The 230,686-nt window shown below is 58.4% G+C and carries 196 protein-coding genes, 1 tRNA gene, 2 pseudogenes and 1 riboswitch (2 of these 200 only partly in view); of the genes and pseudogenes, 110 read left to right on the plus strand and 89 right to left on the minus strand.

Annotation, left to right across the window (positions count from 1 at the left end):
- On the plus strand, positions 1–1,065 hold the 3' portion of the coding sequence (locus RHM68_RS22855) for a dermonecrotic toxin domain-containing protein (protein WP_322219230.1). Its footprint begins 3,651 nt before the window's first position; 1,065 of the gene's 4,716 nt are visible here — the last part of the coding sequence; the start codon falls outside the window, past its left edge; the stop codon is at positions 1,063–1,065.
- Between the two features lie 64 nt (positions 1,066–1,129).
- On the opposite strand, the gene RHM68_RS22860 is transcribed toward RHM68_RS22855, so the two are convergent.
- Both RHM68_RS22860 and RHM68_RS22865 read right to left on the minus strand, forming a co-directional pair.
- The gene (locus RHM68_RS22860) at positions 1,130–1,783 is read right to left on the minus strand and encodes a response regulator transcription factor (protein ID WP_322219231.1); all 654 of its coding nucleotides are present in this window, start codon (positions 1,781–1,783) and stop codon (positions 1,130–1,132) included.
- 15 nt (positions 1,784–1,798) lie between these two features.
- The gene (locus RHM68_RS22865) at positions 1,799–4,195 is read right to left on the minus strand and encodes a PAS domain S-box protein (protein ID WP_322219232.1); all 2,397 of its coding nucleotides are present in this window, start codon (positions 4,193–4,195) and stop codon (positions 1,799–1,801) included.
- A gap of 73 nt (positions 4,196–4,268) precedes the next feature.
- Between RHM68_RS22865 and RHM68_RS22870 the strand changes: the two genes are divergently transcribed.
- A complete protein-coding gene (locus RHM68_RS22870) occupies positions 4,269–5,261 on the plus strand; it encodes an alpha/beta hydrolase family protein (RefSeq protein WP_322219233.1) in 993 nt (330 codons plus the stop codon).
- A 72-nt stretch (positions 5,262–5,333) separates the two neighbouring features.
- Here the strand turns inward: RHM68_RS22870 and RHM68_RS22875 are convergent, their stop codons facing one another.
- The 3 genes from RHM68_RS22875 to RHM68_RS22885 are packed head-to-tail and all read right to left on the minus strand — an operon-like array spanning position 5,334 to position 7,796.
- A complete protein-coding gene (locus RHM68_RS22875) occupies positions 5,334–6,101 on the minus strand; it encodes a TerB family tellurite resistance protein (protein ID WP_322219234.1) in 768 nt (255 codons plus the stop codon).
- A 1-nt stretch (position 6,102) separates the two neighbouring features.
- Positions 6,103–6,774 carry an N-acetylmuramate alpha-1-phosphate uridylyltransferase MurU gene (gene murU, locus RHM68_RS22880; RefSeq protein ID WP_322219235.1) on the minus strand — a complete coding sequence of 224 codons (672 nt, stop codon included), beginning with the start codon at positions 6,772–6,774 and terminating at the stop codon, positions 6,103–6,105.
- A complete protein-coding gene (locus RHM68_RS22885) occupies positions 6,771–7,796 on the minus strand; it encodes an aminoglycoside phosphotransferase family protein (RefSeq protein ID WP_322219236.1) in 1,026 nt (341 codons plus the stop codon). Before RHM68_RS22885 ends, murU begins: the two co-directional genes overlap by 4 nt.
- Before the next feature lie 130 nt (positions 7,797–7,926).
- Between RHM68_RS22885 and RHM68_RS22890 the strand changes: the two genes are divergently transcribed.
- From RHM68_RS22890 to RHM68_RS22940, 11 genes are all read left to right on the plus strand, one after another.
- Positions 7,927–10,740, plus strand: a complete 2,814-nt coding sequence (locus RHM68_RS22890; RefSeq protein WP_322219237.1) for an LPS-assembly protein LptD — start codon at positions 7,927–7,929, stop codon at positions 10,738–10,740.
- Positions 10,715–12,037, plus strand: a complete 1,323-nt coding sequence (gene surA / locus RHM68_RS22895) for a peptidylprolyl isomerase SurA (RefSeq protein ID WP_322219238.1) — start codon at positions 10,715–10,717, stop codon at positions 12,035–12,037. The genes RHM68_RS22890 and surA overlap by 26 nt, the downstream gene beginning before the upstream one ends.
- On the plus strand, positions 12,034–13,023 hold the full coding sequence (gene pdxA / locus RHM68_RS22900) for a 4-hydroxythreonine-4-phosphate dehydrogenase PdxA (protein WP_322219239.1): 990 nt from the start codon (positions 12,034–12,036) through the stop codon (positions 13,021–13,023). The genes surA and pdxA overlap by 4 nt, the downstream gene beginning before the upstream one ends.
- Positions 13,020–13,838: a 16S rRNA (adenine(1518)-N(6)/adenine(1519)-N(6))-dimethyltransferase RsmA gene (rsmA, locus tag RHM68_RS22905; RefSeq protein WP_322219240.1), complete on the plus strand. Its 819-nt coding sequence runs from the start codon at positions 13,020–13,022 to the stop codon at positions 13,836–13,838. The genes pdxA and rsmA overlap by 4 nt, the downstream gene beginning before the upstream one ends.
- Before the next feature lie 123 nt (positions 13,839–13,961).
- A complete protein-coding gene (gene apaG, locus RHM68_RS22910; protein ID WP_322219241.1) occupies positions 13,962–14,342 on the plus strand; it encodes a Co2+/Mg2+ efflux protein ApaG in 381 nt (126 codons plus the stop codon).
- Positions 14,342–15,223: a symmetrical bis(5'-nucleosyl)-tetraphosphatase gene (locus RHM68_RS22915; RefSeq protein WP_322219242.1), complete on the plus strand. Its 882-nt coding sequence runs from the start codon at positions 14,342–14,344 to the stop codon at positions 15,221–15,223. The genes apaG and RHM68_RS22915 overlap by 1 nt, the downstream gene beginning before the upstream one ends.
- A 33-nt stretch (positions 15,224–15,256) precedes the next feature.
- The gene (gene glpE, locus RHM68_RS22920) at positions 15,257–15,586 is read left to right on the plus strand and encodes a thiosulfate sulfurtransferase GlpE (RefSeq protein WP_322219243.1); all 330 of its coding nucleotides are present in this window, start codon (positions 15,257–15,259) and stop codon (positions 15,584–15,586) included.
- A 293-nt stretch (positions 15,587–15,879) separates the two neighbouring features.
- Complete coding sequence (locus RHM68_RS22925) at positions 15,880–17,802, plus strand: PrkA family serine protein kinase (RefSeq protein ID WP_054044143.1); 1,923 nt, start codon at positions 15,880–15,882, stop codon at positions 17,800–17,802.
- A 141-nt stretch (positions 17,803–17,943) separates the two neighbouring features.
- Positions 17,944–19,215 (plus strand): YeaH/YhbH family protein, encoded by a 1,272-nt coding sequence (locus tag RHM68_RS22930; protein WP_322219244.1) that lies wholly within the window; start codon positions 17,944–17,946, stop codon positions 19,213–19,215.
- A complete protein-coding gene (locus tag RHM68_RS22935) occupies positions 19,212–20,774 on the plus strand; it encodes a SpoVR family protein (RefSeq protein WP_322219245.1) in 1,563 nt (520 codons plus the stop codon). Before RHM68_RS22930 ends, RHM68_RS22935 begins: the two co-directional genes overlap by 4 nt.
- Before the next feature lie 63 nt (positions 20,775–20,837).
- A complete protein-coding gene (locus RHM68_RS22940; protein WP_322219246.1) occupies positions 20,838–22,067 on the plus strand; it encodes a multifunctional CCA addition/repair protein in 1,230 nt (409 codons plus the stop codon).
- Between the two features lie 69 nt (positions 22,068–22,136).
- Here the strand turns inward: RHM68_RS22940 and folK are convergent, their stop codons facing one another.
- Both folK and folB read right to left on the minus strand, forming a co-directional pair.
- Positions 22,137–22,655: a 2-amino-4-hydroxy-6-hydroxymethyldihydropteridine diphosphokinase gene (gene folK / locus RHM68_RS22945; protein ID WP_322219247.1), complete on the minus strand. Its 519-nt coding sequence runs from the start codon at positions 22,653–22,655 to the stop codon at positions 22,137–22,139.
- The gene (gene folB / locus RHM68_RS22950) at positions 22,646–23,002 is read right to left on the minus strand and encodes a dihydroneopterin aldolase (protein ID WP_322219248.1); all 357 of its coding nucleotides are present in this window, start codon (positions 23,000–23,002) and stop codon (positions 22,646–22,648) included. The genes folK and folB overlap by 10 nt, the downstream gene beginning before the upstream one ends.
- Positions 23,003–23,076: 74 nt before the next feature.
- Here folB and plsY point away from each other — a divergent pair, with 74 nt between their 5' ends.
- On the plus strand, positions 23,077–23,646 hold the full coding sequence (plsY, locus tag RHM68_RS22955; RefSeq protein WP_322219249.1) for a glycerol-3-phosphate 1-O-acyltransferase PlsY: 570 nt from the start codon (positions 23,077–23,079) through the stop codon (positions 23,644–23,646).
- A gap of 23 nt (positions 23,647–23,669) precedes the next feature.
- Here the strand turns inward: plsY and tsaD are convergent, their stop codons facing one another.
- The gene (gene tsaD / locus RHM68_RS22960; RefSeq protein ID WP_322219250.1) at positions 23,670–24,695 is read right to left on the minus strand and encodes a tRNA (adenosine(37)-N6)-threonylcarbamoyltransferase complex transferase subunit TsaD; all 1,026 of its coding nucleotides are present in this window, start codon (positions 24,693–24,695) and stop codon (positions 23,670–23,672) included.
- A 199-nt stretch (positions 24,696–24,894) separates the two neighbouring features.
- Here tsaD and rpsU point away from each other — a divergent pair, with 199 nt between their 5' ends.
- The 16 genes from rpsU (at position 24,895) to RHM68_RS23040 (ending at position 41,934) form a co-directional block, all read left to right on the plus strand.
- Positions 24,895–25,110: a 30S ribosomal protein S21 gene (rpsU, locus tag RHM68_RS22965; RefSeq protein WP_002551877.1), complete on the plus strand. Its 216-nt coding sequence runs from the start codon at positions 24,895–24,897 to the stop codon at positions 25,108–25,110.
- A 481-nt stretch (positions 25,111–25,591) separates the two neighbouring features.
- Positions 25,592–27,559: a DNA primase gene (gene dnaG, locus RHM68_RS22970; RefSeq protein WP_322223913.1), complete on the plus strand. Its 1,968-nt coding sequence runs from the start codon at positions 25,592–25,594 to the stop codon at positions 27,557–27,559.
- Positions 27,560–27,626: 67 nt separating this feature from the next.
- Positions 27,627–29,477, plus strand: a complete 1,851-nt coding sequence (gene rpoD / locus RHM68_RS22975) for an RNA polymerase sigma factor RpoD (RefSeq protein ID WP_322219251.1) — start codon at positions 27,627–27,629, stop codon at positions 29,475–29,477.
- A 122-nt stretch (positions 29,478–29,599) separates the two neighbouring features.
- A complete protein-coding gene (locus RHM68_RS22980; RefSeq protein WP_322219252.1) occupies positions 29,600–33,346 on the plus strand; it encodes an EAL domain-containing protein in 3,747 nt (1,248 codons plus the stop codon).
- Between the two features lie 15 nt (positions 33,347–33,361).
- Positions 33,362–33,438 (plus strand) — tRNA-Ile (locus RHM68_RS22985).
- A 125-nt stretch (positions 33,439–33,563) separates the two neighbouring features.
- The gene (locus RHM68_RS22990; RefSeq protein WP_322219253.1) at positions 33,564–34,619 is read left to right on the plus strand and encodes a site-specific integrase; all 1,056 of its coding nucleotides are present in this window, start codon (positions 33,564–33,566) and stop codon (positions 34,617–34,619) included.
- A gap of 277 nt (positions 34,620–34,896) precedes the next feature.
- On the plus strand, positions 34,897–35,139 hold the full coding sequence (locus RHM68_RS22995) for a plasmid-related protein (RefSeq protein WP_322219254.1): 243 nt from the start codon (positions 34,897–34,899) through the stop codon (positions 35,137–35,139).
- Positions 35,136–35,906, plus strand: a complete 771-nt coding sequence (locus RHM68_RS23000) for a helix-turn-helix domain-containing protein (RefSeq protein ID WP_322219255.1) — start codon at positions 35,136–35,138, stop codon at positions 35,904–35,906. Before RHM68_RS22995 ends, RHM68_RS23000 begins: the two co-directional genes overlap by 4 nt.
- Before the next feature lie 56 nt (positions 35,907–35,962).
- Positions 35,963–36,220, plus strand: a complete 258-nt coding sequence (locus tag RHM68_RS23005) for a hypothetical protein (RefSeq protein ID WP_322219256.1) — start codon at positions 35,963–35,965, stop codon at positions 36,218–36,220.
- Positions 36,221–36,529: 309 nt separating this feature from the next.
- A complete protein-coding gene (gene virB5 / locus RHM68_RS23010) occupies positions 36,530–37,279 on the plus strand; it encodes a P-type DNA transfer protein VirB5 (protein ID WP_322219257.1) in 750 nt (249 codons plus the stop codon).
- A gap of 2 nt (positions 37,280–37,281) precedes the next feature.
- The gene (locus RHM68_RS23015) at positions 37,282–37,770 is read left to right on the plus strand and encodes a hypothetical protein (protein ID WP_322219258.1); all 489 of its coding nucleotides are present in this window, start codon (positions 37,282–37,284) and stop codon (positions 37,768–37,770) included.
- Complete coding sequence (locus RHM68_RS23020; RefSeq protein WP_322219259.1) at positions 37,767–38,018, plus strand: EexN family lipoprotein; 252 nt, start codon at positions 37,767–37,769, stop codon at positions 38,016–38,018. Before RHM68_RS23015 ends, RHM68_RS23020 begins: the two co-directional genes overlap by 4 nt.
- Before the next feature lie 14 nt (positions 38,019–38,032).
- Positions 38,033–39,100: a type IV secretion system protein gene (locus tag RHM68_RS23025; RefSeq protein ID WP_322219260.1), complete on the plus strand. Its 1,068-nt coding sequence runs from the start codon at positions 38,033–38,035 to the stop codon at positions 39,098–39,100.
- A 69-nt stretch (positions 39,101–39,169) separates the two neighbouring features.
- Positions 39,170–39,559: a GIY-YIG nuclease family protein gene (locus tag RHM68_RS23030; protein WP_322219261.1), complete on the plus strand. Its 390-nt coding sequence runs from the start codon at positions 39,170–39,172 to the stop codon at positions 39,557–39,559.
- A gap of 1,120 nt (positions 39,560–40,679) precedes the next feature.
- Positions 40,680–40,940 carry an antitoxin VbhA family protein gene (locus tag RHM68_RS23035; RefSeq protein ID WP_322219262.1) on the plus strand — a complete coding sequence of 87 codons (261 nt, stop codon included), beginning with the start codon at positions 40,680–40,682 and terminating at the stop codon, positions 40,938–40,940.
- Positions 40,941–41,358: 418 nt separating this feature from the next.
- Positions 41,359–41,934: a plasmid mobilization protein gene (locus RHM68_RS23040; protein ID WP_322219263.1), complete on the plus strand. Its 576-nt coding sequence runs from the start codon at positions 41,359–41,361 to the stop codon at positions 41,932–41,934.
- Positions 41,935–42,424: 490 nt separating this feature from the next.
- Here RHM68_RS23040 and RHM68_RS23045 read toward each other — a convergent pair whose 3' ends face one another.
- Positions 42,425–45,733 (minus strand): VPA1262 family protein, encoded by a 3,309-nt coding sequence (locus tag RHM68_RS23045; protein ID WP_322219264.1) that lies wholly within the window; start codon positions 45,731–45,733, stop codon positions 42,425–42,427.
- A gap of 227 nt (positions 45,734–45,960) precedes the next feature.
- Between RHM68_RS23045 and RHM68_RS23050 the strand changes: the two genes are divergently transcribed.
- The 3 genes from RHM68_RS23050 (at position 45,961) to RHM68_RS23060 (ending at position 47,853) form a co-directional block, all read left to right on the plus strand.
- Positions 45,961–46,461 (plus strand): hypothetical protein, encoded by a 501-nt coding sequence (locus RHM68_RS23050; RefSeq protein WP_322219265.1) that lies wholly within the window; start codon positions 45,961–45,963, stop codon positions 46,459–46,461.
- Between the two features lie 11 nt (positions 46,462–46,472).
- Positions 46,473–46,715, plus strand: a complete 243-nt coding sequence (locus RHM68_RS23055; protein WP_054594326.1) for a hypothetical protein — start codon at positions 46,473–46,475, stop codon at positions 46,713–46,715.
- 271 nt (positions 46,716–46,986) lie between these two features.
- Positions 46,987–47,853, plus strand: coding sequence for a DUF5677 domain-containing protein (locus RHM68_RS23060; protein ID WP_322219266.1), 867 nt, complete (start codon positions 46,987–46,989; stop codon positions 47,851–47,853).
- Between the two features lie 43 nt (positions 47,854–47,896).
- On the opposite strand, the gene RHM68_RS23065 is transcribed toward RHM68_RS23060, so the two are convergent.
- From RHM68_RS23065 to RHM68_RS23080, 4 genes are all read right to left on the minus strand, one after another.
- Entirely contained in the window at positions 47,897–48,859 is a 963-nt protein-coding gene (locus RHM68_RS23065; RefSeq protein WP_322219267.1) for a hypothetical protein, read from the minus strand.
- Positions 48,860–48,965: 106 nt separating this feature from the next.
- Positions 48,966–49,577, minus strand: coding sequence for an SLATT domain-containing protein (locus RHM68_RS23070; protein ID WP_322219268.1), 612 nt, complete (start codon positions 49,575–49,577; stop codon positions 48,966–48,968).
- On the minus strand, positions 49,574–50,881 hold the full coding sequence (locus RHM68_RS23075) for an SMODS domain-containing nucleotidyltransferase (protein ID WP_322219269.1): 1,308 nt from the start codon (positions 50,879–50,881) through the stop codon (positions 49,574–49,576). Before RHM68_RS23075 ends, RHM68_RS23070 begins: the two co-directional genes overlap by 4 nt.
- Positions 50,882–51,123: 242 nt before the next feature.
- Positions 51,124–51,759, minus strand: coding sequence for a 3'-5' exonuclease (locus RHM68_RS23080; RefSeq protein WP_322219270.1), 636 nt, complete (start codon positions 51,757–51,759; stop codon positions 51,124–51,126).
- A 664-nt stretch (positions 51,760–52,423) separates the two neighbouring features.
- On the opposite strand from RHM68_RS23080, the gene RHM68_RS23085 reads away from it, so the two are divergent.
- From RHM68_RS23085 to RHM68_RS23130, 10 genes are all read left to right on the plus strand, one after another.
- Entirely contained in the window at positions 52,424–52,885 is a 462-nt protein-coding gene (locus tag RHM68_RS23085; RefSeq protein ID WP_322219271.1) for an Lrp/AsnC family transcriptional regulator, read from the plus strand.
- A gap of 203 nt (positions 52,886–53,088) precedes the next feature.
- The gene (locus RHM68_RS23090; protein ID WP_322219272.1) at positions 53,089–54,786 is read left to right on the plus strand and encodes a flavin monoamine oxidase family protein; all 1,698 of its coding nucleotides are present in this window, start codon (positions 53,089–53,091) and stop codon (positions 54,784–54,786) included.
- Between the two features lie 12 nt (positions 54,787–54,798).
- Complete coding sequence (locus tag RHM68_RS23095) at positions 54,799–55,593, plus strand: carbon-nitrogen hydrolase family protein (protein ID WP_322219273.1); 795 nt, start codon at positions 54,799–54,801, stop codon at positions 55,591–55,593.
- Between the two features lie 47 nt (positions 55,594–55,640).
- Positions 55,641–58,073 (plus strand): pyrroloquinoline quinone biosynthesis protein PqqF, encoded by a 2,433-nt coding sequence (pqqF, locus tag RHM68_RS23100; RefSeq protein WP_322219274.1) that lies wholly within the window; start codon positions 55,641–55,643, stop codon positions 58,071–58,073.
- Positions 58,074–58,230: 157 nt separating this feature from the next.
- Complete coding sequence (gene pqqA / locus RHM68_RS23105; RefSeq protein ID WP_009045898.1) at positions 58,231–58,305, plus strand: pyrroloquinoline quinone precursor peptide PqqA; 75 nt, start codon at positions 58,231–58,233, stop codon at positions 58,303–58,305.
- Positions 58,306–58,377: 72 nt separating this feature from the next.
- Entirely contained in the window at positions 58,378–59,289 is a 912-nt protein-coding gene (pqqB, locus tag RHM68_RS23110) for a pyrroloquinoline quinone biosynthesis protein PqqB (protein WP_322219275.1), read from the plus strand.
- Positions 59,290–59,300: 11 nt separating this feature from the next.
- Positions 59,301–60,053 (plus strand): pyrroloquinoline-quinone synthase PqqC, encoded by a 753-nt coding sequence (pqqC, locus tag RHM68_RS23115; RefSeq protein ID WP_322219276.1) that lies wholly within the window; start codon positions 59,301–59,303, stop codon positions 60,051–60,053.
- On the plus strand, positions 60,050–60,325 hold the full coding sequence (gene pqqD / locus RHM68_RS23120; protein WP_322219277.1) for a pyrroloquinoline quinone biosynthesis peptide chaperone PqqD: 276 nt from the start codon (positions 60,050–60,052) through the stop codon (positions 60,323–60,325). The genes pqqC and pqqD overlap by 4 nt, the downstream gene beginning before the upstream one ends.
- A complete protein-coding gene (pqqE, locus tag RHM68_RS23125; RefSeq protein ID WP_322219278.1) occupies positions 60,297–61,466 on the plus strand; it encodes a pyrroloquinoline quinone biosynthesis protein PqqE in 1,170 nt (389 codons plus the stop codon). The genes pqqD and pqqE overlap by 29 nt, the downstream gene beginning before the upstream one ends.
- Complete coding sequence (locus tag RHM68_RS23130) at positions 61,432–63,267, plus strand: S9 family peptidase (RefSeq protein WP_322219279.1); 1,836 nt, start codon at positions 61,432–61,434, stop codon at positions 63,265–63,267. Before pqqE ends, RHM68_RS23130 begins: the two co-directional genes overlap by 35 nt.
- A 119-nt stretch (positions 63,268–63,386) precedes the next feature.
- Here RHM68_RS23130 and RHM68_RS23135 read toward each other — a convergent pair whose 3' ends face one another.
- The 3 genes from RHM68_RS23135 to RHM68_RS23145 all read right to left on the minus strand — a co-directional run bounded on the left by RHM68_RS23135 (position 63,387) and on the right by RHM68_RS23145 (position 66,366).
- Entirely contained in the window at positions 63,387–63,545 is a 159-nt protein-coding gene (locus RHM68_RS23135) for a YqaE/Pmp3 family membrane protein (protein WP_007904205.1), read from the minus strand.
- Between the two features lie 206 nt (positions 63,546–63,751).
- Entirely contained in the window at positions 63,752–65,035 is a 1,284-nt protein-coding gene (locus RHM68_RS23140; RefSeq protein WP_322219280.1) for an aspartate aminotransferase family protein, read from the minus strand.
- Between the two features lie 114 nt (positions 65,036–65,149).
- Positions 65,150–66,366, minus strand: a protein-coding gene (locus RHM68_RS23145; RefSeq protein WP_322216042.1) for an IS3 family transposase whose coding sequence is annotated in 2 segments (ribosomal slippage) — positions 65,150–66,021 and positions 66,021–66,366 — 1,218 coding nt in all. Because the reading frame shifts where the segments join, the coding sequence is not laid out codon by codon here.
- A 167-nt stretch (positions 66,367–66,533) separates the two neighbouring features.
- Between RHM68_RS23145 and RHM68_RS23150 the strand changes: the two genes are divergently transcribed.
- Positions 66,534–67,463: a LysR family transcriptional regulator gene (locus RHM68_RS23150; protein WP_322219281.1), complete on the plus strand. Its 930-nt coding sequence runs from the start codon at positions 66,534–66,536 to the stop codon at positions 67,461–67,463.
- Between the two features lie 225 nt (positions 67,464–67,688).
- Here the strand turns inward: RHM68_RS23150 and RHM68_RS23155 are convergent, their stop codons facing one another.
- From RHM68_RS23155 to RHM68_RS26840, 4 genes are all read right to left on the minus strand, one after another.
- The gene (locus tag RHM68_RS23155; RefSeq protein ID WP_322219282.1) at positions 67,689–69,467 is read right to left on the minus strand and encodes an acyl-CoA dehydrogenase C-terminal domain-containing protein; all 1,779 of its coding nucleotides are present in this window, start codon (positions 69,465–69,467) and stop codon (positions 67,689–67,691) included.
- Positions 69,468–69,653: 186 nt separating this feature from the next.
- Positions 69,654–71,450 (minus strand): acyl-CoA dehydrogenase C-terminal domain-containing protein, encoded by a 1,797-nt coding sequence (locus RHM68_RS23160; protein WP_322219283.1) that lies wholly within the window; start codon positions 71,448–71,450, stop codon positions 69,654–69,656.
- Positions 71,451–71,540: 90 nt separating this feature from the next.
- On the minus strand, positions 71,541–72,830 hold the full coding sequence (locus RHM68_RS23165) for a GGDEF domain-containing protein (protein ID WP_322219284.1): 1,290 nt from the start codon (positions 72,828–72,830) through the stop codon (positions 71,541–71,543).
- Positions 72,831–72,972: 142 nt separating this feature from the next.
- Positions 72,973–73,311: a hypothetical protein gene (locus RHM68_RS26840; protein ID WP_416195213.1), complete on the minus strand. Its 339-nt coding sequence runs from the start codon at positions 73,309–73,311 to the stop codon at positions 72,973–72,975.
- Positions 73,312–73,659: 348 nt separating this feature from the next.
- Between RHM68_RS26840 and RHM68_RS23175 the strand changes: the two genes are divergently transcribed.
- On the plus strand, positions 73,660–75,240 hold the full coding sequence (locus RHM68_RS23175; RefSeq protein ID WP_322219285.1) for a hypothetical protein: 1,581 nt from the start codon (positions 73,660–73,662) through the stop codon (positions 75,238–75,240).
- A 279-nt stretch (positions 75,241–75,519) separates the two neighbouring features.
- Here RHM68_RS23175 and RHM68_RS23180 read toward each other — a convergent pair.
- The 8 genes and pseudogenes from RHM68_RS23180 to bioB all read right to left on the minus strand — a co-directional run bounded on the left by RHM68_RS23180 (position 75,520) and on the right by bioB (position 83,759).
- A pseudogene (locus tag RHM68_RS23180) lies at positions 75,520–76,533 on the minus strand (IS110 family transposase).
- A 129-nt stretch (positions 76,534–76,662) separates the two neighbouring features.
- Positions 76,663–78,468 (minus strand): phenylacyl-CoA dehydrogenase, encoded by a 1,806-nt coding sequence (locus RHM68_RS23185; protein ID WP_322219286.1) that lies wholly within the window; start codon positions 78,466–78,468, stop codon positions 76,663–76,665.
- Positions 78,469–78,745: 277 nt separating this feature from the next.
- On the minus strand, positions 78,746–79,042 hold the full coding sequence (locus RHM68_RS23190; protein ID WP_322219287.1) for a pyrroloquinoline quinone biosynthesis protein PqqE: 297 nt from the start codon (positions 79,040–79,042) through the stop codon (positions 78,746–78,748).
- A gap of 108 nt (positions 79,043–79,150) precedes the next feature.
- Positions 79,151–79,831 (minus strand): dethiobiotin synthase, encoded by a 681-nt coding sequence (gene bioD, locus RHM68_RS23195; RefSeq protein ID WP_322219288.1) that lies wholly within the window; start codon positions 79,829–79,831, stop codon positions 79,151–79,153.
- On the minus strand, positions 79,828–80,640 hold the full coding sequence (gene bioC / locus RHM68_RS23200) for a malonyl-ACP O-methyltransferase BioC (RefSeq protein ID WP_322219289.1): 813 nt from the start codon (positions 80,638–80,640) through the stop codon (positions 79,828–79,830). The genes bioD and bioC overlap by 4 nt, the downstream gene beginning before the upstream one ends.
- Positions 80,633–81,364, minus strand: a complete 732-nt coding sequence (locus RHM68_RS23205) for an alpha/beta fold hydrolase (protein ID WP_322219290.1) — start codon at positions 81,362–81,364, stop codon at positions 80,633–80,635. The genes bioC and RHM68_RS23205 overlap by 8 nt, the downstream gene beginning before the upstream one ends.
- On the minus strand, positions 81,357–82,535 hold the full coding sequence (gene bioF / locus RHM68_RS23210; protein WP_322219291.1) for an 8-amino-7-oxononanoate synthase: 1,179 nt from the start codon (positions 82,533–82,535) through the stop codon (positions 81,357–81,359). Before bioF ends, RHM68_RS23205 begins: the two co-directional genes overlap by 8 nt.
- Before the next feature lie 168 nt (positions 82,536–82,703).
- Positions 82,704–83,759, minus strand: a complete 1,056-nt coding sequence (gene bioB / locus RHM68_RS23215) for a biotin synthase BioB (protein WP_149416497.1) — start codon at positions 83,757–83,759, stop codon at positions 82,704–82,706.
- 90 nt (positions 83,760–83,849) lie between these two features.
- On the opposite strand from bioB, the gene RHM68_RS23220 reads away from it, so the two are divergent.
- The 5 genes from RHM68_RS23220 (at position 83,850) to rarD (ending at position 89,718) form a co-directional block, all read left to right on the plus strand.
- The gene (locus RHM68_RS23220) at positions 83,850–84,590 is read left to right on the plus strand and encodes a ComF family protein (protein ID WP_322219292.1); all 741 of its coding nucleotides are present in this window, start codon (positions 83,850–83,852) and stop codon (positions 84,588–84,590) included.
- Between the two features lie 182 nt (positions 84,591–84,772).
- On the plus strand, positions 84,773–85,537 hold the full coding sequence (locus RHM68_RS23225) for a TOBE domain-containing protein (RefSeq protein WP_322219293.1): 765 nt from the start codon (positions 84,773–84,775) through the stop codon (positions 85,535–85,537).
- A gap of 58 nt (positions 85,538–85,595) precedes the next feature.
- On the plus strand, positions 85,596–87,497 hold the full coding sequence (locus tag RHM68_RS23230) for a PhoX family phosphatase (protein ID WP_322219294.1): 1,902 nt from the start codon (positions 85,596–85,598) through the stop codon (positions 87,495–87,497).
- A 185-nt stretch (positions 87,498–87,682) separates the two neighbouring features.
- The gene (locus RHM68_RS23235; RefSeq protein ID WP_322219295.1) at positions 87,683–88,657 is read left to right on the plus strand and encodes a serine/threonine protein kinase; all 975 of its coding nucleotides are present in this window, start codon (positions 87,683–87,685) and stop codon (positions 88,655–88,657) included.
- Positions 88,658–88,830: 173 nt separating this feature from the next.
- A complete protein-coding gene (gene rarD, locus RHM68_RS23240; RefSeq protein ID WP_322219296.1) occupies positions 88,831–89,718 on the plus strand; it encodes an EamA family transporter RarD in 888 nt (295 codons plus the stop codon).
- A 215-nt stretch (positions 89,719–89,933) separates the two neighbouring features.
- On the opposite strand, the gene RHM68_RS23245 is transcribed toward rarD, so the two are convergent.
- Entirely contained in the window at positions 89,934–90,452 is a 519-nt protein-coding gene (locus RHM68_RS23245) for a glycine cleavage system protein R (protein WP_322219297.1), read from the minus strand.
- 479 nt (positions 90,453–90,931) lie between these two features.
- On the opposite strand from RHM68_RS23245, the gene RHM68_RS23250 reads away from it, so the two are divergent.
- Complete coding sequence (locus RHM68_RS23250; protein ID WP_322219298.1) at positions 90,932–93,109, plus strand: malate synthase G; 2,178 nt, start codon at positions 90,932–90,934, stop codon at positions 93,107–93,109.
- Between the two features lie 91 nt (positions 93,110–93,200).
- Here the strand turns inward: RHM68_RS23250 and RHM68_RS23255 are convergent, their stop codons facing one another.
- Positions 93,201–93,647, minus strand: a complete 447-nt coding sequence (locus tag RHM68_RS23255; RefSeq protein WP_322219299.1) for a response regulator — start codon at positions 93,645–93,647, stop codon at positions 93,201–93,203.
- Between the two features lie 263 nt (positions 93,648–93,910).
- Between RHM68_RS23255 and RHM68_RS23260 the strand changes: the two genes are divergently transcribed.
- The 11 genes from RHM68_RS23260 to RHM68_RS23310 all read left to right on the plus strand — a co-directional run bounded on the left by RHM68_RS23260 (position 93,911) and on the right by RHM68_RS23310 (position 109,498).
- Positions 93,911–95,845, plus strand: coding sequence for a putative nucleotidyltransferase substrate binding domain-containing protein (locus tag RHM68_RS23260; RefSeq protein WP_322219300.1), 1,935 nt, complete (start codon positions 93,911–93,913; stop codon positions 95,843–95,845).
- The gene (locus RHM68_RS23265) at positions 95,842–96,549 is read left to right on the plus strand and encodes a 3'-5' exonuclease (RefSeq protein WP_322219301.1); all 708 of its coding nucleotides are present in this window, start codon (positions 95,842–95,844) and stop codon (positions 96,547–96,549) included. The genes RHM68_RS23260 and RHM68_RS23265 overlap by 4 nt, the downstream gene beginning before the upstream one ends.
- 110 nt (positions 96,550–96,659) lie before the next feature.
- Positions 96,660–97,178, plus strand: coding sequence for an RNA polymerase sigma factor (locus RHM68_RS23270; RefSeq protein ID WP_322219302.1), 519 nt, complete (start codon positions 96,660–96,662; stop codon positions 97,176–97,178).
- Positions 97,175–98,146, plus strand: coding sequence for a FecR family protein (locus RHM68_RS23275; protein ID WP_322219303.1), 972 nt, complete (start codon positions 97,175–97,177; stop codon positions 98,144–98,146). The genes RHM68_RS23270 and RHM68_RS23275 overlap by 4 nt, the downstream gene beginning before the upstream one ends.
- A gap of 186 nt (positions 98,147–98,332) precedes the next feature.
- Positions 98,333–100,759 (plus strand): TonB-dependent siderophore receptor, encoded by a 2,427-nt coding sequence (locus RHM68_RS23280; protein ID WP_322219304.1) that lies wholly within the window; start codon positions 98,333–98,335, stop codon positions 100,757–100,759.
- Between the two features lie 73 nt (positions 100,760–100,832).
- Positions 100,833–101,963: a PepSY-associated TM helix domain-containing protein gene (locus RHM68_RS23285; RefSeq protein WP_322219305.1), complete on the plus strand. Its 1,131-nt coding sequence runs from the start codon at positions 100,833–100,835 to the stop codon at positions 101,961–101,963.
- Positions 101,960–102,139 carry a hypothetical protein gene (locus RHM68_RS23290; RefSeq protein WP_322219306.1) on the plus strand — a complete coding sequence of 60 codons (180 nt, stop codon included), beginning with the start codon at positions 101,960–101,962 and terminating at the stop codon, positions 102,137–102,139. The genes RHM68_RS23285 and RHM68_RS23290 overlap by 4 nt, the downstream gene beginning before the upstream one ends.
- Positions 102,140–102,496: 357 nt before the next feature.
- Positions 102,497–103,801 carry an MFS transporter gene (locus tag RHM68_RS23295; protein WP_322219307.1) on the plus strand — a complete coding sequence of 435 codons (1,305 nt, stop codon included), beginning with the start codon at positions 102,497–102,499 and terminating at the stop codon, positions 103,799–103,801.
- 114 nt (positions 103,802–103,915) lie between these two features.
- Positions 103,916–104,554: a glutathione S-transferase gene (locus RHM68_RS23300; protein ID WP_322219309.1), complete on the plus strand. Its 639-nt coding sequence runs from the start codon at positions 103,916–103,918 to the stop codon at positions 104,552–104,554.
- A 203-nt stretch (positions 104,555–104,757) separates the two neighbouring features.
- Positions 104,758–108,387: a toxin VasX gene (locus RHM68_RS23305; protein ID WP_322219311.1), complete on the plus strand. Its 3,630-nt coding sequence runs from the start codon at positions 104,758–104,760 to the stop codon at positions 108,385–108,387.
- A complete protein-coding gene (locus RHM68_RS23310; protein ID WP_322219313.1) occupies positions 108,368–109,498 on the plus strand; it encodes a hypothetical protein in 1,131 nt (376 codons plus the stop codon). The genes RHM68_RS23305 and RHM68_RS23310 overlap by 20 nt, the downstream gene beginning before the upstream one ends.
- A gap of 100 nt (positions 109,499–109,598) precedes the next feature.
- Here RHM68_RS23310 and creD read toward each other — a convergent pair whose 3' ends face one another.
- The 4 genes from creD to RHM68_RS23330 all read right to left on the minus strand — a co-directional run bounded on the left by creD (position 109,599) and on the right by RHM68_RS23330 (position 113,740).
- A complete protein-coding gene (creD, locus tag RHM68_RS23315; RefSeq protein WP_322219315.1) occupies positions 109,599–110,969 on the minus strand; it encodes a cell envelope integrity protein CreD in 1,371 nt (456 codons plus the stop codon).
- A 91-nt stretch (positions 110,970–111,060) separates the two neighbouring features.
- A complete protein-coding gene (gene creC / locus RHM68_RS23320; protein WP_322219317.1) occupies positions 111,061–112,479 on the minus strand; it encodes a two-component system sensor histidine kinase CreC in 1,419 nt (472 codons plus the stop codon).
- Positions 112,479–113,159: a two-component system response regulator CreB gene (creB, locus tag RHM68_RS23325; protein ID WP_322219319.1), complete on the minus strand. Its 681-nt coding sequence runs from the start codon at positions 113,157–113,159 to the stop codon at positions 112,479–112,481. The genes creC and creB overlap by 1 nt, the downstream gene beginning before the upstream one ends.
- A gap of 74 nt (positions 113,160–113,233) precedes the next feature.
- On the minus strand, positions 113,234–113,740 hold the full coding sequence (locus tag RHM68_RS23330; RefSeq protein WP_322219320.1) for an ATP-dependent zinc protease: 507 nt from the start codon (positions 113,738–113,740) through the stop codon (positions 113,234–113,236).
- Between the two features lie 199 nt (positions 113,741–113,939).
- Between RHM68_RS23330 and RHM68_RS23335 the strand changes: the two genes are divergently transcribed.
- Positions 113,940–114,839, plus strand: a complete 900-nt coding sequence (locus RHM68_RS23335) for an acyltransferase (protein ID WP_322219322.1) — start codon at positions 113,940–113,942, stop codon at positions 114,837–114,839.
- Between the two features lie 4 nt (positions 114,840–114,843).
- Here RHM68_RS23335 and RHM68_RS23340 read toward each other — a convergent pair whose 3' ends face one another.
- The gene (locus RHM68_RS23340) at positions 114,844–115,395 is read right to left on the minus strand and encodes a DUF2780 domain-containing protein (RefSeq protein ID WP_322219324.1); all 552 of its coding nucleotides are present in this window, start codon (positions 115,393–115,395) and stop codon (positions 114,844–114,846) included.
- Between the two features lie 296 nt (positions 115,396–115,691).
- On the opposite strand from RHM68_RS23340, the gene RHM68_RS23345 reads away from it, so the two are divergent.
- The 4 genes from RHM68_RS23345 to RHM68_RS23360 all read left to right on the plus strand — a co-directional run bounded on the left by RHM68_RS23345 (position 115,692) and on the right by RHM68_RS23360 (position 118,156).
- Entirely contained in the window at positions 115,692–116,282 is a 591-nt protein-coding gene (locus RHM68_RS23345) for a fasciclin domain-containing protein (RefSeq protein ID WP_322219325.1), read from the plus strand.
- Between the two features lie 56 nt (positions 116,283–116,338).
- A complete protein-coding gene (locus RHM68_RS23350; protein ID WP_322219326.1) occupies positions 116,339–116,980 on the plus strand; it encodes a sigma-70 family RNA polymerase sigma factor in 642 nt (213 codons plus the stop codon).
- Positions 116,977–117,651, plus strand: a complete 675-nt coding sequence (locus RHM68_RS23355) for an anti-sigma factor domain-containing protein (protein ID WP_322219327.1) — start codon at positions 116,977–116,979, stop codon at positions 117,649–117,651. Before RHM68_RS23350 ends, RHM68_RS23355 begins: the two co-directional genes overlap by 4 nt.
- A gap of 157 nt (positions 117,652–117,808) precedes the next feature.
- Positions 117,809–118,156, plus strand: a complete 348-nt coding sequence (locus RHM68_RS23360) for a hypothetical protein (RefSeq protein WP_322219329.1) — start codon at positions 117,809–117,811, stop codon at positions 118,154–118,156.
- A 779-nt stretch (positions 118,157–118,935) separates the two neighbouring features.
- Here the strand turns inward: RHM68_RS23360 and fdhA are convergent.
- From fdhA to RHM68_RS23400, 8 genes are all read right to left on the minus strand, one after another.
- The gene (gene fdhA / locus RHM68_RS23365) at positions 118,936–120,135 is read right to left on the minus strand and encodes a formaldehyde dehydrogenase, glutathione-independent (protein WP_322219331.1); all 1,200 of its coding nucleotides are present in this window, start codon (positions 120,133–120,135) and stop codon (positions 118,936–118,938) included.
- A gap of 133 nt (positions 120,136–120,268) precedes the next feature.
- Positions 120,269–121,126: a formyltetrahydrofolate deformylase gene (gene purU, locus RHM68_RS23370; protein ID WP_322219332.1), complete on the minus strand. Its 858-nt coding sequence runs from the start codon at positions 121,124–121,126 to the stop codon at positions 120,269–120,271.
- A gap of 22 nt (positions 121,127–121,148) precedes the next feature.
- Positions 121,149–121,781 (minus strand): sarcosine oxidase subunit gamma, encoded by a 633-nt coding sequence (locus RHM68_RS23375; protein WP_322219334.1) that lies wholly within the window; start codon positions 121,779–121,781, stop codon positions 121,149–121,151.
- Between the two features lie 136 nt (positions 121,782–121,917).
- Positions 121,918–124,935, minus strand: a complete 3,018-nt coding sequence (locus tag RHM68_RS23380; RefSeq protein ID WP_322219336.1) for a sarcosine oxidase subunit alpha — start codon at positions 124,933–124,935, stop codon at positions 121,918–121,920.
- Positions 124,932–125,261: a sarcosine oxidase subunit delta gene (locus RHM68_RS23385; RefSeq protein WP_322219338.1), complete on the minus strand. Its 330-nt coding sequence runs from the start codon at positions 125,259–125,261 to the stop codon at positions 124,932–124,934. Before RHM68_RS23385 ends, RHM68_RS23380 begins: the two co-directional genes overlap by 4 nt.
- Before the next feature lie 15 nt (positions 125,262–125,276).
- A complete protein-coding gene (locus tag RHM68_RS23390; RefSeq protein WP_007947735.1) occupies positions 125,277–126,527 on the minus strand; it encodes a sarcosine oxidase subunit beta in 1,251 nt (416 codons plus the stop codon).
- 23 nt (positions 126,528–126,550) lie between these two features.
- Entirely contained in the window at positions 126,551–127,804 is a 1,254-nt protein-coding gene (gene glyA, locus RHM68_RS23395; RefSeq protein ID WP_322219345.1) for a serine hydroxymethyltransferase, read from the minus strand.
- Between the two features lie 283 nt (positions 127,805–128,087).
- Positions 128,088–128,804 carry a TraX family protein gene (locus tag RHM68_RS23400; protein ID WP_322219347.1) on the minus strand — a complete coding sequence of 239 codons (717 nt, stop codon included), beginning with the start codon at positions 128,802–128,804 and terminating at the stop codon, positions 128,088–128,090.
- Positions 128,805–128,935: 131 nt separating this feature from the next.
- Here RHM68_RS23400 and RHM68_RS23405 point away from each other — a divergent pair, with 131 nt between their 5' ends.
- Positions 128,936–129,976 (plus strand): low specificity L-threonine aldolase, encoded by a 1,041-nt coding sequence (locus RHM68_RS23405; RefSeq protein ID WP_322219349.1) that lies wholly within the window; start codon positions 128,936–128,938, stop codon positions 129,974–129,976.
- A 152-nt stretch (positions 129,977–130,128) separates the two neighbouring features.
- The gene (locus RHM68_RS23410) at positions 130,129–130,662 is read left to right on the plus strand and encodes an REP-associated tyrosine transposase (RefSeq protein WP_322219351.1); all 534 of its coding nucleotides are present in this window, start codon (positions 130,129–130,131) and stop codon (positions 130,660–130,662) included.
- 644 nt (positions 130,663–131,306) lie between these two features.
- Here RHM68_RS23410 and gbcB read toward each other — a convergent pair.
- Positions 131,307–132,407, minus strand: coding sequence for a glycine-betaine demethylase subunit GbcB (gene gbcB / locus RHM68_RS23415; RefSeq protein ID WP_322219353.1), 1,101 nt, complete (start codon positions 132,405–132,407; stop codon positions 131,307–131,309).
- Positions 132,408–132,691: 284 nt separating this feature from the next.
- On the opposite strand from gbcB, the gene gbcA reads away from it, so the two are divergent.
- Positions 132,692–133,987 (plus strand): glycine-betaine demethylase subunit GbcA, encoded by a 1,296-nt coding sequence (gene gbcA / locus RHM68_RS23420; protein ID WP_322219354.1) that lies wholly within the window; start codon positions 132,692–132,694, stop codon positions 133,985–133,987.
- Positions 133,988–134,873: 886 nt separating this feature from the next.
- Here the strand turns inward: gbcA and RHM68_RS23425 are convergent.
- The 6 genes from RHM68_RS23425 to RHM68_RS23450 form a co-directional block, all read right to left on the minus strand.
- Entirely contained in the window at positions 134,874–135,644 is a 771-nt protein-coding gene (locus tag RHM68_RS23425; protein WP_322219356.1) for an electron transfer flavoprotein subunit beta, read from the minus strand.
- 15 nt (positions 135,645–135,659) lie between these two features.
- Positions 135,660–136,880: an electron transfer flavoprotein subunit alpha/FixB family protein gene (locus RHM68_RS23430; protein WP_322219358.1), complete on the minus strand. Its 1,221-nt coding sequence runs from the start codon at positions 136,878–136,880 to the stop codon at positions 135,660–135,662.
- Positions 136,880–138,829 (minus strand): dimethylglycine demethylation protein DgcB, encoded by a 1,950-nt coding sequence (dgcB, locus tag RHM68_RS23435; protein WP_322219359.1) that lies wholly within the window; start codon positions 138,827–138,829, stop codon positions 136,880–136,882. The genes RHM68_RS23430 and dgcB overlap by 1 nt, the downstream gene beginning before the upstream one ends.
- 70 nt (positions 138,830–138,899) lie before the next feature.
- The gene (gene dgcA / locus RHM68_RS23440; RefSeq protein ID WP_322219361.1) at positions 138,900–140,960 is read right to left on the minus strand and encodes a dimethylglycine demethylation protein DgcA; all 2,061 of its coding nucleotides are present in this window, start codon (positions 140,958–140,960) and stop codon (positions 138,900–138,902) included.
- A 15-nt stretch (positions 140,961–140,975) separates the two neighbouring features.
- Positions 140,976–141,506, minus strand: a complete 531-nt coding sequence (locus RHM68_RS23445; RefSeq protein WP_322219363.1) for a DUF5943 domain-containing protein — start codon at positions 141,504–141,506, stop codon at positions 140,976–140,978.
- A gap of 79 nt (positions 141,507–141,585) precedes the next feature.
- Complete coding sequence (locus tag RHM68_RS23450; protein WP_201198385.1) at positions 141,586–142,563, minus strand: dipeptidase; 978 nt, start codon at positions 142,561–142,563, stop codon at positions 141,586–141,588.
- A gap of 236 nt (positions 142,564–142,799) precedes the next feature.
- Between RHM68_RS23450 and RHM68_RS23455 the strand changes: the two genes are divergently transcribed.
- From RHM68_RS23455 to RHM68_RS23465, 3 genes are read left to right on the plus strand one after another with little or no spacing between them, the layout of a single operon-like run.
- Positions 142,800–143,201, plus strand: coding sequence for a lysozyme inhibitor LprI family protein (locus RHM68_RS23455; RefSeq protein WP_322219366.1), 402 nt, complete (start codon positions 142,800–142,802; stop codon positions 143,199–143,201).
- A 40-nt stretch (positions 143,202–143,241) separates the two neighbouring features.
- Positions 143,242–143,724, plus strand: a complete 483-nt coding sequence (locus tag RHM68_RS23460; RefSeq protein ID WP_322219368.1) for a hypothetical protein — start codon at positions 143,242–143,244, stop codon at positions 143,722–143,724.
- Between the two features lie 35 nt (positions 143,725–143,759).
- On the plus strand, positions 143,760–144,176 hold the full coding sequence (locus tag RHM68_RS23465; protein WP_322219370.1) for a DUF3010 family protein: 417 nt from the start codon (positions 143,760–143,762) through the stop codon (positions 144,174–144,176).
- Here RHM68_RS23465 and RHM68_RS23470 read toward each other — a convergent pair whose 3' ends face one another.
- Complete coding sequence (locus RHM68_RS23470; RefSeq protein WP_322219372.1) at positions 144,177–145,349, minus strand: AAA family ATPase; 1,173 nt, start codon at positions 145,347–145,349, stop codon at positions 144,177–144,179.
- A gap of 61 nt (positions 145,350–145,410) precedes the next feature.
- Positions 145,411–146,361: a GlxA family transcriptional regulator gene (locus RHM68_RS23475; RefSeq protein ID WP_322219374.1), complete on the minus strand. Its 951-nt coding sequence runs from the start codon at positions 146,359–146,361 to the stop codon at positions 145,411–145,413.
- Positions 146,362–146,570: 209 nt separating this feature from the next.
- Between RHM68_RS23475 and choX the strand changes: the two genes are divergently transcribed.
- The 5 genes from choX to RHM68_RS23500 all read left to right on the plus strand — a co-directional run bounded on the left by choX (position 146,571) and on the right by RHM68_RS23500 (position 150,738).
- Complete coding sequence (gene choX / locus RHM68_RS23480) at positions 146,571–147,515, plus strand: choline ABC transporter substrate-binding protein (RefSeq protein WP_322219376.1); 945 nt, start codon at positions 146,571–146,573, stop codon at positions 147,513–147,515.
- Positions 147,516–147,624: 109 nt separating this feature from the next.
- A complete protein-coding gene (locus tag RHM68_RS23485; RefSeq protein WP_322219378.1) occupies positions 147,625–148,512 on the plus strand; it encodes a 3-keto-5-aminohexanoate cleavage protein in 888 nt (295 codons plus the stop codon).
- A gap of 142 nt (positions 148,513–148,654) precedes the next feature.
- Entirely contained in the window at positions 148,655–149,620 is a 966-nt protein-coding gene (locus RHM68_RS23490; RefSeq protein WP_322219380.1) for an L-carnitine dehydrogenase, read from the plus strand.
- 68 nt (positions 149,621–149,688) lie between these two features.
- Entirely contained in the window at positions 149,689–150,165 is a 477-nt protein-coding gene (locus RHM68_RS23495) for a thioesterase family protein (protein ID WP_322219382.1), read from the plus strand.
- Positions 150,166–150,474: 309 nt separating this feature from the next.
- Positions 150,475–150,738 (plus strand): hypothetical protein, encoded by a 264-nt coding sequence (locus RHM68_RS23500; RefSeq protein ID WP_322219384.1) that lies wholly within the window; start codon positions 150,475–150,477, stop codon positions 150,736–150,738.
- A gap of 97 nt (positions 150,739–150,835) precedes the next feature.
- Here RHM68_RS23500 and RHM68_RS23505 read toward each other — a convergent pair whose 3' ends face one another.
- Positions 150,836–151,939 (minus strand): GlxA family transcriptional regulator, encoded by a 1,104-nt coding sequence (locus RHM68_RS23505; RefSeq protein ID WP_322219386.1) that lies wholly within the window; start codon positions 151,937–151,939, stop codon positions 150,836–150,838.
- A 507-nt stretch (positions 151,940–152,446) separates the two neighbouring features.
- On the minus strand, positions 152,447–153,823 hold the full coding sequence (locus RHM68_RS23510; protein WP_322219388.1) for an L-serine ammonia-lyase: 1,377 nt from the start codon (positions 153,821–153,823) through the stop codon (positions 152,447–152,449).
- A gap of 434 nt (positions 153,824–154,257) precedes the next feature.
- Here RHM68_RS23510 and RHM68_RS23515 point away from each other — a divergent pair, with 434 nt between their 5' ends.
- The 3 genes from RHM68_RS23515 to choV all read left to right on the plus strand — a co-directional run bounded on the left by RHM68_RS23515 (position 154,258) and on the right by choV (position 157,292).
- A complete protein-coding gene (locus tag RHM68_RS23515) occupies positions 154,258–155,205 on the plus strand; it encodes a choline ABC transporter substrate-binding protein (protein WP_322219389.1) in 948 nt (315 codons plus the stop codon).
- 66 nt (positions 155,206–155,271) lie between these two features.
- Positions 155,272–156,117, plus strand: a complete 846-nt coding sequence (gene choW, locus RHM68_RS23520; protein ID WP_322219390.1) for a choline ABC transporter permease subunit — start codon at positions 155,272–155,274, stop codon at positions 156,115–156,117.
- Positions 156,114–157,292 carry a choline ABC transporter ATP-binding protein gene (choV, locus tag RHM68_RS23525; RefSeq protein ID WP_322219391.1) on the plus strand — a complete coding sequence of 393 codons (1,179 nt, stop codon included), beginning with the start codon at positions 156,114–156,116 and terminating at the stop codon, positions 157,290–157,292. Before choW ends, choV begins: the two co-directional genes overlap by 4 nt.
- A gap of 135 nt (positions 157,293–157,427) precedes the next feature.
- On the opposite strand, the gene ltrA is transcribed toward choV, so the two are convergent.
- On the minus strand, positions 157,428–158,849 hold the full coding sequence (ltrA, locus tag RHM68_RS23530; RefSeq protein ID WP_322219392.1) for a group II intron reverse transcriptase/maturase: 1,422 nt from the start codon (positions 158,847–158,849) through the stop codon (positions 157,428–157,430).
- 496 nt (positions 158,850–159,345) lie between these two features.
- Positions 159,346–161,295, minus strand: coding sequence for a BCCT family transporter (locus tag RHM68_RS23535; RefSeq protein WP_322223920.1), 1,950 nt, complete (start codon positions 161,293–161,295; stop codon positions 159,346–159,348).
- 381 nt (positions 161,296–161,676) lie between these two features.
- Between RHM68_RS23535 and betI the strand changes: the two genes are divergently transcribed.
- The 9 genes from betI to yccS all read left to right on the plus strand — a co-directional run bounded on the left by betI (position 161,677) and on the right by yccS (position 175,287).
- The gene (betI, locus tag RHM68_RS23540; protein WP_322219393.1) at positions 161,677–162,270 is read left to right on the plus strand and encodes a transcriptional regulator BetI; all 594 of its coding nucleotides are present in this window, start codon (positions 161,677–161,679) and stop codon (positions 162,268–162,270) included.
- A 111-nt stretch (positions 162,271–162,381) separates the two neighbouring features.
- Complete coding sequence (betB, locus tag RHM68_RS23545) at positions 162,382–163,854, plus strand: betaine-aldehyde dehydrogenase (RefSeq protein ID WP_322219394.1); 1,473 nt, start codon at positions 162,382–162,384, stop codon at positions 163,852–163,854.
- 141 nt (positions 163,855–163,995) lie between these two features.
- Complete coding sequence (gene betA / locus RHM68_RS23550; protein ID WP_322219395.1) at positions 163,996–165,699, plus strand: choline dehydrogenase; 1,704 nt, start codon at positions 163,996–163,998, stop codon at positions 165,697–165,699.
- Positions 165,700–165,880: 181 nt separating this feature from the next.
- The gene (locus tag RHM68_RS23555) at positions 165,881–167,323 is read left to right on the plus strand and encodes a TldD/PmbA family protein (protein ID WP_322219396.1); all 1,443 of its coding nucleotides are present in this window, start codon (positions 165,881–165,883) and stop codon (positions 167,321–167,323) included.
- The gene (locus RHM68_RS23560) at positions 167,323–168,672 is read left to right on the plus strand and encodes a TldD/PmbA family protein (RefSeq protein WP_322219397.1); all 1,350 of its coding nucleotides are present in this window, start codon (positions 167,323–167,325) and stop codon (positions 168,670–168,672) included. Before RHM68_RS23555 ends, RHM68_RS23560 begins: the two co-directional genes overlap by 1 nt.
- 59 nt (positions 168,673–168,731) lie before the next feature.
- On the plus strand, positions 168,732–170,159 hold the full coding sequence (gene mdtD / locus RHM68_RS23565; RefSeq protein WP_322219398.1) for a multidrug transporter subunit MdtD: 1,428 nt from the start codon (positions 168,732–168,734) through the stop codon (positions 170,157–170,159).
- 156 nt (positions 170,160–170,315) lie between these two features.
- Positions 170,316–171,653 (plus strand): ATP-dependent RNA helicase DbpA, encoded by a 1,338-nt coding sequence (gene dbpA / locus RHM68_RS23570; protein ID WP_416195255.1) that lies wholly within the window; start codon positions 170,316–170,318, stop codon positions 171,651–171,653.
- Positions 171,654–171,714: 61 nt separating this feature from the next.
- Positions 171,715–172,893, plus strand: a complete 1,179-nt coding sequence (locus RHM68_RS23575; RefSeq protein WP_322219400.1) for an NAD(P)/FAD-dependent oxidoreductase — start codon at positions 171,715–171,717, stop codon at positions 172,891–172,893.
- Between the two features lie 210 nt (positions 172,894–173,103).
- Entirely contained in the window at positions 173,104–175,287 is a 2,184-nt protein-coding gene (gene yccS, locus RHM68_RS23580) for a YccS family putative transporter (RefSeq protein WP_322219401.1), read from the plus strand.
- Positions 175,288–175,297: 10 nt separating this feature from the next.
- Here the strand turns inward: yccS and RHM68_RS23585 are convergent, their stop codons facing one another.
- Positions 175,298–176,035, minus strand: coding sequence for a substrate-binding periplasmic protein (locus tag RHM68_RS23585; RefSeq protein ID WP_322219402.1), 738 nt, complete (start codon positions 176,033–176,035; stop codon positions 175,298–175,300).
- Positions 176,036–176,292: 257 nt separating this feature from the next.
- Between RHM68_RS23585 and RHM68_RS23590 the strand changes: the two genes are divergently transcribed.
- On the plus strand, positions 176,293–176,745 hold the full coding sequence (locus RHM68_RS23590) for a GNAT family N-acetyltransferase (RefSeq protein ID WP_322219403.1): 453 nt from the start codon (positions 176,293–176,295) through the stop codon (positions 176,743–176,745).
- A 92-nt stretch (positions 176,746–176,837) separates the two neighbouring features.
- Here RHM68_RS23590 and RHM68_RS23595 read toward each other — a convergent pair whose 3' ends face one another.
- The 3 genes from RHM68_RS23595 to RHM68_RS23605 are packed head-to-tail and all read right to left on the minus strand — an operon-like array spanning position 176,838 to position 179,835.
- Positions 176,838–177,134 (minus strand): winged helix-turn-helix domain-containing protein, encoded by a 297-nt coding sequence (locus RHM68_RS23595; protein WP_322219404.1) that lies wholly within the window; start codon positions 177,132–177,134, stop codon positions 176,838–176,840.
- 40 nt (positions 177,135–177,174) lie between these two features.
- On the minus strand, positions 177,175–177,666 hold the full coding sequence (locus RHM68_RS23600; RefSeq protein WP_322219405.1) for a M48 family metallopeptidase: 492 nt from the start codon (positions 177,664–177,666) through the stop codon (positions 177,175–177,177).
- A 45-nt stretch (positions 177,667–177,711) separates the two neighbouring features.
- Positions 177,712–179,835 (minus strand): putative bifunctional diguanylate cyclase/phosphodiesterase, encoded by a 2,124-nt coding sequence (locus RHM68_RS23605; RefSeq protein WP_322219406.1) that lies wholly within the window; start codon positions 179,833–179,835, stop codon positions 177,712–177,714.
- 322 nt (positions 179,836–180,157) lie between these two features.
- On the opposite strand from RHM68_RS23605, the gene RHM68_RS23610 reads away from it, so the two are divergent.
- The 3 genes and pseudogenes from RHM68_RS23610 to RHM68_RS23620 all read left to right on the plus strand — a co-directional run bounded on the left by RHM68_RS23610 (position 180,158) and on the right by RHM68_RS23620 (position 182,557).
- Entirely contained in the window at positions 180,158–180,826 is a 669-nt protein-coding gene (locus RHM68_RS23610) for a polysaccharide lyase family 7 protein (protein ID WP_322219407.1), read from the plus strand.
- A 783-nt stretch (positions 180,827–181,609) separates the two neighbouring features.
- Positions 181,610–181,963 (plus strand): annotated as a pseudogene (locus tag RHM68_RS23615) (transposase); the annotation flags it as partial.
- A gap of 300 nt (positions 181,964–182,263) precedes the next feature.
- The gene (locus RHM68_RS23620; protein ID WP_322219408.1) at positions 182,264–182,557 is read left to right on the plus strand and encodes a hypothetical protein; all 294 of its coding nucleotides are present in this window, start codon (positions 182,264–182,266) and stop codon (positions 182,555–182,557) included.
- Between the two features lie 207 nt (positions 182,558–182,764).
- Here RHM68_RS23620 and fba read toward each other — a convergent pair whose 3' ends face one another.
- The 6 genes from fba to tkt all read right to left on the minus strand — a co-directional run bounded on the left by fba (position 182,765) and on the right by tkt (position 189,047).
- Positions 182,765–183,829 (minus strand): class II fructose-bisphosphate aldolase, encoded by a 1,065-nt coding sequence (gene fba / locus RHM68_RS23625; protein ID WP_027617054.1) that lies wholly within the window; start codon positions 183,827–183,829, stop codon positions 182,765–182,767.
- 162 nt (positions 183,830–183,991) lie between these two features.
- Entirely contained in the window at positions 183,992–184,324 is a 333-nt protein-coding gene (locus tag RHM68_RS23630; protein ID WP_322219409.1) for an MliC family protein, read from the minus strand.
- Between the two features lie 58 nt (positions 184,325–184,382).
- Positions 184,383–184,604 carry a hypothetical protein gene (locus RHM68_RS23635; RefSeq protein ID WP_322219410.1) on the minus strand — a complete coding sequence of 74 codons (222 nt, stop codon included), beginning with the start codon at positions 184,602–184,604 and terminating at the stop codon, positions 184,383–184,385.
- A gap of 34 nt (positions 184,605–184,638) precedes the next feature.
- Positions 184,639–185,802 carry a phosphoglycerate kinase gene (locus tag RHM68_RS23640; RefSeq protein ID WP_322219411.1) on the minus strand — a complete coding sequence of 388 codons (1,164 nt, stop codon included), beginning with the start codon at positions 185,800–185,802 and terminating at the stop codon, positions 184,639–184,641.
- Between the two features lie 17 nt (positions 185,803–185,819).
- The gene (epd, locus tag RHM68_RS23645) at positions 185,820–186,899 is read right to left on the minus strand and encodes an erythrose-4-phosphate dehydrogenase (protein WP_322219412.1); all 1,080 of its coding nucleotides are present in this window, start codon (positions 186,897–186,899) and stop codon (positions 185,820–185,822) included.
- A gap of 150 nt (positions 186,900–187,049) precedes the next feature.
- Positions 187,050–189,047, minus strand: coding sequence for a transketolase (tkt, locus tag RHM68_RS23650; RefSeq protein WP_322219413.1), 1,998 nt, complete (start codon positions 189,045–189,047; stop codon positions 187,050–187,052).
- 272 nt (positions 189,048–189,319) lie between these two features.
- Between tkt and RHM68_RS23655 the strand changes: the two genes are divergently transcribed.
- From RHM68_RS23655 to RHM68_RS23670, 4 genes are all read left to right on the plus strand, one after another.
- Positions 189,320–190,315: a metalloregulator ArsR/SmtB family transcription factor gene (locus RHM68_RS23655; RefSeq protein WP_322219414.1), complete on the plus strand. Its 996-nt coding sequence runs from the start codon at positions 189,320–189,322 to the stop codon at positions 190,313–190,315.
- An 18-nt stretch (positions 190,316–190,333) separates the two neighbouring features.
- On the plus strand, positions 190,334–191,524 hold the full coding sequence (metK, locus tag RHM68_RS23660; protein ID WP_322219415.1) for a methionine adenosyltransferase: 1,191 nt from the start codon (positions 190,334–190,336) through the stop codon (positions 191,522–191,524).
- A gap of 172 nt (positions 191,525–191,696) precedes the next feature.
- Entirely contained in the window at positions 191,697–193,370 is a 1,674-nt protein-coding gene (gene ligB, locus RHM68_RS23665) for an NAD-dependent DNA ligase LigB (protein ID WP_322219416.1), read from the plus strand.
- A 91-nt stretch (positions 193,371–193,461) separates the two neighbouring features.
- Entirely contained in the window at positions 193,462–193,857 is a 396-nt protein-coding gene (locus RHM68_RS23670) for a DUF1090 domain-containing protein (RefSeq protein ID WP_322219417.1), read from the plus strand.
- An 86-nt stretch (positions 193,858–193,943) separates the two neighbouring features.
- Here RHM68_RS23670 and RHM68_RS23675 read toward each other — a convergent pair whose 3' ends face one another.
- Positions 193,944–194,393: a cytochrome c gene (locus RHM68_RS23675; RefSeq protein ID WP_322219418.1), complete on the minus strand. Its 450-nt coding sequence runs from the start codon at positions 194,391–194,393 to the stop codon at positions 193,944–193,946.
- 128 nt (positions 194,394–194,521) lie between these two features.
- On the opposite strand from RHM68_RS23675, the gene RHM68_RS23680 reads away from it, so the two are divergent.
- Positions 194,522–195,700: a murein transglycosylase A gene (locus tag RHM68_RS23680; RefSeq protein ID WP_322219419.1), complete on the plus strand. Its 1,179-nt coding sequence runs from the start codon at positions 194,522–194,524 to the stop codon at positions 195,698–195,700.
- A 125-nt stretch (positions 195,701–195,825) separates the two neighbouring features.
- Here RHM68_RS23680 and RHM68_RS23685 read toward each other — a convergent pair whose 3' ends face one another.
- Positions 195,826–196,209 carry an MAPEG family protein gene (locus RHM68_RS23685; RefSeq protein WP_322219420.1) on the minus strand — a complete coding sequence of 128 codons (384 nt, stop codon included), beginning with the start codon at positions 196,207–196,209 and terminating at the stop codon, positions 195,826–195,828.
- 41 nt (positions 196,210–196,250) lie between these two features.
- Positions 196,251–197,084: an EamA family transporter gene (locus RHM68_RS23690; protein WP_322219421.1), complete on the minus strand. Its 834-nt coding sequence runs from the start codon at positions 197,082–197,084 to the stop codon at positions 196,251–196,253.
- 197 nt (positions 197,085–197,281) lie between these two features.
- On the opposite strand from RHM68_RS23690, the gene RHM68_RS23695 reads away from it, so the two are divergent.
- Positions 197,282–198,451 carry an MFS transporter gene (locus RHM68_RS23695; RefSeq protein ID WP_322219422.1) on the plus strand — a complete coding sequence of 390 codons (1,170 nt, stop codon included), beginning with the start codon at positions 197,282–197,284 and terminating at the stop codon, positions 198,449–198,451.
- Between the two features lie 45 nt (positions 198,452–198,496).
- Here the strand turns inward: RHM68_RS23695 and RHM68_RS23700 are convergent, their stop codons facing one another.
- A complete protein-coding gene (locus tag RHM68_RS23700; RefSeq protein WP_322219423.1) occupies positions 198,497–199,378 on the minus strand; it encodes a formate/nitrite transporter family protein in 882 nt (293 codons plus the stop codon).
- Between the two features lie 86 nt (positions 199,379–199,464).
- On the minus strand, positions 199,465–199,869 hold the full coding sequence (locus RHM68_RS23705) for an acyl-CoA thioesterase (protein ID WP_322219424.1): 405 nt from the start codon (positions 199,867–199,869) through the stop codon (positions 199,465–199,467).
- A gap of 198 nt (positions 199,870–200,067) precedes the next feature.
- Positions 200,068–200,170: riboswitch (S-adenosyl-L-homocysteine riboswitch) on the plus strand.
- 23 nt (positions 200,171–200,193) lie between these two features.
- Here RHM68_RS23705 and ahcY point away from each other — a divergent pair.
- From ahcY to RHM68_RS23725, 4 genes are all read left to right on the plus strand, one after another.
- On the plus strand, positions 200,194–201,603 hold the full coding sequence (gene ahcY, locus RHM68_RS23710) for an adenosylhomocysteinase (protein WP_322219425.1): 1,410 nt from the start codon (positions 200,194–200,196) through the stop codon (positions 201,601–201,603).
- A gap of 132 nt (positions 201,604–201,735) precedes the next feature.
- Entirely contained in the window at positions 201,736–202,581 is an 846-nt protein-coding gene (metF, locus tag RHM68_RS23715; RefSeq protein WP_322219426.1) for a methylenetetrahydrofolate reductase [NAD(P)H], read from the plus strand.
- A 159-nt stretch (positions 202,582–202,740) separates the two neighbouring features.
- Positions 202,741–203,553 carry a substrate-binding periplasmic protein gene (locus RHM68_RS23720; RefSeq protein WP_322219427.1) on the plus strand — a complete coding sequence of 271 codons (813 nt, stop codon included), beginning with the start codon at positions 202,741–202,743 and terminating at the stop codon, positions 203,551–203,553.
- A 222-nt stretch (positions 203,554–203,775) separates the two neighbouring features.
- A complete protein-coding gene (locus RHM68_RS23725) occupies positions 203,776–205,662 on the plus strand; it encodes a DEAD/DEAH box helicase (protein ID WP_322219428.1) in 1,887 nt (628 codons plus the stop codon).
- Positions 205,663–205,823: 161 nt separating this feature from the next.
- Here the strand turns inward: RHM68_RS23725 and RHM68_RS23730 are convergent, their stop codons facing one another.
- Complete coding sequence (locus RHM68_RS23730; RefSeq protein WP_322219429.1) at positions 205,824–206,417, minus strand: YceI family protein; 594 nt, start codon at positions 206,415–206,417, stop codon at positions 205,824–205,826.
- Positions 206,418–206,448: 31 nt separating this feature from the next.
- Positions 206,449–207,000 carry a cytochrome b gene (locus RHM68_RS23735; RefSeq protein ID WP_322219430.1) on the minus strand — a complete coding sequence of 184 codons (552 nt, stop codon included), beginning with the start codon at positions 206,998–207,000 and terminating at the stop codon, positions 206,449–206,451.
- Positions 207,001–207,354: 354 nt separating this feature from the next.
- Between RHM68_RS23735 and RHM68_RS23740 the strand changes: the two genes are divergently transcribed.
- Together RHM68_RS23740 and RHM68_RS23745 are read left to right on the plus strand one after the other, a co-directional pair.
- The gene (locus RHM68_RS23740) at positions 207,355–208,761 is read left to right on the plus strand and encodes an adenosylmethionine--8-amino-7-oxononanoate transaminase (protein WP_322219431.1); all 1,407 of its coding nucleotides are present in this window, start codon (positions 207,355–207,357) and stop codon (positions 208,759–208,761) included.
- Positions 208,762–208,817: 56 nt separating this feature from the next.
- The gene (locus tag RHM68_RS23745) at positions 208,818–209,537 is read left to right on the plus strand and encodes a 16S rRNA (uracil(1498)-N(3))-methyltransferase (RefSeq protein WP_322219432.1); all 720 of its coding nucleotides are present in this window, start codon (positions 208,818–208,820) and stop codon (positions 209,535–209,537) included.
- An 81-nt stretch (positions 209,538–209,618) separates the two neighbouring features.
- Here RHM68_RS23745 and trhA read toward each other — a convergent pair whose 3' ends face one another.
- Positions 209,619–210,236 carry a PAQR family membrane homeostasis protein TrhA gene (trhA, locus tag RHM68_RS23750; protein ID WP_322219433.1) on the minus strand — a complete coding sequence of 206 codons (618 nt, stop codon included), beginning with the start codon at positions 210,234–210,236 and terminating at the stop codon, positions 209,619–209,621.
- Between the two features lie 153 nt (positions 210,237–210,389).
- Between trhA and RHM68_RS23755 the strand changes: the two genes are divergently transcribed.
- Complete coding sequence (locus tag RHM68_RS23755; RefSeq protein ID WP_322219434.1) at positions 210,390–211,304, plus strand: LysR substrate-binding domain-containing protein; 915 nt, start codon at positions 210,390–210,392, stop codon at positions 211,302–211,304.
- A gap of 224 nt (positions 211,305–211,528) precedes the next feature.
- Positions 211,529–211,900, plus strand: coding sequence for a DUF6124 family protein (locus RHM68_RS23760; RefSeq protein WP_322219435.1), 372 nt, complete (start codon positions 211,529–211,531; stop codon positions 211,898–211,900).
- A 115-nt stretch (positions 211,901–212,015) separates the two neighbouring features.
- Here RHM68_RS23760 and madM read toward each other — a convergent pair whose 3' ends face one another.
- The 15 genes from madM to pilG form a co-directional block, all read right to left on the minus strand.
- Positions 212,016–212,780 (minus strand): malonate transporter subunit MadM, encoded by a 765-nt coding sequence (gene madM, locus RHM68_RS23765; protein ID WP_322219436.1) that lies wholly within the window; start codon positions 212,778–212,780, stop codon positions 212,016–212,018.
- 1 nt (position 212,781) lies between these two features.
- Positions 212,782–213,198, minus strand: a complete 417-nt coding sequence (gene madL / locus RHM68_RS23770; RefSeq protein WP_322219437.1) for a malonate transporter subunit MadL — start codon at positions 213,196–213,198, stop codon at positions 212,782–212,784.
- Positions 213,199–213,262: 64 nt separating this feature from the next.
- On the minus strand, positions 213,263–214,174 hold the full coding sequence (mdcH, locus tag RHM68_RS23775; RefSeq protein ID WP_322219438.1) for a malonate decarboxylase subunit epsilon: 912 nt from the start codon (positions 214,172–214,174) through the stop codon (positions 213,263–213,265).
- Positions 214,171–214,791 (minus strand): malonate decarboxylase holo-ACP synthase, encoded by a 621-nt coding sequence (locus RHM68_RS23780; protein ID WP_322219439.1) that lies wholly within the window; start codon positions 214,789–214,791, stop codon positions 214,171–214,173. Before RHM68_RS23780 ends, mdcH begins: the two co-directional genes overlap by 4 nt.
- Positions 214,785–215,588 carry a biotin-independent malonate decarboxylase subunit gamma gene (mdcE, locus tag RHM68_RS23785; protein ID WP_322219440.1) on the minus strand — a complete coding sequence of 268 codons (804 nt, stop codon included), beginning with the start codon at positions 215,586–215,588 and terminating at the stop codon, positions 214,785–214,787. The genes RHM68_RS23780 and mdcE overlap by 7 nt, the downstream gene beginning before the upstream one ends.
- Positions 215,585–216,427 carry a biotin-independent malonate decarboxylase subunit beta gene (locus tag RHM68_RS23790; RefSeq protein ID WP_322219441.1) on the minus strand — a complete coding sequence of 281 codons (843 nt, stop codon included), beginning with the start codon at positions 216,425–216,427 and terminating at the stop codon, positions 215,585–215,587. The genes mdcE and RHM68_RS23790 overlap by 4 nt, the downstream gene beginning before the upstream one ends.
- Complete coding sequence (locus tag RHM68_RS23795; RefSeq protein ID WP_322219442.1) at positions 216,420–216,719, minus strand: malonate decarboxylase subunit delta; 300 nt, start codon at positions 216,717–216,719, stop codon at positions 216,420–216,422. The genes RHM68_RS23790 and RHM68_RS23795 overlap by 8 nt, the downstream gene beginning before the upstream one ends.
- Positions 216,719–217,594 (minus strand): triphosphoribosyl-dephospho-CoA synthase, encoded by an 876-nt coding sequence (locus RHM68_RS23800; RefSeq protein ID WP_322219443.1) that lies wholly within the window; start codon positions 217,592–217,594, stop codon positions 216,719–216,721. Before RHM68_RS23800 ends, RHM68_RS23795 begins: the two co-directional genes overlap by 1 nt.
- Entirely contained in the window at positions 217,594–219,264 is a 1,671-nt protein-coding gene (gene mdcA, locus RHM68_RS23805) for a malonate decarboxylase subunit alpha (protein WP_322219444.1), read from the minus strand. The genes RHM68_RS23800 and mdcA overlap by 1 nt, the downstream gene beginning before the upstream one ends.
- Positions 219,265–219,397: 133 nt before the next feature.
- A complete protein-coding gene (locus tag RHM68_RS23810) occupies positions 219,398–219,853 on the minus strand; it encodes a chemotaxis protein CheW (RefSeq protein WP_322219445.1) in 456 nt (151 codons plus the stop codon).
- Positions 219,846–225,731 (minus strand): Hpt domain-containing protein, encoded by a 5,886-nt coding sequence (locus RHM68_RS23815; RefSeq protein WP_322219446.1) that lies wholly within the window; start codon positions 225,729–225,731, stop codon positions 219,846–219,848. The genes RHM68_RS23810 and RHM68_RS23815 overlap by 8 nt, the downstream gene beginning before the upstream one ends.
- Before the next feature lie 49 nt (positions 225,732–225,780).
- Positions 225,781–227,841: a methyl-accepting chemotaxis protein gene (locus tag RHM68_RS23820; RefSeq protein WP_416195214.1), complete on the minus strand. Its 2,061-nt coding sequence runs from the start codon at positions 227,839–227,841 to the stop codon at positions 225,781–225,783.
- Positions 227,842–227,963: 122 nt separating this feature from the next.
- The gene (locus RHM68_RS23825) at positions 227,964–228,506 is read right to left on the minus strand and encodes a chemotaxis protein CheW (RefSeq protein WP_322219447.1); all 543 of its coding nucleotides are present in this window, start codon (positions 228,504–228,506) and stop codon (positions 227,964–227,966) included.
- A gap of 10 nt (positions 228,507–228,516) precedes the next feature.
- Positions 228,517–228,882 carry a twitching motility response regulator PilH gene (gene pilH, locus RHM68_RS23830; protein ID WP_008068134.1) on the minus strand — a complete coding sequence of 122 codons (366 nt, stop codon included), beginning with the start codon at positions 228,880–228,882 and terminating at the stop codon, positions 228,517–228,519.
- 60 nt (positions 228,883–228,942) lie between these two features.
- The gene (pilG, locus tag RHM68_RS23835; protein WP_322223924.1) at positions 228,943–229,347 is read right to left on the minus strand and encodes a twitching motility response regulator PilG; all 405 of its coding nucleotides are present in this window, start codon (positions 229,345–229,347) and stop codon (positions 228,943–228,945) included.
- 233 nt (positions 229,348–229,580) lie between these two features.
- Here pilG and gshB point away from each other — a divergent pair, with 233 nt between their 5' ends.
- Together gshB and RHM68_RS23845 are read left to right on the plus strand one after the other, a co-directional pair.
- On the plus strand, positions 229,581–230,534 hold the full coding sequence (gene gshB / locus RHM68_RS23840; protein ID WP_322219448.1) for a glutathione synthase: 954 nt from the start codon (positions 229,581–229,583) through the stop codon (positions 230,532–230,534).
- Between the two features lie 135 nt (positions 230,535–230,669).
- Positions 230,670–230,686, plus strand: the 5' portion of a protein-coding gene (locus RHM68_RS23845) for an energy transducer TonB (RefSeq protein ID WP_322219449.1). 883 nt of this gene lie beyond the right edge of the window; 17 of the gene's 900 nt are visible here — the first part of the coding sequence; the start codon lies at positions 230,670–230,672; its stop codon lies beyond the right edge, outside the window.

Genomic DNA, 230,686 nt, shown 5'->3' on the forward strand with positions numbered 1-230,686 from the left:
CTCTGCGAACAATACGGCCACGTCCTGGATGCCATGCAAGGCATCGCGATTGTTCATGCCGATGCCCTGGAGATGGAGTATTTCAGCCGCACGCAAAAACTGCTCGAAGAGCTATACGCGGATGTCACGCAGCAACTGGCAGCCGAGGTCAAGCCCACGCCACAAACGGCGAAACGACCGCCCAAGCACGCGCTGGTGTCTGCCGGAAAACCGCAAAAGAAAGTGATCAAAACCCGCAAGCAGGGCACGTTGATTGGTGAACTGAAACCGGCCGGCACCCACCTGCCGATTGACGTCGTTGAACTACGGTCCGAACAAAACGATGACCTGTTAGTCACCTATTCTCGCCATGGGGAGCTATGGGATGAGGTCCGGGACGTTAAGAGCCCGCCACTATCACCGACAGTACCGGGCACACGGGCAATTAACATCGTCAAAGGTGAAGCGCGCAAACACCTGGCAGAACTCGATCAAATACTGGTTCGTGAGGAGCGCTATTCGAAAGTCTCCCGTTACCCGGCAGAGGTGCAGGAGAGCTTGCAGCACGAAGCTGTTCGCTTTACCGACTTTGCCTCTGAGCTCGACCGTGCGATACAGGCGCAACCCGAGGATTCGCGTTTGCCTGCCGACCGACTCCTGCTGGAAGAACTGACCGCAGCGGCCACCACACTGAATGGCAAAGGCCAGGAACTGCGCCTTCAACGAGCGCGGGAATTACCGCCCACTCACTCCAATCTTAGCTACTTACTCCAGGAGCGGAATGTACAAGTGGCCAGGCTTGGCGAGCGGGTTGCGATGCGTGGCGAGCGCAATGACTTTATTCAGGAGTACGCCGTCAACGACAGACAAGGCCATCCGCTGTGGTACGCCCACTTTCACTACGCCAAGGCCGACACACCGCAACAGGATTATTCAGTCGCGCACCTGAAAACCGTGCCACAACGAAAAGAGAGCTACTACTCAATACTGGCCAAGGCGCAGCCCGCGCAAAGCGTTGTCGATGTACATCGGGGGATTATCGGTAAAGAACTGGCGCAGCGCTGGTTCCTTTCGCTGGCAACCTGACCGCTAAGGCAAGGCGAAAGCCCCATGGACAGAGCCTTGCTCCCGCCGGTGGTGGGGGCAGGCTTTAAAGGAGTTTGTGCTCCATCGCGTACTTCACCAGTTCAGCCAGCGAGGTGATGTTGAGCTTCTGCATCAGCCGCGCTTTGTGGGTGCTGATGGTTTTGCTACTCAGGGCCAATTGCTGGGCAATGTCGTTAACGTTGGCGCCTTGGGCCAGGCGTTCAAACACCGAGAACTCACGTTCCGACAGCAAGGAGTGCAAGGGGCGGGAGTCAGTCAGGCCAACTTCGAAAACCATGCGGTCAGCCAGGTCCGGATCGATGTAGCGCCCGCCCGCGGCAACTTTGCGGATGGCCGTCAACAGCAGCGCCGGATCGCTGTCCTTGGTGGCATACCCGGCGGCCCCGACTTTTAACGCACGGGCTGCCATTTGCGCTTCGTCGTGCATCGACAGCACCAGAATTGCCGGCGGATTATTCAGCGCGCGAATCCGTGGAATCGCCTCCAGACCGTTGACGCCGGGCATCGAGATGTCCAGCAACACCACCTCGCAAGGCACGTGACGCAAGGTCTCGAGCAACTGCTCGCCATTGCTCGCTTCGCCGACCACCAGCAGATCCTTGGCCAAGCCAATCAACTGCTTGATGCCTTCACGGACGATGGTGTGGTCTTCGGCTACCAGTACACGGATCACAGACTTCTCCAGATTCAAGATCATTCGCGAGCAAAACCATCAAGCCTCATCCAACGGCACACGCACACTCAAGGTCGTTCCCTCCCCCGGCACACTATCAAGAGACAACTGCCCCCCCATGATCAACACCCGCTCACGCATGCCCACCACACCAAAGGAAGTCGGCCTACCCGTTGCAGCGACAAATCCTACGCCATCATCGCTGACGGTCAGACACAACTCGTTGCCCTCCAGCACCAGCGTCAGCTCGACAGTATGCGCCTGGGCATGCCGCATGACATTGGTCAGCGCCTCCTGAAGTATCCGGAACAAGCCAACAGCCTTGGCATCGCTCAGCGCCGGTAAATTATCAGGCACCTGCACCAGGCACGGAATCTGCGTGCGAGCCTCGAAACGCCGGGCCTGCCATTCGATGGCCGACGCGATCCCTGCGTCGAGAATCGGCGGTCGTAGCGCTGTGGCCACATCGCGCACCAACTGAAACAGCTGAGCGATCAGCCGCTTCATGCTGTTCAAGCGTTCGTTCAGGCCGGGATCGAGTTGGGCGTAGGCCAGTTCGCACATGGACGTTTCGAGTTTCAAGACAGTCAACATCTGCCCCAATTCGTCATGAACCTCCCTCGCAATCCGCGCCTTTTCTTCTTCCCGCACACTCTCCAGATGCGCGGACAGTTCACGCAATTGCCCCCGAGAGCTGGCCAGTTCCAGTTCGATGCCTTTGCTTTCGCTGATGTCCCAGACGATCCCGTCCCAGACATACGCGCCGTCATCCAGTCGCCGGGTAATGGCCTTGATCTCGGCCCAGCGCTGCTCGCCCTGACGGGTGAGAATCCGACCTTGCCACGACCAGTCGCTGTCAGTGTCCAGAGCATGGTCCTGGGTTTGGTGATAACTGGCCTTGTCGTCCGGATGCACCAGACTGCGCAGGCCTTTGTCGCGATGGGCCAGGGTCGCCGGCGAGTACCCCACCAGGCTCTCGCTGCCCTCGCTGATGTAGGCAAAATCTATCTGCCCTGTCACCGGTGCCCGCTCCAGCCGAAAGACCAAGCCAGGAACGTTGGCAGCAATCCCTTGCAGCCGCGCCTCACTTTCCTGCAGTGCGGCCAACGCACGACGACGCTCGGTAACGTCGTTGAGGTAAACCACCAGGTATTCGCCATCGCGAAAGCGCAGGAAGCTCAACGAAACATCCGTCGGCAGGATGCTGCCATCCGCTCGTAGACAATAGGTTTCGAAACTTTGCGGCCCCTCCTCACTTGATCGCGCGCGCTTCCACAGACTCAGCCAGCGATCCATGTGCAGGCCGGGCTCGAAGTCGATCAAGGGTCGGTCGATGATTGCGCCCGCCGGGTAGCCGAGCATGACTTCAGCGGCGCGGTTGGCGTAGCGCACATGGCTGTCCCAATTGACCCACAGAATGCCAACGGTACTTTGATCGATGGAGAACTGCGTGAGGCGCAAGGCTTCTTCGCCGGCAGCGCGCAAGGCGATGTCCTCCCGCGCCGCGAGCAGCCGCTGCTCCAGACTGTGTTGCTGACGCCGTTGCCAGAACACAATGGCCAGACTGCTTAGCGTCAACACCGCGAACAACAGGCTGAGGTTCTGCCAGAACCCAGGCGATTCAGACAGCCGTGGGTATTTCGGTTGTAGCCATTGATTGTGCAGTTGCTCCAAATCCTTGGCCGGAATCGCACGCAGCGCACTTTCGACGACGCCTGCCAGCTCCGGCCAGTCTCGGCGTGAGGCCACGCGCAGCAATTGCGGCAGACCGATGTCGCCCACGACGGAGAGGCCGGCAAACTCCGGCTCAGCAGACAAACGCCCCAGTTGTGCTTCATCGACCACCGCATAACCGGCCTGCTGGCTCAATAGCAGTTGCAGGGCCTGGCGTTCAATCGGCACGCCTTGCAAGTTCAGGTGAGGATAATTGCTGCGTAAATAATCGGCCGTCGCACCAGGCATGCGCACGGCGACCCGCGTCTGGCTGTCGAGCTTTTCCAACTCCACCACCCCGGTACCCTTCTGCTCGCTGACCACCAGTTGTGGCACCCGCATATAAGGGTCGGAAAACTGCCAAAGCCGCAGCCCCCCTGGGGTCTGGGTCAACCCTGGGGCGATGTCGATTTCTCCTTCGCGCGCGGCCGCCTCCAGTTGGTCCAGATCGGGAAAGTTGCGCCAGCTAAGCTCAACATTGAGGGCCTTGGCCAACCATTTCATCAGCTCGACGTTTACCCCGGACAAGCGCTGCAAGCGTCGGTCGTATTGAGCATACGGCGCCTGCAAGACCAAGCCGACGCGCAGTTCATCATGCTGAGCCAGCCATTGCTGCTGAGCCGCCGACAGCTGTGCAACGTGTGCGGGCGGCGCGGAGGCCGCCCAGCCCATCAAGGGAAACCATAAACAGCCGATAAACCACAGGCAGCGAAAACGCTTCATCGAACTCTCACACACTGACAAATACTGACCAACCCTTTAGGCTGCCGGAATAACTTCTGGCCTGGAATATCCGATGCCCCCTGTCTACCGCCTGGCACTGCCAGCCTTGTGCCTGTCGCTGATCCTGCCATGCGCCATGTCTGTCGAAGCCGCTGATCCTGCGCCCGCCGCTGCGCAAACACCGGCAGCAGCAAAACCAGTCGAACGCCAGCCGCTGCTTGAGCGTAGTCAGGAAGAAGCCACTGCACTTGAGCGAACAATCCCTGCCCAGGAACAGCAACAGCTTCAGGCCGGGGCTGAAACCTTTCTGGCCCTTTGGAAATCCGCCAATACCGCCGATCCCAAAGGCGCGGTGATTATCATACCGGGGGCCGGTGAAACCGTTGACTGGCCGCAAGCTATTGGCCCTTTACGCAGCAAATTACCCGATGCCAAGTGGAGCAGCCTGAGTATCACCTTGCCCGATCTGCAAAGCGATGCCATTGCGCCACGGATTGTCGTCGCAGCGCCAGCCCCCAAAGCGGCTAATACCGGGAGCAAGGACTCGACCACCGCACCGCCTATCGAACAAGTGGCCGGCGGAGAAGCCGAAGTGGCGGACAAGGCCATCGCTGAAACCACCGAAGAACAGGCCAAGGCTGACGCGGAGCGAATCTTCGCCCGCCTGGATGCGGCGCTGGCTTTTGCCGCACAGCAAGGTGCCCGCAGCATTGTGGTGCTGGGACATGGCACTGGGGCTTACTGGGCAGCACGTTATTTGAGCGAGAAACAGCCTTCGCAGGTGGAGAAGTTCGTCATGGTCGCGGCGCAGACGCCAGTAAAGGCGAAACCCGAGCTGGCCGAACTGACGCCAACGCTTAAGTTGCCAACCATCGATCTTTTCTACATGGATAAACCGCTGGATCGCAACGCGGCACTGGAGCGTTTGCAAGCCAGTAAACGCCTGAAGACTTCGGCGTTCAGCCAAGTATCGCTGAAGGCGCTGCCGGGCAATCCCCATGCAGAACAAGAGCAACTCTTGCGCCGGGTCCGGGGCTGGTTGAATCCGCAGCCTGTGGCGAATTGATCAACCAGCTGCACGCTCCCACCGCGAGCGTGCTCGCGATGAGGGGACTCACGGCGATGCGCTTCTGCCCTGCTAGCGAAAATCGCGGCGCTGACGAATCAGCTTATAGGCGTTATGCAGCTCGCGAGTTTTGTCAGTAGCCTCGCGAACCTGCAACGCTGTGGCCCCCGTGCCAGCAATCTTGTCCGGATGATGACGGCTGAGCAGGCGCCGATAAGCGCGCTTGATCTGCTCAGGTTCAGTGGTGGCCGACACGCCCAGGATCCGCAAGGCATCCTGATAACTACCGCCGCCATAAGCCAGCGGGCGTTTCTGCGGCTCATAGTCGTTTGCCAGTGCCTGCACTTGCTGTGGCGTCCAACCCAGCCATCTACCCCATTGCGCCAGCAACTCACGCTCACGGCTGCCTGCCCGACCATCGGCCCAGACCATCCGCCAACACGCTCGCAAGATGCCTTCAGTGGCGTGGGGTTGTGAACTCAAACGTCGCAAGTAACTGCGCACGCGGTCATGACCCGACTTGCCACGATTGAACGCCGCAATCGCACGACGCTGCGCCGACTCGCTCATGTCCAGAGAGCGCATCTCCTGACGAGCCTGCTGGATGTGCCCTTGCACCACCCGCCCGTCACTCTTCGCCAACCGGCCGAGCAACACGAACAACAGTTCGTCGTTGCGCAGCACTGGACGACCGCCGAGTTTTTCACGCAAATGCCCCCAACTCTGCAAGTGCAGACGCCGGTCCAGCGCCTGTCCTAACAAAGCGCCGAGCATGGCCCCCGGAATGCTGGCTATGGCAAAGCCCGCTCCGGCTCCGATCAGAGTCCCTGGCCACAACATGTCAGCGTCTCGCTTCTATCAGAGTTTCAACTTCAGCCAGGCGCTCGTGAGTGCCGACATCCACCCATTGGCCGCGCAGACGTTCACCGCTCACTTGCCCGTCGACCATCGCCTTGCGAAACAACGGCGCCAGCTTGAACGCGCCATCGCTGCAACCGTCGAACAACTGCGGATGGAGTACCGCGATGCCGCTGTAGGTCAGCGTCTGCGCATCTGGCTGACCGTCGCGCACGCGGCCATCGACCAGGCTGAAATCCCCGGAGGGGTGATGGGCCGGGTTATCCACCAGCACCAGATGCGCCAGACCGGTAATCGGTTGGTGCAGCACGCTGAAGTCGTAGTCAGTCCAGATGTCACCGTTGACCACCAAAAACGCATCGTCACCCAATAAGGGCAGTGCTCGATAAATGCCACCACCGGTTTCCAGCGGCTCACCTTCAGCCGAATACTGAATTCTGACGCCAAAGCGAGAACCATCGCCCAGGTAGTCCTCGATCTGCTGACCGAGCCAGGCATGGTTGATCACAATGTCCGTGAACCCGACCGCGGCCAGCGCTCTGAGGTGATATTCGATCAAAGGCACTTTGCCCACACGCACCAGCGGTTTTGGCGTGGTCAAGGTCAGCGGACGCATGCGCTCGCCTTTACCTGCGGCCAGAATCATTGCCTTCATACACGAACTCCGGCGGGCTGACGCAGGCTCGCCAGCAACACATCCAACTGTGCGAGTTCAGGACGACGGGCAATTACTGCTTCTATATAAGCAAAGAAGCGCGGTACGTCGGCCAGATAGCGCGGTTTTCCATCGCGGTGGCAGATGCGGGCGAAGATGCCGATCACTTTCAGATGACGCTGCACGCCCATCAGGTCGCTGGCACGCAGGAAGTCTTCAAAGTCTGGCTGCACCGGAATGCCGAGGGCTCCAGCCTGCTGCCAATAATCCGCCAGCCAGCCATGAACACGCTCTTCAGGCCAACTGAGAAAGGCGTCCTTAAACAGGCACGTCACGTCATACGTCACCGGACCATAGACCGCGTCCTGAAAATCCAGCACGCCCGGATTAGGCTCGCTGAGCATCAGGTTGCGAGGCATATAGTCGCGGTGGACCAGAACCTTGGGCTGAGCCAGGGCGCTGTCGATCAGTAAATCGCTAACCTGCTGCCAAAGCATTTGCTGTGCCGAGTCGAACTCAATGCCCAACTCATGCTTCACGTACCACTCGGGAAACAACGCCAACTCGCGACGCAACAGCGCCTCGTCATAACTTGGCAGGGGGGCAACACTCGGCAACTGCTGAAAAGCTAACAGTGCCTGCAGGGCATACGTGAATAAATCATCGGCGTTTTCGCCGTTGATCACGTCCAGATAAGTCTTGTTGCCCAGGTCATTGAGCAAAAGAAATCCACGTTCAAGGTCCTCTGCATAAATTTTCGGCACATTTATTCCGGATTTCGCCAGCAGAAAAGCGATATCCACGAACGGTTTGCAGTTTTCCTGAGGCGGTGGAGCGTCCATCACGACGAAACTTCTACCCTCACCCTCCCACCGAAAATAACGCCGAAAACTGGCGTCACTACTGGCCGCAGTCAACGTGGCCGGGGGCACGGGGCCCCAGCGCTGATCTTTAAAGAGGATAGCCAACTGTTCATCGAGCCAAACTTTCAGGTGTTGCAAGCGTACATCTTGATCAGGCATTGCAAGGGTCTCCGACGGCGCTAGCCGTCAAGCGGGTCATGCTTTATTATCCAGCATCTTTTTCAGACCATCGAGAGGCGTGCGGCCCACACCGCGGGCAGATGGCACGCAGGAAGCCCGGACTAATAAGATGGCATTGAAATCCCCCGCGTTTCGTAAAAAATTCCCGTTGTTGGTTACCGGCAGTCTGCTGGCCCTGCAACCTCTAGCCACTTCGTTCGTGGTCGCCGCGGAACAGTATGACTGCTCAGTCTCTGCTTCGGGTGCCTGGGACTGTGCGCCAAAGACGCCGGTAGCTGTTTTGCCGCCGCGTCCCGTCCATGACGGCAGCGCAGTCACAGCCAATGGCGAGACCGCACCGGCACCTGACGGTTCCAGCACCAATACCGGCGCGAAGCCGGCGTTGGTGACTGAAGCCAAGGGCCGCGGCCTGAAGTCCCGTAGCGCAGACTACAGTCACCTCGACTGGGTTCCGCGCGACAAGCTCACTGCTGCGCAGTTAGCTGAAACAGGCCCTTACTGCTCTGGTTCCTATATCGAACCGATTCGTCCTGGCATGAATGACAAGACGAATAAAAGTGACGCACCGACCTTTATCGGCGCCAAAGCTTCCCGCTATAACACCGAAGATCAGATCGGCACGCTGGCCGGTGACGTGGTCTTGCGTCAGGGCAGCATGCAGGCCGAAGCCGACGAGGCCAGCCTGTATCAGGCCGAGAGCCGTGGCGAACTGTCGGGCAACGTGCGCATCCGCGACAACGGCGCACTGATCGTGGGCGACCACGCCGACGTGCAACTCGATACGGGTGAAGCCAAGGTCGACAACGCCGAATACGTGATGCATAAATCGCGTATCCGCGGTAATGCGCTGTACGCCAAACGCGCCGAGAACGCGATCATCCGCCTCAAGGATGGTACGTACACAACGTGTGAACCGGACAGCAACGCCTGGCAACTTAAAGGCAACAACATCACCTTGAACCCGGCCACCGGTTTCGGTACGGCGACCAACGTAACGTTGCGGGTCAAGGACATTCCGATTCTGTACACGCCGTACATCTATTTCCCGATCGACAATCGTCGCCAGTCCGGATTCCTGCCGCCGACCATCGGCACGAGCACCAAAACCGGCTTCATGCTGGTGACACCGTATTACTTCAACTTGGCACCGAACTACGATGCCACGTTGTACCCGCGCTACATGAGCAAGCGCGGCATGTTGGTGGAAGGCGAGTTCCGTTACCTGACCACGTCCAGCGAAGGTCAGTTTGGGGCGGCGTACCTCAATGACGATGACACTGAGCGCAGCAAGCAGAGCGACTACCAACGCACCCGCTACATGTACAACTGGCAGCACAAGGGTGGTCTCGACTCGCGCGTATTCACGCAAGTCGACTACACCAAGATCAGCGATCCTTACTATTTCCAGGATTTGCAGACTGACCAGATCGGCATAAAAAGCGCGGATTACGTGAACCAGCAAGGTTCGGTGACCTACCGTGGCGACAGTTACACCGCCGCGATCAATGCCCAGGCTTACCAACTGGCCACCGTATCGAACATCACGCCCTACGATCGTCTGCCGCAGATCACGTTCAACGGCGCCCTGCCTTACCACCCGAACGGTCTGGATTTCTCGTACAACACTGAAATCGTAAGGTTTGACCGAGACCTGCAAAACGGTAACTTCACCAATGAAGACGGCAGCGTTTCTCCGCGTCTGGATAACAATGTCAACGGTCTTGCCCGAGCCACTGGCGATCGCCTGAACCTGGCGCCAGCCGTCAGCTTGCCGCTGAACTGGACTTATGGCTTCGTGAAGCCGACGCTCAAGTACCAGTACACTCAGTACCAGCTTGATCTAGACGGTACCGGCAAACAGGAAATCATTGATAACCAAGCCGCCGCCATTGCAAACAACACCAATTACGTTGGCGGTCGGTTCGGCAGCAATCAGAACCGCGGCGTGCCTATTGCCAGCGTAGACAGCGGCCTGTATTTCGATCGTAATACCCAGTGGTTTGGCAAAAACTATCGCCAGACCCTCGAACCACGGCTGTTCTACCTGTACGTCCCTGAGGTCGACCAGCAAGACATCCCAGTCTTCGACACCAGCGAATACACCTTCAACTACTCCTCATTGTTCCGCGACAATCGCTTCTCCGGTTCCGACCGCATCGGTGACGAGAACAAATTGTCCCTTGGCGTGACCAGCCGCTGGATCGAAGACAACGGTTTCGAGCGTCAACGCGTCAGCGTCGGCCAGGCTTATTACTTCAAGGACCGCGAAGTCCAGTTGCCGGGCATCGATCCAAAGCTGCGCTCATCGGCACAGTCCAATGTTTCGCCGTATGCACTGGAATACGAATATCGCTGGAACCGCGACTGGCGCACCACGGCCGACTACAACTGGGACCCGGACAGCCACAGCCCTCGCTCTGGCAGCGCGATGTTCCATTATCAGCCTGAAGACAACCCGAACAAGGTCGTCAACGCCGGCTATCGCTATCGCAATGACCAGGTTCGTTACGACCAGAGTACCGGCCAATGGACGACGGGTGGTGATTACGGCACCCCTGGCCAGCCTGGCTACGTGAAGGACTACTACAAGATCAAGCAGCACGACTTCTCCGTAATCTGGCCAATCGTGCCGCAGTGGAACGCTATCAGCCGCTGGCAATACGACTACAACCGCAGCCGCACCCTGGAAGCGTTTGGTGGTTTCGAGTACGACAACTGCTGCTGGAAACTGCGCGTGATAAACCGTTACTGGATTTCCTACGACGAGTTCAGTCAGGAAGCTCCGCAAAACGAAAAAGGCGACCACGGCGTCTTCCTCCAAATCGTTCTGAAGGGACTCGGCGGCCTCACCGGCGCCAAAGTAGAGAGTTTCCTCGACAAAGGCATTCAAGGTTATCGTGAACGTGAAGACCAAGCTTTCTGATTGTCTGCGCCCGCTGATGCTGGGCGCGCTGTTCCTGGGTACTGCCGCTAACGCCGCCGTACAGTCCATCGATAAAGTGGTGGCGATCGTCGACAACGACGTGGTCATGCAGAGTCAACTGGACCAGAGGGTCCACGAGGTTCAGCAAACCATCGCCAAGCGTGGTGCAGCCGTACCACCGACCAGCGTGTTGGATCAGCAGGTACTCGAACGCCTTATCGTCGAAAACCTGCAATTGCAGATCGGTGAGCGTTCCGGCATCCGCATCAGCGATGAAGAACTGAACCAGGCTGTCGGCACCATTGCCCAGCGCAACAACATGAGCATTGATCAGTTTCGCGCCGCCCTGGCTCACGATGGTCTGTCTTACGACGACGCCCGTGACCAGATTCGCCGCGAGATGATCATCAGCCGTGTACGTCAGCGCCGAGTGGCAGAACGTATCCAGGTGTCCGAGCAGGAAGTAAAAAATTTCCTCGCTTCCGACTTGGGCAAAATGCAGCTGTCCGAAGAGTTCCGCCTGGCCAACATTCTGATTCCTACGCCGGAAAGCGCTAACTCCGACGCTATTCAGAATGCAGCCAAGCAGGCAGATGCGGTTTATCAGCAGCTCAAGCAAGGCGCAGACTTCGGTCAACTGGCCATCGCCAAATCCGCTAGCGAAACCGCACTAGAAGGTGGCGACATGGGCTGGCGTAAAGCTGCTCAACTGCCACCACCATTCGATCGCATGCTGAGCACCATGGCGATCGGCGACGTGACCCAGCCGATGCGCACACCGGGCGGCTTCATTATTCTGAAGATCCTTGAGAAGCGTGGCGGTGAGACTCAGATGCGCGACGAAGTGCATGTGCGTCATATTCTGGTGAAACCGAGCCCGATCCGCGACGAAGAAAAGACCAAAGCCCTGGCTCAGTCGCTCTATACCCGTATTGAAGCGGGCGAGAATTTTGGCGACCTGGCTAAAAGCTACTCGGAAGATCCGGGTTCCGCCCTCAACGGCGGTGACTTGAACTGGATCGACCCGAATGTGCTGGTGCCGGAATTCCGCGAAGTAATGGCCAAGACCCCACAAGGTCAACTGTCCAAACCGTTCAAGACCCAATATGGCTGGCACGTTCTGGAAGTCCTTGGCCGCCGCGCCACCGACAGCACCACCCAGGCCCGCGAGCAGCAAGCGATGACCGTACTGCGTAACCGCAAATACGACGAAGAGCTGCAAAGCTGGCTGCGTCAGATACGTGACGAAGCTTATGTAGAGATCAAACTCCCTGGTGCAGACCAGGCAGTGCAGTGAAATCCAAGCGTTTCGCGCTGACGCCGGGTGAACCGGCAGGCATAGGTCCCGACCTGTGCCTGCTGCTCGCATCGCAAGCCCAGCCACACCCCCTGATTGCCATTACCAGCCGCGACCTGCTCATCGAGCGGGCCGCGCAACTGGGCGTGGCTGTCACTCTGTTGCCTGTCACGCCCGGGAACTGGCCTGACGCTCCAGCGCCGGCCAATAGCTTGTATGTCTGGGATACCCCGCTCAATGCACCGGTCATCGCTGGGCAACTGAACAAAGCTAATGCCGCTTTCGTCCTGGAAACCCTAACCCGCGCGGGCCACGGCTGCCTGGATGGACATTTCGCCGGAATGATCACCGCACCTGTACACAAGGGCGTGATCAATGAATCCGGCATCACCTTTTCCGGGCATACGGAATTTCTAGCTGGCCTGACTCATACCGAGCAAGTGGTGATGATGCTCGCCACACGCGGCTTGCGCGTGGCCCTGGTCACCACCCACCTGCCCCTGCGCGAGATTGCCGATGCAATAACGCCGGAGCGTCTGGAGCGGGTCACGCGGATTCTGCATGCAGACCTGCAAGAAAAATTCGGCATCGCCCAGCCACGCATCCTGGTCTGCGGGCTCAATCCCCACGCCGGTGAAGGCGGACACCTGGGCCATGAAGAAATCGACATCATCGAACCCACCTTAGAGCGCCTGCGCGGCGAGGGCATGGACCTTCGTGGCCCCCTGCCCGCCGACACTCTGTTTACCCCCAAATATCTGGAGCACTGCGACGCGGTGCTGGCGATGTACCACGACCAGGGCCTGCCCGTGCTGAAGTACAAAGGCTTCGGCGCAGCAGTCAACGTGACCCTTGGTTTGCCGATCATCCGCACATCGGTAGACCACGGCACTGCCTTGGACCTTGCCGGCAGCGGCAAAATCGATACCGGCAGCCTGCAAGTCGCCCTGGAAACTGCTTACCAGATGGCCGAGACCCGTTTATGACCGAGCACTATCAACACAAGGCGCGCAAACGCTTTGGCCAAAACTTCCTGCACGATGCCGGGGTTATCGACCGTATCCTGCGTGCCATCCGCGCCAAACCCGAAGACCGCCTACTGGAAATCGGTCCTGGGCAGGGTGCCCTGACCGAAGGCCTGCTCAACAGCGGCGCCCAATTGGACGTGGTGGAACTGGACAAGGACCTGATCCCGATCCTCAACCAGCAGTTCGGCAGCAAGAGTAATTTCAACCTGCATCAGGGCGATGCGTTGAAGTTCGATTTCAACAGCCTGAACGCCGCGCCGAACAGCCTGCGCGTGGTTGGCAACCTGCCGTACAACATCTCCACACCGCTGATTTTCCACCTGCTAAACAACGCGAGCATCATTCGCGACATGCACTTCATGCTGCAAAAGGAAGTGGTCCAGCGTCTGGCGGCAGGTCCTGGCGGTGGCGATTGGGGCCGTCTGTCGATCATGGTTCAGTACCACTGCCGGGTTGAGCATTTGTTCAACGTTGGTCCCGGCGCGTTCAACCCACCACCGAAAGTGGATTCGGCCATCGTGCGCCTGGTGCCCCACGCGGTGCTTCCGCACCCGGCCAAAGATCACAAGTTGCTGGAGCGCGTTGTCCGAGAAGCCTTCAACCAGCGTCGCAAGACTCTGCGCAACACCCTGAAATTGCTACTCAGCAACGACGAAATCGAAGCCAGTGGCGTCGATGGCAGCCTGCGCCCCGAACAACTCGACCTGGCCGCCTTCGTGCGACTGGCCGACACGCTTAGCGAACAAGTCCTACAGACACCCGCCGCCGACTGACAGGCGATAAGCGTTATCGGGTAGGACGCCAGACGCGATGTCTGGTTTACTACCCGATACTTGGCCTAGACTGAATTCCATCAGCTACGCCCCGCACCCCGCTTCGCTTTTAAGGCCTCTTGCATGTCCGATCCTCGTTATCAGGTCGACGTCAGCGTCGTCACCCGCTATCTGGCAGAACAATCGCAACCTGAGCACAACCGCTTTGCCTTCGCATACACCATCACCGTACACAACAACGGTGAGGTTCCCGCCAAGCTCTTGTCCCGTCATTGGGTGATCACAGACGGTGACGGGCATGTCGAAGAGGTTCGCGGGGCTGGCGTTGTGGGTTTGCAACCGCTGATTCAGGCGGGCGACAACCACACCTACAGCAGCGGCACAGTCATGACGACTCGGGTCGGCACCATGCAAGGTACCTATCAGATGATCGCCGATGACGGTCAGCACTTTGATGCCGTGATCGCACCTTTCCGCCTGGCGGTGCCCGGAGCCCTGCACTGATGGCGACTTACGCCGTGGGCGACCTGCAAGGCTGCCTAGATCCACTGCAATGCTTGCTCAAGGAGGTCGCATTCGACCCTGCCCGAGATCGTCTGTGGCTGGTAGGCGACCTGGTCAACCGTGGGCCGCAATCTCTGGAAACGCTGCGTTTTCTCTATAGCATCCGTGACTCGCTGGTGTGCGTACTCGGCAACCATGATTTGCATTTGCTGGCGGCGGGGCAAAACATTGAGCGCCTGAAAAAATCCGACACGCTACGTGACATTCTCGAAGCACCGGATTGCAACGAGCTGCTGGGATGGCTGCGCCAGCAAAAGCTCATGCATTACGACGAACAACGCCACATCGCACTGGTCCATGCCGGCATACCGCCGCAATGGTCGTTGCGCAAAGCCTTGAAATGCGCGGCCGAAGTTGAAGCAGCACTGCGCGACGACAGTCTCTTCGCGCCGTACCTTGATGGTATGTACGGTAACGAGCCCACAAAATGGAACAGTGACCTGAGCGGCATTGAACGCCTGCGTGTGATCACCAACTACTTCACCCGCATGCGTTTTTGTACCCGCGAAGGCAAGCTCGACCTCAAGGGCAAAGAAGGCGCAGACACCGCTCCACCGGGTTATGCGCCGTGGTTCACGTATCAGGAGCGCAAGACCAAGGGCCTGAAGGTAATCTTCGGCCACTGGGCGGCGCTCGAAGGCCAATGCGACGAGCCAGGCATCTTCGCCCTAGACACCGGGTGTGTGTGGGGCGGCGCCATGACGCTAATGAACGTCGACAGCGGCGAACGCCTGCACTGCCAATGCGATGAGCACGGCCACGCCGCACCGCCAGCCACCCCACTTATTAGCGACCAAACGTCAGCCAGCGCCCAGCGCTAGGCTGCGCTTTCAGCCGAGCCAAAGGAGCCCGCCATGAGCGAATTCAAACGTATACCCCCAGAACAGGCACAAACTCTGCGCGAACAGGGCGCAGTGGTAGTGGATGTCCGCGACCCTGCGACTTATGCGGCACTGCACATTGCGGGCTCCAAGCATCTGGACAATCATTCCTTGCACAGTTTCATCAGTGCCGCGGATCTCGACGCACCGACCGTAGTGGTCTGCTATCACGGCAATTCCAGCCAAGGTGCCGCAGCCTACCTGATTAGCCAAGGCTTCTCTGACGTCTACAGCATGGATGGCGGTTTCGAACTGTGGCGCACGACTTATCCTTCGGAAACGGAGCAAGGCACTTCCGAATAATTTTTTGTAACGCGCAAGCCCCGCCCCCCGCGGGCTCGCGCGAGGCAGACGAACGGTCTGCCACAACTAATTACGCATTGCTCCTTTACCTCTCAGATTCCGAACTATCCTTAGCCTCAGGCCATCCAAAACAGGGGAGAGCCGGTACACCGGCGCGGGTCATCGGGAGTGGCTTTCAGGGCTGTAAGCCGTGAGAGTGTTCTGGGGGGTAAACAACAGCTGTTATTTCAGCTGCTTGCCAGCATCGACTGAATGACCCGGCGTCGGCTCCACGTATCGAGCGAGGTGACGTCATGAGTATCTTTAGCCACTTCCAACAACGCTTCGAGTCCACACGCCAGGAAGAACTCTCGCTGCAAGAGTATCTTGAGCTGTGCAAAAAGGACCGCAGTGCCTACGTTTCCGCCGCCGAGCGCCTGCTACTGGCCATCGGTGAACCGGAACTGCTCGACACCTCGGCCAACTCGAGACTGTCGCGAATCTTCTCCAACAAGGTGATCCGCCGCTACCCGGCCTTTGAAGACTTCCACGGAATGGAAGAATGCATTGACCAGATCGTGTCGTATTTCCGCCATGCAGCTCAAGGCCTGGAAGAGAAGAAACAGATCCTCTACCTGCTCGGCCCCGTCGGCGGTGGTAAGTCGTCCCTGGCCGAAAAGCTCAAGCAACTGATCGAGAAAGTCCCCTTCTATGCAATCAAGGGCTCACCGGTATTCGAGTCACCCCTAGGTCTGTTCAACGCCACCGAAGATGGCGCGATCCTAGAGGAAGACTTCGGTATTCCGCGGCGCTACGTCAACACCATCATGTCGCCATGGGCCACCAAACGCCTGGCAGAGTTCGGTGGCGACATCAGCCAGTTCCGCGTGGTCAAGCTCTATCCATCGATCCTCAACCAGATCGCCGTGGCCAAAACCGAGCCTGGGGATGAAAACAACCAGGACATCTCGGCCCTGGTGGGTAAAGTCGATATCCGCAAGCTCGAAGAATTCCCGCAAAACGATGCTGATGCCTACAGCTACTCGGGCGCTCTGTGCCGGGCCAACCAGGGCCTGATGGAGTTCGTCGAAATGTTCAAGGCACCGATCAAGGTGCTGCACCCATTACTGACAGCCACCCAGGAAGGTAACTACAACAGCACAGAAGGTTTGGGCGCGATTCCATTCACCGGGATTCTACTGGCCCACTCCAACGAGTCGGAGTGGCACACCTTCCGCAACAACAAGAACAACGAAGCTTTCATCGACCGGATCTACATCGTCAAAGTACCTTACTGCCTGCGGGTCAGCGACGAAGTGAAGATCTACGACAAACTGCTGTTCAACAGCTCACTGGCCAAAGCCCACTGCGCCCCCGACACCTTGAAAATGCTGGCGCAGTTCACCGTGCTTTCGCGTCTCAAGGAGCCTGAAAACTCGAACATCTACTCAAAGATGCGCGTGTACGACGGCGAAAATCTCAAAGATACCGATCCGAAGGCGAAGTCGATCCAGGAATATCGCGACAATGCCGGCGTCGACGAAGGCATGAACGGACTGTCGACCCGGTTCGCTTTCAAGATCCTCTCCAAGGTCTTCAACTTCGATCCGCACGAAATTGCCGCTAACCCCGTGCATTTGCTTTACGTACTGGAACAACAGATTGAACAGGAGCAATTCCAGGCCGAAACCCGCGAACGCTACCTGCGCTTCCTCAAAGAGTACCTGGCACCGCGTTATATCGAGTTTATCGGTAAGGAGATTCAAACCGCTTACCTCGAGTCTTACAGCGAGTATGGCCAGAACATCTTCGATCGTTACGTGCTGTATGCCGATTTCTGGATTCAGGATCAGGAGTACCGCGACCCGGAAACCGGCGAGATTCTCAACCGCGTAGCCCTGAACGAGGAGTTAGAGAAAATCGAGAAACCGGCTGGCATCAGTAATCCGAAAGATTTCCGCAACGAAATCGTCAACTTCGTATTGCGCGCTCGGGCCAATAACAACGGCAAGAACCCGACCTGGCTCAGCTACGAAAAACTGCGGGTGGTGATCGAGAAAAAAATGTTCTCGAACACCGAGGACCTGCTGCCAGTCATCAGTTTCAATGCAAAGGCCAGCAAAGAGGATCAACAGAAGCACAACGACTTCGTCACTCGGATGGTCGAGCGAGGCTACACCGACAAACAGGTACGACTGCTGTCCGAGTGGTATCTGCGGGTCAGAAAATCCCAATAAGGGAGCGGCAAGCGGCGCACGACAACTCTCTGCCCAACGCATGTTGTTTGCGTAATTGTGGCCATATGTCGCGCGCTGCTTGTTTCTGAAGCTTCTGTCTTGCAGCTTGAAGCTTGTGACTCGAAGCTCCCCGGAGGGCCTATGAGCTATGTGATTGACCGACGCCTCAATGGCAAGAACAAAAGCACGGTAAACCGCCAGCGATTCCTGCGGCGCTACCGTGATCACATCAAGAAAGCCGTCGAAGAGGCGGTCAGCCGGCGCTCCATTACCGATATGGAGCATGGCGAGCAAATCAGCATTCCCGGTCGCGACATCGACGAACCGGTACTTCACCATGGCCGGGGCGGCAAGCAGACCGTCGTGCATCCCGGTAACAAGGAATTCACCAGCGGCGAGCACATTGCCCGCCCGCCCGCAGGTGGTGGCGGCCGAGGCCCCGGCAAAGCGGGCAACTCCGGCGAAGGCATGGATGAGTTCGTCTTCCAGATCACCCAGGAAGAATTCCTCGAGTTCATGTTCGAGGACCTTGAGCTACCTAACCTGGTGAAGCGCAACCTGACCGGCACTGACACCTTCAAAACTGTTCGTGCAGGCATCAGCAACGAGGGTAATCCCTCAAGGATCAACATCATCCGCACGCTGCGGTCGGCCCACGCACGGCGCATCGCCCTGTCTGGCAGCAGCCGCAAAAAACTGCGTGACGCGAAAGAAGAGCTCGCGCGACTCAAACGCGAAGAGCCGGACAATTTCGGCGATATTCAGGAACTCGAAGTTGAAATCGAAAAACTAAGCGCGCGCATCCATCGGGTTCCGTTCCTCGACACCTTTGACCTCAAGTACAACCTGCTGATCAAGCAGCCCAACCCAAGTTCAAAAGCCGTGATGTTCTGCCTGATGGACGTGTCCGGCTCGATGACCCAGGCCACCAAGGACATTGCCAAGCGCTTCTTCATCCTGCTGTACCTGTTTCTCAAGCGTAACTACGACAAAATCGATGTGGTGTTTATCCGCCACCACACCAGCGCTAGAGAGGTAGACGAAGAGGAGTTTTTCTACTCCAGAGAAACCGGCGGCACCATCGTCTCCAGCGCGTTGAAACTGATGCAAGAGATCATGGCTGAGCGTTATCCCAGCAACGAGTGGAACATCTACGCGGCACAGGCTTCCGACGGCGACAACTGGAACGATGACTCACCTATCTGCCGCGACATCTTGATCAACCAGATCATGCCGTTCGTGCAGTACTACACTTATGTAGAAATCACCCCGCGCGAACATCAGGCCCTGTGGTTCGAATACGAGCGCATCGCCGAAGCTTTTTCCGATACGTTTGCCCAGCAGCAACTGGTCTCGGCCGGGGATATTTATCCGGTCTTCCGTGAACTCTTCCAGCGCAGGTTAGTGACATGACCGCCAAAGAGCAGAAGCGCCACCCTATTTCCACCGGCTCCGAATGGACGTTCGAGCTGATCCAGGCCTACGACCGCGAAATCAGCCGTATCGCGGCCCGTTACGCCCTCGACACGTACCCCAACCAGATCGAAGTGATCACCGCCGAGCAGATGATGGACGCCTATGCCTCGGTCGGCATGCCATTGGGGTATCACCATTGGTCGTATGGCAAACACTTCCTCAGCACCGAGAAATCCTACAGCCGCGGGCAAATGGGGCTGGCCTACGAAATTGTCATCAACTCAGACCCCTGCATTGCCTATCTGATGGAAGAAAACACCATCTGCATGCAGGCACTGGTCGTCGCCCATGCATGCTACGGCCATAACAGCTTCTTCAAGGGCAATTACCTGTTCCGTACCTGGACCGACGCCAGCTCAATCATCGATTATCTGGTGTTTGCCAAGCAGTACATCATGCAATGCGAAGAGCGCCACGGCATCGACGCCGTGGAGGACCTGCTGGACTCCTGTCACGCGCTGATGAATTACGGGGTTGATCGCTACAAACGTCCGTACCCGATTTCTGCGGAGGAAGAACGTCGGCGGCAGAAAGAACGAGAAGAGCATTTGCAGAAGCAGATCAACGATCTGTGGCGAACGATCCCCAAAGGCGCAGACAAGTACAGCGACAAGGACAACGCGCGCTTCCCCGCCGAACCTCAGGAAAACATCCTGTACTTCATCGAAAAACACGCGCCGTTATTGGAGCCCTGGCAGCGCGAGATTGTGCGAATCGTGCGCAAAATCGCTCAATACTTCTACCCGCAACGTCAGACTCAAGTGATGAACGAAGGGTGGGCCACGTTCTGGCACTACACCCTGATGAACGATCTGTACGACGAAGGCTTGGTCACAGACGGCTTCATGATGGAGTTCTTGACGTCGCATACCAGCGTGGTCATGCAGCCCGGCTTTGACAGCCCCTACTACAACGGCATAAACCCCTATGCCTTGGGCTTTGCCATGTACCGGGACATTCGACGCATGTGCGAACACCCGACCGAGGAAGATTACCGCTGGTTTCCTGAAATTGCCGGCACCGACTGGCTGTCGAGCATCAAGTTCGCCATGAGTAGTTTCAAGGACGAGAGTTTCATCCTCCAGTACCTGTCCCCACAGGTGATCCGCGACCTGAAGCTGTTCAGCATTCTCGATGATGACCAGAAGGACGACCTCCTGGTTCCTGCTATTCACGACGAGCCTGGCTATCGAATCATCCGTGAAACCCTGGCGGCGCAGTACAACCTGGGCAATCGCGAACCCAACGTGCAGATCTACAGCATCGACCGCCGCGGTGACCGCTCACTGACCCTGCGCCATCAGCAACACGACCGTAAGCCGCTGGCAGAGTCCACCGATGAAGTGCTCAAGCACCTCCACCGGCTGTGGGGCTTCGACATCCACTTGGAAACCCTGCAAGGCGACCAAGTGATGAAAACCCATCACGTTCCGCCCAGAAGCGAACACAGCGAAGGCGATTACGGTCGTCTGGACTTAGCCGTCATTCATCTTTGATCCTGTTTACGCCTCCGGAAGTTCGACGCAACGGTTATTCTGTCGAGCTAACGGAGGTTTTTTATGCAGATTTATAAAGTCGGTGGTGCAGTACGTGATCGCCTGCTAGGCAAGCCTGTCACCGACATCGACTGGGTCGTGGTAGGGGCAACCGCAGAAGAAATGCTCGCCCAGGGTTTTCGCCCTGTGGGCTCGGACTTTCCCGTGTTTCTTCATCCCAAAAGCGGCGAGGAGTACGCGCTCGCCCGGACCGAACGCAAAAGCGGACGCGGTTACGGCGGGTTTACTTTTCACGCCAGCCCCGAAGTCACCCTCGAAGAAGACTTGATCCGTCGCGACCTGACGATCAATGCCATGGCCGAAGACGCTCAGCAAAACCTGACCGACCCTTACCAAGGTCAACGCGACCTTGAGGCCCGAGTGCTTCGTCATGTATCGCCCGCTTTCGCAGAAGATCCACTGCGAGTCTTGCGCGTTGCACGCTTTGCCGCTCGTTACGCAGCACTGGGTTTTAACGTCGCCCCCGAGACGCTGGAACTGATGCGTCAACTCAGCGATTCTGGGGAATTGGAGGCACTGACCGCAGAACGCAGCTGGAAAGAGATCGCTCGCGCCTTGATGGAAGACCAGCCACAGGTGTTTATCGAGGTCCTGCGTGCGTGCGGCGCACTCAAGGTGTTGATGCCGGAAATCGACGCTTTGTTCGGCGTACCACAACCGGAGGCCCATCACCCGGAAATCGATACCGGCGTACACACCTTGAGCGTGCTGGAGCAAGCAGCGCGGCACAAACAACCGCTGACGGTACGCTGGGCCTGCCTGCTGCATGACTTGGGCAAAGGACTCACGCCCGAGGAGGAATGGCCACGGCACATCGCCCACGAGCACAAGGGCCTGAAGCTGATCAAAGCGGTCAACGAACGATTCAAGGCGCCGAAGGACTGCCAGGAACTAGCGTTGCTGGTAGGCCAATACCACACTCATGGCCATCGCGCCCTGGAGCTCAAACCGTCGACGCTGCTCGAGCTACTGCAGAGCTTCGACGTGTACCGGCGACCGCAGCGATTTGAAGAGTTTATTTCGGCGTGCGAAATGGATGCTCGGGGACGCAAGGGCCTTGAGCAAAGAAGTTATCCCCAGGCGGATTATTTGCGCGGAGCGGCGAATGCGGCGCGAACCGTCGCGGTTCAACCGTTACTGGAAAAGGGATTTAAGGGGCCTGAGTTGGGGGAGGCGATTAAGCGTGAGCGGCTTAAGGCGTTGAAGGCTTACAAAGAGACGACGCCTGCCTGAAAAGCTCCGCGGGCGAGCGCTCGCGGGGCCGCTCAATCCTCTGGGACCAAGCCTGCTCGCGAACCCATCTCACAATAAATTCAAAGGCGTGAGTGGCTTGCCACGCCACTCGAATGCCACTGGCGCCAGCACCTGCTCAATCTGCGCCTCGCCCCACAAGGTCGCAAAGCTCTTGCCCACGCCTGGGTGCTCCCTGTCCGGCGCAATCAACGACAACGGCCATAACACAAAGGCGTTTTTCAGAATTTCCGCCCGAGGCAGGACCAAGCCATCGAAGTTGCCCACAAGGTCACCGAACAACAGGACATCGATGTCCAGCGGCAAACCCTTGCGGTCTGGCGCATAGCGACCATTGTCCGCCTCAATCAATTTCAATCGCCGGTCCAGCTCCACCAATGACAAATCAGTGAAGGCCGACACCACAAAGTTGAAGAACGGCCCGCTCTTGATCCCCACTGGCTGGCTTTCAAACACCGCCGAGCACTGTATATCCACCAGAAAATCCGCAAGGGCTTCCAGGCCGGCGTACAAATGGGATTCACGCTCGATATTGCTCCCGAGCCCGAGGTACACCTGAGTCAGCGACATCCGCGCTCGATCTCCACGCCCACACCACCCGTGGCCGCCGGCACTGCGCCCGGCTTGGTCAATTTAAGGCGAATCCAAGTGATGTTGAACTCACTCATCAATACTTGCACCAGGCGCTCGGCAAACGTTTCCACCAACTGAAACTGCGCTTGCTCGGCAAAGACCTGAATACGCGATGAAACACTCGCATAGTCGAGTGCCAAGGTCAGGTCGTCACCGGCCGCTGCCGGGCGATTATCCCAAGCGAAGCTCAGATCAAGTCGCAGGCACTGTCGGATGTCTCGCTCCCAGTCGTAGGCACCTATGACGGTGTCAACTTCCAGGCCCTCGATAAACACTCTGTCCAAGCACTCTTCTCCACTGCACGACAAGGGCGCAATGCGCCGTTAGAATCAGGGCGTCCTCGCCCGGAATAGTTAGCATGTTTTGGTTACTGGCGACTCTCGCCTACCTGCTTGGCTCTCTGTCCTTCGCCATTTTGCTCAGCCGCCTGACCGGTAATCCGGATCCGCGAATGAGTGGCTCGGGCAATGCGGGTGCTACCAATATGTTGCGCCTGGCCGGCAAGAAGCTCGCCGTCCTGACCCTGATCGGAGACCTCTGCAAAGGCCTGATGCCGGTGCTGATCGCCGGCGCTGCCAACCTTTCGCTACAAGAACAGGCCTGGATCGGCGTCTGCGCCGTCATGGGCCACCTGTACCCGCTGTATTTCCGCTTTCATGGCGGCAAGGGTGTCGCCACCGCTGCCGGCATGCTGCTGGGCCTTTACCCACCCGCAGCCTTGCTGGCGGTCTGCGCCTGGCTGCTGACGTTCTATCTGACCCGCACCAGCTCGCTCGCCGCACTGATCGCCACACCGCTGACTCTGCCATTGCTCGCCTGGCAAGAACCGGCCGCGCTGCTGCCCATGAGCGCACTCACGGGCCTGATCGTCTGGCGCCACCGCGGCAATCTACGCGACCTGTTTGCCGGGCGCGAACGGCATTTTTAAATACCACTCGTAAGTGCCACCGATCACAAGGCCGACAATTGCTCCATCGGCCAGCGCGCCTGCACGCTAATCGCCAAGCTTTCGTGCTGACCGGCCTGCAAGCGCTGGCAGCCGGCAAACGCAATCATGGCGCCGTTGTCGGTACAGAACTCGGGGCGGGCATAAAACACATCGCCCTTCATGTCGCCGAGCATTTTCTCCAACGAAACACGCAAAGCCTTGTTGGCGCTGACGCCCCCAGCGATCACCAGACGCTTCATGCCGGCCTGTTTGAGAGCACGCTTGCACTTGATGGTCAAAGTCTCCACCACGGCCTGCTGGAACGCCAGCGCGATGTCGCAACGGGCTTGCTCACCGTCGTCCCCGACGCTGACGCACTGCTGCCAAGTATTCAGGGCAAAGGTTTTCAAGCCGCTGAAGCTGAAAGCCAAGCCTGGACGGTCGCACATCGGACGTGGAAAAAGGAAACGCCCTACAACCCCCTGCTCTGCCAGGCGAGCGATTTCGGGACCACCCGGATAATTGAGCCCCATCATCTTTGCCGTCTTGTCGAACGCCTCGCCGGCCGCATCATCGAGCGTCTCGCCCAACAACGTGTATTGGCCGATCCCATCGACCTGAACCAACTGCGTATGCCCCCCTGAAACCAACAAAGCGACGAACGGGAATTCGGGCGGTTGCGACTCAAGCATCGGCGCTAGCAAATGGCCTTCCATGTGATGCACACCCAAGGCCGGAATACCCCAGGCAAAAGCCAACGCCTGAGCACAGGAAGCCCCCACCAGCAGCGCACCGACCAGTCCGGGACCGGCGGTATAAGCGATGGCGTCGATCTCGGTAGGCACACAGTCAGCCTCCGCCAACACCTGACGAATCAAGGGCAGCATGCGTTTGACGTGATCACGCGAGGCCAGCTCCGGCACCACGCCACCATAGGCACGATGGAGATCGATCTGACTGAACAGCGCGTCGGCCAGCAGACCTCGCTCACTGTCGTAAAGTGCGACACCGGTTTCGTCGCAAGAGGTTTCTAATCCCAGTACTAGCATGGGTTTACGCCTTGTTTAGGCTGAATTCGAAGGCGCGCATAATAGTCGCCATGGGATGCCCCGACTAGCGGTTTTCGATCAGAGGCTTTGCATTCCGGTCAATGAGGGGTTAACATCCGCAACCCTTAAAAACCGACGTCTTCAAGTGCTCTTTTGCCGCGAGGATGTTGACCCCGGTAATGAATGAAGGTAGCTCTGGATGCCAGCCGTCAAAGTAAAAGAGAACGAACCCTTCGACGTAGCTCTGCGTCGTTTCAAGCGCTCCTGCGAAAAAGCCGGTGTACTGGCTGAAGTTCGTAGCCGCGAATTCTACGAGAAGCCAACTTCTGAGCGTAAGCGTAAAGCAGCAGCCGCTGTTAAGCGTCACGCCAAGAAAGTACAGCGCGAACAGCGCCGTGCCGTTCGTCTGTACTAATACACAGACGTTCGTAGCAAGCTTCTGCCAAGCCCGGCCCTCAGCCGGGCTAATGGCATTTTCGGAAAACGCTTGATGCTTCACCGTCAAAGCCGCAGACGCGACCGAGACACATCTGCTTCACAGCGTCAGACCTGGCTCTTTTGCCAGCGGTGCACGTCTTTTCTGACGAGCCTTCCAAGGCTACTGACGAGCACATCCACTGATTCCTCTCACGACGATCAGCCCAAGGCACCAGCATGCGTGCCAGATTATGAGCTATCCGAGGCCATCGATTGGCCGTAGCGGATTTCAGCGCAACACTTTCATAGCGTCGAATACTGATCAGCACTAACGTCAGTGGATTTTCGGCAGATACACTTCCCGACAGCGATTACGCAGACGACACTGGTCGAGCCGCACACTGTGCGTGCCTCAGACAATGACCCGCGTTCGCCAGCCCATCGCCGGGATCCAATTCATCGCAGATGACGAGAACGCCATGGCCGGGCTAATTCCCCAGAGCTTCATTGACGACCTTCTGAACCGCACCGACATAGTCGACGTGGTCAGCTCGCGCCTGCAGATAAAAAAAGCCGGCAAGAACTACACCGCCTGCTGCCCGTTCCACAAAGAGAAGACCCCGTCTTTCAGCGTCAGCCCCGACAAACAGTTCTATTACTGCTTCGGCTGCGGCGCTGGCGGCAACGCCCTCGGCTTCATGATGGACCACGACAACCTGGACTTCATCCAGGCGGTCGAAGAACTGGCCAAAGCCGCCGGCATGGAAATCCCCCGAGAAGAAAGCGGTCGCCCGCACAAACCGCGACAGCCGACTGATTCGCCGCTGTACCCGCTGCTCACCGCCGCCGCCGACTTTTACCGTCAAGCCCTGAAAAGCCATCCATCGCGCAAGGCGGCTGTGGATTATTTAAAAGGTCGCGGCCTAACCGGCGAAATCGCCAGGGACTTTGGCCTCGGCTTTGCTCCTCCGGGCTGGGACAACCTGTTCAAGCACTTGAGCAGCGACACGCTGCAACAGAAAGCCATGGTCGATGCAGGCTTGCTGATCGAGAACGCCGAAACCGGCAAACGCTATGATCGCTTCCGTGATCGCGTCATGTTCCCGATCCGCGACAGTCGCGGGCGCATCATCGCTTTCGGTGGCCGCGTTCTTGGCGACGACAAACCGAAATACCTGAACTCACCGGAAACCCCGGTATTTCATAAAGGCCAAGAGCTTTACGGTCTTTATGAAGCACGCAAAAACAACCGAAACCTCGACGAAATCATCGTTGTCGAAGGCTATATGGACGTTATTGCCTTGGCCCAACAAGGTTTGCGCAATGCCGTCGCCACCCTCGGCACTGCGACCAGCGAAGAGCACTTGAAGCGACTGTTTCGCGTCGTGCCCAACGTGCTGTTTTGCTTTGACGGCGACCAAGCCGGCCGCAATGCCGCCTGGCGAGCGCTAGAGGCAGCCCTGCCGTGCCTGCAAGATGGAAGACGAGCACGTTTTCTGTTCCTGCCAGAGGGCGAAGACCCGGATACACTGGTCCGCTCCGAAGGCACTGACGCCTTCCGCGCGCGGATCAACCAGCACGCCCAGCCACTGGCAGATTATTTTTTCCAGCAACTGACTGAAGAAGCCGACCCGCGCTCGCTCGAAGGCAAGGCTCACATGGCCACCCTCGCCGCGCCGCTCATCGACAAAGTCCCAGGCGCCAACCTGCGAATCCTGATGCGCCAGCGACTAAGCGAAATCACCGGCCTGAGCGGTGAAGCTGTCAGCCAATTGGTACACAGCGCACCACAAGAGGCGCCACCGGCTTACGACCCAGGCATCGATTACGATGCCATGCCGGATTACAGCGACTACCATCAGCCACAAGCACAAGACATGTATGCGCCGCAGCAGGAATGGACGCCGAAGAAACCCGGCGCCGGCGGTAAGAAGTGGGACAAGAAACCCTGGGACAAGAACGGCAAGCGCGGCGGCGGTCGTGATCAACCCCGCGCGCCGCGAGTGCCAGCAGCCGTAGAGCCGCCGACGCTGTCAGCCCTGCGCACCTTGCTACATCACCCGCAACTGGCCGAAAAAGTTGAGGATGCTGGGCATTTTGCTGCCGAGGATCACACCAATACTCAATTGTTGGTGGCCCTGCTGGAGGCGGTACAGAAGAATCCCAAGCTAAACTCATTTCAGTTGATTGCGCGCTGGCACGGTACAGAGCAAGGACGATTGCTCAAGGCGCTGGCGGAAAAGGAATGGCTGATTGATGGAGATAACCTTGAACAACAGTTTTTCGACACCATTACTAGCTTGTCAGCCCGCCAACGCGAGCGAAATCTGGAACAACTTCTTAGAAAAGCACGTCAAAGCGAGCTAAGTGCCGAAGAGAAAAATCAACTGCGCGACCTTTTAAGTCGCAATGTTTCCGCATCAAGCCCGACCTCAACTGGCGCGTGAGGTCATAGCTCAGGTATAATCCTCGGCTTGTTTTTTGCCCGCCAAGACCTTCAGTGGATAGGGTGTTATGTCCGGAAAAGCGCAACAGCAGTCTCGTATCAAAGAGTTGATCACACTTGGTCGTGAGCAGGGTTACCTGACTTACGCGGAGGTCAACGACCACCTGCCGGAGGATATTTCAGATCCGGAACAGGTGGAAGACATCATCCGCATGATCAATGACATGGGGATCAACGTATTCGAGGTTGCGCCAGATAAGGATTCCCTTATGCTGGCCGACGCCGATACCGACGAAGCGGCGGCCGAAGAGGCAGCAGCAGCGTTGGCAGCGGTCGAAACCGACATTGGTCGCACCACCGACCCAGTGCGCATGTACATGCGTGAAATGGGTACGGTAGAGCTTCTGACACGCGAAGGCGAAATCGAAATCGCCAAGCGTATTGAAGAAGGCATCCGTGAAGTGATGGGCGCAATTGCGCACTTCCCAGGCACGGTTGACCACATTCTGTCCGAATACACTCGCGTCACCACCGAAGGCGGACGTCTGTCCGACGTCCTGAGCGGTTATATCGACCCGGACGACGGCATTGCGCCGCCTGCTGCCGAAGTACCGCCGCCTGTCGACCCGAAAGCCGTGAAAGCGGACGACGAAACCGACGAAGAAGAAGCTGAAGCCAGCACCGACGACGAAGAAGAAGTCGAAAGCGGTCCAGATCCGGTCATCGCAGCACAGCGTTTTGGCGCTGTCTCCGATCAGATGGAAATCACCCGCAAGGCACTGAAAAAGCACGGTCGTAGCAATAAGCTGGCAATTGCCGAGCTGGTGCTGTTGGCCGAGCTGTTCATGCCGATCAAGCTGGTTCCGAAGCAATTCGAAGGCCTGGTTGAGCGTGTTCGTGGGGCATTGGATCGTCTGCGTCAACAAGAGCGCGCGATCATGCAACTCTGCGTTCGTGATGCTCGCATGCCTCGTGCTGACTTCCTGCGCCAGTTCCCGGGCAACGAAGTCGACGAAAGCTGGACCGATGCATTGGCCAAGGGCAAAAGCAAATACGCTGAAGCCATTGGTCGCTTCCAGGCCGACATCGTTCGTTGCCAACAGAAGCTGATCGCGCTGCAAACCGAAACCGGTTTGACGATCGCCGAGATCAAGGACATCAACCGTCGCATGTCGATCGGTGAGGCCAAGGCCCGCCGCGCGAAGAAAGAGATGGTTGAAGCGAACTTGCGTCTGGTGATCTCGATCGCCAAGAAGTACACCAACCGCGGTCTGCAATTCCTCGATTTGATCCAGGAAGGCAACATCGGTTTGATGAAAGCGGTAGACAAGTTCGAATACCGCCGCGGCTACAAATTCTCGACTTATGCCACTTGGTGGATCCGTCAGGCGATCACTCGCTCGATCGCCGACCAGGCCCGCACCATCCGTATTCCGGTGCATATGATCGAGACGATCAACAAGCTCAACCGTATTTCCCGCCAGATGTTGCAGGAAATGGGTCGCGAACCGACCCCGGAAGAGCTGGGCGAACGCATGGAAATGCCTGAGGACAAAATCCGCAAGGTATTGAAGATCGCTAAAGAGCCGATCTCCATGGAAACCCCGATCGGTGATGACGAAGACTCTCACTTGGGTGACTTCATCGAAGACTCGACTATGCAGTCGCCAATCGATGTCGCTACCGTTGAGAGCCTTAAAGAAGCCACTCGCGAAGTTCTCTCTGGCCTTACTGCACGTGAAGCCAAGGTTCTGCGCATGCGCTTCGGTATCGACATGAATACCGACCACACCCTCGAGGAGGTTGGTAAACAGTTCGACGTGACCCGTGAACGGATTCGCCAGATCGAAGCCAAGGCGCTGCGCAAGTTGCGCCACCCGACGAGAAGCGAGCATTTACGCTCTTTCCTCGACGAGTGATCACAAAACCCCCGGCGCAGGCCGGGGGTTTTGCTTTGTGCAGATTAAATTTACCGCGCCCCACCCCCCGCCGAATTGCCCGTCTACACTCGAAACATTCCCCGAGCCATAACGAGACCGTTATGCCCAGACTGTCGACCGTGCTTTTTTTGCTGTCGCTGATTACCTGGACCGCAACGGCTAGCGCGCTGACTCTGACCGACGAAGAACGTAGCTGGCTGACGGCCCACCCGGACCTGCGCCTGGGTGTAGATGCTTCATGGCCCCCATTCGAGTTTCGCGACGAAGAGGGTCGTTACCAGGGACTGGCCGCTGATTACATCAACCTGATCCGCCAGCGCCTAAACATCAAGCTCACGCCCATAGAACCGGTCAGTTGGACCGTGGTTCTGGAGGAGGTCAAGAAAGGCAAACTGGACCTGCTACCCGGCATCATGTCGACCCCGGAACGACAGGCCTATCTGTCATTCACCCGACCCTACCTGGATTTTCCAATTGTCATTCTCGCCCATAGGGGCGGCGCCCAGCCCCGCAAGATCGAAGACTTGTACGGTCTGAAAATCGCTGTTGTGGAAAACTACGCCCCTCATGAACTACTGCGCACACATCACCCGGATTTAAACCTGGTGGCGATGCCCAACGTCAGCTCGGCCTTACAGGCACTGGCAACCGATCAAGTGGATGCGGTCGTAGGCGATCTTGCTTCCAGCGTCTGGAGCTTGCGCCAACTCAAGCTCGACGGGCTCTATGTCAGCGGCGAAACCCCTTACCGCTACCAACTGGCGATGGCCGTGCCACCAAAAAACAAAGTCCTGGTGGGCATCCTGGACAAAGTCCTGGCCGACATAACACCCGATGAGATCAGTGCCATTCAAGAACACTGGGTCGGCAACGTACTGGACCATCGGTCGTTCTGGTCCAACCTGCTGATCTATGGACTGCCGGGAATGCTGTTGCTCATCACGGTGCTGGCGGTGGTGATCCGCATCAATCGTCGACTGAGCTCAGAGATTGCACGCCGGATCGACCTTGAACAGGAGTTGCGTACCAGCGAATACCACTACCGCGGACTGGTAGAAAGTCTTTCGGCGATTGCATGGGAAGCGCGGATAACTGATTTCACGTACAGCTATGTGTCACCACATGCCGAAGCGCTGCTAGGGTATCCCCTCGCCCATTGGCTGATTCCAGGTTTCTGGCGCAGCATTATTCACCCCGCTGACCTGACCCGCGCGCAAAACTTCTGTGCTCGCGAAATTGTGGCGGGCCGCGATCACAGCCAAGACTATCGGGTGATTACCGCCGACGGTCATTGCCTGTGGGTGCGCGACATTGTCAGCCTGATTGAGCATGGCCACGAACCCGTATTGCGCGGGCTAATGATCGACATCAGCGAAACCAAGCACATAGAGGAAGCCTTGCGGCTGTCGGAGCAAAAATTCGCCTCGGTGTTCCAGCAATGCCCGGACATTTTGGTGATTGCCCGGCTTTCAGACGGCTGCTTGCTGGAGGTCAACAAGGCGTTTGAAGAGCAGATAGGCCTCAAGGCCGAAGACGTCGTTGGCCAAACCGCAACCACCCTGAATATCTGGGGGATCCCGGGAGTCGGACCCGGCCTGCTACAACGATTGCAGGCCGGCAGTATTCGCAACCTGGAGATGCCCTTCCGCCGCAACAACGGACAAGTGTTCACCGGTCTTATCTCCGCCGAGCCGTTTGATCTTGATACGACGCCTGCGCTGGTCGTCGTGGTACGCGACATCAGTCAACTCAAGGAAACCCAGAAGCAACTGCAAACCTCCGAAGAGAAGTTCGCCAAAGCCTTTCACGCGTCCCCCGATGGTCTACTACTGTCCCGACAAAGCGACGGCCTGCTGATTGAAGTCAACGAAGGCTTCAGCCGCATTACTGGCTTTAATAGCGCTATTTCCCTGGAGCGCTCGGTCCTCGACCTGGGCATCTGGGTCAACCTGAACGAACGTAAGCAGATGCTGGACTTGCTGCAACGAGATGGTTTCGTTCGCGACTTCACTTGCCATATTCGCCGCAGTGACGGGCAGATACGACTGTGCGAAGTGTCCAGCCGTCCGCTGCCCATCGGTGATGAAGACTGCATGTTGACCATTGCCAGGGACATCACCGAGCGGCATCTGATGCAGGAAAAACTACAACAGGCTGCCACAGTGTTCGAGAGCACCGCCGAGGGAGTGTTGATTACCGATACACAGCAGCACATCAGCGCGGTCAATCGCGCGTTTACTGAAATCACCGGCTACAGCGAGAGCGAAGCACTAGGCCACACCCCTCGCCTGCTCGCCTCGGGGCTGCATGACAGCGCATTCTATGCGGCCATGTGGCATCAACTAACCGCCGAAGGTCATTGGCAGGGCGAGATTTCCAACCGACGCAAGAACGGCGAGCTTTACCCCAGCTGGTTGACCATCAGCGCCGTGCGCAATCGAGACAAGCTCATCACCCATTTTGTCGCGGTGTTCGCCGACATCTCAAGCCTCAAACACGCCCAGGCCAAGCTCGATTATCAGGCCCACCACGACCCCCTCACCGGCCTGCCGAACCGCACACTGTTCGAGAGCCGATTGCTGGTCGCGCTGAATAGTCAGCAGGAAAACGGCGGTCAGGGCGCAGTGTTGTTCCTCGACCTGGACCGCTTCAAACACATTAACGACAGCCTCGGCCATCCGGTCGGCGACCTGCTGCTCAAGGGCATCGCCGTTCGCCTCAAGGAGCAACTGCGCGACATTGATACCGTGGCGCGCTTGGGCGGCGATGAATTCATCATCCTGCTTCCGGGCCTTCAACAACCCAGCGACGCCGACCACATTGCCAACAAATTGCTTCATTGCTTCGCCGCGCCATTCCAGGCGGGTGTGCATGAGTTTTTCATCAGTGCCAGCATCGGTACCAGCCTCTACCCGCAGGACGGTGGCGACGTCGCCACACTGGTCAAGAACGCAGACGCGGCGATGTACCGCTCCAAGGCCAAGGGCCGCAACCGCGTCGAAAGCTACACCCGCGACCTCACCGCGCAGGCCAGCGAGCGCGTGGCGCTGGAACACGAACTGAGGCGCGCCATTGAGCGTAATGAGCTGTTTCTGTACTACCAACCTAAAATCAGCCTGGAAGACCACCGCCTCGTCGGTGCCGAAGCGCTTCTTCGCTGGCATCACCCGACCTTTGGTGACGTGCCGCCAGAACATTTCATTCCGCTCGCTGAAGAGAACGGCATGATCCTGCAAATCGGCGACTGGGTACTCGAAACTGCCTGCCGACAAATGTACGAATGGAACCGACTCTACGACAGCCCAGGACCACTGTCGGTCAACCTTGCCGGCGCGCAACTGCGCCAACCGAACCTGCTAAGTCGTATCGAACATCTGCTCAAGGACAACCGCCTGCGGCCGGATTTTCTGCAACTGGAAATTACCGAAAACTTCATCATGAGCCAGGCGGAAGAAGCGCTTTCGGTATTGCACCAACTCAAACACTTGGGCGTGCAGCTAGCCATCGATGACTTCGGTACCGGCTACTCGTCGCTGAGCTACCTTAAACGCTTGCCGCTCGACATCCTCAAGATCGACCAGTCCTTCGTCCGCGGCCTGCCGGACGACCCCCACGACGCAGCAATCGTGCGAGCCATCATCGCCCTGGGCCGAAGCATGCAATTCACCGTCATAGCCGAGGGTGTAGAAACCCTCGCGCAGCAGCAATTCCTCGCCGCCGAAGGCTGCGAACAGATTCAAGGCTACATCGTCAGCCTGCCCTTACCGCCTGACGAATTCGCCGCGACGTTTCTTCGTATAACCGTTTCAGATTTTTCGGATAGCACAGCGGAGAAACCGTCGCTATAATCCGCGGCCTACTGAGGGCCTATAGCTCAGTTGGTTAGAGCAGGGGACTCATAATCCTTTGGTCCACGGTTCAAGTCCGTGTGGGCCCACCAACTCCAAAGCCGCGCATTGCGCGGCTTTCGCGTTTCTGGCTGGTCCATCGCAGATACAGTCTTATGGTCCAAGGGTACAATTTAGGTACAGTGCTGGTTCGCCAGCCGCCTAGGAGCACCCTCTCATGGCAACTCTCGTCAAAACTCCTTCCGGCACCTGGAAGGCGCTCATTCGTAAAAATGGCTGGCCCACTGTCGCCAAAACCTTCCGCACAAAGCGTGATGCGGAGGACTGGTCGAGGCGTACCGAAGAAGAAATGGTGCGTGGCGTGTACATCCGGCGTAGCGGCTCGGAGAAAATGACGCTAGAGGCTGCACTCAAGCGCTACCTGAGCGACATAACCCCCACCAAGAAGCCCACCACTCAGCGTGGCGAAACCTCGAAAGCCAAGAAACTCATCGAGCACCTGGGTAAATACTCACTGGCTGCCCTCTCCGCTGAAATCATCGCCGGCTATCGTGACAAGCGCCTGAACGAACCCAGCCGTGGTGGGACCATCAGCAACAACACCGTGCGCCTCGAACTGGCCTTATTGAGCCACCTGTACACGGTAGCAATTCAGGAGTGGGGTTTGGGTCTGACGTTCAATCCAGTGCTGAACATCCGTAAGCCAAGCCCTGGGGATGGTCGTGACCGAAGGTTATCGCCGGAGGAAGAACGCCTTCTGCTCGCGGCAGTGAATCGACACAGCAACCCTATGCTGGGCTGGATTGTTTGCATCGCTCTGGAAACGGGCATGCGCTCGTCTGAGATCTCATCCCTACGACGACCCCAAGTGGATCTGGCAAAGCGTGTCATACGTCTCTCAGACACGAAGAACGACGGCTCCCGAACCGTTCCACTGAGCAAGCGCGCTACTGAGGTGTTCAAAGCTGCGATGGACAACCCGGTGCGACCAATCGACTGCAACTTGGTGTTTTTCGGTGAGCCCGGGAAGGACAAGAAACGTCGACCTTATACCTTCACGAAAATTTGGGGACAGCTGAAGAAAAAGCTCAATCTGCCTGACTTCAGGTTTCACGACCTGCGCCATGAAGCAGTGAGTCGGCTTGTCGAAGGCGGATTATCTGACCAAGAGGTTTCAGCCATCAGTGGTCATAAGTCGATGCAGATGCTGAAGCGATACACCCACCTTCGAGCTGAAGATCTGGTGGATAAACTGGACAAAATCTCAAAATGACTAAGTTTTTATAAAAAATCGTGAAAAAATGCGGCTATTTTTATAGTCGCATCATCGAAAACTAACAAACACTAGCAAACCCCCGATATATATAGGCGCTATCAGACACCCTCCATTTAACTCCAAAACCAATACAGCCAACCCAAGACTACCAAGACGTACAAAACAGCCAACCAAGATACTATATATTGGTAATTTCGGCGCATCAGCCAGTTTGACAATACGCCAATACCCCTCAAGAATTCGCAGACCTTCTCCAAACACTGCGAGCTTACACATGACAACTGAAGAGTATCTACTCAACCGTTTCGGCCCCTTAATGAGCATTCCAGACATTGCCACTCTACTAGGGCGCTCTCCTGATGGAGTAAGGGTCTCTCTGTATTCAGACACCGACATTTCCCGAAAGCTCAAACCGGCAATGATCCGGATCGGCCGCCGCGTATATTTTAGGACAATGCAGATCAATGACGCGTTAAATTTAGATATTGAGGTGAGTCCTCAGGACAGATTGCAATGAGCTACAAAGCCTACGACTGGGTCTGGACGCACGAGTTCGGTTCTCCGACCGCAAAGCTTGTAATGATGGCATTAGCCAAACATGCAGACGAAAAGGGAAAAAGCTGGCCAAAAGTGCAAACCCTCGCAAAGTTCTGCGGCATTTCCTCCAGAACAGTGCAACGTCAAATTAAGGAATTTGAGCGGGCAGGCCTATTAACCATCCAAAAAGAATATCGTGACGATGGCGGTCAGACGACGAATAGATACTTCATAAACCTTCCGTCCGCAAAAGCCTTAGACCCCACTGACAAAGCTGTCACAGGGGGGATGACATCTACGACACCCCTGCCCCAGACAGCATTGTGTCGCGGGGGGAATGACACAGCGATGACATACCAAGAACTACCAACCGAACAAAAAAAAGAAATACTACAAACAACAGAGGATACCCTCCGCTATCCCACGAAGCTGAAAGCCAGTGATAGCGTATGGATCGTCAAGCTTTTGCAGGACATACCAAAGGAGGACGCTCAGTTGCTCCTTGACGAGCTTGCAGCCGCACTGAATGCTGAGAGAATCAAAGGCCCATCCTCAAGATGGTTTTACGGGCTCCTTCAAAACTACTACAAAGGAAATTTCTGCCCGTTGGCTAAGCCGAGTAAACCGAAGCTAAATTCTAATAGCCCTACTATTGAGACCAGCAACGGACTAAACGTCCGAAGTGAAATTGGGGCTAACACCCTGACCGGGTTAAAAAGGCAAATCCGAAACAAGTCTTTACTTTAGTAACACTTGGCGCCCTCAGAAAACCTCATCCCACCCAATAACGCTAAGGAAATAAAATGATGCCACTTCACTTTAAGCAACTTGAAAGCTATTGCGACAGCTTGGACAGAACAGGTGACATACAAGTTATCCTACGAGCACACTACAAGAATGGCTTTGCGCTCAGCGTATCGGACGGGGTAGTCGACCACACCGTCATCGACGAAGAAAACCGCCCATACTGGTTTAGGACAGTAGAAATGGCATTAGATGAGCTTGCAAATATCCCTTATATTTCTGACCAGATTATGATTGATCGAAAGTTTTGGTCTTGATTACATAAATGAAGCAATCAAATACTGAGCGCAGCTAATTTATACCCTAAGAATGCTTCTGCGTACTGGGTGCTGGGGCTGAAAAGAAAGTCCCTGACAGGTGGGAATAGTAGCTCGATAGAAAGAGCCACCGGACAAGCAGCGGAAAGACGCGCCGTATAGACCACATCCCAAGAGCGCCGCAAAGGCGTACTGGATACGGGCCTTAAACAAGCCCTGACTGGCGGGAACAGTAGCTCGATAAAAAGAGTCGCCGGACAGCTGGAAAGACAGCTCTGCGTTCGCCCCAACCCGATTAGGAGCGACAACATGATTTTTCACCTGAGATCTTTCGCCATCATCAGCGCACTCACCGTACCAATATCTGCGCAGGCCCAAATCCCGGTAACCATCACCAGCGACATACCCGCAACATTGAACCAAGTACAAACGATGGCTCAATGGACGCAGCAAATTTCCGGGATGAAACAGCAATACGACCAGATGCAAACGGATTATCAGCAGATGGTTCGCCAATATGAATCGACCACGGGCTCTCGTGATCTCGGCCAGATAATGAATGACCCCAAGCTGAGGAACTACCTGCCAAACGACTGGCAAGACGTTTACGACAGCGTGAAAAAAAGCGGTTATTCAGGGTTGAGCGGATCGGCCAAGAGCATCTATGAAAATAACCAAGCCTACGATGGCTGCGCTCACATCGTGAGCGAGCTCGAGCGCACTTCTTGTGAAGCGCGATCAGTGAAGGGGGCTCAGGACAAAGGATTCGCCCTGGAAGCTTACGGCGCGGCCCAAGCACGTATGGGGCAGATTGATCAGCTCATGGCCGAAATCAACAACACTCAAGACCCCAAGGCCATCGCGGAGCTGCAAAGCCGCATTTCGATTGAACAGGCAAACATTCAGAACGAGCAAACAAAGCTTCAGATGTACGGCATGGTCGCCGCCGCTGAAGACAGCCTACAGCAGCAACGGCAATCCGAACTCAATGCAAAGAGCAATGCACGTCGTGGATGGGTTCGTCCTCAGACGGTCCAGCTCACCAGCCGTGGAGAGTAGCCATGATCACCATCATCCATCTTCCTCTGATCCTAATCTGCTTCTTCATAGCATTTTCGATTCACCGATTCTGGGCCTGCGTCCGTCAAATGGGGTTCACGAAAGAGATTAATGCGCGAGCGCCGCTGATGATTCACCGAGACGTATTCGCCGCCGCGTTGGTTCTAACACCCTTCATGATCGCAATAGCCGACTGGTCCAGCCTTACCCTACCAGGGCACTCCACTCCGATTTCATCGACGCTGTCCGTATGGATATCGATTGGCCTCCTGGTAGCGAGCTTGTTCACATTGAGGGACTCCCTTGAACGTGTTGCAGGAAGCTGGGCCGGAACTCGTGAGAGCGTGCTGCGTACCGTTGCAGCACTGCGCATCATAGACGACCTTGCCCTCATCAAAGGTTCTGGCCTGGCTGAGGTGCCTTACACGACGGTTGAGCATCAGCCCCATCAACACCGCCAGGATCGTGGCGACAACGGAGTGGGAAAATGAGGACTTTTCTAACGTTTGTATCTCTGGCTGCCGCCCTCTCGGCCTGCGGAGATTCGAATATTCATGACGTCGATTGGTATAAAAAACACGACGTCGAAAGAACATCGGTGATTTCCGGTTGTAGCAACTCCCCTGGAACCCTGGCTATTTCTCCTAACTGCGTAAACGCAAAGCAAGCAGAAACTCAGTTGGCCAACTCACGTCGAGGCTGGCTCAACCCAGCAACGACCAAAACACAGGGGCAGTAAAAATGGATAGTCCTATGCTGTTTCAGTTTCTAGGAGAAAGCATCGATTCGGGCCTTGGCTCTTTCGTCGATGCCACAGCCGGTAATGTGATCAACTCGTTCACGACGCTGGCCGTGGCCTTTGCAACGCTCTACTACGTTTTAGTGGGCTTTATGATGATCACCGGCCGTGTAGAACAGACCGGGTCCACGTTCTTGATTTCATGCGGGAAGTTTCTGCTGATTGCAGGGTTCGCGCTCAATGTCGATAGCTACATGACCTGGGTCGCCCAGACATTGCAGGGCCTCGAAACAGGCGTCAGCTCCGCATGGGCCGGATCTAACGCAGACTACCCACCCAAATCCATCTATGAACTCATTGACGGAGCACTGGGCAAGGGCTGGGGGATATCCGGTGATCTTTGGGAGAAAGCGGGCAATCGAGGTTGGCAGGAAACCAACATGGCGTTCGGAGACTATTTCAACGCAGTGATCATTGCCCTCGCCACAGGAATTATCGCTATCCCGGCCGGGGGAATGATCGTCGTTGCGAAAGCGGCCCTGGTCATCATGTTGGGGATTGGCCCGATGTTCGTCATGTGCTTGATGTTCCCTGCCACGCAACGATATTTCGATTCGTGGCTCGGTCAGGTCATGACCTACATTTTTCGAATTGCCCTGATGGCTACGGTGCTCTCACTAGCCGTCGTGATCTTCAACAACCTCGTGTCGGCGGTCGACCTAGAGAGCGATCAGAACACCCTATTCACATCACTGCTCTTGATCGGCGCGACGGTGGTTCTGGCTCGTCTCCTGGACGAGATGAATACCGTCTCAGGGCAGTTAGCAGGCGGCATGTCATTAGCCACCTTAACCTTTGGCCGTATGGTGGCCGGAGCCACTTCACCACTGAGAGTGGCCGGCAACGCAATAAATCGCCAATCGACAAGGCGCGATATGCAATCGGGCATGATGGTCACCGGGGGCAGGCTCAACCATTTGGCGGCGGGCAATACCATGTGGAACCCTGCGTATCGGCAACATGTCATGCAGAACATGGGGAAAAACTGGGGGCCAGCCGCAGGGGGCAAAACGAGTCAGTAAAAGGATCAACGACAATGGATCGACCTCGCCTAGGCGGGGTCTTTTTTACCCGTAGCAAGGAGCAAGGCAATGACCGTGATGTTCATGCCGGAATCGGGGAGAAACCGGTACTACGTCTACCACTTGATCAATGCAGCCAACGAGCTTCCGTTCTACGTCGGGTACACCTCCGACCCTTATGGCAGGTATCGGACACATTTGAAGAAAAACCCTGGAACGCTTGAAGGTGCGGCACGGTTCAGGCTCATCAGCGCGTTAGCAGATGCAGGCATTGGCTTTGAGCTAGTGGTACATCACTCATTTCGCTACCGGGGAGACGCAATGAGGCGCGAAAGCGCGATGATCAAGGAAATGCTTCTGAGCGGGGCTGCAATATTGAATTATCCAGCGAAGGACATTTATCAAAAGCTGGGCAAACACCTTGCCTGTCTCCCAAGTACAAAAGACCTATTCAAGTAGCGTATGACGGGTCAAGGGGTTGGTGCGGCCCGCAGACGCGAAGCGACGAGGACTCGGCCCCTTGACGCGGCAGAAGCGACCAACGCTCACGGCATGGGTGTAGGGGATCAAGGCCGGAGGCCTCCCCTGCACCCTTGACGACAGAGGGCGACTCGCTCCCTTCCCGCTTGCGGGAAGGGCGGGGGGATGGGATATGAAAGAACGTTAACACTATGAATTTAATTAACTAATCTCAAAAACAAGACAATTTCAGCGTTCTTGTTTTGATGACTCATGCGTGTAAAGCCGTCCTGCGCCGGTTGATCACTTGGTCCGGTAGATCCGTCGAAACCAAGTCTTGCCCGTATAAAGACGCTTACAGATCTTTATGGACAGAATACCTACCAGAACGAAGACGACCCCGAACACAACCCACAAGACTGTCGAATTGGTAGACAGGTGATCGTGAACGAGCTTCGCCGCATACCAGCCTGCTGCCACCGAAACGATAATGAAAACGACGATACTTGCCCGAGGGGTGCCATAGGAAATTTCAGCATGACAGCCCCTACAAACTGAGGCGCCCCATGGAACGTTGTTCATGCAATGTGGGCAACTGGCGGTTTGGTTGGTTTGCACCGATTCACTCCTTTGAAAAGCTTCCTTGAAGAACCACTAGTCTAACCGAGGTTCTCCCCAGTAAGGCATCGGAGGAGGCGCTTGCTCGGATCAGAAACCCAAACGATGGGAATGTTTGAACACCAGTCCTGAAGCTCCGCGCTCCGCTTGGGCAACCCCTTCGGTTGCATCCCGTGTCCGAACTTGCCGGACTGGCTGCGGGGCAGGCACGGCGGGCGGAGCCCTTGACCTACCCCTAGCGATAGGCTGAGCGCTTCCTGTGGTGTCAAGGGTACGGCTACGCCCGGCATCCTCACCCGTTCGGTGCTCGCCTTCGGCTCCGCTCCGCGTGCGGCCTCCGGTGCCGCCCTTGACACCACATCCAGCAAAAACCTTGGTACTTTCGCAAACCCAAGCTTCGCGTTCGTGTTGGGGCCCAGCCAAGATCAAGAACGGCTGAGATTGCCTTACACCGCTATCCTTTACATGATCAAGAATTCTCAAAAAACCATCAGGAACCACTATGAGTTCGGAAGACCAAAAAACCGATCAACATCAAAAAAACGTCGAGCTGTCAGCCGGAATTGACCATCCCAAGGTATACCAACTCTCGGAGGCTGAGCGGAGCAAGCGAAGGGAAGCTGTAGCCTTTGCCAACGCCTCAGCAAACCTGTCCGCATTTGAAATCACTGACGGTATGAAACGCCTCGGCGAGCGTTACATCAGCGGCGAGATTGATCTGGAAGAATTTATAGCGACCTCGGGACAAGAACACGCCCAGTGAAGTGAAATCCAGAGATGCACATATTTTCATTGCAGGCGTGCGTGCATCGAACCGGAAAAAGCTTGTTCATGAACAAGGATTCAAGCACATGGAGATCTAGTGCAGGATAGGCTTTCGCCGGGAATGTGACACCCACTACGCCTGCCTTCGCTCTACCCCAGCTATCCGACACACTGCATCAAGGAAAGCTTGTTCATGAACAAAAGTTTGGGGGATATGAGACCTAGTGCAGGATAGGCCTTCACCGGAAAGCTGTATTACACAACCTCATCTCACCCACGAATTTCCTTGTTCATGAACAAATTTAGACGTCTATGGAGCACTAGTGCAGGATAGGCCAATCGCCGGTAAAGTGTGCGCACACTTATAGTGAGGCTACAGCCCTTGCTAAATTGTTTATCGCTGAATGGGAGTATTTGTGGACAAGCCGAGCCGTTCCATGAACGTCCACCTAGGGACAGAGCTTAAAGCCCGCTGGACGGATTATTGCCTTGCTTTAGGCAAGTCTCCGGGGGCAGCAGTCAAAGCGGCCATTGAGCACCAACTAGCGCAAGCAGCAGCCCCTGAACTAAAGACTTACCAGCAAATCGCAGAGACTCCGACTCGCGAGCCCAAGCAACGCTTTGAAATCCTACTGACCGCCTCGGAAAAAGCAGCGATCCAAGAGCGGGCTCACCTAGAACGGTGCTCCATGCGCCGCTGGATCATCGATGCGATACGCGTCGGTTTGACCCACGAACCACAGTTTGGCATGGACGAAATCGACGCATTAGGCGAATCGAACTATCAGCTTTTGAGGCTAGGACGAAATCTCAACCAGATCGCTCGCCGTCTGAATGATGGTGAATACGAGCCAGTAACAGTGGAGAGGATCGAAGTGTTAAACGGGTTGATCCGGAAGCATACTGAAGTCGTCAGCCAGGCCATTCGCGCAAGCCTTGAACGTTGGGATATCGAAGGGACATCACTTCCACAGAAATCATCACACGTATAACTGGCAGCTGTTAAATCGGTCATATAATGCACCGAAAAAATCAGCTGCTAGCCAAGTATGAGTACTAGGATTGCGCACTGCGCAGGCCGAACAGGCACGATAAATGGACATTAACGCTGCTAAGTCGAACCTGGCCTTGGGTTGTGGATTCAACCGTTCGCGAGGGCAGCAATCGCCCGAGACTGTGTGAAAACGTTTTAGAGCAGGTTTGACAGTCAGGACGGGGCCGACAATCGCGTTCCTACGCAAATTTTCGGTCTGTTGATTAACCAAACGCTGGCAGACTTCACGTAGCAACGCAGACTTCAAAACGGCGCATGCGTTTTCACACGGCCTGGACCCGTAGCGGTCATCCCACGCCAAAACAATCACCAGACAGCAAAAGACAGTGAGCGAGGTGTGCCCTCAAGCCAATTACACGGGATTGGTTAACTGTCAGAGCGACGATGGTAGAAAAGACTGAATCTTGCAGTTCAGCCTTCTCCTTAAGTTAAAGACTGCTGTCTATAGCAGAAGCGATGGTGTCCAGTAGCTGATGAGATTTGATCTGGTCAGGATCGCCCATTAGATACTTCAGGAGTTCCTGGCTTGGCAGGGTTTCCCACTCCGAAACCGAGATTCGCTCAATCAGCGACTTACTGTCTTCCAGAAGCTTCTTCAGCGGTTGACTTTCATCCGTGTGGATCAGCGCAGCGATACGACGGGCGAGGGCATAGAGCCAGAGGTTGACCTCATGCGCACAGATGAACGATGTCCAATCGACCTGCGCGCTCAGCGGCTGGCGAATAATCCGAGCTAGATTATTAAAGATCTTGAGGAGCTCACCTGCGATGTACTGCTGATCTGCTGGCGCAAGGTGCGCGCTCAACGTAGCAAGCTCGTCGGTGAAGGCGCCATCCCCATCAAATTTGAAGTAAAGCGAACCGCCTTTGAGCGCAGATTTCCACTGGGTGGTGAGGTCCCCCAGCCATTCGCGTGACACTTGTGCAACGTCGACGACCTTTAGCCCAAGCATCGGGATCAGAAGTGACTCCAGGATCCAGGGCGTGAAGTGATGGAGCTTTCCGAGGCGACCACGCACAGGTTGGAGGATGTCTTTCAGTTGTACGTCGCTGAGCGGACTCTCGATCGAGGCAGTCAGCCTGTTAACTAAATGATGCTTGGCAGAGGAATCGGCATAGTTGGCCTCATTGATCAGCCAGCACAACGTGGTTTGCCGATCCCCGGATTGGAGCATGTCGAGCATGCCAAGGGCATCGACCGTGAAGGTGCTGGCGTTGAACGCACCCTTGAAAGCATGGACGCCTACCCAGACCAGGATATTTGCTTTACATCTCAACAATGCACCGATTTGCGACGGATCCTTATCGAATTCAAGCGACAGGCAAATGAGTTGCAGAGCCTGGACGACTAACGCACGCCTGCGGGGATCCTCATTCATTGGACTGGAGCATTCCTGATCCAGCCAATTGACAAGTGCTTGGGGCGCCTTCAACCACAGGATCTTGATGGCGTAACAGTCGCTCCAAGCGGTATCGATGGTTGAATATCCAAACACTCGTTCCGGATGGTCGTTGGAGAGTAAGAGTTCTTTGAGGTTTTTGCGTTGGTAGTAATCAAAGTCCAGGTAGCTTTTTTTGACCTTTGGCGCTAATGCGTCTTGCCGCGTTGAGCTCAGGTGCGCGAGAAGGTCGCTCCTCAGCGAATCCGGCAGTGACTTCTGGTCATCGTTGTAAAGGTGACCTGCATGTGAATGAGCCAATACAAAGCCTGCGGCGTCCCATGCTGAGTGGACGTCTGGGAGCAAAAAACCATCGTTCCAGAATTTCGAGGGAATGTCCTTGAAACGTTTTGGGGCGAGCTTGCCTTCTTCTAGGTTCCCCTTGGCTTGCATCAGATCGTGCAATTCTGATCCTGAGCGACCGGCCAGCTCTGGATCGTCCAACCACCATGCAAAGACATCTCCTGACCGTTTGTGATCAGTGAAGGACGAGCGGTGACTTAGCAGTATTGGATCGTTCTCTTCCTCCGGGCTTTCAGTGCTGGAATCGAAAATTAGCTTCGCAGTGGGCGCTTTCTTGCCGTCCGTGTGCAGAGTGCTTTGGATGATACGGTCCGCTAATACGAAAACGTTCGGCAACACGTCAAGCGGGATTGGGGTGGCCAGCAGCGGATGTTCAATGTTGGCTCGCTGTATAGAGTTGGACAAGTGGTAGCCGGCAATAGGTCGGCCATTAGCCGCCCGAATTAGGATGATCCGGTCGTGAAGTTTACTTTCCGGTACAGCAAGTACCCTCAGTTGGACGTTACCGTAGTAGCCCTTACCCCAAGCAGCGCAGCTCGCCAGCAACTTCTGGATGCGGTTTGGCTCACCTGGCGCAGCCTTGGAGTCTTCAGTGGACAGTTTCTCGGTCGTGATGATGAGATACTCGCTGGTCGCAGTGCCAAGCGTGTTGAGTAGGTCGATGCCCGCGTTTTCCATGTACGGATCGATCCAAGCAACCTGAGCGTCATGGTGCTGCTCAAAGATCTTTCGCAGCCAATCGGTCAACTGCAGACGGCTCGTTCCGCCACTCACCGATAGTGTCTGGAAAAAGCGTCCGTTGGAGGGCTTAGGCAACAGCGAACCTACATCGTCCTCGATCAGCCGATTCTGAGTGACCCAGGGATCATCGGCGTGTCCGCCGATTTCGGAGCGGTTGGGCCGGTGAGCTCGGCCAATACGGCCCGCTGCTTCAAGCTTGGTTTTCTGCTTGCCTGGTACCTGCTTCGCGAGCCAATCCATGCGACCGGTTGAGTGAACGGATTCGACGACGTGCATATTCATGTTCACGCTGCGAATGAAAAAGGAGCCAGTCTGTAGCACTAGGTTCGATTCCCCGCCGTCAGCACCGATGGCGTAGATTTCCAGGCTGTACGCGGTAGCTACTTGGTTCTTGAAGGTATCGATTGCAAAGATATGGTCTACGGGATACTCGACATCCCTAGACAGGCGAGTGATGTGCGACATTTGCGAGGCACCGTCGCTGTAGGTGTTCACTACCACCAGAAGCTCTGCAGGATCCCGCATTAGCGGCTCGAACAGTTTTAGCGAAGAGTTTTTCCCTTTGAGCTCCAGCTTAAATTTCAGACGTTCGCTCTTGGTCAGACCAGGCACACAGACGAACTCGAAATCCCCAAGGCGCCAAGCGTCCAAGGTGCCGAACTTCATACCCGTATCGGCGTCCAGCGCGTCACACGCGGCCCTGGCAAGCTTACTTTCAAACTCTTCAGCGGCAGCAAAAAGCAATGGTTTGCTCGGCGATGAGACAGCGCCAGTATTGGCACTAGCAAGGCTTGTCGGACTCAACCGTTTGATGTGGTAAAAATACAAGTCATGTGATGGAAAATGCATCACTGGCCGAGCAGTGGGTTTGCCGCCAAAGTTGACGTCTAGGACGTGTCCAACCAGTTTCGCATCTAGCTCGATATCCGCCTGGAGACTCGCTTCCCGAAGAGAAGCACCATCGAGGAAGCTTCGGACGAAAGCCTTTAGCTTGTCGGCCGACGTGTGTAGCGTCAGTCCGTGAGTTCTTACAGTGCTAGTCGCGCCAAGAAGGGTCCTGCTGCTGGTCGTACCCGTCCATTTATCTGCACAGAAGGTACCTGGCAGAGAACGTCCGTATAGAAATTTGACCTCGGTCGTGTTCTCGTGCTCGATCTCCAGTACCCAAAGTTGAGTGGCGCTGAGATTCTCGGTGTCTCCGAAGAGATCGTGTAGCCTAAAGTCAGATACTAAGGACTCGAAGTTGATAGTCATCTTACTTCCTTTTAGTGAGAGGCAAGGTAGCCACTGCCTCGTGCGGAGGCGCCTCGGCCTAACGTCTCCAAACCGACGCGCTCGATGTGTTGTTACCGGGGAGTTGGCTTGCTGGCGATGAGACCCGTGCAGACGTCAAATTCCCCGAGGCCTTACATCACAGACCGTTTGCATCTTAGTCACCGCTTGTAGAAAATCATCGTCTTTTTGCACGAATGGATACGCGCATGAAGTTCGAGAAGACCACGCAGTACAGGTCCGAGGAAGGGATCGTCTTCAATCTGTCTCAAATCACCCTCATGGAAAGCGACCGAGGTAGCCTGCGCGAGCTGCACTTTGGCGAAGCGAAACGCGCCCATTACCAAGTCAACAGCATGGTCGTCGATATGTACGACCGAATGCAGGCTCGAAACCTGCCATGCCTGCTGACAGTCTGCATTTCCAATCCCCTGACCCGGCAGCAGGCCGATGCTATCAGCACTATGCGCGGCAACGTCGCCAAGGGAATTGCTGCGGCCTCAGGTGGCGTTGCCGGGAGGGTAGGTGCGTTGGGCGGGCCGCTCATTGGCTGGGCTTCAGGTGCAGTCGTGACGACAGGTGTCAACTGGTACCTCAAAGGGGCCCTGCCGAACCTGCATGCAGGTGACGTGCTGGTCAGCATCGAGGGAGAGGTCCATGGCGGGATTGGCCCACAGCGCTCTGTCGTGACGCTGGTCATCAAGGTCTGAGGAACTGCACATTGCCCTACATCATGCAAACTGTCGTCCTTCTGGTGCTGGGCGCGATCCTCGTTCAGTTTCTGAAACCATACCCGCTGCGCAAGTGGCTGGGTTTGGCGCTGCTGGCAACGGGCTTGGTCAGCATCTTCAAGGTTGGTGAGCAGCAGGTGCTGGGCTTTGACCTGGAGCTGCTAGCACTGCTGGCCGTGCCGCTGGGCGTGGTGCTTTTCCTGACGCGGCGGCGGTTCACGGAGGGGGACTGAAGCCCTGGCACGATTTCTCGGTGCCGTCTCTGCCCCAAAATCATATGGGACAACAGTCGATCAACAGCGCTGACTTCGTCAGTGCTGCGATTCGAGCAAGCCTGGAGCGTTGGAGTATTACTCGCTAGGCTTAAATGCCTAGCATGGACAACATTTAATGCATACGCTTAGACATGCAGTCGATCCGGTACGCTTTGTTGATCGGCTTTACCGCCTCTATTACCGTACGCCTACCAAAAACGCAGCAACTTAAATTTCTTAGGACTAACCCGTGAAAGTTTCTATTAATTTAAAACAAGACTCTCAAGAAATAAAAAATATCAACCAGCAGATCAACAGCATGGTAGCGAGACACAAAGAAATATTACTTGAAAGCGTGACAAACGATCCACAAAAAATCATTATCCGTCGCTATCTAATCGTTCTGTACGAATTGTGCCAACAGGCCTGCAAGTGCTTAGACGCCAAGGCTTACTCGACGCTGGAGGCATTGAGCCGCGTAATAATTGAGCAATCGGCCAACATGCTATATGTATCTATGGATAAAGGCGATAACGCTCTGGCATTGCTTCGCAGTAGCAAGCAGCTGACAGAAAACAACGGTAAGGCTTGGTCGACTTACCTAGCGTCGCAAGGGGCAGTTAATCCCGCCGCACAAGCTAGGCAAAATTCTGGGGCCGCTATGTTAGCAAAGTTCGACAAGCGCTGGCCGAACATAGAGCGCTACCCAGGGAGTAAAGGCTTATTCCGGGCGCTAGGCTGGGAGAGTCATTACTATGCGTTTTATTCACCACTTTGCGACTCTGTCCACAGCTTTTCCGACGAAATGTCAGTACTTGTTGATCTCGGGGAACTATTTTCAATATCAATGACTGAGGGAGAAGATGCATTAATTTGCTGGAACAAAGAGAGGTTACGCTTGGCAACCTATCATTATGCGATTGCTATAGGACTACGTGCAGAGGCTTTTTCAAGATGTTGTAATTTACTAGCGCCAGACCTGACTGACGACACAGCAGAATTACTCTCCAGAACATTAAATGAATTAATAATGCGACACGATCATTTCGACCACACTAGGTTAGAGGGTGTAAACTCTGGCACTGCTACATTTGAAGAATTTCTGATAAATACCTAGATCTAGCGATATATCCCCTCGACTAGGAGGTGCCAGCTCTGCGTCAGAGCGAGTAAATCTTTTCGTGCGCGCCACTCTTCCTAATTTTCGTCGTTTCAAACGCATAGTCATTTTCGTCAAAATTACACACCGAAATAAAATGAGTGTATTTCAAACTCTTCACACGGGTCATAACTTTGCTTTTACGCAGGTCCGTCGTTTTATTCTGAACATTCATTTCAGGTGAGAAGTAATTGATCAAACCGGCCTCGGCGGCGAGCACGAGATTTTCTTCCCCTAAGCTCAGATAGTCGTTAGATTGTTTGAGGATCATGCCATCGCGAGACGCAATCGCCTCGAATCGCGGAGTGAAAAAGTACAGATAGATTTCCGCATCGTCCTCGCATTCTGCCTGGGCTTGCTGCACACGTTTGTGCCCGTCCATTCGATCAGACAGCTCCATGGCCTTGCCGATGTACATGACTTCGTATTTTTCCGGAACGTCACTGGTAACACGCAGCAGCTGATGAGCAAAGATGATATGCCTGTTTTCATCCCTGGGCATCGGGTCCGCAGGTGTCAGGAAATGGTAGGCGATCGCTCGATCCACGCGCTCCTTCTCCCCGTTTCCCGGCATGACGGCTGCGACCAAGGGCTCTCGCTTCAGCAGGCGCTCATACTCATCCGCGGACTCGACATACTGAATCATTGATTGCAGATGGGCCGGGGTCGGAAAGTATTTTTTGTTGATAGCCGGCGCGCCATGTATCAGTTGAGCAATGTCGACCTTATGCGGGCGCGACAGCATGCCCTGTGAGGCATACTTAAACACGATTTGGCACTTTTTGCTTAGACAGACACTGGAAAACCGCGCTTTACGTCGTTTGACAATAAAATAGATTCGTCCGTTTCTGAATCTCTCCACCGCCTCTAGAGGTTTCTCGAATTCGCGATACAACTTTTCGGACGTGATGAAAAACGCATCTACCAGATGAGATTTAAGAATTTTGAACGGTGGTTTTATCATGACCACTCCTTAGGCGACGCCATTACATCACAACGAGCGATTCACGGCTCGAGTTCATCGTGATAGAAAACTCCAATCTCGCTATCACTCCAAACTCTGACATGGGTCAGGCGATACCAAAACAGCTCTTGACTGAGTCTATGTGTAAAGCGAAACAGGTGACGATCAACACGAAAATTGCGGCCATAGCCAGCCATGCCGTAAGCGGCACTTTGTCTCTCCAAAAGCTAAAGCTCTTCTGGTTTGCTACCCAGTCAATTTGATACTGCCAGAAGAATTTGTAGTGCGCGTACCAGTCGCTGAATAGAATTTGCTTGCTGATGGAAGCACCATAATATTGAGATTCAAATGTAGCCAGTCGTGCCCAATAGATGGAAAAATCTGCATTTGCCGCCAACGCTTCAACCTCGCGGTACAGGTCACGCAGGCCATTGAAAATCTTGGTTATCTCCACGGCAGACTTCTCGTAGTCCGATTTCTTGGAATCGTAAACCGAGATATAAATACCGATAACGCCAAAAACCGCCATAACCGCAGAAACATTTTTGGCGGACAGTGACTCGTAGACCAGAGAAAAAATACCTACGGCCGTACCAATAAACCCAATCAATCCTGGGATCTTATCTACGATGTCATACGTAGCCCAGTGCTTGCGTCCACCAAAGCCAACGTTATAGCCCGTTTCTGCGATACTTTTGAGTAACGACGCTTGGCTCATATGTTTTCACTGATAGGTACAGTTATTTCGCTGCGAGCCACGACAACACCATCCTTGAGGATATAACACTCAACCGAGTGGTCGCCTTTAAAGCTTGTGGACTCCTGGATTGTCTCATGGCCCTGGTCGGCGGTTATGTAGCCGCGGATGCAATCTCGCTTCTCAGCTTCTTGCCCGATATTGAGAACCTTCCATTTTACGGTGTACGGATCTGGAACGTCGTTTCGAGCAATCTTGAATTTGAGTGTCTTGCGCGCCTGGAGGGGCAATCCTAGTGAAATCAATTCACTCAGCAACCGTTCTCGGAAACCTTTTTGCTCCACATCACAGTCGAGTACCAAGGGGTAGCGGACATCGATAGGGGCGAGATCCTCGATGAATTCCTCTGTGTCCCTGAAGGTATAAAGGGACTTGGCCAGTGACTCCATAGCGGCACGTGCGGCTGTACGTGTGGTCGGAAAGTCGCGACCAAATACTTTCTTCCACCGCTCCCCCTCATTTTCCTTACCCGCAGCTTCAATGGCCTTCAGGGAAAGCTCATATGCACGCTTGGCCGGCTTTTGAAATTTCTGTTTCACTTTGACGTGCTGGCGACTGCCCAGCGCCGCGTAACGTTCCTGTTGTGGAAGGTTTGATGCGTAGTAAAAGAAATCCCTGACCATGCAGTCGTATGAGGCGAAACTTTTGTCAACATAATCGTCCGTCTGCGTGAGGAAATTATGTGCCAGCGTGTCGATCAGGAGGCCCCCAATCCCGATCCCATGCTTGTTCTTCCACGCCCGAAGCATTTTGCAGAGGCGACGCAGGTTTCCATTTTGGTCATCATCGACGTCGCTGGTAGCCTTGATTTCATCTTTGGGCTTAGTGATCTTCCACGATCCGCCGTTGTACGTATCAGGATATTTGAAGCTGCCGTCGTCTTGCTTGAAAACGGGCTGAACCTCGACGTTGAAATTCTGGAACTTGACGCACACCACTAGGCGGTCAACCGTAATCGTGGTCGTGGAGTACCGTTCCTGGATTGCAGCCTTGGTATCTGAAAGCAGCTTCGATTGCCCCCCCTCCTTGTTGTACCTATCCCAATCACTGTCGGGCATGATGTACAACATATCGAGGTCGGAAACGCCTTTGATGGCTGTCCACCGGCCATACGAGCCTACTTGGAGGTTATTGGCGGTGGAATCCAACGTCCGAAAATACTTATTCAGCGAGCGTGTGATACCAGCGTAACGATCTTCAATCGTTACGTGGTTGGTGATGCGCAGATTGGATACAAAATCCTTAAAAATAACAGCAACTGACATCGGCATCCCTACTGGTCAAGTCCCCAATCACGCTCTGTTGGAGTACGAGCATAGTAGCCGACGGCTATCATAAAGGTCCATCGTCTGACATTTTAGTGGGCTACGTGGGTAAGAGCCGGCGTAACCTACTACCCATAGTCCCGCGAACGGCAAAAAATGACTGAGAGCTCATAATTGCCCGTCGACAGGAGGGTGCCGGCTAGGATCGAAGCACACTTTCGATGGACACGGGGAACAAGCAGCTACGAGATGCATCGAGCCTTTTCCAACAGCAGCGTAACCATATTGGCGAGATTCCTAGCGTCATCGATGCCTCGGTGGTACCGGCCGCTCCAAGCTAGGCCAAGCGCTTCGACTGCGGGCCTCAACCCTAATGATGGACATGCAAATATTTCGCAATAGCGCCGTTCAAGATCCAAGTACGCAATTCCAGGCAGTATCGGCCTGCAATTGGCTCTCAGGACATCAGCCGCAAGCTGGTCAGCATCGTAATGTCCCCAAGAGCCCCACAATGCGCTTGGATATTTTTGTAGGAGCGCAGTGACCTCCATGGCGACCTCCGAGAATGCTTGGGCGGCATCCACATCAGCTTGCTTAATTGAGGTCAGACTGGTACAGAACTCTGTCAGAGTAGGGTGAAGGGCCGGGCGAACATAGCGCTGAAACATTTCAACAGTTTCCAGTGTTCGCAGATCCACCACGGCTAGCCCTATCTCGATGGTTTCCATCTCATCCGGTCTTACGATCAGTGCTCGAGGAGTCTCGGACTCCATGAGCTCGTCGCATGTCGCTTCAAGGTCGACGCATAGCATAAAATCGAAAGCACTTACAAATGTCTCGAACGCCTGCAGTTGTTGGGTATTGGGGAGAGTTTTCATCTGCCTTCCTAGAATCGGGCTCTTCAACACTCCATTGGCGTAGAGGGTGACAAACCGGGTCTTGAAGCGTAAGGCTTGCTGAATGGCAGAGAAAAATTACTCATCTGCCAACCTTCTTATTGAGTAAGACCTCATCGCCAACCATCCGTTTAGCCCTTCGAGAAATAAGGGACCACTGCACAGTTCTCCAGATCTAGTGAGCGTCACCGCCTGCGAGTTTGCCTTGGAGCCGATCCTCGCTTACAAATGTGCACGAGCTGCAAAAACAGTACCTTTGCGGTACAGTGCCCAGCTTGAACAACCTTCTCAAAACTACGCTCAACACCAGTAACTACGGGGCCTCCAGCTATGCCAACCTACGTTCACCTACGAACGCTTTCTCTAGGCATACCAGCTCGCCCAGCAACTCATAATCCCTTGGTCGTAGGTTCGAGTCCTACTGGGCCCACCATACTCAAAGCCGCGCACTGCGCGGCTTTCGTGTTTCTGAAGGGGCTGTATTGGGGATGAACCCGCCATTCAGCCCTGACCTAAGCAGCACATACGCATTCAAACAGTCCCTCGGTACGGCGGCATCTGAATATAGAGGCAGGGGCAAGCGCCACGAGCGTGGTGTGTGTCTGTAACATGCTATCCCCATGATTGGTGCCGACGGAGAGACCCCTTGCCTGATATACGCCCGCCTGTGCTGGATGAAATCGACCGCCAATTGATCGCGGCTTTGCAAATCAACGCCCGTGAAAGCGTGGCGATGCTCGCGCGGCAGTTGGGCATCGCCCGCACCACGGTCACTTCGCGATTGGCACGCCTGGAAAAGGCCAGGGTAATAACCGGTTACGGAGTGCGTCTGGGTCAGCGCCTGGTGGACGGCGGGTTACAGGCGTATGTCGGAATCACCGTGCAACCGCGCTCGGGCAAGGAAGTGCTGCGGCGGCTCAGCGCGATGGCTCAGGTTCAACAGTTGTGCGCGGTGAGTGGCGAATTTGATTATGTCGCGTGGTTGCGCACTGACTCGCCGGAGCAACTGGATCAGTTACTGGATCAGATTGGCAGCGTGGATGGAGTGGAGAAGACGACCACTTCAATCATCTTGAGCAGCAAGATTGATCGCGGACAGCCGGTTTAAGGGTTTATCCGATAAATCATCCGTCGCGGGCAAGTGCAAAAAAATGAACAGTGTGCAGTTTAAAATCGTCATATTGACCAGCAAACTTGCATATCGACGACACATTGCGTCTTATTACCGTGCTCTACGCGCTCTAGAATGGCTGCCATCTTTTCCTATACTCAAATGCGCCCTCCCGCATCGAGTCGCCAGCAAGGTCAGCCATGAACAAGAACAATCGCCATCCTGCAGACGGTAAAAAGCCAGTCACCATTTTCGGCCCGGACTTCCCTTTTGCCTTCGACGACTGGATTGAACATCCGGCGGGCCTCGGCAGCATCCCGGCACAGCATCACGGCGCAGAAGTGGCGATTGTCGGTGGGGGTATCGCAGGGTTGGTGGCGGCTTACGAACTGATGAAGCTCGGCCTCAAACCTGTCGTATACGAAGCCTCGAAAATGGGCGGTCGCCTGCGCTCCCAAGCGTTTAATGGCGCCGATGGCATCATCGCCGAACTGGGCGGCATGCGCTTCCCGGTATCGTCCACTGCGTTTTATCACTACGTCGATAAGCTCGGCCTCGAAACAAAACCGTTCCCGAACCCGCTGACACCGGCTTCCGGCAGCACCGTCATCGACCTGGAAGGCAAAACCCATTACGCAGAGAAACTGACGGATCTTCCTGCGCTGTTCCAGGAAGTCGCTGACGCCTGGGCCGACGCGCTGGAAGCAGGTTCGCGCTTCGGCGATATCCAGCAAGCCATTCGCGACCGCGACGTACCGCGCCTCAAAGAGCTTTGGAACAAGCTGGTTCCGCTGTGGGATGACCGCACCTTCTACGACTTCGTTGCCACGTCCAAAGCGTTCGCCAAGCTCTCGTTCCATCACCGCGAAGTATTCGGCCAAGTGGGCTTCGGTACTGGCGGCTGGGACTCGGACTTCCCCAACTCAATGCTGGAAATCTTTCGCGTGGTGATGACCAACTGCGACGATCACCAGCACCTGGTGGTCGGCGGTGTGGAACAAGTGCCCCTGGGCATCTGGCGCCATGCCCCGGAGCGTTGCGTGCATTGGCCCGTAGGCACCAGCCTGAGCTCGCTGCACAGCGGCGCACCACGCACAGGTGTGAAACGCATTGCCCATGCGGACGGCGGGCGTTTTGCGGTCACCGACAACTGGGGCGATACCCGTGAATACGCGGCGGTGCTGACAACCTGCCAGAGCTGGCTGCTGACCACCCAGATCGAGTGCGATGAAACCTTGTTTTCGCAAAAGATGTGGATGGCCCTGGACCGTACCCGCTACATGCAATCATCGAAAACCTTCGTGATGGTCGACCGGCCGTTCTGGAAGGACAAGGACCCGGAAACCGGTCGCGACTTGATGAGCATGACACTCACCGACCGCCTGACCCGTGGTACCTATTTGTTTGATAACGGCAAATTCGACAACGGCGTCGATAAACCGGGCGTGATTTGCCTGTCGTACTCGTGGATGAGCGATGCGCTGAAAATGCTCCCGCAACCTGTGGAAAAGCGCGTGAAGCTGGCACTGGATGCGTTGAAAAAAATCTACCCGAAAGTCGATATCGCGGCGCGCATCATCGGCGACCCGATTACTGTGTCCTGGGAAGCCGACCCGCATTTTCTCGGCGCGTTCAAAGGCGCCCTACCCGGTCACTACCGTTATAACCAACGCATGTACGCGCATTTTATGCAGGACGACATGCCCGCCGAGCAGCGCGGTATTTTCATCGCCGGCGACGACGTTTCATGGACTCCCGCCTGGGTTGAAGGCGCAGTACAAACCTCGCTAAACGCGGTATGGGGCATCATGAAACACTTCGGCGGTGAAACTCACGCCGAGAACCCGGGTCCAGGAGATGTGTTCAATGAGATCGGGCCGATCGTCCTGCCCGAGTAAGAGGAATCCAAAATGCGCGTAGCCCTTTACCAATGCCCACCACTGCCTCTGGACGTCGCAGGTAACCTGCAACGCCTGCATCAACTGGCGCTGGAGGCCAAGGGCGCAGACTTACTGGTGTTGCCAGAGATGTTCCTCACCGGCTACAACATTGGCGTCGATGCGGTCAACGTGCTGGCAGAGGTGTACAACGGTGAATCTGCGCAGCAGGTGGCGCGCATTGCCAAAGCGGCGGGCATTGCCATCGTGTATGGCTACCCAGAGCGCACGGAAGACGGGCAGATTTACAACTCGGTGCAGTTGATCGACGCCCATGGCGAGCGGTTGTGCAACTACCGCAAGACTCATCTGTTCGGCGACCTTGATCACTCAATGTTCAGCGCTGGGGGGGATGATTTTCCTCTGGTTGAGCTCAATGGCTGGAAACTCGGGTTCCTGATCTGCTACGACCTGGAGTTCCCGGAAAACGCCCGGCGCCTGGCCTTAGCCGGTGCCGAGTTGATCCTGGTGCCGACGGCGAACATGGCACCCTACGAATTCATCGCCGACGTCACGGTCCGCGCCCGTGCCTTTGAAAACCAGTGTTATGTGGCCTACGCCAACTACTGCGGCCATGAAGACGATATCCACTACTGTGGCCAAAGCAGCATCGCCGCGCCCGATGGCAGCCGCATCGCCCAGGCGGGTCTCGATGAGGCGCTGATTATCGGCGAATTGGATCGTCAATTAATGAGCGATTCCCGCGCGGCCAACCGCTACCTCCTTGATCGCCGCCCCGAGCTTTACGGCGCGCTGAGCAAACGCTGAGGCCTCTAATCCGCTAGCATTAGCGCTTCTCTGTACTGGAAGTGCTCATGCCCGCGCTGAATCACCCTCGCCCTCACACAGAAGCCCTGGCCAACGGTTTGCGGTTAACGCTGCGTCACGCCCCTCATCTGAAGCGCTGCGCAGCGGTGTTGCGAGTCGCTGCGGGCAGTCATGACGTGCCATTGGCGTGGCCTGGGCTGGCGCATTTTCTTGAGCATTTGTTGTTCCTGGGTACAAAACGCTTTCCTGCCGCGCAAGGGCTGATGGCTTACGTGCAACGTCATGGTGGACAGGTCAATGCACGCACCCGTGAGCGCACCACGGACTTCTTTTTCGAATTACCGCCGCCATCATTTGTGGGAGGGCTGGAGCGTCTGTCGGACATGCTCGCTCACCCGCTTATGAATCTGGATGATCAATTGCGGGAAAGGGAAGTGTTGCAGGCCGAGTTTATGGCTTGGTCTCAGGATGCCGCCGCGCAACAGCAAATCGCCCTGTTCAATGGACTATCGGCGACTCACCCGTTGCGCGCGTTTCATGCTGGCAACCGCGACAGTCTGCCGGTGCCGCAACCTGAGTTTCAGCAAGCGTTGAAAGACTTCTATCAAGGTTTCTATCAGACCGGACAGATGACCTTGAGCCTCGCTGGCCCGCAGAGTCTGGAAGAACTGCGGACGATGGCAGAAACCTTCGCGGGTGACATGAGCCGCAACGGAAAAGGCCTACAACAAGCACCCGCTCGCCTGATGGACTCCTCCAACCATAGTTATCAACAGATCGACGACCGTCGGCTGGACCTGCTGTTCGCCTTCGAAGCGCTACCCGCCTCGTCATCCGACGCGTTGGCGTTCCTGTGTCACTGGCTGAACGCCGCGAAACCCGGTGGTCTGCGGGTAGAGCTGCAAAACTGCGGCGTGGCCGACAACCTGAAAGCCACCGTGCTTTACCAGTTCTGCGGGCAAGCGCTGCTGCACATCGAAGTCACGTTGTCTGCCAACGCGAGTCCGACGAGCGCCCGTGAACAACTATTGGATTGGCTCGGGTTCTTTGCGGCCCAACAAAACTGGAGCGGATTACGCGCCGAGTACGCGGCCCTGCTGCAACGCCAACAACACGTCAGCGGCGCGTTGCCGTTGGCGCAGCGGGACGTTGAACAGCTTGAAACCGGACTCTGCGAGCAAGGCGTCGCAACCCTAAAGGACGTCCTGAAACAAATCGGGGCTGTGGATAACTTCACAGGCCAATGGCAACTGCCGGCGCCCAACCCATTTTTGCGTTCAGAGGCCCCCGCGACCAACGCCGGGCTCATCCGTGGCCAGACCAGCGCTCACCGTGGACTGCGCACATTTGCCCAGGATCGCTCGCGAGGTCGTCGCGAACGCTCGCCGATGCAGTTCAGCCAGACACTGGCAGAGACCACCGAGGAAGGCGCCCTTTATCTGCGATGGCGTCTGGACTCGACGCCGGAGAGTCGCCTTCAATCGAACCTGGAAAACCACCTTCAGCCATTACGCGAAGACGCTCGTCAGGCCGGTGTCGATTTTTCCTTCAACGCTTCAGGCAATGAATGGTTGCTGAAGATGACAGGCCTGCAAGAGCCGATGCCGATAGTCCTCGAACATGCGCTGACAGCACTGACAACAGTGGATGCCGACTGCCTGCAGGCAGCGCCGAAAACCCCTGCGTTGATGCCGATTCGACAGCTACTCAACGTGCTACCTGAGCGCTGCGTTCAAGACACCGCCGTCTCAGCCGGCCTGCAACAACTCTGGTCGAGTGCGCGATGGGATGGCCTCGCACTCGGTCTATCCATGCAGACACAAACAGCCATGGGCGTTGCCCTGAGCCGTGTCCCCGGTACCGCGGACAATCAATCGACACCGCCGCCATCGATTAGCTCGCAGTACGTGTGGGATACCGTCGATACAGGGGCCGGAGAACACGCACTGCTGCTCTTTTGTCCGACAGCCACCCACGAAATCGCTGACGAAGCCTCCTGGCGTCTACTCGCACACCTGAGCCAGACACCGTTCTATCAACGCCTGCGTGTAGAGTTGCAACTGGGCTACGCCGTGTTCAGCGGGGTGCGCCAGATACACGGCCAGACAGGGCTGCTGTTCGGCGTGCAATCACCAAGCTGGGTTGCGCAAAGTTTGCTTCAACACATCGAACAGTTCCTCAGCGGACTGCCCGAGATGATTCAAAACATGGCCGAACCTGACTTCAACGCCCAGCGCAAAGCCCTCGCCGATCAACTCGATTCAAATACCCTGCCTCATGCCCAAGCCGCCGAACTACTGTGGCAGGGCAAACTGGCTGGCCGCTCGTCGGATTACCTGTCACTGCTGTGCGAGGCGATTCTGATGATCGACCGACCCGCCCTGCTCGCCGCCGCACAACGCCTGAATACCGCTGAAGGTGGCTGGCGCTGCCTGGCCAACGGGACTTGTCCGGGCGCCCCTTGGCTAGTGAAAGCATGATCATTACCGACGCTGTAACGAGCTTTCTCAAAGTTTCACGGGCAACGGCTTTGTAATTTTGAGTAACATAGCCCCCTAACTATCGGAACATCTCCGGCTGGAGGTGGACTATATGTATACGTCTTGACTGTCCCATCCACCTGAAAGGAGCACTCCCATGTCCTGGTCCAAACCCGCTTACACCGATCTGCGTATCGGCTTTGAAGTCACCATGTACTTCGCAAGCCGCTAAATTTGTATTGCAGTGCAACGCCTCGGTCCGCCGAGGCGTTTTTATTTTCAGCGTTGAAAGGATAGAGCGACCATGTTTGTGCAGATTCTAGGTTCCGCCGCCGGCGGTGGTTTCCCGCAGTGGAATTGCAACTGCGTGAACTGCGCCGGCTTTCGTGACGGCAGCCTGAATGCCAAAGCGCGGACCCAATCGTCTATCGCCATTTCCGATGACGGTGTGAACTGGGTGCTGTGCAACGCTTCGCCGGACATCCGCGCTCAACTCCAGAGTTTCGCCCCGATGCAACCGGGCCGCGCGCTGCGTGATACCGGGATCAGCGCGATCATCCTGATGGACAGCCAGATCGACCACACCACCGGTTTGCTCAGCCTGCGCGAAGGATGCCCGCATCAAGTCTGGTGTACCGACATGGTCCACGAAGACCTGAGCACTGGTTTTCCGCTGTTCACCATGCTCACCCATTGGAACGGCGGGTTGAACTGGAATCGCATTGAGCTCGACCAAAGCTTCACCGTGCCGGCCTGCCCGAACCTGCGCTTCACGCCATTGCCACTGCGCAGCGCGGCACCGCCCTATTCGCCGCACCGCTTCGACCCGCACCCCGGCGACAACATCGGCCTGATCGTCGAAGACATCAGCACCGGCGGCAAACTGTTTTATGCCCCAGGCCTGGGCAAGGTCGATGGGCCGTTGCTGGAAATGATGGCCAGCAGCGATTGCCTGCTGGTGGACGGCACGATGTGGGATGACGATGAAATGCAGCGCCGTGGCGTCGGTACGCGCACCGGTCGGGAAATGGGTCATCTGGCACAAAACGGCCCCGGCGGAATGCTGGAAGTCCTGGAACAACTGCCCAAACCACGCAAAGTGCTTATCCACATCAACAACACCAACCCGATCCTCGATGAAGACTCGCCGGAGCGGGCAGCGTTGGCTCGGCGTGAGGTTGAAGTGGCCTATGACGGTATGAGTATTGAATTGTAGGAGCGAGCTAAATGACTGACACCGCAATGTCCCCCACAGAGTTCGAAGCCGCCCTGCGTGCCAAAGGTGCCTATTACCACATCTACCACCCGTACCACGTGGCGATGTACGAAGGCCGCGCGACCCGCGAGCAGATCCAGGGCTGGGTCGCCAACCGCTTCTACTATCAGGTGAACATTCCCCTGAAAGATGCCGCGATCCTGGCCAACTGCCCGGACCGCGAGATTCGGCGCGAGTGGATTCAGCGCCTGCTGGACCATGACGGCGCCCCCGGAGAAGACGGCGGCATCGAAGCGTGGCTGCGACTGGGCCAAGCCGTTGGCCTGGACCCGGATCAACTGCGCTCCCAGGAACTGGTGCTCCCCGGCGTGCGTTTCGCCGTGGATGCCTACGTCAACTTCGCCCGCCGGGCCCGTTGGCAAGAAGCCGCCAGCAGCTCGCTGACTGAGCTGTTCGCGCCGCAAATCCACCAATCGCGCCTGGACAGTTGGCCGCAGCATTACCCATGGATCGACCCGGCCGGTTACGAGTATTTCCGCACGCGCCTGGGTCAGGCCCGTCGCGATGTCGAGCACGGTCTGGCGATCACCTTGCAGCACTACACCACCCGGGAAGGCCAGGAGCGCATGCTGGAAATTCTCCAGTTCAAACTGGACATTCTTTGGAGCATGCTCGACGCCATGACCATGGCCTACGAGCTAAAGCGCCCGCCTTATCACAGCGTGACCGAGCAACGGGTCTGGCATAAAGGAATCACCCTATGAGTTTTGATCGCAGCAAGACCCCGACCTGGCGTACCGGCTACCGTTACCAGTACGAACCGGCGCAGAAAGGCCACGTGCTGCTCTACCCCGAAGGCATGATCAAACTCAATGAAAGCGCCGCACTGATTGGCGGTTTGATCGACGGCGAGCGTGATGTCGCGGCAATCATCGCCGAACTGGACGCGCAGTTCCCCGGCGTACCTGAACTCGGTGAAGACATCGAGCAATTCATGGAGGTGGCCCGTGCTCAGCACTGGATCGAACTTGCCTGATTCGCGGGTCTTACCGCCCACACCGGACATCGGCCTGCCACTGTGGCTGCTCGCCGAGCTGACTTACCGCTGTCCGCTACAATGCCCGTATTGCTCTAATCCGCTGGATTTCGCCGAACAAGGCAAAGAACTCAGCACCGAGCAGTGGATCAAGGTGTTCCGCGAAGCGCGGGAGATGGGCGCGGCACAGCTGGGGTTCTCGGGTGGCGAACCGTTGGTGCGTCAGGACTTGGCCGAACTGATCGCCGAAGCGCGCAAGTTGGGCTTCTATACCAACCTGATCACCTCCGGCATTGGCCTCACCGAACAAAAAATCAGCGACTTCAAGAAGGCTGGCCTGGACCATATCCAGATCAGCTTTCAGGCCAGCGATGAGCAAGTGAACAACCTGCTGGCCGGCTCGAAAAAAGCTTTCGCGCAAAAACTGGAAATGGCCCGAGCGGTGAAAGCCCACGGCTATCCGATGGTGCTGAACTTCGTCACCCATCGGCACAACATCGACAAAATCGACCGGATCATCGAGCTGTGTATCGCGCTGGAGGCGGACTTCGTCGAGCTCGCGACGTGCCAGTTTTACGGCTGGGCGCAGCTCAACCGCGTTGGCCTGCTGCCGACCCAGGAGCAACTGGTCCGCGCCGAACGAATCACCAACGAATACCGCGCCAAACTCGAAGCCGAAGGGCATCCGTGCAAATTGATTTTCGTCACCCCGGACTATTACGAAGAACGCCCGAAAGCCTGCATGAACGGCTGGGGCAGTATTTTTTTGACGGTCACGCCGGACGGAACCGCACTGCCGTGTCACGGTGCCCGGCAGCTGCCGGTGCAATTTCCCAATGTACGCGACCACAGCATGCAGCACATCTGGTACGACTCGTTCGGCTTCAACCGCTTTCGCGGTTACGACTGGATGCCCGAGCCGTGCCGCTCGTGCGATGAGAAAGAAAAGGATTTTGGCGGCTGCCGCTGCCAAGCGTTCATGCTCACCGGGGACGCAAGCAACGCGGACCCGGTATGCAGCAAGTCGCACCATCACGGCGTGATCCTCAAGGCCCGAGAAGAAGCCGAGAACGCGACCCATACCATCGAACAACTGGCCTTTCGCAATGAACGAAACTCACGCCTCATCGCCAAAGGTTGAGCCTTTGAGCGCCGCCAAAGCCGTCACGGCCGGTATCGATTTCGCCGAACTGCAACTGGGCGAACAGGGCCTGTTCTGGAACGAGTACCGTCCCAAGGACGCTGCATGCCGTATTTGGCACTGGCGCGACGGGGAGGCGCAATGCCTGACGCCTCCGGGGTTCAGCGTGCGCAGTCGGGTGTACGAATATGGCGGCGGGGCGTTTTGCCTGACAGACAACGAAGTCGTTTTCGTCAACGAGGCGGATCAGCAACTGTATCGACAGTCGCTGAAGGGCGAGACGCCTGAGAGGCTGACCTCGGGCGACTGTCGTTATGGCGATCTGCAATTCGCCAATGGCCAAGTGCTGGCAGTTGAAGAACATCGCAATCAGCATCGACTGGTGAGCATCAACGTGTCGGACGGTGTGCGTCAGTTGCTCGCCGAAGGTGCCGATTTTTACGCCGCACCGACGTTGAGTGCCGATGCTCGACGCTTGGCCTGGATTGAATGGAGCCGTCCGAATCAGCCATGGACGGCGACGCGCCTGATGGTCACCGAGCATCTGGACGACGGCAGCTATGCTAAACCGCGTTGCGTGGCGGGTTATGGCGCTGAAGAATCGCTGCAACAACCTCGATTCGACGCCGGTGGCCGCTTGTATTGCCTGACGGATCGCGGCGGTTACTGGCAGCCCTGGGTGGAATCGGTCGACGGTCTGAGCCCACTGGCCAGCGCCGATGCAGACCATGGCCCGGCGCCTTGGCAGCTCGGCGGCTGCACCTGGTTGCCGCTTGGCGAAGCGCGTTATCTGGCGAGCTGGACCGAGGACGGATTCGGCCGATTGGGCCTATGTGGCAACGTTGCCAACGAAAGCTTCGCGGGTGAATACAGCCGGTTCCGCCACCTTGCGCTGGATCAACAGTTCATTTATTGCATTGCTGCCTCGCCAGTCAGGCCATCAGCCGTAATCGCCATCGACCGCCAGACCGGGCAGGTCGAGGTACTGGCTGGCGGCGTAGCACTGCTGCCCGCCGAACAGATCAGCCATCCACAAACCCTGCGTTACCCAAGTGGTTCGGGGGAGGCCCACGGTTTTTTCTACCCGGCGCTGAGTGCCGAAAAAAAACCACCATTGGTGGTGTTCATCCATGGCGGCCCGACCTCGGCTTGTTACCCGATGCTCGACCCCCGTATCCAGTATTGGGCGCAACGAGGCTTTGCCGTGGCAGACCTCAACTACCGTGGCAGTAGCGGCTACGGGCGGGCTTATCGCCAGGCGTTGCATGCAAGTTGGGGCCAGGTGGATGTCGAGGATGCTTGCGCGGTCGTTGCCTTTCTTGCTGGACGTGGGCTGATTGACGGCACCAAAGCCTTTATTCGCGGCGGCAGCGCCGGCGGTTACACCACCCTTTGCGCGCTGGCCTTTCACAAGGTGTTTCGCGCAGGCGCCAGTCTTTATGGCGTCAGCGACCCCGTTGCCTTGGGCAAGACGACCCACAAGTTCGAGGGCGATTATCTGGATTGGCTGATCGGCGATCCACTACACGACGCCGAACGTTACGCCGCCCGAACGCCATTGCTACACGCGAGCAACATTGCCGCACCGGTGATTTTCTTCCAGGGCGAACTGGATGCCGTAGTAGTGCCGCAGCAAACCCGTGACATGGTCACGGCGCTTCAGGAAAACGGCATTCTGGTCGAGGTCCACTATTACGCTGATGAGCGCCACGGCTTTCGCAAGGCAGCCAATCAGGCTCATGCGCTGGAACAGGAGTGGTTGTTTTATCGGCGGGTGATGGCGTTGGCGGATACGGCATAAACGGGGACACGCCCATCGCGAACAGGCTCACTCCCACATGCAATCGCATTCCCCTGTGGGAAGCGATCAATGTGGGAGAGCGCCTGCTCGCGAAAGCGATCTATCTGACGCCGCTGTACTCAGCGCTTAGCGATGATGTACACCGCATGTACGATCCCGGGGATATAGCCGCACAACGTCAGCAGAATATTCAGCCAGAACGCCCCGGCGAAACCTACTTGCAGAAACACACCCAGTGGCGGCAACAGAATGGCAATGATGATACGAATGAAGTCCATGGGTCAGCTCCTGATTAAAGTTGGCTCGCACGAGCCACACAGCTAATCGACCCACACCGTTCTTCAGGGTTCAGTCCGGATCTTGGCGCCCCCCCTTCCACAACTGACTATCACAGACAAAAAAACGCCCCACGCAAAAAGAATCAGGCGTGGGGCGATGCGTTATACCGCGAGACGGTTCGGTTATGCGTGTAGGACGGGGCTGATCAGACAGCAATCCCTTTGCGGCAGTGCAACTGCGCGGTGCGCACCCGAGCAAACGCTCGGGCCAGGCGCAGGAGCATTTCATCGATGTTGGCTTTGCTCACGGTGAGCGCCGGCGTAAAGCGCAGGCAGTCGGGTTGCGGGGCGTTGAGCAGCAAACCTTCGGACAACGCAGCGTTGACGACCGCGCCTGCTGAATCATCGGACAGGCTGAGTCCCCACAGCAGCCCTCGCCCACGCAGTTCACCGTGGCTATAGCGACGGGCCAGGCGAACCAGCCCCTCACGTAGGTATTGACCGGTCAACTCCACATGATCAAAAAAGTCCTTGCCCTGTACGCTCTCCAAAACGACTAGGCCGGCGGCGGTCATCAGCGCATTACCGTGATGAGTGCCGGTCATTTCACCGATGTCAAAACAGCACGCCTTGCCCCGCGCCAGCAGTGCCGCCAACGGAACACCGCCGCCCAAGCCCTTGCCGAGCACAACGATATCGGCCCTTACACCGTAGGATTGTTCGGCGAGCAAGGTACCGCAGCGACCGATTCCCGTTTGGACTTCGTCGAGGATCAGCAGGATGCCAAGCTCACGACACAGGCGCTCGACCCCCTTAAGGTAATGCCCAATGGCCGGAATGACCCCGGCTTCGCTCTGGATCGGCTCCAGCATGATCGCCACGGTTTGAGCGTCCACCGCTGCATGCAACGCGGGAAGGTCATTAAAGGCAACGCGGCTGAAACCCGGCAGCTGTGGCTCGAAGCGATTGAGCAGATTCGAACTGTCCGACGCCGAAATCGTCCCGAGGCTACGTCCATGGCAACCATGACTGGCGACAATAATCCGCGAAGCCCCATTACGATGCCGTTGGCCCCATTTGCGGGCCAGTTTGATTGCAGCCTCACACGCCTCGCTGCCACTGTTGAGCAAGCAGGCCTGATGGCTATCAGTTCTGGCACAGAGACGCTCAGCAAGGTTGAGCATGCCGCGGTTATGCAGCTCGAAACCGGGGTTGATCAACGCATGGGCCTGATCCGAGATTGCTTTAACCAGCACTGACGGGCTATGCCCAAGGCTGTTGGCGCCGCCATTCTGGGAGAAATCCAGATAACCGCGGTCAGCGCTGTCCCACAGCCAGGAGCCCTGACCGCGCACAAAAATCTGCGCTGGACGCTCGATACTGGGCATCAAGTATTCGCTGGAAGAATTGTCGTGGCGGGACGGTTGTGACGGGTCAATGATCAAGTCATCGAGGCTGAGGGGGGTGCGCCGCAAATTGAACAAATTCATCGGCCAACACCTCGCTTGAGGTTTTTTGACTTTCCTATGAAAACACCACCAAGGTAAACGGTATTCATCGTCCTTTCTGGACTGGCCCCTATCAAACCGGACACCTGCACCCCGTTAAATTGATGCCGCTGCCAAACGCCTAAACTCCCGTGGTGAACGGTATTTCAGCGCGCTGTGCGGATGCTCCTCGTTGTAATGCTCAAAGGCAATCGTCAGGTTACGCAAGGCTGTTTCCCGGTCAGGTTTGGGCATGTGCGCGACGTAGTCGCGTTTCATCGTTTTGACGAAGCTCTCGGCCATGCCGTTGCTCTGCGGGCTACGCACCGGTGTGGTCACCGGTTGCAAACCGATCTGTCGGGCAAACTGGCGTGTCTGTTCAGCGATGTAGGCCGAGCCATTGTCGCTCAGCCATTGCACCGGGGTGGCAGGCGCCTCTTCACCGAAGCGTTTTTCCACCGCCTCCAGCATCAGATCACGGATATCGTCGCCGCTGTACCCGGTCGGGCTGGCCACCCAACCGATGGCTTCGCGGTCGCAGCAGTCCAGGGCAAAGGTCACGCTCAGCTTGGCGTTATCATCACAGCGAAACTCAAACCCGTCCGAGCACCACCGGGTATCGCTGGTGGCCACGGCAATTCGGCCTTCGTGACGGCGTGCCACACCCGGTTGTTTAATCCGTCGCTCCAGCAGCAACTGATGATCGCGCATGACGCGATAAACCCGCTTGACGTTGATCGGCGCCTGACTCTGCTTTTCACGCCGACGACGCAGCAACCCCCACACACGGCGGTACCCGTAGCTGGGCAGTTCACTCACTTCAGCCTGAATTTCTTCGACCAGTGCGGCATCGTCCAGCGCAGGGCGACGCCGCTCGACCTGAGCATTTGGGTTGAGTCGAACCGTCAATTGCGAGCGCGCTACACCGAGACTTTCACTGATCAGCTTCACTGGTCGTCCCCCGGCAACAAGGGTGAGTGCGCAATCCATTTTCGCGACCGAGCAATCTCCACAGCTTCCTGAAGGATCTCGACCTGCATGGTTTTCTTGCCAAGCATGCGCTGTAGCTCGCGGATCTGCTTGAGCGCATCGGCCAGCTCGGAAGCGGGCACCACGCTCTCCCCAGCACTGACAGCCGAGAGACTGCCGCTCTGATAGAGCTTGCGCCACTGAAACAACTGGTTGGCATTCACGCCATTCTGTCGAGCCACCACCGAGACGCTTTGCCCCGGTTGCAGGCTCTCGCGAACCATGGCCAGTTTTTGCTCCGGGCTCCAGCGGCGACGCCGCTCCTGACCCAAAAGCTCCCCACCCTTATCGTTTCTATTAGTCATATACACAGTCGTTTGCCTATCCCTTATGTTAAGGGGGAAACGGTGTCCTGTCTTTCAGGGGGCTCGTCCACTTTCTGGCCCTGTAAGCCTTGTGAATGCGGGTAGACTAGGCGCGCCCATGGCCCTCGGCCATTTCGATTTCACAGTATTTTCGATAAGTATTACTTATGGATTTCAAGCAACTGCGTTATTTCGTCGCGGTCTACGAAGAGGGCCATGTGGGCCGGGCCGCCGAGCGACTGTCGATCTCTCAACCGGCGCTCTCCCAGCAGATCCGTCACCTGGAGCAGAACCTCGACGTCACGCTGTTCGAACGTAGCAGCAAACGCTTGCTGCCAACCCTCGCTGCCCACACGTTGTACAACCACGCCCAACCCCTACTCGATGGCCTGCAACGGGCGCGGGAAGCACTGGGCAACTTCAAAGGGCAGGCATTGCGCACGTTGGCGATCGGGGTTTTGCAAACGGTGCATACCAGCCTGGTGCCACAGATGCTGGAGCGGGTTCGCAAAGCCCAGCCGCATCTGGTGGTGCAGATCTACGAATTGACCGGCCTGGAGATCGAGAGACGGTTGCTTAACGGCTCACTGGACATCGGTATCAGCTACCTTCCACCGCGTCAGCCTGGATTGCATGGCGTGATGCTGTACGAAGATGAACTGACCCTCGTCATCCCGGCGGACCACCCTTTGCGTGAATTCAAGAAGGTCTCGATGAGCCAAGCCGCCGAATTGCCCATGTTATTACTGGGCGAGGAGTTTCAGGTGCGACAGATCTGGCAGGCGCAATTAGCCAATCTGGGACGACGTCCTCAGGTGCAAGCCGAACTGAACAACATGGCGGGGATTCTCGACAGCTTGCCCCATACGCGGCTGGCGACTGTACTTCCCGGGCGCTCGCAAAAAGCACTCGACAACAATGAGTTGCTCTGGAAACCGCTGACCGAGCCGCGAGTGCCGCTGAAAGTCGGATTAGTGTGTCGGGATGTGCAGCGGCAACAAGCCTCGTTGGCGTTATTGCGGACCTTGCTGGAGGAAGTGATCAATGGCGCGGACGAGCGCCGCAGCGGCTCGATGCCAGGCGACGAAACCAACTGACTTTTCAGCAGATAAAAGAAAACCCCGCCGAAACGGGGTTTTGCAGACTGTTTCCCTGACATCCATTTCACTCCGCCGTCCTGGCAGAATCCTACGTGTCCGTGTTATCTCTTTGCGCTTCCTGCGCTACGTCCATGTGAAGCAGATTAACTGTGGATCCAATCTTCGGATAGGGGAAAACAGCAGCACGTCGTGTAAGCATTCTCTTACACGACGTGGCATTTCTCAGAATTGTGCGGCTTCCAGCAGGAACAGCGACTCGCTACCCGCCTTGACCGACGCACTCAACGAGTGAATTCGTGGCAACAGGCGTGCGAAATAGAACCGCGCCGTACCCAACTTGCTGGCGTAGAAATCTTCCTGCGCCTCTTTGCCAAACGCGGCCTTCGCCATCAATGCCCACATGTAGGCATACGCGACGTAACCAAATGCTTGCAGGTATTCAACCGAGGCCGCACCGATTTCGTTCGGATTGTTTTTCGCCCGGTCCAGTACCCATGCGGTCAGTTCATCAAGGGTACTGACTGCGTCGTTCAGCGGTTTGGTAAACTCGCCCAAATCAGCACTGGCGGTTGCGGTGAAGTGCCGAATCTCGTCTGCAAACAGATTGTAGAGCGCTCCGCCGCTGCCGACGATCTTGCGCCCTACCAAGTCCAATGCCTGGATACCGTTGGTACCTTCGTAGATCTGGGTGATACGCACGTCACGGACGAGTTGCTCCTGGCCCCATTCACGGATATAGCCGTGGCCGCCAAACACTTGCTGGCCATGGACCGTGGTTTCCAAACCGAGGTCAGTCATGAACGCCTTGGCTACCGGGGTCAGCAACGCCACCAAGTCTTCAGCACGCTTGCGGGTGCTAGCGTCTTCGCTGAATTTGGCGGTATCGAGTTGCATTGCCACGTAGGTAGAGAACGCACGACCGCCTTCATTAGAGGCTTTCATGGTCAGCAGCATACGACGCACGTCCGGGTGGACGATGATCGGGTCCGCGACTTTGTCCTTGTTCTGCGCCCCCGTCGGCGACCGGCTTTGCAGGCGGTCGCGGGCATATTCGACAGCATTCTGGTAAGAGCGCTCGCCGGTGGCCAGGCCTTGGATACCTACGCCCAGACGCTCGTAGTTCATCATGGTGAACATCGCCGCCAAACCTTTGTTAGGTTCGCCGACCAAGTAACCCACGGCCTCGTCGAAGTTCATCACGCAGGTCGCGGACGCCTGGATGCCCATCTTGTGTTCGATCGAACCACAGTTGGCCGGGTTGCGTGCGCCAAGGCTACCATCCGCATTAACCATGACCTTGGGCACCAGGAACAGCGAAATACCTTTCGGACCTGCCGGTGCATCTGGCAGTTTCGCCAGCACCAGGTGGATGATGTTCTCGGTGAGGTCGTGCTCGCCGCCGGTGATGAAGATCTTGGTGCCGCTGACTTTGTAGGAACCATCGGCCTGAGGTTCAGCCTTGGTGCGAATGATCCCCAAGTCAGTGCCTGCGTGAGGTTCCGTCAGGCACATGGAGCCGGCCCAGACACCTGCATACATGTTCGGCAGGTAAGCGGCCTTCAACTCTTCGCTGGCATGGGCATTGATCGACAGGCAGGCGCCGGCCGTCAGCATGGGGTACAGCCCGAACGACAGGCTGGCGGAGTTGACCATTTCTTCGACCTGGGCCGAAACAGCCTTGGGCATGCCCATGCCGCCGTAAGTCGGGTCACCACCGACGCCGACCCAACCGCCCCCAGCATAGGTCTGATAAGCCTGCGGGAAACCGGCCGGCGTAGTGACGGCACCGTCCGCCCAATGACAGCCTTCTTCGTCAGCCACACGGCTCAAGGGCGCGATGCTTTTACTGGTGACCTTGCCGGCCTCTTCGAGAATCGCTTCGACGGTTTCAGCATCGACGGTTTCGGCCAGCGCCGGCAGTTCGGCCCAGAGTTTGGCGACCTCGAAAACTTCATTGAGGACGAAGCGCATATCGCGCAGGGGCGCTTTGTAGTCAGCCATGGCAAACCTCGCAAGATCTAAACAGGTGATTCGTAGGAGTGATTCGTTCGTTGGGTCCGAGTGTAACCCAACAACTTTTACGACACATAGGGTCAGCTCGTGACCGCTTTGTAATTTTTAGTCACCAAGCGACGAGTAATGAGTAAGCCCCCGATCACAAGGGCTCCTTGTGCCTGACTTGAAAGACTAAAGTGCAAACGACTCCGCAGGCAGCGTCATCAAGCAATCACTTCCCGCCTCGACAGCGGCCCGATGAGCGGCAGTCCGCGGCAACAATCGCTTGAAGTAAAACGCGCAGGTCGCCAGTTTGCCTTGGCAATAATCAGCATCACCTGCGCCCTCGTCGAGTTGGGCTTGGGCCACCAGCGCCATGCGTAACCATAGATAGCCAAGGATGATGTAACCGCTATACATCAAGTAATCCACCGCCGCGGCGCCTACTTCATCCGGATTTTTCATCGCGGCCACGCCCACTTGAGTGGTCAGCTCACCCCACTGCTGATTCAAGCCATTGAGCTGTGCGATGTAAATGGCGAGTTGTGGATGGTCAGCGTTGGCGGCGCAGAACGTGTGGACCACTTTGGTAAAGCCACGCAGCAACTTTCCTTGGCTGCCGAGGACTTTTCGCCCAAGCAAGTCCAGCGCCTGAATGCCATTAGTGCCTTCGTAGATAGGTGCGATACGGCAATCACGAACCAACTGTTCCATACCCCACTCGCGGATGAAACCGTGACCGCCGAACACCTGCATGCCAAGGTTGGTCACTTCGAGGCCCGTATCGGTCATAAACGCTTTGCAGATTGGCGTGAGGAATGCGAGCACATCTTCGGCCTCCTCACGCGCTGCTTGATCCTGACTTAGATGGGCAACATCCAGCCACTGCGCGGTGAAGTAAGTCAGCGCCCGATTGCCTTCGTTGAACGCCTTCATGGTCAGCAACATTCGGCGCACATCAGGGTGAACGATGATCGGATCGGCGACTTTTTCCGGCGCTTTTGGGCCCGTCAGCGAGCGCATTTGTAAGCGATCATTGGCGTATTTGACCGCCCCCTGGAAACTCGCTTCGCCCAGACACAAACCCTGCATGCCAGTGCCCAGACGCGCGTGGTTCATCATGGTGAACATGCAATTGAGGCCTTTATTCGGCTCGCCGATCAAGAATCCCTTGGCGTCGTCAAAATTCAGCACGCAGGTGGCTGAGGCCTTTATCCCCATTTTGTGTTCGATGGAGCCGCAGAAAACCCCGTTGCGCTCGCCCGCTTCACCCTCGGCATCAGGTAGGAATTTTGGAACGATAAACAGCGAAATACCCTTGGTTCCAGCCGGCGCATCCGGCAGTTTCGCCAACACTAAGTGAATGATGTTGGTACTTAGGTCGTGCTCGCCGGCGGAAATAAAGATTTTGCTGCCGGTTATCGTGTAACTGCCATCGGCCATAGGGACTGCACGGGTCTTGATAATGCCAAGGTCGGTGCCGCAATGCGCTTCAGTCAGGCACATGGTGCCAGTCCACTCACCGGCGGTGAGTTTTCTGAGGTAAGCCTGCTTTTGCTCATCGGTGCCATGGGCGTGGATCGCCGACATCGCGCCGTGGGTCAAACCGGGGTACATGCCCCAAGACGTATTGCTGGAGCCAACCATCTCGCTGATCAACAGGCCCAGCGAACTTGGCAAACCCTGACCGCCGTAAACCGGGTCAGCGGCCAAGCCATGCCAGCCACCCGCCACATAGAGTGCGAACGCTTGCTTGAAGCCCGTAGGCGTTGTAACCACGCCGCTGTCGAAATGGCAGCCCTCTTCGTCACTACTGCGGTTCAGTGGCGCAAGAACGTTTTCACAGAATTTGGCGCCTTCTTCAATGATTGCATTGACCGTGTCCGGACTGGCGTCGGATGCGCCCAGCGTGGCGTAGTGACTGTGAAAGTCGAAGACGTGATCGATCAGAAAGCGCATGTCACGCAAGGGAGCTTTGTACTCAGGCATGGTCGTTTCTCCGGCAGCAGATCACTCAAACCTACTGCTGCCGACCCGGCCTCACAATCACAGTCCAGGCGCTGAATGCGCCATCATCACTCAACCCGCAGAGGCGTCCATGCGCACCGCCCCACGGCGATTCTGGCCGAATGCAATCACGCAATTTCGACCGGCGCCCTTGGCACTGTAGAGCGCCTCGTCGGCGGACTTGAGCACTTGCTCAGGGGTACGTTGCTCAAGTCGTTCGGCCACACCAATACTCACCGTTACCGACACACTCGACGCACCTGGGCCGGCGCGATACTGGCGACCTTGCGAGTCATCCTGAGGGCGGTTGTCTTGATTGCGCAGCTGAATATTGTAGGAGGCGATGGATTCGCGCATGACCTCCAGGTGCGGCATGCATTCCTCAAGCGTTTTGCCTGCAAATACCAAGGCAAACTCCTCACCGCCGTAGCGATACGCCCTACCGCCACCGCCGATTTTCGACAGCTTGCTGGCCACCAGCCGTAGCACTTGGTCGCCAACATCATGGCCATGGGTGTCGTTAAACTTCTTGAAGTGATCGACGTCGCTCATGGCCAGCACGTAATTACGTCCCAGCCGCTGCATACGCTCATTCAAGGCACGGCGCCCCGGAATACCGGTGAGCTCGTCGCGAAAGGCCATTTGATAAGCCTCATGGGCAACCGCTGCGGCAATCATCAGCATTACTTGGCTGCACATGATGTTCAGGGTGAAAGGCAGGATGAACGTCTTGGGCAACATCCAGAACAAGCCCAGCAAGCCCACCAACTGCGCCGCATGCAAAGGCCTTGGATTACGCCAGTATTGCCAGCCCAGCAGTACAAAAGAACCGATGAACACTGGGTAGGCCAGCTGGATCAGGCTCATCCAGGCGCCGTGTAAGGCTGGCCAGCGGATTTCCGACAGCCACATCAGCAACGGTTGTGGATAACTTTGCTCCAGCCCCAACGCCACGCTGCCGAACGCTGCCAGCACCGCGAAACGAGCCACCATGTCCTGAAACAGGTGAGTACGTTCCTGCCAAGCTGCGAACAGACCGAACAACAGCGGCAGTAGCAGGCAACAGAGATGGAACACCACCGCCGCGTCTTCACGCACTTTGCCGTTGTCACGGTAATAATCGGTCTGAGTATCGAGCAGGAAGTAGGCAATGTAGACCGTGACCATCAGAAACAACTCACGCTGGCGTCTGTAAACAGCGCAATACGCACCGCCGAGCAACAGCACCAGGGTTGGTAGCACGTTGAACAGCGAGGTGAAGAATACGTTGAGATCCTTGATATACGCAGCCGAAAGCCCCGCGAACAACAGCAGTAATGACGGCAGAAAATGGCTGAAACGTACAGCGGAAGAACGCGGCAAGGGTAAAGCTCCGACCCGTCATAGCAATTGATGGCATTGTGCCTGCGGCGCGCACGATTAAGCACACGAATGTGATGCAAATCACCTGAACGTCTCTTTAACGGCAGAAATGCTGACTTTCTGAGTGACTTACTAAGGTTTTTTAATACAACCCAAAACCTTTATCGAGGCGGCTTGCTCCCGCCTGGCTGCGAAGCAGTCGCAAACTTGTCCACCAACACACCTGATGAAACTCGGTTGTTCGTGACAGGGGACGCTGCTCGGCCCAACGGGGGCAAGCGCCCTCGCCATAGCAAACCCCTGCGTCACCTATATTGAGCACTTCAAACAGGTTCAGACCCTCGACCTGCCGGGCATTTATTGCCTGATGATCGCCCTGCAAATAGGCATCCGGCGGCGCCCGATCCGCGATCAACGTAGATTCGTACATCGGGATGGCGAGCCCGAAGAACGGCGGAGAATTCGCCTCGATCCGGACCATAAGCTTGATCAGCTCACGTTAAGTAGGCCGGCGCGCCCCGGAAAGGTTTGCAATTAACCTGTCATTGCCTGCGTCTGATCACTTCTTTTGTGGGGGGATCTGACTCAGCAATGGGCAGCTGATTACGCATCCCTCAATTCTTGCTAGCCCTTGGCGATGTCTCTGGCGCTTTGTTTCCCGCTGAATAACGACGAGCAACACGCAAGAAGCGAACCACCTGCAACTGACAAGTTTGACAGTATCGCTTCAGTTCGCCCTCGGCGTTTAATGTCATGGACCACTCGACTGAGCCCAGCCAACGTTTTCGGGACACGGGAGTGTCCTTCGAACTTGACTGGAGTGACATGTATGAGCGACACCATATTCGGGTCATTACTCACCAGCTCACCTTTTCTGATTGATAACGCCATACCCAGGCTGAGACCTCTAAGAGTGGTGGAAGCCATTCCCGATGCCGGGGGCTTGACTCCCTTGACGGCGGCAGCCCGTGACCTGCGCATTCTTATTCCGGCACTGCCGCAACCCGGGCCTCCCGGCTCTCGACCCACCATTCGGGTGTACGCTGAGCTACCTCCTCCAGCTGAATATCAAGTGTTGGCCTTCCTTCAATTGCCGGCTTATCCCACAGGTGATTTTGAGGTGCTGGTGCCACGCCGCATGGTGGGTAATGAAGGCGAGTACCGGCTCACGTTTGTTCTGGACGATGGCGACAATTTACTGCGCGCCACAGCCAGTACCCCCTTGCTAATCCAGAAAACACCACCTTTTGGCCTTCTGACCATCACCCCACCGCGCCCACTGTTGCCACTAAACTTGGCGACTGCGCTTATTACCGAGGCTTATCTGGCCAACAATGATCCGGTTATGTTCCGTATACCGCCGCACCCAGAAATTGATAACCAGATTGGCCTGCGCTACGTTCCCTATTATGGAAACACTGATAGCCATATGGAGGTTTCTTATGCCACTCCACCGGTTATCACCTTGCCCGACTTTCCGGCCGATAGGCTGATCGCCGTGCCGGCGGCAACTATTCGTGCACGTGGTAATGGCCTACAGCAGCTAACTTACCGGGGTATTGATCGGGCAGGTAATCGTGCTCGGGACTCTTTGATTCTTGAGGTCAGGGTCGCGCTTCGGATAACACCTTCGAATATTTCCATGCCACGAGTGACCGAGGCGATCGCGCCGGACAATACCGTGACCTTGGCCGACATCACCCCAGACGGGATGGAGGTGTGGTTAGACAGCGTCAACGGCCTGCAAATCGGCGACTCAATAGTCCCTGTCATTGGTAACGTTGCAATGCCCTCCGTTATTTACTCGGGACAGCCGTTGCCGACGCGTTTTGTTGTCACTTCGACACGAGTACAGAACGCTGTCCCAGGGTCGGCCAACGCTGATACTCCGGCTGCCGTAAGGTTCAGGATTACCAGTGGCACAGTAAGCGTCGAAAGCCCCCCAAGGAATCTCATTTTCAACCTGTCGACCTTGATGCAGTTGTTGCCGCCAGTGGTGAGGAACCTGAATGAAGGCACCGCCAACTGTGCCTCGCCGCAGCCTACGAGCGCTCCCTATGCCGACCGTTTCATTGAAGTGTTTTTGCCACCCTCTGTGCTCTTGCGTGCCAACGTGGCAGTGAATTTGATCTGTGTACTCAGCAGCCAGGACGATGGCGCGACCCTCATCAACCCTCCAATTACGATCTCGACACAACTGTCAGCCGATGCTTCGACTTTGGGTCAGACCTTGCGCTTGCCATACTCGCAGACGATGAAAGTTATCGGCAGAGGCGTGATGTATGTCAGCTATACGACGACCAATACCGGCGGGCAGGTGATTCGCTCTGCGACAGGGGCCATACCGGTCAGGGGTGTTTTGCCAGGCAATTTTTATTGCGACGGAGATCCATTTATCCCGACGCCTTAAATACAGCCTAAAACGTTTCCCCTTCCTCGCCCAAAAATCTATGCTCACCCCCATTTTTGTAACACTGATTAACGGGCGATGTGGTTGGCTTGCTTAAATTTATTCGGCGTCCATTGGGGCATGCCCCGCGCCACGATGGGAGTCGCGCCTGGCGACCCTGAAAAACCACTCGGCTTCAAAGGCCGATTTGTATGTCAGGATCTTCGCCGGGGCGGTTGGCCGTTCACATTATCTGTTGTTCAGCTATCGCAAAGGGTGAAGCGTGGCACAGGTGCAGGGTCATGCATTCAGAGTGTTTGGCCCTGCTTTAAACTCGGCATGGTGGTAGCTATCGCCCAAGCGTTACGCGCCAGTTTGTTGGCCAAAGCGCAGGCCACAACCGTTGAGTGGCGCCGCATCAGCAATGAGCGCTCCAAGTCAACCAAGGCGCCTTTTTGATGCTCCAGTCGCTGCATATAGCCCCTTGAGCAATGAACCAGCAGTCGCCCGAGATTCTTGTCGCCTCGCTTACTGATCCTCAGCAGATTGGCCTTGCCGCCAGTGCTGTACTGCCGGTGCACCAAGGCGACAGAGGCGACAAAATCGCGACTGCGCCGGCACTGCTGGCCGTCGCCCATTTCCACGGCCAGCAGGCTGGCGGTGATCGGACCGACGACGTTATGCCCAGCAAACGACTGCCCAGATCATCGTCGGCCAGTTGGCAAGCCAGCTCTTTATCCAGCGTCTTAATCTGCCCATCCAGGTAGACGAAGTGATCGTGCAGACGCTGCAACAGCAAGTTCAGTCGTACTGGAGGTTCATGCTCCGCCAGAAGACTGGATAAGCGCTTCATGACAGTCCGCCTTTGCGGCAGGCTGATGCCAAACCCGAGCAGAACACCGTGCATCTGATTGAAGACCTTAGTGCGGTCGCGGATCAGTGACTCGCGCAGACGGTGCAAAACAGAAAGCGTCTGTTGGGCCTCAGTCTTGGGAAAAACAAAACGCGTTGATGGCCACCAAGCAGCTTCACAAATCGCTTCGGCGTCAACAAAATCGTTTTTGTTGCCCTTAACGAAGGGCTTAACGAACTGCGGGGAAATCAGCGCGCCTTGATGCCCTATAGCAATCAGCTTGCGAGCGACAAAATGCGCTCCGGCGCAGGCATCCATCACCACGGTGAAGGCGGGATATTGCTGAAGTAGCGCATCATCTGCTGACGCGAACACTTCTTGGGAAACACCTCTCTACCCGACTTATCCTGGCGATGCAGATGGCAGGTATGTTTGACGAGGTCGATACCGACCAATGCCAAGTCGCTCCTGAGGCTGGTCTGCGAATAAAAACACCCTGCGAAAGCGTAGCCCTCGCAGGGTGTCTAGGGTGACCATCTCATTAACCGCTACTCCGCAAAGCAGCGGTTTTTTAATAACTGCGCGAAGGTTTAGTAACCCAGTGCGAAGTCTTCCTCTTTCATGTCCATCAAGTTATTGGCGCCCGACAGCATGGTGACCACGTGAGTGCGGGTACGCGGCAGGATCCGCTGAAAGTAGAAGCGCGCGGTCTGAAGTTTGGCAGTGTAGAACGCCTCTTCGGAGGTGCCGGCAGCCAGTTTTTCGGCAGCCAGTCGCGCCATGTCAGCCCAGAAGTAAGCCAGGCAGGCGTAACCGGAGTACATCAGGTAATCCACCGAGGCAGCGCCTACTTCTTCACGGTCTTTCATGGCCGCCATACCGACCTTCATGGTCAACTCGCCCCACTCTTTGTTCAGCGCAGCCAATGGCTCGACGAACTCTTTGACCGCCTCGTTACCTTCGTTGGTCTGGCAGAACTTATGCACGATCTTGGTGAAGCCTTTCAGCGCCTCGCCTTGAGTCATCAGCACTTTACGGCCCAGCAAGTCGAGTGCCTGGATGCCGGTAGTGCCTTCGTACAGCATCGAAATGCGGCTGTCGCGAACGTTCTGCTCCATGCCCCACTCGGCAATAAAACCGTGGCCGCCGTAGATTTGTACGCCATGGTTGGCGGCTTCAAAACCGACTTCAGTCATGAACGCTTTGGCAATCGGGGTCATGAAAGCCAACAGGCCATCCGCTTGCTTCTTCGCCGCTTCGTCGGTGCCGTATTTGACGATGTCGACTTGCTTGGCGGTGAAGTAAACCATTGCGCGATTGCCTTCGGCGAAGGCTTTCATAGTCAACAACATGCGACGTACATCTGGATGAACGATGATCGGGTCTGCGGCTTTTTCCGGCGCTTTCGGACCGGTCAGCGAACGCATTTGCAGACGATCACGGGCGTATTTCAGGCCACCCTGGAAACCGATTTCGGCGTGAGCCAGACCTTGCAGCGCGGTCCCCAGACGTGCGGTGTTCATAAAGGTGAACATGCAGTTCAGACCTTTGTTCGCCTGGCCGATCAGGAAACCGGTGGCCGCGTCGAAGTTCATCACACAAGTAGCGTTACCGTGGATACCCATCTTGTGTTCCAGGGAACCACAGTTCACCGCGTTGCGAGCACCGATCGAACCGTCCGCGTTTGGAAGGAACTTGGGAACGATGAACAACGAAATGCCTTTGGTGCCAGCTGGCGCATCCGGCAGACGTGCCAGCACGATGTGGACGATGTTGTCGGCCATGTCATGTTCGCCAGCCGAGATGAAAATCTTGGTGCCGGTGACTTTGTAGGAACCGTCAGCCTGTGGCTCGGCTCTGGTGCGTAACATGCCCAGGTCGGTGCCGCAGTGCGATTCGGTCAAGCACATGGTGCCGGTCCATTCGCCGGAAACCAGTTTGGTCAGGTAGGCCTCTTGCTGCTCAGCCGTACCGTGCTCGGAAATGGTATTCATCGCGCCATGCGACAGGCCTGGGTACATGCCCCACGACCAGTTAGCTTCGCCAACCATTTCGCTGACCGCCAGACCCAGAGACTCCGGCAGGCCTTGGCCGCCATGCTCGACGTCATGGGCCAGGCTTGGCCAGCCGCCTTCAACAAATTGCTTGTAGGCTTCTTTGAAACCCGTCGGGGTTTTTACGCCGGACTCGCTCCAGGTACAGCCTTCGGTGTCACCCACGCGGTTCAGCGGCGCCAGCACCTGCTCACAAAACTTGGCGCCTTCTTCGAGAATGGCGTCAACCATGTCCGGAGTTGCGTCATGGCAAGCCGGGAGGCTCTGATAGTGAGCTTCGTAACCGAGCAGTTCGTCACGAACGAAGCGAATATCACGCAAGGGGGCCTTGTAATCAGGCATAGCGATAAACCTCTGCTGATGTAACCGGGAATGAACAACCGCGTTGATTTGTTATGGCGGTCAAACAGTTGTTTGAAACATACGTTTACGCCTAAATCTTGTCAAGCGCCGATCTTTTGCCGTTCGTCATCCCGCCGTGAGCAAGCACGCCACGCGGCAGCGCAAAGACGACGACAAAGCCGCTGGCGATGTAGGAAAGATTAGTTAAAGGAGAAAGACTTAGGCAGAAAAACGCCGCGAAGAGTCGCGGCGTGAAGGGAACAGATCCAACCCGAGATCAAGCGTAGGTATTGATCAACGTACCGAGCATTTCATCGGAAGCCTTGGCGACTTTCGCCCCAAGTTCCGCCTGAAGCTTGCCCTGAGACATTTCGACCATATTGCTAGCCAGGTCCGACTGCTGACTGCGGTCAACTGACCGCAAACGATCAACCTGAGCTTCGGAAGACTGGCTGGTCTCCGAGCGCTGGACAGTGGTGTTAGCGATCTGGCTGGCGGCTTGATCGACGCGGTTCTGCCCTGTCTGAATGGTGCTCAGACCGGCATAAAAAGCGGTACTTCCTGAGATTTCCATAGGAGAACTCGTCTTTGTAAAGATTCAACAGCCGTCATTGAAGCAGACGCGTCACCAAAACGCCCGACAAAAACACTAATGGCACAGTGCCTTGTCATAGTTAAAACCCTAGTCCAGCAAATCCAGCTGAAGATATTCAGCCACCGCCTCAGCAGTGACCGACTTGAGTTTAGGTACCCGACCGAGGCAAGGCGCGGGTATGCGCTCGGCCAACGTGGCGAGGTTCTCCTCCAGCCTCGATGTTTTTGAATCGATGATGTTGGCCACCCAGCCCGCCAATTGCAGCCCATCCCGGGCAATCGCCTCAGCCGTCAGCAGCGCATGATTGATACACCCCAATCGCACACCCACCACCAGAATGACCGGCAGATCCAGCGCCATTGCCAAGTCCGACAGGTTGTCCTGATCCGCCAATGGCACCCGCCAACCGCCTGCGCCTTCGATTAGGGTGAAGTCCGCCTTCAGATCAAGAATCTGCCGCATGGGCGCCAATAAGGATTGCACTGTCAGCGCGACGCCGGCCTCCCGCGCCGCCAGGTGGGGGGCAATCGCCGGCTCGAACGCGACAGGATTGACCTGTGCATAAGTCAGCGGCACCGAGCATTGCGCCAACAACGCCAATGCATCGGCATTGCGCAAACCTTTGGCGGTCACCTCGCAACCAGAGGCCACCGGTTTGCCCGCAGCCGTGCTCAAACCGGCCGAGCGCGCGGCATGCAGCAACCCGGCAGCAATAGTGGTCTTGCCGACGTCGGTGTCAGTACCAGTAATGAAATAGGCTGCGCTCATAAGGGTTTCTCCAACACGGCGTAAACCACTTGATAAGTCGCCGGCAGTCCCTGTGCCTGACGAAACTGCTCATAAGCCTCAATCAAACCGAGGATCCGCGCCCGACCAGTCAAACCACCTGGACGACCGGGGTTCAGATTATGTGCCCCTAAAGCCTTCAATTCGTGAGTCAGGCTACGCACATCAGGGTAATGCAACACGTGAGGGCAGGTTTGCAGGCTCGCCACCTTCAAGCCACTGGCGGCACACAATTGCTGATACACACTGAACTCGCGGAAACGATTGACGTGGACCCTGCCATCCACGTGACGCCAACTGTCTCGCAACTCGTACAGCGTGCCTGCACACAGACTAGCAAACGCGAAGAGGCCTCCCGGTTTAAGTACCCGATACGCTTCACTGAGCACTGAGCTGAAGTCGGCGCACCATTGCACCGCCAGGCTGGAGAAGATCAGGTCGCAGGTCGAATGCCGGATCGGCAAACATTCAGCATCGCCGGCGATGAAATGCGAGGCACCACCCAAGGGCCGGGCGTGATTGAGCATGCCTTCGGCGATGTCCAGCGCCAGTCCGTGCCCCCGAGGAAAATTCGCCTCCAGCGCCCGACTAAAATAACCGGTGCCACAGCCCAAATCGAGCCAGCAACCAGGTGAAAAACCCGATGGCAAACGACTCATCAATTGGCTGCCAACATCGCGCTGCAACTCGGCCACACTGTCGTAGCTCGCTGCCGCACGGGAAAAGGATGCCGCCACGTGGCGCTTATCAGGCAAGCCGCCGGGCAGGTCATGCAGGGACAAATCAGTCATCACCGGACTCATGCAAAAAGGCCTGGATCGCCCCTGCTACACCCAAGGGATCTTCCAGAAGAAACGCGTGACAGGCCTTTTCGATCAGGCCGATTTCAACATCTGGCAGCAACGCGAACAGTTCACCGGCGGCTTCTGCCGGAACGAGCCCATCAAGCCCGGCGAACAGATGTAACTGCGGCCCCTGAAAGTCCAACAGAGCCTGGCGTGTATTCAATCCGCCCAACAGCGCCAGACCACTGAGCAACGCTGAAGCCGGCGTGTTGGGGGCCTGCGCCAGGATGCTTCGGGCCAGAGCCCGCGGTTCGGTAGAGCCCTGAGCGCACAGCAGACTGAAACGTTTCAAGGTAGCACCGGGATCAACACGGCAGCCGTTGAGGAACGCGTTGAAATCTTCTTCGCGCATGGCATGGGTCCAGCCAGCAAACGCTACGAAGCATGGATTGCTGGCCAGCGTCAGCAAACCACAGCAACGATCACCACGCCGGGCCGCCAACGCTGAAGCAAGCATGCCACCCAGCGACCAACCTCCGAGCCAAACGTCCTGCGGCAACGTCGAATCGAGCTCATCGAGCCAATCCTCAAGAGTGCTCGAATCCAGCTCCGGCAGCGGTTCTATCTCAACCCGCAGGTGTTTATCCAGCCCACGCAGCGCAGCCGCCAAAGGCTCCAGCGGTGAAACGCCGAGCCCCCAGCCGGGTAGCAGAATAAGACGATCACGCATGACTTGGCTCCGGTCCCAGTTGTGCAAAACAATCGGCCAGTGCGTTTAACAATAGCTGCACCTGCGCCTCGCTGTGGGCAGCGGTCAGCGTCACACGCAAACGTGCGCTGCCGGCAGGCACTGTCGGTGGTCGGATCGCGGTCACCATCAGGCCGCGCTCGCGCAACATCTGCGACAGGTGAACGGCGCGGCCGGCGTCGCCAATCATAATCGGTTGGATCGGCGTAAAGCTGTCCATCAATGCCAGGCCAATCTGCTCGGCACCCTGGCGGAACTGGCGGATCAACGTATTGAGATGCTCACGGCGCCAATGTTCGCTGCGTAGCAACTCAAGGCTTTTGAGCGTCGCACAGGCCAGCGCGGGCGGCTGACTGGTGGTGTAAATATAAGGACGGGCGAACTGAATCAGACTTTCGATGAGCTCTTCACTACCGGCCACAAACGCGCCAGCGGTGCCAAAAGCCTTGCCAAGGGTGCCGACCAAGACCGGTACATCATCCTGACTCAGACCGAAATGCTCAACAATCCCACCGCCATTGGCGCCCAACGGGCCAAAACCGTGCGCGTCGTCAACCATCAGCCACGCGCCTTTAGCCTTGGCTTCCCGGGCCAGGGCCGGTAAATCGGCGACATCGCCGTCCATGCTGAACACGCCGTCGGTCACCACCAGCGTGTTGCCGGTGGCCTTTTCAAGACGCTTGGCCAGGCTAACCGCATCGTTGTGCAAATAGCGATTGAAGCGCGCGCCGGACAACAGGCCAGCATCCAGCAACGAGGCGTGATTGAGCCGGTCTTCAAGCACCGTATCGCCCTGCCCCACCAGCGCCGTGACGGCGCCGAGATTGGCCATGTAACCGGTAGTGAACAGCAACGCCCGCGGGCGACCGGTCAAGTCAGCCAGGGCCTCCTCCAGCGCATGATGCGGGCTGCTGTGACCGATGACCAAATGCGAGGCTCCGCCGCCGACGCCCCAACGGGTCGCCCCAGCGCGCCAGGCTTCGATCACTTGCGGGTGATTGGCCAGCCCCAAGTAGTCGTTGTTACAGAACGCCAGCAACGGCTGACCGTCGACTACCACTTCCGGGCCTTGAGGGCTCTGGAGCAACGGGCGCTGGCGATAAAGATTTTCGGCACGACGGGCAGCAAGGCGTGCGGCGAGATCGAAGGACATGCGGGCCTCGTTGGGCGGAATTCAGAAGTGATCGCAACACCTTATGGGAGCGGGCTTGCTCGCGAAGAAGTCCACACAACCAACATAGACGTTGACTGTAAGGTCGCTTTCACGAGCAAGTTCGCTCCCACAGGGTTTCGCATTCCGTCAGAAGGATCGGCGGACGCTTCAGACAGCCGCGTTATAAAACTGCTCGCTGCTCTTCTGCTCCACCAGGGCCTGCTCAATGGCGGCCTGATGCACTTCGTCGGCATGTTCTTCGCGGGCTTCCGGCAGGATGCCGAGGCGCGAGAACAACTGCATGTCCTTGTCAGCCTGCGGGTTGGCAGTGGTCAGCAGCTTGTCGCCGTAAAAAATCGAGTTAGCTCCGGCAAAGAAGGCCAGCGCCTGCATCTGCTCGTTCATCGCTTCGCGGCCAGCGGACAGGCGCACGTGGGATTGCGGCATCAGGATGCGGGCGACAGCGAGCATGCGGATGAAATCGAACGGGTCGATGTCGTCGGCATTTTCCAGCGGCGTACCCGCTACTTTGACCAGCATGTTGATCGGCACCGACTCCGGATGCTCCGGCAGGTTGGCCAACTGGATCAGCAAGTTGGCCCGGTCGTCGAGAGACTCACCCATGCCCAGAATGCCGCCGGAGCAGATCTTCATTCCCGACTCACGCACGTAGGCTAACGTTTGCAGGCGCTCGCCGTAGGTGCGCGTGGTGATGATGCTGCCGTAGAACTCCGGCGACGTATCGAGGTTGTGGTTGTAGTAGTCCAGACCGGCATCAGCCAGCGCGACGGTCTGGTCCTGATCGAGACGACCGAGGGTCATGCAGGTTTCCAGGCCCATGGCTTTCACGCCCTTGACCATCTCCAGCACGTAAGGCATGTCTTTGGCAGACGGGTGCTTCCACGCCGCCCCCATGCAGAAACGCGTCGAACCGATGGCCTTGGCACGAGCAGCCTCTTCGAGGACTTTCTGCACTTCCATCAATTTTTCTTTTTCCAGGCCGGTGTTGTAGTGACCGGACTGCGGACAATATTTGCAATCTTCCGGGCAGGCGCCGGTTTTGATCGACAGCAGCGTCGAGACTTGAACCCGATTAGCGTCGAAATGCGCGCGGTGCACCGTCTGCGCCTGGAACAGCAGGTCGTTGAATGGCTGAACGAAGAGTGCTTTGACTTCGGCCAAAGACCAGTCATGACGCAGAGTTGCAGTGGTGCTGGCGCTCATGGGTGTTTCCTTGTTTATGCTTGGCTAGCGACTGGGGAATGGAATACCCACAGGCGCGACACGGATGTTCGGCATATTTAAGGAAGAGCGATGCGCTGTCAACCACGATACGAAGGACCGGTCTACATCTGGTTAAAAAACAAACAAATCTGTTTGCTGTGCTCAGAGCCTTGTGATTTCGCAACGCCCATCTGCACGGCCTGCGAAACCGAACTGCCCTGGCTCCGTAATCATTGCCAGTGCTGCGCCCTGCCCTTGCCCAACTCGGGCCTGACGTGCGGCCAGTGCCTGCGACAGCCGCCGGCGTTCGAAAGGGTTATTGCGCCCTGGACCTACAGCTTTCCGATCGACACGCTGATCACTCGCTTCAAACACAGCGCCAAGTGGCCGTTTGGCAACCTGCTCGGCGAACTGCTCGTGCAGTTCCTGCATCATCGCTTCGATGAGGACTTGGAGCGACCCGACGCCCTGATCCCGGTACCATTGGCCACAAAACGCCTGCGCCAACGCGGCTTCAATCAAGCTGCGATGCTCGCCCGATGGCTCAGCGAAGGCCTGAGTATCCCTTGCGATGAAAACCTGTTGCTGAGGATTCAGGACACCAGCGCCCAACAGGAACTGAACGCCCAGGCCCGCCAGCGAAACCTGCGAAACGCCTTCGCCCTTAAGTCCGACGTGCCGGTCGCGGGCCGTCATCTGGCCCTGATTGATGACGTGCTGACCACCGGCGCCACCGCGCAAACAGTGGCCCGCCTGCTGATGGACGCCGGAGCGGCCCGGGTCGATGTCTATTGCCTGGCCCGCACCCCAAAACCCGGTGACACGGTTTAACTAAAGAGCGCAAACCTTGTGGGGGAACTTGTTCGCGAAGGCGTCATTACCGTCAACTTCAATGTTGACTCCTATGGCCACATCGCGAGCCGGCACACTCCGACAGCGATTGCAGCCCGACTTGACTCCCACGCCACAAGCCCCCAACGTCGTCCCATTGCCACAACCCAAAGCCCCCAGCCATGTCCTTGCCTACGTTGTTGTCCCAGCACATTGTCCGTCGCCCACAGCGCATTGCCCTGCTGCAACACATCGCCGAACAGGGCTCGATCACCCGTGCGGCGAAAAGCGCCGGGCTGAGTTACAAGGCAGCGTGGGATGCCATCGATGAACTGAACAACCTCGCGCACAAACCCTTGGTGGAACGTAGCGTCGGCGGTAAGGGCGGTGGTGGCGCCAAATTGTCCAGCGAAGGCGAACGGGTGTTACGCCTGTATAAGAAGCTGCAAGCGTTGCAGGCGCAGGTGCTTGAGGCTGCCGAAGAGGCCAGCGACCTGGACCTGCTCGGTCGGCTGATGCTGCGAACCAGCGCCCGCAACCAATTGCACGGCAAGGTCGCGACCATTGAATCCCAGGGCCACAATGACCGCATCCGCCTGGAACTGGCCGAAGGCTTGAGCATCCATGCGCACATCACCCACGACAGCACCTTACGCCTAGCGCTGCAAACCGGCACCGAAGTCGTCGCGCTGATCAAGGCCGGCTGGCTGGAAGTGTGGGATATCGATCATGTAGAAACAGTTGGCAACAATTGTCTGAAGGGCACCATTGAGGCGATTCTCGACGCCGAAAACGGTCCCAGCGAAGTGCGCATTGCCCTGTCAAACGGCCTGATACTCTGCGCTCTGGCCGAACCACAGCAACTGCGCGCCCAAGGCCTCGCCGTCGACAAAGCGGTACACGTGCAATTCGCACCGTCCAACGTCCTGCTAGGCACACCGCTGTGAAACAAAAGCTTCATTGAGGCTCATTAAGGTGACTGCAAAAACCAGCAGGGAGCCTGTTATGAGCCTATTAGAAGACAACCAACCCACCGACCTCGAAACCATGGTCGGCCTCAGTCGTCGCGGTTTCATCGGCGCCGGTGCCCTTTGCGGTGCAGCGATGTTCCTCGGTGGCAACCTGCTGAGCCGCAGCGTGCTGGCGGCCAGTGTCAGCGCAGGTTCCGGCAAACTCCTCGGCTTCAACAGCATCCCTGCCGCCACCGCCGACGCGATCAGCCTGCCGCCCGGCTACACCTCATCGGTGCTGATCAGTTGGGGCCAACCCCTGCAAAAGAACGGCCCAGCGTTTGACCCCAGTGGCAACGGCACGGCGGTAGCCCAGGAAGTCCAGTTCGGCGACAACAACGATGGCATGAGCCTGTTCGCCTTTCCCGGCGACCACGATCGGGCGCTGATGGCGATCAACAACGAATACACCAACTACCGCTACCTTTACCCACACGGCGGCCTGCCGAAATCGGCCGAAGAGGTGCGCAAGGCCCAAGCCTGCGAGGGCGTCTCGGTGATCGAAGTACAACGTCGACGGGGTCAATGGGCGTTCGTTCAGGGCTCGCGTTACAACCGACGCATCCACGGCAACTCGCCGATCAGCCTGAGCGGTCCGGCGGCCGGCCACGCGCTGCTTCAAACCAGCGCCGACCAACACGGCAAGAACGTCCTCGGCACCTTCCAGAACTGCGCCAACGGTAAAACACCGTGGGGCACTTACCTGACGTGCGAGGAAAACTTCACTGACTGCTTCGGCAGCAGCAACGCCCAGCAGACGTTCGACGCCGCGCAAAAACGCTACGGTGCCTCGGTCGCCAGCCGCGAGATTAACTGGCATCAACACGACCCACGCTTCGACCTGGCGAAGAACCCCAACGAACTGAATCGTCACGGTTGGGTGGTGGAAATCGATCCCTTTGACCCGCAATCGACCCCGGTCAAGCGCACCGCGCTGGGCCGTTTCAAGCATGAAAATGCCGCCCTTGCACAAACCAATAACGGTCGTGCCGTGGTCTACATGGGCGACGACGAGCGCGGTGAATTCATCTACAAATTCATCAGCCGCGACCCGATCAACCACCGTAACCCCAAGGCCAACCACGGCCTGCTGGACCATGGCACGTTGTACGTGGCGCGCTTCGACGCGGGCGACGGCAACGCCGATCACCCCAAAGGCCAGGGCCAATGGATTGAACTGACCCACGGCAAAAATGGCCTCGACGCCAGCAGCGGTTTTGCCGATCAGGCCGAGGTGCTGATTCACGCGCGTCTTGCCGCCAGCGTCGTGAGCGCCACGCGCATGGACCGCCCGGAATGGATCGTCGTCAGCCCTACGGACGGCCAGGTGTATTGCACCCTAACCAACAACGCCAAGCGCGGCGAAGACGGCCAACCCGTCGGCGGCCCTAACCCTCGCGAGAAAAACGTCTACGGGCAAATCCTGCGATGGCGCACCGACGGTGACGATCATGGCTCTAAAACCTTTGCCTGGGACCTGTTTGTAGTAGCCGGTAATCCGGGCGTTTACGCTGGCACGCCGAAGGGCGGTTCATCGAACATCACGCCGCAGAACATGTTTAACAGCCCTGATGGCCTGGGGTTCGACAAGGCCGGACGCTTGTGGATATTGACTGACGGCGATTCGAGCAATACCGGTGACTTTGCCGGCATGGGCAATAACCAGATGCTTTGCGCCGATCCGGTCAGCGGTGAAATCCGCCGGTTCATGGTCGGTCCGATTGGCTGTGAGGTCACCGGGATCAGCTTCTCGCCGGATCAGAAGACCCTGTTTGTCGGGATTCAGCATCCAGGCGAAAACGGCGGTTCGACGTTCCCCGAGCATCTGCAAAATGGCAAGCCACGCTCTTCGGTGATGGCTATCACGCGTGAAGATGGCGGGATCGTCGGCGCCTGACCGGGCCTCTTCGCGGGCAAGCGCGCTCCCACAGGGTTATGTGTTCGCACAGCCAGTGCAGGAGCGGGCTTACTCGCGAAAGCGTCAGCCAAGGCAGACTCATCTCAAGCTCAACCACTATCCAAGCCCCGTCTGCGCTACCATGCTTGGCCGGACGCGGCAGCCTGCTGCGCGCAGGAGTCAGCATGGCCCACCCGTTTGCAACCCTCACCCCAGACCTCGTGCTCGATGCTGTCGAAAGCATCGGCTTTCTCAGCGACGCGCGCATTTTGGCGCTCAACAGCTACGAGAACCGCGTCTACCAGGTCGGCATCGAAGACTCCGAGCCGCTGATCGCCAAGTTCTATCGCCCGCAGCGCTGGACCAACGAAGCGATTCTCGAAGAGCATCAGTTCACCTTCGAACTCGAAGGCTGCGACGTGCCGGTCGTTGCACCGATGATTCACAACGGTGCGAGCCTGCACGAACACGCCGGATTCCGTTTCACCCTGTTTCCTCGCCGTGGTGGCCGTGCGCCAGAGCCAGGCAATCTCGATCAGTTGTACCGCTTGGGCCAACTGCTCGGGCGTTTGCACGCCGTCGGTGCGACCAAGCCGTTCGAACACCGTGAAGCATTGGGCGTGAAGAATTTCGGTCACGACTCGCTGAACACGTTGTTAGAGGGCAATTTCGTCCCCAAAAGCCTGCTGCCAGCCTACGAGTCCGTCGCCCGCGATCTGCTCAAGCGTGTGGAAGAGGTCTACAAGGCCACGCCGCACCAGAACATCCGCATGCACGGTGATTGCCACCCAGGCAACATGATGTGCCGCGATGAGATGTTCCACATCGTCGACCTCGACGACTGCCGTATGGGCCCGGCGGTGCAGGATATCTGGATGATGCTGGCCGGTGATCGTCAGGAATGCCTCGGGCAGTTGTCGGAATTGATGGACGGCTATAACGAGTTCCACGACTTCGACCCCCGTGAACTGGCGCTCATTGAACCGTTACGGGCGTTGCGCCTGATGCACTACAGCGCTTGGCTGGCGAGGCGTTGGGACGACCCGGCGTTCCCACACAGCTTTCCGTGGTTTGGCAGCGAGCGCTACTGGGGCGATCAAGTGCTGGCATTGCGTGAGCAGTTGTCGGCGCTCAATGAAGAACCGCTAAAACTCTTCTGACTATTACAGATCCCATGTGGGCAAGCGCCTGCTCGCGATGACGGCGGCATACCCAGCCCATTAGAGGCTGATAAACCGCTACCGCGAACAGACTTGCCCCACAAGGTCGGCGACCACTCCTACAAATCTCCTTACAATCATCACGTTGTTAGTTGCCTACACAAGGATTCTGCATGCAAGCCGCCAACCCGCGTCGCGGGTACATTTTGGGCCTTACCGCCTACATCATCTGGGGACTGTTCCCGCTCTACTTCAAAGCCATTGCCTCCGTCCCAGCCGTAGAAATCATCATCCATCGGGTGCTGTGGTCCGCACTGTTCGGCGCCTTGTTGCTCATGGTCTGGAAGCATCCGGGCTGGTGGCGCGAGTTGCGCGACAACCCCAAACGGTTGGCGATCCTGGCCCTGAGCGGCACGTTGATCGCGGCCAACTGGCTGACTTACGTGTGGTCGGTGAACAACGGACGCATGCTCGAAGCCAGCCTCGGTTACTACATCAACCCGCTGGTGAACGTACTGCTAGGGATGTTAATCCTCGGTGAGCGGCTACGGCGCATGCAGTGGCTGGCGGTGGCGCTCGCTGCGGCCGGGGTGGCGCAACAAGTATGGCAAGTCGGCAGCCTGCCATGGGTCTCTCTGGTGCTCGCGCTGACCTTCGGTTTCTACGGACTGATCCGTAAGCAAGCGCCGGTCAAAGCCTTGCCTGGCCTGGTGGTGGAAACCTGGATGCTGGTGCCGATTGCCGTCGCCTGGCTATTGTTCAATCAGACGGCGGCCAGCGCACAACCTGAATTCTGGACCACTTCCCAGGCCTGGTGGCTGGTCGCGGCCGGTCCCGTCACGCTGGTGCCGCTGGTGTGTTTCAACGCCGCAGCGCGGCATTTGCCCTACACCACTTTAGGATTTCTCCAGTACCTGGCGCCGACGCTGGTACTGCTGCAAGCCGTTCTGCTGTTTGGCGAGCATTTGTCTTCCAGCACGCTGGTGGCGTTTATCTTTATCTGGGCCGGCTTGGCGGTTTACAGCGTCGATGCCTGGATGAGTTTGCGCCGACGTCGCTGATCAGAAAATGTACAACCCGCCACAGGCCACGTCGTTCGTGGCCTGCATTAAACCGTCCCAAGGTTATCCACAATGTGATCCCCGGCGTTTGTGTGCAACTTATTGAAACGGCTGATTTTTCGATCAAATCCTGAAGAGCTGCCGCCGACGGCGCCTGGCGAGTAATCTCTACCGGTTATCCACAGGCAGGAGCACGCGTAATCTGGATAACCCGTTCAAGGCTCGCTGCGCAGCACCAGCTCAACCATCAAATCATCCGCCAACGTTTCCAGGCGCGACTGCAGCACATCCAGCGACAACGTCAGCGGCACCGCCAGAATGGCTTCGGCGTGGAACAGCAGCTCACTGCTCATCGGCGCCGGGCGCACCTCCGTCACCAGTCGCTCGAGGTTCACGCCCTGCTCGCTCAACAAACGAGTGATGTCGCGCACGATCCCCGGCCGATCATTGCCCACCAGCTCCATGGCGATCGGCTTCCAGGTGCAGGACTGCTCGATACCACTTTCAGCAATCAACACTCGAATCCCCTGAGCGGACAACGCTTGTAAGGCATCGACCAATTCATCGTAGGCCTCGGCCGGCACCCCCACCCGAAGAATCCCAGCGAACTGCCCAGCCATACGCGACATGCGGCTCTCCAGCCAATTTCCGCCGTGTTCAGCGATACATTGGGCAATGTGCTCGACCTGACCAGGCTTGTCCGGGGCGAATACGGTGAGTACCAGATGGTCCATGGCGAAGCCCTCTTTTGTTATAGAAAGAGAAGTATAGGCAAGGGATGTTGCGGCGCTGAAGGAACGAGACTTACCCGCGAACGGAGTGCTGCCGCCCCCTGCCAAAACACCAATCGTGTACAAGTTTTTATATTTAACTGGAACAATCTGTTAGTTTTTTGAGAACATCCCGTGCCCTGACGTGACTGCAATGCGTCACGGGGTCGCAGAACGACGTAATTAGTCTAATTTTCACAACCGCAATTCATCATGTAGTATGCCGCTGCGCGCACTACATAACGTTGGATCGATGTCTGCCGCAGGCGCAGTCGCAACCCTGAAAACCCCGTCAGCATGGCTCCCGGCCTTTGATTGGAACAACCCCAGCCGCCAGCAATGGCATGTACTGGTAGACGGGTTTGTGGTTTAAATGGCCAGAGGCTTCATTGTCAAAATTGAAGAGCTGAAAAGCGAAATAGCTGAGCAGAGTGAGGCAAGCAATGACTGAACACGTTCAAGTCGGTGGCCTGCAGGTCGCCAAAGTCCTGTTCGACTTCGTGAACAACGAAGCCATTCCCGGTACCGGCCTCACCGCCGATAAGTTCTGGGCCGGCGCCGACAAGGTCATTCATGACCTGGCGCCGAAGAACAAAGCCCTACTCGCCAAGCGCGATGATCTCCAGGCGCGTATCGATGGCTGGCACCAATCCCGTGCGGGTCAACCCCACGACGCCGTGGCCTACAAAGCCTTCCTGCAAGACATCGGTTATCTGCTGCCAGAAGCGGCTGATTTCCAGGCAACGACGCAAAACGTCGATGAAGAAATCGCCCGCATGGCCGGCCCGCAACTCGTTGTGCCAGCGATGAACGCGCGCTTCGCGCTCAATGCCTCCAACGCCCGCTGGGGTTCGCTATACGACGCGCTCTACGGCACCGATGCCATTAGCGAAGCTGACGGCGCGGAAAAAGGCAAAGGCTACAACAAGGTTCGCGGCGACAAGGTCATCGCCTTCGCTCGGGCCTTCCTCGACGAAGCCGCGCCCCTGGCGGCGGGCTCTCACGTCGACTCCACAGGCTACAAGATCGTTGAAGGCAAACTGGTTGTCAGCCTCAAGGGTGGCAGCAACAGCGGCCTGCGCAACGATGCACAACTTATCGGCTTTCACGGCGACACCGCCGCCCCCACCGCTATCCTGCTGAAAAACAACGGCCTGCACTTCGAAATCCAGATCGATGCCAACACCCCGGTCGGCCAGACCGATGCCGCTGGCGTCAAAGACATCCTGATGGAAGCCGCGCTCACCACCATCATGGACTGTGAAGACTCCGTCGCCGCCGTCGATGCCGATGACAAAGTGCTGATCTACCGCAACTGGCTCGGCCTGATGAAGGGCGATCTGTCAGAAGAAGTATCCAAGGGCGGTCAGACCTTTACTCGCACCATGAATACCGACCGCACCTATACCGGCCTCGATGGCAGCGAATTGAGCCTGCACGGTCGCTCACTGTTGTTCGTGCGCAACGTGGGGCACCTGATGACCATCGATGCGATCCTCGACAAAGACGGCAACGAAGTGCCAGAAGGCATTCTCGATGGCCTGCTGACTTCGCTGGCCGCCATCCATAGCCTCAACGGTCATAACTCGCGCAAGAACAGCCGTACCGGCTCGGTCTATATCGTGAAGCCGAAGATGCACGGTCCAGACGAAGCAGCGTTCACCAACGAGTTATTTGGTCGCATCGAAGACGTACTCGAGCTGCCGCGCAACACCCTGAAAGTAGGGATCATGGACGAGGAGCGCCGGACCACGGTCAACCTCAAGGCCTGTATCAAGGCTGCCAGCGAGCGCGTGGTGTTCATCAACACCGGCTTCCTCGACCGCACCGGCGACGAAATCCACACGTCCATGGAAGCCGGGCCAATGGTTCGCAAAGCGGACATGAAGGCTGAGAAATGGATCGGCGCCTACGAAAACTGGAACGTCGATATCGGTTTGAGCACCGGCCTGCAAGGCCGTGCGCAGATCGGTAAAGGCATGTGGGCGATGCCGGATCTGATGGCGGCGATGCTCGAACAGAAAATCGCGCACCCGATGGCCGGCGCCAACACCGCTTGGGTCCCATCGCCTACCGCTGCCGCGCTGCATGCACTGCACTATCACAAGGTTGATGTGTTTGCCCGTCAGGTCGAACTGGCCAAACGTCCTCGCGCATCGGTGGACGACATCCTGACCATACCGTTGGCCGTGAACCCGAACTGGACACCAGAACAGATCAAGAACGAACTGGACAACAATGCCCAGGGTATTCTCGGCTACGTGGTGCGTTGGATCGATCAGGGCGTGGGTTGCTCGAAAGTGCCGGACATCAACGACATTGGCCTGATGGAAGACCGTGCAACGCTGCGTATTTCCAGCCAGCACATCGCCAACTGGCTGCGTCATGGCATCGTCACTGAAGCTCAAGTGATGGAAAGTCTCAAGCGCATGGCACCGGTGGTTGACCGTCAGAACGCCAACGACCCGCTCTACCGTCCGCTGGCACCGAACTTCGACAACAACATCGCCTTTCAGGCGGCAGTCGAATTAGTGATCAAAGGCACGCGGCAGCCGAACGGCTATACCGAGCCGGTTCTGCACCGTCGTCGTCGCGAGTTCAAGGCTGCCAACGGCCTGTAACCAAGCGTTGACACCGAACATGAAAAAGCCCTGATCTTTCGGTCAGGGCTTTTTCATTTGCGATCCACGCAAAACATGGGGGCAATCACCGCTAAGGCTCCATTCCCAGTTCATGCTTGACCAGTTCCAGCAACTTGTCGGTGTTGATCGGCTTTAACAGAAAGTCCACCACACTCAAATGCATCGCAGCAATCGCATCTTTCACGTCGGCGTCACCGGAGACGATGATGATCGGCAATGCTGCCCGTACCGACTCCCGAACCTGACGAATCAGCTCCAGACCATCGACATGCCCCATGCGCAGGTCGGTGATCACTAGGCCAATCGAAGGTGTTGTGTCCAACAGTTTGAGTGCCGTTTCGCCACTGGCAGCAGTCATGGAGCGCACGCCGTCCATGGCAAGAATCTCAGATAGCAACTCGCGAGCATCTTTATCGTCATCGACGATCAAAACGCGCTGCGGTGGCAAGTCAGGCTCCTGCATGATGGCACTCAGCGCCTCGCGCTCAGCGTCACTTAAAATATCGTGGTCGGACATGGTTCTCTCTACATTTCCAGTTCAATCCCCTAGCACAATGGTCAGACATTGCTAAGCAGAGCTTTAATGTGCACTTCGTCGGATAATTTTCATAGCGAAAATATGTGCGTTTTTTGTACACAACCTGTGTCAGGGCTGACCGACATCACTGTACGTGCAGCGAATACCTAGACTTACGTCCAATGGGCACCCCGCGCTCGGGGGCCGACCATAGCTGCAACCATCCGACAACAACAATTCGAAAAAGACTGCGGTAATAAGTGATGAGTAAAGCGGACGCCTTCACCCAGGCAGGGAAAACCGCGGTGTTGCAGAACATCCAGGGCACTTTGCAGTTCCTTCAGCGCTTCCCGCCCTTCAATCAGATGGAACATGCTCATTTGGCCTACCTGGTCGAGCAATGCCAGCTGCGATTCTACGGTCCCGGCGAGAGCATCATCAAACCCGCCGATGGCCCGGTCGAGCATTTCTACATCGTCAAACAGGGCCGAGTCGTCGGCGAGCGCCCGCACACGGCAAAGGGCGGCACTGAAACCACCTTCGAAATAACCACAGGGGAATGCTTTCCCTTAGCCGCATTGCTGGGCGAACGAGCGACCCGAACCGAGCATCTGGCGGCTGAAGACACCTTTTGCCTGCAATTGAACAAACTGGCGTTCATCAAATTGTTCGCCCTCTCCAACTCGTTTCGCGACTTTGCCTTGCGTGGGGTTAGCAGCCTGCTGGATCAGGTCAACCAGCAGGTCCAGCAAAAAGCCGTGGAAACCCTTGGCACTCAATACTCGTTGAACACTCGGCTCGGCGAACTGGCCATGCGTCATCCGGTGACGTGTAGCCCGGCCACGCCCTTGCGTGAAGCCGTGACCTTGATGCATGAGCAGCAGGTCGGCAGCATTGTCATCGTCGACGAGCAAAAAGCCCCCTTGGGGATTTTCACCCTGCGCGATCTGCGCCAAGTGGTGGCCAACGGCACCAGCGACTTCAATGAAGCCATCGCACGGCACATGACCCAGGCGCCGTTTTTCCTGACCCCCGATCACAGCGCCTTCGACGCCGCCATTGCCATGACCGAGCGACACATCGCCCACGTCTGTCTGGTAAAAGATCAGCGCCTGTGTGGCGTGGTGTCCGAGCGCGATCTGTTTTCCCTGCAGCGAGTCGATCTGGTGCATCTGGCGCGCACTATTCGCAGCGCCCAGAAGGTCGAGAACCTGGTGGCGATTCGCGGCGAGATCAGCCAGCTGGTGGAACGCATGCTCGCCCACGGCGCGTCCTCAACCCAGATTACTCACATCATTACGTTGCTTAACGATCACACGGTGTGCCGCGTCATCGAACTGACCCTGGCCGAAAAAGGCGACCCTGGCGTGCCATTCAGTTGGCTATGTTTTGGCAGCGAGGGTCGCCGCGAGCAGACACTGCACACCGATCAGGACAACGGCATTTTGTTCGAGGCCCGGGACGCCGCCCATGCCGCCGAGATTCGCGGCAAGCTGTTGCCCATTGCCCAGCAGATCAATCAGAGCCTGGCGCTCTGCGGCTTTACCTTGTGCAAAGGCAACATCATGGCCGGCAACCCCGAGCTGTGTTTGTCCCGGATCGAGTGGGCACGGCGGTTTGCGGCGTTTATCCGCGAGGCGACGCCGGAGAACCTGTTGAGTTCAAGCATCTATTTCGACCTGCGGGTAGTCTGGGGCGACGAACAAGGCTGCGAGCAACTGCGCCGGGGCATTCTCGATCAGGTCGGCGACAATCGACTGTTCCAGCGCATGATGGCCGAAAACGCCTTGCGTAACCGACCGCCTGTAGGACGCTTTCGCGAGTTTGTTCTAGCCCGTAAAAACGGTGAAAAGGCCACCCTCGACCTGAAGGTGCAAGGCCTCACCCCGTTTGTCGACGGCGCACGCCTGCTGGCACTGGCCCACGGCATCGCGACCAACAACACCCAGGAACGCTTCCGGCAACTGGTGGCCAAAGAGGTCATCGAGCGCCTGGACGGCGCGGCGTATGAAGAGGCGTATCACTTCATCCAGCAAACACGCATGCAGCAACATCAACTGCAAATCCGCGAGAACCTGCCCTACTCCAACCGGGTGGACCCGGATAGCCTCAATCATCTGGACCGGCGCATCCTGCGTGAATCGCTGCGCCAGGCGCAACGCCTGCAAAGCAGCCTGACGCTGCGGTATCAGCTATGAGTTTGTTTTCATGGCTGCGGCCCGCAACGCCCCTGCTGGCCGCCGAGCTGCAACAGCGCCTGCAACACTTGCCGCCGATGCCCGAACTAAGTGAATGCAGCCTGCGAGAGCAACGTTGGGTGGTGCTCGACCTGGAAACCACCGGGCTGAATCTGAACAAGGACCGTGTGTTATCCATCGGCGCGGTGGTGATCGAGGACGGCGCCATTGATTTCAGCCAGCAGTTTGAACGCACCTTGCAATGTGCCGACATGAAGCTAGCCCCCAGCGTGTTGATTCACGGTCTTGGCCCCAGTGCAATTGCTGCCGGCAGCGATCCGGCCCAGGCCTTGCTGCAATTCATGGAGTTCGTGGGCGACAGCCCGCTGCTGGCGTTTCATGCTCCGTTCGATCAGCACATGCTCGGGCGCGCGCTCAAAGATCATCTGGGCTACAAGCTGCAACATACGTTTCTGGATGTAGCAGACATCGCCCCGCTGCTGTGCCCGCAGGCGAACATCCGCGAGGCCGGGCTTGATGAGTGGATCAACTGGTTCAAGCTGCAGGTGTTCGAACGTCACAACGCCAGTGCCGACGCGTTGGCGACTGCGGAGCTGGCACTGATTCTGTTCAGTCGAGCGCGCCAGCAACAGATTCATAGCCCCTTGAACCTGCAACAGCGGTTGAACCAGTGGAAACGCCGACAGCAGGCGCCTTCCTTCTAGCCCCCCCCGCACAAAAGCCACCCGACCAGCGTCAATTGCTTACCTCTCCCGCCTCTGCCAGAATCGCGAACTATTCTCGTTAGTTAACGTTTCCCAATCGGTAATGCGCTGTGTCGTCAGTCCCAAGCCCTCAAAATGTGCTCGTTGGTGCGTTGTATCGCGACCACCGTGGCTGGCTGCTGGCTTGGTTGCGGCGCAACGTCGCCTGTCCGCAACGGGCCGAAGACCTGAGCCAGGACACATTCGTGCGACTGTTGGGGCGCGATGAACTGCACGCACCACGCGAACCGCGAGCATTTTTGGTGGCGATTGCCAAGGGCCTGCTGTTCGACTACTTCCGCCGTGCCGCGCTGGAGCAGGCCTACCTCACCGAACTGATGCGAGTCCCCGAAGGCGAGCAACCCTCGGTGGAAGAGCAGCAACTGATTCTCGAGGACCTTAAAGCGATAGACCGCCTATTGGGCCGGTTGTCGAGCAAAGCCCGGGCAGCGTTTCTCTATAACCGCCTTGACGGCCTCGGCCACGCCGAAATCGCCGAGAAACTCGGCGTTTCGGTGCCACGCGTGCGTCAGTATCTGGCCCAAGGCATTCGTCAGTGCTACATCGCGCTCTACGGTGAACCGGTGTGACCCCGGTCAGTTCAAAACCGGTGTCGGCGCAGGTACTTGACGCCGCCATTGCCTGGCAATTGTCGTTGGACTGCGCAAACCCGGTCGAACGCGAAGAGTTCGCCAAATGGCACGGCGCCCACGAAGAACACGCTCGAGCGTGGCGCCAGTTAGGCATGCTCGATCAGCGTTTCAGCGTCGCCAGTGGTCCGGCGCGCACGGCGTTGCTGCAATCGCGAGCAAGTCTGCGCCGCCGCGTGCGCACGCTTGGCAGTGGCCTGGCCAGCGTCGTGGCGGTGATCGGCCTGACGCTGTTCGCCGGTGAGCGCTATCTGCCGATCGATTACTGGCTCGCAGACCAACGCACCGCCACCGGCGAACAACGCACCTTGCACCTGTCCGATGGCACGCAGATCAACCTCAACACCCACAGCGCGGTGGATGTGCGTTTCGATGACCAGCAGCGGCGGATCATCCTCCAGGAAGGCGAAATCCTCGTCGAAACCGGGCACGGCGATGCTCGGCCGTTTATCGTCGAAACTCGCGAAGGCCGCCTGCGGGCATTGGGCACGCGGTTCCTGGTCAAGCGCGAGGAACAAGCCACGCGCCTCAGCGTATTGCAATCGGCAGTGGCGGCCCGTCCCGAGTCCAGCACGCAAGAACAGATCCTGCACGAAGGTCAGCAGGTACTGATGCGCAACAACGGACTGGGGCCGATTGTGGCGCTCAGCCCAAGCGCCGATGCCTGGACGCGTGGCATGTTGGTGGTGGACAACGTGCGGCTGGAGGATCTGCTGCGCGAACTCGGCCGCTATCGTTTCGGGCACTTGGGCGTCGCGCCGCAGATTGCCGACTTGCGCATCACCGGCAGCTTCCCGCTGCATGACACCGACAAGGCACTGAGCGCACTGCTTCCGACGCTACCGGTGCAGATCGAGCAGCACACACCGTGGTGGGTAACGGTAGCCAAGGCTGACGTAAAACCCTAGCCCCTTACAGGGCAAACACACCCACCTGTGGACCGGTCCGCGAAGAGGCCATCCGCCAGATCGAACAACCGACAATCTGTTCCTGCTTGTTGCTGAATCGATATTAATCTCATCCCGCCCTATCACTTTTGCATTCTCGTCCGGCACCTAGGCAATTGAGAAATATTTCCATTCAGGAGCCGTCGTATGTCCCGCTCGCTTGACACCCTGTTGCGCCCCAGCTTACTGGCGGTCGCGATCGTCCTCTGCGCCCCTCTGACCAGCAGCCCGTTGATCGCCGCCGAACAGGCGTCCAGCGTGCGCGCCTACGACCTGCCCGCGGCGTCCCTGGCCAGCACACTGAACCAGATCGCCAGCCAGGCCGGCCTCGCACTGTCATTGAATCCGGCATTGGCGGCAGGCAAGACCTCGGCGCCGGTAAAAGGTCAGTTCGACGCCTCCTCGGCCCTGCGTGAAGCATTGCGCGGTACAGGCCTGCAACTGGAACAGAGCAGCGCCGGGACGTACAGCCTGGTGGCCGTGCCCGATGGCGTGATGGCTCTGCCGGAAACCGCCGTGATCGGCGTACAGGACGCTGAAAGCGCTTGGGGGCCAGTCGACGGTTATCTGGCTACCCGCACCGCCGCCGGCAGCAAAACCGACACGTCGCTGGTTGAAGCACCGCGTTCGATTTCGGTGGCAACGCGCGAACAAATGCAGGACCGCGGCGTGCAGAACCTCGATGACGCCGTGCGCTACATGCCTGGCATTGTCGCCAGCAGCTACGGCAGTGACACCCGCGCCGACTGGCTGCGCGTGCGCGGTTTCGAGCCGACACAGTTCCTTGATGGCCTGCCACTGCCAAAGGGCGTGTACGCCAACCCGAAAGTGGAGACCTGGGACCTGGACCGCGTCGCCCTGCTGCGCGGTCCGGCCTCGTCGGTCTACGGCCAGACGCCACCGGGCGGCTTGCTCGACATGGTCAGCCGCCGTCCCAGCGCCGAGTCCAGCCACGAAGTCCAGCTGCAATATGGCACTGACAATCATCGCCAGATCAATTTTGCCAGCACCGGCAAAATCGACGACGAAGGCCAGTTTCTCTACAGCCTCAGTGGCGTGCTACGCGACAGCGGCACCCAAATCGATCACATCGACAACACGCGCTACAACATCGCCCCCAGCATGAGGTGGAATATCGATGAGGACACCCAGCTCACCCTGCTGACGCAATTCACCCGCGACGATACCGGCATCACCAGCCAGTTCCTGCCGGTGCAGGGCACCAAAATCAAGAGTCCGTTCGGCGATATTGCGCACAACAAAAACCTCGGCGATCCGAACTGGGAATACTACGACCGCACGTATTACGCACTCGGCTATGCCTTCGAGCATCGTTTCAACGATGTCTGGCAGTTCAAGCAAAACCTGCGTTACACCAAGACCGATTTATCCTTCCAGGCCATTACGGTCGGTTCGTACCCTTACACCCAGGTCGACGCGCAAGGTAACGTCGGGCGCACCACCACCAGCGTCGATGAAGACATCAGCCAATTCGCCGTAGACAATAACTTCCAGGGCGACTTCGCCACCGGCGACCTTCGGCACACTCTGCTGATCGGCCTCGACCACCAACGCACCGGCTCCAACTACACCTCAATCTTTGGCAGCGCGCCGAGCATCAACGTTAACAACCCGATTTACGGCCAGCCGATAGAGCGACCGGCGCGGTCGACTGCGTATTACGACTACAACCAAAAAACCTATCAGAGCGGTGTGTACATTCAGGACCAGATGGCCCTCGACCAATGGCGCCTGACCCTGGGAGGTCGTGAAGACTGGGTACACTCTGCAACGACCTACTTCAACAAAGCCGACGCGACCAACACCGAGCGCAACAAAAACTTCAGCGCTAACGCGGCGATCAGCTACGTGTTCGACTCGGGCTTTGTGCCTTATCTGTCCTACGCCGAGTCGTTCCAGCCGGCCATGAACGCCAGCGCCTCGCCGACCGAATCGTTCAATCCCACCGAAGGCAAACAATGGGAACTGGGCATCAAGTACCAGCCGCCAGGCAGCAAGACCCTACTCAGCGCGGCGGTGTATGACCTGACCCAGAAAAACGTGTTGGTCACCACCACCGTGGCCGATATCCCGGTCACCAGCCAGACTGGCGAAGTGAAGGTCAAAGGCCTAGAGCTGGAAGCCGTTTCCGACGTCACCGACAACCTGAAAATCATCGCGGCCTACACGTTGGCCAAGTCCGAGGTGCAGAAGGGCGACTACAAAGGCAATCGTCTGCAACTGATGCCCAACCAGCAAGCCTCGCTGTGGACCGATTACACCTGGCACGCCGGCATGCTGGACGGCTTCGGCGTCGGCGCCGGCGTTCGCTACACCGGCAACACCTATGGCGATCAGGGCAACACCTGGCTGGGCAAGGCAGATGCCTACACCCTGTTTGACGCGTCGGTACATTACGACCTCGGGCGTCTGGACAACAGCCTCAAGGGAGCGTCCGTGGCGGTGAATGCCACCAACCTGTTTGACAAGGATTACCTCTCCACGTGTGACAGTTTCTATTGCTACTACGGCGACCAACGTAGCGTCGTCGCCAGTGCGACGTACAAGTGGTAATGGTTTGAGCTAAAACGCACCGCGACCCGGCCGTCCTCCCGAGGACGGCCGGGGTATTTCTGAAGGCCATCAAATGAAAAGTACAACCCTGCGCCGCTGGTCCTTCGTCCACACCTGGACCAGCCTGGTCTGCACCGTATTCCTGCTGATGCTGGCGCTGACCGGCCTGCCGCTGATCTTCCACCACGAGATCGACCACTTGCTGGGCGATGCGGCCGAACTGAAGCAGATGCCGGCCAACACCCCGCAGCTCGATTTGCAGCAGTTAGTGCGGGCGGCGGAAAAACATCGTCCAGGCGAGGTCATGCAGTATTTCGGCTGGGAGGACGAAGAGCCCAACGGGGTCGTCACGATCATGGCGCCCACCGCCGGCACCGAACCGAACTCATCCCATACGTTCATGCTCGACGCTCGCACCGGCGAAGCATTGGAGATGCCTTCGGCCAACGGCGGGCTGATGATGGTCATGTTGCGCCTGCACGTGGACATGTTCGCGGGCCTGCCGGGCAAGTTATTGCTGGCGTTCATGGGCCTGATGTTTGTCGTCGCCCTGGTTTCCGGGACGGTGCTGTACCTACCGTTCATGCGCCGCTTGAATTTCGCGACCGTGCGCCGAGATAAATCAACGCGTCTGCGCTGGCTCGACCTGCACAACCTGATTGGCATAGTGACGCTGACGTGGGCGTTGGTGGTGGGCGTGACCGGCGTGATCAGCGCCTGCACCGACTTACTGATCGCCGCGTGGCGTACCGACAGCCTGAGTGCGATGGTCGCACCCTACCGGGATGCCCCGCCGCTGTCGCAACTGGCGCCCGCCACGCGACTGCTCGACATCGCCAAAGCCGTCGCGCCGGGCATGCAGCCTGACTTCATAGCCTTCCCCGGCACACGGTTCTCCAGCGAACACCATTACGCCGTGTTCATGAAAGGCAGCACGCACCTGACGTCACACCTGCTGACGCCGGTACTGATCGACGCCAGCACCCTGCACGTCACCGCCGTGGCCCAAAGGCCTTGGTACATGGACGTCATGGGCATGTCGCAACCGCTGCACTTCGGTGATTACGGCGCCATGCCGATGAAAATCCTCTGGGCGGCCCTGGATCTGCTGCTGATCATCGTGCTTGGCAGCGGCGTTTACCTGTGGCTAGTGCGGCGCAAAACGGCCAAACCAGCCCGCAAAAAAGCGGAGACACGCCCATGAGACCGAGGTCATCGAATTTCTGGAAAGTCTTCACCCTCCCAACGGTGATTGCCCTGTTCAGCGCGGCGGGATTGTTCTCGGCACTGTTGGGGGACGGCATGTGGGATGCCTTGAGCTGGCTTGGCCTGGGCATCCCCGCCGCGGTGGCCTTGCGCGGGTTACTGCAACGTCGCTAACACCGGTCGTTGAGCCCTGCACCGGCTCAAATAACGCCAGTCATACGACGACAACCCGCCCCGCCTGTCGCTTCAACCCTCTGCGCTTCTGACATATCTGTTGACAACTTTATCCAGACACTCCTATAAAGGCGCATGTTGTACGACGACCTACAACAACGCCGCTCGACAGCCATAACAATAATTCAAAGAGTGACAGGCAAAATGACCGACCTTCGAAAGACCTCCGCTACAACTCCCTCTTGCGTCCCCTTAAGCAACACTCGTTCGATCCCGGACTAACCGCGTCACCGGACGGACTCAACTCCGTGCGGCATGGAATGCGACACCAAATAATCCAAAAATAATGGTGAAGTGATGAAAATCAAAGGCATCCGCTGGTGGATGGTCGGCCTGGTCACGGCTGGTCTGATGGTCAACTACCTGGCTCGCAATACCTTGTCAGTGGCCGCGCCGACCCTGATGAGCGAAATGAATATCTCCACCGAGCAGTATTCGCACATCGTGGTGGCGTGGCAGGTTTGCTACGCACTGATGCAACCGGTGGCCGGCTACATCATTGATGCCATCGGCACCAAAATGGGCTTCGCGATTTTCGCCTTCGCCTGGTCGATTGCCTGCGCGGCTGCCGCGTTGGCATCCGGCTGGCAAGGGCTTGCTGTTGTTCGTGGGCTGCTCGGCCTGACGGAAGCGGCGGGCCTGCCAGCAGCCGTCAAGGCGTCCACCGAATGGTTCCCGGCCAAGGAACGTTCGGTGGCCATCGGCTGGTTCAACATCGGCTCTTCGATTGGCGCACTGCTCGCGCCGCCGCTGGTGGTCTGGGCCATTTTGAACAGTGGCTGGGAGCTGGCATTTCTGATCGTCGGAGCCTTGGGCATTGCGTGGACGTTTCTGTGGCTGGTCCTCTACAAACACCCACGTGACCAAAAACGCCTGAGCGACGCCGAACGCGATTACATTCTCAGCGGCCAGGAAGACCACTTCAAAGATCCGATCTCGAAAAAAGGTAGCTGGAAGAAGATCATTGGCAGCCGCAACTTCTACGCCATTGCCAGTGCGCGGATGCTCTCCGAGCCAGCCTGGCAGACCTTCAACGCGTGGATCCCGCTGTACCTGATGACCGAACGGCACATGAACATCAAAGAGATTGCGATGTTCGCCTGGCTGCCGTTTCTGGCCGCCGACCTGGGCTGCATCTTGGGCGGCTACCTGAGCCCGTTCTTTCACAAACACTGCAACGTCTCACTGTTCACTTCACGCAAATTGGTGCTGCTGTTCGGGGCGTCCTGCATGATTGGCCCGGCCTGCATCGGCCTGGTAGCCAGTCCTTACACGGCGATTGCCCTGCTGTGCATCGGCGGTTTTGCGCACCAGACGTTGTCCGGCGCGTTGTACGCGATCACCTCGGACTCCTTCGGTAAAAACGAAGTGGCCACCGCCACCGGCATGGGCGGTATGTTCGGCTACCTCGGTGCAGCGGCCTTCACCTTGGTATTCGGTGTAATGGTGACCAAAATCGGCTACAGCCCTCTGTTCGTGGTGCTGGCGATTTTCGACATCGTCGCAGCGTTCATCGTCTGGACGGTGGCCCGCGAACTCAAGCCGCAACAGACAGTTCCAGGTCCGCAAGCTGAACCGCAGAACCTGCAACCCACTGCCTGAACCTGAAGAAGGCCCTGCGGGAGCGAGCCTGCTCGCTCCCGCACGGTTTCTGATCTTGAGCAATTGAGCCAACGCGCTATGCTGCCCGGCACTTCCTTTGACCGAGACGTTGCCATGTCCACTCCGAGCATGACCCTGTTCCACAATCCCGCCTCGCCCTTCGTGCGTAAAGTGATGGTGCTGCTCCATGAGACCGGTCAAACAGACCGCGTGGCGCTGCAAGCCAGCCAACTCAGCCCGGTCAGCCCGGTCAGCCCAGACCTTACGCTTAACGAAGACAACCCACTGGGCAAGATCCCGGCCCTGCGCCTGGCCGACGGTAGCGTGATCCACGACAGTCGGGTGATCCTCGACTATCTCGATCACCAGCACGTCGGTAACCCGCTGATTCCTCGCGACGGTCCTGCCCGCTGGCGTCGTCTGACCCTGGCCTCACTGGCCGATGGGATCATGGATGCAGCGGTGATGATTCGTTACGAACAAGCGCTGCGCGCCCCGGAGAAACAATGGCAACAGTGGCTTGATGCCCAGCGCGACAAAATCCGCCGCGTCCTGGCGCTGTTCGAAGCCGAGGCGATAGCCGAGCTGAGCAGCCATTTTGACGTGGCGGCGATCAGTGTGGCCTGTGCCTTGGGTTATCTGGATTTACGCCATGCCGATTTGGCATGGCGCGAGGTCAATCCGACACTGGCCGCGTGGTTTTCCGAGGTGAGTCAGCGGCCCTCGATGTTGGCGACGGTACCCAGGATTTAAACTTCACAGGCGGTACTCACCTTTTAGCCTTCGACAGCGATCCGACTTAACGGACACGTCCTACACCAAATATCGATTTGCCTGACTGCGCCCCTCTCTCGATCCACGCACAGTCCTATGCCTCCATCAAGGCATAGGGCTAAGGGAATGTTCAGCGCCGTTAATCTGCAGGTTGTCCGATTCAAGTTCGAAGGGTGGCGTCCATGACGTCACCCGCCAACCTCGCCGCCGCCGCAGCCTCCAAGACGCCCTTCGGCTCGCTCGGTGCCTGCCCGTTGCGCCAAACCCACGTGCAACTTCTGCCTTTACGCTACGCACTGGTAGAAGAAACCGTCGATCCCAGTGCTGATCTGAAATTGCCCTACGCCCTTCAAACCCGGCCGCTGGGCATTCGTATGCTGCGCGATGGCTGGCTGTACGTGATCGACAGCGTCACCGGCCACCTGAACGAGTATCGGGTGCTCAACGGACTGGTCAGCGCCTTGCTGCACAAGGGCGCCAAGGTCGATGGCGATCAGCGCACGGCCATCGAGGAGCGCCCGGCGCTGATTTTTTCAAGGCGCAGCACCTTGCACGTCAGTTTCGCCGAGGTGCAGTGGACCGCCGCCAAATGCGCGCAAGTGATCGACAGCCGCGAGGAGCGCGAGCACTTTATGCAGGCCGTCGATCTTGGCCCGGTGAACTGCGAAACCGGTGGCGAGCATTTGCTGACGGTGGCGCAAGGCAAGCAGTGGCTGGCAGAAATTGCGACGGTCCCGGCGCAGCAGGCTCAAGCCGAAAAAGAGCGCGCCGAGCTGCAAGCCAACTCGCCACCGGACGCCGTTCTATTGCCGACGGTACACGTCAACAATGCCCCCGAGCACGAACGCGAACCGTACCTGTGGGAGCAGCCGCGACGCTTTCGCGAAGCGCACATCGGCGAGTTTCTCGGACGGGTGCGCCCGGCGTATCAGGACGACACGCTGTTCCTGGTGGTCCAGGATGACCTCGGTGTGTTGCGCGACCTGGCCGACTATCAAAACACCGTGGTCGGTTGGGTCGACGCCTGGAGCAATGCCGAGCACAACGAGCGTAATTATTTGCTGGCGTGCTACATCGAATCCCTGAGCCAGCTCAGCCCGGCGGATGTTGAAAAACTGGGCGAAGTCAGCGACGACCCGACGGTCAATGCCCTGCTTGTCGATCTGCAACAGTTACCTGAGCCCACTCAGGAACGCACACGCAACGCCTTGCTGGATTACCTGAACAAGGGCGGCAAGGTCGAGCCAGCCGAGGGGCCAGCCCCACCGGAACTGGTGCAGTTGCGTAAGCAAGCCCAAGTCGACGTCCGGGAGATGCTCAAGTATCAGGGGAGTACGCCAGACTTCATCGCACAAAGGCTCGCCGTTGAGAGCGCGGACCGCGGTTACTACACCCGCCAGCACTTTTCGATGGCGCCCGCCGACTTCGTTGAGCGGCACCTCAAAACCCTGATCAAACTCGGCAAGGAGCAAAACAAACGCATTAAGGACGTGATCGAAGGCTCCACGTTCACGGGCAAACGCGGGGTCAACGATTTCATCGACCGCCCGGCCATGGACAGTGAGCTGTTTCAGCACCGCGCTGACGTCAGCCGCTGGAATCGCCTGCTTGAGCGCATCACCGACGACCGCACAACGCTGGTGTGTGCCGGTCGCTACCACCGCTCGGCCTGGTACTACGACGCGCATGAACCGCAGCAATTGGCCGAGGTTTTCGCGGCCGAATACGCCTGTCTCAACGACATTTGCCGCAGCGACCATGCCAGTGAAAAGATGCTGGGCTATCTGGAAAAACACCCGGAGTTGGCCCGGCCTGCGTTTTACACCTTGCCGCTGCGCGTGCGGTCTGAGCTGCTGGTGCAATACAGCCTGCTCTCCAATGCGGGGACCGGCCTGTACAGCAAGCTGCCAGACTGGTTGCAAACCCTGCAAAAAATCGAACAACCGCACCTGCCGGCCCTCGACGATATGCCCGAACACACCCGCGCCATGGCCGACGCGGTGCAACACAGCTACAGCCCGGCGCTCAACCTGGGCCTGAGCCGCGCACTGGAAGGTTTCGACCTGGCGGGTGGCAAAATCCCCGACCTCGACGAACTGTTCCGCCATCTGCCCAAAGCGTTGCCGGCGCGGATACTCGATGCGGCGAAAACCACCGGCGTGACGTTCACCCTGGCCACACCGGGCGAACACACGGCGCTGCAATCAGACATCAAGGACGTGCTCAGCGAGCGCGCCTACCTCAAAACCCTGACCCGTGAACGCAACCAGCTCACCCATAACAAAAACCTGCCGGGGCACAAAACCCAGCGCGCGGTTGAGTTGCAGACTGAAATCGTTCGGGTACGGGCACAGTTGACTCAACTGGAGGGCCGACTGGCGGGGGCATTGAGCCCGATTGCGGAACTGCCGGATCAGTCGGTACGCACCTACGGCGCCACACCGGCTCGGGCCGGGGTGACGGTGGTGTTTCCACCCGCGCAGCAGCAGGAGGTAAGGAGTTTGCTGACGAACATTCGGCAGGGGATTCACAGCGTGCCGAAGGCAGACCTGATCAAGAGCGAAGGGGTTGGGTTGTTGGTGTTTTTGGCGCAGGTGGTGAATTTAGTGGTGGCTATAAGGACCCTAGTGAATCAATCCAGAGACGAGCGGGTATGGGGGCCCGTTATCAACGCCCTCACCGCTACCGGTGCAGCGGGATTTACCGCAGCACAGAGCTTGGCCGATACCGCACTGAAGGCACGCGGAGATACGCTTGTGCGGGCCGCTCAACATCACGCCCTGGAGAGTGTGCATGTGCAGATGGGGAAGATGCATATCGGGCTGGGCTTCTTTACCTACGGTCTTGGTCTTGTATCTTCATTGTCCAGCCTCAATACCCAACACCAGAATTGGCAGCAAGCAACGCGCAGCGGCAACCGCGCAGCCCAAAACAGCGCGGCTCTTGCCACCGTGGGTGCCAGCGGCATGGTGACGGTTAACACCTATGGCCTCAGTCATACCGTGCATGCCAGTTTTAAAGTGATGACTGCCGGCAGTGCGGCAGCACGAACAGCCGCCTGGGCCGCCGCCGGCACACGCCTCTCCACTGTATTTTTCCGGGTCAATCTGGCCGGGGCCTTGTTCACCGTACTGGAACTGGGCGGCAGTTGGCTGTTCAACCGCTACAACATCAGCGCCCACGACAAATGGCTCAAAACCACGCCGTGGAGCCTGGACACCGACGAGCGCGGCAACTACACCCTGGATCAGTACCAACGTTACCTCGGTGAGTTACTTCACGCGCCTACGGCCCACCTTGGTGTGATCAAGCATGACTCCTTGCTGAAGAACCTGTTTTTGCGCGCCAAACCCAGCGATATTCATCTGGCGTTGCCGGGAGTGAAACTAAGCGACTTCCAGCCCCCATTAAGTGGTAACCCCTCGCACCGTCTGGGCATCGGTGCCCATCGGCTTTACCGCCCACTCGACAGCCGCGGTAGCGCCCATGAGCGCAAGGATGTGATCAGTGCTGAAGTGACCGACAGCCTGAAAATCGTGCAGGCAGACCCGCTGATTTTATGCCTGCACTCTGCGCTGAACCACAATGCGCCAATGGCCCCCGCGGTCGAGACACTGGAACTGGCGGTGTGCGTGCAAGTATTGAATGCCCAAGGACAGTGGATCTCCCGCACCCACATCATTCACCTTAATCCTCGGGGTGAAGGCCGCTTTCCTTCGCTGCCGCGCAACACCGTCACCGAGCATCCTCCGGTGTTGCTGGTTGAAACCCATTTGCTGGAGTCGGTCGACCATGCGCAACAACCTGGATAAATCCGTGCCGGCACCGCACCTTGAGCAATCGCGCAAAGCCGGGGATATAGAACCCTTTCCCAGCGGGAAGATCACCTACCTCGCCCCGTTGCCGCTGCCTACGCCGATGCCGCCCAGTGGTCCTCATATCGGGGAATTGAATGAGGTGTATATGGACTTCGGGCTAGGGTCGCCGGAGGTGTTCTCATGGCAGGTCATTTTAGGTGGGCCATTAACCCTTGCATTTATGGTTGCTTTTCTATTCCCGCTTATTGGCGGATTCATGTTTTTTTTGTTCGGGATGGGTTGGGACGATATCTCTCATGCCATAGAAGGAATCTTCCATGAGGCCTACGGGCTGGCTATACAAACGAGCCTGCTCGCCCTCTTCATCGGCCTCTGCGTCTGGCTCCACAACCACAACCGACGCGCCGAGATCATCCCCACCCGCTTCAACCGTCAACGCCGTGAAGTCTGCTTCATGCCCGAAGACGCCACCGAGCCACTCTTCGTGCCTTGGGAATCCCTCAGCGCCTGGGTCATTGAAGCCCAAGGCGTCACCCAGCACGGCATCCAGCGCCAATACGGCATGGGCATCGGTTTCCAGCACGGCGAAATCCTCACCAGCGTCGAATTCCGCTGCGCCGGTCTGCCCCTCGCGATCAGCTACTGGGAAGCGATTCGCGGCTACATGGAATACGAAGTCAACGACCTCAAATCCATCCAGGACCCGCTAGACCTGCAAGGCCCCGACGACCCACCCCACGAAGGCCTGCACACCTTTCACAACGCCCGCGCCCGCATGCACCAGCAAATCCGCGACGGTTCACGTAACCGGATTTCGGGATTTTTCTGGTACCTGTACCACGTGATGACCCTGTGGACGATCCCCAACCACCTCACCGAATGGGAAATCCGTCGCATCAAAGCCATGGGCCAACAGACGTTGCCCGAAGTCATGCAGCAATGGTCGGAGCCGTTGCCCAAGGCGCAATGGGCCAAGCCAAGTGAAGAACTGCTGCGCATGAGCGAACAGGTCCGGACCCTGCACAAACGTCAACCGCGCCGGCCGATTACTGAGATTTTTGCTGAAGTACAGCGATTGAACCTGACGAATAAGCGACGTGCATGAAGTGTTTTTTCTGGATACCTGCGTGCAGGAAACAATCCAGAAATCAGTGTCGCCAACGCCTCTCCTTCCCGCTGATCGTCACGCAACCCCAGCGACCGGCTCATGCCACCGCTCCAATATCAAACGCCAATGGCCGGGTCGCCTTCTGCCCGACCCCGTACCAGTCCAGTTTGCGGGTCAGCACCATAAACACACCGAGCAGCCCGAACAACAACAGCGAGCCCATCAACAGCGCGTAGTCCTCGGCGCTCAGCACGCCATAAAGCAGCCCGTACAACACCGCCAATCCCGCCGAAAAACTCAGACCGTGTCGCACACTGCGCAGTACGTGGCACACATAGAAGCCGATCAGCAACACACAACCGCTCGCCGACAGCAGATACGCCCGTGCAAAGCCGATGTGCTCGGACAACGACAGCAATAAAAGATAGAAGAATGCCAGCGCCACACCCACCAACCCATATTGCACCGGGTGTACCGCCAGGCTTTTCATCACTTCAAAGAGGAAGAAACCGGCAAAGGTCAGGACGATGAACAGCAATGCATATTTGATCGCACGATCGGTCTTAAGGTACTGGTCAACCGGGTCGATGAAGCTCACGCCAAAGCTACGACCTCTGAACACTTCACAGCCAGCGCCGGAGACACACGTATTCAACACTTCTTGCAGGTTGGTGGAGAAGAACGAAGTCTGCCAATAGGCGGTGAAGCCCTGATCAGTGACTTCACGCTGGGCCGGCAGGTAGTTGCCGATAAAGCTGGGGTGCGGCCAGTTGGCGGCCAACGAAACTTTGCTGGTCTTGCCCACTGGCAACACTTGTAACTGACCCGTGCCTTGCAGGCGCAGGTCGAAACCGAAGGCCAGTTCCGTAACGTTTTTCGCGTCAAGCGCCGGCAGATTCACATGCACGCCTTCCCCCAGGAAACCGACCTTGCTACCCGGCACGAAGTCCAGCTGCTGGCCATCAAGTTCCAGTTTCAGGGCATTCTCGATGCCACGAATGTCGCTGATGCCAACCGCCAGAAACGGCGGGTCAAACTGATAGTCAGCAAAGTCTTCCCGGATGCCCAGTTGTTCTGGAATCGAAAAATGGCCGCTGATGCGGTTGTCGGCGTGGAACAACCGCGCTTCATAAATGCCACGAGAGCGCCGCTCCGCCTGAACCTGGCCATCAAGTTCGAAGCGCTCCGGAAGGAAGTACAAACGACCGCGTTCCTCACCGACTTCCTGGTAGCGCTCATTGGTTTTGTCGTTGAACTTCCAAGTGCGCACCACCTTGCGATACGGCACCACCATCAGCGGGCCACTCAGTTGCTGGCTCAAGCTGGAACTGCGGGCAATGTCTTCAAGCACGCCATCGCGCAGTTGCTGACGGTCCTGGATGACGCCGTTAATCATCATCAAAGGAATCAGCAATAACAGAATCAGCAGGGCAATCGCCCCGAGTTTTAGGGTCAGATTAAGGTTCATGGGTTCTCTCCCTGTTCGAATGAGGGCGAGTCTGGGGCCGATGTGTGGGGGTTTTATGGGAGGAATGTGGAGAGTGTGTGGAGACTTGGCCCTAAGGCAGATGCAACGTGACCTCGACGCCACCCTGAACATTGCCAATACGCAACGACCCACCGTGCAACTTAACCACCTCTTCAACGAAGTTAAGCCCTAAGCCGGTACTTTTCCGCCCAGTGTCCGGTCGCGGCAGCGAGTAAAACCGCTCACTCAAGCGCGGCAGCGCATAGTCGGGAATGGCCTCAGCCTGGTTGAACAGCTTGAACTCAACCTGCTCCCCGACTCGCTCGGCACTGAAGCGCAACACCCCCTGAACCGGGGTGAAATCCAGAGCGTTTTCCAGCAGATTGCCCAACGCCTGACGCAGCAGAAACGGCTCGCCCACCAGCCTCAAGTCCGATGCAATCGCCCGTTCAACGTGCAACTGCCGGCCCTCGATTCGCGCGGCCTGAGCCTCTAGCACTGTCTCTACCAACGCCGCCAAAGGCACGTCTACTCGCGCCTCCAACCCTTGACGCTGCTCAACCTGAGCGAGGTTCAGCAAGCGTTCGATCAACTGCTGCATCCGCGCACTTTCGCTGTCGATGTTGCTGACAAAACGCTGCTGCTGGGCCAATGGCATCTCACCTTGCAGCAACTCCGCCGCACCACGAATGGCCGCCAACGGGCTTTTCAGTTCATGCGTCAGCGTGTGGACGTAACGCTCGACGTAGGCTTTACCTTGCAGTTGCGTGCGCATCTGTTCGACCGCTGTCGCCAACTGCTCCAGTTCGCCGCCGCGATAATGTGGCACCTCGACCCGTCGACCTTCACTGACCGCTTGAGCATATGCAGTCAAGCGCCGCAGCGCTGCGCTCAACCACCAGGACAGCAACGCGCCGAACACCAGACCGAGGCCGATTAACCCGGCGCCGTAAATGAGTAATCGCCGCTCGGTGCGATCAACGTAGGGTTGCAATGAGCTGTTGGGTTTGGCCACCGTGACCACGCCGATGATCTGGCCGTTATCACGGATCGGCGCGCCCACGTGCATCACCGACGTGCTCGCATCGTTTGGATCGCCACGGGTTGAGCGAGCGCCATATTCGCCACGCAGGGTCAGGTAAACATCGTTCCAGCGCGAGTAATCCTGGCCCAACGCCACGCCGCTGGAGTCGAGCACCACGATGCCCTTGGCATCCGTGACGTAGATACGATGGCTGACCTGATTCTTCGGCAGGCCCCAGATGTCCGCGTTGGGCTGCCGCTCACCGTAAGCCTTGAGCAACTGCGGCCAGTGATTTTCGTTGAGCGTCCCGGCCTTGAACTCCTCACGCAGAATCTCGGCCATCAGGTTGGCGGTATCCACCAACGTCTCTTCACTGGATTGGCGCACGCCGGGCCGGATTTCTTCCATCACGGTGCTGAGCACAAAGTAACCGGTCAAGCCGATGAACAGCACGTAGACCAGAAAAATCCGGATCCCCAGTGACATCAGCTGTGCCCCGGGCTGTAGCTGTAGCCGAGGCCGCGATGGGTCTGGATCGGCTCGGCGTCGGGCAGGACCAGTCGCAGCTTGGCTCGCACGCTTTTGATATGGCTATCGATACTGCGCTCGTACCCGGCATCGGCCGGCACGCCCAAGGCTTCGAGCAACTGCTCGCGGCTGAAAACTCGCTCGGGTTGCTCCAGCAAGGATTGCAGGAGGCGGAATTCGTGGCGGGTCAGGCTCAACGCTTGGCCGCGATAGCTGATCTGGACCCGTTCACAGTCGATACGAAACAACGTCGAGGCCACTTCGGCTAAGGCGCGGGGCGCCATGCGCTTAAGAATCGCCCGGACCCGCGCCGCCACTTCTCGGGGACTGAACGGCTTGACCACATAATCGTCGGCGCCAATCTCCAGGCCCACCACCCGGTCGATTTCGCTGTCGCGGGCACTGAGAAAAATCACCGGCACCTCGCTGAACCGGCGCAATTGCTTGCAGGTCTCGAAGCCGCTGATGTCTGGCAGACCTATATCCAGAATGATCAGGTCGGCCGGCGTCTGGCGTTGATGCTCAAGCGCAGCAGCGCCGAGGCTTAACCACGTGGTGGTAAAACCTTCGCCCTGCAACGCAAAAATCAACGTGTCGGCAATCGCCGCTTCATCTTCGACAATCAGGATATGAGGCATGGCGTCCGAGCCCGGTAATTAAGTTGCGCAACGGTGGCGCAAGCTTCACCTCACGTCAATCAGACCACTTGAAGTTAACAGGCGGGCTTATCGGCGGTGAAGCGTCGCGCGGGGTTCACTGCCGCACCGAACTCACGCAACGCCTTGGCACCGATCAACAGCGGATAGTTGAAGCTGCTGCGGTCGGTGAGGTTGACCTCCACGGTGCGCTTGACGTTGCCCAGGCACAGTTCCAGATCGACTACCGGGCGCTTCGCGACCTCGGTCACGTCCTTGTCTTCATCACCTTCGTCAGCACGGCTCTTGATTTTGCTAATCCGCGCAACCTTGTGTTCGTAGACTTTGTTGCTCGCGTCCTTGGTGCCCAGGCGGAAACGTACCCAGGCTTCGCCATCACGGGTGAACGTCTCGATGTCCTTGGCCGACAGCGATGCGGTCAGGGCACCGGTGTCCATCTTGGCCTTGAGCACTTCACCGCCAATTTCCGGCAGCGCGATGTATTCGTAACGCCCGTAAAGGGTCGGCTCGGCGGCCAGGACCGGCAAGGCCACAAGGGTCAGCAGTGCAAGGAGGGATTTCACGTGATGGGTTTCCTGAGGAATTGGGGCGTCGAACGCGAGATTTTAGACCGTTGTCTGGATGATCGTTCCCAAGCTCTGCATGGGAACGATCGATGGCAGCAGGTTAACCGTTCAAAAGTGAAACATTCGTCGCTGTCGATTTGGCCTGCCGCCCGAAGCTGCTTATCATGACGCGCCCAAAAGCTTTAAAGAGTTACTTATGCGCCGCCTGCTCACCGGCTGTTTCGTTACCCTGCTGCTATTACTCAACACCCTGGTCCTGTTCGGTCCGCTGATGGTGTTTGCCCTGCTCAAATGGGTCTCGCCCGGCCGCTTACGCGATCACGCATCGCTGGCCGTGATGTGGATCGCGCAGACCTGGGCCGAAATCGACAAGCTGATCTTGCGCCACTGCGTCCCCACGCAATGGGACATTCGCGGTGGCGGTGAACTGCGCCGTGACACCTCATACCTGGTCGTCAGCAACCACCAATCGTGGGTCGATATCCCGGCGCTGATCCAGACCCTGAATCGGCGCACGCCGTTCTTCAAGTTCTTCCTCAAGAAGGAGCTGATCTGGGTGCCATTCCTGGGCCTGGCCTGGTGGGCACTGGATTACCCGTTCATGAAGCGCTACACCCAAGCGTTTCTGGCCCGGCACCCGGAGCTTGCCGGCCAGGACCTGGCAATCACCAAAGCGGCGTGCCAGTTGTACAAACGCCAGCCAGTGACGGTGGTCAATTACTTGGAAGGCACGCGATTCACAGCAGCGAAAAGCGCCCGGCAAGCATCACCGTTCAACCACCTGCTCAAACCCAAGGCTGGCGGCGTGGCATTTGTGCTGGCGGCAATGGGCGAACAGCTGGATGCGATTCTGGATGTAACGGTGGTGTATCCGCAGACGCGTATTCCGGGGTTCTGGGACTTGATCAGCGGCGGCGTGCCGCGCGTGATCGTCGACATTCAGACCCGCGACCTGGACCCCGCGCTGTGGCAGGGCGATTACCAAAACGATCCGGTTTTTCGCGAAAAAATCCAGAACTGGGTTAACCAGCTCTGGATCGAAAAGGACCAGCGAATCGACGCATTGCGCGCCGAACACCAAGCCTGCGCAGACTAATGGTCTAGCTGCCAGCGCCCCAGATCCCGCCGAGGTTTTTCAGAAGCGAGCCGCCGACGCCCTGGTCACCGAGGTACTTGAGAATCACCGGGGCAAACTGTCCGACCATGCCGTTGTCCATGCCCAGCGCGCCGAACGCACTGTTCAGGTCACTGGTGCTCTTCACATTACCCAGCGCGTTATCCAGACCCGCCGATTTGCCGGACGAGCCGAGCAAGCCACTGAGCGCGCCCAGTTCACCGCCACCCGACAGCTTGTCGAGCCCCGGCACGCTTTTGGCCAGTTGTGAGTAATCGGTGGAACTCAGTTGATTCTTCGCCAACCCCAACATGGCCCCCGTACCGCCGACGGCTTGCTGCGGGGTGACATTCAATTGCGAGGTCAGAGCGCCAAGCAGCCCCGCTGTCTGCGGGGTCGGTGCAGCAGCAGTGGCCGCGTTGCCACCCTGCATACTCGAAGCCGCTTTGGTCACATCGTCCAGGCTGAAGCCTGCGAAGACTGGCCCTGCCGACAGGGTCAACAGCGAAGCCAGTGCAAAACCGCGTGAAATCTTCATCCAGACATCCTCTTGAGCCGTGAACACCGCCCGTTGATGGGCGGCAAAAAACTGTCCGTTGGACTGGCGGTCCCAAGGATTGTTCCCAGCCCCCTGTGGCAGCGCGCTTAAAGGCGATGGCTGCCAGTTAGACAGCATCGATATCGAATATGCCGACCTCATCGCGAGCAAGTTCCCCACAAAGAGAGTGCCAGTCAAAAAAACTTTCCTGTTGCTGCATCCAGTCTAGCCCCCCCTGCGTATATCAAGCACGGACAGAAAATCCTGGCCGATTCTCCCAAACAAGGATCATCACCATGAAACGCACTTCGATCAAAACCCCGTTGATTGCCAGCCTGCTGACCCTGGCCCTTGCCGGTGGATTTGCCCTGAACACCGCACAAGCGGCCGACATGAGCCACGACACCGTGATGGTCGGCGGCCAAAGCATGCTGCCGAGCAAAGACATTATCGATAACGCCGTGAACTCCGCCGACCACACCACCCTGGTAGCCGCCGTGAAAGCCGCGGGCCTGGTCGACACCCTCAAAGGCAAAGGCCCGTTCACCGTGTTCGCTCCGGTCAACTCGGCCTTCGCCGCCCTGCCAGCCGGCACCGTCGATACCCTGCTCAAACCTGAGAACAAGGCGACGCTGACCAAGATCCTGACCTACCACGTCGTCGCCGGGAAACTCGACATGATGGCCCTGACCGCAAAGATCAAGGCCGGTGGCGGTAAAGCCGAGTTGACCACGGTCGCTGGCGGCAAACTCTGGATCATGATGAATGGCCCGCACAACATCACCCTTAAAGATGAGAAAGGTGGCGTCGCCGACATCACCACCTACGACGTGTACCAGTCCAACGGCGTGATTCAGGTCATCGACAAAGTGCTGATGCCTAAATGAGTGATAACGCCGACCTTGCGCATCAGGGTCGGCGTTATTTCCCGAGGTGACCTTTCATGAATGGAACAACTGCGCGCCGTGAACTAACCTCTGCCTGCAACCGGCACCGCACGCAGCCCATTTCATCCTCGATTGTTCGGAGAACCGTTATTTCCATCGCCGACGCCGATCAGCTCAGACAGCTTCTGGCCCAGTGTTCACTGGGTAATCGACGCGCCTTCGAAACGCTTTACCGCAGCGTCAGCCCTCGGCTGCATGGTGTGGCCTTGCGCTGCATGGGCCGACCCGACTTGGCGGAAGAGGTGGTTCAGGAAAGTTTCGTGCGCATCTGGAACAACGCTTCACGCTACGAATCGCACTTGTCGGCACCCCTGACCTGGATGATCAACATCACCCGCAACCAAGCCATCGACCAGTTGCGCAAACAGCGCGACCGGCCATTGACCGAGCTTGAAGAACAGGCGCTGGAGGATGAAAGTCCCTCGGCCCACGAACAATTAAGCAGCGCCCGCGAGGCCAGAGCCCTGAACCAGTGCCTGGAAAGCCTTGAGGACATGCAGCGTCAATCAATTACCGTGGCGTACTTTCAGGGGCTGTCGTGCTCTGAACTGGCCGACCATCTGGCCGCCCCTCTGGGTTCGGTAAAATCCTGGATACGTCGCGGCATGGAGCGCCTGCGCAGGTGCCTTGAATCATGAACTATCAAACCCCGCCCTTGCGCCGCGCCCTGGCTGCCGACTACGCCATAGGCTTGATGTCCGCGGCCGCTCGCCGACGCTTTGAACAGTTGCTGCTCGAAGACGCGGCGCTGCGTGCGGAACTGGCCAATTGGCAACACAGCCTCGCCAGCCTGACCGACGTACTGTCCGCACAACCGGTGCCCGATCGCGTGTGGCAGGCCATTACGGCGCGGATCGAACCCCAAGTGCTGCACGTACCAGAGAAGCGTTCCTTCTGGAACTGGATGCGGATCACGGCAACCGTCTGCTCGCTGGTGGTGGTTGCGTTCCTCGGCGTGCTCTACAACCGCGATGAACCTCGTTACAGCGCCACCATGCTCAGCGCCGATGCACAGCCTGCGCTAAAAGTTGAAGCGCACAAGAATTACCTGAGCGTCGAGCCGCTGACGTTGGCCGCAGTTGATCCGGGACGCAGCCTGGAGCTGTGGGCGATCCCGGCGGACGGCAAGCCGATTTCCCTTGGGGTGATACCGGCGGGAGGCACAGGCAAGGTTGAGTTGAGCGACGCGCAGAAGGTGTTGATCGACAAGCCGGTTACATTGGCGATCAGCCTTGAGCCGAAGGGCGGCTCACCGACCGGGCAGCCGACAGGGCCGGTGTTGTATCAAGGGGCGCTGGCGGCGTTGTAAGGCAAGAACGAAATTTGCTCTTCGTCTAATCGCTCGCGCAATAACCGGGCTTTCGGTTATTTCGAATACAACTATAAAACTGTCATAAACGACAGTAGCTGCCCACTTGAATATTCTCCAGTATGAACGCTCCAATTACGTAAGGGAGTACATGTTCATGCAAATCAAAATAGCAGCCGGGATGCTGGTACTGAGTGTCTTGATGGGTAATGCCTATGCAGCTGACATCAGCGGTTGCCCTAAACCATCCGACATCAAAGCTACGGCGTACAAAAGTTCTGACCCGCAAATACCTGCCCCCTTCAACGAAGGCTTCAATTACACCGCCAGTACCGGGGGTAAAAACTGGAAAGGAGAAGCGTTGGGGACCGACGATACCTTTCTGGAGGATAAATACGGCCTTAAGCCAGAAAGCGTTTCCGAGAAGGATGGGAAAACGACCTGCAGTTATAGTGGTACCAAGAATGGCACCTCAACGCCCTACCTGAAACTGATCGCACAATAGTTGAATGGAAAACGGCGATCCTAAGTTCGCCGTTTTGCACAGCGTGAAGCCCTCGGTCGCGCCAAACATCGTGTGCGGGTCGATCACAAACTTCTTCGGCACGCCGGCAGCGCACGTGCTGTGATCAGGCCTCAAAAAGACTTATAAGCAGTATCGATATAAATCAATAGAAATTATTCCTGATTAGCCTTATCACCTGTCAACTCTGACAGTAGTCAACCCTACTAAAATCCACGACTATTAACCGAAGCTTGGTAAACGACCACAACGTTCCAAGCTGTCTAACCAAAAAGCACTAATAAAACAAAGGAGAACAAACATGGCCACTACATTAATTCTCCTTGGAACGATTAAACAAGTTGATTACAAATCCGCATCGAGCAGATACTCATTCGTCATTACGCCTGATGATGGAGGCCGGAACGTTACTTCTTACAACCATCTAAAGTCTGATTATTCAGTAGGCAATAGAGTTGAATGGAGAATCATTTACCACTCCATACAAATTTTACGCAGAATTTAATTCTCGGCGGATTACCTTTATCGCTAAAAAAATTCAAATACTGTCAACCCGGAAAGATTGCTCGCTCACAAAAAACCTACCGTGAAGAGAAGGATGAATTACATCACTCACAGAGCAATCACATCAGAATGAAAAAAACATGATCTACATAATCAAAATAAGCTTTTTAAATGGCCCTATAACCCTCAATACGCAAAATCAACATGGCAATAAAAAACGGCGACCCTCGGGTCGCCGTTTTTTATTGCATGAAGCGTTACGCCGCGCTGAACATTTTGTGCGGGTCAATCACAAACTTCTTCGGCACGCCCGCATCGAATTCGCCGTAACCACGAGGTGCGTCATCAAGACTGATGACCTCCACGCCGACGATGTCGGCAATGTGGATGCGGTCCCACATGATGGCCTGCATCAGTTGACGGTTGTACTTCATCACCGGCGTCTGGCCAGTGTGGAAGCTATGGGATTTAGCCCAGCCCAGGCCGAAACGAATGCTCAGGCTGCCCATTTTCGCGGCGGCATCCACAGCACCCGGATCTTCAGTGACATAGAGGCCAGGGATACCGATTTTGCCGGCGACCCGCACCACGCCCATCAGTGAGTTCAGTACGGTGGCCGGTGCTTCGTGCTTCACACCGTCATGCCCGTGACCACGCGCTTCAAAGCCTACCGCGTCAACCGCGCAGTCAACTTCCGGCTCGCCCAACAGTGCAGCAATCTGCTCATGCAGCGGGGTGTCCGTGGACAAGTCGGCGATTTCAAACCCCTGAGCCTTGGCGTGAGCCAGGCGCACTGGGTTAACGTCACCGATGATCACCACCGCCGCGCCCAACAGGCGAGCGGAAGCTGCAGCGGCCAGACCGACCGGGCCAGCACCGGCGATGTACACGGTACTGCCAGGGCCAACGCCCGCCGTCACGGCGCCGTGGTAACCGGTAGGCAGAATGTCGGAGAGGCAGGTCAGGTCACGGATTTTTTCCATTGCCCGGTCGCGATCCGGCAGTTTCAACAGGTTGAAGTCGGCATACGGCACCAGCGCGTACTCAGCCTGGCCACCGGTCCAGTCGCCCATATCGACGTAACCATAAGCACCGCCCGGACGCGCCGGGTTCACACTCAGGCAAACACCGGTGTGCATTTCCTTACAGGAGCGACAGCGCCCGCACGCGACGTTGAACGGTACGGACACCAGGTCGCCGATTTGCAGATTTTCGACGTCACTGCCCTTTTCGATCACTTCACCAGTGATCTCGTGCCCCAACACCAAACCGGTTTGCGCAGTCGTGCGTCCACGCACCATGTGTTGATCGGAACCACAAATATTGGTGGAAACCACGCGCAGGATGACGGCGTGTTCAATCTTCCTGCCGCGCGGGTCCTGCATTTTTGGATAGTCGATTTTCTGTACTTCGACCTTGCCATTACCGAGATACACCACTCCACGATTGCCAGACATGCTTTCACCTCGCTGTTATTTTTATGTAGCGCTCGCGTCGCCATGGAGCGGCGGCGCGTTGATTGCTCGGGTTAGTGCTTGTGTCTTGTGTTGTTGGTCAGGGCCACACCGCGGGCAAGCCCGCAATGACGATCTAAAGGACGACGGTGCGATTGGCGTTCAGAAACACCCGTCGCTCAATGTGATACCCAACGGCCCGGGCCAACGTCTGCCCTTCGATATCCCGCCCTTTGGCGATCAGATCTTCGGGGTAATGACTGTGGTCCACCACCTCAACGCCTTGGGCGATGATCGGGCCTTCATCCAGATCGTTATTGATGTAATGCGCCGTGGCACCGACCAGTTTCACGCCCTTGTTATAAGCCTGATGATACGGCTTGGCGCCCTTGAAGCCGGGCAACAGGGAGTGGTGAATATTGATCGCCTTGCCGTCGAGTTTGCGGCACAACTCAGGCGACAGGACTTGCATGTAACGGGCAAGGATCACCAGTTCGGCGCCGGACGCTTCGATCACCTGCAACACCTGGCGCTCTTGCGACGGTTTGTCGTTTGGGTCCAGGGGAAAATGGTAGTACGGAATCTGGTGCCAGTCCGCCAACGGCTTGAGATCAGGGTGGTTGGAAACCACAGCGGCGACGTCCATCGACAACTGGCCGATGCGCTGACGGTAGAGCAAATCGTTGAGGCAATGATCGGCCTTGGAGACCATGATCACCACTTTTGGCCGATAGTTCGGCGCGGTCAGCTCGAAAATCATGCCAAAGGCCTGGCCGCGTTCTGCAAGACCGGCGCGGAACGCTTGCTCGTCGAAGCCGTCTGGCTGACGGAATTCAACGCGAATAAAAAAACGACCCGAGAGCCGGTCATCGAAGGAATGGTGCTCGGTGACATAGCAGCCCTGCTCGAACAGAAAGCGGGTTACCGCGTCCACAGTGCCGAGCACACTGGGGCAGTCGGCAGTCAGAATCCATGTGTCTGGGGCGCGGCTCATCGTCGTGTCTCTCCTCTGGCTGTCACGCTTGAACGCTAAGGCCGTATTCGGCGGCAGCATCCTGCAACCACAACCACCAGTAGTCCGAGAAGCTGCGACGAATCAGCAGCTCCCACGTGTCTTCGGCGGTGTGGCGGATCACCAATTGCGACTTGGCAAACACCGTACCCACCGCTTTGCCCACCGGAAAGCTGTTGGGATGTACGTCATAGCTGGTGGACTTCATCAATACCTGGCGCACATTCGGCCCGCTCAGTTCGAGGATCTGTTGGCCTCCGCTGACGTTGACAATTTGAATGTGCAATTCGCCCAGCGCTTCACGCAGTTTCTGCTCGGCGGCGAACTCTTCACCGCCCGGCACAATCAGTAGCCACTCATCCGGCCCCATCCATTGCAGACTGGTTTCGCCTTTGACAATGACGCTCAGCGCGCACGGCAATTCAATGCCCAGTGCCTGGTGTACGCCGGCAGCAAACGCGGCGTCGTGGCCGTCGCCACGAATTGTCAGATGACCGAGGAGTTTCTTTTCACGCACGATCACGCCGGCGTTTTTTCGACCCTTGCCCACCAGGCTGGCGAGGTCGGCATGATGCAGCGACGACTCGGCCTTGGCCCCAGTGGTTGGGCGTTGTTGGTAAACATTGGCTACGGTCATAAAGCACCTTTCCTGAATTCGTTGATCGTTCCCACACTGCGTGGGAATGCCGCCATGGACGCTCTTGGGACGCGAAGCGTCCCGGAATGACTTCCCACGCAGACGGTTCGCCGCCTCGACGTGGGAACGATCAGTGTCAGATGTTCTGGCGATCACCTTTTGGATCGAAGAACACCGAAGAAACGATTTCCGCCTCGATCACGCTGCCGTCGGCCAACGGCGCGAACACGCGCTCACCGATGCGCTTCAAGCCGCCCTTCACCACGCCCATCGCAAACGAGTAACCGAGTGAGTTGTGTGCGTAGCTGGAGGTCACATGGCCAACCATCGCCATCGGAATCGCTTGCTTGGGGTTGAACACCAACTGCGCACCTTCCGGCAACCAAACGTTCGGATCGAGTGGCTTCAGGCCCACCAGTTGCTTGCGTTGATCACGCACGCAGTCCTCACGGTTCATCCCGCGCTGGCCGATCCATGAAAACGGTTTAGTGCGCCCCACACACCAGCCCATGTTCAAGTCATCAGGCGTCATTGACCCGTCAGTGTCCTGCCCGACGATGATGAAACCCTTCTCGGCTCGCAGCACGTGCATGGTTTCAGTGCCATACGGGGTCAGGTTGAACGGCTTGCCGGCCTCGACAATTTTTTCGAGCACGCCCATCGCGTAGTCAGCCTGAACGTTGACTTCGTATGACAGCTCACCGGTAAACGAAATCCGGAACACCCGCGCCGGCACACCGCCGACCAAGCCTTCTTTCCAGGTCATGAACGGGAACGCTTCGTTGCTCAAATCAATGTCGGTGACTTCGCTGAGCAGCTTGCGGCTGTTAGGCCCGGACAAGGTCATGGTCGCCCAGTGATCCGTGACGGAAGTGAAGTACACCTTCAGGTCTGGCCACTCGGTCTGTTGGTAGATTTCCAGCCATTGCAGCACGCGAGCCGCGCCACCGGTGGTGGTGGTCATCACGAAGTGGTTGTCGGCGAGGCAAGCGGTTACACCGTCGTCGAAAACCATACCGTCTTCTTTGCACATCAGGCCGTAACGCGCCTTACCTACATCGAGTTTGGTCCAGGCGTTGGTGTAGATACGGTTGAGAAACTCGCGCGTATCCGGGCCTTGAATATCGATTTTGCCCAGGGTCGAAGCGTCCAGCAGGCCGACGCTGTCGCGCACGGCTTTGCATTCGCGTTTGACCGCGGTGTGCAGGTCTTCACCGTTTTTCGGGAAGTACCAAGGACGCTTCCACTGGCCGACATCTTCAAACTCGGCACCGTTTTTCACGTGCCAGGCTTGCAGCGCGGTGTAGCGCACAGGTTCGAAGATATGACCGCAATGACGACCGGCCACAGCGCCGAACGTCACTGGGGTGTAGTTCGGACGGAACATCGTGGTGCCCATCTGCGCGATGGTTACGTTCAGCGAACGGGCGGCAATGGCCAGACCGTTGACGTTGCCAAGCTTGCCCTGATCAGTGCCGAAGCCCAGAGCGGTGTAGCGTTTGACGTGCTCGACCGATTCGAAACCTTCGCGGGTCGCCAGTTCGATGGCGGCGGCGGTAACGTCGTTTTGCAGGTCGACGAATTGCTTCGGCGCCCGTGCAGTCGCTTTTTCATGCGGCACCTGGAACAGCGCCAGCGTTGGTTCTTCATGACGAGTCAGGGCTTTGGGCAACACGCCTTCAACCACGCCGAAACCGGCTTCACTGGCGGCGCGTGCCCCGCCTTCGAAACCATCAGCCAAAGAGTCGCCGAGGCCGTAAACGCCATTGATACCGCCGACGCACACGCGTTTCTGCGGTGCTTCGCCCGGTACAAAACCGAGAATGTCTTCACGCCAGGTCGGCTTGCCGCCCAAGTGCGACGCCAGGTGAACCACCGGGCTGTAACCGCCAGACGTGGCAACGAGGTCGCAATCGAGCCATTCGCCAGGACTGGTCACCGCGTGGCCTTTGACATCAATCGCGGCAATGCGAGCAGCGGTCACGCGTTTGGTGCCACGCGCCTCGATCACGGCGCTGCCGGTGAGGATGCGGATGCCTTTGGCGCGGGCTTCTTCAACCAGCGCACCGCGCGGATTGCTACGGGCGTCGGCGATGGCCACCACTTGCAGGCTGGCGTCGAGCCAATCCAGCGCCACGCGGTAGGCGTGGTCGTTGTTGGTCGAGAGCACCAGTTTTTTGCCTGGTGCCACGCCGTAACGACGCACGTAAGTGGACACAGCGCCAGCCAGCATGTTGCCCGGCACGTCGTTGTTGCCGTACACCAGCGGACGCTCACACGCGCCGGTCGCCAGTACCACGCGTTTGGCGCGGACCCGGTGGATGCGCTGACGCACCTGGCCAATCGGCGCGCGGTCACCGAGGTGGTCGGTGAGGCGCTCGTGAATGGTCAGGAAGTTATGGTCGTGGTAGCCGTTGACCGTGGCGCGAGGCAACAGCAACACGTCCGGGATGCCCTTGAGTTCGGCGATAACGCTGGCGACCCACTCGGCCGCCGGTTTGCCGTCGAGGCTTTCGCGGGAATCGAGCAAGCTGCCACCGAACTCTTCCTGCTCGTCAGCCAGGATTACCCGGGCACCGCTGCGCGCAGCGGCCAATGCAGCAGCCAGGCCAGCGGGGCCGGCGCCGACGATCAGCACGTCGCAATGCTGGTTCATGTAGTCGTAGGTATCGGGATCGTTCTCGGTCGGCGAGCGGCCAAGACCGGCGGCCTTACGAATGTACTTCTCGTAGGTCATCCAGAACGATTGCGGGTACATGAAGGTTTTGTAGTAGAAGCCCGGCGGCATCAGCTTGCCGCCGACCTTGCCGAGAATCCCCATCATGTCGTTGTTCACGCTCGGCCACCCGTTGGTGCTGGTGGCGACCAAACCTTGGTAAAGCGCCTGTTGCGTGGCGCGCACGTTAGGGATTTGCGTGGCTTCGGTCGCACCGATCTGCAACACCGCGTTCGGCTCTTCGGCACCGGCGGCGAAGATGCCGCGTGGACGTGAATATTTGAAGCTACGGCCAATGATGTCGACACCGTTGGCCAACAGTGCAGCGGCCAGGCTGTCACCCTCAAAGCCTTTATAGGTTTGGCCGTTGAAGGTAAAGCTCAGCACTTTGTTGCGGTCGATCCGTCCGCCATTGGACAGGCGATTGATCTGGCTCATACCTTATCTCCCAGCGCCGTCGCGGCCGCTTTCGGACCGTCAGCCTTGTCGGTGAACTGCGGCTTGGCGCCGATCTTGTAGGTTTCGAGAATCTCGTAGGTCACGGTGTCACGGGTGGCGTTGAAGTATTGACGGCAGCCGGCGGCGTGAATCCACAGTTCGTGATGCAAACCGCGCGGGTTATCGCGGAAGAACATGTAGTCGCCCCACTCCTCGTCGGTGCAGGTCGTCGGGTCCAGTGGACGCGGGATGTGGGCCTGACCGGAGGCGTGAAACTCCTCTTCGGAGCGCAGCTCAACGCAGTGAGGACAGAAGATATGCAACATAGGAAATTTCTCCTGTTAGTGGGCGACAGCCGCAGCGCCGTGTTCGTCGATCAGCGCACCGTTGTGGAAACGGTCGATGGAGAAAGGGGCCGCCAATGGGTGCATTTCACCCTTGGCCAGGCTCGCGGCAAAGACGTTGCCCGAGCCAGGTGTCGCTTTGAAACCACCAGTGCCCCAACCGCAGTTGAAGAACATATTGGGCACCGGGGTTTTCGAGATGATCGGGCAGGCGTCCGGCGTGGTGTCGACGATGCCGCCCCACTGCCGGTTCATGCGCACACGGGACAACACCGGAAACATCTCGACGATGGCCTGAATGGTGTGCTCGATCACCGGGTATGAGCCGCGTTGACCGTAACCGTTATAGCCGTCGATACCGGCGCCGATCACCAGGTCGCCCTTGTCGGACTGGCTGATGTAACCGTGTACGGCGTTGGACATGATCACGCTGTCGATAATCGGCTTGATCGGCTCGGACACCAGCGCTTGCAGCGGGTGGGATTCGATCGGCAAACGGAAACCGGCGAGTTTGGCCATGTGCCCGGAGTTACCGGCAGTGACCACACCGACACGCTTGGCGCCGATGAAGCCCTTGTTGGTTTCAACGCCGATGCACACGCCGTTTTCCTTGCGGAAACCGATCACTTCGGTCTGCTGGATCAAGTCCACGCCCAAGGCGTCGGCGGCACGGGCAAAGCCCCAGGCCACGGCATCGTGACGGGCGACGCCGCCACGGCGCTGAACGGTCGCGCCCATTACCGGGTAGCGAGTATTTTTTGAGCAATCGAGGTACGGAATCTCGTCGGCCACTTGCTTGGCATCAAGCAGTTCACCGTCTACGCCATTAAGGCGGTTGGCGCTGACCCGACGCTCGGAATCACGAATGTCTTGCAAGGTGTGGCACAAGTTGTAGACGCCGCGCTGAGAGAACATCACGTTGTAGTTCAGGTCCTGGGACAGGCCTTCCCACAGTTTCATCGCGTGTTCGTAGAGGTGCGCCGACTCGTCCCACAGGTAGTTGGAACGAACGATGGTGGTGTTGCGCGCGGTGTTACCGCCGCCCAGCCAGCCTTTTTCGACCACCGCGACATTGGTGATGCCGTGCTCCTTGGCGAGGTAGTAAGCCGTGGCGAGACCATGCCCACCACCGCCGACAATGACCACGTCATAGACCTTTTTCGGGGTCGGCGTGCGCCACATTTTCTGCCAGTTTTCGTGATGGCTGAGGGAGTGTTTGAAGAGGCCGAAGCCTGAATAGCGTTGCATAGTCATTTACTCCAAAACCGCGCTCAGCGATAAACCGGGAAGTCTGCGCACAGGGCTGCCACGTGCTTGGCGACATTGGCCTCGACATCGGCGTCGCCGAGGTTGTCGAGGATGTCGCAGATCCAGCCCGCCAGCTCAGTACACTGGGTGACTTTAAAGCCGCGGGTGGTCACCGCCGGGGTGCCGATGCGCAGGCCTGAGGTCACGAACGGAGACTGCGGATCGTTCGGCACCGCGTTCTTGTTCACGGTGATGTGGGCGCGACCGAGGGCGGCGTCCGCTTCTTTGCCGGTGAGGCCCTGGCGGATCAGGCTGACCAGAAACAAATGGTTGTCAGTCCCGCCGGACACTACATCGTAGCCGCGTTTGATAAAAATGCCGGCCATGGCCTGAGCGTTGTCGATCACTTGCTGTTGATAAGCCTTGAAACCTGGCTCCAGCGCTTCCTTGAAGCACACCGCCTTACCGGCGATCACGTGCATCAGCGGGCCGCCCTGGCCGCCGGGGAACACGGCGGAGTTGAATTTCTTTTCCAACTCTTCGTTGGCCTTGGCCAGGATCAGGCCGCCCCGTGGACCGCGCAGGGTTTTATGGGTGGTGGTAGTGACCACGTCGGCATACGGCAGCGGGTTCGGGTACAGACCGGCAGCGACCAGACCGGCGACATGGGCCATATCGACAAACAGGTAGGCGCCAACCTTGTCCGCGATCTGACGGAAACGCGGGAAGTCGAGGGTCTTCGAGTACGCCGAGAAACCGGCGATGATCATTTTCGGCTTGTGTTCCACCGCCAGGCGCTCGACGTCGTCATAGTCGATCAGGCCAGTGTCGGTATTAATGCCGTACTGCACGGCGTTGTAGAGTTTGCCGGAGAAACTGACTTTGGCACCGTGGGTCAGGTGACCGCCGTGGGCCAGACTCATGCCCAGCACGGTATCGCCTGCGTTCAACAACGCGAGGTACACCGCGGCGTTCGCCTGGCTGCCGGAGTGTGGCTGGACGTTTGCATAGTCAGCACCAAACAGCTGCTTGGCCCGCTCAATGGCCAGGGCTTCGACCTTGTCGACGTGCTCGCAGCCGCCGTAGTAGCGCTTGCCCGGATAACCTTCAGCGTATTTGTTGGTCAGGCCACTGCCTTGCGCTTGCATAACACGTTTGCTGGTGTAGTTCTCTGACGCGATCAGCTCGATGTGATCTTCCTGGCGTTGCTCCTCGGCATTCATCGCCGCCAGCAGTGCATCGTCGTAACCCTGAATCTGGTCTTGCTTGCTGAACATCGCATCTCTCCCAGCGGCGGTGGTGCGCCTTTCGTCTCGGTGAGGCACTTACGTTTGCGCAGTGCCCAATGGACACGATGGTATGACCGGCGCAAACAGACCAAATGCCTATGGACGCCACGCAAAGGTGCGTTTACGACATGGGTTGAAATGGCTGGTCAGACACGATCCCCGAAGCGCCGACGATCCCTGGTGAGGACGAGCCTGCTCGCGATGAGGCCGTCATAGCCCGCATTGATGCGGCCTGACCCACCGCTATCGCAAGCAGGCTCGCGCCCACAGGTCAGGCGGCGAGCTTACGGAGGAGCAACAACAGCAGGAAATGCAGCGGATAGAGGGCATACGCCCAACGCCGCATCGGCAGCGGGTTGACGCTTTTGGCATGTCGCAGCAAGAACAGTCCCAACAGTGGCGCCATCAGACACGCGGCGATGCCGGCGCTCGCTGTGCGGTTGCCGAACTCCGCGGCCTCATACAGCACCGCCCATTGATTCGCTGCCAGGCACACCAGCCCTGGCAACAGGCTGAAATACCAGGGCCGACGAATCACCAGCACCATTGCCAGCGGCAACAGCACGCCGAAAAAACCGAACATCAGTTGCTCCCTGAACACCAAGGCCAGCAACACCGCAGCGACCGTTAGCACGCGCGCGGGCAACGTCGGAGACTGCCAGCCCCGCGCTACCAACAAGCCCAATGCCAGCGTCGGCATGACGTTTAATGTGCCGGGATCAGGGACATACACGCGGTAGGGGATTTCGCTCAGCGCGCTAAACAGGAGCAACAACCCCAGATAGCGCCACTGACCACGGGTCGTCACTTCACCCGCTCGCGACAGGTTCGCCGCCATCGCCAGGCAGAACCACGGAAACGCCAGCCTCCCCGGCACATAGAGCCAATCGAGGGAATAACCGATATATCGAAGGTGATCGAGCACCATACTCAGCAACGCCAGCCACTTCAGCAGGTCCAGCGCGCCGTCTCTTTGGGTCATGTGCATAATTGCCTAAGAACTCTGTATTTTTCTGACAGGCACATCGCGTGTGCTCTACGGATGATCTTCGGTAAAGTGCGCAGCATCATCGACCACAAAACTCTTCACCATAGGAGTTTTGAACACGGAATCCGGCCATGACCGACAAGAGCCAACAATTTGCCAGCGACAACTATTCCGGTATCTGCCCTGAAGCCTGGGCGGCCATGGAACAGGCCAACCATGGCCACCAACGCGCTTATGGCGACGACGAATGGACCCATCGCGCGTCCGACGATTTCCGCAAACTGTTCGAAACCGACTGCGAAGTGTTCTTCGCCTTCAACGGCACAGCCGCCAACTCGCTGGCCCTGTCGTCGCTGTGCCAGAGTTACCACAGCGTGATCTGTTCGGAAACCGCCCACGTCGAAACCGACGAATGCGGCGCGCCGGAGTTTTTCTCCAACGGTTCAAAATTGCTCGTCGCCCGCACCGAAAATGGCAAGCTGACCCCGGAGTCGATCCGCGAAATCGCCCTCAAGCGTCAGGACATCCACTACCCCAAACCTCGCGTCGTAACCCTGACTCAAGCCACTGAAGTCGGCAGCGTCTACACCCCCGAAGAAATCCGTGCCATCAGCGCCACGTGCAAAGAACTGGGCCTGAACCTGCACATGGACGGCGCACGGTTCTCCAACGCTTGCGCATTCCTTGGCTGCACACCCGCAGACCTGACCTGGAAGGCCGGTGTCGATGTCTTGTGCTTTGGCGGTACGAAAAACGGCATGGCGGTGGGTGAAGCAATTTTGTTTTTCAACCACAAACTCGCCGAAGACTTCGATTACCGCTGCAAGCAGGCCGGGCAGTTGGCCTCGAAAATGCGCTTCCTCTCGGCACCGTGGGTCGGGATTCTGGAAAACCAGGCTTGGCTCAAATACGCCAGGCACGCCAATAGCTGCGCGCAGTTGCTGGCAGAACTGGTGAGCGACATCCCAGGCGTGGAACTGATGTTTCCGGTCCAGGCCAACGGCGTCTTCCTGCAACTGTCAGAACCGGCCATCGCCGCGCTGACCGCCAAAGGCTGGCGCTTCTACACCTTCATCGGCAACGGCGGCGCACGCTTCATGTGCTCGTGGGACACCGAAGAAGAGCGCGTAAGGGAATTGGCGTCGGACATTCGCGAAGTGATGAGCGCCTGATCCAGCCCGCCCTGAGGATCGTTCCCGCACATAGCGGTGGGAACGATCAGTGGTGGTGTGTCGCCATTTCCCACTTACTTCGCGGCGCTGTCCGCTAGGCGTCCCCAGCGAACCCGCTCACCCTGGTCATTCCATTGCAAAGGAATGCGTCCATGGGCCGAAGCCGCTACACCCTCACCGAACCCGACAAGCCCCACTTTCTCACTTGCACCCTCATGGAATGGCTTCCGCTGTTCGTCCGGCCTTATATCGTTGATCACCTGCTCAACAGCTGGCGCTATCAACAAACTCATCAGAACTTGCGGCTTTACGGCTATGTCGTGCTGGAAAACCATCTGCACTTCGTCGCACAAGCCCCAGACCTGGGTAAATGCGTCAGACAGTTCAAATCCTTTACCGCCCGAAAAATCATCGACGACCTGCAAAGCAAAGGTGCAGAACGCACATTGCAGCGACTGCGCTTTAGCAAGCGCGCGCACAAGCAGGATCGGGTATATCAGTTGTGGCAGGAAGGTTCGCATGCGGAAATGGTGTACAGCGAAACGGTGATGCGCCAGAAACTGGATTACATTCACTACAATCCGGTGAAGCGCGGGTATGTAGATTTGCCGGAGCACTGGAGGTACTCAAGCGCCCGGGATTACGCAGGTATGAAAGGCCTGGTTGAGATTCAACGGTGGGACTGACATGTAATCATTCCCCTGCGCCTGGGGACGTTCCGCGTTCCGATCTCCACGCCGAAGTAATGCCGGGCATTGCTGTGACGCAGAGCGTCACCGGCTGCATTCCCACGCAGAGCGTGGGAACGATCAATCAACCGTGACGCACACCTGGGCCTCGTTCCCATGCTCCGCGTGGGATCAATCAACCATGCCGCGCACCTCGGCTCGTTCCCATGCTCCGCGTGGGAACGCCTCTGGGGACGCTCCGCGTTCCGATCTCCACGCCGAAGTAATGCCGGGCATTGCTGTGACGCAGAGCGTCACCGGCTGCATTCCCACGCAGAGCGTGGGAACGATCAATCAACCGTGACGCACACCTGGGCCTCGTTCCCATGCTCCGCGTGGGATCAATCAACCGTGCCGCGCACCTCGGCTCGTTCCCATGCTCCGCGTGGGAACGCCTCTGGGGACGCTCCGCGTTCCGATCTCCACGCCGAAGTAATGCCGGGCATTGCTGTGACGCAGAGCGTCACCGGCTGCATTCCCACGCAGAGCGTGGGAACGATCAATCAACCGTGACGCACACCTGGGCTCGTTCCCATGCTCCGCGTGGGATCAATCAACCGTGCCGCGCGCCTTGGCTGTTTCAAGGTGCGAGTTAGATGCTGTTAGAACTCGATGCGCACGTCGCCCTTCGGCACGCTGCAGCACGACAAAATAAATCCTTCGGCCTCGTCTTCCTCGGTGATCCCGCCGTTGTGGTCCATCTCGACCTCACCACCCAGCTTCATCACCTTGCACGTGCCGCAGATCCCCATCCCGCAGGCTTTCGGAATCAGCAAGCCGAGCTTGGCCGCCGCCGCATGCACGGTCTCACCCGGCGCCACACGAATGCTCTTGCCGGACGCGGTGAATTCCACCTGATGCAGGTCCGCCACGTCGACTTCCGGTGCGTCTGCGGCGATTTCGGCTTGCTCCACGGCATCGGCGCGGGCTTCCGGTGGCGTCGCACCGAAAGACTCCTCGTGATACCGGGCCATGTCGAAACCCGCCGCTTCGAGCATGCGTTTGACCGCGTTCATGTAGGGAGTCGGGCCGCAGCAGAAGACCTCACGCTCAAGGAAGTCCGGCGCCATCAGTTCAAGCATTTTGTGGTTCAGATAACCGCGATAACCGGCCCAAGGCTCTCCGAGGCCATGCTTTTCGCAGATCAGGTGCAGGCTGAAGTTGTCGATCCGCGAGGCCATGTGCTCTAGCTCGCGGTGGTAAATGATGTCTTTGGGCGAACGGGCGCTGTGGATAAACACCATGTCAACGTTGCCATTGGTGTCGTAGAACCAACGCGTCATGGACATGACTGGCGTGATTCCGACGCCACCGCTGAGGTACAGCACCTTCGGCGCGGTGAAGTCCATGGCATTGAACAGCCCAACCGGACCATGTACCGCAAGCTCTTGGCCTTCATGCAGGTTGTCGTGCAACCAGTTGGAGACCTTGCCGCCTGGCACGCGCTTGATGGTCACCGAAAAGCTGTATGGCACCGACGGCGAGCTGGAAATGGTGTACGAACGCATGATCGGCACGCCGTCGATTTCAAGCTCCAGGGTGACGAACTGCCCCGGTTTGAAGAAGAACATGATGGGCTGATCAGCCATAAAGCAGAAGGTGCGCACGTCCCAGGTTTCCTGGATGACTTTGACGCAACGGACGACGTGTCGACCATTGGCCCAGGTCTGGGTGGTTACCGGATTCAGGAAGCTATTGGACATGCTGTTCTCCACTGCCGAAGGTCGGCCTTATGTTGGCGATTCTGCGTAACGCGCGAACCACCCATTTACCTATCTGCGACATTCACATACTTATCGCGACCAGCCCCCATCTACAGGGGGTTGCGCGTCGGGAACAGAGTGGGCCATGTCGCTCGTGGATAAGGTTGCGGGCAGCGTCGGCCGCACACTCGCTTCACACAAAGACAGTTTCTTTACACCTTGCGTAGCACACCTGATTAACTATTTTTCGCCGGCCACACAGAATGGCCATGAGGATTAAATCGATGGACGTCACCGCAACCCTGAGCCTGGGCGATCCGCTTGAACCCGCACGCAAGGCCACCGCACAAATGCTGCAAGAGCGTGAGCGCACTTACTCTCTGCCGCAGCCGTTTTACTCTGACGAGCGGTTGTTTGATATCGACATGCAGGAGATCTTCCAAAAAGAGTGGTTGATCGCCGGCATGACCTGCGAAATCCCGGCCAAGGGCAACTACCTGACCCTGCAAGTCGGCAAAAACCCGATCATCGTGATTCGCGGCGCCGACGGCGTGGTGCATGCGTTCCACAACGTCTGCCGCCACCGGGGTTCGCGGCTATGCACCAGCGAAAAGGGCAAGGTCGCCAAATTGGTGTGTCACTACCACCAGTGGACTTACGAGCTGGACGGTCGCCTGCTGTTCGCCGGCACCGAAATGGGTGCTGACTTCGACATGAAACAGTACGGCCTCAAACCGGTGAATGTGAAGACCGCCGGTGGTTACATCTTTATCAGCCTGTCGCAGAACCCGCCGGCCATCGACGATTTCCTGTCGACGCTGAGCCACTACATGGAACCCTACGACATGGAAAACACCAAGGTGGCAATTACCACCACCTTGATCGAGAAGGCCAACTGGAAACTGGTGCTGGAAAACAACCGCGAGTGCTACCACTGCAACGCCTCACACCCGGAACTGCTGAAATCCCTCCTGGAATGGGATGACGTCACCGACCCACGGGCCGATCAGGGCTTCAAGGACCACGTCGCCGCGTGCGCTACGGCCTGGGAAGCCGAGAAGATTCCTTACGCCCACGCCAGCTTCGGCCTACGTAACCGCATTGTGCGCATGCCGCTGCTCAAGGGCACCGTGTCGATGACCATGGATGGCAAGCAAGGCTGCGCCAAACTCATGGGTCGCATCAAGAACCCGGACCTGGGCTCGATGCGTATCCTGCACCTGCCACATTCGTGGAACCACTGCATGGGCGATCACATCATCGTGTTCACCGTGTGGCCGATCAGCGCGCAGGAAACCATGGTCACCACCAAATGGGTTGTCCACAAGGACGCCGTCGAAGGTGTGGATTACGACGTGCAGCGCATGCGTCAGGTATGGGACGCCACCAATGACCAGGATCGTCGCCTGGCGGAAGAAAACCAGCGCGGAATCAACTCCACCGCTTACCAGCCAGGCCCGTACTCCAAGACTTACGAGTTCGGCGTGGTGAACTTTGTCGATTGGTACAGCGAGCGCTTACTAAACAACTTGGGCGCGGAACCCGCGCCGTACCTCAAAGGTGTGCCGGTGCAGGGCTAAGAACAATCGCTTCGCGAGCAGGCTCCCACAGGAGATTTTTGGCACACCGAAAATCAACTGTGGCAGGCGAGCCTGATCGCGATTGCGCCACTCATTTCACCCCATCACTTTCAAGACCGCCGCCCCGTCGCTCCTCCTTAAAACCCCCCTCTTCTTATGCACCCCCCTACCCGCACGGTAACGCCTGATGCCTGTACGAAATGTGATCTATCGCATTCGGAGCCAGGCCCACTATGGCTCTCAAGCTTTAGCGAACAACTTATCCACACCTTGACCCACAGCAATTGGGGACAAGTGCAGGCTTACAGAAAATTTTCGGCAGAGAAACCGAAGAAAATCCGTGACTTATGCAAAATCCAGGTTTTTAACAGCGATTGATTGTTTTTTAACCAGAACCCTGTAGGCCACGTTTGACGTGACTTGCAGAGGATGGTGAACACCTTATCCACAGAAGCGCCAACAGACTTTGGGGGCAACTTTGATTTCGCTGTGGAAAACCCTTGGAAACCGCGATAAATCAGGGCTTTCATAAGGTTCACGGCTGAAAAATGACAATTTGACTGTTTTTTAACCAACGAGCTGAAGCCCTTGTTTTACAAGGCCTGTAGCGGACAGCGAACATCTTATCCACAGAAGCGCCAACAGCCTTTGGGTGCAAGTATTGGCCAGCATACAATTTCACCCACCGTAAAAAGCCAGTAAAAACCGCTGGTTAGGCTGATTGTTTTTTGTACGAAGGGTTACAGGGCTTGTTTTACATGGGGTGTAGCAAGGAGCGAACACGTTATCCACAGAAGGACTAACAGCGATTGTGGGTAAATCCACAATGCGCTGACGTATAGGAGCAAAGCTTGCTTCCACCTTGTTAGATCTGTGCGGTTATCTGTTAGCGAACCACACCCTCTTCGATTAACAACTTCAGAATTGCTTCAGCGCCGGCTTGCGCAGTGACGCCTTTAAGCACCTGCCCGCCACCGCCGCTGGCCTTGGCCGTCGCGGCTTTCATCCGGTCTGCGCCACTCTTGGCTTTGATCACTTTCAGGCGTTTAGGCCGTGGTTTGGCCGGTTGCAGGGTCGCAACCGCCAACAGTTCATCATCGATGACTTCGACTTCGTCGGCTGGCAAGAGCCCACGTCGAGCCGGGCCGTAGGCGCTCTGCCGAGGCTTCGGTGCCGCGTTATCCACCGTCGCCAGAAACGGCAGCCGTACTTTCAAACGACGGCGTTGACCGCGCGGCAAGGCTTGCAGCACCAAGGCCGAATTACCGTCGATGGATTCAACTTGAGCCAGCCCCACCACCAGCGGCCAGCCAAGGCTTTCCGCCAATAGGAACGGCAGCATGCCCGAGCCTTCACCGGTTTCTGCCTGACTGCCGGTCAGCACGACATGCGCCCCGGCATCACGCAGGTAAGCCGTCAGCGCCGGCAAAGCATCGGCGCCTTCCGGTTGTTCCAGCACATGCAGCTGTTCCAGACCCATGCCCAAATAAGCACGCAACGCCGGTTCCGCGACGTCGCCGGCATGCAGCACTTGCAGGTTATCCCCAGCCAGTTGCAGGCCCAGTTCCACGGCGCGCGCGTCCTGCTCGGCGCGACGTGGGCGCCCGGAAGTCGGGTGGGCGCCGATGGACACCAGGCTGATGACGTTCGTACTCATGACCCTTTCCTTCCTTTAAGCCGCATCGCGCTTGGCGTCGTTGCGATAAACCGCTATCGCATCGATCAAGGCTTGAAGAATCCCGGCGCTCTCGCCGATTACCGACAAGTCGGCCCGTTTAATCATGTCGCAGCCAGGGTCGAGATTGATTGCCACCACCTTGTCGCAGGCGCCGATACCTTGCAGGTGCTGGATCGCCCCGGAAATCCCCACGGCCACGTAAACCCGCGCAGTGACCCACGTGCCGGACGCCCCGACCTGACGGTCGCGCGCCATGAAGCCATCGTCCACCGCCACCCGCGATGCGCCTTCGGTGGCTCCGAGGGCTTGGGCGGTCCTGTGGAAAAGTCCCCAGTCCTTGACCCCGTTGCCGCCGGAGAAGATGAACTCGGCTTCGGCCATCGGAATCGCCGCTGGGTCCACCGCCACCGCGCCCAAATCCTCGATGCGCGACAAGCTGCGCACCACGGCTGTGGATAACTCCACTGGTAGGGCTTCGTGACGGGTTTCGCTGACCGGCTCGGCGCATTCCACGGCGGCCAGAATCAAGCGAGCAACCGGACGCGCAAGGTCTTGCAGCCCAGCACCAGCGCGGCCGATGCACTGCTGATCCTTGACCTGCCAGACCCGCGTGGCCGGGCGTTCGCCCAGCGCGGCAGCAAAGCGTCGACCGAGTTCGCCCCCACCGTTGCGACTGTCCGGCAGCAACCAGTGACGCGGGTTGAACTGGTTATCCACAGCCCGCAGGCCCTGGACCCGTTGTTCCGGTGCATAACCAATGAACTCATCGCCCTCCAGCACCAGCAAGCGATCAACGCCCGCTGTGGCAAAGGCATTTTCCTTGTGTCCGCCAAAGATCACGGCTAACACCGCGCCATCATTGCCGGCCAACTGATGCGCGAGGCCGAGCAAGTCGCGGTCGTGGCTACTCAAGCGGCCACCGACCATGTCCGGCACCACGCTGATGTAAAACGCCGGCGCAGGCACTTGATGCAGCGGCAGTTGCACTTCAACGGCGGCCGAACGTTTGGTCGCCCCGCCCTGCTGTGCGCCACTGCGGTCAATCCGTTTGATGCCGTTAGGCCCGATAAAACCGATGCCATGCAGATTTTTTCGGATGACGCCATTCGGCCCCATCCAGCTATGCTGCGCCGGTTGCATCGCCGCGTGCAGCGGGTGCAGACGGTTGCGAGCAATCCATTCGGCGCGCGGGTCGCGGCGGATAATGTCGCTCATCAGTGGGCCTCCGCAGGTTCACGTTTGGCCGGGGTGCCTGGCTTGCTCGGCGCAGCATCTTCGAGCAATGCGTCGGCCACCAGTTCGGCGATGTCCTTGATCAGCGGACGCGGTTCGACCACGCCTTCGAGCATCGCGGTGCATTGTGGGCAACCCACGGCCACCAATTCGGCGCCGGTTTCACGGATGTCGTCCATGCGCATGTCGGGGATCCGTTGCTTGCCCGGAATGTCGGTGATCGGCGCGCCGCCACCGCCGCCGCAGCAGCGTGAGCGGAAGCCGGAGCGTTGCATTTCCTTCACCTCAATCCCGAGGGCGCGCAGCACTTCGCGCGGCGCCTCGTATTCACCGTTGTAGCGACCGAGGTAGCACGGGTCGTGGTAAGTCACGCTGGTGCCTTTGTGCTGGCCGAGGCTCAGGGCGCCAGCGCCAATGATTTCCGCCATGTAGGTGCTGTGGTGCTGCACAAGGTAGTGGCCGTCGAAGGCGCCGTACTCGTTTTTCAACACATGAAAACTGTGCGGGTCGCAGGTGACGATGCGGTTGAAGCGGTACTTGGCCAGGGTCTGGATATTGCGTTTGGCCAACAACTGGAACGTTGCTTCGTCGCCCAGGCGTCGGGCTACGTCACCGCTGTCGCGCTCTTCAAGACCGAGCACGGCGAAGTCGACTTTGGCCGCTTTCAGCACTTTGACGAAGGCACGCAAGGTGCGCTGGTTGCGCATGTCGAACGCGCCGTCACCGACCCAGAACAGCACGTCGACCGACGGCTTCTCGCTGAGCAGATTCAGGTTCAAGTCCGCCGCCCAGTTCATCCGTCCGCCCGGCGCAAAACCGCCAGGGTTGTCGGTGGCGATCAGGTTTTCCAGGACTTCGGCGCCCTTGTTCGGTGTCGCGCCTTTTTCCAGAGTCAGGTGACGACGCATGTCGACGATGGCATCGACGTGCTCGATCATCATCGGGCATTCCTCGACGCAAGCACGGCAGGTGGTGCAGGACCACAGGGTATCGGCGTCTACCAGGCCGTTGACGATCGGTTGATGCGGGTTACCGGCGTGTTCGCCGATGGCTTTGCCTGGATACGCACTGCCAGCGAACTTGGCGTCGGTGCCGCCGGCCAGGCCAACGACCATGTCTTGAATCAGTTTTTTCGGGTTCAACGGTTGACCGGCGGCGAACGCCGGGCACGCCGCTTCGCACTTGCCGCACTGCACGCAGGCGTCAAAACCGAGCAGCTGGTTCCAGGTGAAGTCCTTGGGTTTTTCCACGCCCAGCGGCGCGTCTTTATCGCTTAGGTCCAGGGGCTTCAAACCCGTGGAACGACCGCCATTAAAACGTTCGGCGCGACGGTGCCAAGCCAAGTGCAGGGCACCGGCAAAGGCATGCTTCATCGGCCCGCCCCAGGTCATGCCGAAGAACAATTCCGAGACGCCCCACAGCACGCCAACTCCAAGGATCGCGGCCAGCAGCCAGCCACCGAAATCTTGCGGGACAATACCCGCCACTGGCAGAGTCACCAGGAAAAACGACGCCGAGAACGCCAATAGGCTTTTCGGCAGACGCATCCATGGGCCTTTGGACAAACGGGCTGGCGGGTTGCGCCGACGCAGGTAGACAAAAATCGCACCGACGAACATCACCGCCGTCATCAACAACAGTGCATAGCCGAGAAATCGGTTATGCAGGCCAAAACCGTGCACCAGAATCGCCAGCACGATGGACGCCACCGCACCACCGGCCGTGGCCACGTGGGTGTTGGCGATGTACTTGTCGCGCGCGACCACGTGGTGCAAGTCGACCATGTAGCGCTTGGGCATGGCCAGCAGGCCACCGAGCCAGTCGACCTTCGAGGCTCGGCCACGGCGCCACATAGCCATCCGCCGCAACGCGCCCAGGACACCCAGGCCCAAGGCAGCGAACAGCAGGATTGGAAGAAGGGTGTTCAACATGTGGAGCTCCCAAAGACCTCGGGGTCTGTGATCGTCCCCACGCTAAGCGTGGGAACGATCAGTTCGTGGCTTAGAAATCCTTGCACAACCGCAACGCGTCGTAGATCGCCGCGTGGGTGTTGCGCTGGGCCACGCAGTCGCCGATGCGGAACAGCAAGTAGCCGTCACCCGGTTGGCTCAGCGAAGGCTGCGGTTTGATCGCGAACAAGGCTTCGATGTCCATCTGGCCCTTGTTGCGCGACGCTTCCTTCAGCGCGTAATAGATTTCTTCGTCCGGGCGCACGCCGTTCTCGACGACGACCTGATCCACCACCCGCTCCTCTTTGGCGCCGGTGTATTCGTTTTCCAGCACCGCCACCAACTTGTCGCCTTCGCGGTAGACCTTCTCCAGCATCATGTCGCCGGTCATGATCACTTCTTTCGGGTACATGCTGCGGTAGTACGTCGGGAACGAAGTACCGCCAATCGCAACGCCTGGCTTGATGTCGTCGGTGACGATTTCAACCTGGCTGCCCTTGTCGGCGAGGAAGTCCGCCGTGGACATCCCGGTGAATTCGCAAATGGTGTCGTAGACCAGCACGTTCTTGCCCGGCGCAACTTTGCCGTCAAGGATGTCCCAACTGCTGACCACCAACCCTTCAGCCGCGCCCCAGTGTTCGTTCTGCTCCAGGAATGGGTGGCCGCCAACGGCGAGCACCACCACGTCCGGACGCAGGTCGAGAATGGCCGCCGCATCAGCCGCCACGCCCAGGCGCAGGTCGACTTTCAGACGCGCCAGTTCCAGCTGGAACCAGCGCGTGATACCGGCGATCTGGTCCCGTTGCGGGGCTTTCGAGGCGGTGGTGATCTGCCCACCGATGAATTCTTTCTTTTCGAACAGGGTTACGTCATGACCCCGCTCGGCCGAAACGCGTGCCGCTTCCATCCCGGCAGGACCGGCACCGACCACTACGACTTTGCGTTTCACACCGGTCGATTTCTCGATGATGTGCGGCACGCCCATGTATTCACGGGAGGTCGCGGCGTTCTGGATGCACAGCACGTCCAGGCCTTGGTACTGACGGTCGATGCAGTAGTTGGCACCGACGCATTGTTTGATCTGGTCGATCTGGCCCATTTTGATTTTGGCGATCAAGTGCGGGTCGGCGATGTGGGCGCGGGTCATGCCGACCATGTCGACGTAGCCGCCCTCCAGAATGCGCGTGGCCTGGTTCGGGTCTTTGATGTTCTGCGCGTGCAGCACCGGAGCCTTCACCACTTCTTTGATACCGGCCGCCAAGTGCAGGAAAGGCTCCGGTGGATAACTCATGTTCGGGATCACGTTAGCCAAGGTGTTGTGGGTGTCACACCCCGAGCCGACCACGCCGATGAAGTCGAGCATGCCGGTGTCGTCGTAGTACTTGGCGATCTGCTTCATGTCCTCGTGGGACAAGCCGTCCGGGTGGAATTCATCACCGCACAGACGGATACCGACGCAGAAGTCCGGCCCCACTTCAGCCCTTACCGCCTTGAGCACTTCAAGGCCAAAACGCATGCGGTTCTCGAAGCTGCCGCCCCATTCGTCAGTGCGTTTGTTGACCCGTGGGCTCCAGAACTGGTCGATCATGTGCTGATGCACCGCTGACAGCTCGACGCCATCAAGACCACCGGCCTTGGCGCGGCCAGCCGCCGTGGCGTAGTTGCCAATCACGCGCCAGATTTCTTCCGGCTCAATGGTTTTGCAAGTCGCGCGATGCACCGGCTCACGGATACCCGACGGCGACAACAGGGTTGGCCAATGCTCGCCGTCCCAACGGGAACGTCGGCCCATGTGGGTAATCTGGATCATGATCTTGGCGCCATGTTTGTGCATGGCATCGGCCAGGTTCTGGAAGTGCGGGATGATCCGGTCGTCGGCCAGGTTGACCGATTTCCACCAGCCTTGTGGGCTGTCGATGGCCACACTGGAGGAACCGCCGCAAATCGCCAGGCCGATCCCGCCCTTGGCTTTCTCTTCGTAATACTTGACGTACCGGTCGGTGGTCATGCCGCCGTCGGTGGCGTACACCTCAGCGTGCGCGGTGCTGAGCACGCGGTTACGGATGGTCAACTTGCCGATTTGAATCGGCTGAAACATTGCTTCGAAAGCCATGGCAGGTTCCTCGACTTACAACGGCTTGACGGTGAACAAGCCGTCGTCGTGGCCTTCTTCGGAGCCACCGTAGACTTGTTCGGCAACGGTGCGCAGATGGCTGCCGCGCGCTTGCAGAATCTGGTCCATGGCACCGGCAAACCAACCCGTGAACATGTAGTCAACCTTGCGCCCGACCTTGCCGTACACGTAGACGAACGCCGAGTGTTCGAGCTTGACGCTGGCCGTGCCTTTGTCGAGGTCGATGTCCTGGATCTTGAACAGGCCCCAGCCGCGTTGCGACAGGCGCTTCATGTAGTGTTCGAACACCGCAACGCCTTCCAGGCCATGGCATTCAGCTTCTTTTTCACACCAGTGCCAGGCGGATTTGTAGCCGGCCTTGTAGAGGATTTCGGCGTAGGCCTCGCTGCCCAGCACTTCCTCGATGCCCATGTGGTTGTTGACGAAGAAGTGACGCGGCACGTACAGCATTGGCAGGGCGTCGGAGGTCCAGACACCGGTTTCGCTATCGACTTCGATGGGCAATTGCGGGGCGATTTTAGCCATGGAAATTTAACTCCAGAAAATTCGTGGTGTTGCCCCCGGCGCGGACGGGCGGGGGAAAGGATTCTTCAGATGCGGTGGCTTATTCGCCCCAGACGTCTTTCAAGACATTGACCCAGTTCTCGCCCATGATCTTGCGCACCACGCGCTCGGAGTGGCCGCGCTTGAGCAGTGTCTCGGTCAGGTTCGGGAACTCGCCAACGGTGCGGATGCCCAGCGGGTTGATGATCTTGCCGAAGCTGGTCAGACGGCGGGCGTAGCCCTTGTCATGGGTCAGCATTTCGAAGAAATCCTGACCGTGACCCTGAGTAAAGTCGGTGCCGATGCCAATGGCGTCTTCACCAACGATGTTCATGGTGTATTCGATGGCTTCGGCGTAATCGTCGATGGTCGAATCGATGCCCTTGGCGAGGAACGGCGCGAACATGGTCACGCCGACAAAACCGCCGTGGTCGGCAATGAACTTCAGTTCTTCATCGGACTTGTTGCGCGGGTGCTCTTTGAGACCCGACGGCAGGCAGTGGGAATAGCAAACCGGCTTTTTCGATTCGAGGATGACTTCTTCAGAAGTCTTTGAACCCACGTGGGACAGGTCACACATGATGCCGACGCGGTTCATCTCGGCGACGATTTCGCGACCGAAGCCCGACAGGCCGCCATCACGCTCGTAGCAACCGGTGCCAACCAGGTTTTGAGTGTTGTAGCACATCTGCACCACGCCAACGCCGAGCTGCTTGAAGATCTCGACATAACCGAGTTGGTCTTCAAAGGCATGGGCGTTCTGGAAACCGAAAATGATCCCGGTCTTGCCCTGCTCTTTAGCTTTACGGATATCCGCAGTGGTTTTCACCGGGATCACCAGGTCGCTGTTTTCGCGAATCAGCTTCTGACTCGCGGCAATGTTGTTGATGGTGGCCTGGAAGCCCTCCCACACCGATACGGTGCAGTTGGCTGCGGTCAGACCGCCCTTGCGCATGTCTTCGAACAGCTCACGGTTCCACTTGGCGATAATCAGCCCGTCGATAACGATGCTGTCGGCGTGCAATTCGGCTGGGCTCATCAGGCAGTCCCCTATTAGCGATTCATGCGCCGAATCGTATGCCGGCGCTTTGGGGCCAGCATATGCCTCGGTGCCTTGGCAGCCGGGTGCAAAAACGACAGGGGAATTGCCGAAAGCGTCAATCCACGACAAAGGGCATCAACAGGGTGCATTAACCCATCTGTTCATTACCGGGCGCATGCGCCAGAATTCGCCGCATTACTGGATTTTCACTGGAATAAAGGGGCGGCGACGCAATGAAATCGATCTTCCTGGCTTTGGCTCTGATAGCGACCGGCGCACAGGCCGCCGATGAGTCAGACAACAACCCTTGCGATGCAGTCGAAAACGACGTCCAGACCCTGGAATGCTCGCTTTACAGCAAAACCACCGCAGAACAACTGCTTAAGGAAAACTTCGAAGGTTTGCTGGAGCGAATGAAGACCCAATACCCCGACAACAAAGCGCAACTGACCGCGCTCACGGGTCAACTCCTGAACGCCGAACAGCTCTGGATCAAATCACGCGACGCCGACTGCGCCATCGCGCCGTTCCCCGCCGCCGTGGGCAGCAAGGCCTACAACATCGACCTGAACGACTGCCTGGCGAGCAAGAGCGACGAACGGTCGGAGTTTTTGGAGTCGATCGGACAGGAATAAGCCGGGTTAAATCGTTAAATATCATTAAAAAGGATTTCATATGTATTACCCACGCGAAGCGGAAAGGGATTTCCTCTACACGCGCGCCACGCTGCTGTTTTTGGCCACGCTGATACTGTCACTGATGCTGAGTTTTTCCATAAACCGGGGTGCACCTTTTGCACTGATAAAGGCGGCCCCCGTAGAAACCCTCGGGCACATCATCCAACTTGAAAGCCTCGGCCCCCCAGCTTCAAGCACCAACGTGTATTACGCCTTTGAACACGAAGGCCAGCGCATAGAAGGTAGGGTGAACAACAGCAGCTACGTCGAAGACCCTGGTTACGAAGTGGGCAGCCTGATCCCCGTGGTGTACTCAAAATGGTTCCCGACGGTAAATAACATCAAGGCGAACCTGAAATCGAGTTCGCCTGACTTCTACATCATGAGCGTAAGCATCGGTTTGATGATTTTGTTCTCGGTACTGATGTTCTGGACGGCGCTCCAGATCTATCAGCATAAAGAGGAAGACCGGCATTATTGATCCTCACCACTCAGCCCCCTCTCAATAGGCAATTCATGACTATCTGCGGCATCGAAATCAAAGGCAGCGAAGCCATCATCGCCGTCGCCACTCTGGACAACCAGACGCTGACCCACCTTGCCTTGGCCACCAAGAAAATCGCGCTTGAAGACGACGATGAGGCGGCCAATGTCAAAGCCTTCGCGGCCCAGGTAAAGGCCTTTGTGCAACAAAATGCGATCACGCGCATCGCCATCAAAAAGCGCAGCAAGAAAGGCGAATTCGCCGGCGGCCCGACCACGTTCAAGATTGAAGGCGTGTTCCAGTTGCTGGACGGCGTTGAGGTGACGCTGCTGTCGCCGCAGACCCTCAATGCACAGAATAAGAAGCACAACTTTGAGCTGCCGGCCACGCTGAACAAGTATCAGCATGAAGCCTTCAAGGCGGCGTGTTCGGCGTTGGTAAAGAAGTAACTAGTCGGTTTTACGCGCTTTGAGCCAATCCCCGAAGGATTTATCTTCCAGGGCATAGCCACCTCGACTCGACTTCCACACCAGCTCCTTGTCGCGCAGGGCATCTATACAGGCCTGAATGGTCTGGGTGCCCGGCACCACGTCGCTGCCCATATCCTCCAGCGCTTTGCTGACCGCCGTGAGGGTGCTGTCGGTGAAGGGCGCAAAGGGTTCGTTGTTCCGCGAACGCTCCACCATGACGTCGAGTACGGCGCGCTGTGGGAGGGTGAGGGCGTTCCAGGCGCTTTCGAACTCAGTCCACACGCCTGCGCGCAGGAGTTCGGCACGGCTGTGCAGCAGTTGGCCCAGATTACTTGCCTCACCCAACTCCAGCGCTACTTCACCAATGATGGTGCGCAACATCTCGGGGCGACGGCCCACCAACTCAAAAGCTTCGTCTATATCCGCCGCATTGAATTGGTTGGTCTTGGCCAGGTGAGCATTCAGATGCAGCGTGTACGCCTGGGTGAACTCTTTACCCAGCAAGGGGAACGGCGTGATGCTGGAACCAAAGAACGGCTGGCTTTTGCCAAGGACCAAATGCGCGAGCTTGTCGCGATTCGAGCCGGTGAACACCAGGCGCAAGCCACTGCCTTCGCCTTCACGGCCTTGATTGAGCTGATCCCGCGCAGCCTTTAGGGCAAACATGGCGTTGATGCCTGCTTCGGTGGTCAGCGCGTGCTGGGCCTCATCGATCACCAGCACCACGGTTTTGCCAGCTGCGCTGTGAAGCAACTCCAACGCTTGCGTAAGGGTCGCGCCCGAGGGCAACTGAGGCTTGGTGAAATCCCAGGACAACGTGCGCAGGAAGCTGAGTTTTTCGATGCCGATGTTCTTGGCCAGTTTGCGGATACCCTTTTCAAAGGGCACCAAGGCACCGGCAATTGCGCTGGCGATCAGGTCGGCGGGGTCTTTCTCCTTATCGGCCCACAGGTCGACATACACCGTCAACCAACCCCGGGCCTGGCATTGCGGGATCAAATCTTCGCGCAAAAAAGTGCTTTTTCCGGTGCGACGTGGCGCCGCGAGAAACAGGCCAGAGGTGAAATCCTGAATACCGGCCCCCACCAAGCCGTCGGCAATACTGCTTGCCAGGGTGGGACGGCGGAATACAAAGCCGCTGTGCTTAGCCATGGTTTTATACTCAATTATTGAAATGACTATAAATTATAGTTATTAGTATAATTTACTATAATTAACCGTCAAATACCTCCCGTCGCCGATCCTCTCTCGGGCACTTGGCAAACCGCGCCCGATAGCTGCGGGTGAAATACGACGGTGATTCAAACCCGCACGCAATGCTCACCTCGAGCACGCTCATGTCAGTCTGGCGCAACAACTGCCTGGACTTCTCCAGCCGTAACCGCAGGTAGAAATTGCTCGGGGTGTCATTCAGGTGCAGGCGAAAAAGGCGCTCTAACTGACGCCGGGTCACGTTGATCGACTCCGCTAACGCCAGCGTGCTGAGCGGCGGCTCGCTGTGCTGTTCCATCTCGCCAATCACATGAACCAGCTTTTTGTTGCTGATGCCATAGCGCGTGGCGACCTCCATGCGCTGGTGGTCTTTGCGCGGGCGGATGCGACCCAGTACGAATTGTTCACTGACCTGGATCGCCAGCGCCGGGCCGTGGGCCTGGGCGATGAGGTCGAGCATCAGGTCGATGGAAGCAGTGCCGCCCGCCGAGGTAATGCGCCGGCGATCGATTTCGAACAGCTCCTGGGTGACGCTGAGCTGTGGATAAGATTCCTTGAACGCGTCGATAGCTTCCCAGTGCAGGGTCAGCCGATGGCCGTCGAGCAAGCCGGCTTCGGCAAGGATGAAGCTGCCGGTGTCGATGGCGCCGAGGGTCACGCCTTCGTGGTCGAGCCGACGCAGCCAGTGCTCCAACGCCGGGGTGGCGAACTTTAGCGGTTCGAAACCGGCCACCACCAATAGCGTCGCGCCTTTCTTCAGCGGTTCCAGCGCAGCGTCTGCGTTGAGTGACATGCCGTTGCTGGCCAGCACCGCACCGCCGTCGGCGCTCAGCACATGCCAGCGATACAACTCGCCCCGAAAGCGATTGGCGACCCGCAGCGGCTCGATGGCCGAGATAAAACCGATGGCTGAGAAACCCGGCATCAACAAGAAGTAGAAATCCTGGGACATGGAGCGCACTCGATTGGCAGGTAACGAGAGGGCGGGCAGCGTGTGGACGTTGATACGCCTGTTGTCGACGGCATTCAAGGGCTCAGGTCGCTGCAGTGCAAGAGCGGGTCGCCGCAGTGCGCTTTCACGAGACTTGAGCTGCGTAACTTGGCATCACCGACGCACGAAGACGTCGGGACTCACAATCACCACCTGCCGAGGAACCCACCATGAAACGACTGATCAGCAGCTGCGTGCTCGCACTCAGCGGTACCGCTTTATTGAGCGCCAGTGTCATGGCGGCAGAACCCGCGGCGTGCCAGAGCGTGCGCATGGGCGTGGTCAACTGGACGGACGTGATCGCCACCAGCGCCATGACCCAAGTGCTGCTCGATGGCCTCGGCTACAGCACCAAACAAACCAGCGCGTCCCAGCAAATTATCTTCGCCGGGATCCGCGACCAGCGCCTGGACCTGTTTCTCGGTTACTGGAACCCGCTGATGACCCAGACCATCAGCCCGTTCGTCGACAGCAAGCAGGTCAAAGTCCTGGAAGCCCCCAGCCTCAAAGACGCCCGCGCCACGCTCGCCGTACCGACTTACCTCGCCGACAAAGGCCTGAAAACCTTCGCCGACATCGCCAAGTTCGAGAAAGAACTGGGCGGCAAGATTTACGGCATCGAGCCTGGCTCGGGCGCCAACACCCAGATCAAGGACATGATCGCCAAGAACCGGTTCGGTCTGGGCAAGTTTCAGTTAGTGGAGTCCAGTGAAGCCGGAATGCTCTCGGCAGTGACCCGCGCCACCAAACGCAACGAGGCCATCGTGTTCTTCGGTTGGGCGCCGCACCCGATGAACGTCAACGTGAAGATGACCTACCTCACCGGCAGCGAAGGTGCCTTGGGTCCGAACGAAGGCATGGCCACTGTCTGGACCGTCACCGCACCGAAATACGCCGAACAATGCCCTAACGTCAGCCGCTTGCTGAGCAACCTGACGTTCACCGCCGCCGACGAAAGCCGGATGATGCAGCCGCTACTGGATCACAAAGACGCCTTCGAGTCGGCCAGGCAGTGGCTCAAGGACCACCCGCAAGACAAGCAGCGCTGGCTCGAAGGGGTGACCACGTTCGATGGCAAACCCGCCGCTGACAACCTGCAACTGACCAGTAAATAAACCTGATTGAACCACCGCCTCGCAGCCCGAACGGGCTGCGAACAGAATCGCCACGCCTGAGCCACAGCCAAGCCACACCTAAAATTCTCGCCTGCAAGGAAACCGCCTCATGAACCACGACGTCATCATCACCTGCGCACTCACCGGTGCTGGCGACACGACCGCCAGAAGTCCACACGTGCCGGTCACCCCTAAACAAATCGCAGCCGCCGCCGTGGAAGCTGCCAAGGCTGGCGCCACCGTGGTCCACTGCCATGTTCGAGACCCGCAAACCGGCAAATTCAGCCGCGACGTGGCGCTGTACCGCGAACTGATGGAACGCATCCGCGAGGCGGACGTGGACATCATCGTCAACCTCACCGCAGGCATGGGTGGCGATCTGGAGATCGGCGCTGGCGAAGACCCGATGGCGTTCGGCCCGAACACTGACCTGGTCGGCCCGCTGACCCGACTGGCCCACGTCGAAGCCTTATTACCGGAAATCTGCACCCTGGACTGCGGCACGCTGAACTTCGGTGACGGCGACACTATTTACGTCTCCACCCCGGCCCAACTGCGCGCTGGCGCCAAACGCATTCAAGAGCTGGGCGTGAAGGCTGAACTGGAAATTTTCGACACCGGTCACCTGTGGTTCGCCAAACAAATGATCAAGGAAGGCCTGCTAGACGACCCACTGTTTCAACTGTGCCTGGGCATTCCCTGGGGCGCGCCGGCCGACACCACGACCATGAAAGCCATGGTCGATAATCTGCCGACCAACGCGGTCTGGGCCGGGTTCGGCATCGGTCGCATGCAAATGCCGATGGCCGCACAAGCGGTGCTGCTCGGTGGCAACGTGCGGGTCGGGCTGGAAGATAACTTGTGGCTGGACAAAGGGGTTCTCGCGACCAACGGCCAATTGGTTGAACGCGCCAGCGAAATCCTCAGCCGCCTCGGCGCCCGGGTTCTGACGCCGGCTGAAGGCCGGGCAAAAATGGGCCTGACACAGCGCGGTTAATCACCCACAACGCTTTCCAATGGTGGAAGCGATCCGGCTCGCGAAGAGGCTGTCACCTCCCGCATCCGTGCAAACTGACACTGCGCATTCGCGACCACGCCCGCCCCCACAAGGGACCACCGAATTCATTCAGGAAGTTGCCATGACCTTCATCACCGAAATCAAAACCTTCGCAGCGCTGGGCAGCGGTGTCATTGGCAGCGGCTGGGTCTCCCGCGCCCTCGCCCACGGCCTCGATGTCGTGGCCTGGGACCCGGCGCCCGGCGCCGAAGCGGCCTTGCGCAAACGCGTCGCCAATGCCTGGGGCGCGCTGGAAAAACAAGGCCTGGCGCCTGGCGCATCGCAAGATCGGTTGCGCTTTGTCACGACCATCGAAGCGTGCGTGCGCGACGCCGATTTCATCCAGGAAAGCGCGCCAGAACGGCTTGAATTGAAACTGGAACTGCACGCAAAAATCAGCGCGGCGGCCAAGCCCAATGCACTGATCGGCTCCAGCACCTCGGGGTTGCTGCCGAGCGAGTTTTACGAAGGTTCAACCCACCCGGAACGCTGCGTAGTCGGGCACCCGTTTAACCCGGTATATCTGTTGCCGCTGGTGGAAGTGGTCGGCGGCAGGAACACCGCGCCGGAAGCCATTCAAGCGGCGATCAAAGTCTATGAGTCCTTAGGCATGCGCCCGCTGCATGTGCGCAAGGAAGTGCCGGGGTTTATCGCCGACCGCTTGCTCGAAGCGCTGTGGCGTGAAGCGCTGCACCTGGTCAACGACGGCGTGGCGACGACCGGTGAAATTGACGATGCGATTCGCTTTGGCGCGGGGTTGCGGTGGTCGTTCATGGGTACGTTTTTGACCTATACCCTGGCGGGCGGCGATGCCGGCATGCGGCACTTCATGGCGCAATTCGGCCCGGCGCTACAGTTGCCGTGGACCTATTTGCCGGCACCGGAGCTCACCGAAAAGTTGATCGACGACGTGGTGGACGGCACCACTGAGCAGTTAGGTACACACAGCATCTCGGCGCTGGAGCGTTATCGTGATGACTGTTTGCTGGCGGTGCTGGAGGCGGTGAAAACCACCAAGGAAAAGCATGGAATGGCGTTTAGCGAATAACCCTCCCCTCTGATCGTTCCCACGCTCTGCGTGGGAACGATAATGCCCGATCATGCCCGGAGAGCATCATGCCCACCCTCACCACCTACCAAACCACAATTATCCCGGAATGGGTCGACTACAACGGCCATCTGCGCGATGCCTTCTACCTGCTGATTTTCAGCTACGCCACCGACGCCTTGATGGATCGCTTAGGGCTCGACAGCAGCAACCGCGAAGCCAGCGGCCACTCACTGTTCACCCTCGAACTGCACCTCAACTACCTGCACGAAGTGAAGCTCGACGCGGAGGTCGAGGTCCACACCCAAATCATCGCCCACGACCAAAAACGCTTGCACCTCTACCACAGCCTGCATGGGGTGGGCGCTGACAAAGAACTGGCCGGCAACGAACAAATGTTGTTGCACGTCGACCTCGCTGGACCGCGCTCCGCGCCGTTCAGTGAGAAGACCTTAAGCGCTTTGCAAGTGATCGTTGGCGATCAGGCTGACTTGCCCGCGCCAGAACTCATTGGCCGGGTCATCGCGTTACCGCCGCCCAAGTAGGCGCCTGTGGGCGCGAGACGGCCGCAATCCGCAAACCCCTTGGCTGATAATTCACCAGCAAAAAAAAGCCCCGATCAAGCCATGACAGGATCGGGGCACGGGGTACTGTTGAAGCACTGTTGCAGCGAGGGTGACCAAACCTTCGTGAAGCCAACTGAGCCCAGTGTGCCCACTCCGCTCTCAGACGAGTTAGCCGAAAACGACCTGTTCATAGGTAATGCAGCCACGGCGACAAATCGCCCTTGCCGTTCCCTCACGCCCCTACCAGAATCGAGCGCACGACACCGTTCCCTGAAGAAGGATTGCGTCATGATGCACGCCGATTTGATTGACCAGGAAGACCTGCTGGGCCAGCTGAAGTCGTTGGGGTTTCAAGTGCCGAACGGCGCCACCGCCGAGCAGGCTTGCGAGTGTGCTGTGCGGGGTTTGAACGATGAGCGGGCGATGACGCTGCGCACCATGGTCAAGCAGATGTACACCAGCAGCGCGACCATTTTGCCGGCAGTGCGCCAGGCGATCGACAAGCAACTGCTGCCGGCATTGGCGCAGTACCAGCTCAGTCATAACGCCTGACAGATCCCATCCCGAGCAGGCTCACGCATTTGACCCGGCGCGCCCAAGGGAGCGCGGTCAAATGCGCTAGCCTGCTCGCGAATGAAGGCGCCTGGGCCTAGAGCCTTACGCTAGCAAAAGTCGATTCATTGCGCGCCTGACTCAAGGCCGACAATGGACCGGACAACGGCGACAGCACCAATGCTTGCGGCAATGGCAGCATCGCTACCTGCTGCGTGGTGTTGGAACCGACGCGCTCGTCGCGTGGCGGAATGCCGAAATATTCGCGGTAACACTTGGAGAAGTGCGGGGTGGAGACGAAGCCGCACACCGACGCCACTTCGATGATCGACATCGGCGTTTGCTTGAGCAGTTGCCGAGCGCGAATCAGGCGCAGTTTCAGGTAGTAACGGGACGGCGAGCAGTGCAGGTATTTCTGGAACAGCCGCTCTAGCTGACGCCGCGACACGGCGACATACACCGCCAGTTCGTCGAGGTCGATCGGCTCTTCAAGGTTGGCCTCCATCAGCGCGACGATTTCCTGCAACTTCGGCTGATTGGTGCCGAGCATGTGCTTGAGCGGCACACGCTGGTGATCCTGTTCATTACGGATACGTTCATAGACGAACATCTCCGAGATCGCGGCAGACAGCTCACGGCCGTGATCGCGGCTGATCAGGTGCAGCATCATGTCCAACGGCGCGGTGCCACCAGAGCTGGTGAAACGGTTGCGGTCGAGGGTAAACAGACGCGTGCTCATGGACACCCGCGGGAAGGCTTCCTGCATCGAAGCCAGGCATTCCCAGTGAACGCTGCAATCGAAACCGTCCAGCAGGCCCGCGCAAGCCAGCGCCCAACTGCCTGTGCAGACGGCGCCGAGGCGACGTGACTGGCGCGCCTGGCTTTGCAACCACGACACGTGTTCGCGGGTGACGGTGCGCTGGATACCGATACCACCGCACACAATCACGATGTCCAGGGCGGGAGCTTTTTGCATGGCGCAGTCGGGGGTGATCTGCAGACCGTCACTCGCCCAGACCTGACCGCCATCGACAGTGAGAGTGGTCCAGCGATACAGCTCGCGACCGGACAATTGGTTGGCCATGCGCAGGGGTTCTACTGCGGAGGCCAGAGAAATCAGCGTGAAATTGTCCAGCAGCAAAAAGCCGATGGATTGAGGCGCACGGTTCTGGGGTTGGGCCCCGGAGTTGAACGACGTCATCGCGGTATCTCCTCACACAAAGCGGATGATGGCCTCAGGCGGAGGCTCTTGTTATGGCCATCGTTCTCGCGTGGGAGACGGGCTTTGTAATGACAGAGCAATTGCCATGCCTGAAATTGAATGAGCGTTCAATAACTCCTGAAAACGACGCCGTGGCGTGTCTGGATATGCCGTGCGACGAGTAGAGGTTATAAGTGCCATCAACGGCCCCAGGCCATAGGCCCCATTGCGCTTGAGCACATCGGTAGCACTTGTGGGAACAGGGCCGGAAGGTGTCAGGAGGGAGTGTCACCGCAAGCACGGGTGACAGACGGTCAAGGACGGATGAGGTCACCGCTCACCGCAACGTTGCTTGTCTGATTGCGACGCGCCAAAACATGGCGCGCTGTCGTGCAGGTGTTCACTTAGCGCGCAGTTTTGACTGCTCTGGCGCTGTCGCGGGCAAGCTTTTCGCCGCTCACAACTCAACCGGGGACTGAGCCTTCTCGCGATGCAGTCGAGTCGGTCTTAGCATTCCACCGCGCTGACCGCCAAGCCACCGCGTGATGTCTCCTTGTATTTGTCATGCATGTCCGCACCGGTGTCACGCATGGTGCGAATCACCCGGTCCAGCGAGATAAAGTGCTGGCCGTCACCGCGCAATGCCATCTGCGCCGCATTGATCGCCTTCACCGCCGCAATGGCATTGCGTTCGATACACGGCACCTGCACCAGCCCACCCACCGGGTCGCACGTCAGGCCGAGGTTATGCTCCAGGCCAATTTCCGCCGCGTTGCACAACTGCTCAGGCGTGGCGCCGAGAATCTCCGCGAGCCCCGCCGCCGCCATGGCGCACGCCGAGCCGACTTCGCCCTGGCATCCGACTTCGGCACCGGAAATCGAGGCGTTCTTCTTGCACAGAATCCCCACCGCCGCCGCACTCAGAAAGTAGTCAACCACATTGGCGTCCGTGACCACTTCGCTGAACTTCATAAAGTAGTGCAGCACCGCCGGGATGATCCCCGCCGCGCCATTGGTCGGCGCCGTCACCATCCGGCCCCCGGCGGCATTCTCTTCATTGACGGCCAAGGCGAACAAGTTGACCCACTCCATCGCGCTCAGGGTCGAGCCGATCACATTGGGCTTACCCAACTCTTGCAGGCTGCGATGCAACTTCGCCGCCCGCCGACGTACATTAAGGCCTCCGGGCAAGATGCCCTCGTGCTTGAGGCCTTGCTCGACACAATCCTGCATGGCCCGCCAGAGCTTCATCAGACCACCACGGATCTCCTCTTCGCTGCGCCAGACTTTCTCGTTGGCCATCATCAACTCGGCGACACGCAGGTTATGCGTCTGACAGAGGCTCAGCAGTTCCACAGCGCTGGAGAAGTCATACGGCAACACCGTGCGATCAAGGTCCACCACACCGCTGGCCGCCTGGGCTTCATCGACGACAAACCCGCCGCCAATGGAATAGTAGGTATCGCGATGCAGTTCCCGGTGATCGCCCTCAACGATGAGCGTCATGGCGTTGGGGTGGAACGGCAGGTTTTCGTCGATCAGGCGCATGTCCCGGGCCCAGATGAAGGGCACCGACAAGCGACCGTCAAGCAGCAGGGTGTGGGTTTCACGCAGGCTCTCGATGCGCAGGCCGATTTGCGACGGATCAATTGCATCCGGCCACTCACCCATCAGGCCCATGATCACCGCGTTGTCGCTACCGTGGCCGATGCCGGTGGCAGACAACGAACCATAGAGTTGCACTTCGACACGGCGAACCTGTTCCAGCAGGTGTTTTTCGCGCAATGACTCAACGAACAGCGCAGCGGCACGCATAGGCCCGACAGTGTGCGAACTGGAAGGACCGATGCCGATTTTGAACAGGTCGAAAACGCTAATAGCCATGACTGCCGAACTCCAGGATGTGCCTACTCCGGACGCAAAAGCGCCCAGTGACGGAGCTGCTACGCTCAAGCTGCAATCCGCCGGGATGGCCGCATCATCCGGCTTTTACCTGTCGCTCGCCGTCTCACACCGACGCACTCATGCCCACCAACGCCGCCAGTCACTCGCGTTACGTTTTCACGGTTTTTTTACGGTCCACAGGAGCAAAAAAGTCTGAAACTAGCTGTAAACGACCTCACTGACACTGGATACGACCATCCCTGTACTGGTTACGACGCCCCCTGTAGGCGTCAGATTTTCACTGGTACATGATCGTCTCGACTCGATTGCAAGGCATCGCGGTAAAGCTGTCTCCAAATCGCCATCCAACCGCAACTTATAAACGCGGTGATCCAGTCGGAACACTGCCAAAAAAAACACTAAGGAGTCCACCCATGAAAGGTTCCCCGTCGTTGTTGTTGGCCGCCATGCTGAGTCTGCCGTTACTGGCTCAAGCCGCAGAACCGGCGCAGTGCAGTACTGTGAATTTCTCCGATGTCGGCTGGACTGACATTACCGCCACCACCGCTACCACCAGCGTCGTACTCAACGCCCTGGGCTACAAAACCAAAACCACAATGATTTCCGTACCGGTGACCTACAAGTCCCTGGCAGACGGCAAGAACATGGACGTGTTCCTCGGCAACTGGATGCCCACCATGGAAAACGACATCAAGGCTTACCGTGATGCCGGCACCGTGGAAACCGTGCGCACTAACCTCAAAGGCGCCAAGTACACCCTGGCAGTGCCACAAGCGCTGTATGACAAAGGGCTTCACGACTTCGCCGACATCCCGAAATTCAAGAAAGAACTCGACGGCAAGATCTACGGGATCGAACCAGGTAACGACGGCAACCGTCTGATCCAGAGCATGATCGACAAGAACGCCTTCGGTCTCAAAGACGCAGGCTTCAAAGTCGTCGAGTCCAGCGAAGCCGGGATGCTGTCGCAAGTGGACCGTGCGCAGAAACGCGACACCGCCGTGGTCTTCCTTGGCTGGGCACCGCACCCGATGAACAAGCGCTTCAAAATCCAGTACCTCACCGGCGGTGATGATTACTTCGGTCCCGACTTCGGTGCGGCCACCGTGCTGACCAACACTCGCAAGGGTTATGCCCAAGAGTGCAGCAACGTCGGTCAGTTGCTGAAAAATCTCGAGTTCACCGTGGACATGGAAAGCTCGCTGATGGGCAACATCCTGGACGACAAGATGAAGCCTGAAGCGGCCGCCAAGGCCTGGTTGCAGAAGAACCCGCAGGTGCTCGATACCTGGCTCGCTGGCGTGACCACCATTGACGGTAAGCCTGGCCTGGAGGCCGTGAAAGCCAAGATCGCCCAGTAACTGCTTACGCCGGGCGGGTTCGCCTGCCCGGGCTGTTTATTTCCTTGCATGCGGACGTTCACTACCATGCTGATTGATCAGAAAATCCCCTTAGGCCAGTACATCGCGGGCTTCGTTGAATGGTTGACGCAACACGGCGCCAGCACCTTCGACGCCATCGCGGTGACCCTGGAAACGATGATCCACGGCGTGACGTTCGCGTTGACCTGGTTCAACCCGCTGGCATTGATCGGCCTCATTGCGCTACTGGCACACTTCATTCAACGCAAGTGGGGGCTGACCGTTTTCGTCATCCTCTCCTTTCTGCTGATCCTCAACCTGGGGTATTGGCAGGAAACCATGGAAACCCTCGCTCAGGTGCTGTTCGCCACCCTGGTCTGCGTGGTCATTGGCGTGCCGTTGGGCATCGTCGCCGCGCACAAGCCGATGTTCTACACACTGATGCGTCCGGTGCTCGATCTGATGCAGACCGTGCCGACGTTCGTGTACCTCATTCCGACCCTGACCCTCTTCGGTCTCGGTGTGGTGCCGGGTCTGATCTCGACGGTGGTGTTCGCGATTGCCGCGCCCATCCGCCTGACTTACCTGGGCATCCGTGATGTCCCGCAAGAATTGCTGGACGCCGGCAAAGCCTTTGGCTGCTCGCGCCGTCAGTTGCTCTCACGTATTGAACTGCCCCATGCCATGCCCAGCATCGCGGCCGGTATCACCCAGTGCATCATGTTGTCGCTGTCGATGGTGGTGATCGCAGCCCTGGTGGGTGCTGACGGTTTGGGCAAGCCAGTGGTCAACGCGCTGAACACCGCTGATATCGCCCTGGGCTTCGAAGCCGGGCTGGCCATCGTGCTGCTGGCGATCATGCTCGACCGAATCTGCAAACAACCCGACGCAAAAGTAGGGGGTGACGCATGAGCATTATTCGCTTCGATAACGTTGACGTTATCTTCGCCAAAGATCCACGCCCGGCGCTCAAGCTGCTGGATCAGGGCATGACCCGCAACGAGATTCTGAAAAAAACCGGCCAGATCGTCGGCGTCGAAAAAGCCAGCCTGGACATCGAGAAAGGCGAAATCTGCGTGCTGATGGGCCTGTCCGGTTCGGGCAAGTCCAGCCTGCTGCGCTGCATCAACGGTTTGAACACCGTGAGCCGTGGCAAATTGTTCGTCGAACATGAAGGCAAGCAAATCGACATCGCCTCCTGCACCCCGGCCGAACTGAAAATGATGCGCACCAAACGGATTGCGATGGTGTTCCAGAAGTTCGCCCTGATGCCGTGGCTGACAGTCCGCGAGAACATCAGCTTCGGTCTGGAAATGCAGGGTCGACCGGAGAAGGAACGGCGCACCCTGGTGGACGACAAGCTTGAGCTGGTGGGCCTGACCCAGTGGCGCAACAAGAAACCCGACGAACTCTCCGGTGGTATGCAGCAACGCGTCGGCCTGGCCCGTGCGCTAGCGATGGACGCCGACATTCTGTTGATGGACGAACCGTTTTCGGCCCTCGACCCGCTGATTCGCCAAGGCCTGCAGGACGAACTGCTGGAGCTGCAACGCAAACTCAGCAAGACCATCGTTTTCGTCAGTCACGACCTCGATGAAGCCCTGAAACTCGGCAGCCGCATTGCGATCATGAAAGACGGCCGGATCATTCAGTACAGCGTGCCGGAAGAAATCGTGCTGAACCCAGCTGATGATTACGTGCGGACCTTCGTCGCTCATACCAACCCACTAAACGTGCTGTGCGGGCGTAGCTTGATGCGCACCCTGGACAACTGCAAACGCATCAACGGCTCAGTCTGCCTCGATCCGGGCGGTGACTCATGGCTGGACTTGGCCGAAGGCAACACCATCAAAGGCGCACGCCAGAATGGCGTTGCCCTGGACTTGCAGAATTGGGCGCCTGGGCAAGCGGTTGAAGCGCTGGGCCGCCGCCCGACGCTGGTGGATTCCAACATCGGAATGCGCGATGCACTACAGATTCGCTACCAGACCGGCAACAAACTGGTGCTGCACGACAACCATAAAGTGGTCGGGATTCTGGGCGACAGCGAGCTGTATCACGCGCTGCTCGGCAAGAACCTGGGCTAAGGCAACAGACACAAAAACGCCGAGAGAGGTGATCGTACCCACGCAGAGCGTGGAACGATCAGGATTCGAGTAGGAGGCGGCTTCACAGCCGCCGTCCTCTCACACCACCGTACATACGGTTCCGTATACGGCGGTTCAGGTTATACGGCTAAGCCGGTTTATCGTATCCAGTATCGAGACCAGCCCGAGTCCATCCCACAGTTTCTTCGGCAGCGCCTGATTCATATGTGGCGCTCCCGAGCTCCACCATGGACCTCGACCGTTGAACGCTGATTTGCAGGCACGCGCTTCGCTGAGTCCTAAGCGCATCAAGTTGCGCGCCCTCGTAGAGGGCTGCTTCCATTGACGCCAGATGATGCAGCGAAGTTTATGCCGCACCCAGCCGTCCAGTTCCTCAAGGGGCCGCTTGCTCTGACTCAGCTTGAAGTAGCCAGCCCAACCGCGTAGTACGGGGTTTATCCGCTCGATGACGTTCGCCATCTTGTGGCCCCGCGCTCCGCGCAGCAGGTCTCTGAGTCGGTCGCGTAAACGACCCAGACTCATCGTCGCCACTCTCAGCCTCGGCTGTTGATGCCAGCTCATCCCATAACCCAGATAGTCACAGGCCCAAGGCCTTGCCACACGGCTCTTTTCCCGGTTCAACGTCAGTTTCAGACGCCGATTGAGAAAGCGCTCAACACTGGCCATCACTCGCGCCCCAGCACGACGACTGCGCACATAAATGTTCGCATCATCGGCGTAGCGCACGAAGCAATGACCCCGCCGTTCCAGCTCGCGATCGAGTTCGTTGAGCAGGATGTTCGACAGCAACGGCGAGAGCGGGCCGCCTTGCGGCGTCCCTTCCTGCCGTCGACTGGCGATACCGCCTGACATCACGCCGGCCTCGAGGTAACGGCGAATGAGCCTGAGCACACGCTTGTCTTCGATTTGACGCTCTACATAAGCCATCAATACATCGTGGTTGACCCGATCAAAGAACTTCTCAAGATCAAGCTCCACACACCAGCGGTGGCCCGCCGCCACATGGGCACGGGCTGTTTCGATGGCGTGGTGAGCGCTTCTGTTTGGACGAAAGCCGTAGCTGTAGTCCGAGAACAGAGGGTCGAAGATTGGCGTGAGCTGTTGCAGCAGAGCCTGCTGGATCAGGCGATCCATCACATTGGGGATACCCAACTGACGGGTTCCGCCTTTGGGTTTTGGGATTTCGACGGCGCGCACACCTTGCGGGTGATACTCGCCGGCCAGCAGCCGCACCTTGAGGGTCGGCCAATACTGATTCACATAGTCAGCCAATTGGTCGACCGTCATGCCATCGGCACCCGGCGCACCCTTGTTGCTGACCACGCGTTGATACGCACGCTTGAGATTTGCCGGTGCAAGCACCCGCTCCATCAGCCTGTCCGGCTCCGCGTTCGTCCACGCCACAGACGCCGCCGATGCCTGCGCACTGCCAGCCGTCGCCCGCGGATTCTGTCCGGAACTTGGGGTCACAGTTCTCCCTCGGAGAAAGTTCTGCTTTTCGACATTCGACGAGACTCTGACGCCTACTGGCGGCATAACCTGTTCAGCCCTTGGTGACGGGGTTATTCGTCACTTACTACGGCCTCGGCTGACTTCTGCACGCTCATCCCGTCGCCTCACGACGCTCGGTAGCACAATGGCAAACGTGCAGATCTCCCAAGGTAATTCGCGCGACCTTCCTGCTTATGCCTGTCGGATCTACGTCGTAGCGTTCCGTGCAAGTATCGGGCTTTGGTAATCATGGCCACCTTACCCCGCTACGCCGCCTCATCCGCTTCCTGTTCGTCAGGCCAGCATTTTGCCTAAGGCTTCCTTCAGATTCGCAGTCACCCGCGACACCCTTCCCTTCGGCTAACACTTCCCCTTGCCGGGTGTGTAGAGGACTTGCACCTCCAAGTCACCAGCGTGGCCACCACAGCCAAACTGGTTGCGCTTGCGCGCAACGCGCCATGCCTGGCGCACCACAAAAAAGGGGCTCAACATGAGCCCCTTTGCGTTCCCACGCACAGCGCGGGAACGAATACCTCGCTACTCAGCTATAGACACGGCCAAGGAGCTGCCGATGGCTTTCAAACTGATCAAGCACGTCACGGGTGATCTGATCCTGGGTGAAGCCCATCAAGTCGTAATCCTGGCTGCCGTTGTGCAGGTACACCTCGGCGCGGTAGTAACGAGCGCGAGATTCGTCAGCACTGTCGGCCGACACCGTGTCGCTCGCCGCCGCCAGGTAGCCGTCCAGGCTCACTTCGTAGACAAAAGGGTTGCCCTCTTCCATCTCGATCCGCAGGCCCATGCAACGCTTCGATTTACCCAGCAATGTTTGCACGTCCAGGCCCTGAGCGCGCAATTGCACAGCAGCCGCTTCCAGCGCCGGGCTGACTTGCTTGTCCATGAAGCGCTGAACGATCGACTGACTCGGTTGCAGGTCCAACTGCGTCAAGCGCTCAATAAAACCGCGACGCCCGCGCGCGGCCAACTCCGCTTGTTCCCGCTCGATCTGCACGTCCTGGCGCATGGCCTTGTGCAAGCCGAACATGAAGAGCACCAGCACCACCGAGAACGGCAGACCGGCCAGCACCACCATGGTTTGCATGGCCTCGAAGTTACCGGCGAACAGCAGACCGATGGTCACCAGAGTGATGACCGCCGACCAGAAGATCCGCAACCAGTGCGGCGCATCTTCGTCAACGTTGCCGCCCTTGCAGGACAGGTTGGCCATCATCACGGCGCCAGAGTCTGCCGGGGTCAGGAACAATACAAAACCGACAAAGATCGACACGCCGATCACGATTTTCGATGCCGGATAGTGCTCAAGCAACTGGTAGATCGCCATCGACGGCTGCTCCAGCGCCGTCTTCCCCAGCTCCACCGCCCCATGGTTCATCACCAGGTCCAGCGCCGAGTTACCGAAGATAGACAACCACGCCAAGGTGAAACCCAGCGGAATCAGCAACACGCCGGCCACCAGTTCACGCACGGTGCGACCACGGGAAATACGCGCGATGAACATGCCCACGAATGGCGCCCAGGAAATCCACCAGGCCCAGTAGAACAGGGTCCACAGGCCCAACCAGCGGTCAGACTTTTCGCTGTCGCCTTCGTACACATAGAGGTCAAACGTCTTCAACACCACGCCGTTCAGATAATCGCCGATGTTCTGTACAAAGCCGTTGAGCAAATGCAGGGTCGGGCCGAACAGCAGGACGAAAATCAGCAGGCCGCTGAACAGCACAATGTTCAAGTTCGACAGACGACGAATGCCGTTTTCAACACCGGACACGGCGGCGATGGTCGCCACGGTGCTCATCACGATAATCACGATCAACAGGTTGGTGTTGCTGTGTTGCATGCCGAACAGGTTTTCCAGCCCCGAGGACACTTGCAGCGAACCAATCCCCAAGTTCGTCACCAGGCCCAACAGGGTCACGAACATGCCAAAGCCGTCTACCGCATGACCGGCCGCGCCTTTGACCCAACGCTCGCCCACCAGCGGATACAGCGCCGAACGCAGCGCCAGCGGCTGGTTATGACGGTAAGCAAAGTAAGCAACGGCCAGGCCTACCAGTGCGTAAATTGCCCAGCCGTGCAGGCCCCAATGCAGAAAAGTCAGTTGCACCGCCTGACGCGCGGCCATGTTACTGGCAGCCACGCCTTCGGGCGGATTGAAGTAGTGGTCCAGTGGCTCGGACGCACCGAAGTACAGCAGTGAGATGCCGATACCCGACGAGAACAGCATCCCCGCCCAAGCGCCGTAGCTGAAGTCCGGGGTGTCGTCCTTGCTGCCCAGTTTGAGCTTGCCGTAGGAAGAGAACGCCAAGCCAACCACAAACACCAGATAAGCAGCGATCACCACCATGTAGTACCAGCCGAAGCTGCGGGACAACCAGGCCTGGGCGATACCGAGCACTCTGCCCGCCTCCTGCGGGGCGATGATCAGAATGGCGGTCAACAACAGGATCAGCGCGGTAGAGGTGTAAAACACCCAACCGTTGACCGTCACCTTATCGGGCGGGGTCTTTATTAGAGAGGCAGAACTCATGGCACAGAGGCTCCGGGCAGTGCGATTGAGGAACACAAGGCAACGCGTTACCCGACCAATCGGTTAGTTGGCAGCCGATCATCGGGTGATATAAAGACAGCCCGAAAAAAGCCCGAAATTCCGGAGGCGTAACAACGCTGGGGGTTTCGAGCGTATTCAGACGTCGTTTTTATCGTCATCTACACGTAGGAAAAATCTGTAGGCAGCGACTATTTGTCGCAGAGCTTATTCTTTGTTGATTGAACGTTCAATCAAAACAAAATAGACTGGCCCTCAATCCGGTAGCCGTTTTCGTCCACCGGAAGGCCTAAGGAGATGTGCAAGATGCCCAAGGTCGGTATGCAACCCATCCGCCGCCAGCAATTGATTGAAGCCACATTGCAGGCTGTCGATCAGGTCGGAATGGGGGACGCCAGCATTGCGCTGATCGCCCGTTTGGCCGGTGTCTCGAATGGCATCATCAGTCACTATTTTCAGGACAAGAATGGCCTGATCGCCGCCACGATGCGGTACCTGATGAGTGTCCTCAGTGAGAACGTCACCGCGCGCCGCCAGGCGCTGGCAGATGACAGCCCACGGGCGCATTTGCAGGTGATTATCGAAGGCAACTTCGACGCCAGCCAAGTCAATGGCCCGGCGATGAAAACCTGGCTGGCCTTCTGGGCCACCAGCATGCACCAGCCGTCATTGCACAGGTTGCAGCGGATCAACGATCACCGTCTGTATTCCAACCTGTGCTGCCAGTTCCGCCGTGTGTTGGCGCTCGATGAAGCGCGCAACGCCGCCCGAGGCCTGGCAGCTCTGATTGACGGTTTGTGGTTGCGCGGTGCGCTGTCGGGAGACGCTTTCGACACCGGGCAGGCGCAACAGATCGCTTACGAATACATGGATTTCCAATTGGCCAAGCAGGTGAGTTAGAGCACACATAAACGCTCAACCCCTGAACGACTGCTGAACGGTGTTGCCAGACCCTTACGGCTCCACCCTTAAGCGGTTAATGCCAACCACTTATGCACTTGCGAGGACTTTATGGCCCGTTTCGAACTGCAAAAACTCTACATTGACGGCGGCTACAGCGACGCTGGCAGCGATGCCACCTTCGAAGCCATCAACCCGGCTAACGGTGAAGTTCTCGCCAAGGTGCAACGCGCTACTAAAGAAGACGTTGAACGAGCGGTCGTCAGCGCCGAGAAAGGCCAGAAAATCTGGGCGGCCATGACGGCCATGGAGCGTTCGCGCATCCTGCGTCGTGCCGTTGACATCCTGCGTGAGCGCAACGATGAACTGGCTGCCCTGGAAACCCTGGACACCGGCAAGTCGTTCTCCGAAACCAAGTACGTCGACATCGTCACCGGCGCTGACGTACTGGAGTATTACGCAGGCTTGGTGCCGGCCATCGAAGGCGAGCAAATCCCGCTGCGCAGCACTTCTTTCGTCTACACCCGTCGCGAGCCGCTGGGCGTAGTGGCCGGTATCGGCGCGTGGAACTACCCGATCCAGATCGCCCTGTGGAAATCTGCACCCGCCCTGGCGGCCGGTAACGCGATGATCTTCAAGCCAAGCGAAGTCACCTCCCTGACCACGCTGAAACTGGCCGAAATCTACACCGAAGCAGGCCTGCCGGCTGGCGTGTTCAACGTTCTGACCGGCAGCGGCCGTGAAGTCGGCACCTGGTTGACCGAGCACCCACGCATCGAAAAAATCTCCTTCACTGGCGGCACCGACACCGGCAAGAAAGTCATGGCCAGCGCTTCGGCTTCGTCGCTCAAAGACGTGACCATGGAACTGGGCGGCAAATCCCCGCTGATTATTTTCGACGACGCCGACCTTGATCGCGCCGCTGACACCGCGATGATGGCCAACTTCTACAGTTCGGGCCAGGTCTGCACCAACGGCACTCGCGTGTTCATTCCGACTCACCTCAAGGCAGCTTTCGAAGCCAAGATCGCAGAGCGTGTTGCGCGCATCCGCATCGGCAATCCGGAAGACGAGAACACCAACTTCGGCCCACTGGTCAGTTTCGCCCACATGGAAAGCGTGTTGGGTTACATCGCCAAAGGTAAGGAAGAAGGCGCTCGCCTGCTGTGCGGCGGCTCCCGTCTGACTGACGGCGACTTCGCCAAAGGCGCCTTCGTGGCACCCACCGTGTTCACCGACTGCACCGACGAGATGACCATCGTGCGCGAAGAGATCTTCGGCCCGGTCATGGCGATCCTGACCTACGACACCGAAGAAGAAGTGATCCGTCGTGCCAACGACACTGACTTCGGCCTCGCTGCCGGCATCATCACCAAAGACCTGAACCGCGCTCACCGCGTGATTCATCAGCTGGAAGCCGGTATCTGCTGGATCAACGCCTGGGGCGAGTCCGACGCCAAGATGCCGGTCGGTGGCTACAAGCAGTCCGGCGTGGGCCGTGAGAACGGCATCAGCTCGCTGAACAATTTCACACGAATCAAATCGGTACAGGTAGAGCTGGGCGACTACGCCTCGGTGTTCTAAACCCCAGGCTTTGTATTGCTCGCCAGAGCATGCCCGCGCCCACAAGAGCAGTGCGCTTTCTGTGGGGGCGAGCCTGCTCGCGAATCGAGTGTGCAGCACTCGCCTGGCATGACCTGACCACTTTCAAAGAGGGTGCATTTAATGTCCCAAGAATATGACTACATCATTATCGGTGCCGGCTCGGCCGGTAACACCCTGGCGACCCGTCTAACTGAAGACGAAGGCGTCACCGTTCTGCTGCTGGAAGCCGGCGGCCCGGATTACCGGCTCGATTTCCGCACGCAAATGCCAGCGGCATTGGCGTTTCCCCTGCAAGGTCGTCGTTACAACTGGGCCTACGAAACCGATCCAGAACCGCACATGGACGGTCGCAAGATGGAATGTGGTCGCGGCAAAGGCCTTGGTGGTTCTTCGCTGATCAACGGCATGTGCTACATCCGTGGCAACGCGATGGACTACGACAACTGGGCCAAGCTGCCAGGCCTGGAGGACTGGGATTACCTCAACTGCCTGCCGTATTTCCGCAAAGCAGAAACCCGCGACATCGGCCCGAACGACTACCACGGTGGCGATGGCCCGGTCAGCGTGACCACGCCAAAAGCCGGCAACAACCCGCTGTTCCACGCGATGGTTGAGGCAGGCGTGCAAGCCGGATACCCGCGTACCGAAGACCTGAACGGTTACCAGCAAGAAGGTTTCGGCCCGATGGACCGTACCGTAACGCCCAACGGCCGTCGCGCCAGCACCGCTCGCGGTTACCTGGACGTCGCCAAAAAGCGTTCGACACTGACCATCGTCACCCACGCCCTGACCGACAAGATTTTGTTCGACGGCAAGCGTGCAATCGGCGTGCGTTACCTGATCGGCGCGGCTGAAGAGCGCGTTGAAGCCAAGGCTCGCAAAGAAGTGCTGCTGTGTTCCGGCGCCATCGCTTCGCCGCAGATCCTGCAACGCTCCGGCGTCGGTCCGGCCGAGCTGCTGAAATCGCTCGACATCCCGGTGGTCCACGACCTCCCAGGCGTTGGCGAGAACTTGCAGGATCACCTTGAGTTGTACCTGCAATACGCTTGCACCCAACCGGTCTCGCTGTACCCGTCGCTGCTCTGGTACAACCAGCCAGCCATCGGTGCCGAGTGGCTGTTCAACGGCACCGGTATCGGCGCCAGCAACCAGTTTGAAGCCGGCGGTTTCATCCGTACCCGCGAAGAATTCGATTGGCCGAACATTCAGTACCACTTCTTGCCGGTGGCGATTAACTACAACGGCAGCAACGGGGTGAAAGAGCACGGTTTCCAGGCGCACATGGGCTCCATGCGTTCGCCAAGCCGGGGTCGCATCCAGGCAAAATCCAAGGATCCGCGCGAGTACCCGAGCATCCTGTTCAACTACATGGCCACCGAGCAAGACTGGCAGGAGTTTCGCGACGGCATCCGCCTGACCCGTGAAATCATGCAACAGCCTGCTTTGGACGCCTTCCGTGGCCGTGAAATCAGCCCGGGCATCGACGTACAAACTGATGAGCAACTCGACACGTTCATCCGCGAACACGCTGAAACCGCATTCCACCCATCGTGCTCCTGCAAAATGGGCACCGACGACATGGCCGTGGTAGACGCTGAAGGACGTGTACACGGCTTGCAGAGCCTGCGGGTAGTCGATGCCTCGATCATGCCGATCATCACCACCGGCAACCTGAACGCCCCAACGATCATGATCGCCGAGAAAATCGCCGACAAGATCCGTGGTCGCCAGGCGCTGCCGCGCAGCACCGCCGCTTACTTCGTCGCCGGTGATGCACCGGTGCGTGGCAAGCCGCTGCGGGATGTGAGCCCAACTGCTCAGTAATCTCGTCTGATCGTTCCTACGCTCGCGTGGGAACGATCTCCAATTTTCCGACAAACCTTTCCCACACTGTTTCACGCTTGATCCTACCCCCCGCACCGGCCTAATCTAGCGCCACGCAAACGCTTCATCCCCCCCCCGCCGAATCGATACGCCGCTGCTCCCATACCAAGGAGGTTCTCGAATGTTCGATTTCCACCCCCAGCTCAAGCAGCGCTTCGCTGCCTTGCGCACGGGCGCTGAATTCTTTTCCCTGCGTTATGTGCGCGAATCCGGACAGCAGCTGTCGGTGCGCAAGAACGTCGCCGAACCGCCCCACCTGAGCCGTGACGAAGGCGCGATGCTGACCGTTCGGGTCAACGGTGTCGAAACTTACGCAGCGACCAACGACGTATCGCAACAAGGCCTGCAAGCGGCGCTGGACCGGGCCGAGCAGCAGGCCCGTCGTCTCCAGCCGCACGCGCTGCTCGACCTGCGTGAGCAAACCGTGTCCAGCGACCGTGCCGACTATTTTTCGCCCGACCTCGATCAGCCCTTCCCCTCCCTGAGCGATTGCTACCAGTTGCTGGGCGACGAGTCCGCCGCCGTGCCCAAAGACGAGCGCCTGGTGAACTGGCAGGTGAGCATCGGCATTACCCACGTCGAGCAGATCTACCTTAATAGCGCCGGCGCCGAACTGCGTCAGGCCCAGCGTTTTGTCTACCCTGGCCTGGACGTCACCGCCTACAACGGCAGCGACAGCCAGACCCGGACCCTCGGCCGCGAGAACTTCGGTCAACAGGGCGGTTTTGATGTGATCAGCCGCTGCGGTCTGGTGGGTGCAGGGCCAAAGATTGCCGATCAGGCGTTGCAACTGCTGCTGGCACCGAACACCCCGCAAGGCCCGCGCGACCTGTTGTTGATGCCGGACCAAATGATGCTGCAAATCCACGAATCCATCGGTCACCCGCTGGAACTGGACCGCATCCTTGGGGATGAACGCAATTACGCAGGCACCAGCTTCGTCAAGGCGCAAGACTTCGGCCACCTGCAATACGGATCGAAACTGCTCAACGTGACCTTCGACCCGGACATTCCGGAACAACTCGCCAGCTACGGGCATGACGACGACGGCACGGCGGCCAGCAAGCAATTCCTGATTCGCGAAGGCCTGCTACTGCGACCACTGGGCGGCGCACTCTCGCAATTCCGGGCTGGCATGGATGGCGTCGCCAACAGCCGCGCCTGCGGCTGGAACCGCCCACCGATCGACCGCATGGCCAACCTAAACATTGAGCCTGGCGATCAACCGCTGGAGCAGATGATCCAGGGTATCGAGCACGGTATTTTGATGAGCACCAACCGGTCGTGGTCCATCGACGATGCACGCAACAAATTCCAGTTCGGTTGTGAGTGGGGCCAGTTGATCGAAAACGGCGAACTCAAAGGCGTGGTGAAAAACCCCAATTACCGGGCGATTTCCGCGCAGTTCTGGAAGAGCCTCAGTGCGGTCGGCGACGCCAATACGGTCAAGGTGTTGGGCACGCCGAACTGTGGCAAGGGCGAACCGAACCAAGTGATCCGCGTCGGCCATGCCTCGCCGGCCTGCGTGTTCAGCCATATAGATGTGTTTGGGGGAGATGCCTGATGACCAATTCTACGAGCTCCCAAAATACCCAGGCTGATGCGTTTAAAGCCTTGGTCCACTGGCTGCGCGATGCGATTCGCGAGCCGGAGCAATTTACCCTCAGCTACGCCGCCGAGTCCTCGGCCTTCGTGCGCTTCAACCACGCCAAGGTGCGGCAGGCCGGGCAGGTACAGCAGGCGAACGTCGGTTTCAAACTGATCAACGAGGGTCGCCACGCCGACTTGCACATCACGTTATCCGGCGATGCTGAAACTGATGTCCAGCGCCTGGCCGATGGTCTGCAACAGTTGCGCGAAACCCTGCCGCTGCTGCCGCCCGACCCGTACTTGATGCTCAACCACAACGGCTGGCAGAGCAAAAACGTGCAGGACCGTCCGTTACCGGAGACCGAGCAGGTGGTGGCTGAAATCACCCAGGCCGCCGAAGGCCTAGACTTGGTAGGTTTCTACGCGGCCGGGCCGATCAGTCGCGGCTTCGCCAGTTCTTCGGGCGCGTTCGGCTGGCATCAGGCCAACAGCTTCAACTTCGATTTCAGCCTGTTCCATGAAAACGGCCAGGCGGTGAAAGCCAGTTACGCCGGCCACGACTGGAACAGCGAAGGCTTCGCCAAGCGCTTCCAGCAGGCCCGCGAGCAGTTGGCCTTTCTCGGCCGGCCATTGCGTACCTTGCCACCGGGCAACTACCGCGCTTACCTGGCGCCGGCGGCCGTGGAAGAAATCATGGACATGCTCGGCTGGGGCGGTTTCTCGGCGCAGTCGATTGCCAGCAAAGGCAGCCCGTTGCAGAAGCTGTACGCGGGTGATCAATCGTTCAGCCCGTTGGTCTCGCTGGATGAAAAGGTCAGCGGCTCCCTGAGCCCGGCGTTTTCCGGCGAAGGTTATCCGCGCAGCGATCTGGGCTTGATCGTCGAAGGCAAGGCTGGCGCGCAAATGGTCAGCTCACGCAGTGCGGCCGAATATGGCCTGACCGCCAACGGTGCCGGTGCGGGTGAAATGCCAAGTGCGTTGAACATGGCCGCCGGGACGTTGCCGCAAGCCGAGATTCTCAAGCAACTGGGCACGGGCCTGTACATCAGCAACCTCTGGTACCTGAACTACTCCGACCAACCTGCAGCACGCCTGACTGGCATGACGCGGTTTGCCACGTTCTGGGTCGAGAACGGCGAGATTCAGGCGCCAGTCAGCACCATGCGCTTCGATGACAGCGCCTACAGCCTGCTCGGTTCGCAGTTGGAAGCGTTAACCCAGCAGCGCGAACTGATGCTCTCGTCCAGCACCTACAGCCAGCGCGCGACAGCGTCATCGTTGTTGCCCGGCGCACTCGTGAGTCGATTGACGTTAACCCTCTGACCCCTATCGTTCGCACGCTGCGCGTGTGAACGATCGTTAACACACCCACAAGAGGTCCCATGCCCAACCGCCCCTCTCTCGACGCTGTCACCGCCCGCTGGTTGCCATGGGTGGTCGCCATTGCCTTTTTCATGCAGTCCCTCGACGGGACGATTCTCAACACCGCCCTGCCGGCCATGGCGCTGGACCTGGCGGAAAACCCTTTACGCATGCAAGGCGTGATCATCGCCTACATGCTCACCGTCGCCTTATTGATTCCGGCCTCCGGCTGGATTGCCGACCGCTTTGGTACCAAGAAGATTTTCTTCGGCGCCATTCTGTTGTTCAGCATCGGCTCGCTGCTCTGCGCGCTGTCGAACACCTTGACGCTGCTGATCGGCGCACGGGTGATTCAAGGGCTCGGCGGTGCGTTGATGCTGCCGGTCGGCAGGCTGGTGGTGCTGCGGGCTTACCCACGTTCGGAGCTGGTGCGGATCATGGGTTTTATTACCATTCCCGGCCTGCTCGGCCCCTTGCTCGGCCCGACCACGGGTGGCTGGATGGTCCAGTACCTGTCGTGGCACTGGATTTTTTTGATCAACTTGCCGGTTGGCATTATCGGTTGCTACGCCGTATGGAAATTCATCCCCGACCTGCGCGGCACCGAACGCACGCGTTTCGACGGCGTCGGCTTTCTGCTGTTCGGCGCCTCCATGGTACTGATCACCATCGCCATGGAAGGCCTCGGCGAACTGCACCTGCCACACCTGCGGGTGATGTTGCTGCTGGTGGCCGGCATGGCCTGCCTCGCGGCGTATTGGCTGCGCGCCGGACGCATCGACAATCCGCTGTTCGCACCGTCACTGTTCAAGACCCGGACCTTTGCCGTCGGCATCCTCGGTAACCTGTTTGCTCGTCTGGGCGGCGGTGCGTTGCCGTTTCTGGTGCCGTTGCTGCTGCAAGTGGCGCTGGGGTATTCACCGTCCCAGGCCGGGATGAGCATGTTGCCGCTCGCCGCAGCCGCGATGATCGCCAAATCAGTGGCGCGGCCGCTGATCGAGCGCCTGGGCTATCGCATTATTCTCACCGGCAACACCCTATTCCTGGGGATCATGCTCGCCAGCATGGGCCTGGTCAGTGAGCAGACGCCTTACTGGCTGCTGCTGTCCATGCTGTCGCTTCTCGGCGCGATCAACTCCTTGCAGTTCACCGCAATGAACACGGTGACCCTGATTGACCTCGACGATGCGAGCGCCAGCAGTGGCAACAGCCTGCTGTCGGTGGTGGCGCAGTTATCCCTGGGACTGGGCGTTGCGTGTGCGGGAGCGTTGCTCGGCGGCTTCACGGCAGAGGTCGGCAACGACGGCGTGGACACCGTGCTTGGGGCGTTTCAATTGACCTTCGTCACGGTCGGAATCATGGCGATGCTGGCGGCAACGATCTTCTCCCAGCTCTCGAATGAAGACGGACGGCGCGTCAAGCGTCCAGAGGAACACATAGAGCCTTAGTTCTCAGACGATAAGTGCCTGCGCTCGGCGACTTCTCGTCTGGAAACTACGGGCGAATGGCCGCGAGACTGATACACTGCGCGACATTTTGTTTTGCAGGCCCGTCCCGTGACCACCATCGCCACCGCTTTTAATACTTTGCCGCTGTCCGCCGCCATGCTGGCTAACCTCGATTCTCTCGGTTATGCCCAGATGACGCCGATCCAGGCGCAAAGCTTGCCGGTGATCCTCAAGGGGATGGACCTGATCGCGCAAGCCAAGACGGGCAGCGGCAAGACCGCCGCCTTCGGTATCGGCCTGTTGAACCCGATCAATCCGCGCTTCTTCGGCTGTCAGGCACTGGTCATGTGCCCGACCCGTGAGCTGGCCGACCAGGTCGCCAAGGAAATCCGTCGTCTGGCCCGTGCCGAAGACAACATCAAAGTCCTGACCCTGTGCGGCGGCGTGTCCTTCGGCCCACAGATCGCCTCTCTGGAACACGGCGCGCACATCATCGTCGGCACCCCAGGGCGTATTCAACAGCACCTGCGCAAGGGCTCGCTCAAGCTTGATGGCCTGAACACCCTGATCCTCGACGAAGCCGACCGCATGCTCGACATGGGTTTCTACGATTCCATCGAAGAAATCATCATGCAGACCCCGGAGCGTCGCCAGACCCTGCTGTTCTCCGCCACCTACCCGGTGGGCATCAAGCAACTGTCGTCCAAGTTCATGCGCAACCCGCAGATCGTCAAGGCTGAAGCGTTCCACTCGGATGCACAGATCGAGCAGCGCTTCTACGAGATCTCCCCAGAAGAGCGCATGGACACCGTGGTGAAAGTCCTCGCGCATTTCCGTCCGGCCACCTGTGTTGCCTTCTGCTTCACCAAGCAGCAGGTTCAGGAAACCGTCGATCACCTGACCGCCAAAGGCATTTCTGCTGTCGGCCTGCACGGCGATCTTGAACAGCGCGACCGTGACCAGGTGCTGGCTATGTTCTCCAACCGCAGTACCTCGGTACTGGTAGCCACCGACGTTGCCGCACGCGGTCTGGACATCGATGCGCTGGACATGGTGCTCAACGTCGAACTGGCGCGCGACTCGGAAATCCATATTCACCGCGTGGGCCGTACCGGTCGCGCTGGCGAAAAGGGCATCGCAATCAGTCTGGTCGCACCGTCTGAAGCCCACCGTGCCCAAGCCATCGAGCAACTGCAGAAGTCGCCATTGAGCTGGGATCAGTTGAGCAACCTCACCTCCCAGGGCGGCGCACCGCTGCTGCCTGTGATGAGCACTTTGTGCATCGGTGCAGGCCGTAAAGACAAGGTTCGTCCGGGCGACATTCTTGGCGCACTGACCGGTGATGCCGGTATTCCAGGGGCCCAGGTCGGCAAGATCGCGATCTTCGACTTCCAGGCGTATGTCGCGGTTGAACGCGGGATCGCCCAACAGGCCTTGCAACGCCTGAATGACGGCAAGATCAAAGGTCGTTCGCTGCGCGTGCGCATCCTGTAAGAACGACGCACTACCCACATTTGATTGCATTCCCAATCGACGCCTGTGTGAGGACACCGTTTTGCGCTCTACCGAAGTCGTGATCATTGGCGCTGGCGCCGCAGGGTTGATGTGTGCGCTGACCGCCGCCGGGCGCGGGCGCAAAGTGATGTTGCTCGACCACGCCAACAAGGCCGGCAAGAAAATCCTGATGTCGGGTGGTGGTCGCTGTAATTTCACCAACATGTACACCGAGCCGGGCAATTTTCTGTCGCAGAACGAACACTTTTGCAAATCCGCACTGGCGCGCTACACCCAATGGGATTTCATTGGCATGGTCGCCAAACACGGCGTGCCGTACCACGAGAAAAAACTCGGCCAATTGTTCTGCGATAACAAATCCAGCGACATCCTCGACATGCTCCTCGACGAGTGCAACCAGGTCGGCGTCAGCCTGCACCTGGACACCTCGATCCAGACTATCGAGAAGCTCGAAAGCGGTTACTTGCTAGACACCACCCTCGGTCAGTTGACCTGTCAATCGCTGGTCATCGCCACGGGCGGTCTGTCGATTCCAACCCTCGGTGCAACCGGTTTCGGTTATCAAGTGGCCAAACAGTTCGGCCACGAACTGCTGCCGACCCGCGCCGGACTGGTGCCATTCACCATCACCGATCAGCTCAAAGAACTGTGTACCGAGCTGTCCGGTACGTCGGTGGACTGCCTGGTGAGCTGCAACGATCAGAGTTTTCGCGAGAACATTCTGTTCACTCACCGCGGCCTCAGTGGCCCGGCGATTTTGCAGATTTCCTCGTTCTGGCAATCCGGTGATACGGTCGAGATCAATCTTCTGCCAGACCACGACGCACCCGCCTGGCTGCAACAGCAGCAGGCCGAGCGTCCGAACAGCGAGTTGAAAACCCTGCTGGGAGAAATCTTCACCAAAAAAATGGCCAACTTGCTGGCGGACAACTGGTTCGTGTCCAAACCGATGAAGCAGTACACCCATGCGGAATTGGCCGACATCGCCGAAAAACTGGCCAGCTGGCAAGTTGTGCCCGCCGGCACTGAAGGCTACCGCACCGCCGAAGTGACCCTGGGCGGTGTCGACACCCATGAAGTGTCGTCCAAAACCATGGAATCGCTGAAAAGCCCCGGCTTGTACTTCATTGGCGAAGTGCTGGACGTCACCGGACACCTGGGGGGCTTCAACTTCCAGTGGGCCTGGGCCTCGGGCTACGCGGCAGCTCAATACGCCTGAATTACACGAGCGAGCCTGCTCGCGAAAGCGTTCTGACAGACAACATTAATGTTGTCTCTGCTGGATTCTTCGCGAGTAGGCTAACGCCCTCATTGATGGTGGCTTGCGCTCAAAGGAACAGATTTTGCTGTCAGATGTGATCGACGCCATTGCGCCGACGTCATTACTGGCTCAATTTAGCGTCATTGCCTCGGAAGGCCCGCGCACTTCATGTCATCGACCCCATTTAATCAGTCTCTGCGTCGCCTCTGGGCGCTGGATAAATTCAGCTACAGCGTGCGGGTGTTCATCGCCCTGACCGGCAGCATGGCTGTCTGTTGGTATCAGGATGAAATGGGGCTGTTGATCCCGCTATTCCTGGGAATCATCGCCAGCGCCCTCGCCGAAACAGACGACAGTTGGCAGGGCCGACTCAATGCCTTGGCGGTAACGCTGGTGTGTTTCAGCATCGCCGCGTTCTCGGTCGAATTGCTCTTCCCCTACCCCGTCATCTTTATCGTCGCTCTGGCGCTGGCCGCCTTCGGCCTGACCATGCTCGGCGCCCTAGGCGAACGCTATGGCGCGATTGCCTCGGCCACCCTGATTCTGTCGGTCTACACCATGATCGGCGTGGACCAGCGCGGCGGCGCGGTGACCGATTTCTGGCACGAACCGGTGCTGCTGGTAGCGGGTGCGGCCTGGTATGGTTTGCTCTCGGTGTTGTGGCAGGCGATGTTCTCCAACCAGCCGGTGCAACAGAGCCTGGCGCGGTTGTTCCGTGAACTGGGGCTGTACCTGAAACTGAAGTCGTCGCTGTTCGAGCCCATTCGACAGATGGACGTAGAAGCACGTCGCCTGGAACTGGCCCAGCAAAACGGTCGAGTGGTGGCGGCACTGAACGCCGCTAAGGAAATCATTCTGCACCGGGTCGGTAACGGTCGGCCGGGCTCCAAAGTCAGCCGCTACCTCAAGCTGTACTTTCTTGCCCAGGACATCCACGAGCGCGCCAGCTCCTCGCACTATCCTTACAACGCCTTGGCCGATGCGTTCTTCCACAGTGACGTGCTGTTCCGCTGTCAGCGCCTGCTGCGCCAGCAAGGCAAGGCCTGTCGCGCGCTGGCCGAGTCGATCCAGATGCGTCAGCCGTTCATCTATGACGCCAGCTTCGCCGAAGCCCTGAGCGATTTGCACGCCTCCCTTGAACACCTGCGCATCCAGAGCAACCCGGCATGGCGCGGCCTGCTGCGCTCGTTGCGGGCACTGGCCGCCAACCTCGGCACCCTCGACCGCTTGCTCAGTGACGCCAGCAACCCCGACGCCCTGGCCGACGCCACCGACAGCAGCCTGCTCGACCGTTCGCCGCGTAACCTCAAGGATGTGTGGATTCGCTTGCGCACGCAGCTGACGCCCACCTCATTGCTGTTCCGCCACGCACTGCGCCTGCCGCTGGCGTTGAGTATCGGCTACGCCATGGTGCATTTGATTCACCCCTCACAGGGGTACTGGATCATCCTCACCACCCTGTTCGTCTGCCAGCCAAACTACGGCGCGACCCGGCGCAAACTCGGGCAGCGGATCATCGGCACCGCCATCGGCCTGACCTTGGCCTGGGCCCTGTTCGATCTGTTTCCGAGCCCATTGGTCCAGTCGTGTTTCGCCATCGCGGCCGGGGTGGTGTTCTTTATCAACCGCACCACCCGCTATACCTTGGCGACGGCGGCGATCACCTTGATGGTGCTGTTCTGCTTCAACCAGGTAGGCGACGGTTACGGACTGTTCCTGCCACGCCTGTTCGATACCCTGCTCGGCAGCCTGATCGCCGGGCTGGCGGTGTTCCTGTTCCTGCCCGACTGGCAGGGCCGACGCCTGAACAAAGTGCTGGCCAACACGCTGACCTGCAACAGCATCTACCTGCGCCAGATCATGCAGCAGTACGCCGCCGGCAAGAGTGACGATTTGGCGTATAGGCTGGCGCGGCGTAACGCGCACAACGCCGATGCTGCGCTGTCGACGACCTTGGCCAACATGCTGATGGAGCCGGGGCATTTTCGTAAAGAAGCCGATGTAGGCTTCCGTTTTCTGGTGCTCTCCCACACCCTGCTCAGCTACCTGTCAGGCTTGGGCGCGCACCGTGACACCCTATTACCGGCCGAGGTGCGGGAACAGTTAATCGACGGCGCCGGGGTAAAGCTGGCCGCCAGCATCGACGAAATCGCCCAGGGTCTGGCCAGTAAAACGCCGATTGCGATTCAAAGTGATGAGGAAGAAGCACTGGCCAATGAGCTAGAGCTGATGCCCGATGAGATCGATGAGGGCCAGCGGCTGGTACAAACTCAGTTGGGGTTGATCTGCCGACAGCTGGGACCTCTGCGCACGCTAGCGGCGCACTTGATCAAGGACACGAGCGAGGGTTGAGCGGGTGGTCTCACATCCCATGCTGCCTCATCAACCGCTCATAGCTGCCGTCGGCCTTCATCGCGGCAATCTCCCGGTCGAACCCCGCAACAATTTGCTCATGCTCCGGGTTCTTCAGGCTCACCAGAATGTGCAGGCTGTTTTCACTCAACGGTTTGGGCAGGAACTCTACCGAGTTACGCACCTTGGGTGATTCCCGGGCCAAGTAATAGCGAGCGACAAATTCGTCTTCAAGGGTCAGTTGAACGCGGTCAGCGGCCAGCATGCGCACGGCCATGGCGAAGCTATGCACCGGGATTTTCTGCATGGCCCCATCGTTGTCGAACGCTGGCGAATAGGCATAACCGCGCACTACCGCAATCGGGTAGGCGTGCAACTGTTGCAGGTTGTCGTATTCAATCGGCGCGTCCTTGCGCTTGATGAAGCGCACACGGTTAAGCAGGTACTCAGCGGAAAACTGACCCAACTTCGTGCGGTCATCGTTGTACCAGGCATTGACCAGCACGTCGTAACGGCCCTCGCCCACGCCCAGCAATGCCCGCGCCCAGGGCACTTGCTCAAAATCACTGGCATAACCGGCCCGTGCCAACGCGGTACTGACGATGTCAGTGGCCAGGCCGCCGTTGACCAGCGTGGCATCGGTGAAGGGTGGCCAGGCGTCGGCCACCAAACGCAGTTTTTCTGCTGCCGCCTTTTGACTCAGCAACAGCAATACAATCAAAGCAAGGGCTCGATGCAATCGCGGCATGCTAGAAAATCCTTAGCGGGCGAGCTGCCCGGTGTGTGTTTTCAACCAAACTCAAAGACTCCGGCAAATATTCCCCGGTATTAAACCTTAGCTCATTGAAGCCACGGCACAGTGCTCAACCGCAGATTACACAAAGAAGACAACGGCGCGAGCACTGAATGATGGCATTTTGGCACCCATCACAGTTTTGCCCACCGTAAAGACATCCATCGTCGGTACGACTAGTATCGGAAGGACAATGTTCAAGGAGTGTGAATATGACAATTGAGTGGGTCTGCAAACACCACAGCGATCTGGGCAAGGAGCAGCTGTATGCGATTCTTAAATTGCGCGCCGAGGTGTTCGTCGTCGAACAAAAGTGCGTTTACCAAGACATTGATGGCCAAGACCTGGCGGGTGACACCCGCCACTTGATGGGCTGGGACGGCGATCGACTTTTGGCCTATCTACGCTTGCTCGACCCGGAATTACAGGGTGGCGATGTGGTGATCGGCCGGGTGATCACCGCACCAGAAGCGCGGGGCAAGGGTATAGGACATGAGTTGCTCAGCCAGGCCTTGATCCAGGCTGACAAGCACTGGCCTGAAGTGCCCATTTATCTCTCGGCACAGGCGCATTTGCAGCGTTATTACGGCCGGTATGGGTTTGTCGTCGAAGGTGAGGAATACCTGGAGGATGACATTCCGCACATCGGCATGCGCCGTTCCTGAAGCGCTGTCGCGGGCAGGCTTGCACCGCCAGGGTGACATTCATGACGCAGCAAGCCTACTCGCAAAGGCGTCCATGTCGGCGCCGCAAAACCTCAGGGATACTCCAGCACCGCTTTGATCTGACGCAAATTGCGCTCGATCCAGCCCCGATCAATCGCCCCCCATTCACGCACTCGATAATGCCCGGCCTGGTGACGGGCGCCGTCGTCCTGTTCAAACTCGCAAACGATGTCCAGATCCGCCAACGCCGCAATGGTGTCCTGCGCCGTGCGCCGAGGCATGCCGGTCACCTCGGTCAACGCCGGCACACTGCTGGCCAGCCCGCTGTCGATCAGATATGCCACGTACAACCGACGGTAGAAGCTGCTCTTGGTCTTGCTCACGTCCATCCACACTCTCCTTGTTGCGCGCTTTGGCTCTGATGATCGACTACTGCATATCGCGCCACGTCAGATAAACCCGCAAATCAAATTCCACCTGGTGATACCCCGGCAACATGTGCTCGCACAACTTATAGAACGCCTTGTTGTGGTCCGACTCTTTGAAATGCGCCAGCTCATGCACCACGATCATCTTCAAGAACTCGGACGGTGCCTCCTTGAACAGCGACGCAACGCGGATTTCCTTTTTGGCCTTGAGCTTGCCGCCCTGCACCCGTGAGATGGTGGTGTGCAGACCGAGGGCGCGATGGGTCAGGTCCAGGCGGTTGTCAAACAACACCTTGTCGATGGCCGGCGCGTTACGCAGGTACTCCTGCTTCAGGTCCAGGGCATAGGTGTACAAACCTTTGTCGCTTTGCACACCATGTTTTTCCGGGTAACGCTGGCTAAGGTAATCGCCCAGCCGACCGTCAGTGATCAGCTGGCGCACTTGCTCCTGCAACGCAACGGGGTAGGCCTGGAGGTATTTCAACGCGGTCATCGGGCGGGCAACACGTAGTTCGAAAAGGCCGCCAGTGTAGCGAATTCAGCGCAGTAGCGTGCTCCAGTCAAAGGGCTGCACAAAAGCGTCGACGTCCTCGGCCATCAGCGGCCGCGCCACTAGAAACCCTTGCACGTACTCACAGCCGTTAGCTTTTAACCATTCATATTGAGCAACGGTTTCCACCCCTTCGGCGATCACCAACAGACCGTATGCCCTGCACAACTCGATGACACTGCGCGCCAGCGCCGCATCCCGCGTTGACTCTGGCAGCCGGGCGATCAGATGCCGGTCAAGCTTGAGGGTATCCAGCTCCAGATCGCGCAAATGAGCCAGCGAACAAGGTCCGGAGCCGAAGTCATCCAGCGCGACCCGCACCCCCAGATTGCGCAGCAACCGCAGCTGCTTGCGGGTTTCATCGAGATTCATCATCAAGGCGTCTTCCGTGACCTCGACTTCCAGTTGACGCGATTGCAAACCATGGCGCTCCAGTACCTGACGTAACTCGGTGACCAGATTGGGCAGGCCAAACTGGGTACTGCTCAAGCTCACGCCCAGCACCAGATCCTCGGCAAACACGGTTTCCCAGGCCTTTCTCTGTCCAGCACTGCGATGGTAAATCCAGCTACCCAACCGACTGATCAACCGCGCCTCTTCCAGCAACGGCAAGAAAAGCCCCGGCGGCACATCGCCAACACTTGGATGCTGCCAGCGTAACAACGCCTCGAAACCTCGGGTCTTGCCGCTGCTGATCGCGATCTGAGGTTGATACACCAAGGTGAAATCGCGGTTCTCGATGGCCGTGCGCACGCTGTCTTCAAGCATCAGCCGCGAGCGCGCGCGACCGTTCATTTCGTGATCATAGAAACGGTACTGCTGGCGCCCCGCCCGCTTGGCTTCGTACATGGCAATGTCGGACGCGCGCAACAAACCGTCTAGGTTGGCCCCACAGTCAGGATAAGTAGCAATCCCAATGCTGGCCCCCAACGCGATATCCAGACCTTCAATCTGCTGACAGATCGACACGCGCTCGATCAATTTTTCGGCAATTTTGGCGGCTTGCTCGGGAAACTCCAGATCCAGCAGCGCCGTGAATTCGTCGCCCCCCATACGCGCCAGAATATCGAACGGCCGCAGGCAGGCTTTCAATTGCTCGGACACCCAGCGCAGCACTCGGTCGCCGGCATCGTGCCCCAGAGAGTCATTCACCCGTTTGAAGCCATCCAGGTCCAGGTACAGCAACACCCAGGCACTGTCTGACCGTTCGCCGCGCAACAGCAGATTTTCCGCGGTCTGATAGAAACCTCGGCGATTGAGCAGTCCGGTCAGCGGATCGGTAACGGCCTGGAATTCCAGCTGCTGATGCAGGTGGCGCACCACCGACATGTCCAGCACCGTCACCACCATGGCATGTTGTTCTACGGGCAACGGCGCGCACGACAAGGCAACCGGCACCTGCTGACCCGGTGCGGTACGCAACAAAGCATCATGCAAACGCAAGGTTTCGCCACGTTTGTAGCCGGCGTACAAATCAGAGTCGGACCAAATCGGGATGTGCGGCTTTTGCAGGAAATCCAGAAACTCCCGGCCCTGCAAATCCTTGACTGTGGCATTGAGCAGACGCGACATCGCCGGGTTCGCAAAGCGGATCAGCCCGTCCTCGCCGACCACCAGGATGCCTTCGGCGGCATTGTCGAGCACCGAGGCGTTGAAGGCGCGGGCAACCTCCAGGTCGTGGCTCAGCCGCTGCAAGGCCCGGCGATTGCGCTGGTGTTCCAGCAACGCCTGGACTTTAGGCTTGAGAATTTGTGGGTCAAAAGGTTTGAACAGGTAATCCACTGCACCACTGGCGTAGCCCTTGATCACAGCATCCTGGGATTGTTCGTTGGCAGTGAGGAAAATAATCGGTGTCAGGTGTGTACGCTGGCTGCCTCGCATCAGCCGTGCGACTTCGAAGCCGTCCATGCCCGGCATTTGCACATCCAGCAGGACTAGGTCGACATCATGCTCAAGCAACAAGCCGAGGGCCTCAAAACCCGAGGCAGCAGTAATAACCTGCCAGTCCTGGCGCTGTAACAACGCGCGCATGCTGATCAGGTTTTCAGGGTAATCATCAACGATCAAAAGGACTGAGCTGCCTTCACCTGGCGTTGGTTGCGCGCATTCCATGCTGCTTCTCTTATCGGGGCGTCAGGCCGGTTTCTTTGGAAAACCGGACAAATACTGAGACTTCACTCTAGACCCGGATCTGCCAAAGCAAAAGCTGTCGCCCAGCCATCATCTAGCCAAAGTTTCCAGTTGCCGACTAACGGTCAGTGCTACAGCCCTCTGAAACCGGCACAGATGGCCTTTCGACAGGATGTTGGCGCCAATCATCTGCCAGGCGGGCATTAACAAATAAGCCAACTACGCTTATAAAGATGGCTCTCCAAGGCCCGTGCTAGAGCCTCTGGCACGGGCGTGCAGCATGAATATGCGGAAGCTTTTGACTATGATCGATCTCGCAACCTGGAACCTCAGCGTTCCTGTCGGCAGCCCGCCGGCCACCGTTGAAACGTCCAAACTGGTGAACGGTTTCAAGGATCAATACTTTCACTCCGACACCGGCACGCTGTTTTTCTGGTCCCCAGTGACCGGTTCGCGCACCGAGAATGCAATTTATCCTCGCACCGAGCTGCGAGAAACCTACAGCAACGGCACCCTGCACAATTGGCTATACCCCGACGCCGACAACTCCCTGCACGCCACCTTGGCCGTGAACCAGGTGCCGAGTTCGGGCAAGATCGTCATCGGCCAGATCCATGCCTATGACAGCCAAAAACCCATGGTCAAAGTCGAGTACCAATACAAGACCAAGACCCTGACCGGCAACATCGTCGCCAAAGTGCGGATGCGCCCAGATGATGAGGAAGGCCGGGTGATTACCATCGCCACAGGGGTAAAACTGGACCAGGAATTTTCCTACCTGATCCACCTCAGCCCCGGCGGTCAATTGGGCATCAGCGCGGCGGGTTATCAGTGGGACTCCAACATCAGCACCACCTGGCGCGACAAGCCGCTGTACTTCAAGGCGGGGGTCTATGTTCAGGACAACACCGGGTACACCAGTGAGGGTGGGAAAGTGACGTTCAGCAAGCTGGATATTGATCACGATAAGTAAGCTAATTCTGTAACAGCTGCCGAGCTTGTGAGGTTGCGTCGTAGGAAAAAATCTCGCAACCCCGCTGACTCGGTTTACTTGAATCCGCTTATGGCGTGACCAACATCGCCCGTGCCTTGTTTCAGGATGTCAGCAATGTGTTTTGTATGATTGAGCAACTCGGGTGCGATAACCCAAATGGTCAGTGATTCAAACGTAAAACCCCCGCCCCGCGGCAGGTTTCTTACTAACACATGTACAACTTAAACATCTACCCAGATGGGCCCCATTCTCCCCCCAACTAAATGCTGGATATTCCGGATCTGCACGATCGCGACTGAAATACTTTCTCCCGCATTCTCGTCGTACATTTCGATGCTGTCGTCATCAGCATTCACCTTATAAAAACTCCTTGTTTAAAGTTGTTAGAGCGAAAGCTAATCCATACAAGAATCGACTCCTCATATTTAAAACCTGCAAGTTTCGCGCTAGCTGTTTCTACCTCCACAGCATGACTCCTTTGAAAAAGGAAAAAACGCATCTCGTCATTCACCGCCGCTACACGATGCCACGCGTACAAAAATAAGGCAGCTGTAAAAACTGACAGTTACTTAGAGAATTTAGAAATATCCACGCACTTAAATATTCACAAAAAAGAGATTAAAATCTCCACCACTCAACGACATCAAAACTAAAAACAATCCAACGGCACTCTTTGAGCTAAGGAAACTCTGAAAAAGGTTTCCACATCTGTTGAAATGTCCTCCATCACATGAGCTGAACGTTTGAGCCCTAATGAAGTAGATTTCTTTCGCGGATGCTGAGTACGCAGGCAAACGTAAGCGCACCCGTCGTGAGATTTGCCTCAGCGAGATGGACAATGTCGTGCCGTGGAAAGGGCTGATCGCGTTGATCGAGCCGCATTATCCAACCGGTGAAGGGGACCGCACTCCCTATCCGTTGATGGCCATGTTGCGTGTTCACCTGATGCAGAACTGGTTCGGCTATAGCGACCCGGCGATGGAAGAATCACTGTATGAAACGACGATTCTGCGCCAGTTCGCGGGCTTGAGTCTGGATCGAATTCCCGCTGAAACCACGATCCTCAACTTCCGCCGACTCTTGGAGAAAAACCACCTCGCCGGGGGCAAGCTGTCGGATTATCTACCGGCTATTGAGGAATGGGCGGAAACCAATCCTTTGAGCGCTAGCGAGATACACCAGCGGCTTGGTAGAAGAGTTCGACGTTACGGCGCATCTGAACACTGTGAAAAATGCACTCAGGCGTCTGGAATTCGTCCGAACTATTTCAAATAGTTATAAAAACCTGTCAGATTTTACAGATGCGGAATTCAACATGAAGATTTATCCTTGGTTTCGAAACAAGGAAAAACAGAAGGACGTCATTAAATAAACATATTCCTCTTTCCGCCCATAAATCTTACTGGAGTATATAACATGACTGGAAGTTACCTCTGGACCGCAGCATCCATCTGGCACCCCACGGGCTGTCAATGCAGATTTGATCTAAATTACGTAGCTTGTGGATGTTTTGGTTCCGGCGGCTGGGCGGCGGGGCCTTTGAACCCAACAGAATACACTCAGGAGTTGGCGGAAGCGGCTAAAAATGCACAGGAAGAAGCCGATGCAATAGCACAGAACTTACGTGCGCAAGCTGAATTAGATGAGCAAGCCAACGACTACGAAATGGACCGAGAATTCTTAGAAAACCTTGACCCACCCAACTTATAACTACCCACACATTTTTGATTATGCAGAAAATGCAAAGTATTTTGCATCTCAAGCAAGAGAGGCCAAGGAACTCAATGAATCAGGCTACTGTTTAACCTGGAGAGACATTTTCAAGGTTTGAGGTCTTATTTTTGAATGCCGTTAATCAAATCCAACAAAAAATCCGCCTCTCGGCGGATTTTTATCAAAGCTGTTTAACGCTAAGGCTTAGTTGACCTTGGCATTCAACTCACCTTTCAAATAACGCTGATACATCGCTTCCAACGAGATCGGCTTGATCTTCGAAGCATTACCGGCAGTCCCGAAGGCTTCATAACGAGCAATACACACATCACGCATCGCAGTCACGGTCGCGCCGAAGAATTTACGTGGATCAAATTCGCTCGGGTTGGTGGCCATCAGGCGACGCATCGCACCAGTGGACGCCAGGCGCAGGTCGGTGTCGATGTTGACCTTGCGCACGCCGTGCTTGATGCCTTCGACGATTTCTTCAACCGGTACGCCGTAGGTTTCTTTGATGTCGCCGCCGTACTGGTTGATGATCGCCAGCCACTCTTGCGGAACCGAAGACGAACCATGCATCACCAAGTGAGTATTCGGGATGCGTTTGTGGATTTCTTTGATGCGGTCGATCGCCAGCACGTCGCCAGTAGGTGGCTTGGTGAACTTGTAGGCGCCGTGGCTGGTGCCGATGGCGATGGCCAAGGCATCGACCTGGGTGCGTTTGACGAAGTCCGCGGCTTCTTCCGGGTCGGTCAGCATTTGGCTGTGATCCAGAACGCCTTCGGCACCGATACCATCTTCTTCACCGGCCATGCCGGTTTCCAGCGAACCCAGGCAACCCAGCTCGCCTTCTACCGAAACGCCGCAGGCGTGGGCCAGGGCGACGGTTTGTTGGGTGACACGCACGTTGTAGTCGTAGTCGGTCGGCGTCTTGCCGTCTTCGCCCAGGGAGCCGTCCATCATGACCGAGCTGAAGCCCAGCTGGATGGAGCGCTGGCAGACGTCAGGGCTGGTGCCGTGGTCTTGGTGCATGCACACCGGGATGTGCGGGAATTCTTCGATCGCAGCCAGAATCAAGTGACGCAGGAACGGCGCGCCAGCGTATTTACGGGCGCCGGCCGAAGCCTGGACGATCACCGGAGAGTCAGTCTTGTCAGCGGCTTCCATGATGGCGCGCATCTGCTCAAGGTTGTTGACGTTAAAGGCTGGAACGCCGTAGCCGAACTCGGCTGCGTGGTCCAGCATCTGGCGCATGCTGATAAGTGCCATGGTGTATGTCTCTCCCGGTTGAGGGTCGTTAATCGTGCCAGCCTGCCGTAGCGGCGGCGGCTATTCAAGTGATTGCAGATCGGGGGTTAACCCGACCCGCTCATTCGGTATTGCCTGAATCTCAAGAACCTACACAGATCCATCAGGTCCTTGGCCTGTCAATTAGGGTGCTTTGCAACCGCGGCCAATCAAATCATTGGTGGCGACCCAATACACCAGGCCTTCCGCCCCTTTGACGTGAAACGCCAGCATGTCATTGCTGTACAACGCCCCTTCGGCGCCCGGCTCAAGCTTCAAGCGGTACACCTGATCGGCGCCGCCGAGGCGCACGTCGACAGCCTTGTGGCTATCGTCGGTGTAGCGCCAGAGGACTTTGGCCTGGCTGTCGCAGGTCCAGGTGGTCCAGCTATCAACAGGCGCGGACGATTTGAACAGGTCCATATTGGCGCAACCGGCCAACAGTGCCAGCGCCATCACGGCGATAAAGCCTTTCATCCGCGTTCCTCGACTGGCAGCAAACACCGCCAGCCTTTAGTTAAGTAAGTCAGACCGGTCAAGGACAACCATGTTCCTTGGCCGGGGTTTGTGTCTCGTACTTGTCCAGGCCGTCAGGCCCGGAACGCTTGTTGAGCACCGGATTGGTTTCCGCCTGCCAGTCAGCCTGGTAACAGCTTTTGTGCGGCTCGGACGGCGCCGGTTCCGACGTGGCTTGCGGATGACTCCCGCAAGCCGCCAGCGAGGCGGCGACCATCAACAGCGCTAACTTCCTGACCATGTAAACACTCCTTTGCCTGGTCATAGGGGAGACCTCAGGCCTTAGCCCGGCTTTCCAGGACTTCAACGGCTGGCAGCACTTTGCCTTCGACGAACTCAAGGAACGCGCCGCCACCTGTGGAAATGTAGGAGATCTGATCGGCTACGCCGTATTTATCGATAGCCGCCAAGGTATCGCCGCCGCCCGCAATGGAGAACGCCGAGCTTTGTGCGATAGCGTTGGCCAGCACTTTGGTGCCGTTACCAAACTGATCGAATTCGAACACACCGACCGGGCCGTTCCACAGAATGGTCTTGGACGACTTCAACAGCTCAGCGAAATTCGCCGCTGTCTGTGGGCCGATGTCCAGGATCATGTCGTCAACAGCCACGTCCGCGATCAGCTTGACGGTGGCGGTGGCGCTTTCAGCGAATTCCTTGGCAACCACAACGTCCACTGGCAGCGGCACGCTGACTTTGGCGGCGATGGCGCGGGCGGTGTCCAGCAGGTCCGGCTCGTACAGCGACTTGCCGACTGGGTGACCGGCAGCGGCCAGGAACGTGTTGGCAATGCCGCCGCCAACGATCAACTGGTTGCAGATCTGGCTAAGGCTGTTAAGGACGTCGAGTTTGGTCGACACCTTGGAGCCGGCAACAATCGCCGCCATTGGCTGGGCCGGGGCGCCGAGCGCTTTACCCAAGGCGTCCAGTTCGGCCGCCAGCAGCGGGCCTGCGGCGGCGATTTTGGCGAACTTGGCCACGCCGTGGGTCGAACCCTCGGCGCGGTGAGCGGTGCCAAAGGCGTCCATCACAAACACGTCGCACAAGGCAGCGTATTGCTGGGCCAGCTCGTCAGCGTTGCTTTTCTCGCCCTTGTTGAAGCGCACGTTTTCGAACAGCACGACGTCGCCGGCCTTCACGTCAACGCCGCCCAAATAATCGGCGACCAGCGGCACTTCGCGGCTCAGGGCTTTGCTCAAGTAATCGGCGACTGGCTTGAGGCTGTTCTCGGCCGAGAACTCGCCTTCAGTCGGACGGCCAAGGTGCGAGCAGACCATGACGGCCGCGCCTTTTTCCAGGGCCAGCTTGATGGTCGGCAGCGAAGCCAGGATTCGCGCGTCGCTGGTGACAACACCGTCCTTGACTGGGACGTTGAGGTCTTCGCGGATCAGTACGCGTTTACCTTGCAGATCGAGGTCGGTCATCTTCAACACGGTCATGGGTCGCAATTCCTGGGTTACGGTTTTGGAGAGGCAGTTTTTAGAGCGTCAGGCTTTGGCGCAGCTATTTGCAGGTAGTGCTCTGCAACGTCAAGCATTCGGTTGGCAAAACCCCATTCGTTATCAAACCAGGCCAGGATGTTCACCAGCCGTGGGCCGGAAACGCGGGTCTGACTGGCATCGACGATGGCCGAATGCGGGTCATGATTAAAATCACAACTGGCGTGAGGTAACTCGGTGTAGGCCAAAAGGCCTTTTAGCGGGCCGCTGGTGGCGGCCTCACGCAGGATCCGGTTGACCTCGGTGGCGTCGGTATCGCTCACGGTCTGCATCGTAATGTCGAGGCAAGACACGTTCACCGTCGGCACCCTTACGGCTTTGGCCTGAATCCGTCCCGCAAGTTCCGGCAGCAGGCGCTCGATGCCACGCGCCAGCCCCGTGGACACAGGGATCACCGACTGGAACGCCGAACGGGTGCGGCGCAGGTCTTCATGGTGGTAGGCATCGATCACCGGCTGGTCGTTCATCGCCGAGTGAATCGTGGTGATCGACACATACTCCAGACCGATGGCCTGATCCAGCAGACGCAACAGCGGCACGCCACAGTTGGTGGTGCAAGAGGCGTTAGACACCAGCAACTCGTCACCGGTCAGGCAATCCTGGTTCACGCCATAGACGATGGTGGCGTCAACATCCGCTTCGCTGGCCATCGGCTGGGAAAACAATACCCGTGGCGCGCCGGCGTCGAGGAACCGCTGGCCATCTTCACGGGTGTGGTAAGCGCCGGAGCACTCCAGCACCAGATCGACACCAAGCGATGCCCAATCGATGCCTTCGGGGGTGGCACTGCGCAACACCTTCACGCAGTTGCCCTGAATATGCAGACAATCGTCCTCAACCCTCACTTCGCCGGGAAAGCGCCCGTGAGTGGAGTCGAAGCGTGTCAGGTACTCGATACTGGCCATGTCGGCCAGATCGTTGATCGCGACAATTTCAAACCCGGCCTTCTCGCCTCGCTCGAACAACGCACGCAAGACGCAACGACCAATCCGACCATAGCCGTTGAGTGCAACTTTGTAAGGACGCGGTTGAGGCATGGGGTTCTCGATTACCGTGGTGAATCTGTCGGTTCTGCGTTGAGTCTTCTGTTGCTATCGCGGGCAAGCCCGCCCCCACATGAGACCGTAATCCCTGTGGAGGCGGGCTTGCCCGCGACAGCGTCAGAACAGGCAATATATTGCCCGGACTTAGTCTTCCAGCAGCTCTTCAGCCTGACCCAGGATGTTTTCCAGGGTGAAACCGAACTCTTCGAACAAGGCTGGCGCAGGCGCCGACTCGCCGAAAGTGGTCATGCCAATGACGCGGCCTTCCAGGCCCACGTATTTGTACCAGTAGTCCGCGTGAGCGGCCTCGATGGCAATACGGGCACTGACCTGCAACGGCAGAACCGCTTGCTTGTAGCCGGCGTCCTGGGCATCGAACACGCTGGTACACGGCATCGAGACAACACGCACCTTGCGACCTTGCTCGGTCAGTTTGTCGTAAGCCTGAACCGCCAGGCCCACTTCCGAACCGGTGGAGATCAGGATCAACTCCGGCTCGCCGGCGCAATCTTTCAACACATAACCACCACGGGCAATGTCGGCAATCTGACCGGCATCACGGGTTTGGTGCTGCAGGTTCTGACGCGAGAAGATCAGCGCCGAAGGGCCGTCCTTACGTTCCAGCGCCAGTTTCCAGCACACCGCCGACTCAACAGCGTCGGCTGGACGCCAGGTATCGAGGTTCGGCGTGCAGCGCAAGCTGGCCAGTTGCTCGATCGGCTGGTGAGTTGGGCCGTCTTCGCCCAGACCGATAGAGTCGTGGGTGTAGACGAACACCACGCGTTTCTTCATCAGCGACGCCATGCGTACCGCGTTGCGCGCGTATTCCATGAACATCAGGAAGGTCGCACCGTAAGGCACCAGGCCGCCGTGCAGAGATACGCCGTTCATGATCGCGCTCATGCCGAATTCGCGAACACCGTAGTACATGTAGTTGCCGCTGGCGTCTTCTGCCGAAACACCCTTGCAACCTTTCCACAACGTCAGGTTGGAACCGGCCAGGTCAGCCGAGCCGCCCAGCAACTCAGGCAACAGCGGGCCAAAGGCATTCAGTGCATTCTGGCTGGCTTTACGGCTGGCGATGGTTTCGCCCTTGGCCGCGACTTCAGCAATATAAGCCGAAGCTTTTTCGGCAAAGTCAGCCGGCAACTCGCCGCTCAGACGACGGACCAGCTCGTTGGCCAGCTCAGGGAAGGCCGCCGAGTAGGCAGCAAACCGCTGATCCCACTCGGCTTCAGCGGCGTGCCCGGCTTCCTTGGCGTCCCACTCGGCATAGATGTCAGCCGGGATGTCGAACGGGCCGTAGTTCCACTTCAGCGCGGCGCGGGTCAGCGCGATTTCGGCGTCACCCAACGGAGCGCCGTGGCAGTCTTCTTTACCCTGCTTGTTCGGCGAACCGAAACCGATGGTGGTCTTGCAGCAGATCAGCGTCGGCAGCTCGCTTTTACGCGCGGTTTCGATCGCGATCTTGATCTCTTCCGGATCGTGGCCATCAACGTTGCGGATCACTTGCCAGTTATAGGCTTCGAAACGCTTAGGGGTGTCATCGGTGAACCAGCCTTCGACTTCGCCGTCGATGGAGATGCCGTTGTCATCGTAGAAAGCAATCAGTTTGCCCAAACCCAACGTACCGGCCAGCGAGCCGACTTCGTGGGAAATGCCTTCCATCATGCAGCCATCACCCAAGAACACGTAGGTGTGGTGATCGACCACGTTATGACCCGGACGGTTGAACTGCGCGGCCAGGACTTTTTCAGCCAGGGCAAAACCAACCGCGTTGGCCAGACCCTGACCCAGTGGGCCGGTGGTGGTTTCAACGCCTGGGGTGTAGCCGAACTCAGGGTGGCCCGGGGTGCGGCTGTGCAACTGGCGGAAGTTTTTCAGATCATCGATCGACAGGTCGTAACCGGTCAGGTGCAGCAGCGAGTAAATCAACATCGAGCCGTGGCCGTTGGACAGCACGAAGCGGTCACGGTCGGCAAACGATGGATTGCTCGGGTTGTGCTTCAGGTAGTCACGCCAAAGCACTTCGGCGATATCCGCCATGCCCATAGGGGCACCGGGATGGCCGCTGTTGGCTTTTTGCACGGCATCCATGCTGAGGGCACGAATGGCGTTGGCACGCTCACGACGGCTGGGCATCGCTGTTCTCCTGCGGGTATTGAATCGAGAGTGAATAAAACGAAACGGAAAAAAGGTGAGCATTTTCCCTCACCAAGCCGCCTCGGGCAATGACAGATAGTCAGCCGGAGACGTTTTTCCAATGGATTACGGCGTATTCGCCTGATGAAACCTTTCCGCTATTCGTTTGTAGAGTGAACAGCAGCGCGAGAAGTGCCATTTATCGACCAATATCAAAACTTTTTGATATTGCCCTTGCAGGGCATTCAGAGCGTCACTAGACTACTGGCCTTATGAATTTACGTGTGCCTTCCATTCGACATGACGATTGCGATGAGCTGGCGGCCCTGGGCAAGGCCGGCGGCGATCCTCTGCGGTTGAATGTATTGCGCGCATTGGCCAACGATTCGTTTGGTGTACTGGAACTGGCGCAGATCTTCGGCATGGGCCAGTCGGGCATGAGTCATCACCTCAAGGTATTGGCCCAGGCCGACCTGGTGGCGACTCGCCGTGAAGGCAACGCGATTTTCTACCGCCGCGCCCTGCCCCACACCGAACTGCTGGGCGGAAAGCTACACGCCGCCTTGCTCGAAGAGGTGGACAACCTGACGCTGCCGACTGACGTGCAGGCGCGGATCGCTCAGGTCCACGGCCAACGAGCTGCGGCCAGCCAAGACTTTTTCTCACGGGTGGCGGAGAAGTTTCGCGCCCAGCAAGACCTGATCGCCGGCCTGCCGCAATACCGCGACAGCGTGCTGGCACTGCTCGACAAGTTAAGTTTCAGTGACGGCGCCACCGCCATTGAAGTCGGCCCCGGCGACGGCGGTTTTCTGCCGGAGCTGGCGCGCCGCTTCACGCAGGTGACGGCGCTGGACAACAGCCCGGCGATGCTCGAACTGGCGCGACAGGTCTGCGAACGTGAAACGCTGACTAACGTCAGCCTGCAACTGGCCGATGCACTGAATGGTGTCGGCATCCAGGCTGATTGCGTTGTACTGAACATGGTGCTGCACCATTTCGCCGCGCCGGCCGAAGCGCTCAAGCACATGGCCAGCCTGCTGCAACCAGGCGGTAGCCTGCTCGTGACAGAGTTATGTAGCCACAACCAGAGTTGGGCCAGGGAGGCCTGCGGTGATCTATGGTTGGGGTTTGAACAGGACGATTTGGCCCGTTGGGCCACCGCTGCGGGACTCGTTCCCGGGGAAAGCCTCTATGTAGGCTTACGTAATGGTTTCCAGATCCAGGTCCGCCACTTTCAGCGACCGACTGGCGACACTCACCATCGGTAAATTCAGGAAAAAATCGAGATGAGCGAATACTCCCTCTTCACCTCAGAGTCCGTGTCCGAAGGACATCCGGACAAAATCGCCGACCAGATTTCCGATGCGGTGCTGGACGCCATCATTGCTGAAGACAAGTTCGCCCGTGTGGCGTGCGAGACGCTGGTAAAAACCGGCGTGGCGATCATCGCCGGCGAAGTCACCACCTCGGCCTGGGTCGATCTGGAAGACATCGTCCGTAACGTGATTATCGACATCGGCTATACCAGTTCCGACGTCGGCTTCGACGGCGCTACCTGCGGCGTGATGAACATCATTGGCAAGCAATCGCCAGACATCAACCAGGGTGTCGACCGTGCCAAGCCTGAAGATCAGGGTGCCGGCGACCAAGGCCTGATGTTCGGCTACGCCAGCAACGAAACCGACGTGCTGATGCCAGCACCGATCACCTTCTCGCACCAATTGGTTCAGCGTCAGGCCGAAGCCCGTAAATCCGGCCTGCTGCCTTGGCTGCGTCCGGACGCCAAGTCCCAGGTGACCTGCCGTTACGAAGGCGGCAAGGTGGTGGGGATCGACGCCGTTGTACTGTCGACCCAACACAACCCTGAAGTCTCGTACAAAGACCTGCGCGAAGGCGTGATGGAATTGATCGTCAAGCACGTGCTGCCTGCCGAACTGCTGACCAAAGATACCCAGTTCCACATCAACCCGACTGGCCAGTTCATCATCGGTGGCCCAGTGGGCGACTGCGGCCTGACCGGTCGCAAGATCATCGTTGACAGCTACGGCGGCATGGCCCGTCACGGCGGCGGCGCGTTCTCCGGCAAAGATCCATCGAAGGTTGACCGTTCGGCCGCCTACGCAGGCCGTTACGTTGCCAAGAACATCGTCGCTGCCGGCCTGGCCGAGCGCTGCGAGATTCAGGTTTCCTACGCGATCGGTGTAGCCCAGCCGACGTCGATTTCGTTGAACACCTTCGGCACCGGCAAAATCAGCGACAATAAAATCGTCAAACTGGTTCGCGACGTGTTCGACCTGCGTCCTTACGCGATCACCACCATGCTCGACCTGCTGCACCCGATGTATAAGGAAACCGCAGCTTACGGCCACTTCGGTCGCACTCCGCAAACCAAAACAGTCGGTGACGATACGTTCACCACGTTCACCTGGGAAAAAACCGACCGCGCCGAAGCCCTGCGCTCCGCTGCTGGTTTGTAAGACGTCCCCGGCGACACACAAAGCCCCGCACGGTTCGCCGCGCGGGGCTTTTTATTGGCGGTGCCGCAGCCGCAGCCCATTCAGCGCCGCCACATTCAGCAAAACAACCATCCTTTGCCCTCCCCGATACTGACCTAGCCTTCAAGCATCCCCATGAGCAAGGACGCTCTCGATGCTCCCCCACCTGCGCCTGTTTTTCACCCTGTTGCTCACATCCCTGACGGCCAATGCGACCGACTGCCCCGACTGGTCGCCACACCGCACACAGGCCGAAATCACCACCCTGCAACAGCAAATAGACCTCTGGGACGATAGCTACCACCGCAACGGCCAGACGCTGATCGCCGACGAACTTTACGACCAGTCCCGAGCAAGGCTGACGCAATGGCGCCACTGCTTCAACCTCGGCCCGCCCGCCGAACCGCTGAGAACGGCGGGCGGTAAGGTGACTCACCCAATCCCTCACACCGGACTGGAAAAGCTGCATCAGGGCCACGACGTTGAGCGTTGGTTGCGCAACCGCAAGGATGTCTGGATTCAGCCCAAGGTTGATGGCGTGGCAGTGACCCTGATCTACCAAAAAGGCTTGCTGCAGCAGGCGATCAGTCGGGGTGATGGAGTGCAAGGCCAGGACTGGACCGCGTCGGCGCGCCAGATCCAAGCCATTCCCCAACAGTTGTCGCAACCGCTGGACTTGCTGCTGCAAGGCGAACTCTATTGGCGCCTGAACGATCATGTTCAAGCGCGTGCCGGCAGCCTGAATGCCCGCGCGATCGTGGCCGGACTGATGGCGCGCAACGTGCTGGACACCGAGCAGGCGGCCACAATAGGACTGTTTGTCTGGGACTGGCCACAAGGCCCGACAAGCTTGCCAGCTCGGGCGGCGGCACTGGCAACCTTGGGCTTCCCGACAACTGAGCCTTTTAGTCATCCCGTCAACGTGTTCGCCGATGCCGAGCACTGGCGTGACCACTGGTATCGCACCCCGCAACCGTTCGCCAGTGACGGCGTTGTCCTGCGCCAGGATCAGCGCCCGCCCGCAGAGCGCTGGCAGGCTCGGACGCCTTACTGGGGCGTTGCCTGGAAATACCCTTTCGCCCAGGCCTTGGCCGAGGTGCGCAAGGTCAACTTCAAAATCGGCCGCACCGGGCGAATCACCCCCGTACTTGAGCTTTTGCCGGTCATGCTCGATGACCGACAGATCAAGCGCGTGAGCGCCAGCTCCTTGCAACGCTGGCAAGCACTGGACATTCGTCCCGGCGATCAAGTCGCCATCAGCCTCGCAGGCCTGACCATTCCAAGGCTTGATGGCGTCGTGTTGCGCGGCGCCGAACGCCCGAAACTGAGCCCGCCGCTGGCAGCAGACTTCCACCCCCTGAGTTGCTGGCAACCATCGCCGGGCTGCGAGAGCCAATTCCTCGCACGATTGACGTGGCTCAGCGGCAAGCAAGGACTGGCTTTGCCCCATGTCGGCCCCGGCACGTGGGCGAAACTTCTCGAAACAGGCAGATTAAACGGACTTCTGGATTGGTTGACCCTCGATGCCCAAGAGCTTGCTAACATTGCCGGCTTCGGCGAGCGCAGCAGCGCTCGCCTTTTAAACAGTTTTGAAAGCGCACGCCAACGCCCTTTCGCTCGCTGGCTCAAAGCCCTGGGTTTGCCTGCGACCGGACAAGCGCGCCTCGCCGATTCATGGCAAGTGCTGGCAGAACGCAGCACCGAACAATGGCAAGCAGAAGCGGGTATCGGCCCGGAACGCGCGGCGCAGTTGAGCGCATTCTTCCGCGACCCACAGGTCCTGGCCCTGAGCGAAACACTACGCGTTGCCGGCATTGACGGCTTCTAGTCACCGACGATAACCGGGAACCCAACGCTGGCGGTGCGCTCAAACAGCCCATCGCACCCTCGACCCGATTGCTTTTTCACCTGGAGCTTTTATGAAATTTCTTTCACCGCTCGTCCTGCTGACCCTTTGCAGTGTGATGGCTACTCCACTGATGGCTACTGAAGACGCCCCCGGACTAACCGGCTGCGCCGCCAAGAAGCAAGGCATCATCAACCAGATCGAATTGGCCAAGGCGCACGGCAACCCCGATCAACAGGCGGGCCTGGAAACTGCACTGAGCGAAGTCACCGCCCATTGCACCGATGCATCGTTGAAGAAAGAACGGGAAAACAAGGTGCTTGACGCCAAACACGACGTCAGCAAGCGTCAGGCGGACCTCGACAAGGCCATGAAGAAAGGCGATGCCGACAAGATCAACAGTCGCAAAGACAAACTCGCCGAGTCCCGCAAGGCATTGCAGGATGCACTCGACGAACTGGATAAGTAAGAAGCGGTAAAGATCAGAGAGTGGTATCGATCTTTAGTCAGCCTTCGCGGGTAAGCCCGCGAAGGCGCCAGTCAACACACTGCACATCAATGATTGCGAAATTCTTTATGGCACGCACTGCAAGCATCTTCGACCTTCTGCACCGCCGGCCCCAAGTTGCTGGCCTTGTAAGGCTGAACCTTGCTGGCAATCACCAACTCGCCGGTAGCCGCCTCAAGCGTGCGGGCCATTTCCTGGAAGCGCGCCTGTTTCTGCCAGACGTCGTCCTTCGCGCTGGTGTGGTCGTCCTCACGCACTTGAGGGAAATGCTTCCAGGGCTCATGGGACAGCGCATCAAGCTTCACCGCGCCGTCTGCGAATTTCGGGCCGTCGAACGGAATACGCCCACGCAACATTCCGCCAAGGTCTTCACCGGTCTTGAGCATCTGTTTGAAGATCGCCTTGCGCTGACCCAGCGGAGAGTTTGGGTCGACACCGCCACAAGCGGACAAGGTCAGGCAGGCCAGCAATACAACAGAAAGTCTTTTAAGAGTCATGGTGGCTTCAGGTCACGGAGAACGGCGGCCAGTATCCTCGCGTCCTCGGCAAACACCAATAGCCCTATTATCAATAAGGGTTGTTTGAGCGCACAACGCACTCGGACGACCGTCAAAGGAATTACTCGATGAACAGCCGTTTCACGGCCTGGCGCCACCATCTGACCTGGACCCTTGCGCTGGTAGCCGTGCTCGCAGGTTGCAGCGGAGGCGATAACAACAAACCAAAAACCCACGCGCTGGCCACCTACAGCAGCGCGACATGGGAAGCATTGCCCGCAGTCTCCGACACCGACCTGGTCGCCGGTTTCGGTTCCTGGCGCAGCGCCTGCACCCGACTCAAGGCCGATCCAGTCTGGGGCGCGACCTGCGCCGCGTCTGCCAACGTGCCGCAAACCGCCAGCGACATCCGGGGTTTCCTCAAACAGAACCTGGACGTCTACGGCCTGCGCGCTGCCAACAACAATCCCAATGGCCTGATCACCGGCTACTACGAACCGGTCTACCCCGGCAGCCTGACCCAGACAGAAGTGGCGAAAGTCCCGGTGTACGGCGTGCCCGACGACATGATCATCGTCGCCCTGGACAGCCTCTACCCGGAACTCAAGGGTAAACGCCTGCGCGGAAGACTTGAAGGTCGCGTGCTCAAACCCTATGACGACGCTGCCACCATCGAAACCAAAGGGGTTAAGGCGCCAGTGGTTGCCTGGCTGACTGATCCGATGAACCTGCAGTTCCTGCAAATTCAGGGCTCCGGGCGCATCCAGCTTGATGACGGTCGCCAACTGCGCATTGCTTACGCCGACCAGAATGGTCATCCCTATCGCCCCATCGGTCGTTGGCTGGTGGAGCAAGGCGAGTTGAAAAAAGAAGACGTCACCATGAGCGCCATCAGCACGTGGGCCAAGGCCAATCCGGAGCGTATTCCTGAGCTGCTGGGCAGCAACCCGAGTTACGTGTTTTTCACCCGCAACCCCGACAGCAATGAAGGGCCACGTGGCTCGCTGAACGTGCCGCTGACAGCGGGTTATAGCGCAGCGGTGGATCGCAAAGTGATTCCACTGGGCAGTCTGTTGTGGTTATCGACGACCCGACCAGACGGCAGCACGCTGGTGCGACCGGTGGCGGCGCAAGACACTGGCGGTGCGATTGCCGGCGAGGTTCGGGCGGACCTGTTCTGGGGCACCGGCGAGGTGGCGGGACAACTGGCCGGCGATATGAAACAGCAGGGACAAATCTGGATGTTGTGGCCAAAAGGCGCAGCGTTGCCGCAAGTGCCTCAGGTAGAGGATGCCGTGAAGCCTTGAGTCATTTATTGGCAGTTAGATAGCGTTCGCGAGCAGCCTCACACCTGAAAGGGAACGCGTTTCTAACGTGTGCGGGCCTGCTCGATGAGGCCCGCCCAGGCACCCAGCATGTCGAAAAGGCGGCCTCAGATCGACACAAAAAAGAAACTGGCGATCAACCCCATTCCCACAACCCACACCACCGACCGCAACATCGCCCAGTCCGCCAGGTAGCAAATGATGTACAGCAACCGACTGGTGATAAACAACACCGCCAGCACATTGACCGTTACCAACTGTGCCGTCCCCACCAGATGCGCCACAATCACCGCTGCCGCAAACGCTGGGGTCACTTCGAAGCTGTTCAACTGCGCCGCATGTGCTCGTCGGCCCAAACCATTCAGCGACTCAAGAAAGTCTCGGGGATCATGGTTGTCTTTCAAACCATACCCGCCAACGGCCTTGGCGACGCCTGTGCAGATATACGGCAGGAAAATCGCAATCATCACGCACCACAGAGCAACCGTCATAACGCAGTCCCTTCTTCAAATTTTAGAACGTAGAGTGCCCGTCAAAACTTCATGATCAGCATGCCGACCAGCACCAGCCCACAGGCTAAGAGCCTCGGCCTGCCGAAAGGTTCTTTCAAATAGTACACGCCGAACAGCACCACCAGAATCACACTGATCTCGCGCAACGCCGCCACTTCGGCAATCGAGCCCAGTTGCATGGCCCACAACACCAAAGCGTAGCTGAACAACACGCACAACCCGATCGCCAACCCAAGCCGCCATTGTTGCCGCCAGAACACCATGAACGCCGGTCGCTTGCTCACCAGCGCCAACAGAGGAAACGGCCAGGCGCTCAGCAGTGTCATCCAGACCAGGTAATCCAATGGGTGCGACCAGCGCCGCAGCGCTTGGCCATCAATGAAGGTGTAGCAACCGATGCACAGGCCAATCAGCGCCACCACGGGCAACACCGACCACGGCAACCGCGTGCCGCCCCCTCCCTGCCACAGCAAACAAAGCATGCCGAACGGGATCAGCACAATTGCGAAGATCTGCTGAGAGGTCAGTACCTCTGCGGAGAAGATCAGCGTCAGCGCCAACACCATCAGTGGCGACAACCCGCGCATCAGCGGATAGACCAGACCCAAGTCTGCGACCCGATAGGCCTGAATCAACAGGTAGCGATAAAGCAACTCGAATGCCGCCGAAGCGAGAATCCACGGCCAGATATCCATCGGTGGCACATTCACCACCGCCAGCATCGCGGCGACAAACAACAGGGCCACGCTGTCCATGCACGCCACCACCAGCAGCCGCTCGGCGCTGAACTTGATCAGGGTATTCCACGTCGCGTGCAATAGCGCCGCCACCAACACCAACGTTGTTGCAAGCACGGCACGCTCCCTATTGCGCTCAGATAATTGATTCGCCATATGTCAGCAGCTGTTTATACTGCAAGCGACCACGCCGCACTCAGTTGCGCACAGACTAATACCAATAATTTCTGCCAGCGCCCCGCTCTCACCGAGATTGGGCGCCGGCCTGCGTATGCCTGATCAGAGCGTCAAGACTACCGACAGAGACCTTGCGCATGCCACTCGCCTTGCTTGCCCTCGCTGTTGCCGCGTTCGGCATCGGCACCACTGAATTCGTCATCATGGGCTTGCTCCCCGATGTCGCCCACGACCTCGCCGTGAGCATTCCCCACGCAGGCCTGCTGATTACCGGCTACGCCCTGGGCGTTGTCTTCGGCGCGCCGATCCTGGCGATCGGCACCGCCAACATGCCACGCAAAGCCACACTGCTGGGTATGACGCTGATGTTCATCCTCGGCAATATCCTCTGCGCGCTGGCGCCAAACTACGCAACGCTGATGGCCGCGCGAGTGGTTACCGCGCTGTGCCACGGTGCATTTTTCGGCATCGGCTCGGTAGTCGCAGCCGGGTTGGTGGCACCGAATAAGCGGGCGCAGGCGATTGCGATGATGTTTACCGGCCTGACCCTGGCCAACGTGCTCGGCGTGCCGCTGGGCACAGCACTCGGACAATACGCAGGTTGGCGTTCGACGTTCTGGGCCGTATCGGTAATCGGAGTGATCGCCGCCATCGCGCAGTGGGCGTGGCTGCCGAAGGACATCCCCATGGACAAAGCCAACCTGGCCAGCGAGTTCAAGGTGCTGGGCAAGATCAATGTGCTGCTCGCATTGGGCATGAGTGTGCTGGCGTCCACCAGCCTGTTCAGCGTGTTCACTTACATCGCGCCCATCCTGCAAGACATCACGGGGGTCAGCCCCCACGGCGTGACCGTCATGCTGCTGTTGTTCGGCGTGGGACTGACGGCGGGCAGCATGATCGGTGGTCGGCTGGCCGACAGTCGTTTGCTGCCTTCTCTGATGGGGATGGCGTTGGCCGTGGTGGTGGTTCTGGCGGCCTTCACCCAGACCAGTCACTCAGTGATTCCGGCGGCAATCACCTTGGTGCTGTGGGGCATATTCGCTTTCGCCCTGTGCCCGATCCTGCAACTGCTGATCATTGATCAGGCCCATGAAGCACCGAACCTCGGTTCAACGCTGAACCAAAGCGCGTTCAATCTCGGTAACGCGGCCGGCGCCTGGATTGGCGGGCTGGTGGTGGCCAGCGGCGCAGACCTGGCGGACTTGCCCTGGACCGGCGCGCTGGTCAGCGGCGTGACGGTGCTGACAGCGCTTTTCTACATCTACCTGCAACGTCGCGGCGCGGCGACAGTCAGCGTCTCCAACTGAACCACGGCGCCACACATGACCGTGCCCCCTCCAGCTAGCTGCTGATTACTTTTTGACCCGCTGCGGATCGAGCTTCTGATCCGCAGACTGCTTCGGCGGTCCGCTTTCGCTGCGGATCTGCGCGTGACTCAGCAACGCGAAAATAAAACTGCCGCCAATAATGTTCCCTGCGAGCGTCGGGCCGGCGAACACCAGCCAGAAGTCTTTCCACGGCAACTCGCCGGCAAACACCAGATAAGACACTTCCGCAGAGCCCACCACGATGTGGGTGAAATCCCCCAAAGCCATCAGGTACGTGATGAGGATGATGATCCACATCTTGGCGCTTTCCATGGACGGGATCATCCAGACCATGGTGGCGATCATCCAGCCCGAGATGATGCCTTTGGCGAACATCTGGCCAGCGTTGTTCTCCATGATCTTGCGTCCGATCTCGAGGAAAGCCAGGTCTGTCTTGGTATCGAAAATCGGCAGGTGCAACATTACATAGGCCACCAGCAGGGTGCCGCACAGGTTGCCAAACAGCACGACGGTCCAAAGTCGAATCAATCGACCAACGTTTTTCAATGTCGGTTTAGTCATGACCGGCAGCACAGCCGTCAGGGTGTTTTCGGTGAACAGTTGCTGACGCGCCAGAATGACCGCGAGAAAACCGGCGCAGTAACCGAAGCTGGCGATGACCTTAAAGGCTTCGCCATCCGGCAAGCGCGAGTTGAGCAAACCCATCGCCATCAGCGACAGCCCCATGGTCAGGCCGGCCGCCAATGCCGACCACCAGAGCGCGGCGACGCTGCGCTCAAGTTCTTGATCGCCCTGGGTGCGGATGATTTCGTGCAGCACGGCGGCACGCGGCGGCTGGTTGTTATCTACGTCGCGTTGCTCTTCAGCCGAGAGGTTCGGGGTCTTGCCGTCTGCTTGGGTGTCCATGAGATTCCTGAACCGGTGGCGTGTCGTGTAGTTACGACACGCGCGGTTCGGCGCTGTTCACTGCCGCTGGCAAATGGTTGCGACGATTATTCGCTGGCGGCATCTTCCTGAAACTGATCTTTGACGTACTTGATCTCGGTCCGGCCATGCGGCGCCGGCAAACCGTCTTCACCGAGGTTGACGAAGACCATGCGTTCAACGGTCAAAATGCTCTTGCGCGTGATCTTGTTACGCACTTCGCACGTCAGGGTGATCGAGGTACGACCGAACTCAGTGGCGGTAATGCCCAGCTCTATGATGTCGCCCTGGCGTGAGGCGCTGACGAAGTTGATTTCGGAAATGTACTTGGTCACCACGCGCTGGTTGCCCAGTTGAACGATGGCGTAGATCGCCGCTTCTTCGTCGATCCAGCGCAACAGACTGCCGCCAAACAGCGTGCCATTAGGGTTGAGGTCTTCGGGTTTTACCCATTTGCGGGTGTGGAAATTCATGTTCACTCCTGAGCATTTTGCCGAATGATGGGCGGCATCATGGCAGACCGGGCGGTCATGCTCTAGGCAGCATCGACTATGGGCGCCATCAGCGATCTTCATTTGTCCGACAGAAACCCTTTGGAAGTATCATCCAGATCGCTATAATCGCTACCGTTTCACAACGGTCATCTTCAATTGATACCGTTTTCCCGCCACCTGTCCGAGGGGCGCTGCAGCAGGTTCGACCTGTCAGGCTCGGATGGGGCGTTGCCTGGTCGTCATCGACCAGACACTAAACGCACAACGGCGCCCATTCGCATACATTACGAATGGAGGCTCTTCATGAGCGCTGTTATCACGCCTGCAGATTTTACCGATTACAAAGTCGCCGACATGTCCCTGGCTGCCTGGGGCCGTCGCGAAACCATCATCGCCGAATCCGAAATGCCTGCCCTGATGGGTCTGCGCCGCAAATACGCCGGTGCGCAGCCGCTCAAGGGCGCGAAAATTCTCGGCTGCATCCACATGACCATTCAGACTGCCGTGCTGATCGAAACCCTGGTTGCCCTGGGTGCCGAAGTACGCTGGTCGTCGTGCAACATTTTCTCGACTCAGGATCAGGCTGCTGCGGCTATCGCTGCTGCCGGTATCGCGGTTTACGCCTGGAAAGGCGAAACCGAAGAAGAGTACGAGTGGTGCCTGGAGCAAACCATCCTGAAAGATGGCGCGCCATGGGATGCCAACATGATCCTCGACGACGGTGGCGACCTGACCGAGCTGTTGCACAAAAAATACCCGGCTATCCTGGACCGCGTCCATGGCGTGACCGAAGAGACCACCACGGGCGTTCACCGTCTGCTGGACATGCTGGCCAAAGGCGAGCTGAAAATCCCGGCCATCAACGTCAACGACTCGGTGACCAAGAGCAAGAACGACAACAAGTACGGCTGCCGTCACAGCCTGAACGATGCAATCAAGCGCGGCACCGACCACCTGTTGTCCGGCAAGCAAGCGCTGGTCATCGGTTACGGTGACGTGGGCAAGGGTTCGGCCCAGTCCCTGCGTCAGGAAGGCATGATCGTCAAAGTTACCGAAGTCGACCCAATCTGCGCCATGCAAGCCTGCATGGACGGCTACGAGCTGGTTTCGCCGTTCATCGACGGCATCAACACCGGCACTGAAGCCAGCATCGACAAAGCACTGCTGGGCAAGATCGACCTGATCGTGACCACCACCGGCAACGTCAATGTTTGCGACTCGAACATGCTCAAAGCCCTGAAGAAGCGCGCTGTTGTCTGCAACATCGGTCACTTCGACAACGAAATCGACACCGCTTTCATGCGCAAGAACTGGGCATGGGAAGAAGTGAAGCCACAGGTTCACAAAATCCACCGCACCGGTCCGGGCGCGTTCGACGCTCAGAACGACGACTACCTGATCCTGTTGGCCGAAGGCCGTTTGGTAAACCTGGGCAACGCCACAGGTCACCCAAGCCGCATCATGGACGGTTCGTTCGCCAACCAGGTTCTGGCGCAAATCTTCCTTTTTGGCCAGAAGTACGCCGACCTGTCGCCAGCCCAGAAAGCCGAGCGTCTGACCGTTGAAGTGCTGCCGAAAAAACTCGACGAAGAAGTGGCCCTGGAAATGGTCCGCGGTTTCGGCGGCGTCGTGACTCAACTGACCAAGACCCAGGCCGACTACATCGGCGTGACCGTCGAAGGCCCGTTCAAGCCGCACGCTTACCGCTACTGATCGGTCCTGCTGCCTGCTCTCCCTGGGGGAGCGGGCTTTTTGTGGGAGCGGGCTTGCCCGGCCCCCATAAAATCCCGCGCCCACCTGGGTTGTGCAAGCCTCACAGGCTTACGCGTTTCCAAGGATATGACCATGTCCCAAGACCGTCGCTACAGCTTTGAGTTCTTCCCTACGAAGACCGACGCTGGGCATGAAAAGCTGCTCGCCACTGCTCGCCAGTTGGCTACCTACAATCCCGACTTCTTCTCCTGCACCTATGGCGCTGGCGGCTCGACCCGTGATCGCACCATCAACACCGTGTTGCAGCTCGAAAGTGAAGTCAAAGTACCTGCCGCACCGCATCTGTCTTGCGTGGGCGACAGCAAGGACGATCTGCGCGGTCTGCTGACTCAATACAAGACAGCGGGCATCAAGCGGATAGTCGCCTTGCGCGGTGACCTGCCTTCGGGCATGGGCATGGCCAGCGGCGAACTGCGTCACGCTAACGACCTGGTTGAATTCATTCGTGAAGAGACCGGTGATCATTTCCACATCGAAGTCGCCGCTTATCCGGAGATGCATCCGCAAGCGCGTAATTTCGAAGATGATCTGACCAACTTCGTGCGTAAGGCTAACGCTGGCGCCGACAGTGCAATCACCCAGTACTTCTTCAACGCCGACAGCTATTTCTACTTCGTTGAGCGAGTACGGGCGATGGGCGTGAACATCCCGATCGTGCCGGGGATCATGCCGATCACCAACTACAGCAAGCTCGCCCGATTCTCCGATGCCTGCGGTGCGGAAATCCCGCGCTGGATTCGCAAGCAACTGGAAGCCTACGGCGATGACGCCCAGAGCATTCAAGGCTTTGGTGAACAGGTCATCACCCAGATGTGCGAACGTCTGCTGCAAGGTGGCGCTCCAGGGCTGCACTTCTACACGCTGAACCAGTCTGAACCAAGCCTGGCGGTGTGGAACAACCTGAAGTTGCCTCGCTAAACGCGCTTCAAAGCGAACGCTACAAGCAAGAAAAAAATCGCAGCCACTCGCTGCGATTTTTTGCTTTTCGCGAGCCTTTTAACGCGCAGCAACCGCTTGAGTTAGAGCTTGTCGAGTCAGTTTCTGGCTCTTTGCGGTTTCTCGTCGTAATCTCCTGCCATGCCTTTGATCGCGCAATTGATAACCGTGCTTCTTTTCGCTTGCCTGAGCTTCACCGCTCGAGGTGAGAAGCTGCGTATTGTCACCGAGCCGTGGGCGCCTTATGTGTATGAGGAGAACGGCAAAGCCATGGGGCTGGACTACGAAGCCACCGCCATTGTCTTCAAGCGGCTGGGGATCGAGGTCGAATGGCAGTTCCTGCCGTGGAAGCGCTGTCTTTCGATGCTCGACCAAGGCCAGGCAGACGGCGCGCTGGACATTTTCCACAGCGATGAACGCGATGCGACTCTGCTCTACCCAAACGAGCCGTTGTCGCAGGTGGAGTTTGTGATGTTTTATGCCAACGAGCGACCACATGCGTTCCTTACGCTGGACGAGCTGAAGGGCATGACGATCGGCACGTCACCCGGCTACCTGTACAGCGCCGACTTCAGCAACTCGACCTTGTTCACCCGGGAGCCGGCACCGACCCACGAAGCCAACTTCGGCAAACTGCTACGCGGACGCATCGACCTGCTGATCACTGATCGCCGAGTCGGCCAGCACTTGCTTGATGAACTGGATATCCGCGACCAAGTCACCGAAAACCCCACCGTCATCAGCCATCAAAGCCAGTTTCTCGCGGTCCGTCGCAATGCGGGCATGGACTTGCTGGTGCAGCGCTTCGGCGCCGAACTCAAGCGCTTCAAACGCGAGCCAGCCTATGCCGAGCTAAGCGCGCGCTACGGCGCGACCCCGGCCCCCGAGGTAAAAACCAGCACCGGCGCCGTCTTCGAAAAAACCGTTGAGCAGCAGGAAAGCGGCGCGCAGTGATTGCTCTGTTATACTCCGGCGTTCCCGCCAGGCTCACGCCCGGACGCTCGGAACCGTTCAAGGCATCTCGACCCCGCTACAGCGCAGCTTTCAAGCCAGCGCGAGCGCTCCAGACGAGCCTTCGTGACCCAGCAGGACCGGACGGGATTGCGTCCTCTTAAACGCCATTCGCGCCAGGCAAGACTCCCATTGGGCCAAGCCCTAACTAAAACAGGATTACTCATGTCCTTTGCTTCCCTCGGTCTCTCCGAGGCTTTAGTCCGCGCCATCGAGGCAGCGGGCTATACCGAGCCTACTCCGGTGCAACAGCGGGCCATTCCCGCCGTGTTGCAAGGTCGCGACCTGATGGTTGCGGCACAGACAGGTACTGGTAAAACCGGCGGCTTCGCCCTTCCGATTCTGGAACGGCTGTTCCCCAACGGTCACCCGGACAAATCCCAGCGTCACGGCCCGCGTCAACCTCGCGTGCTGGTCCTGACCCCCACTCGCGAACTCGCGGCCCAGGTGCATGAGAGCTTCAAGCTCTATGCCCGAGACCTGAAGTTCGTCAGCGCCTGCATCTTCGGCGGCGTTGGTATGAACCCACAGGTTCAGGCCATGTCCCGTGGTGTCGACGTGCTGGTCGCCTGCCCAGGTCGTTTGCTTGACCTGTGCGGCCAAGGCAGCGTCGATTTGTCCCACGTGGAAATCCTCGTGCTGGACGAAGCGGACCGCATGCTCGACATGGGCTTTGTCCATGACGTGAAGAAAGTCCTCGCGCGCCTGCCAGCCAAACGCCAGAACCTGCTTTTCTCAGCGACCTTTTCCAACGACATCACGTCCTTGGCCGGCAAGCTGCTGCACAACCCGGAACGCATCGAAGTCACGCCGCCGAACACCACGGTCGAACGCATCGAACAGCGGGTGTTCCGCTTGGCGGCCAGCCACAAGCGTTCACTGCTCGCGCACCTGATCACCGCCGGCGCCTGGGAACAGGTTCTGGTGTTCACTCGCACCAAGCACGGTGCCAACCGCCTGGCCGAGTACCTGGACAAACACGGCCTGAGCGCCGTCGCTATCCACGGCAACAAGAGCCAGAACGCTCGCACCAAAGCCCTGGCCGACTTCAAGGCCGGTGAAGTGCGCATCCTTGTTGCCACCGACATCGCTGCTCGCGGTCTCGACATCGACCAGTTGCCACACGTGGTCAACTTCGAACTGCCGAACGTCGACGAAGACTACGTACACCGTATCGGCCGTACTGGCCGCGCCGGTCGTTCGGGCGAGGCGATCTCGCTGGTCGCCCCGGACGAAGAAAAACTGCTGAAAAGCATCGAGCGCATGACCAAGCAGAAGATTGCCGACGGCAACCTGATGGGCTTCGACTCCAGCGCGGTGGAAGCCGAGAAACCAGAAGTTCGCGAACGTCCCGACGTGCGTAACCCGCGCGCTCCACGTGGCCCTCGTGGCGACGGTCCGAATGGCACCGGTGGCGGTGGCGGTCGTAAAGACAAAGGCAAGGACAAGGGCGGCAAGGAAAAACCTGCTGCCACCGGCCGTGGTGATCGTCCCGCACGTGAACAAAAGCCGCGTGAAGGTACGCCGGCTCGCGAACAACAGCGCCCGGCGCCACGCGCTGCCGCAGCTGATCGTGCTCCGGACGAGTTCCTTGACGACGACGTGGACAACTTCGGTAACCGCGTTGATTACGTACCTCAGGCCAAACCGGCTCAAGGCCGTGGTCGCCGTCCAGGTGCTCCGACGCCAAGTACGACAACCGGCGCTGGCGCAGGTGCTCCGCGCACCGGCGGCAAGCCTCAGGGCCGTCAAAGCGCTCCGCGCAGCAGCGATGGCGCGACCACCGGCACTCCACCGGCCAAGCGTAGCGGTCCACGCAACGGTGCTCCACGTGACGGCCAAGCCCGTCGCGAAGAGTCCCGCAACCGTCGCCCGGCCCGTACCGACGAGCAACCACGTTCGGAACCAGCGGTGCAGAACCCGCGCGGTCCGGCACCGAAGATCATGCACAAGGAGTCGAAAACCGATCGGTTCCCGACACCTGAGCAGCTGGATCAACTGCCAAGCCGTCCACGCGGCGAAAAACCAGCGTTGCTGACTCGCAACCGCTGATTTAGCGCAGTCCTGAAAAAGTGCCCCGGATCTCGCGATTCGGGGCATTTTTTTTCAGCGAGACAAACCCCCTGCAAAGGATCTTTGCGTGGTGTTTTTCAGGGCAAAAAAAACGCCCCTTACCGTGAGATCAGGGGCGTTTTTTGTGTCAGCGGCGAATATTACTTCGCTTTAACACCTTCAAACGAGATGTAAAGTTCGACGGCGTCGGACTGTGGGCCCAGGTCCATCATCTTGCCGAAATCGGAACGCTTGATGCTGGTAGTGCCCTCGAAGCCAGCACGGTAGCCGCCCCATGGATCCTTACCTTCGCCCAGGAACGTGGCTTTAACCACGATGGGCTTGGTCACGCCATGCAGGGTCAGGTCGCCGGTCACATCAGCAGTCTCTTTGCCAGCAGCGTTTTTGCCGGTGGATTTGACGCTGGTGGAGACAAACTTGGCATCAGCGTATTTGCTGACTTCCAGGAAGTCTTTGCTGGAGATGTGCTTGTCGCGCTCAGCATGGTTGGTGAACACGCTGGCGGTGCGCACGTTGAACTCGATCTTGCTGTCTTCTGGCTTGGCAGCGTCAAAGCTGAACTTGCCGTCGATGTCCTTGAAAGTACCGGTGATGTAGCTGTAGCCCAGGTGGCTGATCTTGAAGTCGACGAAGGCGTGCTGGCCTTCTTTGTCGACAGTGTAATCAGCCGCCATTACGTTGGCGGATAGCAGGGCCGAACCGATGGCCAGAGCAGCGAGGGTCTTTTTCAACATGCTTTCTATTCCTTGGAGTCGAGGTTGAATTTCAGGCTTTGCGGCCGAGCATTCGAGTCAGGGTCGCATCACGATCGATAAAGTGGTGTTTCAATGCTGCCAACGCATGGAGACCGGAAAAAATTACCAGCGCCCACGCCAGGTACAGATGGATGACACCGGCGGTATCTGCCTGGTCCGGTAGCCCGGAAACCAGTGCAGGAATCTCAAATAGACCAAACACCGGGATCCCGACACCGTCTGCGGTGGAAATCAGGTAACCGGCAATCATCAACGCGAACAAACCCACGTACAGAAACGAATGACCGAACTTGGCGCCGAGGCGCGTCAGGCGGCTGTAGCTTTTCAGGGTCGGCGGCGGTGGGCTGATGAAGCGCCACAGGACACGCAGCAGCATCACAGCGAACACTACCAAGCCAATGCTCTTGTGCAGGTCCGGCGCGTCTTTGCGCCAGGTGCTGTAGTAGTCGAGACCGACCATCCACAAGCCCAGGGCAAACAGTCCGAAGACCGCCAGCGCCACGCCCCAGTGCAGGAACATGCTGATCCAACCGTAGCGTGATGAAGAATTACGTAGCTGCATTGCCCAAATCCTGTGAGAACTGCGACCAAGACTATCGAGTTATCTATCGATTTAAAGCGGAAATTTTCGCTTTGAAATATCGAGAAATACGATCAAGAGTCTGAAAGACCCGAGTTAAGGAAAGATTAAACATAAAAGTGTGGCGAGATGTAATCCGACCTGCTTAAACGAAGCGTCGCCTTTTACCGACTGGATTCGGCTGCGCGCCGTGAAAAAAACCGCACCTGCGCGCCGACCGACGAGCAGCGACATTAAACCCAATCATCACAATGGGTTGTTCCTGCGCCACGCATTGCATAGGCTTGCGCGATTGTTTGCCCGCGTACCAAGCGGGCCGCCTCGAGGAGACTGTAAATGGGCCTGAATAATCAGTGGATGCAACGGGATCTGGCTGTGTTGTGGCACCCCTGCACCCAGATGAAAGACCACGAACAGCTACCACTGATTCCGATCAAACGCGGCGAAGGCGTGTGGTTGGAAGACTTTGAAGGCAAACGCTACCTCGACGCCGTCAGTTCCTGGTGGGTCAACGTGTTCGGCCACGCCAACCCGCGGATCAACCAGCGCATCAAAGACCAGGTCGATCAACTGGAACATGTGATCCTCGCCGGTTTCAGCCATCAACCGGTGATTGAGCTGTCCGAGCGCCTGGTGAAAATGACGCCCGAAGGCCTGACGCGTTGCTTCTACGCCGATAACGGTTCGTCCTGCATCGAAGTCGCGCTGAAAATGAGCTTTCACTACTGGCTCAATCGTGGTCAGCCGAACAAAAAGCGCTTCGTCACCCTCACCAACAGCTACCACGGCGAGACCATCGCCGCGATGTCGGTGGGCGACGTGCCGCTGTTTACTGAGACCTACAAAGCCCTGCTGTTGGACACCCTCAAGGTGCCAAGTCCCGATTGCTACCTGCGCCCCGAAGGCATGAGCTGGGAGGAGCATTCGCGCACGATGTTTGCCGCCATGGAGCAGACCCTGGCCGAGCACCACACGACCGTTGCAGCGGTGATCGTCGAGCCTTTGATCCAGGGCGCCGGCGGCATGCGCATGTACCACCCGGTGTACCTCAAACTGTTGCGCGAAGCGTGCGATCGTTACGGCGTACACCTGATCCACGACGAAATTGCCGTCGGTTTCGGCCGCACAGGGACAATGTTCGCCTGTGAACAGGCCGGTATCCGCCCGGATTTCCTCTGTTTATCTAAAGCGCTGACCGGTGGTTATCTGCCATTGGCCGCTTGCGTCACGACTGATGATGTCTACAGCGCGTTCTACGACGACTACCCGACCTTGCGCGCCTTCCTGCACTCCCACAGCTACACCGGCAACCCGCTGGCGTGTGCAGCAGCACTGGCGACGCTGGACATCTTCGAAGAAGACAACGTCATCGAGAACAACAAGGCACTGGCCCAGCGCATGGCGACCTCAACCGCGCACCTGGCGGATCATCCAAATGTGTCGGAGGTACGCCAGACCGGCATGGTATTGGCCATCGAGATGGTTAAGGACAAAGCGAGCAAGACCGCTTATCCGTGGCAGGAACGCCGGGGTTTGAAGGTGTTCGAGCACGCCCTGGAGCGCGGTGCGCTGCTGCGGCCGTTAGGCAGCGTGGTGTATTTCCTACCGCCCTACGTGATCACGCCGGAACAGATCGACTTCCTCGCCGAAGTGGCCAGCGAAGGCATCGACATCGCCACTCGCGACAGCATCAGTGTTTGCGTACCGAAGGACTTCCATCCCGGCTTCCGCGATCCGGGCTAGTACAATCGCTGGTCCCACGCGCGGCGTGGGAAAAATCAAACCACAGAGACCCCAGCATGAGACTGTCCCGCTTCTTTATTGACGTGCCCTTGAGCATCGGCGAGCGCGAATTGCCCGAGGCCCAGGCCCACTACATCAGCCGTGTGCTGCGCATGGCAGAGGGTGATGCCGTGCAATTGTTCGACGGCTCGGGGCATGAGTTTCTCGGCACCCTGGCCGACGTCGGCAAGAAGCGCGTCACGGTACAGATTGCTGAAAGCTTCCCTGGCCAAATCGAATCGCCTCTGAACATTCACCTCGGCCAAGGCTTGTCCCGTGGCGAGCGCATGGACTGGGCGATTCAAAAAGCCACTGAGTTGGGCGTCAACGACATCACGCCGATTTTCACCGACCGCTGCGAAGTGCGCCTGAAAGACGAGCGCGCCGACAAACGCCTGATGCACTGGCGTCAGGTGGCAATCAGCGCTTGTGAACAATGCGGTCGCTCTCGGGTGCCGGTGATTCATCCGCCGCTGTTGCTGGCTGATTGGCTGAAGCAGGCCGACGCTGAGTTAAAACTGGTGCTGCACCCGGTGGCAGAGCCGCTGCTCAGCCACGCCAAGCCTTCGACCCTGGCATTTCTGATCGGCCCGGAAGGTGGTTTATCGGACGCTGAAGTGGATCAGGCCAAGGGGGCCGGTTTTCACGCCGCCCGCCTCGGGCCGCGAGTGCTGCGCACCGAAACCGCACCGGTGGTAGCGGTGGCGGTGGCCCAACAGCTTTGGGGCGACTTCTAGCGCTCCCTCGCGAGCAGGCGCGCCCACAGGAGAATTTATTCCGGTGGGCGCGAGCCTGCTCGCGAAGGGCCACGACACGGTTTAGAGGACGTAAAACAAAATCGCTACAAAGTGCAGCAAACTCCCGGCAATCACGAACAGATGCCAGATCCCATGGGAATGCCGCAAGCGATGATCCAGGGCAAAAAAGATAATCCCCACGGTGTACAGCACCCCGCCCGACGCCAGCCACGCAAACCCGGCAGTGCCCAGTGCCGCCAGTAACGGTTTGACCGCTACCAGCACGATCCAGCCCATGACCGCGTAGATCACAATCGACAAAACCCGCGCTTCGGAGCGAGGCTTGATCTCTTGCAAAATGCCAATCAGCGCCAAGCCCCAGACAATCCCGAACAACGTCCAGCCCCACGGCCCGCGCAGGGTCACCAGGCAAAACGGCGTGTAACTGCCAGCGATCAGCAGGTAGATCGAAAAGTGATCAACTTTCTGCATGATCTCTTTTTTGCGCCCGCGCACGCTGTGGTACACGGTCGAGGCGCTGTAGAGCACCAGCAAGGTAAAACCGTAAATCGCCACACTAACGATCTTCCAGGGGCTACCCTCCATGCTGGCGACCACCAGCATCCACACTACCCCGACAAACGCTGCCACCGCCCCGACCAAATGAGTCCAGGCGTTCAATTTTTCCCCGTGATACATAGGTCGCTTCCCTCGAAATACGTTGCTGCTTTGCCCAAGGCTCAGGCCTGAGGGGTAAAAGCGCAATGACTCTGATTGTCACGCGGTTCAATCCTTTGAGCCAACGTCGGCGCAATTGGGCACAATCAGCGCATTCTAAAAAGAGTCCGCGCGATGCTGATCGACGAAGAATTGACCCTTAAAAAACTCGAAGTGTTCCTGGCCTTCATGCGCACCGGCAACCTGGCGCGGGCCGCTGCCGAGTTACAAACCAGCAACGTCAGCGTACACCGGGCGATTCACTCCCTGGAAAGCGCCCTGCGCTGTCCGCTGTTCAAGCACGAAGGACGCAACCTGACGCCGCTCGAAAGCGCCTATGTGCTTGAAGAGCGGGCGCAGAAACTGATTCAGGACGTCGTCGAAAGCGTGCGCCTGACCCGCGAAGCCGCCGGGTTCTCCGCTGAGCGCTTCAAGCTCGGGTCACTGTATTCACTGACAGTGAAAACCGTGCCGCAGCTGATCATGGGCCTGAAAATACGCCGCAGCGAACTCAATATCGACCTGATTCTGGGCTCCAACATCGACTTGTTGTACAAGCTCAAAAACATGGAGGTCGACGCGATTCTCGTGTCGCTGGACGACAGCGTCAACGACCCGGACTGCGAGCAGATCCCGCTGTTTTCCGACGATATATTCCTCGCCACCCCCGCCGACTCGAGGTTCGCGCAACGCGCCGAGGTTGATCTGGCGGACGTGCGCGACGAAACGTTCATCACCCTGACCCAAGGCTTCGCGACCCACAGGGACGGCAATCGGGTGTTCAAGCAAGCAGGGTTCGAGCCCAAAGTGGCCATGCAGGTCAACGACATTTTTACCCTGCTGAGCATGGTCAGCTCCGGTGTCGGCTATGCGTTGCTACCGGGAAGAATTGCTGCGGTGTATGAAAACCGGGTCAAGCTGGTCCCCTTGCAGGAACGCTACCGGCTACAGCAGCACATTGGCGTGGTGTTTCTGAAGGCCAAGGAGCGCGATCCAAATCTGCTCGCGTTGCTGGCGGAGTGCCGAATGTACGCCAATCGCCAACGCTGAACCCCAACGGATTACCTTGCAGCGCGCCCGATATGGCACTGCATGAATAACGACGCCCTACGCTCATGTAGGAGCAATCGACATGATCCTAGGAACTCTCCCACAACGCTTTCAGGTTGCCCCTCAGACGCCTTGGCTCTAGTTTTACGCCGCGCTGAAGACATCAGCAGTCGGGCTTCGGAACCCCGAAAAACCCAGCAACGGAAGCGGCAACGGAGATCATCATGTCCAAAGCCATAAGTCAGCACCCTGACAACCAGACAGTGTCGCCTTACGCCTCACCCCATTCAAAAAAACTCCACGCAGCCGCCGACCGCGCCCTTGATCACTACCTCAACACTCCTGCCCCGGAAAAAACCGCTGAGCGCCGACCCAGCAAGGTGTTCATCGTCGCCCCGGATGTGGACTGTGGCAGTTTGTTGGCCGTGGCCAGCGAGAGCCTGGCTTCGGCCAGTCTGATGGCCAGCGATTTTGCCGGGGGCTTGGAAGGAGCCCATCGGCATATGGCGCTGGCGATTCAGCAGATCATCATGCTCGCCGAACTGGCAGTGAATCGAGTGCAGGACAGCTCGCAAGCACTTGGGCCGGGCAAGTAACGGTGATCATTGCTCATCGTTCGCGATCAGCCCGCACACCGTTGACCGGTAGGGATCACCTCCCTGTATCCGTGCAGTGCAGCAGCGGGCTGGCTCGCGAAGACATCTTCGGAAGCTAGCCAACAATCGCGCGAACAATGAAGTACAGCAGCGAAGGCCCAAGCAGGCAGCCCAGCCCGGTGTGGAACGTCGCCGTCAGCGCGCCGTAAGGCACCAGCCGCCGATCCGTCGCCGCCAACCCGGCCGTTACTCCACTGACGGTGCCCGCCAACCCGCCAAACACCATCGCCGAGCGCGGGTTATCCAGGCCCATCCAGCGTGCTGCCATGGGGGTGCCAACCATCACCAGAATAGCCTTGATCAGACCAGTGGCAATCGAGAGCGCCATCACATCGGAGCTGGCCCCAATCGCCGCGCCAGTGACCGGCCCGACGATGTAAGTCACCGCACCTGCGCCGATGGTGGTCATGCTCACCGCATCGCGATAGCCGAAGGCCCAGGCAATGCTCGCACCGACGATGAACGGCAAAATCGTGCCCAATAGCAGCGCGATCACGCCAATCAGTCCGGCCTTTTTTGCTTCGGTGGCCTGCACCTCAAACGCCGTGGCGACGATGGCAAAATCGCGCAGCATGGCGCCGCCCATCAGGCCGATGCCGGAAAACAGCGACAAGTCCGCCAGGCCTTTTTGCCCACCGGTCATCGTGCCGCCGACCCAAGCCAGCACCAGGCCAATCACGATGGCAATCGCCGAACCATGAATACGCCCGAACGTCAGGCGTTTGGACAACACCACCGACACCCACATGATCACGCCGACAAACGCAAATGCCGTAACCAGGCTGTTGTTTCCCAGACCTTTCTCGAGGAGGGCCCACATATCAGCGACCTCCCGCAGGCGCGACAACCGGCGTCACCGCTACCGGTTCATCGGGCAAGGGTTCGCCTTTGTGGGTTCGGCTGATCAGGGCAATGGTGCAGCCGCAGATCACCACCGAGCCGATGGCGGCCAACACCGCCACCGGGCCGCCGTGCAAAGCAGTCACAACGTTTTGTTGGGCCGCCATCGCTACCACCACCGGAATGTACATCGCGCCCCAGAAGCCGACGCCCATCTCGCAGTCCTTGGTCATGCCGCCGCGTTTTTGCATCCACAATCGTGCGCAAATCAGCAGGATCATCGCTATCCCGACCCCGCCGACGTTGGACTTAACGCCCAGAAACACCCCGAGCATGTCGCCCAGCATCACCCCTGCCAGCGTACAGATCGCCAACAGCGCCACACCGTAAATAATCATTGTTGTAGTCCTCAAAGTGCATCGTCGAATGTTGTTTTTGTTGTTCGAAGCCTGAGCTGGAGGTCTAGGGTTGGCGGCTTCCCTCCTCACGCAACAGCGCCTGCAAGGTGTCGAGCCGTGCGCTGTCGAAGGCGATCACCGTGCCTTGTTCAAACACCCGGCGCGCCAGCCCGGTCAGCACTGCGCCGGGCGGCAGTTCAATCTGTAGACGCACGCCACGCTCATAAGCGCTTTGCACCGTGCCCCGCCAATCCACCACGCGGCACATGTTGAACGCCAAGTCGTCGCGCAAGGCGTCGGGACTGGTCACGAGCCGAACGCGACTGCCGCTCAGATAACCCACTGTCGGCCTGTTGAGTTGCACCTTGGCGAAAGCGTCGGCCAGGGACTTGGCAGGGATGTCCAGCAGCGGGCAGTGGGACGGCACGCTGACGGCCAGACGTTTGGCCAAGCCTGCGCCGCAGCGCCTGGCCAACTCTGCCACTGACTTCATGGCGGCATCACTGCCCGCGATGACCACTTGGCTGTCGGCATTGATGTTGGCCAGGTAAACCGGTGAGTCGTCGCCATGAACCTGGGCCAGCAAGCCTTCCACCGTGACCAAATCGAGGCCGATAATCGCGGTCATGCCGTAGCCCTGTGGATAAGCCTGTTGCATCAGCTCACCGCGCAGGCTGACCAAGTGCAGCGCATCGCTGAAACTCAAGGCTCCGGCGGCGACCGCCGCCGGGTAGGCACCGATGGACAACCCGGCCACGTAATCCACCGTCGACAACAACTGCCGCGACGCAGTCACCCCGGCAATCAGCAGACAGAGCTGAACCGCCCTCGTCGTCTTCAACGCCTCGGGTGAGTCCAGCAGCAATGCGTCTTCGCCCAAGACCTCACTCGCTTCGTTGATCGTTTCCCGAGGCAAGCAATGCAACATGCCCGGTTGCTGCGCACCTTGGCCGGGGAACACCAGCAAGCTGCTCACGCGGCTTGCTCCTGCGGGTTCCATGGGTCACACACCAGGCAAGCTGCCGTAGCGTTCTTCAGCAACACTCGATGCGCAGGCCCCGCCCATTCGCGCAGGGCGACGGCTCCGAAGGGCGTTTGCAGTTGCATATCCACCGCACAGACCTGCGTGCCGAGAAGCGTCAACAGTTGCTGCGCCTCACGACGCCCCAACGGCTGCGGCGTGCGCAGGATCAGGTCGAGGTCGCTGCGCTCGTGCAACGCTGCAAAACCACTGGCTAATTCGAAACCGGCGCTGCCACTCACGCCCCAAATCCAGCCGCCAGCCGCGAGCAGGGGCCGAAGGTGCGCCAAGGCGCGTAGCGCCGGCATGTCACGGTTGATGGCGAGGTGGCACAGCGCTTCCGGCCGTACTTGCCGTTGAATCGACGCCACCGCCATCTGCGTGGCAAAGCGCTGCTCGCGCAACAGTCCACGCACACCCACGGCCACCTGCCCCGCCCCGCTCACGGCACGACGAACCACCACCGGCTGGCCCTGATCCAGTACCTCCACCGCCCATAACGGCGCATCCGTCGGCAACTGCTCGGCGGTCATGCCCCAGAGCAGGTCGTGGGCCAACAGCTCGTTCACCACTGTTCTCTCAGCAATTGACGAACCCTGCTCGAAGCCGCTCGATTGACCCCGCCCAAACGACTGCTCAGGTCACGGCCCTTTGTCGCGACGTCGCCGATCGCCTGGCTCAGGCAGTCAATCACACGCGTCAGATCTTGCACGGTGGGTTGCTCAATCTTTTCCACCGTCAAGGTTTCCCACAACAGCCCCAGGCTGGCATAGCTGTCGATGTCATAGGCCATCGGCGGCACGCTGGCCGCCAACGCCTCCAGCTCTTCGATGCTGCGCAACGTCACCCGCGCCGCCGACGCCTTGCCCATGGCATGCACCATCACCCCCGGATCGCGCAGGGCGATCAGCCGATTGGCCTGGTAACCATGGGCCAGAAACGCGCCCGACATGGCTTTGCCCACCAGCAACCCGATCACCGCATGGCCTGCCAGTCGGGCGCGGGCATAACTGTCCGCCGCGCCGGCCAACGCCTGATGAATGCCAAGGGCTTCTTCACGCCGACCGTAGGCCTGACTCGGCACATCGACGATGGCGATCAAGGCGCGTTTGTGCGGTTTATCCACGTCAGCTTCGATGACTTCATCCACTGCCTTGGCCAAACCCCAGCCTTCCAGCAATCCGACCTCGCCATTACGGGCACGGACGAAGCGGTTATCGGGATCAGTGACCACCGCGATAAACCGCACAGGCTGCTCACCCAACATGCCATCCGCCGCTTTCAACGAAGCCGGCAAACCATCGACCGGTCTGGCGCCCTCACTCAGGGCGTTGAACCAGCTCAAACCTCTCAGCGAATAGGGGCTCATGTGCGCGCTCCTTGATACAGATCGCGAACCGTCGCCGGCTCGATTTGTGGTTCAGCATCCAAGCGTGCCAGACGCTCCAGGAACAGCTCGGCCTGTTGGCTACGTTGCTGCGCCGGCAAACCCTGCTGGAGCAATTCGCTGACCTGCTGCTGAATCTGCGCCACATCGTCGGCCACAAAACGGTCCACCAAACCACTGGCGAAACGCTGTTCACCCCCGGTCAGGCTCCAGATGAAGGGACGGTCGCGGGAGTCGTACTCCTCAAGCCCGGCCTCCTGTTCGATCACTTGCGGGCCATTGAGGCCCAGCCGTGCTTCGCGAGTCACCAGCAAATAGCTGCACAAACCGGCAGCAATCGACATCCCGCCAAAACAGCCGACGCTGCCCGCCACGACCCCGACCACCGGTTGGTACTGCCGCAAATCGACAATCGCCGCATGAATATCGGCAATCGCGGCCAACCCTAGGTTAGCTTCCTGAAGGCGCACGCCACCGGTTTCCAGCAGCAACACCGCGCGGGTTGGAATGCCTTTGCGGTTGTCTTCAGCCGCCAGCTCCAACGCGCCTGCAATCTTCGCCCCGCCGACCTCGCCAAGGCTGCCGCCCTGGAACACACCTTCAATCGCCGCGATGACCACCGGCAAGCCGCCGATGCTGCCCTTGGCGATCACCACGCCGTCATCGGCTTGCGGCACCACGCCCTGGCGCAGCAGCCATGGCGACATGACGCGTTGAAACGGGTCGAGCAATTCGCGAAAAGTCCCGGCGTCGAGCAAGGCTTTCGCGCGTTGCCGAGCGCCGAGTTCGACGAAGCTATGGGTATGAAGGAGATCAGTCATGGCCGATCTCCTCAAAGCCTTGTTCCAGGCGCAAGCGCACCACACCCGGCGTCGCACCGAAGTCATGAATATCGATGGCCATCGCGGGCGGCATCTGGCCGTCGAACATCCGCGCAAACAGGTGTTTCCAGCGCTGTTCGCTGCCGTTGACCGAGGTCTGCACATTGATGGTCAACTTGCCGGCCTGACCCGGTTCGATCAGCACCTCCAGATCGCCCGAGCCGACACAGCCCACCAGCGTCCGCCCCTGAGGCGGCTGTCCGGCGGGGAATTCAAAGGATAAGGTTTCCATCAGAAAGCTCCCTGGATGAGGCCAGCGCCCGACTCGATACGATCGATAAACAGGCAGGCGGCGAGCAAGTCGGCAGCGCCGCCTGGCGAGGCGTTCAACGCAATTAATTGTAGGTCCAGCTCATGCAATCGACGGCGACCGGCCAGGCTCGCGCTACCACCGGCATCGAGCACCGCCTGCGCCCCCGACTGCATGGCGTGCAAGCCTTGCTCGCCGGCACGGTAGAGCACGCAGGTGTCGGCCAGTCGGGCCATGATCGCCAGCAAAGCGTCGAGTCGAGCGTTCTGCTCGCCATGGCCAGCGCCGCGGCTGCGTTTGAGTTGGGGCAGTGCGCGCTGAGTCACTGAAGGAAAACCGAGCTGCGCTTCTTCACGCGCACCGCGAGCACCGTAGCGCTGGGCAACCTGAGCGCCATGACTGAAAGAACGTGGCGCATGGCGATCATCCAGCAGAGCCAGACGTGCGGCGCGCACACTGACCGCGCTTGCACCAACGGATTCCGGTTCCAGCGCCGCCGCCGCGACCAACAACCCCAACGCCCAAATCGCCCCGCGATGAGTATTCACACCGTTGGTGGTCGCGAGCATCGCGGCCTCACCCTCTCGTCCGATCCGTCCCAGCGCTTCGCGCAACGGCACACCTACTTCGCCGAACTCAATCGCCGCGTCCGCCATTTCCTTGAACGCCGGCCACAAGGACAACGCGGAAGCGTGCATCAGACCCAGGTGCAAATCGGTATGCGCGCCGTTGCCTCGACGGTCCACCAAAGCGGGTTTGGGTGACAGATCTGCCTCATCAATTAGCGCATCCACCGCCAGGTCCGCCAGCCGTTCGGCCAGGGTCAGTGTTTTCGGTTGCGGGTTAAGTGCGCGCATTACCAGCTCCTGAACTTGGCGGGCGGGTTGTACAGGCCACCGGACCACGCCACCAAATCGGCCACGCTTTTGGCCGCGAGCAGTTCACGGGTGGCGTCGGTGCGGCGAATGCCGAGGTCTTCGGGCAAGGCAATCAGCCCTTCGCGACGCATGCGCGCGGTGTCTTTAGGGTTGTGGCGCAGGCCGATCACAGTGACGCCTGCGACAGCCGCGATCATGGCTTGGCGCTCTTCCAGCGACCGCGCCTTGTAAAGATAGGCGATGCCTTCTTCGGTCAGCAGGTGGGTGACGTCGTCGCCGTAGATCATGATCGGCGCCAGCGGCATGCCGCTTTTGCGCGCCACCTCGACCGCGTCGAGGGTTTCAACGAACGTCGGTTTGCCGCCCTCCTGGAAGGTCTCGACCATCTGCACCACCAGTTTCTTGCCACGTTCGAGCAACGCTTCGGGCGCTTCATCGTGGCGCATGTCAAGCCAGGCTGGGGTGCTGTGCCGCCGACCGCGCGGATCGTGACCCATGTTTGGCGCCCCGCCGAAACCGGCCAGCCGGCCGCGTGTCACCGTCGAGGAATGGCCATCGCCATCGACTTGCAGGGTCGCGCCGATGAACAGGTCCACCGCGTACTGCCCCGCCAATTGGCAAAACATCCGGTTGGAGCGCAACGAGCCGTCGCGCCCGGTGAAGAACACATCGGGACGCGCCGCGATATAGTTTTCCATCCCCAGTTCGGTGCCGAAACAATGCACGCTTTCGACCCAGCCACTTTCAATAGCCGGGATCAGGGTCGGGTGCGGATTGAGGGTCCAGTTGCGGCAGATTTTGCCCTTCAGCCCGAGTGATTCGCCGTAGGTCGGCAGAATCAACTCAATAGCCGCCGTGTTGAAACCAATGCCGTGGTTCAGCGACTGGACGTTGTGTTTCTCGTAGATGCCACGGATCGCCATCATCGCCATCAGCACGTGTACTGGCTTGATATGCCGTGGGTCGCGGGTGAACAGCGGCTCGATGTAGAACGGCTTGTCAGCCACCACCACGAAATCGACCCAAGAGGCTGGGATATCAACGCGGGGCAGTTCGCTGACGTCGTCCACCAGTTGGTTGACCTGGACGATAACGATGCCATCGCTGAAGGCTGCCGGTTCGATCAATGCCGGGGTATCTTCGGTGCTCGGCCCGGTGTAGATGTTGCCGGCGCGGTCGGCCATGAAACCCGCCGAGAGCACCACGTTGGGAATCAGGTCCACCACCAGCCGTGCATAAAGTTCGATGTAGGTATGGATCGCGCCGATTTCCAGCAAGCCGTCTTCCAGCAACTGGCTGATGCGCAGGCTCTGGGTGCCGGCAAAAGAGAAGTCGAGTTTGCGCGCGATACCGCGTTCGAACAGGTCCAAGTGCTCAGAGCGCCCGACGCTGGGCATGATCATGTGCAGGTCATGCAGCTTGGCCGGATCGGCCTTGGCCAGCGAGCGCGACAAAAAGTCCGCCTGCTTCTGGTTGTTGCCCTCCAGCACCACGCGGTCGCCGGGCAGGATCAACGCTTCCAGCGCCGCCACAATCTTGTCGGTGGGCAACACCACACCGTCGGCGAACCCCCTTACCAGCTCCAGGCGCCGCTGCTTTTCGCTGCGCCGCCGCGTCCATCGCGAGTCGGGGGATATTGTTGTTGTCATGACCACTCCACGGGTTCGCTGTCGTGGCGATACCTTAGGAGCGTTGAGGGCTGGCCATCAATCAAGCAGCGCGACGGATCGTTACGGTCAGGGTAATGGTTGTGCAGACTGACGCTTTGGCGAAGGCGGCCCGTCAGACCAACCCGGCACTCACCAGCAGTTCCTCCAGCGCCAACAAGTCCGGCACCTTCGCCACTTGCTCACCCACCTGCACAGCCGCCTGCTCCAGCGCGCACAACGGCACATCGACGTAGCTCAACTGGCTATCAAGCTTGTACGAGCGGGGAATGCCCTGCACCAGCAGCGCGATGAATTTCAGCTCGGGGCGGCCGCCCAAGGCATTGAGGATGACGATGCGCGCACGCTCGCCAATCATGACTTTGTTGCCACATGCAGACTCGAAACTGAGCAATGGAATCTGCCGCGCGCGCCAGCTCACTCGCCCGAGATACCACGACGGGGTGTCGAGGTCGAAGGCGCTGTGCTGGTAGTCGATCAACTCGGCGACAGCAACGTTGGGCAGGATCAGATTGCGGTCAGCCAATGGCAGCAACAGGCCGGTGAGATTACTGGAGCGGTGTTCAAGCATGGGGTTTGGTCCACAAGGCGATACTGTCGAGCAGCACCGATTCCTGGTACGGCTTGCCGAGGTAATCGTTGACGCCGATGGCCATGGCCCGGTCGCGGTGTTTCTGGCCGGTGCGCGAGGTAATCATGATGATCGGCAGGTGTTGTAAACGGTCGTTGGCGCGGACTTGGGTCGCTACTTCAAAACCGTCCATGCGCGGCATTTCGATGTCCAGCAGCATCAGGTCCGGCAGGTGTTCCTCAAGCAACAGCATGGCGTCGACGCCATCTTTGGCGGTCAGGACGTTCATGCCGTGGCGCTCCAGCAAACGGCTGGTCACCTTGCGCACCGTGACCGAGTCGTCGACCACCATCACCAGCAACGGTTTGTGCGGCTCGGGTTCGGCGTCCTGGGCCCGTGGACGTTGCGGCACATGCGCCTGCATCGCACGGATCGGCGCAAGCAAATCGAGAATCAGCACCACCCGGCCATCGCCCAGAATCGTCGCTCCGGACAAGCCCTGGACCGCTGCAAACTGCGGACCGAGGCTTTTAACCACGATCTCCCGCGTGCCGGCCATGACATCGACCTGCACCGCGATATGCCGTTCGTTGCACTGCACCAGCAATACCGGCAGCGGCAAGCTCTGACCGAGTAATTTCGGGCGCAGGCCGGTTTTCAGCAACTCGCCCAGATAGCACAGTTCATAGCATTGCCCGGCGTAGGTGTAAGTGGGCGGGTCGAGACGGTAATGTCCCTCCAGCTCGTTGGGCAACACACGCACGATGCCCTCAATGGTGTTCAGCGGAATCGCGTATTGCTCCTCGCCACACTGCACCATCAGCGCCCGGTTGACCGAGACGGTGAACGGCAGGCGAATGCGAAAATGCACGCCCTGCCCTGGCACCGAATCGATGCTCATGCTGCCGCCCAGTTGCCGCACCTCTTCGTGGACCACGTCCATGCCCACACCGCGACCGGAAATCTGGGTGATCTTCTCGGCAGTGGAAAACCCCGGTTGCAGGATAAATTGCAGGACGTCCCGGTCACTGACCTCACTGTCGGGGGCCAGCATGCCCCGTTTGATCGCCTTGCGCCGCACCGCAGCAAGCGGCACGCCCGCGCCGTCATCGCGGATATCGAAAATCATGTCGCCGCCCTCTCGGGACAAGTCCAGGGTAATTCTGCCCTGAGCCGGTTTGCCCGCCGCCAACCGTGCAGCCGTGGATTCCAGCCCGTGGTCCACGGCGTTGCGCAGCATGTGCTCCAACGGCGGTGCCATGCGTTCGAGGACGTTACGGTCCATCTCGCCTTCGGCATTACCGACAACGAACTCCACGTCCTTGCCCAGCTCGCTGGAGACCTGACGCACGATCCGCTTCAAACGCGGCAGCATCCGCTCAAACGGCACCATGCGCGTGCGCATCAGGCCTTCCTGCAATTCGGTGTTGATGCGGCCCTGCTGTTGCAACAGGTTGTCCGCGTCTTGATTACGCAGGTCCAGGGTTTCCTTCAGGTCCAGCAGGTCGGAAGCGGATTCGAACAGCGCCCGAGACAGTTGCTGCAACTGCGAGTGCCGGTCCATTTCCAACGGGTCAAACTCTTCGTAACCCAAGCGCTCAGCGTCCACCTGCTGCCGGCTGAGAATCCGTCCCTGAGTTTCCGTGTCGAGCCGGCGCAATTGATCGCGCATGCGTTCGAGGGTGTTTTCCATTTCGCTCAGGGCCACACGGGCGTCACTGACTTGCTGCTCGATGCGCCCACGAAATATCGAGGTTTCCCCGGCCAGGTTGACCAGGTCATCGAGCAATTCCGCCGACACTTTGACCATGTCGGCGCCTGGCTCGACGGGTGCCGCGACGGGCTCCACCTTGGGCGCCATCACCGGCGAGGCCGGACCGTCAGCGGCCGCCGGGTGGCTGAAATTCTTGATCTCGTCGATCAACCGATCCGCCGGCGGCAACGGCTGGCCTGCGCGCGTGGCGTCGAGCATCTGGGCCAGTCGGTCATGGCTGCTTTGCAACAACCGGAACAGCGCCGCCGTCGGTTGCAGCGCGCCTTCGGACAAGCCTTCGTAGAGAAACTCCAGTTCATGGGCCAAGTCGCCGATGGCGGCGATTTCCACCATCCGCGCCCCACCCTTGAGGGTGTGCAGGTCGCGCAGCAGGGTTTCTATTTCCTGTCGGCCAGACGGCTCGGCCTGCCAGCGCACCAGCGCCGCCCCCGAGTTTTCGATGATGTCGAAACCTTCCTCCAGGAAGATCTCCAGCAACTCCGGATCCTGCCCCGGCGAATCATTGACCGGGGTCGGCGTGGCCACTTCAGCGGGGCTGATATTACTCTGACGGAACGTGCGAATAGCGTCGATCAGCGCGCCGGGGTCCCCCAGGAGCTGCCGGTTCTGCAATTGTTCCAGCAGCACCGCGAGCCGGTCATGGCTGTGTTGCAGCAACTGCGCCAATGCTTCGCTGTGGCTGTAACGGCGATCAACCAGGCCTTCGTAAAGGTTTTCCAGTTCATGGGCCAAGTCACCGACCGGCACGACCGCCGCCATCCGTGCGCCGCCCTTGAGGGTGTGCAAATCGCGCTGCAAGGACGACAGCGGCGCGCTGTTGTCCGGGTCTTTCAACCAACGTTGCAAGGCTTGGCCGGCACTTTCGAGGATGTCCACCGCTTCTTCGAGGAAGATCGAAACGATCTCGTCGTCCAGCTCAAGCCGGGGCACGGTCTGCGCCAGTTCTGAGGTGGCGCTGCCCAACTCCCGAATGCTCAGGGTACGGCTGCCGTCGCTACGGATCAGGCCCATGGCGGACGGGTCGAGACTCTCATCCAGCAAGCCACGCAAGGCCCTGACACGCGCCGGTTGCGAGCTGACTTCCTGGCCAGCGGCCAGTTCGTCAAGCATGTTGATCAGGGCTTCATGGGCGCTTTGCGCCTCATGGAAAAACGTATCGCTGACCGCCAGGCTGCTTTCTTCCACCGCGCCGTAAAGGTCGAGCAACGCTTCGCAGAGTTCATCCACCGGGTGCAGGTCCGCCAGATGGGCGCCTTCGCCCAAAGTGGTCAGCTCATCCAGCAGCGCGCTGAGCTCCTGACGCTCGCCGGGGTGCTGTTGCCAGCGCTGCAACAGGCTTTCGGCGTCCAGCAGGATGTCCATGCCCTGGGCCAGGAAGTTATTGATCAGTTGCGGATCACGCTTGATCCGCAACCCGGTGTTCGGCGCATTGAGCAGCGTTTGCAGTCGTTCGGCCAGCAGCGACTGCGTTCGTGCGATCAGCTCGTCAGCGCCCGGAATGGCGGCCAACGGATCAAGCTTGAGCTGGCGCAGACCGAGGCGGAACAAACCTTCGGCTTCCAACAACAATTCGACTTCATCCAGGTCCAGGGCGATCAGGTGCGCCTTGTACTCGCGGGCCAGTTGATCGAGGGGCCCCGCCAGTTCGGCAATCGGCAACACGCCGGCCATGGACGCGCTGCCCTTGAGCGTATGCAACGCCCGCTGCAACTCGTCGCTGGCTTGCAGCGGCAGGTGTTCGGCGGCCTGATCGAGGAAGCGATTTAGGCTGGCAAGGTGGGTTTGAGCTTCGTTGCCAAAAATCTCCAGCAACAACGGGTCAAGCGCGGCGACGTCTTGCGTGTCCTCATCGGCCAGCGGCGCATCGCCCTTGGCCAGGGTATGGGCACGGGCAGCCAATTGATCGACATCCTGGCGTTGGCGCTGCGCACTGGCCGCAAACTCGGCCACCAATTGCGGTAACAGGTTCAGCGTATCGGCCAGCAGCAGTTGTACCGCCGGGCTCGGTGCGATGCTGCGCTCCAGCACCCGGTTGAGCAGGTTTTCCACCGCCCAGGCCAGTTCACCCAGCACCAGCGCGCGGACCATCCGACCACTGCCCTTCAAGGTGTGGAAGGCCCGGCGCAGTTCACTCAGGATCTCTTTGCTGTCGGGAGCGGCGGACCAGCGCGGCAGGTATTCGCGCAGCACGCCGAGGACTTCATCGGTTTCTTCGAGGAAGACGTCCCGCAGTTCATCGTCCACCGGTTCTTCGTCGGGCGGCGGCGGCATCAGGCTGCCCGGCGTGGTCAGGGCGGGCGGATTGACCGCCGACACCGGACTGGCGAGCACCTCGGCCAGTGACTGCACGCGCTGGTGATCATCCAGCACCGCCAAAGCCTGGGGCGCACTGAGCAGCGTCTCAAGCGCTGGCACCGGTTTTTCGCTGGGGAAAAAGCCAAGGGACGCCAGGCTTTTTTCGGCCACATCAAGCAGGGGTTCGCCGCTTGCTTGCGGGTCGGCGCTGAGGCGCTCCAGGTAATACTCGATGCTGGTGACCACGTCGGCCAGGCGATCAAGCTCTTGCCAGCCGGGGTGGTCGGTATCTACCAGTAAGTGCTCGCGAATAAAGCTGTTGCAGGCTTCGATCAGGCTCGCTGCGCGGTTTAACGCGATCATCGCCAACGCCCCACGCACTTGGGTCAGCAAGGCCGGCAAGGGCTGCAACTGCTGGCGGTCCCAGTCGGCATCGATGTAATCGACGATCATGTCCTTGGCTTGTTGCAGGCAGATGCGCGCTTCACGGATAACGATCTGGTGGATCTGAGTCAGGTCAGTGGTGGGCAGGCGGCGCTCTTCCTGGCTTTCCGGCTCCACGGTGCCGACCATGCCGGCCAGCGTAGCTTCGACGTAGAGCAAGGCGCCGGCGACATCCATGAGGATCGCGTCGTTAGGTGCGCGCTGCCCTTGGGCGAGGCTCAGCACCACGGCCAGTTGATCGATGATGACCTTGCGTGGCTGGCCAAAACCCAGCACCGCGAGGGTGTCGGCAATTTGCCTCAGGGGCGATAGCAGGCTGTCGAGGTCCGAGGCGTGCTGGCGGTCACTGCGCACGAACAGGTCCAGGCGCTCCTTGACCCGCACCAACTCCTCGCACAATGCCGCCAGCACCGAGCGCATGGCATCGCGGTCGGGACCGGCCAGTCGGGCCCGTTCTGCATCAACCATTGCGCTGTCGGGCAGCGCGTCGTCCAGTGAATAGCGATCTTTCATGGTCAGCATCTGCCCGGTGGGGTGTTCGGCTTTAGCAATGTAGAACAGCAAACTCTTCAGCAGCTCGGGCGGTGGTGCTTGATTAATCCCCGACATGCCCTGCTCCAGCAAACGCTTGAGCTCTTTTTCGGCTTCTTTGAACAAGCTGCGCAGTGCCGGGCTGTTGCCAACCGCACCTTCGCGCATGCCTTCAACCAACGCCGACGCAACGTGCCACAACGGGCTCAAGGGGGCCTGCGCGCAAAGCCCCTCAAGCCGGGCAAAGACCTTGGCCAGATAACCCAGGTTCGTCTGATCGTCTTGCTCGCGCAGCAAACCGACCAGGGCCATCTGCAACATTTGCCGAAGTTTGCGCAGCACATTCGCAAAATCGGCGGGTGCCAACAACGCCAGGGTGTCATCGTCCACAGACAGCAGGTCCGGCAGCTGCGGGCTGAACAAGCTGGTTTCCGACAACAGGCTTTCGCCATGGGCGCTGCGCAGATCATTGATCAACGGCAGCACCACCAGCGGCAGATCACGGCGGGCGCCTTGTACCCGGTCGAGGTAGATCGGTAACTGTCCAAGGGCTTGTCGCAGCAATTGAATGGCTTCGTCGCGATGGCTGACCCGTTGTTGCAGCAAGGCACTGGCCAAGTGTTCCATTTCTTCAGCCAGCAGGGCCGCGCCGTAGAATTCGACCATCTGCAAACTGCCATGCACCTGATGGATGCACGCCAGGCACTCACTCAGCCCTTGCATCGCCTGCGCGTCATCCAGCAGCGATTCCAGGCTGTGATGCGCCTGTTTAAGCGTTTCGGCAATCTCGCCCTTGACCCATTCGAGGGCCACGTAGTCGTGCCGATCACCCATAACCACTTCAATCCCCACTTCAATCAAAATGCCTGCGCCCGAGGGCAGTTCACGCGTTATCCGCAGCCTTATCCGGGGCGGTCGGCAACGTGAACCCGGAGACCGAGCGCCGCAACTGGCTGGCCATTTTCGCCAGGTTGCCAATGCTGTCAGCGGTGGCGGTGGAGCCCGACGACGTCTGCGTCGTGATCTGCTGGATCACGTTCATCGTCAGGGAAATCTGCCCGGCCGATGACGTCTGCTGCTGCGCCGCGTTGGAAATGCTCTGAATCAGCGCCGCCAGGGTCTTGGAGACGCCTTCGATTTCTTCCAGGGCCACGCCGGCATCCTGCGCCAGACGTGCGCCACGCACCACTTCGGTGGTGGTTTGCTCCATGGAAATCACGGCTTCGTTGGTGTCCGTTTGAATCGCCCGCACCAGGGTTTCAATCTGCCGGGTGGCGGCGGATGAGCGCTCGGCGAGGCGCTGGACTTCATCGGCCACCACCGCAAAACCGCGGCCGGCATCACCGGCCATGGACGCCTGGATCGCGGCGTTGAGCGCGAGGATGTTGGTCTGGTCGGCGATGTCGTCGATCAGGCTGACGATGTCACCGATTTCCTGGGACGACTCGCCCAGCCGCTTGATCCGTTTGGCGGTGTCCTGAATCTGCTCACGAATGTTGTCCATGCCGTGGATGGTGTTATGCACCACTTCATTGCCCTTGTTGGCAATTTCCACCGAGCGCTCTGCCACCGCCGAGGATTCGGCCGCGTTGGCCGAAACCTGATCGATGGACTGGGCCATCTCGTTGATCGCGGCAGACGCTTCGCAAATCTGCTGCGCCTGATGCTCCGAGGCCTGCGCCAAGTGCATGGCGGTGGCCTGGGTTTCCTGCACGGCGGCGGCCACCTGGCCGGCGGTGAGGTTGATGGTCGTCACCAGGTCGCGCAATTGGTCCACGGAATAGTTGATCGAGTCGGCGATGGTGCCGGTGAAGTCTTCGGTCACCGATGCCGTCACGGTCAGGTCGCCGTCGGCCAGGTCTTCGATTTCGTCCAGCAGGCGCATGATCGCGTTCTGGTTACGTTCATTCTTCTCGGCGGTTTCCTGAAGCTGGCGATTGGTTTCACGGACCATGACCAGGCCGATGAGGATGATCGACATCAGCGCCAGCAGGCCCAACACGTAGCCGCCAATGGTATCGGTGGTGCGCCCGCCGGCCAGGTTTTCAAACCCGGTGGCCAGGTGCGAGGCTTCGTCGAGCAAGGTTTGCGACAGGCCGAAAATGTTGGTCGCCGACTCGCGAACCTTGAATAACTCCGGCGAGGTTTCGAGGATTTCATCCACGGAGCCGGAGACGAATTGAAACAGCTCGGCAATCTCGGTCAAACGAGCGCGGGCATCACGGTCTTCAACCTGGCTGATTTTCAGCGCCGGGTTGCCTTGTAGCATGCCATTGAGCACCAGGCCGAAGCGTGCAGCATCACGACCGAAAGCGTCAGCGGCCTGCTGTGCGTTTTCGTCGCCGGCCAGCACCGTGTTCACCGCGCCGAGAATGCGTTCGGCCAATAGCGATTGGCGCTGGGCCATCACCACCTGCGCCGCCGGGGCGCCACGCTGAAGCAGGATTTCGACAACTTTTTCGTACTCGACCTGCAACTGCGGCACCGTTTCGGCGAGGGTCGCGGCGACTTGGTGCAGGGACAGCACGGTTTGCTCGCTGGACAGAATCGCGTCGGTGTTTTTCAGCAAGCGCTCCCAGTCCAACTGCACGGCGCGCATTTCCGGGCGCATGGTGGACGGTGCCGGCGGCAGCCCCGTGGCCGCGTCACCTTTTTTCAGGTAACCCCAGCGCTGGGCGAAATCGTTGCGTGCATCGCTCAACAATTTGAACGCGGCAGACTTGCCGGCAGCCGCTTCTGTGGCGTTCTTGGCAATACGCTGCGACAGCACGCGCAGCTCGCCAGCATGACCGATGTACTGTTTGTCGTAGGTGGCCTGGGTATTGAGGTAAGCAAAGTTGGCGAACAGCAGCATGATGAAAATAATCAGCGCGATAAATAACACGATGATCTGCGAGCGGCTGCGCGATCCTTCCATTGGCTTGCTTGTCTTGGCTTTTATCATCGGTCCCCGCCTGTTAACCCACACCCTTGTGAAACCTGCCAGGAAACCTGTGTGAGCTGGCTTGCCTGCGATACAGGCCCGCCCGGTGCCACACACGCCCTGTGCCGACAAGGGTCTCGCATTTACACCGCGACGTTCATGAATCCTTGCGACTGCGCCAACGAGAACGGGCTTAACACTTGCCAGCTCTGCTCGCGCTGAAAGCACCCGTTGACGAACGCCGCCGCTGGACCGAAGGCGTTTACCGGCTCCAGACTGTCCCGAGCAAAGTGCTGCAAACCGTAGACTTCATCGACCATCAAACCGGCAAACACGTCTTTGAACTCCACCACCAGCACCCGCCGTTGCTTACGCACCGCTTGCAGCTCATGGCCGAGTTCGTCACCGAGGAACGCACTCACATCCATCACCGGCAACAAGCGCCCCCGCAGGTTGGCCACACCCTTGACCCAGGGTTTGACTCCGGGCAACGGGGTGAGCCGTGGCTCGTGCAACACCTCGCTGACTTCACCCATGGGCGCGACGTACCAGTGTTCGCCAAGGCGAAAGCCGATACCGCTCCAGCGGTCTTGGCGGATCGATTGCGACGGCAAGTCTGCCGCCAACAGACGACAACGCTGGTCAATCTGCAGCAGCAGTTCGAAAGCCGTCAGCGACTCGCTCATGGCCGCACGATCAACCGGCCAACACGTTGTTCAGGGTTTTAATCAGGGTTTCTTCGTCGACCGGCTTGGTCAGGTAATCCTTGGCGCCCTGGCGCGTGCCCCAGACCTTGTCGGTTTCCTGATCCTTGGTGGTGATGATAATCACCGGGATGTGTCCGGTTTCCGGGTCTTTGGTCAACTGACGGGTCGCCTGAAAACCATTCAGGCCAGGCATGACGATGTCCATCAGCACCGCATCGGGTTTTTCCTGACGGGCCAGGGCCACGCCGTCGGCACCGTTTTCGGCTTTCAATACTTCATGACCGTGCTTTTCCAGCATGCCGGTCAGTTTGTACATTTCAGTCGGCGAATCATCGACGATCAGAATACGTGCCATGCTCTTCCCCATTCTTCTTGTCGACGCCGGGCCCGTTGGCCGAGCGTCAAGGTGCGTGTCCTACTGCGGCAAAACGGCGGTAAAGCCCGGTACATGGGCCTTGATCGCGTTCAACAGTTCGTCCTTGCTGAAAGGCTTGGTCAGAAACTGATCGGAACCGACGATTCGTCCCTTGGCCTTGTCGAACAGTCCGTCCTTGGACGACAGCATAATCACTGGCGTGGACTTGAACGCACTGTTGTTTTTGATTAACGCGCAGGTCTGATAGCCATCCAGGCGCGGCATCATGATGTCGACGAAGATAATGCCGGGTTGGTTGTCGGCAATCTTGGCCAGGGCATCGAAGCCATCGATGGCCGTGATGACTTCGCAGCCTACGTTTTTCAACAGCGTTTCGGCAGTGCGGCGAATCGTCTTCGAATCGTCGATTACCATGACCTTCAAGGCGCTGGAATGCTGTTCCATAAATGCTTTACCGTCGCCTTTGCGAATCAATTTGTCCGTTTGCGAGTGACCGACGGCTCGAAACCCTTGATGTTCAAGGGCCAGCACGACATGGCAGCCTTTTTAGCACAGTCTCCAAAACCAATCTATCGGCCGACCTGCGCAGTGGTTTTTCCTTGACCGGGAACACACTCAGCGCCACTCTGACGCCACTTTTTAACAGCCCTTTCCCAACCAATTTCGAGGAAAACCCCATGAGCGTTCGCGTCGGGATTGTCATGGATCCTATTGCCGGCATCTCCTATAAAAAGGATAGCTCGCTGGCCATGCTGCTGGCCGCACAGAAGCGCGGCTGGGAACTGTTCTATATGGAACAGCGCGATTTGTATCAGGGCGAAGGTGAAGCCCGTGCGCGGATGCGGCCACTGAAAGTGTTCGCCAACCCGGAAAAATGGTTTGAGCTGGAAGCCGAAACCGACGCCTTGCTGAGCGATCTGGACGTGATCCTGATGCGCAAGGATCCGCCTTTCGACATGGAATTCGTCTACTCCACTTACCTGCTGGAGCAAGCCGAGCGCGCCGGCGTGCTGGTGGTCAACAAGCCGCAGAGCCTGCGTGACTGCAACGAAAAGCTGTTCGCCACCTTATTCCCTCAATGCACGCCACCCACAGTGGTCAGCCGCCGCGCCGACGTGCTGCGTGAATTCGCTGCCAAACACGGTGACGTGATCCTCAAGCCGCTGGACGGTATGGGCGGCACTTCGATCTTCCGTCACCGCGCCGGCGACCCGAACCTCTCGGTGATCCTCGAAACCCTGACGGCACTCGGCACTCAGCAGATCATGGGGCAGGCGTACCTGCCGGCGATCAAGGACGGCGACAAGCGCATCCTGATGATCGACGGCGAACCCGTGGATTACTGCCTGGCACGCATCCCCGCTGCGGGCGAAACACGTGGCAACCTGGCCGCGGGTGGTCGTGGCGAAGCGCGCCCTCTGACCGATAAGGATCGCTGGATCGCGGCCCAGGTGGGCCCAACGCTGCGCGAGAAAGGCCTGCTGTTCGTCGGTCTTGACGTCATCGGTGAGCACCTGACAGAAATCAATGTCACCAGCCCGACCTGCATTCGCGAGATTGATAATGCATTTGGTACCGACATCGGTGGCCTGCTGATGGATGCAATCGACAAGAAGCTCAACGCCCGCTGATAGAGAACACCGTGGCGGTTGACGTTTGGGAGTAAGCCGCCACGGCTACTACCAGACGTCAACAGAGCCTCAGGGGCGCCCGACATTGCGCTATCATCCGCGGCCTGTGAAAAACGTGATGTTGGTTTTCTTGTCATGACAGTTCCGTCCGA

The sequence above is a fragment of the Pseudomonas sp. DC1.2 genome (assembly GCF_034351645.1).
Taxonomy (GTDB): domain Bacteria; phylum Pseudomonadota; class Gammaproteobacteria; order Pseudomonadales; family Pseudomonadaceae; genus Aquipseudomonas.

Coding starts and splice junctions, on each gene's coding strand:
- creC (WP_322219317.1), bottom strand. CDS start 112,479: ATGTCACTGGGGATCCGGATTTTTCTGGTCTACGTGCTGTTCATCGGC.
- RHM68_RS23510 (WP_322219388.1), bottom strand. CDS start 153,823: ATGGCTATTAGCGTTTTCGACCTGTTCAAAATCGGCATCGGTCCTTCC.
- choV (WP_322219391.1), top strand. CDS start 156,114: ATGAGCATTATTCGCTTCGATAACGTTGACGTTATCTTCGCCAAAGAT.
- RHM68_RS23355 (WP_322219327.1), top strand. CDS start 116,977: ATGAACTATCAAACCCCGCCCTTGCGCCGCGCCCTGGCTGCCGACTAC.
- RHM68_RS23340 (WP_322219324.1), bottom strand. CDS start 115,395: ATGAAGATTTCACGCGGTTTTGCACTGGCTTCGCTGTTGACCCTGTCG.
- RHM68_RS23140 (WP_322219280.1), bottom strand. CDS start 65,035: ATGAATTTGTTCAATTTGCGGCGCACCCCCCTCAGCCTCGATGACTTG.
- RHM68_RS23605 (WP_322219406.1), bottom strand. CDS start 179,835: ATGGAATGCGCGCAACCAACGCCAGGTGAAGGCAGCTCAGTCCTTTTG.
- RHM68_RS22870 (WP_322219233.1), top strand. CDS start 4,269: ATGCCCCCTGTCTACCGCCTGGCACTGCCAGCCTTGTGCCTGTCGCTG.
- RHM68_RS23700 (WP_322219423.1), bottom strand. CDS start 199,378: ATGGACACCCAAGCAGACGGCAAGACCCCGAACCTCTCGGCTGAAGAG.
- tkt (WP_322219413.1), bottom strand. CDS start 189,047: ATGCCCAGCCGTCGTGAGCGTGCCAACGCCATTCGTGCCCTCAGCATG.
- RHM68_RS23760 (WP_322219435.1), top strand. CDS start 211,529: ATGTCCAAAGCCATAAGTCAGCACCCTGACAACCAGACAGTGTCGCCT.
- RHM68_RS23360 (WP_322219329.1), top strand. CDS start 117,809: ATGCAAATCAAAATAGCAGCCGGGATGCTGGTACTGAGTGTCTTGATG.
- gbcA (WP_322219354.1), top strand. CDS start 132,692: ATGGACGTCACCGCAACCCTGAGCCTGGGCGATCCGCTTGAACCCGCA.
- tsaD (WP_322219250.1), bottom strand. CDS start 24,695: ATGCTAGTACTGGGATTAGAAACCTCTTGCGACGAAACCGGTGTCGCA.
- bioF (WP_322219291.1), bottom strand. CDS start 82,535: ATGTCCTTCGATCTCGCCGCACGCCTTGCTGCCCGTCGTGCCGAAAAT.
- RHM68_RS23740 (WP_322219431.1), top strand. CDS start 207,355: ATGGGCCTGAATAATCAGTGGATGCAACGGGATCTGGCTGTGTTGTGG.
- RHM68_RS23020 (WP_322219259.1), top strand. CDS start 37,767: ATGAGGACTTTTCTAACGTTTGTATCTCTGGCTGCCGCCCTCTCGGCC.
- glyA (WP_322219345.1), bottom strand. CDS start 127,804: ATGTTCAGCAAGCAAGACCAGATTCAGGGTTACGACGATGCACTGCTG.
- bioB (WP_149416497.1), bottom strand. CDS start 83,759: ATGAGCGCCAGCACCACTGCAACTCTGCGTCATGACTGGTCTTTGGCC.
- RHM68_RS23310 (WP_322219313.1), top strand. CDS start 108,368: ATGCGCAACAACCTGGATAAATCCGTGCCGGCACCGCACCTTGAGCAA.
- RHM68_RS22885 (WP_322219236.1), bottom strand. CDS start 7,796: ATGCCTGATCAAGATGTACGCTTGCAACACCTGAAAGTTTGGCTCGAT.
- RHM68_RS23050 (WP_322219265.1), top strand. CDS start 45,961: ATGAAGTTCGAGAAGACCACGCAGTACAGGTCCGAGGAAGGGATCGTC.
- RHM68_RS23265 (WP_322219301.1), top strand. CDS start 95,842: ATGAGTTTGTTTTCATGGCTGCGGCCCGCAACGCCCCTGCTGGCCGCC.
- RHM68_RS23560 (WP_322219397.1), top strand. CDS start 167,323: ATGACCAATTCTACGAGCTCCCAAAATACCCAGGCTGATGCGTTTAAA.
- RHM68_RS22925 (WP_054044143.1), top strand. CDS start 15,880: ATGAGTATCTTTAGCCACTTCCAACAACGCTTCGAGTCCACACGCCAG.
- RHM68_RS23375 (WP_322219334.1), bottom strand. CDS start 121,781: ATGACCGTAGCCAATGTTTACCAACAACGCCCAACCACTGGGGCCAAG.
- virB5 (WP_322219257.1), top strand. CDS start 36,530: ATGATTTTTCACCTGAGATCTTTCGCCATCATCAGCGCACTCACCGTA.
- pilH (WP_008068134.1), bottom strand. CDS start 228,882: ATGGCACGTATTCTGATCGTCGATGATTCGCCGACTGAAATGTACAAA.
- RHM68_RS23225 (WP_322219293.1), top strand. CDS start 84,773: ATGTCCTTGCCTACGTTGTTGTCCCAGCACATTGTCCGTCGCCCACAG.
- RHM68_RS22930 (WP_322219244.1), top strand. CDS start 17,944: ATGAGCTATGTGATTGACCGACGCCTCAATGGCAAGAACAAAAGCACG.
- RHM68_RS23075 (WP_322219269.1), bottom strand. CDS start 50,881: ATGTCAGTTGCTGTTATTTTTAAGGATTTTGTATCCAATCTGCGCATC.
- dbpA (WP_416195255.1), top strand. CDS start 170,316: ATGCTGGCTAACCTCGATTCTCTCGGTTATGCCCAGATGACGCCGATC.
- RHM68_RS23490 (WP_322219380.1), top strand. CDS start 148,655: ATGACCTTCATCACCGAAATCAAAACCTTCGCAGCGCTGGGCAGCGGT.
- RHM68_RS23720 (WP_322219427.1), top strand. CDS start 202,741: ATGCCTTTGATCGCGCAATTGATAACCGTGCTTCTTTTCGCTTGCCTG.
- RHM68_RS23160 (WP_322219283.1), bottom strand. CDS start 71,450: ATGCCTGAGTACAAAGCTCCCTTGCGTGACATGCGCTTTCTGATCGAT.
- RHM68_RS26840 (WP_416195213.1), bottom strand. CDS start 73,311: ATGGTCCGGATCGAGGCGAATTCTCCGCCGTTCTTCGGGCTCGCCATC.
- RHM68_RS23300 (WP_322219309.1), top strand. CDS start 103,916: ATGTCCACTCCGAGCATGACCCTGTTCCACAATCCCGCCTCGCCCTTC.
- betI (WP_322219393.1), top strand. CDS start 161,677: ATGCCCAAGGTCGGTATGCAACCCATCCGCCGCCAGCAATTGATTGAA.
- RHM68_RS23245 (WP_322219297.1), bottom strand. CDS start 90,452: ATGGACCATCTGGTACTCACCGTATTCGCCCCGGACAAGCCTGGTCAG.
- RHM68_RS23500 (WP_322219384.1), top strand. CDS start 150,475: ATGATGCACGCCGATTTGATTGACCAGGAAGACCTGCTGGGCCAGCTG.
- RHM68_RS23425 (WP_322219356.1), bottom strand. CDS start 135,644: ATGAGTACGAACGTCATCAGCCTGGTGTCCATCGGCGCCCACCCGACT.
- pqqC (WP_322219276.1), top strand. CDS start 59,301: ATGACTGACACCGCAATGTCCCCCACAGAGTTCGAAGCCGCCCTGCGT.
- RHM68_RS23230 (WP_322219294.1), top strand. CDS start 85,596: ATGAGCCTATTAGAAGACAACCAACCCACCGACCTCGAAACCATGGTC.
- RHM68_RS23030 (WP_322219261.1), top strand. CDS start 39,170: ATGACCGTGATGTTCATGCCGGAATCGGGGAGAAACCGGTACTACGTC.
- RHM68_RS23005 (WP_322219256.1), top strand. CDS start 35,963: ATGATGCCACTTCACTTTAAGCAACTTGAAAGCTATTGCGACAGCTTG.
- betA (WP_322219395.1), top strand. CDS start 163,996: ATGTCCCAAGAATATGACTACATCATTATCGGTGCCGGCTCGGCCGGT.
- creD (WP_322219315.1), bottom strand. CDS start 110,969: ATGAACCTTAATCTGACCCTAAAACTCGGGGCGATTGCCCTGCTGATT.
- RHM68_RS22990 (WP_322219253.1), top strand. CDS start 33,564: ATGGCAACTCTCGTCAAAACTCCTTCCGGCACCTGGAAGGCGCTCATT.
- RHM68_RS23220 (WP_322219292.1), top strand. CDS start 83,850: ATGCGCTGTCAACCACGATACGAAGGACCGGTCTACATCTGGTTAAAA.
- RHM68_RS23695 (WP_322219422.1), top strand. CDS start 197,282: ATGCCACTCGCCTTGCTTGCCCTCGCTGTTGCCGCGTTCGGCATCGGC.
- RHM68_RS23455 (WP_322219366.1), top strand. CDS start 142,800: ATGAAATCGATCTTCCTGGCTTTGGCTCTGATAGCGACCGGCGCACAG.
- RHM68_RS23800 (WP_322219443.1), bottom strand. CDS start 217,594: ATGCGCGCACTTAACCCGCAACCGAAAACACTGACCCTGGCCGAACGG.
- RHM68_RS23080 (WP_322219270.1), bottom strand. CDS start 51,759: ATGAAAACTCTCCCCAATACCCAACAACTGCAGGCGTTCGAGACATTT.
- RHM68_RS22875 (WP_322219234.1), bottom strand. CDS start 6,101: ATGTTGTGGCCAGGGACTCTGATCGGAGCCGGAGCGGGCTTTGCCATA.
- RHM68_RS23035 (WP_322219262.1), top strand. CDS start 40,680: ATGAGTTCGGAAGACCAAAAAACCGATCAACATCAAAAAAACGTCGAG.
- RHM68_RS23810 (WP_322219445.1), bottom strand. CDS start 219,853: ATGCTTGAACACCGCTCCAGTAATCTCACCGGCCTGTTGCTGCCATTG.
- RHM68_RS23295 (WP_322219307.1), top strand. CDS start 102,497: ATGAAAATCAAAGGCATCCGCTGGTGGATGGTCGGCCTGGTCACGGCT.
- RHM68_RS23505 (WP_322219386.1), bottom strand. CDS start 151,939: ATGACGTCGTTCAACTCCGGGGCCCAACCCCAGAACCGTGCGCCTCAA.
- ligB (WP_322219416.1), top strand. CDS start 191,697: ATGCTCCCCCACCTGCGCCTGTTTTTCACCCTGTTGCTCACATCCCTG.
- RHM68_RS23825 (WP_322219447.1), bottom strand. CDS start 228,506: ATGAGCGAGTCGCTGACGGCTTTCGAACTGCTGCTGCAGATTGACCAG.
- RHM68_RS23755 (WP_322219434.1), top strand. CDS start 210,390: ATGCTGATCGACGAAGAATTGACCCTTAAAAAACTCGAAGTGTTCCTG.
- rarD (WP_322219296.1), top strand. CDS start 88,831: ATGCAAGCCGCCAACCCGCGTCGCGGGTACATTTTGGGCCTTACCGCC.
- RHM68_RS23135 (WP_007904205.1), bottom strand. CDS start 63,545: ATGGACTTCATTCGTATCATCATTGCCATTCTGTTGCCGCCACTGGGT.
- RHM68_RS23255 (WP_322219299.1), bottom strand. CDS start 93,647: ATGTCCGACCACGATATTTTAAGTGACGCTGAGCGCGAGGCGCTGAGT.
- RHM68_RS23045 (WP_322219264.1), bottom strand. CDS start 45,733: ATGACTATCAACTTCGAGTCCTTAGTATCTGACTTTAGGCTACACGAT.
- dgcB (WP_322219359.1), bottom strand. CDS start 138,829: ATGTTGAACACCCTTCTTCCAATCCTGCTGTTCGCTGCCTTGGGCCTG.
- RHM68_RS23685 (WP_322219420.1), bottom strand. CDS start 196,209: ATGACGGTTGCTCTGTGGTGCGTGATGATTGCGATTTTCCTGCCGTAT.
- RHM68_RS23205 (WP_322219290.1), bottom strand. CDS start 81,364: ATGCGTGATCGTCTTATTCTGCTACCCGGCTGGGGGCTCGGCGTTTCA.
- gshB (WP_322219448.1), top strand. CDS start 229,581: ATGAGCGTTCGCGTCGGGATTGTCATGGATCCTATTGCCGGCATCTCC.
- RHM68_RS23705 (WP_322219424.1), bottom strand. CDS start 199,869: ATGAATTTCCACACCCGCAAATGGGTAAAACCCGAAGACCTCAACCCT.
- RHM68_RS23190 (WP_322219287.1), bottom strand. CDS start 79,042: ATGGAAATCTCAGGAAGTACCGCTTTTTATGCCGGTCTGAGCACCATT.
- yccS (WP_322219401.1), top strand. CDS start 173,104: ATGTCATCGACCCCATTTAATCAGTCTCTGCGTCGCCTCTGGGCGCTG.
- RHM68_RS23670 (WP_322219417.1), top strand. CDS start 193,462: ATGAAATTTCTTTCACCGCTCGTCCTGCTGACCCTTTGCAGTGTGATG.
- pqqF (WP_322219274.1), top strand. CDS start 55,641: ATGCCCGCGCTGAATCACCCTCGCCCTCACACAGAAGCCCTGGCCAAC.
- RHM68_RS23285 (WP_322219305.1), top strand. CDS start 100,833: ATGAAAAGTACAACCCTGCGCCGCTGGTCCTTCGTCCACACCTGGACC.
- choW (WP_322219390.1), top strand. CDS start 155,272: ATGCTGATTGATCAGAAAATCCCCTTAGGCCAGTACATCGCGGGCTTC.
- RHM68_RS23745 (WP_322219432.1), top strand. CDS start 208,818: ATGAGACTGTCCCGCTTCTTTATTGACGTGCCCTTGAGCATCGGCGAG.
- RHM68_RS23070 (WP_322219268.1), bottom strand. CDS start 49,577: ATGAGCCAAGCGTCGTTACTCAAAAGTATCGCAGAAACGGGCTATAAC.
- trhA (WP_322219433.1), bottom strand. CDS start 210,236: ATGTATCACGGGGAAAAATTGAACGCCTGGACTCATTTGGTCGGGGCG.
- plsY (WP_322219249.1), top strand. CDS start 23,077: ATGTTTTGGTTACTGGCGACTCTCGCCTACCTGCTTGGCTCTCTGTCC.
- bioD (WP_322219288.1), bottom strand. CDS start 79,831: ATGAGCGCAGCCTATTTCATTACTGGTACTGACACCGACGTCGGCAAG.
- purU (WP_322219332.1), bottom strand. CDS start 121,126: ATGAGCCGCGCCCCAGACACATGGATTCTGACTGCCGACTGCCCCAGT.
- RHM68_RS22865 (WP_322219232.1), bottom strand. CDS start 4,195: ATGAAGCGTTTTCGCTGCCTGTGGTTTATCGGCTGTTTATGGTTTCCC.
- RHM68_RS23595 (WP_322219404.1), bottom strand. CDS start 177,134: ATGGACGTGAGCAAGACCAAGAGCAGCTTCTACCGTCGGTTGTACGTG.
- pqqD (WP_322219277.1), top strand. CDS start 60,050: ATGAGTTTTGATCGCAGCAAGACCCCGACCTGGCGTACCGGCTACCGT.
- RHM68_RS23280 (WP_322219304.1), top strand. CDS start 98,333: ATGTCCCGCTCGCTTGACACCCTGTTGCGCCCCAGCTTACTGGCGGTC.
- RHM68_RS22995 (WP_322219254.1), top strand. CDS start 34,897: ATGACAACTGAAGAGTATCTACTCAACCGTTTCGGCCCCTTAATGAGC.
- RHM68_RS23150 (WP_322219281.1), top strand. CDS start 66,534: ATGGATTTCAAGCAACTGCGTTATTTCGTCGCGGTCTACGAAGAGGGC.
- pilG (WP_322223924.1), bottom strand. CDS start 229,347: ATGGAACAGCATTCCAGCGCCTTGAAGGTCATGGTAATCGACGATTCG.
- RHM68_RS23655 (WP_322219414.1), top strand. CDS start 189,320: ATGAATTTACGTGTGCCTTCCATTCGACATGACGATTGCGATGAGCTG.
- RHM68_RS23175 (WP_322219285.1), top strand. CDS start 73,660: ATGAGCGACACCATATTCGGGTCATTACTCACCAGCTCACCTTTTCTG.
- RHM68_RS23640 (WP_322219411.1), bottom strand. CDS start 185,802: ATGACCGTGTTGAAGATGACCGACCTCGATCTGCAAGGTAAACGCGTA.
- RHM68_RS23290 (WP_322219306.1), top strand. CDS start 101,960: ATGAGACCGAGGTCATCGAATTTCTGGAAAGTCTTCACCCTCCCAACG.
- rpoD (WP_322219251.1), top strand. CDS start 27,627: ATGTCCGGAAAAGCGCAACAGCAGTCTCGTATCAAAGAGTTGATCACA.
- RHM68_RS23600 (WP_322219405.1), bottom strand. CDS start 177,666: ATGACCGCGTTGAAATACCTCCAGGCCTACCCCGTTGCGTTGCAGGAG.
- RHM68_RS23555 (WP_322219396.1), top strand. CDS start 165,881: ATGTTCGATTTCCACCCCCAGCTCAAGCAGCGCTTCGCTGCCTTGCGC.
- RHM68_RS23130 (WP_322219279.1), top strand. CDS start 61,432: ATGAACGAAACTCACGCCTCATCGCCAAAGGTTGAGCCTTTGAGCGCC.
- RHM68_RS23630 (WP_322219409.1), bottom strand. CDS start 184,324: ATGAAAGGCTTTATCGCCGTGATGGCGCTGGCACTGTTGGCCGGTTGC.
- RHM68_RS23400 (WP_322219347.1), bottom strand. CDS start 128,804: ATGCACATGACCCAAAGAGACGGCGCGCTGGACCTGCTGAAGTGGCTG.
- RHM68_RS23185 (WP_322219286.1), bottom strand. CDS start 78,468: ATGCCTGATTACAAGGCCCCCTTGCGTGATATTCGCTTCGTTCGTGAC.
- RHM68_RS23260 (WP_322219300.1), top strand. CDS start 93,911: ATGAGTAAAGCGGACGCCTTCACCCAGGCAGGGAAAACCGCGGTGTTG.
- RHM68_RS22860 (WP_322219231.1), bottom strand. CDS start 1,783: ATGATCTTGAATCTGGAGAAGTCTGTGATCCGTGTACTGGTAGCCGAA.
- RHM68_RS22980 (WP_322219252.1), top strand. CDS start 29,600: ATGCCCAGACTGTCGACCGTGCTTTTTTTGCTGTCGCTGATTACCTGG.
- epd (WP_322219412.1), bottom strand. CDS start 186,899: ATGCCTCAACCGCGTCCTTACAAAGTTGCACTCAACGGCTATGGTCGG.
- RHM68_RS23475 (WP_322219374.1), bottom strand. CDS start 146,361: ATGTCCCAGGATTTCTACTTCTTGTTGATGCCGGGTTTCTCAGCCATC.
- glpE (WP_322219243.1), top strand. CDS start 15,257: ATGAGCGAATTCAAACGTATACCCCCAGAACAGGCACAAACTCTGCGC.
- metK (WP_322219415.1), top strand. CDS start 190,334: ATGAGCGAATACTCCCTCTTCACCTCAGAGTCCGTGTCCGAAGGACAT.
- ahcY (WP_322219425.1), top strand. CDS start 200,194: ATGAGCGCTGTTATCACGCCTGCAGATTTTACCGATTACAAAGTCGCC.
- RHM68_RS23155 (WP_322219282.1), bottom strand. CDS start 69,467: ATGGCTGACTACAAAGCGCCCCTGCGCGATATGCGCTTCGTCCTCAAT.
- fba (WP_027617054.1), bottom strand. CDS start 183,829: ATGGCACTTATCAGCATGCGCCAGATGCTGGACCACGCAGCCGAGTTC.
- RHM68_RS23235 (WP_322219295.1), top strand. CDS start 87,683: ATGGCCCACCCGTTTGCAACCCTCACCCCAGACCTCGTGCTCGATGCT.
- RHM68_RS23345 (WP_322219325.1), top strand. CDS start 115,692: ATGAAACGCACTTCGATCAAAACCCCGTTGATTGCCAGCCTGCTGACC.
- RHM68_RS23485 (WP_322219378.1), top strand. CDS start 147,625: ATGAACCACGACGTCATCATCACCTGCGCACTCACCGGTGCTGGCGAC.
- RHM68_RS23095 (WP_322219273.1), top strand. CDS start 54,799: ATGCGCGTAGCCCTTTACCAATGCCCACCACTGCCTCTGGACGTCGCA.
- RHM68_RS23675 (WP_322219418.1), bottom strand. CDS start 194,393: ATGACTCTTAAAAGACTTTCTGTTGTATTGCTGGCCTGCCTGACCTTG.
- dgcA (WP_322219361.1), bottom strand. CDS start 140,960: ATGGCTTTCGAAGCAATGTTTCAGCCGATTCAAATCGGCAAGTTGACC.
- pqqB (WP_322219275.1), top strand. CDS start 58,378: ATGTTTGTGCAGATTCTAGGTTCCGCCGCCGGCGGTGGTTTCCCGCAG.
- RHM68_RS23405 (WP_322219349.1), top strand. CDS start 128,936: ATGACCGACAAGAGCCAACAATTTGCCAGCGACAACTATTCCGGTATC.
- madL (WP_322219437.1), bottom strand. CDS start 213,198: ATGATTATTTACGGTGTGGCGCTGTTGGCGATCTGTACGCTGGCAGGG.
- RHM68_RS23585 (WP_322219402.1), bottom strand. CDS start 176,035: ATGCCGCGATTGCATCGAGCCCTTGCTTTGATTGTATTGCTGTTGCTG.
- bioC (WP_322219289.1), bottom strand. CDS start 80,640: ATGACTGATTTGTCCCTGCATGACCTGCCCGGCGGCTTGCCTGATAAG.
- RHM68_RS23590 (WP_322219403.1), top strand. CDS start 176,293: ATGACAATTGAGTGGGTCTGCAAACACCACAGCGATCTGGGCAAGGAG.
- RHM68_RS22935 (WP_322219245.1), top strand. CDS start 19,212: ATGACCGCCAAAGAGCAGAAGCGCCACCCTATTTCCACCGGCTCCGAA.
- RHM68_RS23820 (WP_416195214.1), bottom strand. CDS start 227,841: ATGATAAAAGCCAAGACAAGCAAGCCAATGGAAGGATCGCGCAGCCGC.
- RHM68_RS23735 (WP_322219430.1), bottom strand. CDS start 207,000: ATGCAGCTACGTAATTCTTCATCACGCTACGGTTGGATCAGCATGTTC.
- RHM68_RS23465 (WP_322219370.1), top strand. CDS start 143,760: ATGACTATCTGCGGCATCGAAATCAAAGGCAGCGAAGCCATCATCGCC.
- RHM68_RS23015 (WP_322219258.1), top strand. CDS start 37,282: ATGATCACCATCATCCATCTTCCTCTGATCCTAATCTGCTTCTTCATA.
- dnaG (WP_322223913.1), top strand. CDS start 25,592: ATGGCCGGGCTAATTCCCCAGAGCTTCATTGACGACCTTCTGAACCGC.
- fdhA (WP_322219331.1), bottom strand. CDS start 120,135: ATGTCTGGCAATCGTGGAGTGGTGTATCTCGGTAATGGCAAGGTCGAA.
- RHM68_RS23350 (WP_322219326.1), top strand. CDS start 116,339: ATGAATGGAACAACTGCGCGCCGTGAACTAACCTCTGCCTGCAACCGG.
- RHM68_RS23445 (WP_322219363.1), bottom strand. CDS start 141,506: ATGGCTAAAATCGCCCCGCAATTGCCCATCGAAGTCGATAGCGAAACC.
- RHM68_RS23000 (WP_322219255.1), top strand. CDS start 35,136: ATGAGCTACAAAGCCTACGACTGGGTCTGGACGCACGAGTTCGGTTCT.
- RHM68_RS23385 (WP_322219338.1), bottom strand. CDS start 125,261: ATGTTGCATATCTTCTGTCCTCACTGCGTTGAGCTGCGCTCCGAAGAG.
- creB (WP_322219319.1), bottom strand. CDS start 113,159: ATGCCTCATATCCTGATTGTCGAAGATGAAGCGGCGATTGCCGACACG.
- mdcE (WP_322219440.1), bottom strand. CDS start 215,588: ATGAGCCCCTATTCGCTGAGAGGTTTGAGCTGGTTCAACGCCCTGAGT.
- rsmA (WP_322219240.1), top strand. CDS start 13,020: ATGACCGAGCACTATCAACACAAGGCGCGCAAACGCTTTGGCCAAAAC.
- choX (WP_322219376.1), top strand. CDS start 146,571: ATGAAACGACTGATCAGCAGCTGCGTGCTCGCACTCAGCGGTACCGCT.
- gbcB (WP_322219353.1), bottom strand. CDS start 132,407: ATGTCCAATAGCTTCCTGAATCCGGTAACCACCCAGACCTGGGCCAAT.
- RHM68_RS23790 (WP_322219441.1), bottom strand. CDS start 216,427: ATGACTGATCTCCTTCATACCCATAGCTTCGTCGAACTCGGCGCTCGG.
- RHM68_RS23450 (WP_201198385.1), bottom strand. CDS start 142,563: ATGAGCCCAGCCGAATTGCACGCCGACAGCATCGTTATCGACGGGCTG.
- RHM68_RS23470 (WP_322219372.1), bottom strand. CDS start 145,349: ATGGCTAAGCACAGCGGCTTTGTATTCCGCCGTCCCACCCTGGCAAGC.
- RHM68_RS23460 (WP_322219368.1), top strand. CDS start 143,242: ATGTATTACCCACGCGAAGCGGAAAGGGATTTCCTCTACACGCGCGCC.
- rpsU (WP_002551877.1), top strand. CDS start 24,895: ATGCCAGCCGTCAAAGTAAAAGAGAACGAACCCTTCGACGTAGCTCTG.
- RHM68_RS23610 (WP_322219407.1), top strand. CDS start 180,158: ATGATCGATCTCGCAACCTGGAACCTCAGCGTTCCTGTCGGCAGCCCG.
- RHM68_RS23725 (WP_322219428.1), top strand. CDS start 203,776: ATGTCCTTTGCTTCCCTCGGTCTCTCCGAGGCTTTAGTCCGCGCCATC.
- ltrA (WP_322219392.1), bottom strand. CDS start 158,849: ATGCCGCCAGTAGGCGTCAGAGTCTCGTCGAATGTCGAAAAGCAGAAC.
- RHM68_RS23815 (WP_322219446.1), bottom strand. CDS start 225,731: ATGGGTGATCGGCACGACTACGTGGCCCTCGAATGGGTCAAGGGCGAG.
- RHM68_RS23410 (WP_322219351.1), top strand. CDS start 130,129: ATGGGCCGAAGCCGCTACACCCTCACCGAACCCGACAAGCCCCACTTT.
- RHM68_RS22940 (WP_322219246.1), top strand. CDS start 20,838: ATGCAGATTTATAAAGTCGGTGGTGCAGTACGTGATCGCCTGCTAGGC.
- madM (WP_322219436.1), bottom strand. CDS start 212,780: ATGTGGGCCCTCCTCGAGAAAGGTCTGGGAAACAACAGCCTGGTTACG.
- RHM68_RS23430 (WP_322219358.1), bottom strand. CDS start 136,880: ATGAGCGACATTATCCGCCGCGACCCGCGCGCCGAATGGATTGCTCGC.
- RHM68_RS23680 (WP_322219419.1), top strand. CDS start 194,522: ATGAACAGCCGTTTCACGGCCTGGCGCCACCATCTGACCTGGACCCTT.
- murU (WP_322219235.1), bottom strand. CDS start 6,774: ATGAAGGCAATGATTCTGGCCGCAGGTAAAGGCGAGCGCATGCGTCCG.
- RHM68_RS22890 (WP_322219237.1), top strand. CDS start 7,927: ATGGCATTGAAATCCCCCGCGTTTCGTAAAAAATTCCCGTTGTTGGTT.
- metF (WP_322219426.1), top strand. CDS start 201,736: ATGTCCCAAGACCGTCGCTACAGCTTTGAGTTCTTCCCTACGAAGACC.
- mdtD (WP_322219398.1), top strand. CDS start 168,732: ATGCCCAACCGCCCCTCTCTCGACGCTGTCACCGCCCGCTGGTTGCCA.
- RHM68_RS23335 (WP_322219322.1), top strand. CDS start 113,940: ATGCGCCGCCTGCTCACCGGCTGTTTCGTTACCCTGCTGCTATTACTC.
- RHM68_RS23305 (WP_322219311.1), top strand. CDS start 104,758: ATGACGTCACCCGCCAACCTCGCCGCCGCCGCAGCCTCCAAGACGCCC.
- RHM68_RS23250 (WP_322219298.1), top strand. CDS start 90,932: ATGACTGAACACGTTCAAGTCGGTGGCCTGCAGGTCGCCAAAGTCCTG.
- RHM68_RS23390 (WP_007947735.1), bottom strand. CDS start 126,527: ATGCAACGCTATTCAGGCTTCGGCCTCTTCAAACACTCCCTCAGCCAT.
- mdcA (WP_322219444.1), bottom strand. CDS start 219,264: ATGACAACAACAATATCCCCCGACTCGCGATGGACGCGGCGGCGCAGC.
- RHM68_RS23730 (WP_322219429.1), bottom strand. CDS start 206,417: ATGTTGAAAAAGACCCTCGCTGCTCTGGCCATCGGTTCGGCCCTGCTA.
- RHM68_RS23515 (WP_322219389.1), top strand. CDS start 154,258: ATGAAAGGTTCCCCGTCGTTGTTGTTGGCCGCCATGCTGAGTCTGCCG.
- RHM68_RS23065 (WP_322219267.1), bottom strand. CDS start 48,859: ATGATAAAACCACCGTTCAAAATTCTTAAATCTCATCTGGTAGATGCG.
- apaG (WP_322219241.1), top strand. CDS start 13,962: ATGTCCGATCCTCGTTATCAGGTCGACGTCAGCGTCGTCACCCGCTAT.
- RHM68_RS22915 (WP_322219242.1), top strand. CDS start 14,342: ATGGCGACTTACGCCGTGGGCGACCTGCAAGGCTGCCTAGATCCACTG.
- RHM68_RS23635 (WP_322219410.1), bottom strand. CDS start 184,604: ATGGTCAGGAAGTTAGCGCTGTTGATGGTCGCCGCCTCGCTGGCGGCT.
- RHM68_RS23025 (WP_322219260.1), top strand. CDS start 38,033: ATGCTGTTTCAGTTTCTAGGAGAAAGCATCGATTCGGGCCTTGGCTCT.
- folK (WP_322219247.1), bottom strand. CDS start 22,655: ATGTCGCTGACTCAGGTGTACCTCGGGCTCGGGAGCAATATCGAGCGT.
- RHM68_RS23380 (WP_322219336.1), bottom strand. CDS start 124,935: ATGAGCCAGATCAATCGCCTGTCCAATGGCGGACGGATCGACCGCAAC.
- RHM68_RS23495 (WP_322219382.1), top strand. CDS start 149,689: ATGCCCACCCTCACCACCTACCAAACCACAATTATCCCGGAATGGGTC.
- RHM68_RS23795 (WP_322219442.1), bottom strand. CDS start 216,719: ATGGAAACCTTATCCTTTGAATTCCCCGCCGGACAGCCGCCTCAGGGG.
- betB (WP_322219394.1), top strand. CDS start 162,382: ATGGCCCGTTTCGAACTGCAAAAACTCTACATTGACGGCGGCTACAGC.
- RHM68_RS23090 (WP_322219272.1), top strand. CDS start 53,089: ATGAACAAGAACAATCGCCATCCTGCAGACGGTAAAAAGCCAGTCACC.
- RHM68_RS23620 (WP_322219408.1), top strand. CDS start 182,264: ATGACTGGAAGTTACCTCTGGACCGCAGCATCCATCTGGCACCCCACG.